The sequence below is a fragment of the Enemella dayhoffiae genome, assembly GCF_002250625.1.
Lineage (GTDB): Bacteria > Actinomycetota > Actinomycetes > Propionibacteriales > Propionibacteriaceae > Enemella > Enemella dayhoffiae.
Window position 1 is genome coordinate 1 of sequence record NZ_NMVQ01000001.1, and the last position, 226,294, is coordinate 226,294.

Here is a 226,294-nt window from a genome sequence, read left to right on the forward strand (position 1 = left end):
CACCAGCAACACCGAACGTGCCGCCGCACTTGCCCCTTGGCTCGAGCACTACAACACTGAACGATGCCACAGCGCACTCGGAGGCAAACCACCGATCAGCCGGCTACCAACCTGATGGCCGGGTACAGCTAGGGTGGCCCCGCCCGGGCGCGCGGCGCGCGTGGTTTTTCGATCCGCTTGTCCGTTCACGTAGGCTGTCCGCCATGGCCAAGTCCTCTGCGCGCGCAGGAAGTCTGCTCTATCGCGCCATCATGTTCCTGGTGGTCAGCGTTTTCGCTGGCCTGCTGGTGGCCGGTCTGTTCATCCCCTTCGCCGGCATGGCGGGGGCGGCCACCAAGGCCGTCGCAACGGGCATGGACAACCTCCCCGCGGAGCTGGAGACGCCGCCGCAGGCGCAGCAGTCCAAGGTGCTGATGGCCAACGGTGAGGTGCTGGCCACCTTCTGGGAAGAGAACCGGATCTACAAGCCGCTGGAGGAGATCAACCCGCTGATGCGCAAGGCGCAGGTGGCGATCGAGGACCATCGCTTCTATGAGCACGGTGCTCTGGACACCCGCGCCACCCTGCGCGCGCTGGTCCGCAACTCGTCCTCCTCGAGCGGCACCCAGGGCGGTTCCTCGCTGACTCAGCAGTATGTCAAGCAGGTCCAGGTGCAGTCCGCCAACCAGCGTGGTGATGAGGTGGCCAAGATGGCCGCGCAGGCCCCCACCGTGTCGCGGAAGATCCAGGAGCTCCGCTATGCGATCGCCCTGGAGAAGCGGCTCTCCAAGGACCAGATCCTGGAGCGCTACCTGAACATCGCCTATTACGGCGACGGCACCTACGGCGTGGAGCAGGCCGGGCGCCACTACTTCAACACCGCCGCCAAGGACCTCAACCTGGAGCAGTCCGCGATGCTGGCGGGTCTGGTGCAGAACCCGGTCGCGACCGATCCGGTGAACTATCCGCGGATTGCCACCGAGCGCCGCAACGTGGTGCTGAACCGGATGGCCGAGCTCAACATCGTCAACCACGCCGACGCGGACGCCGCCAAGAAGGTGACCTTCGACGCCTCGAAGGTGCAGCGTTCCCCCAACGGCTGCGTCGGCACCCGCTACCCCTTCCTCTGCGACTATGTGAAGCGCTCGCTGCAGAAGATGCCCTCGCTCGGCAACACCCCCGAGGAGCGGCTGGACGCCCTCAAGCGCGGCGGGCTGACCATCGAGACCGAGATCGACCCGAAGACCCAGGACGCCGCCGAGAAGGCGATCGGCCGCCGGATCGACCCCCGTGACCCGGTGATCGCCACCATGACGATGCTGAAGCCGGGCACCGGTCTGATCCTGGCCATGGCGCAGAACCGTCCGGTGATGGGCAACAACGCCGGTGCCGGCGAGTCCTACTACAACTATTCCGTGGGCGGCTCCACCAGCGACAACGACATGGGCGGTGCCGAGGGCTATCAGGCCGGCTCCACCTTCAAGGCGTTCACCGCGGCGGCGGCCCTGGAAGAGGGGATGCCGCTGTCCAAGACCTACAACGCGCCCGCCTCGATGGAGTTCGGCGGCAAGAAGTACAAGTCCTGCCGCGGCAACGAGAAGGTCTACGGAAACTGGACGGTGAAGAACTCCACCGGCACCAACGGTGTGATGGACATGTACCGGGCCGCGGCGTACTCGGTGAATACCTACTTCGTGCAGCTGATCATGGACGTGGGCGGCTGCGAGACCACCAAGATGGCCGAGAAACTGGGCGTCAAGCTCGGTTCCAAGGGCAACATCGTGGAGCAGTTCAACGCGATCCCGTCGTTCACCCTGGGTTCGGCCGAGGTCACCCCGCTGTCGGTGACCGAGGCGTACGCCACCTTCGCCTCCGGCGGCAAGCACTGCGACCCGATCATCCTGAAAAAGATCACCGACAAGTCCGGCAAGGACATCCCCGTGCAGGGCGCGAACTGCAAACAGGTGATCACCCCGCAGGTCGCCTCCGGGATGAACTCCCTGCTGCAGCGGGTGATGAGCGGCACCGGCGCCCGCGCCACCATCCCCGGCGGTTATCCGCAGGCCGGCAAGACCGGTACCACCGACGCCAACCAGGCGGTCTGGTTCGCCGGCTACACCCCCGAGGTGGCCGGCACCGCGATGATCGCGATCGACAAGACCCACCCCTACTGGAAGTCGAAGCAGTGGGCCAACGGCTATGACCGCAAGCCGACACTGAAGGGCATCACCCTGCCGGCCTCGAAGTATTCGATGGAGGGGTCCGGTGGCGGTGACGCCGGCCAGGACATCTACGTCCCGTCCATGTCCAAGGCGCTCGAGGGCAAGCCGAAGACCAAGTTCGGCGAGGTCACCAAGGACGTCACCGAGGGCAAGCCGGTCGCGATCCCGTCGGTCAAGGGGATGAGCCCGGACGCCGCCAAGGCCGCCCTGGAGGACGCCGGCTTCACCGTCGGTCGCTCCACCAAGTCCGACAGCAGCCCGTCGGGCACCTATCTGGGGCTGAGCCGCTACGGCAGCGCGCCGATGGGGTCGACGATCAACCTGGTCTATTCCTCGGGCCCGGCACCGCAGGCGCAGCCCAAGCAGACCCAGGCCCCGGCCCAGACCAAGGCACCGGCTGCTCCCCCGCCGGCTCCGGCCCCCGCTCCGGCGCCCGCGCCCGCGCCGCCGCCTGCTCCGGCCCCGGCGCCCGCTCCGCCGGCCGCGACCTTCAGCAAGCCGACCAAGAAGCCGTGAACCGGGTCGCCGGTTCCGCGTTGGGCGTGCTCGGCGCGGGCGCGGGCTGCGTCGCCTACGGTGCGCTCGTCGAAGCCCGGGCGTACGCGCTGCGGGAGTTCACGCTGCCGGTGCTCCCGGTCGGCGCCGATCCCGTCCGGGTGCTGCACGTCTCCGACCTGCACCTGCTGCCGCGGCAGGAGAAGAAGGTGGAGTGGGTCCGGTCGCTGGACCGGTTGAACCCTGACCTGGTGGTGAACACCGGCGACAACCACTCCCACCCCACCGCCTGGAAGCGGGTGCTGGAGGCGTTCGGGCCGCTGCTGGAGCGCCCCGGGGTGTTCGTGTGGGGGTCGAACGACTATCTGGCCCCCCGGCTGAAGAACCCGCTGGGTTATCTCGCCGGCCCCAGCCGACCGCCGCAGCCGGAGGACCATCCCGAGCGGGAACTTCCCTGGCGAGAGCTGGGGCAGGCGTTCCGCACGGCCGGTTGGACCGACCTCACCCACCGCCGCGAGACCCTGACGATCAGGGGGATGCCGTTCGCGTTCCGCGGCACCGACGACGGTCACCTGGAGCGTGACGACTATGCGCGGGTCGCCGGTCCCGCCGACCCGTCGGCCACGTTGAATCTGGCCGTCACCCACGCCCCCTATCTGCGGCTGCTGGACGCGTTCGCCGCCGACCGGATGGACGTGATCCTGGCCGGCCACACCCACGGCGGACAGGTGTGCGTGCCCGGGCTGGGCGCATTGACCACCAACTGCGACCTCGACACCAAGCGGGTCAAGGGGGTCTCCACGCACACCGCCGCCGGCCACACCTCGGCGATGCACGTGTCGGCCGGATTGGGCACCTCCCCGTTCGCGCCGTATCGGTTCGCCTGTCGCCCCGAGGCCAGCCTGCTCACCCTCACCCCGCGCGGCTGAGGCGGCGTACGCGAACTCGCGAACTGGTTTGGCGGGCGTACGCCTTGGGGTCTATCATTCATCGGGTGTCCGGAGCGGTCTCGCTAAGGGCATCGGGGTGTGGCGCAGCTTGGTAGCGCGCGTCGTTCGGGACGACGAGGTCGCAGGTTCAAATCCTGTCACCCCGACACCTGGGAAGCCTCGGGACATCGCTCAGATGTCTCGGGGCTTCTTCCTTTTGGTGGTGTTCCTCGCCCACCTAGCGGACTGAGTGTCACCTCGCGTGGCGAACGTCACCTCGCGTGGCGAACGTCACCTCGCGTGTCACCGGCACTCCGCGAAGTGGAACTCATCACGCGAGGTGACGTTCGGTACGCGGGGTGGAGCGCTCAGGGGGCGATGGTGATGGTGTCCCAAGTGCGCACGTTGCGCAGCACGGTGAGGATCTCACCGCGCGTGAGCGAGATGCAGCCAGCGGTGGCGCCGGGCCCGTGCACGTGCAGGAAGATCCCGGCGCCTCGATCGCGCCGCACGAAGTCGGGGGCGCGGTTGAAGTTGACCGGGATGAAATATTCGAACTCCACCGGCGAATCCGCCAGCGGCTCGTTGTCGACGGTGGAGAAACCGCCCTGGCTCGGGTTGCGGAAGGTGTTGTAGTAGGCCGACGCGGAGTCCATCACCCACCGGTCGGTCGAGTTGTGCGTCCGCCACGGCAGCCCGCTGCCCGGGTTCGGTCCCGACCCGTACGCCTCGGAGAGGGTGTGCCCGCCGGGGTGGTGCCCGAACCCTGCATCCGGGTCACCCCGTCGGCGATCCCGGCATAGCCGACCCGCGCCCCGGCGTCGACGAGCTGGTCATAACCGCAGCCGGAGTTCCGGCGGACGAAGAACTTCAGGTTGGCGTAGGAGCCTCCGGTGCCGTTGACCACGGTGATCGTCCGGTTCCGCGCCGGCCAGATGACGTTGACCCCGTTCAGGTTCAGCCGGCACTCGGTCCACAGCGGTGAGGTCTCCGGGTGAGGGTTACCCTCGGCGACGACCTGCCCACCCACGTGTGACCGCGGCGCGTTAGAGTCCTGTCCAGTCGAAGGGAGTTGGCATGGACAAGGTGGTCCGTTCGGCGGCCGAGGCGGTTGCCGAGATCAGGAGCGGTTCACGGCTCACGGTCGGTGGGTTCGGGTTGTGCGGGATCCCGATGGTGCTGATCCGGGCTCTGCATGACGCGGGCGCCGACGACCTCGAGGTGGTCTCCAACAACTGCGGCGTCGACGACTGGGGTCTCGGCATTCTCCTCGCCGACAAGCGGATCAGCCGGATCATCGCCTCCTATGTCGGTGAGAACAAGGAGTTCGCGCGGCAATACCTGCACGGCGAGCTCGAGGTCGAGTTGACCCCGCAGGGCACCCTGGCCGAGCGGATGCGGGCCGGCGGCTGCGGCATCCCCGCCTTCTATACCGCCACCGGCGTCGGCACCCAGGTCGCCGAGGGCGGCCTGCCGTGGCGCTATGACACCGACGGCAACGTGGTGAAATCCTCCCCCGCCAAGGAAACCCGCAGCTTCGCCACCGCCGAGGGGGAGAAGGAGTTCGTGCTCGAGGAGGCGATCGTCTCCGACTTCGGCCTGGTCCGCGCCTGGAAGGGCGACCGGCACGGCAACCTGATCTATCGCGAGGCCGCGCAGAACTTCAACCCCGTCTGCGCCATGGCCGGCCGGGTCACCATCGCCGAGGTGGAGGAGCTGGTCGAGCCCGGCGAGCTCGACCCCGCCCAGATCCACACCCCCGGGGTGTTCGTGCACAAGGTTGTACCGCTGTCGGCCGAGCAGGCCGCCGACAAGCGGATCGAGAAGACCACCGTCCGCCCCCGTGACGACCAGTCCGGCGACGACAAGTCCGGCAACGACAAGTCCGGCAACGAGCAGCAGGAGGCCTGAGATGCCCTGGTCCCGTGAGCAGATGGCCGCCCGTGCCGCCCAGGAGCTGGAGGACGGCTCCTATGTCAACCTCGGCATCGGCCTGCCGACGCTGGTACCCAACTATGTCGACGACGACGTGGAGCTGGTGCTGCAGTCCGAGAACGGCATCCTCGGCACCGGGGCGTACCCGATCGAGGGCGAGGAGGACGCCGACCTGATCAACGCCGGCAAGGAAACCGTGACGCTGCGCCGCGGCGCCTCGCTGTTCGACTCGGCGCTCAGTTTCGGGATGATCCGCGGCGGCAAGATCGACGCCGCCATCCTCGGTGCGATGCAGGTGTCCAAGGACGGCGACATCGCCAACTGGATGATCCCCGGCAAGATGGTGAAGGGCCCCGGCGGGGCGATGGACCTGGTGCACGGCGCCAAGAAGGTGATCGTGCTGATGGAGCACGTCGCCAAGGACGGCTCCTACAAGGTGGTCAACGAGTGCTCGCTGCCCTACACCGGCAAGGGTGTGGTGCAGCGGATCATCTCCGACCTGGGCGTCATCGACGTCACCGACGAGGGCCTGGTGCTGGTCGAGCTGGCCCCCGAGGTCACCGAGGACGAGATCCGCGACAAGACCGAGCCGGAGCTGATCAGCCGACTCGGCTGAGCGGATTCAGTTCGGATACTGCTGCGGCGGCCACTGCTGCTGATTCTGCTGTGGGTACGCCTGGCTCTGCTGCTGCGGCGCCTGCGGGTACGCCGATGACTGGCTCGGGCCGGGGTCCTGCGGACTGCGTGCGGCGGCTCGCTGCTCGCCGGGCCTGATCGCGGCCAGCACCATGCACACGGTGATGGCCAGCCCGATCACCCCGCCGATCAGCGTGGGCGCCACGACAAGCGCGTCCCGACCGCCGCCCTTCAGCAGGAACGGATAGACCAGGAACAGCAGCCGCTCGAACACCATCAACCCGCCGGCCACCACCAGCAGGGTGCGCGTGATGCCGGTGGTCTTGATCACCCCGAACACCACCACGGCCAGTCCGAGCACCAGGAACACGATCGAGATGATCGAGCTGAGCAACCCCAGCTGTGAGAGCGTCATGCCCAAGGGTAGGGGCCGACCGCGTCAGCGGCCGGTCCCGGCGTACACCACGGCCTCGCCGTCGGCGTCCAGACCGAAGGCGGTGTGCGCCGCCCGGACCGCCCGGTCGACGGCCTCGGCGTTCACCACGACCGAGATCCGGATCTCGGAAGTGGAGATCATGTCCAGGTTGACGTCGGCGTCGGCCAGCGCGCGGAAGAACTTGGCGGTGACGCCGGGGTGGGACTTCATCCCGACACCGACGATGGACACCTTGCCGATCTGGTCGTCGAAGAGCAGCTCCTCGAAACCGATCCGCTCCTTGATGTCGTTGAGCCGTTGCATCGCGTTGCGGCCCTCGGTCTTGGGCAGGGTGAAGGAGATGTCGGTCCGCGAGGTGGACACCCGCGACTGGTTCTGCACGATCATGTCGATGTTGATGCCCGCCGAGGCGATCTCGTCGAAGATGCGCGCGGCGACCCCGACCTGGTCGGGTACGCCGACGATGGTGATCTTGGCCTCGCCGCGGTCGTGGGCGACGCCGGAGATGATGGCCTGTTCCATCGGGTTTCCATCCTTGTCGGTCAGCGGGTTGATGTCGTTGAGGTCCTTGACCCAGGTGCCGGAGCGGTCGGAGAAGGAGGAGCGGACGTGCACGCGCACGTTCTCCCGCCGGGCGTACTCGACGCAGCGCAGGTGCAGCACCTTCGCCCCGCTCGCCGCCATCTCCATCATCTCTTCGTACGAGATCTCCGGCACCTGGCGGGCCGCCGGGCAGATCCGCGGGTCGGCGGTGAAGATGCCGTCCACGTCGGTGTAGATCTCGCAGTGGTCCGCCCCCAGCGCGGCGGCCAGGGCGACGGCGGTGGTGTCGGAGGCGCCACGGCCGAGGGTGGTGATGTCCTTGGTGTCCTGGGAGACCCCCTGGAAGCCGGCGACGATGACGATCGACCCCTCGTCCAGGGCGCTGGTCACCCGGCCCGGGGTGATGTCGATGATCCGGGCGTCGCCGTGCTTGCCGGTGGTGATCACCCCGGCCTGCGACCCGGTGTAGGAACGGGCCTCCGCGCCGAGATCGGCCAGCGCCATCGCCAGCAGCGCGGCACTCTGCCGCTCGCCGGTGGTGAGGAGCATGTCCAGCTCGCGCGGCTTGGGGATGGGCGACACCTGCAGCGCCAGGTCCATCAGCTCGTCGGTGGTGTCCCCCATCGCCGAGATCACCACGCACACGTCATGGCCGGCCTGCTTGGTCGCCAGCACCCGCTTCGCGACACGCTTGATGCTGTCGGCATCGGCCACCGACGACCCACCAAACTTCTGCACTACCCGGGTCACGTCACTCCCTCTCGAAGACTGCTGCGCCGTCGGACAGCCTAGCCGCAGCGACGCCCCGACGGTGGTCCGTGGCGAAGTGACGGACACCCCGGGTAGCGTCGGTGCCATGACTGTTCGTTGGGCCATCGCCGGCACCGGCCGGATCGCCGAGGTCGTTGCCGAGGATTTCGTGAACGTTCCGGATGCCGAGCTGGTCGCCATCGGATCCCGCGACGCCGGTCGCGCCGCCGAGTTCGGGGCGCGCTTCGGCGGCGCCCGTGGGCTGAGCTATGCCGACCTGGTCACCGCCGACGACGTGGACGCGGTCTATCTGGGTACGCCGCACCCGCAGCACAAGCAGCTCGCCCTGGACTGCATCGCCGCCGGAAAGGCCACCCTGGTGGAGAAGGCGTTCACCGCCACGGTGGCCGACACCGAGGAGGTGGTCACCGCGGCCCGGACCGCCGGGGTGTTCTGCATGGAGGCGATGTGGACCCGCTTCCAGCCCGCCGTGGTCGAGGCCCGCCGGCTGGTGGCCGAGGGCACGATCGGTGAGGTACGCCAGGTGCAGGCCGACCTGGGGGCGTACCGCGCCTATGACCCGAGCGACCGCCTGTTCGACCCGCAGCTGGGCGGCGGGGCGACCCTCGACCTGGGGGTGTACGTGCTGTCCATCGCCCAGCACTTCCTGGGTACGCCGGACTCGATCGCCGCGCACGGCGGGCTGGCGCCCAACGGGGTCGACCTGAGCCTGGGCGCGCTGCTGCGCTATTCCGGCGGCCGGGTGGGCGCGGTCACCGCCGGGTTCGACGTCAGCTCACCCGGCCGGGCCGTGCTGATCGGCACCAGGGGGTCGATCGAGCTGATGCCGCGCTTCCACCACCCCACCCGGCTGCGGGTCACGCCGGTGGACGCGGAGGCGTACGAGCTGGATCTGCCGCCCACCGGCCGCGGTTACTGCCACGAGTTCATCGAGGTGAACGAGTGCCTGTCCGGCGGCCGCACCGAGAGCACCGTGATGCCGCTGTCCGACACGGTGACCGTGCAGCAGATGATGGCCGAGGTGCTGGACCAGCTCGGGGTCAGCTATCCCCCGGCCGCCCCGGTCTGATCCCGCCGAAAGGTCAACCCCAGCTGGAACTCCTGCGGCCGCAGCCACCGCTCGGGCAGCGGTGGTGGCCCGCAGGCGGCCGACCCGAGCGGGTGCACCGCCACGTCGAGGTGGAGCCAGTGCCATTCGCGCGCCACCAGTTCATCGGCGTGCTCGGCCTCGGCCAGCTCGGTCGGGGTCCAGCACGTTCTCCCCGGCCGCCAGGTGGTCGGTGACGTCGAACTCGCTGACCAGCCGCGACCCGGTCGCATCCCCCAGCCGGTGGCCGTTCAGATAGCAGGAGAAGCTGGAGTCGACGCCCTCGAACCGCAGCACCGCCCGGTCGGCGGCGGCGAGAAACTCCTTGCCCACCGCAAAAGTTCGCCGGTATTCACCGGTCGGGTTCTCCTCGGGCAGGTGCGGCGGGTCCACCGGAAACGGATAGACCACGTTCGTGTACGCCGGCAGGTCCAAGCCGAGGTGGTCGTGGCCCGGCCACCGCTCGGTGATGTCGGTCAACTGCCAGCAGGAGGGAACGGGCAGCCGGTGCCAATCGCCGTCGTCGAAGTCGGGCAGCTCGAACCCGGGAGTGGCCCGCCCCGGTGTCGGCGACCAGCGGAACCGCCAGCTGCCGTCCAGGGTCATCCGCGGGGCATCGGAGGACAGCGCCGCGCGCGGCGGCAGCGTGTTGTGCGAGGGGGCGAAGTCGGTCAGATGGTCCGGGATCTCTACGGTCACAGGGGGTTCTCTCGTCCGTCGGCGCCACTGTCAGCCACCAGCTGGTCCCACGCCACCCTGCCAGACGCGCCCAGGGGCGAGCCGCCACCCCGAGCTCTGTTGGGCACGACACGGCCACGACTAGGGTTGTCGCCATGAGCGAGGAGACGGACAACCTCCGGGCCGGGGACGCCGACCGCGACGACGCCATCTCGCTGCTCCAGGATCATCTGGCGGCGGGCCGGCTGGATCACGCCGAGTTCGACGAACGGATCTCCCGGGCGCTGCAGGCCCGCACCCAGCAGGAGCTGCGGGACCTGTTCACCGACCTGCCCGGCCGCCGACCCGGTGATCCGAGCGCTCCCACGGCCCCGGTGAGCGACGTCGACCCGGCGCACTACCAGGCGGGCGGCCAGCAGCCCGCCCCCTACGCTGCCGCGCCGCCGGCGTACCAGCGCCCCGAACGACCCTGGTATGCCCAGTGGTGGATCATCCTCGTCGCCGTGGCGGCCAACATCGTCTCCAAGGGACGCCTCGGACCGCTGATCCCGATCGCGGCGGTGTGGATCTGGGTGGTCTGGCCCTATTTCATCCGCGACCGGATGCGGCGCGGTCAGGCCGGGACCTACCCCACTTATGGGCCACCGGCGCCGCGCGCCCTCAACCACGAGCAGCGGCTGGCGATCGAGGCCGAGCTGGGTCAGGGCAGGAAGATCTACGCGATCAAGCTCTATCGGCAGTACACCGGGGCCGGGCTCGCCGACGCCAAGCTCCAGGTGGAGAACCTCGAGCGACAACTCGGTCGATGACCACTCGCGCACCACGATAGGCTGACCGGGGAGCCGGCAGGCTGGTCAGAGACCGCCCACGGACTCGGCCGGCCCTGGGAAAGGTGGCCCCGTGTCCTCGGTCGTGCTGGTTCTCAACTGCGGCAGCTCGTCGGTGAAGTTCGCCCTCTATGACCCGTTGACCGATCGCCGGCTGCTGTCCGGGCTGGCCGAGCGGGTGGGTACTCCGCAGGCGTCGGTCACCGTGAACTTCCCCGAGGGCAGGCGCGAGTTGGGCGACCTCGACGGAACCGACCACACGGGCGTGCTCAATCGGGTGCTGCACGGCCTGCAGGGCTGGTTGGCCGAGCAGGGGCATCGCATCACCGCGGTCGGGCACCGGGTCGTGCACGGCGGTGAGAAGTTCTCCTCCTCGGTGCTGCTGGACGAGGCCACCATGGCAGCGGTGCACGAGTGCGTCCCGCTCGCCCCCCTGCACAACCCCGCCAACATCGCCGGCGTCGAGGCCGCCACCGAGGCGCTGCCCGACATCCCACAGGTCGGCGTCTTCGACACCGCCTTCCACCAGAGCATGCCCCCGGTCGCCTACCGCTACGCCGTGCCGAGCGAGTGGTACGCCGAACTGGGCGTGCGGCGTTACGGTTTCCACGGCACCAGTCACCGCTACGTGTCCGAGGCCGCCGCCGAGCACCTCGGCCGCCCGCTCGGCGAGCTGCGGATGATCACCGCCCACCTCGGCAACGGTTGCTCGCTGGCCGCGCTGCGCGAGGGCGTGAGCGTGGACACCTCCATGGGGCTGACCCCGCTCGAGGGGGTGGTGATGGGCACCCGCTCGGGCGACATCGACCCCGGCCTGCCGGGTTATGTGCAGGACCGCACCGGCGCCGACCTGGCCCAGATCACCAACGACCTGAACAAGCGCAGCGGTCTGCTCGGGCTGTCGGGGGTCAGCAACGACATGCGCGAGGTGACCTCGGCCGCCGCCTCCGGGAACCCCGATGCGACCCTGTCGCTGCAGGTGTTCGAGTATCGGCTCGCCAAGTACATCGCCTCGCTGACCGTCGCCGCCGGCGGCCTCGACGTGCTGGTGTTCACCGGCGGGATCGGTCAGAACGACGCCCGGCTGCGCTCGGGGGTGCTGCACCGGCTGGCCCACTTCGGGCTGCAGGTGGACGAGTCGGCGAACAGTCGCGCCGTCGGCGGGCAGGCCGGGGTGATCAGCCGACCGGGCCCGGTCACCGCGCTGGTGATGCCCACCGACGAGGAACTGGTGATCGCCCGCGACGCGCACCGACTGGCGACCGCCGAGGGGAGTGATCGCTGATGAGCCGACGGATCCTGGTGGTGCCCACCAACCACGGTGCCGACCTCACCGGCACCTGCCTGGGCCTGGTCGCCGCGCTGGACGAGCGCGGGGTCGACGTGGGCTATTTCAAGCCGCTCGCGCAGAACCGGGCCGGGCGTCCCGACCACTCCGCCGAGCTCGTCCGGATGATCAGCCAGCTCACCGTTCCGGACCCGATCCCGGTGGCGGAGCTGGAGAGCGACCTGTCCCGCGGGGACGACGACGACCTGATGGAGAAGGTGCTGGCCCGCGGCGATGCCGTGCTGAGCGAGCACGATGTGGTCGTCATCGAGGGCCTGCGACCCAGCGATGAGCTCACCTATTCGGGGCGGGTGAACCACGACCTGGCCCAGGCGCTGGACGCGGAGGTGCTGCTGGTCGCCGCGGTCCGCGACCATCACCGCGACTCGCTGCAGTCGCTGGTCACCGGGGCCGCCGGGAGCTATGCGGTGGGCGAGTCCAGCCGGGTCCTCGGGGTGGTGCTGAGCCGCTTCCCCAGCCACGACGAGACCGAACAGCGGGCGTACGCCGACACCGTCGCCCAGGCCGGGGTGCCGGTGGTGGCCACCGTGGCCGACTCGGCCGACCTGACCTGGCCGCGGGTCGCCGACCTGGTCCGGGAACTCGAGCTGGAGGTGTTGCACGCGGGCGACCAGGAGCGGCGGATCCGGCGTACCACGATCATCGCCCAGGCCATCCCCGGAGCGCTCGGCGAACTGCAGGAAGGACGCCTGCTGGTGTTCCCCGGTGACCGGCACGACGCGGTGATGGCCTCGGCGATGGCAACCATGAGCGGGGTCCGGCTCGCCGCCGTGCTGCACACCAAGGGGGTGCCGCCGGATCCTGAGCTGATGGCGCTTTCCCAACCGGCGTTGGATTCCGGCCTGCCGGTGCTGATGTCCCGCGAGGGCACCTTCGACACCGTCGACAAGGTGATCAAGATGGACACCGAGATCCCCGCCGACGACCAGACCCGGACCCGATTGGTCACTGACCGCTTTCGCGACGGCTTCGACGAGCAGTGGCTCGGGTCGCTGCCCAGCGACGACAGTCGCCGTCGGTTGAGCCCGGCCGCCTTCCGCCGGCAGCTGACCCTGCTCGCGCAGCAGGCCGACCGTCGGATCGTGCTGCCCGAGGGGGCCGAGCCGCGCACCGTGGAGGCCGCCTTCGCCTGCCAGCGCAGGAAAATCGCGCGCTGCGTGCTGCTGGCTCCCCCGGCCGAGGTCGAGTCGGTCGCCAACGGACTCGGCCTGGAGGTGCCTGAGGACATCGAGATCATCGACCCGCGCGAGATCGACGAGCGCTATGTGGAGGCGCTGGTCGAGAAGCGCAGACACAAGGGCCTGACCCCCGACCAGGCCCGTGACCTGCTCAGCGACACCGTGGTGCTCGGCACCGTCATGGTGCACCTGGGTGAGGTGGACGGGCTGGTCTCCGGGGCCGTGCACACGACCGCCAACACGGTGCGGCCGGCGCTGCAGATCCTCGGCACCAAACCGGGGGCCAAACTGGTCTCCTCGGTGTTCTTCATGGGGCTGCCCGACGAGATCGTGATCTATGGCGACTGCGCGATCAACCCCGACCCGAACGCCGAGGAACTGGCCGACATCGCGATCCAGTCGGCCGACTCGGCGAGGGCGTTCGGGATCGAGCCGCGGGTGGCAATGATCTCCTTCTCCACCGGCACCTCCGGGACCGGAGCCGACGTCGAGAAGGTGGCCCGGGCGACCCAGCTGGTCCGTGAGCTGCGGCCCGATCTGCTGGTCGACGGACCGTTGCAGTATGACGCGGCGACGACGGCGTCGGTGGCCCGGTCGAAGGCGCCGGACTCGCCGGTCGCGGGCCGAGCGACGGTGTTCATCTTCCCTGACCTGAACACCGGAAACACCACCTACAAGGCGGTTCAGCGCAGCGCCTCGGTGATCAGCGTGGGTCCGATGCTGCAGGGCATCGCCGCCCCGGTCAACGACCTGTCCCGGGGAGCGCTGGTGGAGGACATCGAATACACCATCGCGCTGACCGCGATCCAGGCTGCCAACCCCTGATCGCAGCGGCCGGCACTTTCACAGCGTGCTCACAAGTTCAACGTGCACACTGACGCCATGGTGCAAGAGAACCCAGACCTGCGGATCGGTGACGCCGAGCGCGACGACGCCACCCGCTTGTTGACCGAACACCTGGAGGCCGGTCGGCTGGATCACGACGAGTTCACCGACCGCGTGGAGCGGACGCTGCGGGCGCGCCATGACTCGCAGCTGCAGGAGCTGTTCGTCGACCTGCCGGGTCGGCGCCCCGGTCAGCGGGTGGCGGCGGTCTCGCCGGCGCCCGCACCGGTTGCCGCGGTCCCTCCGGTACGCCGGATTCCGCCCGTCGCCTGGTGGGTCGGCACCACCGTGCTCGCCCTGCTCGCGCTGAGCAGCCTGCTCGGAGCATTCGCCGGCGGTGGCCACCATCACGGACCGCCGATGCGCGGCGGCCGCGGTGGCGGGCCCGGCCGGATGGTCGAGCAAGGGCCCCACCCCATGGTCTGGTTGCCGATGGTGATCGCCGTCGTCGTGGTGCTCGGCGTCGTAGGAGCCGTCGCGTTCCAGCGGGTCCGGGCCCGTCGCCGTTCCCGCAGCTAGGTGCGTGCGGGCTGACGATCAGCGGCGTTGCACCCGCACTGCCAGACCCAGCTCCGGGTCACCGTTCCAGTCGTCGCCCGAGCCATCGCCGCGCACCAGCTCGGTGGCCAGCACCTCCTCGGCGATCACCTCGGCATGCCGCTCGATCGCCTCGGCCAGCTCACCGTCGGCGGACCATTCGAGCCGGATCCGATCCGAGACGTCGAATCCGCTGGTCTTGCGGGTCTCCTGCACCAACCGGACCACCTCGCGGGCCAGCCCGGCCAGCCGCAGCTCTTCGCTGATCTCCAGGTCGAGCGCCACCGTCTCGCCCTGGTCGTTGACCACCGACCACCCCTCCCGCGGTCGCTCGGAGAGCAGCACGTCCTCGGCGGTCAGCTCGACCGGATCCGGACCCAGCTCCGGCACCGACAACCGCACCGATTCCTGGGTACGCAGGGTTTCCGCGAGCTCGGCTGCGTCCGCCGCGGCGATCGCGGCGGCGACCGTCGGGGTCTGCTTGCCGAACCGCTTCCCCAGTGAGCGGAAGTTGCCCTTGGCGCTGTAGTCGACCAGGTCACCGGCGGACCCGAAGGACTCGACCGTGACCACGTTGAGCTCGGCGGCGATCTCGGCGCGCAGCTCCGGGCTCAGCCGGGCGTACGCCGCAGAGGGCACCAGCACCCGCGACAGCGGCTGGCGCACCTTGACCCGCGCCTCCGCCCGGGCTCCGCGCCCCAGCTCGACCAGCCGCTCGGTGAGCGCCATCGCCTGATCCAGCTCCTCGTCGACCAGGCTCTCGTCGAGCTCGGGCCAGCTGGCCAGGTGCACCGAGGCGGAGCCGACGGGATCGCTGGCCACGAACAGATCCTGCCAGACCCGCTCGGTGATGAACGGGGTCAGCGGTGCCATCAACCGGGTCAGCACGTGCAGGGTCTCGTGCAGGGTCCACAACGCCCCCGGCTCACCGTCCCAGAACCGGCGGCGGGACCGGCGGACGTACCAGTTGGAGAGGTCGTCGACGAACTGCTGCACCAGGCTGCCCACCCGCTGGGTGTCGAACACCTCCAGCGCCGCGGTCACCTCGCGCACCAGCACGTGGGTGACCGAGGTGAGCCACCGATCCAGCACGTGCCGCTGCCCGACCGGGGGAGCCTCGCCGCTGGGCACCCAGTCGTTGGTCCGGGCGTACAGGGCCTGGAAGGCGACGGTGTTCCAGTAGGTGAGCAGCACCTTGCGGACTGTCTCCTGGATCGCCGCATGTCCAACCCTGCGGGCCATCCACGGCGATCCGGAGCAGGCCATGAACCAGCGCACCGCGTCGGCGCCGTGCTCGTCCATCAGCGGGATCGGCTCCAGGATGTTGCCCAGGTGCTTGGACATCTTGCGGCCGTCCTCGGCCAGGATGTGGCCCAGGCAGAGCACGTTGCGATAGTCGTTCTGGTCGAACACCGCGGTGTTCACCGCCATCTGCGAATAGAACCAGCCGCGGGTCTGGTCGGTGGCCTCGCAGATGAAGTCGGCCGGGAAGTGGGTCTCGAACAGTTCCTGCGACCCCTCGGTCCACGGATAACCCCACTGCGCGAACGGCATCGATCCGGAGTCGAACCAGGCGTCGATCACCTCCGGTACGCGGCGGTAGGTGCCCTCCTCGCCGTCGACGGTGAAGGTGACCTCGTCGATGAATGGCCGGTGCGGGTCGAGCTCGGAAAGGTCCTTGCCGGCCAGGGATCCCAGCTCTTCGAGCGAGCCGACGCAGATCACCTTGCTGGGGTCGGTGTCGTTGCGCCAGATCGGCAGCGGCGTACCCCAGTAGCGGGTCCGTGACAGCGCCCAGTCGACGTTGTTCTTCAGCCAGTCGCCATAGCGCCCCCACTGGATCGTTTCGGGGAACCAGTTGGTGTTCTCGTTCTCCCGCAGCAGCGCGTCCTTGAACTGGGTGGTGCGGATGTACCAGGACGGCTGGGCATAGTAGAGCAGCGGGGTGTGGCAGCGCCAGCAGTGCGGATAGGGGTGCTCGTGCACCAGGGTGCGCAGCAGCAGCGCGCTCTCCCGCAGCCGCTCGATGATGACCGGGTCGGCGTCCTTGAAGAAGAGCCCCGACACGAATCCGTTGCCGGCAAGGAAACGCCCGTCCGGCCCGATCGGGTTGACGAACTCCACGCCGTTGCGGCGGCAGGACACATAGTCGTCCTCACCGAACGCCATCGACTGGTGCACCAGCCCGGTGCCCTCACCGGTGGTGACGTAGTCCTCGGTCACCACGAACCATGCCCGGCCCGGTTGCTCCATCACCTCGAGCGGGCGCTGGTAGTCCCAGCCGACCATCTCGGTGCCGGTGAACGTGTCGGTGGCCGCCCACCCCTCGCCGAGGGCGGAGTCGACCGATTCGCTGGCCACCACCACGGGACGCTCGCCCTCCTTGGTGGCGACGGTGTAGGAGATGTCGGGCCCGACGGCGACCAGGGCGTTGGACACCAGGGTCCACGGGGTGGTGGTCCAGATGGCCAGGTCGGCCCTGCCGGCGTACGGCCCGGAAGTCAGCGGGAACCGCACGAACACGGTGGTGTCGGTGGTGTCCTCATAGCCCTGGGCCAGCTCGTGGTCGGACAGGGTGGTGCCGCAGCGCGGGCAGTAGGGGGCGACCCGCTGGTCCTCGGTCAGCCAGCCCTTGTGGAAGATGCGCTTGAGCGCCCACCACTCGCTCTGCACATAGCTGGAGTCCATCGTCCAGTACGCCTCGTCGAGGTTGACCCAGTAACCCATCCGGGTGGTCAGCTCGGCGAACGCGTCGACGTGGCGCATCACCGACTGGCGGCACTTCGCGTTGAACGCCTCGACCCCGTACGCCTCGATCTCGGGCTTGCCGTTGATCCCGAGCTCCTTCTCGACCGCCAGCTCGACCGGCAGCCCGTGGCAGTCCCAGCCGGCCTTGCGGTCGACCCGGCGCCCCTGCATGGTGCGGAAGCGGGGGAACACATCCTTGAACACCCGCGCCTCGATGTGGTGGGTGCCGGGCATCCCGTTGGCGGTCGGCGGCCCCTCATAGAACGTCCAGGTGTCACCGTCGGCGGTCTGCTCCAACGAGGCGGCGAACGTGTCCTGCTCGGCCCACAGCTGCAGCACCTCGCGCTCCATCGCCGGCAGGTCGACCTGCGGTGCGACGGCGCGATATCCCGGGGTGTCGGTGGTCATGCGATTCCTCTTCGGTGTTCGGTCCAGCTCACTGAAGAGGGACGAGCGTCGGCCCGCGGTACCACCCTCACTTGACCCCTGCCGGGGCCCACTCATTGCTCGTCGCGGCCGGTTCTAGTGAGCGGTGCGAAGGACTCCGCCGTTCTTCCGGCAGCTCCGGGGTGATGGCCCCATCAGCGCCGTGCGACTTGTCTATTTTGCCAGATTGGACGAGGCAGCTCCACCCCGGAGCTCAGCCTGGACGGGCGCCGTGGCGTCTGACCTGCAGTCCCCTCCCGGAGTGCCGTGCGAAACCCAGTCCCACTGGGTTTGATCATGGTCGATTCTGGAGACTGCAGGTCAGACGCCCCCGACCCCCGGCGTCGCACAGACCGCAGCCTCAGCCGTATGCCTCCGGACGGCGGTCGTCGAAGACGTGGTTGTGTTCGCCCAGCCGCTTGTCGTCGGCCAGCACCGGGTCGAGCTCGGCGGACAGCACCAGCTCCTGCGGTCCGGGTGCCGGGCCGGCCAGCGGATAGCCGTCCGGCCCGATGATCACCGAGCCGCCGACCCAGTCCTGACCACGTTCGACACCCCACCGGTCGGCCACGACGACGAACAGCCGGTACATCCCGGCCATCGCCTGGGCCCGCACCACATCCAGCGGCCGCTCCCCCAGTGGCGGCTGCTGGTACGCCGGCCAGTGCGGTGACGATCTGGGCCCCGGCGAGTGCTGCCGCCTGGACCAGCTCTGGAAACTCAAGGTCATAGCAGACCAGCGGGGCGATCCTCCCGGCCGCGGTCTCCAGCACCGGGACCGGGAGGGTGCCCGCGTCGAAGACCTGGGACTCGGTGCCCCACAGGTGGACCTTCCGGTGCACGGCAACCAGTTCCCCCGCCTCGAGCGAATAGCGAGTCAGCGTGTCGATCTCGCGCTGGTCCATCGGCGTGATCCGGCCCTCGAGCGGCGGGGCCGGTTGCCCGGCGACGGTGTCCACCAGCATGTTGTCCTGGGTCAGGTAGAGGCCGTGGTCCGCCGCCTGCTCCAGCACCGAAGGTCCCCAGATGATGCCGCCGGTGTAGTCGTGACCGAGCACCGTCAGCAGCACGCCTTGAACGCTGCCCTCGTTGGTGAATCCGCGAAAGATCCATGGCGGCGCGGAGATGATGTCGCCGTCGGTCGACAGGTATTCCCCGTCGGCACCTTCGGCCCCCCAACGGACCCGGTAGGTGCCGCCGAAGTTGATGAACACCTCGGCGGTGAAGTGCACATGCAGGCTGTTGGTGGTGCCGTGCGGCATCCCCGCGGCGCCGGTCTGGAAGCCGTGCGGCTCGCTCAAGTTGATGAACTGTTCGGCACTCTGCGAGACCCCCACGCCGATGAAGGAGTAGTTGTCCTTCAGATCCGAGCCCGGTGTCCGGCAGTCGATGAAGGCCGCCTTGCAAGGGACCCAGTCGGCCCGGGTGATGGTACGCCGACGCAGCTCGCCGGGGCTCTGGTGTGCAGAGGTGGTCATCGCAGGATCCTCGATCAGTAGAGATTGTCGAAGTCGTGCGCCAGGTCGCCGCGGCCGGCGTTGATCTGCGCCCGCAGCCCGATCTCGTCGTAGACGCGGGTCTCGCGGATGATCCGTCCTTCGTGGAGGTGGAACTGCGACACCCCGAGGACCTCGACCGGGGCCTCGGTGAGGGAGCCGAAACTCGCCACCCCGGCGTACCGTCCGACCAGCTTCCACAGCACCGCGATGCGCAGGCCGCCATAGCGGACACCGTGGTTCGCCTGGACGTCGCGCACCTGGAACTGCCCGTCCGTCCGGGAAGGGTGCAACCAGACCGAGCAGGGACTCGCCGTAACCGTGCGGCCGGATGGCGGTCTGGTTGCCGACGGTGTGCAGGACCAGGTCGCGGTCGAAGAATTTCTTGATGCTGTGCAGATTGCGGCGGTTCCAGACACTCTCGAGCATCTCCAGCACCAGTTCGCACTCGCCACGGTGGTCGTCGGGGCGGGGGCCGGAGTCTCCGGCCGCCAGCACGTCGACCGGCGGATCCTCGGTGAGGCTGCCGGTGTAGCCGAGGAACTTCCGGTTGTGGGCGACCTCGTCGGAGTCGAGGCCACGGTTCAGCACCTTAGCCAGTTCGTCGCGGACCACCTACTCCTCGACCATCCGTCCGCGCCGGTAGAGGCAGTTGGCGAGGTGTAACTGCGGGTCAACCGCCGGCCCTTCGGCGTGTCCACCGGGTCGACCGAGAGCACCAGGTGGGAGCTGAGGAAGGCGTCGTTGCCGCGGGCCTCCCAGACCACGTCCTCGGCCTGGCCGATGTGGTTGTAGTCCTGGGACATCCGCATCATGCTGCCCTGGACCACCTGCTCGACCCCGACGGCGATGCCGAACGGGCCGTGCACGATCGAGTCCGGCTCGTAGTTGTCGTAGATGTGGGAGATGTCCTTGTCGACCCAGATCAGGTCGGTGACCTCGCGGATGAAGGCGTCGGGGTCTGCGTACGGCCGGTAGGCCACCTCATCGAGTGCCATGTCTTCCTCTCACCCCAAAGGGGCCTGGGTGTGCAACCGGTTCAGGACTGTATGCGTATGCACTGATCGAATGCAAGGGTACGCCGGATCGCGGGACCGCGACCGCCGGCGCAGCTCGGGCTCAGGCGCCGCGCCCCCGGGCCTCGGCCAGGCTGCCGCGCTGCACGAGGGCGGTCGAGAACACCTGTTGCTGTTGCCCGGGGCCACCCCGGCCCTCGACCCGATCGGTGATCAGCCCGACCGCGGCCCGGGCCATCTCGGCCAGGTCGAAGGCCACGGTGGCCAGATCCAGCACGGGCCACCCGGCCATCGGCAGGTCGTCGAATCCGACCACCGAGACCTCCCTCGGCACGCGCACCCCCGCCTCGGCGGCCGCATTCAGTGCCCCCACGGCCACCACGTCGTTGCCGCAAATCACCACACTCGGGCGCCGCGTCAGGCGGAGGATCTCCCGCATCCCCTGCCATCCCGACGCCACGTCATAGGGGCCACGGCGGACCGCCGTCTCATCGAGGACCAGGTCCGCGGCCGACAGCGCCTCGCGCAGCACGGCCTCGCGATGCAACCCGGTGCTGGTGTTGACCGGACCGAGCAGGGCGCCGACGCGGCGGTGGCCCAGTTCACGCAGCCGACCGGCCAGTTCGCGATAACCGGCGGTGGCGTCCACCACGACCGAGTCGGCCGGCACCGCCGGCACGGTCCGGTTCAGGTAGACGAACGGCATCCCGCGGTCCTGCAACCGGCGCGGCAGGGCCGAATCGGTGGTCGAGGTGGTGAGCACGACCCCGTCCAGGCCGTTGGCCACGATGCGCTCGGCGATCGGGCCGGCCTCCTCCGCCTCCGCCAGCAGCACCATCTCGTAGCCGGCCTGGAGCAGTGCGCGGTACAGCGGCGCGATCAGGTAAGGATAGAACGCGTTCTCCACATCGGTGAGCAGCAGCCCGATCCGGTGCGACCGCCCCACCGCCAAGGCCCGCCCGGTCGCGCTCGGCACATAACCGAGCAGCCGGGCAGCCTCCCGAACCCGCGCCTTGGTCGCCCGGGAGACCTTGGGATCGTCACGCAGCGCCCTGGAGACGGTCGGCTGCGACACGCCGACATAGCGCGCCACATCCTCACTGGTGACCACGAGACCTCCTTGCACCGGACCACGGACGGCCGCCGGGAGCGGGGACAGGTTAACCCACCCCTGGCCGACCGGCCGTCTTGCATGGTGACCGCCACCGCGCACCGCACTTGACGGCACCAACGGCGCCACCTCCAATGTAGGGCATACGTATGTCTATTGCCGAGAGGTGCACCGTGGCCATGGTTCGCAAGTCCGGACAGTCGAAGTCGTTCATCGACACCAGCCAGGCCGACGTCCAGCAGCGCGTCGCCGCCCTGATCGCCGACATCCGCGAGCGCTGTGAAGCGGCGGTGCAGAAGTGCTCGGCCCAGTTCGACAAGTGGGAGCCGGAGTCCTTCCGGCTGCCGGCCGAGGAGATCCAGCGCATCATCGGCACCCTGGACCAGCAGGTGATCGACGACATCACGTTCGTGCAGGAGCAGATCCGCAACTTCGCCCAGGCCCAGCGCGACTCGATGACCGATATCGAGGTGGAGACCCTGCCCGGGGTGTTCCTCGGACACAAGCACGTGCCGGTGTCCTCGGCCGGGGCCTACATCCCCGGTGGCAAGTATCCGCTGACGGCCTCGGCGCACATGACCATCATCACCGCCAAGGTCGCCGGGGTACCGCGGGTGATCGCCTGCACCCCGCCGATCCGTGGTGAGATCCCCGCCGCCACCGTCGCCGCCATGCAACCTGGCCGGCGCCGACGAGATCTATCTGCTGGGTGGGGTCCAGGCGGTCGCCTCGACCATCGATCATGGCCGCCTCGTCGAGCTCGTGCGGCAGCTCGGCGAAGAAGTTGCGCAGCAGCCAGATGGAGAACGGCTGGTTGATCGCGATCAGTCCGGGGCCAGTGCCGGGGTGGTGTCATAGATGCCGAACGCGCGGGTCAGCTCACACATCGGCAGCACCACCGCAAAATCGCGGCAGTGCCCGGAAGATCAGCGCCAGCACGAGAATGATCGCCGACATAGCTCGGAAAGCGGGAGAGGGCGTACGCCGCCGGCAGCCCGATGATCAGCGCCACGATGGTGGAGATCACCGCCACCACGATCGTGTTCAACAGGTATTTGTAGAAATCGGAGGTCTGCCACAGGTCCACGAATGCCTGCGCGGACGGGGTGAAGCTCCACACCGGCGGATTGGCGAAGGCGACATTGGTCGGCTTGATCACCGACAGTGTCGTCCACAGGAACGGGGCCAGCATGATCACGCAGGTCGCGGCGAGGAAGACGCCGATCAGCACCTGGCTGGTGCCCAGCCGTCGCCTGGGCCGCACGGGGTGGACGAGGTGGTCAGCGGTCAGGTCAGCCATGACGAGCCTCCTCAGGATCCCGCGGACCGACGGCCACAGCGCGATCAGGATCAGGATGATGGTGAGCACGTTGATCGCGCTGCCGAGGCCCAGCTGCGGCGACCCGTCGGTGAAGGCGGTGTGGAACACGTACAGCATGATCGACTTGTTGCCGATCGAGGTGGCCTGCGTGCTCAACGGGATCAGGTTGTCCATCACCCGCAGCTTGTCCATGATCATGATCAGCGAGACGAACACCATCACGCCGCGGATGGTCGGGATGATCACACCGACAGGGTGCCGGCCCCGTCGATCTGTGCCGCCTCCAGGGTCTCCTCGGGCACCCCCTGCAGGCCGGCCAGGATCATCAGCATGGCGAACGGCAGGGTGGACCACATCACGTTCAGCAGGATGATCAGCCGGTTCGGCCACACGTCGGTGAATCAGAGCACCTCGGTCCCGAACAGATTGGAGAACAGCAGGTTGGCCACACCGCCGAAGTTGGTGTCGAACAGCCAGGAGAAGGCGGTCGCGCCGACCACGTGCGGGATCACGTAGGAGATGAGCATGATGCCGAGCACCAGCGGCCGGGCCCGCCCGAGCCGGTTGACCATGTTGGCCAAGATGTAGCCGAGGATCAAGGTGAGCACCACCGAGATCGCCGCCAGTCCGACGGTGAACAGCTACGCGACCGACTTGCCACCGGGGGTGATCGACGGCGAGGCGGCGAAGCCGATCTTGTCGTAGTGCTGCGAATTCTTCTGGTGCACCAGGTCGTTCATCCGGCCGGAGAACATCACCGAGATGGCGGCGGTGCCGTTGTACATGCTGCTGCACCTTGGGCTGATCGAAGGTGGTCACCTGCGGATCCATGTAGGGCAGCAGCGCCTTCGTCTCCTCCAATGCCGTCTTGGCCTCGGGGGAGTTGAAGTTCGGCTTCTTGGTCGCCGGATCGACGAACGTCTTGCCCTGAGTGAGCATCATGTTGCCGTACCAGGTGCCGATGTCGGCGCTGGCCAACCAGGGCAGGGCGACCGGTTATCTCAGATCACCGCTCTTCTGGATCTTGTCGGCGGCCGCGCGCAGCTCGGTCAGGTTGTCTTTGTTGAACAGATCATCGAGCGGTTCGAGCTTGCCCTGCGAGCCGTAGGTCGGGACCACGCGGACTATCGAGTGCCGGGCGGCGGGGTTCAGTTGTCGCGCTCGATGAGGTCGAGTCGCAGCTGAGCGGAATCCCGGTGACCAGGCATCTGCTCGAAGTCGGAAATGGTGACCACCGGATCGGCCTGGGACCGGGTGGCCTCGCGGGTGGCCCGCTGGAAGGTGAGCTGCTTGAGGAAGCCGAGCACCGACAGCCCGGCCGTGTAGCGCGCACCCCGGGCGGTGGGGAGCACGTGGTTGGTCCCGGACATGCCCTTGTCGGCGTACGCCACCGTGGACCACTCGCCGAGGAACAGCGAACCGTAGTTGGTGAGCCGGCCGAGCCACCAGTCCAGGTCGTCGGCCAGCACCTCGAGGTGCTCGGGCGCGAGGATGTCCATGATCTGGCAGGCGGTCTCGCGGTCCTCGGCCAGATAGATCGACCCGTATTCCCGCCAGGCGTTCCCGGCGATGTCGCGGGTGGCCAGGCCCTCCAGCTGGCGGTCCATCTCGTCCAGCGTCTCCTTGGCCAACCGCTCGGAGGTGGTCACCAGCGAGGCCGGCGAGCTGGGCCCGTGCTCGGCCTGACCGAGCAGGTCGGCCGCGACCATCTGCGCTGTCGCGGTCTCGTCGGCCAGCACGGCGACCTCGGAGGGGCCGGCGAGCACGTCGATGCCGACCTTGCCATAGAGCTGCCGCTTGGCCTCGGCGACGTAGGCGTTTCCGGCGCCGACGATCATGTCCGACGGCACCCCGTCGAGCAGTCCGAACGCCATCGCGGCGAGCGCCTGGACGCCGCCGACGGCGTACATCCTCTCGGCGCCGGAGGCCTTCGCGGCATACAGCACGGCCGGGTGCGCCTGCCCGCCGCGGCTGGGCGGGGTGCAGGAGACGATGTTCGGTACGCCCGCGGCGCGGGCCACGCCGACGGTCATGAAGGCGCTGGCCAGCAACGGGAAGCGACCGGCGGGCAGGTAGCAGCCGACGTTGCCGACCGGGACGTACTTCTGGCCGCACTCGACACCGGGGATCACCTCGGCGGAGAAGTCGACCAGGTGCTTGCGCTGCATCTCGGCGAAGATTCGGGTGCGCTCGGCGCCCGTGTCGAGGGCCTGACGCAGCGACTCGGGCAACTCGGCGAAGTCGGCCTCGGCCTTCGCCAGATCGATCTCCAGGTCGTCCCCGGTGAACCCGTCCAGGTCGCGGGCATAGCGCAGCACTGCGTCCATGCCGTTCTGCTCGATGTCCCGCAGCATGCCGGTGACCGTCTCGACCACCTTCGGATCCTGCTGGGCCGGAGCGTCACGGCCGGGCGGTTCCTTGATCACGGTGAAGCTGCCGGAGATCAGACGGTGGTCCTCGGGGTTCAAATGCATACGCATACAATGCAGATTCGGGAACTCAGGCGCAAGGGGTTGTCTCAAGAAACATGATTACGACCAAGTAACCGAGATTCCGATTGCGTCGCCCGCGGGTGGCCGTGCTGTTCGGCCATGCAATGCGTATGCATAGAGGCTCTATGACTGCCGTCCGTCGGCGGGTTCGGACACAATCGTCTCGTCGGCTGCTGAAGCACAAGGTGGACCGAGACCGGGGGTGAGGTGCTGGAGGGCCCCGCACGCGGACCCAACGGCCCGCGGCTGGTTGCCCGTCACAGCGACGACAACGTCTTCGAATGCATCCAGCTGGAGGCTCAGGCCGACACGTAGTTCCGGCCGCTGAACGCCCGACCGAGGGTGACCTCGTCGGCATACTCGAGGTCGCCGCCGACCGGCAACCCGCTGGCCAACCGGGCCACCTTGACCCCCATCGGCAGCAGCAGCCGGCTCAGGTAGGTGGCCGTCGCCTCCCCCTCCAGGTTGGGGTCGGTGGCGATGATCACCTCCTGCACGGTGCCGTCGGCCAGCCGCTGGCAGAGCTCGCGGATCTTCAGATCCCCCGGCCCCACCCCGTCGATCGGCGAGATCGCCCCGCCGAGCACGTGATAGGTGCCGCGGAACTCGCGGGTCCGCTCGATCGCGACGACGTCCTTGGACTCCTCCACCACGCAGATCGCCGTCTGGTCGCGACGCGGGTCACGACAGACGCGGCAGCGTTCGGACTCGGAGACGTTGAAGCAGACCTCGCAGAACTTCACCGTCGCCTTCACCCGGCGCAGGGTGTCGGCGAGCTGTTCGATCTCGGCCGGGTCGGCGGAGAGCACGTGGAAGGCGATCCGCTGGGCGCTCTTCGGCCCCACCCCGGGCAGCTGGCCGAGGGCGTCGATGAGGTCCTGGACCGGACCTTCGTACAAGGTGGCTCCCCTCGCTCAGAAGCCCAGGCCGTTGGCCATGCCGCCGAACTTGGCCTCGGTCATCACCTGCACCTTGTGGCTGGCGTCGCGGATCGCGGCGATGACCAGGTCGGCCAGCGCCTCGGTGTCCTCGGGGTCGCAGGCCTCGGGCTTAATCACCAGCGCCTTGATTTCACCGGTACCGGTGAGGGTCGCCTGCACCAGGTCACCCCCGGCGCTGCCCTCGAACTCGGCCTCGGCCATCTCCTCCTGGGCCTGCTGCATCTGGGCCTGCATCTGCTGGGCCTGGGCGAGCAGAGCGTTCATGTCCATGCCGTCGGGCAACATCGGTTCTCCTTGTGGTGTGCGGTGTGCCGGTATCAAGACTATGCGCCGGATTCCTCTTCGCCGATCAACTGGGCGCCGAGGTGCCGGCTGAGCAGCTCACCGTGCGAGCCCTCGCTGACCTCGGGGGCGGAGTCCGGGTCATAGTCATCGTAGGGATCCGGTTCCGGTTCGTCGTCGGGCGGGGCGCTGCCGGCGTGCCGGGTCGGCCGGATCCCCTCGCGCGCCTTCGCCGACAGCTGGGTCAGCTCGGGGCTGGGTGCCGGGGCTTCGGTACGCCCGTTGGCGCCTTCGGGCGACTGCGCATCCGTGGGCTGCCGGCGCTGTTGTGGGGGTGGCTCGGCGGTTGCAGCGGCGGGCTCCGGATCCGGTTCGGGGTCGCGGACCGGCTGGGCGGGACGCGCCGGCGCCGGGCGCTCCGGCGTACGCCCGGACCACGGGTCCCGCGCCGGCTCCTCGGCGGAAGCGCCACCGTCGACCAGCGTCTCGATCCGCAGATTGGCTCCGAGCACCTGGACCAGCGCGTCGGTGACGACGTCCTGGTGGCCGCTCTTGCCGAAGGAGTCGCGGGCGCCGGCGTTCTTCAGCGCCAGCACCAGGGCACCGTCGCGCACCTCGTGCACCTGAGCGTTCTGCGAGACCAGGATCCAGGTGAAGCGGCGGCGGGTCTTGACCTCCTCCAACACCTCGGGCCAGAGCCGGCGGACGTCCGCGGTGCTCAGCCCGGTCGGTTGCGGGGCCGGCTGGGCAGCGGGCGGGTCGGCTCTGGGGTCTGCCCTGGGGGCGGTCGGTGCTCGGTCGGCGGGAGCGGACCGGACCGGTTCGGGTGCCTGCTCCGGCGCGGGGGGTGGCACGGGGGCTGGAGCTGCTGTCTGGGGTTCCTGGGTTCGGGGCGGAGTCTGGGCGGCGGCGGGTTCGGGGGCGATCTGATCACCGGGGACCTGTACACCGATCCGCCGCTCCAACCGGTCCAACCGGGCGTGGATCCCACGGTCGTCCACGTCGGCGCCCGGCAGCAGCACCCGGGCGCACATCAGCTCCAGGTGCAACCGGGGGGCGGTGGTGCCGCGCATCTCGGTCAGGCCGGCGGCGATCACCTCGGCGGCCCGGGTCAGTTCACCGGCGCCCAGCGCGGCGGCCTGGGACTGCAGCCGCTCCCCCTGGTCCTCGGCGGCCTCGACGAGCCCGGAACCGAGCGCGTCGGGCACCGCGGCCACGATGACCAGGTCACGGAGTCGGCGCAGCAGGTCCTCGCCGAAGCGGCGGGGGTCCTGGCCGACCTCGATCACCTTGTCCACGCACGCGAACACCCCGGCCGCGTCCCCGGCGGCGAACGCGTCCAGGACCTCGTCCAGCAGCGAGTCGGGGGTGTAGCCGAGCAGGGCGGTGGCCTGGGCGTACGAGACTCCCGACTCGGCCGCGCCACCGAGCAGCTGGTCCAGCACCGACAGCGAGTCGCGGACCGAGCCCTGCCCGGCGCGGACCACCAGCGGCAGCACGGTCTGCTCGACCGCAATCCCCTCGGCCTCGCAGAGCCGGGCCAGGTAGGCCTGCAGCACCTTGGGCGGGACCAGCCGGAACGGGTAGTGGTGGGTCCGCGAGCGGATGGTGCCGATCACCCGCTCGGGCTCGGTGGTGGCGAAGATGAACTTCACGTGCGGCGGCGGCTCTTCGACCAGCTTCAGCAGGGCGTTGAACCCGGCCGTGGTCACCATGTGCGCCTCGTCGACGATGTAGATCTTGTAGCGGCTGTGCACGGGGGCGAAGAACGCCCGCTCCCGCAGGTCGCGGGCGTCGTCGACGCCGCCGTGCGAGGCCGCGTCGATCTCGATCACGTCGATCGAGCCGGGGCCGCCGCGGGCCAGGTCGGTGCACGACTGGCACTTCCCGCATGGGGTCGGGGTGGGGCCCTGCTCGCAGTTCAGGCAACGGGCGAGGATCCGCGCGGAGGTGGTCTTTCCGCAGCCGCGTGGGCCCGAGAACAGGTAGGCGTGGTTGACCCGGTTGTTCACCAGCGCCCGCTGCAGCGGATCGGTGACGTGTTCCTGGCCGATCACGTCGGCGAACGTGTCCGGCCGATAGCGGCGATAGAGCGCCAGCGGAGCGCTCGGGGCGGGCGTACGCTCGGGCCGGCTCGGGGCGGGTGGCGCCGGCGGTGCCGCCTGGGCGGGCGCGGGTTCGGCCGGCTCGTCGCCCCCGAACAGGGCCTCGCCCTCCTGCTCGAATGGCTCGAAGCCGTAGTCGTCGGTGAACTCGTCTTCCTCCGCCACGCCAAGAACCCTAGTGCGCGGCTCCGACATTTCCCACCGCCGGCCGCCGCACCGGTGCGCCCCTAGGATGACTGCCATGACCGTTTGGCGGTGTGCCGCCACGCCGCCACCACATGGGTGGCGACGGCCGGGTCAAGCACGCCCTCGCCCCGGTGCACGGCGCGGATGCCGTCCAGCACCATCGCGGGGTCGGCGTCCTTGAGCAGGAATCCGCGGGCTCCGGCACCGAGGGCACCGGTGACCAACTGTCGACGTTGAAGGTGGTGAGCACCAGGATCCTCGTGCTGGTGGGAAATTTTCAAGGATCCGGCGGGTCGCCTCGACCCGTCGAGCACGGGCATCCGGAGGTCCATCAGGATCACGTCCGGGCGCTCGGGGCGGGCGAGCTCGATCGCCTCCGCACCGTTGGCGCCTCGATCCGGGCGACCGCGAGCAGCAGGGCCGCCAGCAGCAGGTCGAGCTTGGGGACGCGGCGCAGCCAGGAGGGTTCGAGGGTAGGCCCGGTTCAGCGGTGGACTTCCTCCTGGGGGAGGAAGTGTGAGCGCCCGGTGCGCAGCAGCTCGGTGGCGAGGATCGAGACCACGGCCCAGATCAGCCCATAGCCGACCAGCCCGGGCACGGACGCGGCTCCGAGATCGGCCAGCACCAGCGGGGTCAGCGGCACCGCGTGGGCGAACACCGCCGGCCAGACGCTGCCGAACCGGTCCGCGAGCGCCTGCCACAGCGGCGCCACCGCGAGCAGGGTGAGGGTGCTGACGATGGCGATCGACAGCGGCATCACCCCGGCCAGCACATAGCTGGCGTGCAGCGGCACGTGCCACAGCATCCAGAACAGTCCGATGGACGACGCCTTCGCCCAGAAACCCAACCCGGGCAGCAGTTGCGGCAGGAAGGCCCGCCAAGCCACCTCTTCGCCGAGCGTGCTGAGGCTCAGCAGCGCGGCGGTGACGAGCACCGTCGCCGCGGTGACCAGCAGGCCGGGCAGCTCGGGGGCCGTGGCAATGAGACCGAGCAGGCGGCCAATGCCGAAGACGATCACGGCGACCGCGCTGGTGACCGCGACCGCTGCCGCGTACCCGATCAGCAGGCGACGCCAGCCGCCGGGGCGCAGCCGCCACCAGGCGACCAGCGTGCCGCGGCGTACCGCCAGCTTCAGCACCAGCAGGCTGACCAGCGCCGGCATCCAGCGGCCGATCAACAGCAGCCAGGCCGGAACCTCGGTGCGGGTCAGCAGGAAGGGCAGGCAGAGCGCCACCATGGATGTGAGGACCAGGATCACAAAGAGCGCCACCGCGCGGTTATTTGTACGCTGCACAAATAGAACGTATCGTCGCTGCGATGAGCGGCACCATTCGTGGGAACCCTGAGCGGTCCCCCAGGCGTGGACCCCGGGGTGACCTGGATCGCGGGACCTGGCTCGCGGCGGGCGAGCGCCTGCTCGACCGCGAGGGGGTGGCCGCGCTGAGCCTGCGCCGGTTGGCCGCGGAGGCGGGCGCCACCCCGAACGCTTTCTATACCTATTTCGCCGACCTGGCTGAGCTGGCCAACGAGGTCGGCGACCGGTTCCTGGGCACCCTCGGACTGCCCGCGATCCTGGGGGGCAGCGGCAGCCCGCGGGAGCGGATCGAGTCGACGGTACGCCGGATCTGGACCGCGATCCGGGACCGGCCGGGGCTGACCGCGCTGTTGGCCTCGCGACGGATCGTGGGCGCGCACTCGATGCGGTTGAACGAGGAGTTGCTACGCGTGCTCACCGGTGCGGGGATGGCGCTGCCCACCGCCAGCGCGACGGTGTATGCGTTGACCGCGTACCTCTACGGTCACCTGGTCTGCAGTGTTCCGGACGGCGCCGACGAGACGGTACGCCGGGCGCTGAGCGGGCTGGAACCGACCGATTTCCCGCTCACCGGCGAGAGCTGGACCGCTGCGCACGACGAGCTGCCCGGGCTGACCGAGTTGCTCGACGGGCTCAGAGTGGCCTGAGGGCGCAGCCGCAGCGGGCATGAAAAGGGCCCCCCGCGCACCCGACAGAGCCCACTTACCCTTGCTGCCTTCCGGCCCTGGGGGAGTTGGGTGAGGTAACGCCACACGGGGGACCTGGGTCGAGTGTAGGGCCCCCGCGGCGCGGAATCCAGTCGGCGTGGGCTCCGCTGCATGAGCAACGACGCGCATCCCACCACCGAGATTCCCGAGCACACCGTCATCTGGCTGCACGGCCGGTTCGGTTCAGGTGCCGCCTGGGGCAGCACGCCCGACCTGCTCGACAGGGGCCGGTTCCGACACCTCTTCGCGGACTACCGGGGCCACGGGACGCGCAAGGGCGAGGCGGGGGCGTACACGCTGGAGGAGATCGCCTCCGACGTGCTGGCCCTGGCCGACGAACTCGGGGTCGAGACGTTCTCACTGGTGGGCCACTCGATGGGCGGCGCGGCGGCGCTGCGGGTGCTGGCCAGGGCCCCCGATCGGGTACGCCGAATCGTCGGCCTGTCGCCGGTCGGGGCCACGCCGACACCGTTCGGCGGGCAGACCCACGCGCTGTTCTTCGGCGCACCCGATGATCGGGAGAAGCGCTACGCGATCGTCGACTTCACCACCGGAAACCGCAACACCCCGGTGTGGATGAACGCCATCGTCGACCACTCCCTGGAACAGTCGAGCGTCGAGGCGTTCCGCGGTCACCTCGAGGCGTGGGCCGCGGCGGACTTCGCCACGGAGCTGAGCGGGGTCGAGGTGCCCGCGCTGGCAGTGGTCGGGGGCACGACCCGGCGCTGGGCGAGGCGACGATCCGACAGACCTGGTGCCAGGCACTGCCCGGGTGCTGGCGAACGCCGGCCACTACCACGCCGACGAGGTGCCGGTACAGACGGCGACCGTGATCGAGCGCTTCCTCGCGGAGTAACTCGGTTTCGCGTCAGGCAAGGAGTCGGGGTACGCTACCCGGCGGAGGATTCGCCTAGTGGCCTATGGCGCTCGCTTGGAAAGCGGGTTGGGTGCAAGCCCTCAGGGGTTCGAATCCCCTATCCTCCGCGCGCTGACAAGGGGAACGCCGCCCGACCGGACCTGGTCGAGGCGGCGTTTCGCATTTCATCCTCGCTGCCCGGCAGCCAGGCGATCAAACGACTTGCCGAGGATCTGAAGTCCCGCTTCGCGGATCAGGGTGGACCTGGAGAGCGCAACCTTCGATACATGTTCACCGGTGGGAAAGCCCCTCCGGCGAATCTCTACGACACCTCGTAGTAGAATCTCTCGCGTGAAGCAACCCGAACCGCGCTGCCCGATCCGGCCGACGGATCCGTGCAGCCTGTGCTTCCCCGGGGCGACCGGGCCGCAGGACTGCGGGCTGGTTCTGCTGGTGCGCGAGGATCCCGACCTGGCCGCGGAGTGGACCCGGTTGCGCCGCGAGGCGGCCGGGGAGCGTACGCGTCGGGCGCGTTGAGGCCTGCGTACGATCGCGGCATGTGCCGACAGATCGAGGTCCGCGTACCGAACGCGCGGCTGGCGACAGAAGTCCGTGACGGCGACGACCCCGCAATCGTGCTGCTGCACGGGATGAGCGGCGACCGGAGCACCTGGGACGACCTGTGGGGCGCCCTCCCCCAGCGCCGGAGGGCGGTCCGCTACGACCTGCGCGGCTTTGGTTCCTCAGCCGCGCTGGACGAGGAGCGGTTCAGCCACACCGAGGATCTGCTGTCCCTGCTCGATTTCCTCGAGATCGGTCGGTGCGACCTGGTCGGAGTGTCGATGGGCGGCAGCGTGTCACTCAACGTCGCCCTCACCCATCCAGACCGGGTACGCCGGCTGGTCCTGTTCAGCCCCGCGATCACCGGCTGGGAGTGGTCGCCCGAATGGATCGGACGCTGGCGCGAGGTGACCACCGCAGCCCGCTCCGGAGACCTGGCGGGCGCCCGCGAACTCTGGTGGCGGCACCCGATCTTCGACACGATCCGCGACGACGCAGCAGCCGCCGATGCCGTCCGGGCGAGCATCGAGGCGTACCCGGGTGACGCCTGGACCGGTCGCTCCCGGGAGAAGCCGGCCCTCCCCGACGTCGAGCGGCTGCCGCTCCTCTCCGCCCCGACGCTGCTGATCTCCGGCACCGAGGACCTGCCCGACTTCCGCGGGATCGCTGCGGTGATCGAGGCGAGCGCGCCGGAGATACGCCGGGTCGACCTACCCGCCGCCGGGCATCTGGTGCACCTCGAGCGCGCCGAGGAGGTCACCGCGCAGGTACGCGACTTTGTCGCCTGAGGACTGCCGCCGGACTCAGACCGGGTCGCTCACCGTCTCCTTCTCCAGCTGCGACTCCTCCGGATAGATCATCCGGCCGGGCTGCTGCACCGTGCGCTTGGCGACGGGGTAGTAGATGGCGGCGCGGTCACCACCAGACCGACGATCCAGGAGATGTCCACGCCACTGAGCAGCTTGGTGATCGGGCCGGTGTAGAGCTTCTGCGCCATGAACGGGATCTGGATCAACACCCCGAACGCGTACACCGCGATGGTCCCCCACTGCCAACCGCGATAGCGACCGGCCGGGTCGTACAACGCGGGGATGTCCACCTTTTCCTTTGAGACGAGGTAATAGTCGATCAGGTTGATGGCCCACCACGGGGTGACACCATCAGCAGGGCGAGCACGAAGTTCTTGAAGTTGTTCAGGAAGTCCGCCGAGGCCCACAGCGCGATGGCGGACGCGATCAGGTTGAACACGATCACCCACACCACCCGCGTGAGCGGGGACACCTTGGCCGACCTGGTGAACGCGGACAACGTGGTGACGATCGACATGTAGCCGCCGTAGGCGTTCAGGGCGTTGATGGTGAGCTTGCCCACCACGATCACCACGTGGATCAGCAGCGCGATCCACGCCGCCGTCGGGCTTGACGGCTTCCAACCGAGACCCCGCCGGCGTCCCGGATCCGAGACGCCGCTCGGTGACTCGCGTGACGCGCCTCAGGCGCGAGCTGTCTGGTCGGCGTACTCCTCGGCGTCGGTGTCCACCCCGGTCGGATCCCAGCGGATCAGCGCGATCGACAGCAGACCGAGCAGCGGGAAGATGAAGATCACCCAGAACACCCCGGTCTTCAGCGCGGCGGCCAGGATCGGGAAGCCGACCAGGGAGACGATCGAGAAGACCCGCTTGACCCCCTCGTTGAAGCCGACGCCGACCCCGCGGATGCTGGTCGGATAGCTGAGGGTGGCGTACGACATCAGGTGCGCACCCGGTCCACCGGCCTGGGCGAAGATGAACAGCGCCAGCATGGCGACCCCGACGAAGGCGATCGCCCCCTTCGGCGCACCGATCAGCGCCATCGCGCCGAGCGCGATCGCCTGCAGAGAGAACCCGATCAGGGTCATCCGCCGCGCGCCGAGCCGGTCGACCAGGGTGACGCCGGCGAGCCCGCCGAGCACTCCGAAGACGAGGTTGATCACCAGCGAGGAACCGATGGTCACCAGCGGGCCGCGTTCGAACAGTTCGGAGATGATCAGCGGTGTCCCGTACGCCACCGCGTTGTAGCCGAAGGTGGAGAAGACGCTGACGCAGAGGGCGGCGATGGTGCGCATCCGATAGCGGGGCGACCAGAGCCGGGCGAAGGCGTTCTTCCGGTTCTCCCGGCTGATCGCGGCCGGCTTCTGTTCGGGAGCCAGCTCGGCGTCGATGTCATAGGAGGTGCGCAGCACATCGACCGCACCGCGCAGATCACCCTGATTCGCCAACCACTGCGGGGATTCCTTCAGATAGCGACGGCGGACGAGCAGCACGATCAGGGCCGGCACGGCACCGAAGCCGACCACCCAGCGCCACAGGTGCGGCTGCTGCGGCAGCGGCAGCAGCAGGAACAGCGCCAGCACGATGACGTAGCCGATGCCGGTCGCGGCGTACCAGGCGGGCGACCAGGCGGAGACCCGCTGGTTGCGGTTGCCCTTGCCGCGCAGGGAGGAGAACTCGGCCAGGAAGGCCATCGCCACCGGCAGGTCGAGACCGACGCCGATTCCCATCACGAAACGAAAAGCGATCAGCACCCACTCGTTCGGCGCCAGCGCGCAGCCGATCGCGGCGACCACGAAGAAGACCATGTCGGCCATGAACAGCCGGTAGCGCCCGAGCTTGTCGACCAACCAGCCGCCGATCAGCGCACCGACCACGGCGCCGGCCATGATCGAGGCGTTCACCAGTCCGGTCATGAATCCGTCGAGCCCGAACTGCTTCTTGATCTCGGTGATGCCGAAGGCGAGCGAGGAGAAGTCGTAGGCGTCCATGAAGATGCCACCCAGAGCGAGAATGACGACGGCGAGCGCGCCGCGCTGCGGGGTGGTGCGATTGGCCACGAGGCGGGCTACGTCGGCGGCGTTGCGCACCACCGGCCGCTCGGCCGTGACGGCCTGAGGCGATTGGGTCATGGACGGAAAGTTAGGAGTGCGGGCCGACCGACCGGAAACTCGTCCGCATGCCAAGACGATTCTTCAATGAAGGTATTGACATACCCTATGGAAGCGAATCAGACCACGCGGTCGGCGTAGAAGATGATCCGGGACTCGTAGACCCCGGTGCGCGCGTTGCGGTCCCAACAGGTCATGATCGCCAACTGCGGGCGACCATGATCATCGTGATAAATCTTCGACTTCGGGTTGTACGCCGCCACAGAGATCTTGAGCTTGCTCCGATAGCGATAGCAGGCGATCTGGCCGTCCTCCCCCACCACCTTGATCACGTCACCGGGGCGTAGTCCGTCGGCGGCGTGCAGGTTGTTGCCCAGGGCCGAGCCGCTGGCGTACGAGTGCACGTTGATGATCACGTTGCCGCGCTCGCTGCCCGGGGCCGGGGAGCCGCGATACCAGGCGGTGGTGAACAGCTGCGACAGCGGCGGCGCGCCGGGGTTACCGTCGCGATCGTTGCCGACGGTGACCATCGGGGCGTTCACCCCCATCCGGGGCACCTGGAAGCGGGTCGGCCTGATCGGTCCGCGGGCACAGCCGGTTGCGGGGGCGGTGGCAGCGGTACGCCCGCCGTCGCCGCCCGCTTCACCCGGTGGGCCCGCAGGGGCGGGTGGCGCGGGTGCGGCGGCAGCAGGAGCAGGGGGTGGCGCCGGGGCGGGCGGTGCCGACGAGCGGGGCGGGGTCGGCGTGGGGGTGGCCTGCTCGGGCGCCCGGAAGTCCGTCGAGCCGTCGGGTTCCGATGACGACGGGGCAGCGCCGGCGAATTCGGGGGCGGCGGCCACCGGTGCCGGTTCGGGTGCGGGGTCCGGTGTACGCCCGGCGCCGCTGACCATCCAGACGACCGGGGGCACCATCAGCAGGGAGGTGGCGATCGCCACCGCCGTCCGCGCCGTCCCCGTCATCTCATCTGCCCCTTCCAGCCGATCTCGACGGTAACCGCGGCCGGGATCGGCGCGCGTCCGCCGGGACCCGGAAGATTCCCCCTCGCGGGCCTGTCAACGCCGGTGCTGCCGACGCACCATCGCATCCCTGGTCCGGATCAGCAGTTCCACCGCCGTCAGCGTCCAGGCGCTGATGACGAGCAACTGGAAGGTGAACACCGGGGTCGGCGACAGGGTCTTGCGGTCGCCGAGAAACTGGTACCAGGTCAGGGCCATCGCCGCTGCCAACAACAGCTGCAGCGCCAGCCAGCCGGGCCAGCGCGCCAGCGGGCGCACCCCGACCGCCCCGGCGATCGTGCGCATCCGCGACGCCCGGAGCAGCAGCGCCTCGGACGCTCTGGCCGTCCAGCTCAGCCACAGCGCCAGACCCGGATAGGGCGTCCAACCGAAGAGGATCAGTGCGCCGATCATCACGATCGGGCCACCACTGTCGGCGTACGGGTGAGTGCGGTTGCCCTGCGCCACCACCATCGCGAACCAGCCGAGGATCAGCTGACCGGCCCCGGCGAGCACGACGGTGATCACGGTGACAACGGTCAGCCCCTGACCCGGACCTGGCGTGGGACCGGCCGTGGTCCGCACTGGCCCGCCTGGTCGCTGCTCCATCCCCCATTGTCCGCACCAGGGGTGTCAGCGGCCTCAGCGGCGCCGCGTACCGAAGATGGAGCGAACGATCTCGCGGCCGGCCGTGCGGGCGATGTCGCGGAAGACCGGCGAGCCGACCACCTGCTCGACCAGGCCCTTCTCGTTGGCCCGGCGCTTCTCCTCCGCCCGGGCCGCGCGTTCCGCCTCGCGGGCCGCGCGTTCGGCCTCCTTCTCGGCGGCCGCCTGGGCCTTCGCATCGAGCTTGGCCTGCGCCTCGGCCGCCTTGGCCCGTTCGGCGGCGATGCGGGCCTCCTCGGCGGCCCGGGCGCCGTCCTCGACCCGGCGGGTGAGGATCTCCCGGGCCGACTCGCGGTCGATCGCCTGGCCATATTTCGCCTGCAGAACGGACGCCTGCACGGCCGCGGCAACCTGCGGCTGCGGGGTCGGCGCCATCAGCGACTGCGGGGCGAACATCCTGGTCCAGGCGACCGGGGTGGGCGCACCGTCGGGATCCATCACCGTCACGATCGCCTCGCCGATGCCGAGCTGCTGCAGCGCCTCCTCCAGGTCGTAGGCCGACTTCGGGAAGGTGGCGACCGTCTGCTTCAGCGCCTTGGCGTCGTTGGGGGTGTGCGCACGCAACTGGTGCTGCACCCGCGAACCCAGCTGGGCGAGCACGTCGTCGGGCACGTCCTTGGGGGTCTGGGTGACGAAGAAGACGCCGACACCCTTCGAGCGGATCAGGCGTACCGTCTGCGCGATCGCATCCAGGAACGCCTTGGAGGCGCCGTCGAACAGCAGGTGCGCCTCGTCGAAGAAGAACACCAGCTTCGGCTTGTCCACGTCACCGACCTCGGGCAGGTCGTGGAACAGCTCCGCCAGCAACCACATCAGGAAGGTGGAGAACAGCGCCGGCCGGTCCTGCAGGTTGGGCAGCTCCATCAGCGACACCACCCCACGGCCGTCGGGGGCGAGTCGCAGCAGGTCGGCGGTCTCGAACTCGGGCTCGCCGAAGAACTTGTCCGCGCCCTGGGAGGACAGGTTGATGATCGAGCGCAGGATCACCCCGACCGTGGCCGCCGACAGCCCGCCGATCGTCTTCAGCTCCTCCTTGCCCTCGTCGCTGGTCAGGTGGGTGAGCACCGCCTGCAGGTCGGACAGGTCCAGCAGCGCCAGCCCCTGCGAGTCGGCGTAGTGGAACACCAGCCCCAGCGACGACTCCTGCACGTCGTTCAGTCCGAGCACCTTGGACAGCAGGGTGGGTCCGAAGGAGGTGATGGTGGCGCGGACGGGTACGCCGTCGCCGACCCCGCCGAGGGCGTAGAACTCGACCGGGCAGGCGGTCGGCTGCCACTGCTGGCCGATCTTCTGCACCCGGGCGGTCAGCTTGTCGTTGGGTTGACCGGGCGACGCCATGCCGGACAGGTCACCCTTGATGTCGGCGGCGAAGACGGGTACGCCTGCCGCCGAGATCTGTTCCGCCATCCCCTGCAGGGTCTTCGTCTTGCCGGTACCGGTCGCGCCGGCGACCAGGCCGTGCCGGTTCAGCATGCCGAGCGGGATGCGTACGCCGGCCGCCGGAACCGGCGCGTCGTTCTCCATCAGCACGCCGAGGCCGATCGAACCCTCGTCGAAGGTGTAGCCCTTGACGATCGCCTGCGCCTGGGGCGACAGGGTGGGCGCGGCGGCGGGGGCCGTGGGTGCTGCGGGGTTGGCCTGTGGCTGGGCGGCCTGGTTCTGCGGCGTCTCACTCATGAGCCCTAGCGTGGCACAGCGGTGCCGCCGGGCGCAGCCGCCATCGGGTCCAAATCGTAATGATCAACGTCGGGGATGACCCGTGCCCGGTGATTACAGTGGCACAGTGATCTTCAAGCGAGTCGGCGACACCCGCCCGTACCCCGACCACGGCTACGTGCAGAAGCAGTGGGCCGCCATCGCTCCGCACCAGGTGCGTCTCGACCAGCTGGTGACCACCAAGCGCACCCTCGATCTCGAGGCGCTGCTGGAGGAGGACTCCACCTTCTATGGCGACCTGTTCGCCCACGTCGTGTCGTGGCGCGGCGAGCTCTATCTGGAGGACGGCCTGCACCGTGCTCTGCGGGCCGCGCTGCAGCAGCGGCAGACAATGCACGCCCGCGTGCTGGAACTGAAGTAGGCTGGTCCGGTTCCGTAGCACCGTTCAAGGAGTGATTGCGTGGTAGGTCGGATCTGGCGGGTCACCCGGACCCCGCTGACCCTGCTCGCCCTGCTGGCCCTGCTCGGATTCGGGGCGAAGTGGGGTTATGAGAAGGTCACCGCTCCCCTGCCACCGCCCTATGTGGAGCCGTGCACGAACACCCCGGTCACCGACGGTCAGCTCCGGTCGGAGCAGATCACGGTGCGGGTGATGAACGCCGGCAACAAGCGCGGCAAGGCCGCCGAGGTGTCCCAGCAGTTGAAGAAGCAGGGTTTCAAGGTCGCCAAGGTCGGCAACGCCGAGAACCAGCAGGAGAAGTCCAGCGTCCGCGGCGCCGGTCCGGACAACCCGGAGGTCAAGCTGGTCGCCTCCCAGTTCAAGGGGTTCGAGAAGGTCGGCGACGGCCGGGTGGATCGCTCGGTGGAGGTGATCATCGGCACCAACTATGAGTCGATGATCGACAACGCGCCCACCACCATCAAGGTGACCGGCAACACCGTCTGCCTGCCCAGGCCGCCCACCGCCCAGCCCGCCTGACCCTTGGAACGCGAGGCACAGGTGGCTTCGACAAGCTCAGCCACCGTGCGACAAGGTGAGGGAACTCAGGGGTCAGTCGAGGTCTTCCTCGGACTGGGGGTCGAGGCCTCGGCGCCACTTGGCCAGGCGGCCGTACTGGCCGACCTCGCGAAGCCGTTCCTCGACCTGTTCCCGGAACCGGGCCGGGGTGACGATCAACAGTTCGTCACCGACCTGCAGGGCCGTCTGCCCGTGCGGGGTGAACGGCGTACCGTCGCGGATCACCAGCGAGACGACCGTGTCGCGGGGCAACCGCAGCTCGGCCACCTCCACGTTGTGCAACCGCGACCCCTCCGGGATCCGGATCTGCAGCAGGTCGGCCGCGATCTGCTCCATCGGCGCGACCTCGACCTCGACATCGGTGGGGCTGTGCTCGATCACGCTGAGCCACTTGGCCACCCGCGGCAGGGTCGGCGCCTGGAGGAGCGTGAACACGACCACGATGACCAGCACGATGTCGAACAGCCCCTCGGCCCCCGGGACCTGCTCCACCATCGGCACGGTGGCCAGGATGATCGGTACCGCCCCCCGCAGGCCCGCCCAGGACAGGAACGCCTGCTGCCGCCAGGGCACCTTGAACCAACTGGCACAGGCCAGCACCGACAGTGGCCGGGCGACCAGGGTGAGGAACAGCCCGGCGGCCAGCGCGACCAGCACGGCGTACAAGGTGATCCGGGCCGGAGTCGCCAACAGCCCGAGCATCACGAACAGGCCGATCTGGGCGATCCAGCCGATGCCCTCGACAAAGGAACGGGTGGCCACCCGGTGCGGCAGCCGCCCGTTGCCGAGCAGCACCGCGCAGACGTAGACCGCCGCGAATCCGGAGGCGTGCACCGCCGTGCCGACGCCGTACGCCAGCACGGCCCAGAAGACGGTGGCGATCGGATAGAGACCGGAGCTGGGCAGAGCGATGTTGCGCAGCAGCTTGACCCCGAACCAGCCCAGCACGATTCCCACGAAGACACCGGCGGCCAGCTCGAAGAGCACCATCGCGACGAAACCGGGTACGCCGCCATCCAGGTGTCCGCCGGCGGCCAGCCGGCTCAGCTCGGCCACCAGCAGGACGGTCGGGGCGTCGTTGAGCCCGGACTCCGCCTCAAGGGTGGAGCGGAGCCGCGCGGGGAGTGGCACCCGGCGCAGCACCGAGAAGACCGCCGCCGAATCGGTCGGCGAGCAGACCGCGCCGAGCAGGGCCGCGAGCCAGGGATCCAGGCCCAACACGAAGGTGCCGAACGCCCACATCACCCCGACGCTGACCAGGGTGCCGACGGTGGCCAGCAGCCCCGCCACCGGGATCGCCCCGCGGATCTCCACCCACCGCGTTGTCAACCCGCCCTCAGCCAGGATCAGCACCAGGGCCGCGAAGCCCAGCGAGTGCGCCAGCTCGGCGTCGTTGAACGACGGGAACACGTGCGACACGTCGATCGCCATGCCGAGCAGCAGGAACAGCAGCAGCGACGGGAGCCCGAGTCGGGTGCCGATCCGCGAGGAGATGATGGCGATAAGCGCCACGACCGAGCCGACCAGCATCCACCAGTCCAGCTCCACGCGTACTCCCCTCGTCGGGGCCCAGCTTTTCACAGCCGACACGACGACGGGGACGACGCCCATTGGCGCCGCCCCCGTCGGGTGAGTGGGTGACCGATCAGGTGAGCACTGTGGTGAAGCGCTCGTTCAGCTCACGGTCGACGTAGAAGATGCCCTTGCCGAGCTGATCGACGGTCCAGCGGACCACGGGGCGATCCCGGTAGGCGTGGTAGCCACCGGCGAACACCTCGTTGCGGTTGCCGCAGGGGTCGAAGAAATAGATCGTGGTGCCGCGGGTGATGCCGTGCTGGGTCGGACCGATGTCGACCGAGACGTCGTCCATCGAGAACAGCGAGGCGGCGCGACCGACCTTGCTCCAGTCGTCGAGCTGGAAGGCGAAGTGGTGCAGTTTGGCCTGCGGGCCACCGATCACGGCGATGTCGTGCACCTTCATCCTGGCCGACAGCCAGGAGCCGGCGAGCTGGTGGTCGTCGTCGAGGGAGGTCTGGACACGCTCGGTCGGGAAGAAGTCGAGCACGTCCATGAAGAACTTCTCGGTCAGCGCCGGGTCCTCGGCGGTGATCAGCGCGTGGTCGATGGCGGGCACACCGACCCCGGCCAGCTCCCGCGGGAAGACCTCGGGGTTGATGAAGCCGACCTCGTTGGAGACCGCGGTCATCTCACTGTAGACCTCGATCACGTGGTCGCTCGGGGTGATGATCCGCAGGCCGTCGCCCACCTCGGGGTTGTCGCCCTTGCTCATCCGCTCGGTCATCGCACCGAAGGTCTTCGCCTTCTGCTCGATCTGCTCGAGGTCCTCGTTGTTCGCGACCTTGTAGCCCAGCTTGACCAGACCGACGCCGCCCTCCTCGAGCACCAAGCTGTGGTGATCCCACTCGTCCCAGCCCTTGAAATAGGCCTTGCCGTCGATGTCGCCCTGGAACTTCATGCCGAGCGTACGCTCGTAGTGCTGCTTGGCCTCATCCAGGTCGGTGACGCGTGCGTGCACATAGCCCAGCCGAATTACTCCCATGGCGCCCAGCTCCTTTGCCGTAGTTATCCCGTGGTACCGATCTCGGCACTACCTGAACACTATCGTCCCGCGCGGGCGGCCACGGAACCACCTGTTCCTCAGAACGGAACGAGTCGCCGCCGCGGACGCCCCCGGACCAACGAAAAGAGGCTCCGCCCACGCGCTGGGCGGGGGCGGAGCGTTGGCGGTGACGGCGGGATTTGAACCCGCGGTAGGTCTCCCTACACTCGCTTTCGAGGCGAGCTCTTTCGGCCGCTCAGACACGTCACCGTCGACCAAGATAGCAATCCGGCCGGCGCTGGCGCCAATCCAATTCCTTGATCAGGGGCCGGTGACGGCGGCGATCGCGCCCACGACATGGGGCAGGTTGCCCTCGTTCAGCGCGGCGACGCAGATCCGGCCCGAGTCGAGCCCGTAGACGCCGTACTCCTCACGCAGCCGGACCATCGACTCCTTGCTCAGCCCCGAATAGGAGAACATCCCGTTCTGGGTGGTGATGTAGGACCAGTCCACCTCGGGCCGGGCCACCTGCAGCCCGTCGCGCAGTCCTTGGCGCATCGCCTTGATCCGGTCGCGCATCCGGGCCAGCTCGCTCTCCCACAGCTGGCGCAGGTCGTCGTTCTCCAGCACCATCGCCACCACCTTGGCGCCGTGGCTGGGCGGGTTGGAGTAGTTGGTGCGGACCACGATCTTCAGCTGGCTGAGCACCCGCTTGACCTCGTCGGCGTCGGCGCAGACCACCGACAGCGCCCCGATCCGCTCGCCGTAGAGGCTGAAGGTCTTGGAGAAGGAGGTGGTGACGAAGGTGGTCAAACCCGACTCGGCGAACAGGCGTACCGCCCGGCCGTCGGTCTCGATGCCACTCGCAAAACCCTGGTACGCCATGTCCAGCAGCGGCACCAGCTGGGCCTCGCGGACCACCTCGAGCACCTGGTCCCACTGCTCTGGGGTCAGGTCATAGCCGGTCGGGTTATGACAGCAGGCGTGCAGCACGACCACGGTGCCGGGGGCGGCGGCGCGCAGTCCCCCGAGCATGCCGTCGAAGTCGACCGAGCGGGTCGCGGCGTCATAGTAGGGATAGCTCTCCACGGTGAAACCGGCCCGGGTGAACAGGGCCCGGTGGTTCTCCCAGCTCGGGTCGGAGATCAGCACCTTCCCGTCGTGGTTCAGCTGGCGCAGGAAGTCGGCGGCCACCTTCAGCCCGCCGGTGCCGCCCAGTGCCTGGACCACGGCCAGTCGCTCCCGGGGAACCGAGTCGCCGAAGACCAGTTGGGCCACGACCTCGTCATAGGCGCGCAGCCCGTCGATCGGCAGATAGCCCCAGGGCGCATGCCCCTCCGCCAGCTTGTCGTCGGCCCGGCGTACGCACTCCAGCAGCGGCACCTTGCCGTTCTCATCGGTATAGACGCCGACGCCCAGGTTGACCTTCTCGTCGCGACTGTCGGAGTTGTACGCCTCGGTGAGACCGAGGATCGGATCGCGGGGGGCGCCCTGGACGCCGCTGAGGATGCTCATGGCACGATCCTGTCATCTCGGGCCGAGCGGTCGCACCCCCGTTTCAGGGCGCGGGCAACTCGTGCCGGGCCGGGTCAAGGAGCACGACCGGCCCGGCCACCCGGAAACTGATCTCGGTCCCGGCGACCAGGTCGGCCGCATCGTGGTGCCGCATGGTGATAGGTACGCCGTCGACGTCGAGGTGGGCGATCACGTCGTGTCCGAAATAATCGGTGCGCAGCACCCGGGCCCGCAACGGTCCGGCGGCGTCGACCCGCAGCTGCTCGGGTCGGATCAGCACCTCCGCGCTCGCTCCCGGGGCCGGTTCCGGCCCGACGCAGACCAGCTCACCCAGACAGGTGTGGATCGCCCCGGCGCCGGCCGCAGTGCCCGGCAGCAGCACGGCGTCGCCGAGAAACAGCGCGGTGGCCCGGTTGTCGGGTCGGGTGTAGAGGCTGACCGGGTCGGCCACCTGTGCCAGCTTGCCGGCGTCCAGCACGGCGACCTGGTCGGCGAAGGAGAGCGCCTCGTCCTGGTCGTGGGTGACCAGCACGGTGGTGACCCGCTCCGAGCGCAAGACCTCCCCCAGTGCCGAGCGGGTCTGGTGCCGCAGCCCGGCGTCCAGGCTGCTGAACGGTTCGTCGAGCAGCACCACCCCGGGCCGCCGCGCCAGCGCCCGGGCCAGCGCCACCCGCTGCTGCTGACCGCCGGAGAGCTGGGCCGGGTGCCGGTCGCGCAACGCGGGCGCAAGGCTCACCAGCTCCATCAGCTCGGCCACCCGCTGCCCGCTGCGCCGCTCGGCACGGGACAGCCCGAAGCCGATGTTCCCGGCCACGGTGAGGTGCGGCAGCAGCGCACCCTCCTGCGGCACATAGCCGATGCCGCGGCGGTGCACCGGCAGCCGCAGCAGGTCGGCCCCGTCGGCGAGCACCGAGCCGGTGTCGGCGGAGAGGAAACCGGCGATGATCCGCAGCAGGGTGGTCTTGCCCGAGCCGCTGGCACCGACGATGGCGGTAGCCCGCCCGGCCGGGATGTCGAGGTCGATCCCGCGCAGCACGGGGGTGTCGGCGTACGCCTTGGTGACACCGCGCAGCACCAGGTCCATCAGCTCACCCCCACCGAATCGGTCCCGCCGGCCGCCGCCGGCGAGAGCCGGTGCAGCAGCCAGGTCATCGGCGCCGACAGCAGGATCATGCACAGGGCAAACGGCGCCGCGCCACGATAGTCGATCTCGCTGCTGGCCGACCAGAACTCCACGGCCAGGGTGCGGGTACCGGTCGGCGCGAGGACCAGCGTCAGGGTCAGCTCGTTGACCACCCCGAGGAACACGAGCGCGAAACCGGCGCCGGTGGCCGGGGCTGCCAGCCGGGCGGTGGTCGACCAGAAGGCCGCCAGCGGCGTACGCCCCAGGGTGCGCGCCACGTCCTCGTGCACCGTCGGGATCTGCGCCAGCCCGGCCCGCAGGGTGACCAGCACCCGCGGCAGCAGCAGCACCGCGTACGCCACCACCAGGTTGGCGAGGGTCTGATAGAGCACCGGAACCAGGTCGAGCGCGGCCACCACGAACGCCAGCGCGACCACGATCGAGGGGACGGCCGAGGCGATGTAGGCCACCCGCTCCGACAGCCGCGCCCAGAACCCGGGATGCCGCACCACCAGGTGGGCCACCGGCAACCCGGCGGCCACCGTCCCGGCCGCCCCCAGCACCGCCAGGCTCAGGGTCTGCAGCAGCGACTCCAGCACCTGTGGCGTCCACACCTCGGTGCCGCCGGCGAGCAGCCAGCCGGCCAGCACCCCGACGGGTACGCCGAGCGCCAGCAGGGTCGCTCCGGCCACGGCCGCCAGCGAGGGCAGCGTCCAGGCCCCCAGCCGCAGCGGCTCGGCGACCCGGGCCGACCCGCTGCCGACCCGGGCCAGGGAGGTGTTGCGACGCAGGCGCGCGTCGAGCGCGAGGATCAACAGGCAGGCCAGCACCAGCACCCCGGCCAGGGTGGTCGCCGCCTCGGAGGCGAAGGTGCTCTGGTACTGCGACATGATCGCGGTGGTGAAGGTGTCGAAACGCATCATCGCGAAGGCGCCGTATTCACTGAGCAGGTGCAGCGCGACCAGCAGCAACCCGCCGGCCAGCGGCAGCCGGATCAGCGGCAGCACGGTCGAGAAGAACCGACGCCAGGGACCGTGCCCGAGACTGGCGGCGGTGTCGGTGAACGAGCCGTCCAGGGTGGCCAGGGTGGCCCCGACCGGGATCATCACCAGCGGGTAGTAGGAGAGGGTCGAGACCAGTACCCCGCCCCACACGCCGCCGATGGAGGGCACGACCGAGACCCAGGCGTACGCGTTGACGAACGCCGGGACGGCCAGCGGCGCGGCCAGCAGCAGCCGCCACAGTCGGCGGCCGGGCAGCCGGGTCCGCTCGACCAGCCAGGCCAACCCGACGCCGAGCACCGCGATCAGCGGGCAGGTGAACAACAGCAGCGCGAGGGTGTTGCCGAGCAAGTCGCGGACCCGAGGCCGGGTGAGCACCTCGATGATCAGCTGCGGCTCGGTCCGGGCGGCCTCGACGACCACGAACACCAGCGGAACGAGGCTCCCCAGCAGCACGACAGCGGCCACCGCTGCCAGCAGCAGCGGTGGCCGGGAAGCCGTGGTTCTCGTCCGGGGGATGCGCCCCGGCCGCGGAATGGTGGGTGTGGCCATCGACCTCAGGTTAGGCGAGCCGCCCGAACAATCTCAGAGCAGTCCAGCGGCCGTCATCAACTCGGTCACCTTGGCGCCGTTGAGCTTGTCCATATCCACCTTGGGCGGCTGCAGATCGGCGATCGGGATCAGCCCCGTGGCCAGCTGCGCCTTCGGGTTCACCGCGTATTCGAAGCCGGTCTCGGCCAGCGCCGCCTGTCCGGTGACCGAGGTGATGTGGGCCAGGAACGCCTGCGCCGCGGCCGGGTTCTTCGACGACTTCAGCACCCCACCGCCGGAGACGGACACGAACGCGCCCGGGTCGGAGTTCTTGAAGTAGTGCAGCTTGACGTTGCCGGAGTTCTCCTTGGTCTTGGCCTGGTCGGAGAACCAGTAGTAGTGATAGATCACCGCGGCGTCGACCTCACCGGCGTTGACCGCCTTCATCGCGGTCGAGTTTCCCTTGTAGGGCTTGTGACCCTCCTTCATCGCCTTCAGCCAGGCGGCGGTCTCCTGCTCCCCCTTGAGCTGCAGCAGCGCCGAGACGATGGCCTGGAAGTCTGCACCCGTGGGGGAAGCGGCCCAGCGGCCCTTCCACCTGGGGTCGGCCAGCTCCTGCAGCGTCTTCGGCAGGTCGGCCTCCTTGAGCTTGCTGGTGTTGTACGCCAGCACCGTCGAGCGGGCGGCGATGCCGGTCCAGGTGCCGGTGGCCGGGCGGAGCTCGGCCGGCACGTTGGCGGTCGCCTCCTGACCGACCGGGGCGAACAGCCCGGCGTTGGCGACCTGGACCATGGCCGGGGAGTTCTCGGTCAGGAACACGTCGGCCGGGGTCCGGTCCTTTTCCTTGAGCAGCTGGTTGGACATCTCGGTGTCCGAGCCCTGGCGGATCTCCACCTTCACCCCGGTCGCCTTCGTGAACCCCTCCGCCCACGCCTTGGTGAGGTTGTCGTGCTGGGCGTTGTAGACGGTGATGGTGCCACTCGGCGCCGACGGCGCACCGGACGCGGCGCCGGGGGCCGGCGTGCCGGAGGAGCCGTTGCCGCAGGCGGTCAGCGCGACCAGCGGGCTCGCGGCGAGGGCGCCGATCAGGGTGCGACGGGACAGGTTGTTCATGGCCACCTCTCTGGGATCTGTGCAGCCGCAAACTATTAGGCAAGCCTTACCTATGGCAAGGAGCCTCAGCGATTTTGCTCGAAGAACGAGGTGAGAAGTTGGCCACACTCTGCCTCCCGGATCCCCGAAACCACCTCGGGTCGATGGTTCAGCCGCGGGTCGCGGACCACGTCGAACAGCGAGGAGACCGCGCCCGCCTTGGGGTCGAAGGCGCCGAACACCAACCGGCCGACCCGCGCGGCGACGATCGCGCCGGCGCACATCGTGCACGGCTCGAGGGTGGACACCAGGGTGCAGTCGAGCAGCCGCCAGCGATCACCGATGCCCGGTGCCGCGCGGCGCAGGCAGAGCACCTCGGCGTGCGCGGTGGGGTCACCGGTCTGTTCGCGCTCGTTGCCGGCGGCGACCAGGGGCGCCCCGCCGGGGTCGAGCAGCACCGCGCCGATCGGCACGTCGCCGGCGCTGGCCGCCGCCCGGGCCTGCTGCAGCGCAAGCTCCATCGCGGCATCCCAACGACTGGGCATCATCGCAGCATCCTGTTTCGGCGTACGCCTAGTCGAACGACTCGACCGCACGCCGGAAGGCTGGGCCGACGCTGATCCTGTCGGCGATCTGCCCGAGCAACTCGTCGGAGTCGGAGTCGTAGTCGTCGCAGAACGCCTCCATCTCGAACTCGCTCACGCCGAGATCGGCCAGCAGTCCGAGGTCACCCATCGGTTCGGAGTCATCGTCGGTGTCGGGAATCTCCTCCACACCGAGGAAATCGGCGATGTCGCGGCCGATCGGCCAATCCCCCGCCGCGGCGGCGTCGGAGAGCAGCACCTGCACGTTGGCGCCGCGGACGCGGACGATCGCGAACACCTCACCGACCAACGACACCATGCCGATGGCCCCGGCGTCGGCGGGCTGGCGGCGCAGCTGGCCGATCAACTCGTCCAGGTCGTTGGCCAGGTCCAGGGCGAGGGCGGTGGCGACGGGCTGACCGTCCTCGCGATAGATCCCGACGACCAGATCAATGTCGTCGACGCCGGCGTCCTCGAGGTCGTCGTAGTCATCATCATCGTCGTCGTCGTCGTCGTCATCGCCGAGATCCAGCTCGTCCAGGTCGTCGTCCAGGTCGTCCCGGTCGTCGCGGGAGGGCAACTCGAACTCCTCGAGCTCCTCGTCGTCACGGTTCGACATGGGCGTCCTCCTGCGTCGGCAATCCGGCTCCAATGGTGTCAGAGATCCGGCCGGGGTACACCTCCGCCCCGCTGGTCCTCCCCCGTAGCATGGCGCCATGGCAGACAGTGGTGATCGACCCGCAGCTGGATACGTGACCGGACCCGAGTACAACCGGGACACCACCTACATCGACGACCGGATCGTTGCCGACGCGAGTCCGGGCCGCGACGCCGAAGGCCGGGGACTGTGGCCGGTGGAGCCCGGGCGGTATCGGCTGGTGGCCGCCCGGGCCTGCCCCTGGGCGAACCGGACGGTGATCGTACGCCGACTGCTCGGCCTGGAATCCGTGCTCTCGTTGGGAATGCCGGGCCCGACCCATGACGAGCGGTCGTGGACCTTCGACCTCGACGCCGAGGGACTCGACCCGGTGCTCGGGATCCACTTCCTGCGCGACGCCTACAACAAGCGGGTCCCGGACTATCCGCGTGGGGTGACGGTCCCGGCCGTGGTGGAGGTCGCGAGCGGGGCGGTGGTCACCAACGATTTTCCGCAGATGACCCTCGACTTCTCCCTGGAATGGACCGCGCACCACCGCGAAGGCGCCCCAGAGCTCTATCCGGAGCGGTTGCGTGATGAGATCGACGAGGTGGCCCAGCGGATCTACACCGAGGTCAACAACGGCGTCTACCGTTGCGGCTTCGCCGGCGAGCAGGAGGCCTACGAGAAGGCGTACGACCGGCTCTTCACCGCGCTGGACTGGCTCGAGGAACGCCTGTCCACACAGCGATTCCTGGTGGGTGACACGATCACCGAGGCCGACGTGCGGTTGTTCACCACGCTCGCCCGCTTCGATCCCGTCTATCACGGCCACTTCAAGTGCAACCGGCAGAAGCTGAGCGAGTTCCCGGCCCTGTGGGCGTACGCCCGGGACCTGTTCCAGACCCCAGGCTTCGGCGACACCACCGACTTCGTGCAGATCAAGCAGCACTACTACGTGGTGCACCGCGACATCAACCCGAACCGGGTGGTGCCGTCCGGCCCGGACCTGCGGGACTGGCTCACCCCGCACCACCGCGAGCAGTTGGGCGGTCGCCCGTTCGGCGACGGTACGCCTCCCGGCCCGGTCGCCGCCGGCGAGGAGGTGCCGGTCGGCCACGGGCCCACCGGCGGCGTCCCGACGGCCGAGGAGACCGCGCATGCGCTCGAGGCGGCGCACTGACCCACGTTGGCCGAGCCTGTCGAAGCTGGCTGAGCCTGTCGAAGCTGGCTGAGCCTGTCGAAGCTGGCTGAGCCTGTCGAAGCCACCAGCTCGAGCATTGTCCCTTCGACAGGCTCAGGGACCCGACGGGCGGTGAACGCTAGGGTGAGTCCGTGGAGGTAACCGTCGTCGACCACCCGCTGGTGGCGCACAAGCTGACCCTGCTGCGTGACCAGCGCACCGACACCCCGACCTTTCGGCGGGTGACCGAGCAGTTGGTCACCCTGCTCGGTTATGAGGCGACCCGTGCGGTGCGCGTCAAACCGCACCGGGTGACCACCCCGGTGACCGAGGCCACCGGCGTACACCTGGAATCGCCGCCGCCGCTGGTGGTGCCGATCCTGCGCGCCGGGCTGGGCATGCTGGACGGCTTCCTGCGTCTGGTCCCGACCTCGGAGGTCGGCTTCGTCGGGATGATGCGCAACGAGGAGACCCTGCAGCCGGTCACCTATGCCGAGCGGCTGCCCAACGACCTGTCCGGGCGGCAGTGCTATGTGCTGGACCCGATGCTCGCCACCGGCGGCTCGCTGGCCGGCTGCATCAACTTCCTGGTCGAGCGCGGGGCGGACCACATCACCTGCATCTGCCTGCTCGCGGCACCCGAGGGAGTCCAACGGGTACAGGAATTGCTCGGCGACCTCGACGTGCCGTGCAACCTGGTGGTGGCCGCGGTGGACGAGCGGCTGAACGAGGTCGGCTATATCGTGCCGGGCCTCGGCGACGCCGGTGACCGGCTCTATGGGATGGCCGAATAGGGTCACCCGATGCCGCGAAAGATCATCCTGGACTGCGATCCCGGCCACGACGACGCGATCGCGATGCTGCTCGCGCACGGCAGCCCGGAGGTCGACCTGGTCGCGGTGACCACCGTGGCCGGCAATCAGACCCTGGCGAAGGTGACCCGCAATGCCCAGTCGGTGGCGACCGTGCTCGGGATGCGCGGGGTGCCGATCGCGGCCGGTTGCGACCGGCCGCTGATCCGCGGTCAGGAGGTGGCGCACACCATCCACGGTGAGTCGGGCATGGACGGCCCGCGGCTGCGCGAGCCGACCACCGAGATCGCCCCGCTGCACGCGGTGCAGCTGATCGTCGACCTGGTCATGTCGCACGAACCCGGTGAACTGACCCTGGTCCCGACCGGTGCGCTGACCAACATCGCGCTGGCCGCCCGGCTGGAGCCGCGGATCGTCGAGCGGGTCCGCGAGGTGGTGCTGATGGGCGGCGCCTGCCACATCGGAAACTGGACCCCGGTCGCCGAGTTCAACATCAAGACCGATCCCGAGGCGGCGCAGATCGTGTTCGGCGCCGGCTGGCCGGTGACCATGGTCGGGCTGGACGTCACCCACCAGGCACTCGCCACCCCCGAGGTGCGGCGGCGGATCGACGCGGTCGGCACCGAACCGGCCCGGTTCGTGCTGGAACTGTTCGACTTCTTCGGCGGCACCTACCGGGAGCTGAACGGGTTCGACTCCCCGCCCGTGCACGACCCGTGCGCGGTGGCCTATGTGATCGACCCGAGCGTGCTGACCACCCGCCGCACGCCGCTGCACGTCGAGCTGACCGGATCCCACACCCTCGGCATGACGGTCGCCGACTTTCGCGCCGAGGCACCAGCCGACTGTCCGACGCAGGTGGCGGTGCAGCTCGACTTCGACCGGTTCTGGGGGCTCGTGGTGGACGCGTTGGAGCGGATCGGGGAGGTGCCTTCGTGAGCGAGGAACCCGTTGGCGGCCGCAGGCGGATCGCCGTGCTCGGGTCGATGAACGCCGACCTGACGGTGCGTACGCCGCGGCTGCCGCACGGCGGGGAGACGGTGACCGGTTCGGAGTTGGAGATCAACCCGGGTGGGAAATCCTCCAACCAGGCCGCCGCCGCGGCCCTGCTCGGCGCCGACGTCGCCCTGGTTGCCCAGGTCGGCGCCGACGCCCACGGTGACCTGCTGCTGGAGGAGGCCCGGCGGGCCGGGGTGGACGTCGACCGGGTGGGCCGGCTGTCGGGGGTGGCGACCGGGACCGCGATGATCGCGGTCGACGACGCCGGCGAGAACTTCATCATCATCTCCCCCGGTGCGAACGGGCGGATGGCGGTGCACCACGTGCACGAGCACGCCGAACTGTTCGACCAGGCGGGACTGCTCTGCCTCTGCCTCGAGGTCGGCCAGGACGTGGTGCTCGCCGCCGCGCAGCAGGCCGCGCGCCGCGGCGTACCAGTGCTGTTGAACCTGTCTCCGTCGGCGCCGGTACCGGACGAGCTGCTGCGGGCGACCGAGGTGCTGCTGGTCAACGAGCACGAGCTGGCCGACCTGGCCGGAAGTGCGGTGCCTCTGGACCAGGCGGCGGAAACCCTGGCGGGCAAAGGAATTCGACGGGCCGTGATCACTCTGGGCGCCGAGGGTGCGCTGGTCATCGACGGGGACCACAGCGAGCGGGTCGCTGGTGTCCGGGTGGAAGCGGTGGACACCACCGGCTGCGGGGACGCATTCACCGGGGCGCTGGCGCATCGGCTCGTCGAGGGCGACGATCTGGTCGCCGCGGCTCGGGTCGCGGTCCGGGTGGCCGGTATCGCCGCCACGAAACCCGGCGCCCAGCGCTCCTATCCGACCGCTGACGAGCTCACCGCCGGGCCCGAGGACTGAACGCCGGCCCCCGGCGTGCAATGCTCACCCGGTGAGCGACACCCCCCGGGTCCCGTGGCTGGCCTCCGATCTGCGTCGGCTGAACATCGCCTCGGTGCCGGCGATGCTGTTGTCGGTGCCGGTCTATCTGTTGACCCGCCGCGACCAGTTCGCTTTCCCAGTCACCTGGCTCTGCTATTGGGGGTTGTACGCCGCCTCCGCGGCCGCCCTGATCGCGCTGACGTTCGGGCGTCTGTCTGGGGACCGGTTGCGGTTGGCGGCGCTGCACGGGCGGGTGCAGGAGCGCGGGCTGACCGGACGGCTGATGCGCCGGCGCCGCTGGCGCATCTTCCTCACCGGCGGGGAGGCACCGACCTGGTCGGCCCTGATCTCGGTCATCTCGCTGGCGATCGTGGTCGCGCTGGCCGTCGCGCAACGCAACCCGGCGGGCAGCCTGCTGCTCGCTTCCGGCGTCGTCGCAGTGCTCGGGTCCTGGTTGAACATCCTGTTCACCTTCGCCCTGCACTACGCACGGATCGACCTGCGAGACGGCGCACTGGGCTTTCCCGGTGAGGGATCGCGCGCCTTCTCCGACTACTTCTATCTGGCGGTGGCCGGCCAAGTCACCTTCGGCACCACCGACGTCGAGGTGCGCAGCAGGCGCATGCGGCGCGCGGTGACCTGGCACGCACTGGTCGCGTTCGCCTTCAACACGGTGATCGTTGCGATCCTGGTCAGCCTGCTGGTGTCCTGAGCTCAGTTGCCGACGATGCTGTCGGTGTACGCCTCTGCGGCCGGCACCGGCTTCGCGAGCAGCCCGACCTCCTGCATGAACGTCGACATCGCCTCCCAGCCAAGGCGATCCTGCCGCCCGATCGAACCCGCCCCGCCATAGAGCGGGATGGTGGCCTCCAGGGTTCCCAAGGCCGATTTCTGCTGCTCCGGCACGGAAAGGTTCGGCACCCACTTCTTCGACTGCTGCACCGCCTCGGCGGGATTGGCGATGATGTCGGAGATGGCGCGCTGGATGGCCCGGGTGACGGCCTTCAGGTCTTCGGCGTTGTTCTTGATGGTCGTTTCGCTGGCGCCCAGGCCGGTCCCGATCAGCGGCACCGTGCCCTTGGCGATGGGGATGGTCCGGATGGGCAGGCCGCCGCTGCTCAGGCGTACCGCGTCGTTGTTCGAGTAGCCCATCACCGCATCCACCTGCTTGCCGGTCAGCGCCGCCTGCTGGGTATAGCCGATGTTCTTCACCTGCACGTCGTTCTGGCTCAATCCAGCCTGCTTGAGCAGGGCCAGCAGCCCGAACCAGGTCTCCCCGTAGGGCCCTGGTACGCCGACGCTGCGGCCCCGCAGATCGGCGGCGGCGCGGATCGGTGAATCCTCCCGCGTCACCAGCACGACCGGATATTCCTGATACAGGGTGGCGAAATTGACGATCGGGACACCCTGCGAGCGGGACTGCAGCATCTCGGCGGCACCGGCCCAGACCACCTGCTCGGTGCCGGCCTGCAGCGCCCCCAGCAGCGGCTCGTTGGCGCCGTGGTGCCGCAGGGTGACGTCGACTCCTTCCGCGGCGAAATAGCCCTTGTCCGCGGCCACATAACAGGGGGCGAACTGGATGTCCGGGGTGTAGGTGAGCCCGATCGTCAGCACCCGGCCGGCAGGTTTTCCGTTCTGGGCCGGGGTCGTGGGGGAGGTTGCGGTGCAGGCGGCGAGGCCGGACACCGCGGTCGCACCGAGGGCGGTCAGAAACAGTCGACGATTCATCGGTTCTCCTTGGTGGAAACGGAAATTTGGGATTCGCGTGCCGCTGTCGGGCGGAGCGGATCAGTCCAGGACTCCAGCAGCAGCATGATCAGATAGATGACGATGGCCAACAGGCAGAGCATCAGCAGGGTGGAGAACAGCCCGGTCGTGTCGGCGGTCGACGCCTGCACCGACAACACCATGCCCAGCCCGTTGCCGCCCATCACCAGCTCGCCCACCACCGCACCGGTGATCGACAGGGTGAACCCGTTGCGCAGGCCGGTGAGCACCGCGCGCTGGGACAGCGGCCCCTCGATGTGGCGCAGCAGTTGCCAGCCAGCGGCACCGTCGAGCTGGGCAGCCTCTTTCAGCTCCGGGTCCACACCTCTGACCCCGAGCACGGTGGCCAGCACCACCGGGAAGAAGACCAGCAGGGCGCACAGCAGCACGATCGGCAGCAGCCCATAACCGACCCAGAGCACCAGCAGCGGCGCGACGGCCACCGCCGGGATGGCCTGGGAGGCGGCGAGATAGGGCGCGGTCGCAGTCTCGACCAGGCGTACCTTCGCGATCAGATAGGCCAGCGGCAGCGCGATCGACGCCGCCAGCGCCGAACCGAGCAGCGCCTCGACGATGGTGGTGCCTGTCCAGGCGAGCAACTGGCCCGCGGCAAGGTCCTGTCCGAATCGCTGGGCGACCGCGACCGGTGTCGGGAGCAGGGTGATTGGCACGGCGCCGACCGCCGTGACCAGCTGCCACCCGAGGAGGATCGCGGCGCCGAGCAGCAGCGGGGCCAGGATCCGGGCGGTGCTGCGTCGCCGGTGGTTAGCGGGCGCGACGAAGTGCCCGGTGCTGGGTTCTGGTCGGCCCACGTCGCACTCCCTCCGGTCATCGTGGACCGGGGTGGCGAACGCAGGCGTACGCCGCAGGGCGCCGACGACCCTGCTGGTCGCCGAACGCGCCCGATGGGCGTACGCGAGCGAACCGTGCGCCTCCCATCCGGACTTTAACCGTCGGCGCCGGAATTCCACCGGCTCAACCGCCTCCCTTGCGGGAAGCGGGTCGCGGACTATCACCGCCGGTTCGGACTTTCACCGACCCCGGAGCACGTTGCTTGCTGCACGCACAATAGCGCACCCCGTCAAACGGGCGAGCCGTGTCGTCCCATCCAGCGAACCGCTGGCACCGCTGCCGACTACCCGCTGCCATCCAGCGAACCCACGAGCCATCCGTCGAACCCACGAGGGGTCGATCGATGGCATCGCGGTTCGCTGGATGGCGGGGTGAGCCGGGGACAGTCCCCGCTCAGAAGTAGTAGGGGAACCGAGACCAGTCGGGGTCGCGCTTCTCCAGGAAGGCGTCTCGGCCCTCGACGGCCTCGTCGGTCATGTACGCCAGCCGCGTCGTCTCGCCGGCGAAGACCTGCTGCCCGACCAGCCCGTCGTCGACGGCGTTGAACGCGAACTTGAGCATCCGCTGCGCGGTGGGCGACTTCTGGCAGATGGCGGCGGCCCAGTCGAGGCCGAGCTGCTCGAGCTCGTCGTGCGGGGCGACCCGGTTGACCGTGCCCATCCGCATCCCGTCCTCGGCCGAATATTCCTCGCCCAGGAAGAAGATCTCGCGGGCGAACTTCTGGCCCACCTGGCGCGCCAGGTAGGCCGATCCGTAACCCGCGTCGAAGGAGCCCACGTCGGCGTCGGTCTGCTTGAACCGGGCATGCTCAGCGCTGGCGATGGTCAGGTCGCAGACCACGTGCAGCGAGTGCCCACCACCGGCCGCCCAGCCGTTCACCATGGCGATCACCACCTTCGGCATGAACCGGATCAACCGCTGCACCTCGAGGATGTGCAGTCGGCCGGCCCGCGCCTGCTGCACCGTGTCGGCGGTCTCGCCGTCGGCGTACTGATAGCCCGAACGCCCGCGGATCCGCTGGTCCCCGCCGGAGCAGAACGACCACACCCCGTCGGCTGGCGCCGGCCCGTTTCCGGTCAGCAGCACGCAGCCCACATCCGGGCTCATCCGCGCATGGTCGAGTGCGGTATAGAGCTCGTCCACCGTGTGCGGCCGGAACGCGTTGCGCACCTCGGGACGGTTGAACGCGATCCGCACCGCGGGCACCTCCACCGCTCGGTGATAGGTGATGTCGATGAAGTCGAAGCCGTCGACCGGGCGCCAGTGTTCGGGATGGAAGCTCACCCGACCACCGTAGTGGCCGGCGGATGGTTCCGCTTCCACCGCACGCAGGAGTGACCGCACGGCGGGTTAGAAAGACAGTTCCGAATCGATCCATCGAGGTGAGCATGACCGAGAGCTACGTCTCCGCAGCCGGACTGCGCCGCTGGTCATCGTCACTGCGCCGTGACGGCGAGGAGGGTGCCGCGCAGGTGGGCGAGGCGCTGCGGGCGATCGGCGCCGAGGCCGGCTGCTGGGGGGCGGACGCCGCCGGTGACGCCTTCGCCCGGGCCTACCTGCCCGCCATCGCGCCCCTGCTGGCCGCCGCCCTCACCTCGGGTGACCAGGTCGCCGACCTGAGCGACCGCCTGGACACCTCGGCGCACAACTACCAGCGCACCGAGGCCGAGAACAGCGAACGGGCCGCCCGATGACGATCACGGCGAACGCGGGTCCGCTGGTTCCCGAATGGGTGTACGCCGACAGCTTCCCCCAGGCGGACGAGGAGGCACTCGACCGGCTCTCTGCCGGGTGGGCCTCGCTCGGTGAGGCCCTGCAGGCCGGCGGTGCAGACGTGCACGGCACCGCCCGGCAGTTGGCCACCGAACACCGCGGGGAGGCCAACGAGGCGGCCGGCCAGCGGCTGCAGCTGGTCGGTGACTGGTTGGGACGCGGGCATGCCGGCTGCACCTCCGCCGCCGAGTCGTGCAGCAGGGCGGCGGTCCTGGTCCGGGTGGCCAAGCTCGCCATGAACCTGGTGCTGCAGTCGCTGGTGGTGGCCAGCTTCAAGACCGTGCTGACCTCTGCGGCCAAGGGCCCGATCGGCCTGGCCGGGGCCGCGGTGCAGCTGCGGCAGCTCCAGGTGGTGGCCCAGGCTCGGCTGCAGGCGCTGGCCCGGGCGCTGGCCGAACGGCTGGGGACGCTCGCGCCGACGGTGCAGCTGGCGCCCTCGCCGCGGCCGACCGGGCGTACCTCCGCCGCCGAGGTCGAGTCCAAGGTGGCCGCCCTGGGCGGCAGCGAGGCCCATTCGCGGCGGTTGGCGGAGCGGCCCGAAGCGGACCCGCGCAGCCTGGCCGCCGATCGGGCCTTCGGCCCGGATCAGCGCACCGCGCTCGACCGATCGGCCGGTGCAGTGCTGGACCGGGCGGTCGCCAGCGCCGGGACCGGGGCGGCTCCGGGCGGCGATGGACCGCTCTCCCCGGACGCCGATCCGTGGCAGTTGAGCGGCCTGGCGGGATCCGACCCGGGTACGCCGGATCCGAGCTCGTCGGCTCCGCCTGGGAGCAACCCGGGTGCCGATCCGTTCGGTCTGGACAGCGACAGCCTGCTGGCTGCGGCCGGTGAGGTGACCCCGGAGGAACTCGACCGCAGCGGCCTCGGGCCGGCCAGTGACCGGGCGGAGGACGCTGCGACCGAGCCCGGGGACGAGGCCGGTACGTCCGCTGCGCCCGGTCCAGCGGGGCCGACCGCTCCGACCACCCAGGCCACCCCGCCCGCCCCGGCCGCGCCGTCGCAGTTGCCGGACATCAGCCCGGCGCCTGGCGCGCCCGCCGACCCCGGACCCGGCACGGCACCTCCGCCGCAGGTCTCGGCGTCGACACCGGCGCCGTCGTCTGGTCCCGCCCCATCCTCGGAGGCGCTCGCGGCGAGGGGATCCGTCGGAGACGGTGCGCCCCCGCCTCGCTCGCAGCCGGTTGAGAGCCCCGCACCGGTACGCCACAGCGGGCACCCCGCCACCGCCGCCGTCTCTCCGCCGGCGGCGCCGGGCGTACCCGCGCCCGAGACCGGACCGTCCGCCACCGCGCCGGTGCCGAGCCCATCGCATCACTCGCAGGCCGACCTCGACCAGACGGTTTCCCGCGGCGACCTGCACCCGACGCCGACGAGTCGCCCGGGCACCCAGACTGCGGCCTGGGCACCCGCGGAGGTCGCCGGAGCGACAGGCTCCTCGGAAGGCATCCGATCCGGAGTCCCGGGATCGACTGGGCAACCGGCGCCAGCCCCCGGTCCGGGCGCCCCGAGCGGCCTGCCCATCGGAGGCCCGCCGGGCGGTATCGCCGGTCCGACGGGATCGCTCGGCCCGCTGCCCTCCGGTCCACTCGCCTCGGGATCGCTCGGCGGCGCATCGCTCGGCGGCGGATCGCTCGGCACCGGATCGCTCGGCGGGGGATCGCTCGGCACCGGATCGCTCGGATCGGGGACCTCCACCGTCCCCGGCACCACGGGAACCGGCCCGATGGCGGGGATGCCGCCGGGCAGCGGTTCCCCGGCCAACCCGGGTTCATCCAGTCCCGGAGGCACGCATCCCGGATCCCAGCCGGGTGCCGGGCACCCCGGTGCCGCGATCCAGGGACAGGCGCCGCCGGGACAGGTGGCGGCTCCGGGCGGAAGCCTTGGCCAGGCAGGAAACCAGGTGTCTGCGCCCGGTCGGGAGACCGCCCCGAAGCCCCCGGGTGGCGCAAACGAGGTGGCCACCCTGCTCGCCACCGGCGGACTGCTGGGCACGGCGTTCGGCCGCCCCGGCGGCTTCCCCACCAGCGATCTGCGTACGGGTACGGGGTTCGCACTCCCCCGGCTGGGACCGGATCAGCTGCGCGGAGCGCTGCCTTCTGAGGATCCGTGGCAAATGGTGTATCAGAAGACTTTACGGCCGGGTGAGGCCGAGGAGTTCTTGTCCGGTCAGCGCACCACTCTCCGTGGCCTGATCCACCCGGCTCATCAGGTGAACCGGCTGGCCACCCCGGCCCAACACTTCGACGTGCTCGGTCTGGGCTTCGGGGTGGAGCAGGGCGAGGGCCGCCTGGTGACCCCCTTCTACCGCGACGCCACGTGGATCGATGTGCTGCGCTGCAACGGAATCCGGGAGGAAGACCTGGTCCTGCCGGTGTCGGAGGAGTGGACCGGGATGAGCGCCGGCTGCACACCCGTGGTGCGCAACCATCGATCCCCGTGGACCGGGACCGGGTACGCCCCGGGCTCGGACTCGGCGTACCCGATCGAGGAGTACGAGCTGCTCGGCCATCTGCGGGTCGCGGTGCCGCACGGCGCGGAGATCTGGCGGCGGTACGCCGACGGTCACGACGAACTGCTCGGCACCCACGACGCCACCACCGGCTTCTGGAATGGCCGCCCGGGGGCCGTGATCAGCCCGCATTCCGATCTCCACAACGGAAAGTTCGCGACCGTCGAGGATCGGCTGGTCCCGGTCCAGGAGTTCGGTCCGGAGCGGGTGGTCCTGCTGACCGAACCCCGCCAGGTGGTTTCCCGGGACCGGATCAGCGGCCTCACCGGGCTGACCACCATCGGCACCTGGGGTGAGGCGCGGGTCCAGGTGCTGCGCAGCGACGGTGCGGCCGTCCTGGTCGACTATCTGGGTGACTCGCTGGAGGAGGCCGAGCAGCTCGGGTTCGTGCAGCTCAACCAGGGCGAGTGGGAGCCCCGCTGGCTTCCCGACGCGGCCATCTCCAACCGTTCGGAGTTCTGCCGCTCGTACGCCTGAGGGTGGGTCGGCCCACCCTCCCATGACCCGGGGAACTCTGCGGACCGATCGGCCAAGCGCACAACTCCGGTCCCACGGAGCGACGCGCCTCGCTGTCCCGCATCCGCTCGTCGGTCTCCGCGCGAGAGAACGGAGTTGTGCGGCTGACGCCAACTCACAGCACTTTGACAGCACCCTGACTTGATTTTGACGTCATCATGACGTCACTATTGGGGTCATGGAGCTTTCGAACTACATCGAGTCGGTGCAGGAGCAGGTGGCGAAGACCACCGCCCTGGCCGACGACCGCGCCAAAGAAGTGGCGCAGACGCTGGGGTCCTCCCTGGACTCCGCTCTGCGCCTCGCCCTGATCCAGGCCCTGACCGATGCGGCGGCCGAGCTCAGCGACCAGACCGGCGAGGAGATCGAGGTCCGGATGAACGGGGCCGAGCCCCAGTTCGTCGTCTCGAGCCCGACCGAGTCCGGGTCGGACGCCGACCCGGAGGATGAGGCGTACGCCCAGGACGAGCCGCAGGCTCGGGTCAGCCTGCGGCTTCCCCAGCCGCTGAAAGCCAGGATCGACGAGCTGGCCGCCACGGAGGGCGTCTCGGTGAACACCTGGCTGATCCGCGCCGCGATGCGGTCGGTACGCCGGGCCAACCGGCCCGGCCGCGGCCCGTGGGGCCCCGGCGGGTTCGGACCGGGCTTCGGTCCGGGTCCCGGCGGGTTCGGTCCCGGCGGTCCCGGGTTCGGTCCCGGCGGTCCCGGCGGGCCAGGATTCGGTCCGGACCACGGTTTCGGCCAGGGACGCCGCGGAGGCCGACGCGGGCCCGGTGGTCGTCGCGGTGAACGCCGCGGCTGGGAACCGCCCGCTCCCCCGGAGCCGCCGCAGCAGCCGGGCGAGGATCCCGAGCAGCGCTGAGCCGCTCAACAATTTCGCAGCCTGACAGCGGGGCCCCTGACCTCCCGAACCCGGCATAACCACTGACAAAGTTGGGCGGGTGGGAGCGGGGCCCCGCGTCGTGGCCGGGGATAACCACCGACAAAGTGCATCCGTGGCAGGCTGGGCGGGTGCGCAACCAGGCCTCCGTGATGCACCTCGACCTGGACGCCTTCTTCGCCGCCGTCGAGCAGCGCGACAAGCCGTCGTTGCGCGGCCGGCCGGTCGTGGTGGGCGGGATCGGGCAGCGCGGGGTGGTGTCCACGGCCTCCTATGAGGCGCGGGTGTTCGGCGTGCGCTCGGCGATGCCGACGCACGAGGCCCGCCGCCGATGCCCGCACGCGGCGTACCTGTCCGGACGCTTCCACGCCTATCGCGAGGCGAGCGAGCGGGTGATGTCCATCCTCAGACAGCTGTCACCGCTGGTCGAGCCGCTGTCCCTGGACGAGGCGTTCGTGGACCTGGCCGCCGCGAACGACCCGCTGCCGGACTTCGCCGAGCCCACGCTGGAAACCCTGGTGGCGACGGTGAAGCAACAACTCGCCGACGCCACCGGCGGGTTGACCGCCTCGGTCGGGATCGGCAGCAGCAAGTTCATCGCCAAGCTCGCCACCGAGCTCGGCAAACCGGACGGCTGCCGCATCGTCGCCCCCGGGACCGAGGTCGAGCTGATCGCGCCCATGTCGGTCGGCACGATCCCCGGGGTCGGCCCGGTGACCCGGGAGCGGTTGGCCCGGATCGGCGCACGCACGATCGCCGACCTGCAACGCACCAGCCTGCACGAGCTGACCCGCGAGCTCGGCCGGGCCGCGGCGACCAACCTGCACGCCTTGGCGTACGCCCGCGACGACCGTCCGGTGCAGGCCGAGCGGGAGGCGAAGTCGATCTCGGTCGAGGACACGTTCGAACACGACGTGCACAGCCGCACCGAGCTGGCCCGGCTGGTCGACCGGGACGCCCGCGAGGTGGCCTCGCGGATCCGCGCCGGGGAACTGTTCGCGCGCACCGTCACCCTCAAGGTGCGGCTGGCCGACTTCACCACGCTCACCCGCTCCCGCACCCTCGACGGGGCCACCGACCGCGCCGAGGTGATTTCCCGGGTGGCGCAGGAAATGCTGTCTGTACTGGATCTGCGCGAAGGTGTACGCCTGCTCGGAGTCGGCGTCGCCGGGTTGACCGGGATCGCCCAGGAGGAACTCTTCTCCACCGAATCCAGCGGAGCCCCCAGCGAGGAGCAGACCGAACAGATCGAGGAGCCGGCCGACACCCGGCAGCGCCGCCGGCCCACCACCTGGCGGCCCGGGGTGGACGTGGTGCACGACGAGTGGGGGCAGGGCTGGGTGTGGGGTTCGGGGCTGGGCCGGGTCACCGTGCGCTTCGAGACCGCGGAGACCGGACCGGGTCCGGTGCGCACCCTGGCGGCGGACGACCCCGCGCTGCGGCTGCTCACGTGAACCGTTGCAGTTGCACACTTGACGGGTGAGTGAGAACACCAGCCCCACCCGTAAGCGCATCATCCTCCACGACATCTCCAGCCGCGCCTGGGAGCATCCGGCCGATCGCGGCGCCCTGGTCGCGCTGCGCAAGCTGCAGGGATTCGACACCATCGTGCGCAAGTGGTCCGGTTTCATCAACGAGCGCATGGTCAAGATGCTGCTGCTCGGATCGAACGTCCGGGTCTCCGAGCGCCAGTTCCCGCGCGTGCACAAGCTGTACGCCGAGGCCGGGCAGTCGCTCGACGTCGCCGACCTGCCCGAGTTGTACGTCAGCGCCTCGCCGTTGCTGAACGCGTACACGATCGGCATGGACACCCCGCGGATCGTGGTCAACTCCGCGCTGGTCGACCTGATGGATGACGACGAACTGCGGTTCGTGCTGGGCCACGAGCTGGGTCACGCGCTGAGCGGGCACGCGCTCTATCGCACGCTGCTCGCCTATCTGATCCAGGTCGGCGCCACCCTCGCCGGCGGGATTCCCTTCGGCTATTGGGGAATCCGCGCGATCATCGCCGCACTCGGTGAGTGGGCGCGCAAGGCAGAGCTCTCCGGCGACCGGGCCGGGCTGCTGGCCACCCAGGACGTCGGCGCGGCGATCCGGGTGCAGATGAAGCTCGCCTCCGGCGGCCACCTGGCCGATCTGGACCAGACCGAGTTCCTCGAGCAGGCGCGAGAATACGACGCCACCGAGGACCTGCGCGACTCGGTGATGAAGTTCATCCTGATCGAGGAGACCAGCCACCCCTACGCGGTGATGCGGGCCGGCGAGCTGCGCAAGTGGGTGGATTCCGGGGAGTACGCCGAGATCCTGTCCGGCAACTATCCGCGGCGGCAGCAGGACCGCGACGCCAGGATCTCCGAGGAGGCCGCGGCCGCGGCCGAGTCGTATCTGTCGGCGTTCCGCAGCAGCCAGGATTCGATCGTGCGCCTGGCTCGCGACCTCGGCGACGGACTGGGAGAGTTCGGCCGCTGGATCGGTGGACGATTCAAGCAGGGGCCGCCCAACCAGTGACGGCCGCGCCGAGCCCTGGCCCGGGCCCAGGCCGGGCCGGGCCCAGGCCGGGCTCAGGCCGGGGCGGCGGCCGGCTCGGCCTCGGCGTCTCCGATGGGAGCGGTCGGTTCGGCGGGCCGGGTCGGGCGCAGCAGCAGCGCCAGCACGATCGACCCCGCGGCCAACACCGTGGCCAGGGTGAACGTGGCGTGGGTGCCGGCAAGCAATGCCTGCACCGGTTCGGTTCCCGCGGCGGTCAGCGACTTGGCGCGCTCGGCCATCACCGTCACCAGCAGGGCCGCGCCGGCGGCACCGGCCACCTGCTGCAGGGTGCCGACCAGGGCCGAGCCATCGGCGTACAGGTGCGGCGGCAGGTCACCCAGCGAGGTCGCGAAGATCGGCGTGAACACGAACGACAGCGACAGACACAGCAGCACGTGCATCGCCGCCAGCAGCACCACCGGGGTGCTGGTCGTGGTGAGCACGCTCAGCGCGAACACCATCGCGGTCATCATCGCCGTCGCCGGGACGACCAGCCGGCGGGCGCCGAAACGGTCGTGCAGGCGGCCGATCAGCGGGCCGAGCAGCCCCATCGCCAGGCCGCCGGGCAGCATCAGCAACCCGGCCGCCTGGGTGTCCAGGCCGCGCACCTCCTGCAGATAGATCGGATAGACCAGGAAGACGCCCATCAGGCCGGTGAAACCGATCATCAGCACGCCCAGCCCGACGGTGAAGTTGCGGTGCTTGAAGGTGCGCAGCTCCAGCAGCGGACGGTCCAGCACCAACTGCCGCCAGACGAACAGGCCGAGCGCCACGGCAGCCACGGCGAAGGAGCCGATCATCACCGTCAGCTGGCCGGGTGCGCCGACCTTGTTCAGCGCGAAGACCAGACCGCCGAATCCGAACGCCGACAGCAGGATCGAGATCGGGTCGATCGGCTTGATGGAGCGCTCACCGACGTTGGTCAGCCGGATCGCGCCGATCACCAGCATCACCAGCGCGATCGGCAGCATCACCCAGAAAATCGTGCGCCAGTGGGAATAGCGCAGGATCACCCCGGACAGCGACGGGCCCAGCGCGGGCGCCATCGACATCACGATCGAGATCAGGCCCATCACCTGGCCGCGCTTGTGCATCGGCACCAGGACCAGGATGTTGGTCATAAGCAGCGGCATCATGATCGCGGTACCGGAGGCCTGGACCACGCGCGCCAGCAGCAGCGCTCCGAAGGCCGGCGCGACGGCGGCGAGCAGGGTGCCGGCGGAGAACAGCCCCAGCGCGGTGAGGAAGACCTGCCGGGTGGTGAACCGGTTCATCACGAAGCCGGTGGTCGGGATCACCACGGCCATGGTCAGCATGAAGCCGGTGGTCAGCCACTGTGCGGTCTGCGCCTCGACGTGCAGGTCGCCCATCAGCACGGGCAGCGCGACGGCCATCGTCGTCTCGTTGAGGATGACCACGAAGGCCGCGCCGAGCAGCAGCCCGATCACGCCCCACGGAATCGGTTGATCGGTCGTCTCGGGTTGGGTCTGGTCCTGCATCACGGCCACACGTCGCTCTCACTCGTCGGGGTGGACGCCCATCCAACCCACCGAGTGGTTAGTTTATTCCGACCGCGCGGATCCGGCCTCCGCTTTTTCGCAGGGTACGCCGCGGCCGGTCAGCCCGCGTCCGGGTCAGGCGTCTTGTCCTTGTCCTTGCCCTTGCCGTTCTGGTTGCCCTTGCCGTTCGGCTGGTCGTCCGGGGTCTCGGTCGGGGCCTCGGTGGTGGGCGGAGCCGCGCTGGTGGCCGGGGCGGTGCTGGGCGGGCGGGTGGTGGCGCGCGTGGTGGTCGGGGCGGCGGGTCGGGTGCTGGTCGGTCGCGTGGCCGAAGGGGTCGGTGTCGGGGTCGCCGTGACCCCACCACCGGGCAGGCTCGCCAGGTTCGGCAACAGCGACACGGCGGCCGCCACCCCGGCGGCGAGCAGCATCAGCAGCACCACGACCCACGGCCAGCGGGACTTCTGCCGCGTCGGCGGGACATAGGGACGACTGCCGGTGGGCGCGGCCACGGGCGCGATCGGCCGGCGACGGTGTCCCTCGTGCGGCGCGGGTTCGGGCTCACTGGGGGTCTCGGCATAGCTGGTGCGGGTGCGGTTGTGCGGCATCACCGCGGTGGCCGGCGGGGCGACGGCGGTGGGCAGGGCGGCCGTGGGGGCGGCGGCGATCATCGTGGGCGCACCCGGGTCTGCCTCGAGGGCGCGGAGCTGGTCGAGCACCTGAGCGCCGGAGGGTCGGTGCGCCGGGTCCTTGGCCAGCAGCGCGGTGACCAGGGCGTCCAGCGCCGGCGGCAGGTCGGTGCGCCGCTCGGTCAGGTGGGGCGGTTGGGCGTTGATCTGCTGGTTGGCAACCGCGAGCGCCTCACCGGAGAACGGCGGGCGCCCGGTGAACATGGTCATCAACAGACAGCCCAGGGCGTACCAGTCCGCGGCCTCGGTCGCCTGCCGTCCGCTGGCCTGCTCGGGTGACATGTACGCCGCCGTGCCCAGCGCGGTCGCCGGTGCGGTGAGGGCGGCACCGGCGTTCTCCGAGAGCTGCGCGATGCCGAAGTCGACCAGCTTCACCTCGTTGTTGTGGAACATCACGTTGCCCGGCTTGATGTCGCGGTGCACCACGCCGATCCGGTGCGCGGCGAGCAGCCCGCGGGTCACCTCCCGGGCGACCTGGAGCCCCTCCACGAGCCCCAGCGGACCGGTGGCGTGCAGGTGTTCGGACAGGCTCGGGCCGGTCAACAGCTCCATCACCAGAAAGGCGGTGTCACCGTCGAAGCCGGCGTCGAAGACCTGGACCACCTGCGGTGCGCTGAGCCCGGCGGTGGCGACGGCCTCCCGCCGGAACCGCTCCCGCGCCGTCTGGTCCTGACCGGCGAGGTCGACGGTCTTCACCGCCACGATCCGCTGCAGCACCCGGTCCCGGCCCCGCCAGACCTGACCCATCCCGCCTCCGGCGAGGCGTTCGGTCAGCTCGTAGCGGTTGGCGAGCAGGTCTGGGGTCATGACCGCTCTCCGTTGCCCGCCTTGTCGGTGTCGGCCTTGTCGGTGTCGGTGTCGGCCGTGGCGGTGTCGGCCTTGGCGGTCTCGGGCTCGTCAGCGTCGCCCTTGGCGGCGTCGGTGTCGCTGTCGGTGTCGTCGGTCTCGGAGACCGCCGTGGCACCGCCGGCCTCCTCGTCGGTCTCGGCGGGGGCGGCGTGCAGGTCACGTTTGCGGGCCCAGAGCCAAAGCGCGGCGCCGCCGAGAATCATCGGTACGCAGAGCCACTGCCCCATCGACAACCCCAGCGACAGCAGTCCCAGGTAGTCATCGGGCTCGCGGAAATACTCGGCGGCGAAGCGGAACACGCCATACCCGAACAGGAAGGCCGCCGCCACCTGACCCCGCGCACGCTCGCGCCGGGCGTACCACCACAAGAACGCGAAGAGCAGCAGCCCCTCGCCGAGGAACTGGTAGAGCTGCGAGGGGTGCCGCGGGATCCCGCCGGCCGCAGGGTCGGGAAAGACAGTCGCCCAGGGCAGCGCCGGGTCTGCGGCCCGGCCCCACAGCTCGCCGTTGATGAAGTTGCCGATCCGCCCGGCCGCCAGCCCGATCGGCACCGCCGGCACCAGCAGGTCGCCGACCTCCAGGAACGGCCGCTTGCGCCGCCAGGCGTACACCGCCAACCCGAGGATCACACCGAGCGCGCCGCCGTGGAAGGACATGCCGCCCTCCCACACCTTGACGATGTCCAACGGATGCTGCAGGAAATACACGGGCTTGTAGAACAGGCAGTAACCCAGCCGCCCGCCCAGGATCACGCCCAGGATGGCGACCAGCAACAGGTCCTCCACACTCTCCCGCGTCCACGGCGCCGGCCTGGTGATCCGCGCGAACGGCTGGTGCTTCAGCCGGCGCAGCAACAGCAGATAGCCGAGGCCGAACCCGAGCAGGTACATCAGGGCGTACCAGTGCACGGACAGCGGCCCGAGCCGGAAGGCAACCGGGTCGATCTGCGGAAGGTTCAGCACCAGGTACGACACGAGGCCCAAGTCTCCCACAGCCGCCAACAGCCCCCCTCGGCCTGACACGATGGGGGCAGCGGCCAGAGCGGGCCGAACGACGCCGGGAGGTGGGCCGATGGAGGTCGAGCTGGCGGAGGTGCGCGACTTCCTCGCGGCGCACGACCCCTTCGGCGCGCTGCCGACGGGCGAGTTGGATGCACTTCCGAAACGCCTCCGGCTTCGTTATGTGCGCCGCGGCCGCAGCCTGATCGCGCTCGGCCAGCAGCCCGAACACCTGATGCTGCTGCGCTCGGGGGCCGCCGACACCCACGACGACCGGGGAGTGCTGCTGCAACGCGACGAGCCCGGCACCTGCTTCGGCTTCACCGCGCTGCTCGACGGCAGCCCGTCGCCCTATTCGGTCACCGCGGCCGAGGACGCGCTGGTGCTGGAGCTGCCCGCGGCCGACTTCACCGAGCTGTGCGCCGAGCACCCCACCTTTAGCCAGTTCTTCCTGCGCCGGCGCAACAGCATCGCCGCCGCGGCCGAGGCGTTGCATGCCACCGACTCCGGGCGGGCGGTGCTGCGGGTCCGGGCCGAGGCGCTGCTCGGGCGGGACCCGATCACCAGCACCGGTGACCGCACCGTGCGCGAGGCGGCCCGGCTGATGACCGAGCACCGGGTTTCCGCGCTGCTGGTCGTCGACGACACCGGTTCCCTGATCGGCATCCTCACCGACCGGGACCTGCGCCGGGTGCTGGCCGAGGCGCGCGATCCGCACACCGCGGTGGCCAAGGTGACGACCGCCGACCCGGTCACCGTCGCCCCCGAGACGACCGCCGTCGAGCTGCTGCTGGAGATGCTCACCCGCAACGTGCACCACCTGCCGGTGACGCGTGGCGGCCGGCCGTTGGGGATGATCTCCAGCGGTGACCTGGTCCGGCTGGAGCGCACCAACCCGGTCTATCTGGCCGGCGAGGTGGCCCGCCAGACGGATCTGCCCTCGCTGGCCCGGCTCACCGACCGTGTGCCGCGGATCGTCTCCCAGCTGGTCGAGGCCGACGCCACCGCCGGCGAGATCCACCGGGTGTTGACCGCGGTCGCCGACGAGGTGGCCCGCGCGGCGCTGCGGATGGCCGAGCAGGAGCTCGGGCCGCCGCCGATGCCGTACTGCTTCGTGGTGCTCGGCTCCCAGGGGCGCCGCGAACATGGGTTGGGCAGCGACCAGGACAATGCGCTGATCACCGCCGAACCGGCCACCGGTGAGGCCGCCGCGTGGTTCAGCGCGCTCGCCGAGCGGGTGACCACCTCGCTGGCCACCTGCGGCCAACCGCTGTGCCCCGGCGGGGTGATGGCCACCACCGCGGCCTGGCGTACCGACGTGGCGGCCTGGCAGCGGCACTTCCTGCGCTGGTTGGATCAGCCGGATCCGACCAGCGTGCTGCACGCGCAGATCTTCTTCGACCTGCGCCCGATCCACGGAGATCTCTCGCTGGCGGAACGACTGCGCAGCGAGGTGCTGCAGCGCTCCCCCGATAGCGCCCGGTTCCTCGGCCACCTGGCCAAGCAGGCGACGGATCGCCAACCTCCGTTGGGATTCCTGCGCGGTTTCGTGCTGGAACGAGCCGGTGAGCACCGAGACACCTTCGACCTCAAGGCGGGCGGAATCGCTGCGGTGGTGGAGATCGCGCGGGTGTACGCCCTGGCCGGCGGTTTGACCGAGGTCGGCACCGTGGAGCGACTCGGTGCGGCCCAACGGGCCGGGTTGCTCGGTGCCGACGCGTCGGCCGACCTGATCGACGCGTTCGAGTTGATCGGCTATGTGCGGCTGCGCCACCAGGCGCGGCAGCTGCGTGCCGGGCTGGTCCCCGACAACCACGTCCGCCCGGCCGACCTGTCCGGGTTGGAGAAGCGCCACCTCAAGGAGTCGTTCACGGTGATCCGCACGGTGCAGGAATCGCTCGCCCACCGTTTCCGCACCCAGTTCATCTCCTGAGCGGACCTGTCGAGCATGCTGTCCCGGTTCTCCTCCCGCAGGCGTCGCGAACGCCAGGCCTCCGGTCTGCCCGAGGGTCCGCTGAAACGGCTGCTGCTCACCCCCACGCCGACCTCGGACACCCCGCTGGCGGAGCTGTCCCTGCTGGCTGTGGACGTGGAGACCACCGGACTCGACCCGGCCACCGACACCCTGCTCGGGATCGGTTTCGTGCCGGTCGACGGGTCGGTGATCACGCTGGCCGGGGCCGGCTCGATGGTGCTGCGCGCGGCGACCGAGGTGGGCCAGAGTGCCCGTTTCCACGGCATCACCGATGACCAGCTGGCCGCCGGCACCGACGTCGCCGAGGCGCTGGGACGTACCCTGGAGGCCATGCGGGGGCGGGTGCTGCTCGCCCATCACGCCCTGCTGGAGCAGGATTTCCTCGGCCTCGCCTGCGAGCGGCTCTGGGGCGTACGCCCGCAGTTCGCCACCGTGGACACGATGCTGCTGCACGCCGCGATCCTCACCCGCGGGGACGCCGAGGTCACCCTGCCGGCCAACGCCGTGCGGTTGTGGAACGCCCGCGACCGCTACGGCCTGCCGCGTTATCGGGCCCACCACGCGCTGACCGACGCGCTGGCCTGCGCCGAGCTCTATCTGGCGCAGTCGGCGGAGGTCGGGGCGAGGACCCTCGGCGCACTGCAACGGTTCAGCCGCTAGGGTCGGCAGCATGACCGCCTTCGAGGGGTACGCCGAGTTCGCACGCGAGGCGAACGGGGTCACCCTGCGCGGACGCAGCCACCTGGGCGGGGATCGGATCCCGTTGCTGCTGCTGCACGGTCACCCTGAAACCCACCTGATATGGCGGCTGATCGCCGATCGGCTGGCGGCCGACTTCCAGGTGGTCGCCCCCGACCTGCGCGGTTATGGCGCCTCGGACAAGCCGCCGAGCACCGCCGATCACGCGTCGTATTCGTTTCGGGAGATGGCGCGCGATGCGGTCGAGCTGATGCGCGGGTTCGGGTTCGACCGGTTCGCGATCGCCTCGCACGATCGCGGGTCCCGGGTCACCGCCCGGCTGGTCGCCGACCATCCCGAGGTCGTCACTTCTGCCGTGCTGATGGACATCGCGCCGACGGTGGACATGTACGCCGGCACCACCCGCGAGTTCGCCGAGGCGTACTGGCACTGGTTCTTCCTGATCCAACCGAGCCCACTGCCGGAGGAACTGGTGAACGCCAACCCGCACGCCTACGTGGCGCGGCTGATGGGTGCACGGCACGGCAACCTGGAGCCGTTCGCCGGCGCGATGGAGGCCTACCAGGCGGCTCTGGAGGATCCGGAGGCCGTGCGGGGGATGTGCGAGGACTATCGCGCCGCCGCCAGCATCGACCTGGCGCATGATCGCGCGGATCGTGAAGCGGGGTTGCAGATCCGGACACCGCTGCGGGTGCTGTGGGGTGCGCAAGGAGTGGTCGAGCGGTTGTTCGACCCGCTGACGCTGTGGGGTCGGGTGGCCGGGCAGGTGTCGGGCCGGACGCTGGACTGCGGGCACTATCTGCCGGAGGAGCAACCCGACGAGGTGTACGCCGAGGTGGTCGGGTTCACCCGGGCGCACTGGCCCTTCGACAGGCTCAGGGAACGATAGGAGAGTGGGATGAGCAGGCGTTATCGGATCGCGGTGATTCCCGGCGACGGGATCGGGACCGAGGTGATGCCCGAGGGCGTACGCGCCATCGAGGCCGCCGCCAGGGCGTACGACTTCGAACTGGATCTGACCGAGTTCGACTTCTCCAGCGCGGCCTACTGGCAGCGCCACGGCCACATGCTGCCCGACGACTGGTTCGACACGCTGAAAGGGTTTGACGCGATCTTCTTCGGCGCCGTCGGCTGGCCCGAAGTGATCCCCGACCACATCTCGCTGTGGGGTTCGCTGCTGCTGTTCCGCCGGCAGTTCGATCAGTACGTCAACCTCCGACCGGTCAAGCTGCTGCCCGGCGTACCCTCGCCGCTGGCCAACCGGAAACCCGGCGACATCGACTTCCTGGTGGTGCGGGAGAACACCGAGGGCGAATATTCCTCGGTCGGCGGGCGGATGTTCGAGGGCACCGACCGCGAGACCGTGCTCCAGGAGACGGTGATGACCCGGCACGGCGTCGACCGGATCCTGCGCTACGCGTTCGAGCTCGCCCAGGGCCGGGCGAAGCACGTCACCTCGGCCACCAAGTCGAACGGCATCTCCATCTCCATGCCCTATTGGGACGAGCGGGTCGTCGAGATGGCGAAGAACTACCCGGACACCAAGGTGGACAAGTTCCACATCGACATCCTGACCGCCAACTTCGTGCTGCACCCCGACTGGTTCGACGTGGTCGTCGCCTCCAACCTGTTCGGCGACATCCTGTCCGACCTGGGACCCGCCTGCACCGGTACCATCGGCGTCGCCCCCAGCGGAAACATCAACCCCACCAAGGAATTCCCGTCGCTGTTCGAGCCGGTGCACGGGTCGGCCCCCGACATCGCCGGCAAGGGGATCGCCAACCCGATCGGTCAGGTGTGGGCCGGGGCGATGATGCTGGAGCACCTGGGTGAGCACGAGGCGGGAGCCGCACTGGTCACCGCGTTCGAGGAGACGCTGTCGACCGGTGAGCACCTGACCCGCGACCTCGGCGGCGCCGCCTCCACCACCGAGCTGGGCGAGGCGATCGCGAAAGCGGTCCGCTGACCCCATCGCGTTGCACACTGGTTGTGTGCAAATGCAAACATCCGGCAGTTGGGCCCGCGCCGTGCTGGTTGGCTGGTGCGTCACCTTCGGCGTCGAGTTCGTCGTGCTGGCGGTCTTCGCGGCCCTCGCAACGGGTGTCGGCGGCTGGCTGGAGTGGCCGGTCCTCTGGTTCGCCAGCGTGATCCTCGGCACCATCCCGGGACTCGCCCTGGCCGGTCTGGTCGAGTGCGCCACCCACCGGCTGCGCAACCAGTGGTGGCGAGTGCTGGCGTACGCTGTGGTGTTCGGCACGGTGACCGGGCTGGGGTCGCCGTTCGCCCTCGTCCTGGTCACCCTGCCGGTCCTGCTCGGCCGAATCGCTGCGATGCCCTTCGTGCCGATCAGCGAACCGCTCGAGCCGCGCCGCCCACCCGCACCGCAGCCGCTGGCTCCCGGCGAGTGGCCGGTCTATCCGACCCGCTTCCCCAGCCTGTACGCCGACCCGCGATAACACCCCGCGGGCCGCCCGCTCCTCGCTAAACTCACCGGAAACGTTGCCGCCGAACGACCGAGGACACCGATGTCTGCACCGCGCGAACCGCTTCCCTACCGCTCCCCCTGGATGGATGAGGAGCTGGACGACCTGGCCGAGATGGCCGGCATCTTCTTCGAGCGCGAGATCGTGCCGCACATCGAACGCTTCGCCGAACAGCACGGGGTGGACCGTGAGGTGTGGAACAAGGCCGGCGAGCAGGGCCTGCTGCTGCCCAGCGTCCCCGAGGAATTTGGCGGCGCCGGCGGCACCTTCGCCCACGAGGCGGTGATCCTGACCGCCCAGGGGTACGCCACCGACGACTCGCTGGGGCACGCGATCCACTCCGGCATCGTGCCGCACTACATCATGGAATATGGCACTGAGGATCAGAAGCGGCAGTGGCTGCCGAAGCTGGCCACCGGCGAGTGGGTGGCCGCCCTCGGGATGACCGAACCGGGCGCAGGCTCCGACGTCGCCTCGATCCGCACCAGGGCTGTGCGCGAGGGCGACGAATATGTGATCAACGGGTCGAAGACGTTCATCACCAACGGCACCCACGCCGACTTCGTGCTGATCGCCGCTCGCACCGGCGAGGCGGGCGCGAAGGGCGTGTCGATGATCGGCATCCCGGTGGCCGAGGTGACCGGCTTCGACCGGGGCCGCGATCTGAGCAAGATCGGCATGCAGGGGTCGGACACCCGCGAGCTGTCGTTCACCGACCTGCGGGTGCCGGTGGCCAACCTGCTCGGTGGTGAGGAGGGCCGCGGGTTCACCCAGATGATGCAGCAGCTGCCGCAGGAGCGGCTGTGCGTCAGCGTCTCGGCAGTCGCCAACATCGAGAAGGCGATCGAGCTGACCGTCGCCTATTGCAAGGAGCGGGAGGCGTTTGGCCAACGCCTGTTGGATTTCCAGAACACCGGTTTCGAGCTGGCCGAGTGCTCCACCGACGCGTTGGCAGCCCGCACCTTCCTCGACCACTGCATCGGGTTGCACCTGCGCGGTGAGCTGGACGCGGTGACCGCCTCGCGGCTGAAGTACTGGACCACCGACCTGCAGGGGCGGGTCCTGGACCGCTGTCTGCAGCTGTTCGGCGGCTATGGGTTCATGGCCGAATATCCGATCGCGCGGATGTTCTCGGGTGCCCGGGTGCAGCGGATCTATGCCGGCAGCAACGAGATCATGAAGGTGCTGATCCACCGCTCGCTGTGAGCAGGTTCCATACTTTTCCCGCTAGAACAGGATTCCGGCCAGCCACCAGCCGAGACCGCCGCTGAGGACAAGCAGCAGCAGCGCCAACAGCAGCACCGCGGGGGTGGACCACTGCCGCGGTGCGGGCGGGCGTTCCCGCGGCACCGGCGAGGCGCCGGAGCTGGCCGGTGCGTAGGCGGGGGTGTGCGGAAATGCGGGGCTGGGAGCTGCGGCCAGCACCTCGGTGGGCCCATGCGAGCGCGCCGGGGCGGGCGTGCCCGGGGTGTGCGGCTGGGTCTGCGGCAACGTGTTCGGTTGGCGGCCGGTCCCGTGCTGGGAGCCGCCCGCCACCGAGCGCTGCAGCACCGTCGGCGTACGCCCGCCCAGGGCCGCGCTCAACCTCTCGGCATATTCGGCCGCCGAATCGGGCCGGTGGTCCCGTTCGGTGGACAGGCTGCGCTGCAGCAGACCGTCCACCTCGTGCGGCAGCCCGAGCTCGGCCGCCAGTGCCACCGGCGCGGGGCCCGGTTGGCGGTGCAGCACATCGGCCACCGCGCGGACCTCGATCGGCTTGCGTCCGCTCAGCAGTTCGAAGGTGAGCACGGCCAGGGCGTACACGTCGGCGCGGGCGTCGAACCCGTCCATCCCGAACGCCAGCTCCGGGGCCATGTAGGCCGGGGTGCCGGCCGTGACGGTGATGCCCGAGGCCTCGGCGGCCAGCTTGGCCGTACCCAGGTCGGCGACCGCCACGAACGGGTCGGGCAGCCCGCGGCGCAGCAACAGGTTGCTGGGCTTCAGGTCGCGGTGCAGGACGCCCTCGTGGTGCAGGGCCTCCACCGCGGCGCAGGAGTCCAGGGCCACGGTGATCGCCTCGTCGATCCGCAGGCCGCGGGCCATCAGACCGGCCACGGTGCCTCCGGGCAGGTGGTCCATCACGAAGTAGGGCTGGCCATGGGCGACCCCGACGTCGTAGACGCCGACCACGCGCTGGCTCTTGATCCGGCGCAGCAGCTTGGCCTCGTTCAGGAACCGTTCGCGCACCTCGTGGTCGCGGGCCCAGTTGTCGGCGAGCACCTTGACGGCGACCGTCAGCTCGAACTCGTCGTCGTGGGCGAGCCAGACGGTCGCGAAGGCGCCGCTGCCCAGCGGCTCCAGCAGGCGGTAGCGACCCAATGATTTCATTGCGGGTGATTGTTCCCCATCACGGTGGCACCCGGTCGCCCCGCCCCGTGGCAGACTCGGCAATGCCCCATCCCCGGGCATCGAAGCACCCATCCCCGGCAGGGATCAGGACAGGAGGATTCGCGGTGGACTCCGCTGGCGACGAGACCCAGGCCGTTGCGCTGCTCGACCGAGTACGCCACGGTGACCGGCACGCCCTGGAGGACCTGTTGGCCGTGCTGCAGCCACGGGTGGTGCGGATCTGCCGTCGCATGCTGCCCCACCCCGCCGACGCCGAGGAGGCGGCCCAGGACGCGCTGCTGGTGGTGGCCACCCGGTGGGAGCAGTGGAACGGACACGGCGCCTTCCTGGGCTGGGTCGGCGTGGTCGCCGCCAACAGCGCCCGGGCGACGTATCGGTCGATGCGCCGCAAGTTCGCCGAGTCGGCGCAGACGCCGAGCCTGCCCGAGGCGGCCGACCCGCGTACCACCAGCGTCATCGCCGGTTCGCGGATCGACCTGCTGGACGCCTTGGAGGCGCTCGAGGAGGCCCGGCCCACCGCGGTCGAGGCGTTCGTGCTGCGCGACCTCGGAGGACTGTCCTACGAGGAGGTGGCCGAACAGACCGGGGGCCAGCCTGAGCGCGGTCAAGACCCGGATCCGCGACGCCCGGGAGTTCATGCGGGAACGGCTACGGGTGAAGTATTCATGAGTCGACGGTTCGCTCAGGCCGCCGACATTCTGGACCGGATGGCGTGAACCGGACCGACGGAACCGCCCTGCTGGTCGGCGTGACGCTGGTCGGGCTGATCGGCGGGGGCGCTGCCCAGCGGTGGACGCGGCCTGCTGCTCCTTCCCCCGTGGCGGCGCCTCCGCCCGCGGAGGCCCCCTCACCGACACCCTCGCCCACCCCCACCTCGACCCCGACGCCCAGGATCGGCGGGCTGTTGGAGGCGCCCGACCTGACCGCGTGGCTGAGCGAGCCTCGGGTGGAGAGCGCGCGCCCCGACTTCGGGCCCTGTGTCAGCAGGACCGCGGCCGCCCCGCTGATCCCGACGGCGGAGGCCGCGTCGATGATCACCGGCAAGGACGGCAAGGGGGGCCAGACCGTGCTGGCGGCCGCCGAGACCAACCAAGCGGTCGAGTGGGGGACCACCCTCTATAGCTCGGGCATCAGCTGCGCCGGCACCAGCGGGGGCACCCACCGCACCATCGACCAGGGGACGGTCGAGCTGGACAACGGGTCGGCCAGCTGGTTCCTGCTGGCCCGGCGCGGCGGCGGCTACAGCGCCCACCTGGTGGTGCGCAAACAGCGCCGCGTCACCCTGCTGTGGCTGGACGCCCGCGCCCGACCCGACCTGGCCCAGCTGGAGGCGATGGACCGGCTGCTGAACGAGCGGCTGGCCTAGGACCGGCGCTCGCGCAGGGCGGTCCGGAGCAGGATCGGTTCGCGCTGACCGCCGACGTGCACCACGTGATCCCCGTCGATCGCCACCTGGCTGGCGTGGTGGCGCAGCGCCGCGAGCACGGTGGGCAGTTCCTCGGTGAGGTCGAACGCCTCGGCCCCCGGCGTCTCGGGCGCGACGACCTCGGCCAGGCGTATGCCCGTCGCCGCGGCGGCCCGGCCGGTCAACCGGTGCAGCGCCACGTGGTCGGGGTGGCCATAGCCGCCGGCGTCGTCATAGCTGATCATCAGGTCGGGGCGGAAGTGTTCGATCGCCGCGATCAGGTCGGCCAGCGGGCGCTGCGGGTCGACGGTGCTGAGCGCATGGGGTCCGGTGTGCTCGGCCGGACCGGCGACTCCGTCGGTGACCCACCGCATCCCGGAATCGCTGTACCGGTGGGGATTGTGGCCTTCCGCGAGGGCGGGCGGTTCGCCGAGCCAGGCCGACTCGCCGATCCCGAGCGCGGCACAGGCACCGGCCAGCTCGTGTTCCCGGTGGGCGGGGAAGTCGGCGGCGCTGCCGGTGAAGGACCCCGGCCGCACCTCTCCCTGTTCCCCGCGGGTCGCGGTGAGCAGCGCACACTCGACACCGCGACCAACCAGATGGGCGATCAACGCCCCGGTCGCCAGGGTCTCGTCGTCGGGATGCGCGTGCACGAACAGAATCCGGCGTACGCCTGTCAGCAGGTCGGTCACGAGCGCAACGCGTCCTGATAGATCCCGGCCAAGCGCCTGGCCACACCCGCCCAATCGAACCGCAGCGACCATTCACGCGCCGCCGCGGCCATCGTGAGCCGGCCGGCGTCATCCAGGAGCAGCCGCTGCACCTCCTTGGCCCACAGGTCGGGATCCCTGCTCTGCATCAGGATCCCGGAACGCCCGTCGTCAACCGCCTCGATCAGCCCGCCCGCCGCCGAGGCGATGATGGGTACGCCGGAGGCAGCCGATTCGAGGGCGACCAGCCCGAACGTCTCGGAGTGCGACGGCATCAGCACCAGTTGCGCGCCGCGCATCATCGCGGCAAACTCCGCGCGCGGCCGGGCGCCGGAATAGACGACGTCGTTGGCGATGCCGAGACGGTGCGCGAGGCGTTCCACCTGCCCGTGATAGTCGGCGAAGTCGGCGGACACGTCACCGGCCATCACCAGGTGCGGGCGGTGCTCGGGGTCGATCCGGGCCAGCGTCTCCAGGGCCAGGTCGGGCCCCTTGAGCGGCTGCAGCCGGGCCGCGAAGAAGACGTAGGGCCGGCCCATGTCGCAGCAGGTCCAGGGCCGCTCCTCGGGTGCCAAGGGACGGAACAGCTCGGTGTCCACCCCCGGCGGCAGCACCACGACCCGGTCCGGGTCGGCGCCGCAGCGGTCAATGATGGTGTCCGCCTCGGCGCGGCTGATCGCCACCACCAGATCGGATTCCCGCGCCACCTGCACCTCACCGGGCACCCGGTGCGGCGACTCGGGCGGCTCGCCGGCGGACAGCGGGTCGCCGGGGTGGGCGGCGACCGAGTGGAAGCTCTGCAGATGCGGTACGCCCCAGCGGCGCGCCACCGGGAGTGCGGCCACCCCCGACATCCAGTGGTGGGAGTGCACCACCTCGGCGGGCTCGGCACGCTCGGCCAGCGCATGGCTGAAGTCGTCGCACCAGCGGTCGATCTGGCTCTTCGGCAGCGGTTTCGCCGGGCCGGCGGTGAGGTGGTGCAGCCGGATCCCGGGGCCCATCTGCTCCACCTCGGGCGGGTCCGGGTCCGAGCGCCGGGTGTAGAGGTCGACCTGGTGTCCGAGCTCGGCCAGCGACTCGGCCTGGGCCCGGACCACGACGTTCATCCCGCCACCGTCCCCGGTGCCGAGCACGGCATAGGGCGAGGTGTGCAGGGAGATCATGGCGATACGCACCAAGCGAGCGTACCGACTAGCCTGCCCAAAAGCCGTTTCCACAGAACGGAGCCGATGATGCTGGCGACAGCGCTTGGGGTGCTCGGGGTGGTGCTGAACCAGCTGTTCATCTGGCCCCAGGTCGCCCGGGCCCGCCGCTCGCTGGTCGGGCTCTCCCCCGGCACGGTGGTCGCGGGGTGGTTCGCGCGGGTGCTGTGGTCGGTGTATGCGGTGCTGGTCGCCGACCTCAAGCTGGCGCTGGGCCAGGTGCCGATCGCGCTGGGGTTCCTGATCCTGGCGGTGCTGCTGGGGCGCGGGCGGGTGGAGACGCGCCGGTTCCTGGTCATCGGGGTCGTCGGCACGGCGGTGGTGTGCGCGGCGGCCAGCCTCTCCCGGCCGGTGCTGGCGGTGGTGGCGGTGGCGGTGGCCGCGGTGGTGAACCTGCCCCAGCTGGTGCAGGTGCTGCGCGATCCGGAGCGGGTGAGCGGAGTGTCCTCGCTGATGTACTGGCTGATCGCGGCCGCCAGCGCCACCTGGCTCGGCTATGGCGCGGTCACCGACTGGGTGATCGCCCTGCCGCACCTGGTGCTGCTGCCCAGCGGCGTCATCGTCGCGGTGATCGCCACCCGTGGCCGCGCGGCGGGGCGTACGTAGCCGGACAGGCAAGGCGGGTGACCTGTCCGGCTACCCGCCCCGGTCAGTGCTGCAGCGGCGGGTGCAGGTCGGTCATCCGGAACCGTTGCCGGGAGGCGACCGCGGTCACGTCCAGCACGATCGCCACCGCGGCGATGCCGAGCAGCACCAGCACGTCGCGCCAGAAGTGGGACCACAGGCCGCCGGAGATCACCACCCGGAACGCGTCGATCGAGTAGGTGATCGGCATGAACGGGTTGATTGCGGCGAAGAACGGTGGCAGCACCTCCCTGGGATAGGTGCCGCCGGTGGAGGCGAGTTGCAGGATGAGCACCACCAGCAGGACCGCCGACCCGGGCAGCCCCAGCGCCATCCGCAACAGGTGCGCGATCAGCGAGAACGTCAGAGCCACCAGCCCGGTCAGCGCGATCGCCGCCAGCGGGTGCACCGGGTCGAGCCCGAGCACCACCCACACCGTGCCCAGCATCAACATGCCCCCGGTGAACGCGACCGTGCCGAACGGCAGCCAGGCCGACAGCATCACGTGCAGCGGGTGCAGCCGGCCGGCGAGCAGGCGTCCCGAGATCGGCCGCATCACCAGGAATCCGGAGATGCCGAACACCCACAGCGCGATCGAGAAGAACAGCGGGGCCAGCCCTCGGCCGTAGGCGCCGGCGGGGTTCAGCACGTCCATCCGCACGTCGGCGGGTGAGGAGAGCACCTGCACCGCCTGGTCGGTCTGCTCCGGGCTCAGCACGGGCAGCCGGTTCACCCCGTCGCTGAGGCCGCTGGCGAGTTGGTTGGCTCCATCGAGCAGTTGCTGGTTGCCGGTATCGAGCCGAGCGGCGCCGTCCTTCAGCTTCACCAACCCGTCGGCGAGCTGGCCGGATCCGGTGTTCAGCTGTTGGGCACCGCCGGCCGCAGAGTTGATCCCGGCCTGCAGCTGACCCGCCCCGTGGTCGGCGGTGACGATGCCGCGGTGCAGGGTGTCGGCGCCGCTGGCGACCGCGTGGGCGCCGTCGTTGAGCTGGGCGAGCTTGGACTCGGCGGTCTTCAGGTCCCCGGAAAGGTTGCTGCCCTGCACCCGCCCGTTCAGGGTGGCCGAGCGCTGCCCGATCGCCGCGGATCGCGCAGTCACCGCCTCCGCCCGCTGCTGGCCGTCGCGCAGCCGCTGTCTCGCGTCGGCGTACGCCTTGGTCTGGGTGACCTGCGGGTCCGCGGCCGCGAGCTGATCGAGCGCCGAGCTCAGCTGGGACAGGTCGTTGGAGATCGACTGGGAGCTGCCGCCGACGCTGCTGGTCACCGACTGCACGTCGGTGTTGATCGTGCTCGCGTCGGACTTGATCTGGGGCAGCGTGCCGTCGATGCGTTGCAGGGCAGGAACGACGGTGTCATGCAGGGTCTGCGTGCCTGCGGCGACCTGATCGGCACCGTTGGCCAGATCCTGAGAACCGCTGGACAGCTTGGACATCCCGTCGCTGAGCTGCTGCGAACCGGTCTGCAGCTGTCCCATCCCTGAGGCGAGTTGCCCCGCCCCCTCGTGCAGCTGGGCCCCGGCGTCGGCCGCCTGACTCGTGCCCGTGGCCAGCTGGGCCGAGCCCTCCTTGGCCTGCGCCAGTCCGTCGCGCAGGCGTACCGACCCGTCTCGGGCGTTGACCATCCCGCCGCGGATCTCCGCCAGATTTCCAAACACTGCACGGAAATAGGACTCCACCGCGGTCTGATCGACCGCCTCGGTGATCGAATCCTGGGCCCGGGCCACCAGAGAGCCGATGACGAAACCGTTGGCGTCGTTGCGGCGCAGGGTGATCCCGGCGCGCTGCGGATCGGTACCACCGCCGGAGACCAGGTTGGCCGAGAAGTCGCTCGGCACGTGCACGGTCAGATAGTAGTCACCCTCGCGGAGGCCCCGCTCGGCCTCGGCGGCGGTGACCACGTGCCAGTCAAAATTTCTCTTCTCCAGCATGGAATCGGTGAAGTCCTTGCCGGCCTGGACGTGCTTGCCCTGATAGTCGACAGGGATGTCCTCGTTGACCACCGCCACCGGCAGGTGGTCCATCCGGGCGGCCGGGTTCCAGTTGGCGCCCAGATAGATGGCGCCGTAGAACACCGGCACCAGGGCGGCGAAGATCAGCGCCAGCTTCGGGAGAAGGCCGCGAAAGCGGCGCAATTCGAATCGAGAAAGCATTTCACAGATCCAATGGGTCGAGTGCGTGGCGTGGCTGATGCACGTCCAGATGGAGGATGTTGGCCCCGGCGGGCACCTGGGCGGTGTCCAGCGCGGAGACGATGAAGGTGTGCCCGGCGGTACTGAGCAGGTCGAGCTGCTCGTGCATCCACAACAGTTGCCGGTCGGTGAGGGATGCGTCCAGGTCATCGAGCAGCACGTACGCCGAGGGGCGCAGGCAGCCGAGCACGGCGGTGAGCAGGGTACGCCGATGCGCCGGCAGGTGCCCGACCACCTGTTCAGGGTCGAACCACTCGCCGAGCAGCTGCTGCAGTTCGGTGAACCGCACGCGGCCCTGGCGTACGCCGATCGCCTCGGTGAGCGCCCGCTCGTCGCGAGCCTCCCCCACCGTCAGGCTTGGCTCGAGGTCTGCCAGGTCGCTGATCCGGGCCACGCTGGTCAACTGGCGCAGCTTGCGCGGGTGGGCGATCCCGTCGATCCCGGCGACGAGCAGTTCGCCGGCGGCCCCCTTGAGCCGGCCGCCGAGGGCGAGCAGCAGGGCGGAGCGTCCGGCTCCCTGCTGACCGACCAGCACCCCGCGTTGGCCGGCGACGAGCTCCCAGTCCAGTGGTCCGAACACCGAGCCGCGGCGGCCCTCCATCCGCAGCCCGTCGGCGCACAACAGCGGCTCAGGCATCGCACAAACCGTACAGCACCAGCGCCACCTGGGCGGCGACCCGGTCGCGGCCGGCCGGGCTGGCGCCGCGGCGGATCCGGTTCAGCTCGAACAGCACCACCGACAGCACGGCGCGACCGGCGTCGGTGGGATCGATCCCACTGCGCAACGGGAGAACCGAGCCGATCGCGTCACCGATCTGGGTCACCGCCGCGACGGCTTCAGAGCGGTGCTCGCCCTCGGCGCCGAACAGCACCTCGCGGGCGAACAGGACGAAGGTGTCGGGGTCCGCGGCCGCCAGTTCGAACAGCGGGGCGAGCAGTGCCATGGTGGCCGCCACCGGTTCGGTGACCCGCTCGGCGCGGGCCAGACCGCGGGCGGCACCGTCGCGCAGCCGGTGGTTGACCACCATCAGCAGCAACTCGGCCTTGGTCGCGGCGTAGGTGAACACGGTGCCGCTCGCCACGTCAGCGGCGTCGGCGATCTGCTGGGTGGTCGTTCCGGCGTACCCCTGCTCGCTGAAGAGTCGATCCGCCGCGGCGAGGATGCGGCCGCGCTTGGCGGCCTTGGCCTGCTCCCGGCGGCCGATCGGCCGGTCTTGGGTCATCTTCCCCCATTCCTGACTGGACTCATTTATGAGTGTACTCAGGTTTGAGTGAGAAGGAAATCCGGACCCGCGCGACGTAGACTTCGGGCATGGCCGAGGTACGCAAGCACGGGCAGGGCGGGGGCGGGCACATCGCCGCCGCGATCGAGCGCGCCATGGCTTCGGGGGTACGCCCCAGCGGCACCGGTGCGCCGCCCGAGGCAGGGCAGGGCCAGCCGTCGGCGAAGTCCACCCAGCATTTGGTCACCGCCAGCTCGTTCCTCACCAGCGACCCCTTCCTGATCCGGCCAAAGCCGGCCGGGCCCGCCGCGAGCGAAGCGGCCGCCGACGACGTGCCTGCCGACGACGACGCTGACGAGGCCGACGCAGACGAACGTTCTGATCGGGCCTGACAGCCAGCCGTCAGCGCACCGAGCGAATCCTGCCCAGCAACAACCCGCCGAGGACGGTGGGCCCCGCCGACAGCAGATAGAGCCCGGCATAACCGCCCAGGTGGTGCAGCGCCAGGGCGGCGATCACCGGGGCAAGGGCGTTGGGCACCAGCACCGCCAGATTCATCACCCCGACGTCCCGCCCGCGCGCCTCGGGGACCGGGAGCACCTCGTTCACCAGCGCCTGGTCGACGGCCATGAACACTCCCCAGTTGATCCCGAGCAGCACGGCCGCCCCGATCAGCACCTCGAACGTGCCGGCCACGGCCATCACCACGCAGGCCGCGGCCACGCCGGCCGCGGACGCCGCGACGAACCGGGAGCCGGCGGCGTACCCGACCGGAAAACCAGTCGCTCACGACCGCCGAGCCGAACACGGCGACGATCCCTAGTGCTCGATGGCCCCTGGGTCGCGGCGGCCGGGCTCGGGCTCGATCCGGGACCACTCGACCCCGAGGCGGTAGTGCGGCAGGTTCAGCCGGGCCATCAGCTCGGCGTCGGCCCGCCACCGGTTCCAGTGATCGGTCACACGCAGTGGGGTGGAGCCGTCGGCGATGGCGCCGGACGGGCACTCGCGTTTCGTCGGGCCTGACACGACCGCGGGTAGCGTGGGGATCCCCCCCCGAAGGAGGAGCCCGTGGAGCACGGCGCCCAGCACCCGCAGCCCGGTCACGAGTTGGTACCCCTGCGAAAGAAGCTGCGACATCCCGGCGAGATCCCGTGGCTCGCGGTCGCCGGCGTGATCTTCCTGGTGGCGTACGCCTCGCTGCTCGCCCTCGCGATCGCGACCGGGCTGGAGGCGGACCAGGGACTCTCCAGCAACGGCACGGTGGTGCAGGTGATGGGGGTCCTGGCGGTGTCGCCGCTGCTGATCCTGTTCGCGCGTGGGATCCTGTACGCCCAGCTGCGCACGAGTTCGGTGCGGATGTCGCCGACCCAGTTCCCGGAGGGGTACCGGATGGTGGTCGAGGCGGCAAGGGCCGCCGGCCTGCCGAAGGTGCCCGACGCCTACGTCCGCTCAGGGTCGGGGGTGATCAACGCTTTTGCGGCAGGGCACGGATTCCGGCGGTTCGTCACCGTGCACAGTGATCTGTTCGAGGTGGGCGGCGCGGCCCGTGACCCGGATGCGCTGCGGTTCGTGATCGGGCACGAGGTCGGTCACCTGGCGGCCGGGCACGCATCCTATTGGCGGATCGTGGTGATGCAGGTGATGTATCAGATTCCGTTGCTGGGCAGGTTTCTCTCCCGCGCGCAGGAATACACCGCCGACAACTACGGCTACAACTTCTGCGCCACCGGGGCTGGCGGGGCGATCCAGGTGCTGTCCGGCGGCAAATATCTGAACCACAACGTGAACCTGCACGAGTTCGCCGATCGCGCCGGTTCGGAGCGGGGGTTCTTCGTCTGGTGCGCGAACCTGAACGCGACCCACCCGGTGCTCACCTGGCGCGCCCAGGCGCTGCGCGATCGCACCCGGCCGGGATCGTTGTTCCTGCGGCCGAACTTCCAGCCCTACGGCCCGCCGGCGTTGCCACCCGGCAACCGACCGACCCGCGAGGCACCGAGCCCCGACGAGGCGCTCGCCTATCTGGCGGCGTACCCGCCGGTCGGCCCGCCCCAGTTCGGTCAGAACTTCCCGGTTCCCCTGCCCGGGCAGGAAATCCAACCAGGCTCGGCGAGCCGCTACGGCGAGGGCACCTTGTACGCCGGCTGGCAGGGCCCGCAGCCGATCAACTCAGGAACGGGTACGCCGGGCGGTTCCTGATGGTCTGGGTCAGTTGGTGGGTGCCGATGGGGGCGGGCTGCGGACGAGCACTGGTGCGCTCTGGACGCCGACCGCCGCGGTGCTGACCGGGTTGCTCGCACTTGCGGCCCGAGATGCGAGAAACCCCTGACCAACGGGCGGTTGATCAGGGGCTTCAGCTGCGCGCTCGGAGGGATTCGAACCCCCAACCTTCTGATCCGTAGTCAGATGCTCTATCCGTTAAGCTACGAGCGCTCGGGTTGGCCACGTCGCCGTGAACCGAGGGATCACTCTACCCCACCCGCCTGAGCTCGGTCCAATCCCTTGTCATCGGCCCCACTCCGCGGCCTGAACGCCACTCAACGGCTCGTCGGCGAGCCGCTGAGTGAACCCCACGCCGCTGAGTCCCTTCGACAGGCTCAGGGACCCTTCGTCAGGCTCAGGGGGCGTACAGCGTGGGGAGTCTCACACCGACCACTGGTCTGTTTTGTATGTGACCAGTTATCGTGCTGGGCTAGTGTGATACCACTACGCCCACTGGTCTAGGGGCATTCCACAAATCCATCGATCTCAGGGAGTACGACGACGTGACTGCCATTGTTGGTCAGAACGCCCCCACCAAGCACAGCGAGCTGCTCGCGTGGGTGGAAGAGGTGGCCGCCCTCACCAAGCCCGACGCCGTGCGCTGGTGCGACGGTTCGGACGCCGAGTGGAAGGAGTTCACCGACCTTCTGGTGGACCGCGGCGTCGCCACTCGCCTGAACGACGAGGCGAAGCCGAACTCGTTCTATTTCCGTTCTGACCCCACCGACGTCGCGCGGGTGGAGGACCAGACGTTCATCTGCACCGAGACCGAGGACGGCGCTGGGCCGACCAACAACTGGTCCGACCCCGCCGAGATGAAGCAGACCATGGGCAAGCTCTACGACGGGTGCATGAAGGGCCGCACCATGTTCGTGGTCCCGTTCTGCATGGGCCCGATCGACGCGGACGACCCGAAGTTCGGCGTCGAGCTGACCGACTCCGAATATGTGGTCATCTCGATGAAGATCATGACCCGGATGGGCAAGGACGCCCTGGCCGCGATGGGCACCGACAAGCCGTTCGTGAAGTGCCTGCACTCGGTGGGTCACCCAATCGCCGATGGCGAGCAGGACGTGGCGTGGCCGTGCAACGACACCAAGTACATCTCGCACTTCCCCGAGACCCGCGAGATCTGGTCCTACGGCTCCGGCTACGGCGGCAACGCGCTGCTCGGCAAGAAGTGCTATGCGCTGCGGATCGCCTCGGCGATGGCGCACGACGAGGGCTGGCTGGCCGAGCACATGCTGATCCTCGAGCTGACCTCCCCGGAGAACAAGAAGTACGTGGTGTGCGCGGCCTTCCCGAGCGCCTGCGGCAAGACCAACCTGGCCATGCTCGAGCCGACCATCCCCGGCTGGACCGTGAAGACCCTCGGCGACGACATCGCGTGGATGCGCTTCGGCGAGGACGGCCGCCTGTATGCGGTGAACCCCGAGAACGGGTTCTTCGGCGTCGCCCCGGGCACCGGTTATCACACCAACCCGAACGCGATGCGCACGATCGAGAAGGGCAACTCTATCTTCACCAACGTCGCGCTGACCGATCACGGTGACGTGTGGTGGGAGGAGATGACCTCCACCAAGCCGAAGCACCTGACCGACTGGCACGGCAAGTCGTGGACCCCGGACAACGGGGAGAAGGCGGCTCACCCGAACAGCCGGTTCACCACCCCGATCGACCAGTGCCCGATCCTGTCGGAGGACTTCAACAACCCCAAGGGCGTACCGGTCGACGCGATCCTGTTCGGCGGTCGCCGGGCCAGCACCATCCCGCTGGTCGCCCAGTCCCGCGACTGGAACCATGGCGCGTTCATGGGCGCGACCTGCTCCTCGGAAACCACCGCCGCCGCCACCGGCGCGGTCGGCGTGGTGCGCCGCGACCCGATGGCGATGCTGCCGTTCATCGGCTACAACGCCAACGACTACCTGCAGCACTGGGTGAACATCGGGGAGAAGGGCGGCGACAAGCTGCCGGCGATCTTCTTCGTGAACTGGTTCCGCAAGTCCGATCAGGGCAAGTTCCTGTGGCCGGGCTTCGGCGAGAACAGCCGCGTGCTGGAGTGGGTGATCAACCGCCTCGAGGGCAAGGCCGAGGCCGTCGACACCCCGGCCGGCGCGATCCCGGCAGAGGGGTCGCTGAACGTCGATGGGCTCTCCCTCACCGAGGAGGACCTGGCCGCCGCGACCAGGTTCAACGCCGAGGAGTGGAAGCAGGAAGTACCGCTGATCGAGGAGTGGTTCGACAAGCTCGGCGACGTGCCCCAGGCGCTGCGCGACGAGTTGGACACGCTGAAGCAGAACCTGAGCTGACCTCCCCGGGCACCCGGGCAGAGCTCGTGGTCGCGTTGGCGGATGGTCAGCGTTCGGGTGCCCAGCAGGCGAGCAGCTGCTGTTCGAGCCAGGCTTGGTACGCCGCAGCGGTCCAGCCGCAGCGGCGTACCAGCCTGTCGTGCACCTCTGGGGCGTTCAGCGTCCACACGACGTCGACCAGCTACTGCTCAGTGAGCCAGGTGGTACGCCGTCGCGCGGCGGGTGCACCCAGACACAAACCGGGGCCCGCGCCCAGGAGGTGCGAGCCCCGGCGCGGGCTACCCGGAAATCAGTGGCTGCTGGCGGTCTCGGTGGTGGCGATGGCGTCGGCGGCCGGCTCGCTGGTCAGGAACCGGTAGCTCACCCCGGCGATCACCGCGCCGATGATCGGGGCGACCCAGAACAGCCACACCTGGCCCAGCGCGGCCGGGTTGAACACGGCGACGCCCAGCGAGCGGGCCGGGTTGACCGAGGTATTGGTGACCGGGATCGAGATCAGGTGGATCAGGGTGAGCGCCAGACCGATCGCGATCGGGCCGAAGCCCTGCGGGGCGCGGGAGTCGGTGGCCCCCAGGATTACCCACAGGAAGACTGCGGTGAGCACGATCTCCAGCACCAGGCAGGCGAGCAGCGAATAGCCGCCGGGCGAGAGCTCACCGAAACCGTTGGTGGCGAAGGAGCCGGCGCTGCTGCCGTCGATCTTGAACCCGTCCTTGCCGGAGGCGATCAGATAGAGCAGGGCGCCCGCAGCGATACCGCCGATGACCTGGGTGATGATGTACGGCAGCACGGCCTTGGCCTCGATCCGCCTGGCGGCGAAGACACCCAGGGTGACGGCCGGGTTGAAGTGGCCACCGGAGAGGTGCCCCAGGGCGTACGCCCCGGTCAGCACGGTGAGGCCGAAGGCGAGGGCGACGCCGAGGAATCCGATGCCCAGCTGGGTCTTGTTGGCATCGTCGGTGAGTACCTTGGCCGCCAGCACTGCGCTGCCGCAGCCGCCAAAGACCAACCAGAAGGTGCCGAGGAATTCGGCCCACAGACGGGTACGAAGGGGGACGGAGGACATCATGTGAGATCTCGCATTCTTCGACCGCCGGGCGCGGTCGATCGGACTTGATCGAAGGTTCCGCCGATGGCTGACGGACCGGCCAGCGCTGGCCTTCACCAATGCGCCGCCCGGGAGCCGGACCTTGTGGGCCCGACCCCTGAGTCGACGAACTGCGGTGGCGGAGGCGGCGGGATTTGAACCCGCGATGGGGTTTAAGCCCCAAACCCGCTTAGCAGGCGGGCGCCATAGACCGGACTAGGCGACGCCTCCATGGTCGCACAGGGCGACCGAGGACAAAGCGTACTCGGTCGGCACCGGTGCAGCAATCCGACGGGTACGATGCAACCCGGTCCCGCAGAGAGGTCGTAACCCACGTGAGCAGTCCCGCCAATCGAGAGGCGTTCCGGGCCTACGCCTTTCGTCGGAGCGCGCTGTGGACCGCGATCGGCACCTATCTGCCCGGGCTGGGACTGGTCCGCGGAGGCGTACGCCTGATCGGCTGGGTGATCTTCGGCGCCTTCGCCGTGCTGCTCGCGGTGCTCGGCATCTGGGCGCTCGCCGATCGCGGATCGTTGCTCGCCCTGGGGCTGAACACCACCCTGCTCAAGGCGCTGGTGGTGATCCTGCCGCTGGTCGCGTTGGGGTGGGCCGCGCTGATCGTGATCACCCACCTGCGGCTGCGGCCGCGCCGCCTGAGCCCGGCCCAGCGCGGACTCGGCTCGGCGCTGGTCGGCCTGCTCTGCCTCACCATCACCGCGCCGCTGGCGGTGGCCGCCCGCTATTCGTTCGACCAGACCCGCCTGGTGGACACGGTGTTCAAGCGCGGGGACGACATCCGCTCCGGTACCGCGCCGCGGCTGGAGAAGGGCGATCCGTGGCGGAACAAGCCGCGGGTGAACATCCTGCTGCTCGGCGGGGACGCCGGCCGCGACCGCACCGGCACCCGCACCGACACGGTGATCGTGGCCAGCATCGACACCCGCACCGGTGACACAGTGCTGGTGTCGCTGCCGCGCAACACTGCCAGGATGCCGTTCCCCGTCGACTCCCCGCTGCACCAGTACTATCCGGACGGGTTCACCGAGGGGGATGGCAACGATCTCGAGTTCATGCTGAACGAGATCTATGAGAACGTCCCCCAGAACGTACCGGCCGACGTCCTCGGCCCGACCGACAACCTGGGCGCCGACGCGCTCAAGCTCGCCGTCGGCGAGGGCACCGGGCTGAAGATCGACTACTTCGTGCTGATCCAGCTGGGCGGGTTCAACAAGCTGATCGACGCGCTCGGCGGGGTGACGGTCAACATCAACACGTGGGTGGCGATCGGCGGCCAGACCGATGCGGGGATCAAGCCGGTGGGGGCGCTGCGGCCGGGACCGAACCAGCACCTGAACGGCGCCGAGGCGGCCTGGTACGCCCGGGGGCGCTATGGCTCGGACGACTTCCAGCGGATGGACCGGCAGCGCTGCGTGATCGACGCGGTGATCCGCCAGGCCAACCCCGCCAACATGCTCGTCCGCTATGAGGCGGTCGCCCGCGAGGGCAAGGAGGTCGTGATCACCGACCTGCCGCAGGAGATCCTGCCGGCCATCGTCGACCTGTCGCTGCGGGTCCAGCAGGGGAAGACGCGCAGCATCGTGTTCAAAAACGGTGAGGAGGGGTTCTTCTCCTCCAACCCCGACTTCGCGAAGGTACGCGCCCGGGTGGCCGCGGCGATCACACCCCCGGCCACGCCGACCCCGACCCCGGCGGCTCCGAGTTCGGGGCAGCCCACTGGCCCTGGTCAGCCGAGCGGTCAGCCGGCCCCCAGCCAGCCGCCCGCTCCCGCGCCGCCCACCACGCAGGCCCCGACCCGGGGCTCCGGGCCCACCACCGCGCCACCGCCGACCCCGGCCCCTGGCCCACCGCCGGCACCGCCGGAGGACCTGGCGTTCTCCTGCGCGTACAAGCCGGAGATCGCCGAGAAGCAACCCCCCGTACCCCCCTGGGAGCAGTGATGGACGACGCGGTCAGTGTGCACGTGCTCAGGCCGGCCCCGCCGGTGCGCGCGTTCGGCATCGCAGCGGTGCTGATCGTGGTGGGGGCGGTGCTGGTGGTGACCGGTTCCGCGCAGCAGTGGCCCGTGGTGGCGCTGGCCCTGGGCGGGCTGGTGCTGGTGCTCGGCCTGGTGCTGTTCGCCGCCGGGGTGGCCGCGGTGGTCCGGATGCGGGTCCGCGCGGAGCTGACCCCGACCGGTTACAGCTTTCGCACCCCCGGAGGCGTACGCCACGGCACGTGGGCGGACACGGTCCGCGTGGGGACCTCTGACTCGGGACGGCGGATCAGTTTCCTCGACCGCGACGAGCGGGTGCAGCACGTTATCTCTCCGGTCGGCGACGAGTCGCCGGAAATGGAGGCGTTGACCGCCGAGATCGTGCGGCGGCTGGAGGCCAGCCGGCGCTGAGCCGCGGCGAGAGTGGGATTCGAACCCACGGAACGGTCGCCCGCTCGGCCGCTTTCAAGGCGGCTGCACTAGTCCACTATGCGATCTCGCCAGCGCCCGATCCCGGGCACTCTCGCCATGGTAGTGCTCCGGCCCGATGACCGCTGTCAGAGTCGCCCTCTATCGTGGTCGCCATGACTTCTGCTGCCGTTCCCGAACGGATGCGCGCCGTGCTCGCGGAGGGAGCCGGTGGGCCCGAGGTGTTGCGCGTCGGCGAGCTGGACACCCCTCGGCCCGGGCCGGGCCAGGTGCTGGTGAAGGTGACCGCCGCCGGGATCAACCGCGCCGACGTGATGCAGCGACTCGGCCACTATCCCCCGCCGCCCGGCGAGTCGGAGATCATTGGGCTCGAGGTGTCCGGCACCGTCGCCGCGCTCGGCGACGGGGTGGACGGCTGGTCGGTGGGGATGGAGTGCCTGGCCCTGCTCTCCGGCGGGGGGTACGCCGAATACGTCGCCGTGCCGGCCGGTCAGCTGGTGCCGCCACCACCCGGGGTCGACCCGATCACCGCGGCCGGGGTGCTGGAGGTCGCCGCAACCGTGCAGTCGAACGCCGAGATCGCCCACCTGAGCGCCGGCGACGCCTACCTGGTGCACGGCGGCGCCGGCGGCATCGGCAGCTTCGCCATCCAGTACGCCAAGGCGCTCGGCTGCACCGTGTTCACCACCGCGGGCTCGGCGGAGAAGCTGCAGTTCTGCCGTGAGCTGGGCGCCGACCACGCCCTCGACTATCACGACGACTGGCCGGCTGCGGTGCAGGAGGCCGGCGGGGTCGACGTGATCCTGGACAACATGGGCGCCAAATATCTGGACGCCAACCTGACGGCGCTGCGGCCCGACGGCCGGCTGACCGTGATCGGGCTGATGGGCGGGCGCAAGGGCGAGCTCAACCTCGGCGCGCTGCTCGCCAAGCGCGGCCAGGTGATCGCCACCTCGCTGCGCTCCCGCCCGGCGGAGCAGAAGGCGGCAATCTGCACCGGCGTGGTCGAGCGGGTCTGGCCGATGATCGCCGACGGCAGCATCAGCACCGCGCCGACCCGGCGGTTCGCGCTCGACGAGGTGGCCGCGGCGCACGAATACTTCGACTCGGGCGAGCACCGCGGCAAGCTCGTGCTGACGATGTGAGCTGACATGTCCGCCCGCCCCGAGGTCGTCTCCGCCCTGCGCCTGATCGAGCAGCACCACACCGAGCCGCTCACCCTGGCCGAGGTGGCGGGCGCGGTGGGCTACAGCCAGTTCCACCTGGCACGCCGGTTCAAGGAGGCCGTCGGGCTGGCGCCGATGCAGTGGCTGGCGGCGCGACGGTTTCTGCACGCCCGGCGACTGCTGCTCACCTCCGACGCCTCGGTCACCGACGTGTGCATGGAGGTCGGCTTCTCCAGCCTGGGCACCTTCACCCGCCGGTTCACCGCCGAGGTCGGGGTGGGGCCCAGGGAGTTCCGGCAGCTGCCCGAGCGGCTCTCCGACAACCCGGCGCAGCCGGGCCACGTGCCCGGGACGACGCGCGACGGTGGCCGGGTCGAGGGGCGGATCGAGTTCACCGCGGCCGCTCGCGCCCTGATCGGGCCGAACCCGCTGATCTATGTGGGGCTGTTCACCGAGCGCGCCGCCCGCGGCCGCCCGGTCTGCGGGTCGCACCTGCGCGACACTGACCTGTTCGCGTTTCGCGACATCCCACCGGGCGATTACTGGCTGTTGGCGTCGGCGTACGCCGAGGACGATGCGTTGAGCCAGCTGACCGCCGAGCGGCCGGTCACCGGCGGGACCGGGGGCACGGTCCGGATCGGAGCCGGCCTGGCCGAGGCGCAGCGGGTGCTGATGACCGCACCCGGTGAGTGGGCCACCCCGATCACGGTCGCGCTGCCGGCGCTCACCTCCCCCGGGACCGCGGCGCGCCCACCGATTCCGCTGCCGGTCCCCATGCACCGTGGCCTGGTCGGGGGTGTCCGATGAGGGTCGGAGTGTGCCTCCTGCCCGAATACGCCTGGGCCGAGGCGGCGCCCCGGTGGCGGATGGTCGAGCAACTCGGTTTCGACCACGCCTGGACCTATGACCACCTGGTCTGGGGTGGGCTGCCGCAACACCCGTGGCAGAGCACGATCGTCACGCTGACGGCGGCGGCGATGGTGACCGAGCGGATTCCGCTCGGCACCTGGGTCGCCTCGCCCAACTATCGACACCCGGTCACCTTCGCCCGCGACCTGGTCAGCCTGGCCGACGTGGCCGGCCCCGATCGGATGATCTGCGCGGTCGGCTCCGGCGGCGAACCGGACGCCAGGATGCTCGGCGAGCAACTCACCCGCGGCCAGCGAACCAGCCGGTTCGCAGAGTTCGTCCACGTGCTGCAGCGGGCGCTGACCGAGGATCCGGTGGATCATGAGGGCCGGCACTACACGGTGCGCGGCTATCGCAACCTGTTCGGGCAGGCGGCCCAGCCGCTGCGGTTGGTGGTGGCGGCCAACGGTCCGCGCGGGATGCAGGTCGCGGTACGCCACCACGCGGCCTGGGCGACGACAGGCGTACCAGCTGACGACGTGGACAGCTGGTGGCGCGGGGTCGCCGGGCTGGTGGACCGGTTCGACGACCTCGGTGGCGGCGAGGTGGACCGCTATCTCAACCTCGACTCGGCACCGCGGTTCTCGCTGCAGGGCAAGGAGTTCTGCCTCGAGCAGCTGCACCGGGCGGCCGAGCTCGGGTTCACCGACGCGGTGATCCACTGGCCGCGGTCGAGCGACCCGTACCGCGGCGACCCGGACCTGCTGGCCGAAGTGGCGGCCCACCTGCCCGAATTCCGTTCACGGACCGTCGGAGGACGCGGCTAGTCTCTGGCCGGTGAGGCGTTATGCGGAGGTGTGGGCCATCCCCACGGTCCGCCAGGTGGTACTGATCGGGATGCTCTGCCGGGCCCCGATGTTCGGCGCCTCGGTGCTGCTCACCCTGCACGTGGTCGACCGGCTCGACCCGCGCTACACCGCCGCGGGGGTGATCGCAATGGCGGCCACCCTGGCCACCGGCATCGCCGGGCCGTGGCGCGGGCGGCTGCTGGACCGGTTCGGCCTGCGCCGCACCCTGCTGCCGTCGCTGTTGGTGATGCCGGTGTGCTGGGTGATCGCACCGTGGGTCGGCTATTGGCCGCTGCTGGTTCTCGTGGTGATCTCCGGGTTGTTCACCGTGCCAGCGTTCTCGCTGGTCCGCCAGGCGATCGCCGGCGCCACCACCGGCCCGACCCGCAACAGCGCGATGGCACTGGACTCGGTGCTGGCCGAGATCGGGTTCATGATCGGCCCGGCGGCGGCGGTGTTCGCCGGCACCCACTGGGGCACCACCTGGACGCTGATGATCTTCCAGCTGCTGATCGTGCTCGGCGGGCTGGTGCTGTTCATCGTCAACCCGCCCCTGCACTCCGAGGGCGGGGAGGGCGACACCGACGCGGCACCAGCCACCCGCTGGCTGTCGGTACCGGTGCTGGCGATCTTCATCGCCACCGTGGCCACGATCGTTGCGGTGACCGCGACCGACCTGGCCGTGGTCGCCGGCATGCGCGCCCTGGACAGCGGGTGGGCGATCGGCTGGGCGCTGGCGGTGTGGGGCCTCGGCTCAGCGGTCGGCGGGCTGCTGTTCGGCGCCAGCGGGCGGACGTTCGCCACTTGGCTGCCGCTGCTCGGACTCGGCGTGACCACGGTGCTGGTCGCGCTGTCCTCGGGACCGGTGTCGATGATGCTGCTACTGGCCCTGGCCGGGCTGTTCTGCGCGCCGTCATTCGTGGCGACCACGACCGCGTTGTCGGTGCTGGTACCACCGCGGTTCCGGGGCGAGGCGTTCGGCTGGCACGGGTCGATGATCACCGCCGGGGGCGCGCTCACCGCGCCGACGATCGGGCTGGCGATCGACCAGGCGGGCTGGCCGGCGGGGTTCCTCGCCGGCGGCGCGGCGGCCGTGCTGGTCGCCCTGGCCTGGCCGCTGGCGCGCTGGGCGTACCGGAGGCCGCGGAGAGCCGGCTGATCCCCCAGGCCGCCTGGTTTCCCTATGCTGAGTCGGTGCTGATCCTGCTGCCTCCCTCGGAGTCGAAGACCCCGTCCCGGCGCGGCCGCCCGATGGACTGGGACAGCCTCAGCTTCCCGGCGCTGACCTGGGCCCGACAGCAGGTCGCCGATGCGCTGATCGAGCTGGGTGACTCCCCCGCCGCGGGCCGCGCCCTCGGCGTACCGGAGGGGAAGACCGAGGAGCTGACGCGCAACCTCCAGCTGGAGACCGCGCCGTCGGTGCGGGCCGCTGACCTCTATTCGGGGGTGCTGTTCGACGCGCTCGACCTGGCCGGGATGGAATCGGCCGACCGGCGGCGGGCGCAGCAGCGGGTGCTGGTGTTCTCGGGGCTCTATGGGGTGCTGCGGCTGAACGACCGGGTCGCCCCCTATCGGTTGTCGATGGGGGCGGCACTGCCCGGGCTCGGCCGACTCGCCAGCTTCTGGTCCGAGCAGCTCGCGGGGGTGCTGAGCAGCGGCGGCTGGTTCGTCGACTGCCGCTCCGCGGCGTACGCCAGCGCCTGGCGCCCGCCCGCCGAACGCTGGGTGCAGGTCAGCGTCCGCGGGGCCAGCCACAACGCCAAACACAACCGCGGCCGGCTGGCCGGTCTGCTGTGTCGCACGGCCAACGCTCCGCGCAGCCTGGACCAGATCGTCGCCGTGGCCCGGGAGCAGTGGGGCCACGGGGTCGAGGTGAGCGGGGAGGGGCCATATCGACTCGAGGTCCCGGGCGCCTAGACTCACCGGATGAGCGATCAGCGTCCCGAGCAGCCGAACCAGAGCGAAGAGCAGTCCCAGGCCGGGCGGGTCGTGGCCGGGCAGACCGACGACGGCCGGGTCTATGTGGTGTCGCCACAGTCGATGGCGGTGGAGTCGGCCGAGGCGGACGCGAGCTCGGTGACCAGCATGGTCCCGCAGCCGGACAAGGTGATGCGGATCGCCACCATGACCCAGAAACTGCTCGACGAGATCAAGGCCGCGCCGCTGGACGACCCGTCGCGGCGGCGGCTCGGGGAGGCGTACGCCACCTCGATCGAGGAGCTGAAGTCGGGGCTCGATCCCAAGCTCGCCGAGGAGCTGGAGCGGATCACCGAACCGTTCGGCGAGGGTGCCACGCCGAGCGACGCCGAGCTGCGGGTCGCCCAGGCGCAGCTGGTCGGCTGGCTGGAGGGGCTGTTCCAGGGCATCCAGACCGCGATCTTCGCCCAGCAGATGGCGGCGCGCGCCCAGTTGGAGCAGATGCGCCGCGCCCTGCCGCCCGGCGTACACCCCGAGCAGGGACAGCAGCAACCGGGGCCGCAGCAGGGACCCGGCCCCGGGATGTACCTCTGATCGGTGCCCGACGGCGGCCCGGCGGCGGCCCGACTGCAGCCCGGCGGCGATCCAGCGAACCCACCTGCCACCGAGCGACCCCTCCCGAGATCGCTGGGCGGCCCCACGGTTCGCTGAATGGCCCGCCCGGCCACTCAGAGTGCCTCAGGTAACCCTCAGCTGGTTTAGTTTTGACGTCAATCAGGCTCTGACCCGCACCGCTGCGGGGTTACTGAGTACGCATACCCATCTTCCCTGAGTATCGCCACCCTGATTTGCTTGTGCGACTACTCAGAACAACTCTGGTAGCGCTGCCTACCCCGAACCCCCCTCGCAAGATTTCGGTTTGCGAAGATGGGTGTGCGGATGAGAGTTCGCACATCGGGGTAAATCAGGGGGAACCCTGGTCCCAGCTCGGAGCGTCGGTCTTACCGACACGCACCACAGATTGGGGAGAGAGATGGCCAGCACCATGATCGAGACCGCCACCCAGGGTTGCTTGGAGAACGCAGACCTCTACCAGCACCCGCTGCTGGAGGAGCCGCCGACCGCCTCCGCCCCTGCCGACCAGCGTCGCCAGCACATGATGATGACGCGCAAGGCCGAGAACCTGTGCGTCGAATGCCCGATCATGACCCAGTGCCTCTACAACGCCGCGGTGAAGTACGACGTGAGCGGCTTCGTCGCTGGCACCACCGCCCGCCAGCGCTCCGAGATCCGCGCCCGGCTGGGCATCACCGTGACCCCGGAGGACTTCGACACCCTCGCCGGGGTCACCGCCCGGCACCGCCAGGTCGACCACGACGAGGTCGTCCGGTTGCGCAACGCCAACCCGCACGAGAGCCTGGAGACGCTGGCCCACCGCCTCGGCTGCTCCCTGTCCACGGTGAAGCGCCACCTGCGTCGCCACCGCAACGAGGCCGCCCAGCAGGCCCCGGCCGAGAAGAAGCGGGTCCCCACGATGGCCGAGGTGATGACCGCCTATCGCGAGGTCACCCGCGGCATCCCCGCCGCCCGCCGCGTCGCCTGAGCGCGCCGCACCCCGCCTACGGGCCCCGCCGATCCACATCGGCGGGGCCCGCCACTTTCTCAGCCACCGGGATGCGCGGCACCCAACTCCGCGCCGCAGAACTCCGGTGTCACGAAACAGCCGGAACGACAGGATGCGGGCCTGCGCCGCACCGCTCGCCATGGGACCGCAATTGTGCGGGCGAACCCCAGCCACCCAGGGCCCGACGACCAGGAATCAGAACCAGCGGGCCAGCTCGGCCGGCGTGCCGTCGTCGGCGAACAGTCCGGTGACTGCGTCGGCCGCCCGCTGCACTTCCGGCGGGGCATCGCCCAGGGCGACCCCGCGGCCGGCCCAGCGGAGCATCTCGATGTCGTTGCGGCCGTCACCCATCGCCAGCACGTCGGCGCGGTCGACCCCGAGCCGCGAACACACCTCGGCCAGCCCGGTCGCCTTGTGCACGCCCTCGGGTGCGATGTCCAGCCACGCCGAATACCCGATGAAATAGCTCACCCCGTGCAGACCGAGCTGTTCGGCGAGATCCAGGAAGTCCTGGTCGGAGCGGCCCGGGTCGCGGACGATCACGCGGGTCACCGGCTCCGCCCCCAGCTGCTCGGGGGTCTCGATGATGACCTCCCCGTCCAGGTCACCAACGGGGAAGGCTCCGGAGGCCCGATAGCCCTGGCCCACCACCTCGGTCGCGATCAGCGCCTCGGGCGCCAACCGGCAGACCTTGCTGACCACATCGGCCGGGTCGAAGGTGACCTGCCGGATCACCTCCACCGGCGGATAGTGCACCACCACCGCCCCGTTGGAGCTCACCGCATAACCCGGCGGCAGCCCCAGTGCGTCGAACACCGGTCGGGTGGCGTGCCAGCTGCGGCCGGTCGACAGCACCACCGGTACGCCGGCGGCCAGCACCCGCTGCACGGCCTCGCGCACCGAGTCCGGCAGCACCCCGGCGTGGTCGACAACGGTGCCGTCGATGTCCAGGGCGACGAGTCGCGGCTGCCAGCTCACCGGCGTACGCCCGCGGCCGGAGTCAGCTCGGCGCGTCCGCCGAAGTAGGGCCGCAGCACCTCGGGCAGGCGTACCGACCCATCCGCCTGCTGGTGGTTCTCCAGCACCATGATGATCATCCGGGTCATCGCGCACAGCGTCCCGTTCAGGGTGGCAACCGGGCGTACGCCGTCGGCGAAGCGCCCGCGGATGCCGAGCCGGCGGGCCTGGAAGTCGGTGGTGTTGGAGGTCGAGGTGATCTCCCGGTATTTCTGCTGGGTCGGCAGCCACGCCTCGCAGTCGAACTTGCGCGCCGCCGACAGCCCCAGATCTCCCGAGGCCACGTCGATCACCCGGAACGGCAGCTCGAGGGCGGAGATGAAGTCCTTCTCATAGGCCAGCAACTGCTGGTGCATCGCCTCGGCGTCCTCGAGCGCGCAGTGCACGAACATCTCTACCTTGTCGAACCAGTGCACCCGAAAGATCCCCCGGGTGTCTTTGCCATAGGATCCGGCCTCACGGCGGAAGCACGGCGAATAGCCGACATAGCGGCGCGGCAGCGTGTCAGCGTCCAGGATCTCATCGGAGTGGTACGCCGCCAGTGCGACCTCGGAGGTGCCGACCAGATAGAGATCGTCGGCCGGCAGGTGATAGACGTCATCGCCCGAGCCCTGGCCCAGATAGCCGGTGCCGTCCATCGACGACGGCCGGACCAGCGCGGGCGGGATGATCGGAGTGAACCCCCACTCGGTCGCCTTGGCCATCGCCAGGTTGAGCAGCGCCAGCTCCAGCTGCGCGCCCTGGCCGGTGAGGAAATAGAACCGCGACCCGGACACCTTCGCGCCGCGCTCCATGTCGATCGCCCCGAGCAGCTCACCCAGCTCCAGGTGATCCCGCGGTTCGAACCCCTCGGCGGCGAAATCCCGCGGCGTACCGATCTCCTCCAGCACCACGAAGTCGTCCTCGCCGCCGCGCGGCACCTCGTCGAACACCAGGTTGGGCAGCGCCTTCAACTGTTCGGTGAAGTCGGCGTCGGCCTGGTTGCTGGCGGCCTCAGCCTGCTTGACCTGGCCGGAGAGCTCCTTGGTGCGGGCCAGCAGCTGCTGCTTCTCCTCGCCCTGGGCCTTCGCGACCTGCTTGCCGAGGCCCTTCTGCTCGGCGCGCAGCTGCTCGTACGCCGCGATCGAGGAGCGGCGCGACTCGTCGGCGGTGAGCAGTGCGTCGACCAGTTCGGGGGACTCACCGCGGGCCGCCAGGCTCTCGCGGACGCGGTCGGGGTCGGTGCGCAGCAGGCGGGGATCGATCACCGGGCCAGCCTAGCGGCCCGGCTCCTGCGCCATCGTCGCCACCGCGGCCCTGGCCTCGTCGACGATCTCGCGCATCGCCTGCTCGGCCCCCACCGCATCCCCGTCGGCGATCGCGAGCGCCACCTGGCGGTGCAGCCGGATCGCGTCGGGGTTGGGCACCGGGGGCATCAGGTGGTGGTTGGTCCGCGCGGTGAGCACCTCCTCGATGATGTCGGCCAGGCTCGCCATCAGCGGGTTGCCCGAGGCGATCAGCAGGGTGCGGTGGAACACCACGTCGTGGGCGAGGTACGCCTGCAGGTCCGGCAGCGCGCCGGCGATCACCCGTCCGGTCTGCGCCATGCCCAGGGCGGCACCGACGAGCGCCTGCTGCTGCTCGTCGCTCGCGTGGACGGCGGCGAGTCCGGCGGCGATCGGCTCCACCCCGCGGCGCAGCTGGCTGATCGCCTCCAGCTGCTCCAGCCGGCGCGGGCCGGCCAACCGGGCGCGGAGCACGAACGGTGAGAGGGCGCTCCAACTGCCGGGCGGTTGTACCTGCACGCCGACCCGGCGGCGGCTGGTCACCAGCTGGTGCGACTCGAGCAGCTTCACCGCCTCCCGGGCGACGGTCCGGGAGACGCCGAACTCGGCGCCCAGCTCCTCCAGCAGCAGCACGCTGCCGGGACGGAGTTCCTCGTTGACGATGCGGGCGCCCAGCTCTGTCGCGATCCGTTCGGTCAAGGGCGCCTGCGACATGGCGCAATCCTAGGCAATACGTCGCGGTGTCCACCGAGCATTCCACCGAAAATGATCGGATCATATCTGGACAGTAGAAAAATAAATAATACTATTCGATAGTGGTCGACGACGACCGCCTCGGACAAAGGAGACCGACATGAAGGATCCGCAGGCCCCGCCAGCGCGGATCGCGGTGGTGATGGGAGTGTCCGGCTGCGGCAAGACCACCATCGGCCACGAGCTCGCCGAGCGACTCGGCGTACCGTTCGCCGACGCGGACACGTTTCACCCACCGGCCAACATCACCAAGATGTCCGCCGGGCACTCGCTGACCGATGAGGACCGCCGGCCGTGGCTGGCCCGGATCGGCGCCTGGCTGGCCGAACACCACGAGGTGGGGGCCGTCGCCACCTGTTCGGCGCTGAAACGCGACTATCGCGACCTGATCCGGGCCGCCGCACCGGGCGTACCGTTCCTGCACCTGGCCGGGCCGATGGAGGTGGCGTACGCCCGGGTCGCGGCCCGGCCGAACCACTTCATGCCCGCCTCGCTGATGCGGTCGCAGTACGACACGCTGCAGCCGCTGGCCGCCGACGAGACCGGCCTCACCCTCGACTTCAACCGCAGCGCCGACGAGATCGTGACCGCGATCGTCGACTTCCTCACCACCTCAACCTCGAACCCCGAGGCCTGACATGCTCACCGTTCTGGAGACCGCGCCCGCCCAGCTGGTGCTGACCGCGCTGATCGGCATCGCCGTGCTGGTCGTGCTGATCACCAAGTTCAAGCTCAACCCGTTCCTCAGCCTGACCATCGGCTCACTGCTGGTCGGTGTCATCGGCGGGATGCCGCTGAAGGGGATGATCGAGTCGTTCACCAAGGGGGTCGGCTCCACCGTCGCCAGCGTCGGCGTGCTGATTGCCCTCGGCGCCATCGTCGGCAAGCTGCTCGCCGACTCCGGCGGCGCGGACAGCCTCGTCGACACCATCATCGCCCGCTCCTCCCGCGCCGCACTTGCCGTGGGCGATGGCCCTGGTCGGCGCGCTGATCGGGCTGCCGATGTTCTTCGAGATCGGCCTGGTGCTGCTGATTCCGGTGATCGTGCTGGTGTCGCGGCGGGCGAGTCGCCGATCATGAAGATCGGCATCCCCCGCGCTCGCCGGTCTGTCGGCGATGCACGCGCTGGTACCAGCGCACCCCGGTCCGCTGGCCGCCGTCGGTCTGCTGAAGGCCGACCTGGGCCTCACCCTCGGCCTCGGCGTCCTCACCGCCATCCCGGTGATCGCCCTCGGCGGGCCGCTGTTCGCCTCGCTGGCCGCGCGCTGGGTGCCCGCCGCGGCACCCGAGCTGGTCGTCACCGAGACCGCGCACGCGCACCAGACGGCGGGCGGGTCGACCTCGACCGGTTCGACCGGGCTGACTTCCACTGGGGCGGACACCGGCGCCACTCGGTGACCGGCCTGGTCGTGGTGCTGCTGCTCTCGCTGTTCACCTGACCGACCGCGGCACCCACGCGTCCGCCGCGGCCCTAGTCTGAGGCCATGGCACGCCGGTCCCCGAGCCCCACCGCCACCGCCACCATCGCGGTACTGGCGGTGGGGTACGCCGTCTGGACCTGGCTGGTCACCGCCGGTCAGCTGGACAGGCTCGACCGCGCCACCCTCCATCGGGGGCTGAGCCCGCACTCCCCCGCCGCCCAGATCCTGTCGGCGGTGGCGCTGCTCACCTGGCCCGGAGTGTTGTACGCCGTGCTGGCCGGCATCGCGTTGTGGGCGTTCCAACGCCGACTGCGCAATCTGGCGGTGGCCATCGGCCTGTCGATCGTGCTCGGCTGGGGGTCGCACCTGGGGCTGAAGTGGCTGATCGGGCGTACCCGGCCGCACACGCCGCTGGACGTGATCACCGACGCCGGCTGGGCGTACCCGTCGGGGCACGTGGTGGCTGCCACCGTCACGGCGTTCATGATCGCGGCGGCGGTGGTGGTCACCCGCCAGTCGTTCACCCGCCGGCTGGCCTCCCGCCTGATCGGCGGGCTCGCGGTCGTCGGGGTGGCGCTGGATCGCTGGGCGATGAACGCGCACTGGCTCTCCGACCTGGTCGGCGGCGCCCTGCTCGGCGGGCTGGTCGCCTCGGCCTCGCTGGTCATCGCCGGCGTCCGCGTGCTGCCGAGCAACCCGCTGGAGATCGCACTCGCCCGACCGAAACCGGTGCAGCCCGAGGGCGAGCGGAAGCGCTGCGCGGTGATCTTCAACCCGACCAAGGTGCTGGACGTGACCACCTTCCGGCGCCACGTCGCCTACGAGGCCGAGCGCCGCGGCTGGGAGCCGCCGCTGTGGCTGGAGACCAGCCGGCACGATCCCGGCTATGAGATGGCCCGGCTGGCGCTGGAACGCGAGGTCGACCTGGTGCTCGGCGCCGGCGGTGACGGCACGATCCGCGCGATCTGTGAGGTGCTCGCCGATTCCGAGACGCCGTTCGCGGTGATCCCCGCCGGCACCGGCAACCTGCTGGCCCGCAACCTGGAGATCCCGCTCGACGAGTCGGAGGCGCTGCGGGCGGCTTTCCTCGGCAGGCCCGAGCGGATCGACCTGATCCGGCTGACCGTTGACCGCGGGACCGACCACGAACACAGCCACGTGTTCGGGGTGATGGCCGGGATCGGCATCGACGCGACCATCATGGACCGCACCGACGCCGACCTGAAGAAGGCGGTCGGCAACGCCGCCTATTTCCTGGCGGCCGCGCAGAGCGCCAACCACCCGCCGCTGCCGGTGGCGATCCGCGTCGATGACGGCGAGTGGTTCCGGCGGCGGGCGTCGGTGCTGCTGATCGGCAACGTCGGGCTGCTCACCAACAACATCCGGATCATCCCGGGCGCCTCGGCCACCGACGGGTTGCTCGACCTGCTGGTCGCCTCCCCGCGGACCGCCGCCGACTGGGTCCGGCTGACCACCAAGGTGCTCACCCGCACCGGCACCAAGGATCGCCGGATGGACCTGATCCAGGGCCGCCGCGTCGAGGTACGTTCCGAACGCAGCGATGCCTATCAGCTCGACGGCGACACCGAGGGCCGGTGCAGCACCCTGCTGGCCGAGGTGATGCCGAGCTCACTGACGGTGATGCTGCCCTGACTCTGCGGATCGACCACCGGGCCCTCCGGATCGACCACGAGTCGACGAGCCCCGGCCGCAGAGCCGCCCGCTCCGGCAGACCCCGAACGACGCGTGGTCGATCCGGAGGGTCAGGATCCGCGGATCCCGTCGAGCCACTCCTCGGCCAGCCGATAGTCGGCGTCGCCGTGCCCCTTCTCCACCGCGGGCCGCACCCGATCGGCCCGCGGATAGGAGCCGAGGAAGACGACCTCGCGGCTGGTCCGGCGGACCCCCTTCATCGCGCCGGCGACGCGGGCGTCGGCCACGTGTCCGTGCACGTCGATCGAGAAGCTGTAGGTGCCGCGCACCAGCCGGCTCGGCCGGGACTCGATCCGGGACAGGTTCACCCCGCGCGAGGCGAACTGCTCCAGCATCCGCATCAGCGCCCCGGACTCGTCGTCGTTGAGAAAGACGACCAGGGTGGTCTTGTCGGCCCCGGTCGGCTCCGGCGTCGGACCCGGGCGGGTGACCAGCACGAAGCGGGTCACGGCGTCGGGGTTGTCGGCGATCTCGCTGGCCACCGCCACCAGCCCGTTCGCCTGCCCGGCGACCCGGGCGCAGATGGTGGCGTCGAAGCGCGACTGCGGGTCGGCGACCTCGCTCGCCCCGGCGGCGGTCGACCCGCCCTCGGCGACCTGGGCCTCGGGCAGGTGATCGGCCAGCCACTGCCGGCACTGGGCCGAGGCGTGCGGGTGGGTGATCACCCGGCGCACCTGGGACAGCTCGGTGCCCGGCCGGGCGAACAGGTCGAACTGCACCGGCAGCAGCACCTCGCGGGTGATCACCAGCCGTTCGCCGTAGGTGAGGTTGTCCAGCGTGGCGGACACGCCGCCCTCGATCGAGTTCTCGATCGGCACCAGCGCCGCGGCGACCTGACCGGTGCGGACGCCGTCCAGTGCCAGCGGCACCGAGGGAAACGGCACCGGATCGGCCGGTACCTCCGGCACGCTGAGCAGGGCCTGGTGGCAGAACGTGTTCACCGGACCGAGGAAGCCGAATCGGTCGGGCTGCTGGGCTGGCATGCCGGTCAGGTTAGTGCGACCGGGCCGGCGTCCGCCCCCGGTCTCAGACCAGCTTGATGGTGCGCTGCGACGCCTCCGCGGCGGCGACGATGTCGGGGTCCTCGTCGGTCGGCATCATGCTCAGCCACAGCGCCATCCCCGAGCCGCCCTCGCCCTGCCACGGCAGCACCAGCATGGTCACGGTCTCCGGCGCCACCGGCTCGGTGGTCTGATAGCGCAGCCCCGCGGTCAGCTTCACCGCCCCCGGCAGCCCCGGCCACGGTTCGGTCCTCGGCTGATCCCACTGCATCGGCACCTTGGCGGTGTAGCGCTTCTGCAGCTCCTGGTACGCCCGTTGTGCGGTCGCCGCCGGTTCGCCGGGGGTGACCAGCGCCGGATCCAGCGCACCGAGGATCTGCTGGGCATATTGGGTGTCGTTGGCCGACTGCCGGCCGCCGGAGGCGATCCAGCAGTGGCTCAGAAAACCGGGCAGGCTCTTGCGGGTGGCGTCGGGGGTGTACGTCTCGGCCAGGGTCATCTCCAACCGCTCGGCCACGATCGCGGTGCGGTCGCGGGTGCTCCACGGCGCGACCTGGCGCTTCGGCGTACCGAGCGCGGTCGGGGTCGGCGCCTCCGGGACCCGCTCGGGGAGCGTCTTCCCGAACAGCGACAGGGCAGTCAGGCCGAGCAGCAGGGTGGTCACCACCAGAAACGCCACCAGGCCGCGGGCCGAGCGCGGCGGCGTGCTCTGCACCCGCGGCTCGACCCGGGGCGCCTCCCCGCGCGGGGCGGGGGCGTACGCCGAATCGGCCAGCCAAGCGGTCCAGCCGCTGCCGTCCCACCAGCGGTACGCCGGGTCGGGCTCGGGGTCGGCCAGTTCCCTCGGATCGGGATACCAGCCGGGTCGCGGCGGGGCGGTCGGATTGGTGGGCACGATCGCAGGCTAACCGGTGGTGCGGGCCGGTTCGTCGGTCTCCTCCCCGCCCGGTGGCCCACTGGTCTCGTCACCCGCGTGCGGAGCCCTCGTGTGACTGCCCACCTTGAGCCCGTGCTCGTGCCACCACAGCACCACCACCACGATCACGCCTACGCCGACGGTCGGGGTGATGATCTCGCGCACCCGCTGGTTCCAGGCGGCCATCAGCGGGGTGTAGTCGATCACCCGGCCGAGCACGAAGGCGACGTTGAGCACCCCGGCCCGCAGCAGCGCGATCACGTCGAGCTGGGTGGCGCCGAGCAGGGCCATCGGCAGGAAATAGATCAGGTCATACCAGGCAAGCGAATAGGCCGAGGTGATCACCCAGCCGACGGCCATCACCACGGTGGTCCGCAGGGCGATCACCAGCGGATCCCGCTCGGGTGAGGTGCCCGGCGGGGCGCCGGGAAGGGCGCGCCACGGCAGCACCCGCGACAGCATCCAGCCCAGCATCACCGCCGACCCCCAGGCGAGCACGCTGACCACGACCGACACCGCATCGGGTGAGATGAACACGTTCAGCACCCGGCGGACCGGGGAGATCCACGACGAACCGATCACATAGCTGGCGTTCTTGGAGGCCAGCTCCAGCGCCCGCGGAAACAGGAAGATGTAGACGATCGTGTTCGGGATCGCCGCACCGAGCATCGACAGCAGGAACTTCTTCAGCTCCCGGCGGTACGCCCACGCCATCGCCACCCCGTACAGCCCGACGGTCGCCTTGCCGGTGCACGCGACACCGATCAGCAGCCCGGTCAGGAACGGGTTCCTGCGGATGAACAGGAATCCGGCCAGCGCCACCGCGATGGAGACCGCCTCGTTGTGCGCCCCGGTCACCACGGCCCAGATCATCATCGGGTTGAGCAGGGTCCAGATGATCGCCCGGCGCTGCAGCGCATTGTTCCCGCGCGCCATCCAGATGATCACCGTGCAAGCGGCGATGAACGCGACGCAGCAGAACAGCTGCAGCCAGAACACCACGTCGTGCAGGTTTTCCCCGCCGAGCACGTTCGCCACATATTGCATGCCATACAGCAGCGGCCCGTAGACGTTGACCATGTCCTGCCACGGCTTCTCGGTCCACCGGATGATCGGGTCGTACATCTGCCGGAAGATCTCGGCCGGCGCCACCGAATAGGCGTCGTAGCCGAGCTTGGTCAACCGGCCGTAACCGGCGTACATCAGCACATCGGCCGAGGTCTGCGGCGGCACGGTGATGGTGATCAGGTTGACCACCACACCGAGGATGTAGAGGTTGCGGTTGCGCGGTTTCCAGCCGACGGCGAGCGCGCGCAGGCAGATGAACGTGCCGGCCGCGCCGAGGAACAGCAGCAGATAGCACAGCATCACCACCAGCCACGGGTTCGGTTTGAGCACTCCGCCGGGGAGATACCACGGCGGCAGGATCGAGCTCCGCGGACCGATGTTGAGGGTGGTCACCGAGGGGCCGAGGAAACCGACGAACAGGGTGATCACGGTCGAGGCGAGCACCATGCCCAGCCCGAGCCGCGGGTTGCGGTGCCACGGCGTACCCGGTTTCACCTCGAACAACTGGCGGACGCCGTAGGCGAAGCGGTGCAGGACCGAACCCCGGTCGGTCGCCTGGTCGGCGGCAGCAGGCTCGGTCGTCTGGGTCACGCAGGCAAGATTAACGGCAATTCTTGGGCGCCTCGCGCGCAGCGCGCCCAACCCCCGCGACGCGGGATGTCGTACGCTCGCGGGCATGCCTCAGCCCACCCAGCCCGGCGTACGCACCGAGGTCGGCCGGTTGCGCAGTGTGCTGCTGCACCGGCCCGGCAACGAGTTGCGGCGGCTCACCCCGCGCAACAACGACGACCTGCTGTTCGACGGGATCCCGTGGGTGGAACGGGCCTGCGACGAGCACGACGCGTTCGCCGAACTGCTGGAGGGCCGCGGGGTCGAGGTGCTGCGGATGACCGACCTGCTCACCGAGACCTGGGCCGATCCCGAGGCGCGCCGGTTGGCGATCGAGCACTGCTGCGACGACCTGCACATGGGTGATCGGCTGCGGCGCTACCTGTCCGCACGGTTGGCCGAGCTGGATCCGGCGGAGCTGACCGAGATCCTGGTCGCCGGGCTGCGCAACGACGAGGTGACCGGGATACGCACCTTGGTCACCGCGCTGCGCCAGCCGGAGGACTTCATCATCAACCCGCTGCCGAACCTGCTGTTCACCCGCGACTCCTCGGTCTGGGTCGGCGACCGGCCGGTGGTGACGGCGCTGGCGATGCCCGCGCGGGTCCGGGAGACCCGGCTGACCGGGTTGCTGTATGACTTCCATCCGCGGTTCGCCGACCTGCGCCAGGGGCGTACGCCGTTGCACGGCTGGGGCGCGGAGCACCTGGAGGGCGGCGACGTGCTGGCGCTGGCCGAGGGGGTACTCGCGGTCGGGGTGGGTGAGCGGACCAGCCCGGCGGGGGTGGAGCGGCTGGCCCGCAGCCTGTTCGAGCACGAGCTGGTGCGGCGGATCGTGGTGGTACCGATCGACCAGCGCCGGGCCACCATGCACCTGGACACCATCTGCACCATGGTCGACGTCGACGCCCTGCTGATGTACCCGAACGTGGCCGGTTCGCTGACCGCCATCGAGGTACGCCCGGACGGCGAGGGCGAGCTCGCCGTGGGCCGCCCCGGGCCGTTCCTGGAGGTCGCCGCGGCCGCGATGGGGATCGACCGGCTGCGACTGATCGACACCGGACTCGACCCGGTCACCGCCGAGCGCGAGCAGTGGGACGACGGCAACAACACCCTGGCGATCGCCCCGCGGGTCGCGGTGGCCTACGAGCGCAACACCCAGACCAACGCCCGACTCGAGGACGCCGGGATCGAGGTGCTGGCGATCGCCGGCTCGGAGCTGGGCTCGGGTCGCGGCGGCCCCCGCTGCATGTCCTGCCCGATCTCCCGGGACGATCCCTAACGCCCGTCGTAGGGCCCCTAAAGCCCGTCGAAGGGCCCCCGTCGCAGGGATCGGGAGATCCCCCTCACACCAGCCACCTGAGCGGGTCGGAGAGGTCTCCCACGGGGGCACAATTGGGGGCATGTGGTCCCGCACCGAACAGGTTGAGCTGGCACTGCCGATCGAGTCGGTGTGGGAGGTGCTGAGCGACCCGACCCGGTTGCCGCAGTGGCACCACTTCTTCGAGTCCGTCGAGGTGACCGGCGGGTCGAGCCCGGTCGAAGGACGCGGCCGGTACCGACCGCGCGGCTGGGCGGGAACCCTGCACGAGCGCACCTCCGGCCGGTTCCGCTGGTCGGCGTCCTACCACCGACTGGTGCTGCGCCAGCCCCAGCCCGCCGGCGGCGTGCACGAGTTCGAGTGGTCGCTGCTGGCCACCGAGACCGGGTGCCGGTTGACCCAGCGGGTGCGGGTCAAGGGGCCCCCTTCGCCGATGTTCGCCCGGGTGGCCGGACGCCCGTCGGCCCGCTCGCTACCGCTCGATGGAGTGCGGTTGTACCGGCTGGCGGGTGGTGGGCTCGCCCCGGACGCCCTGCGCGTGGTGATGGCCGGCGGGACCGGCTTCCTCGGGCAGCACCTGGCCGCCGACCTGGTCTGCCGCGGTCAGGAGGTGGTGCTGCTCACCCGGAAGCCGGACCCGGCGCTGCCGTTCGAGCAGGTCGCCTGGGACGCCCGGACCGTCGGCGAGTGGGCGGAGGTGTTCCGAACCGGCCGACCGCTGGCCGTGGTGAACCTCGCCGGCAAGCTGGTCGACTGCCCGCCGACCCCGGACAACGTGGCCGCGCTGCGCGACTCCCGGGTGGCCGCGACCCGGGCGCTGGTCGAGGCGACGTGCACCCAGGCGGTCCGGCACTGGCTGCAGGCGTCCACCACCGCGATCTGGTCCGACGCCGGGGACCGCCGGCTCGATGAGTCCAGCCCGCTGCCGACCGGCCAGGCGGCGCTGCCGCAGATGACCGGGGTGGCCCAGCCCTGGGAGCGGGCGGCCGAGGGGGCGAACACCGATCACCTGGTGTGGCTGCGCACCTCGATCGTGCTCGCCCAGGACTGCCCCGCGTTCGACCGGCTGGCCGGGCTGGCCCGGTTGGGTGCTGGCGGCACCGTCGGCCCCGGCGACCAGTGGTTCTCCTGGATCCACCTGGCCGACTGGCTGGCGATCGCCCGTTCGGCACTCGGGCTCGGTCCGGTGGAGCTGCCCAGCGGGGTGGTGGTCGCGGCCAGCCCCGAGCCGGTGACCAACGCCGAGCTGATGCGGCTGCTGCGTGCCGAACTCGCCCCGGCGCGGTTCGGCGTACCGACCCCGTCGCCGCTGCTGCGGGTCGGCGCCGTCGCCCTGCGTACCGACCCTGCGCTCGCCCTGACCGGGCGGCACGTCACCTCCAAGGTGCTCACCAACTTCCCGTACGCCTTTCCGCGGCTCGGCAGCGCGCTGCGCGACCTCCTCGACTGAGCTCGGCCCGGCGTAGGGTTGCCGCCGTGCGCGAGATCCAACGTTCCCTGAGCAGGCGAGGAACGAGCGCGTCGAAGGGTCGCCAGCTGGGCGCCATCCTCGCCACCGGGCTGCTGCTCGCCGGACTGGCCGTTCCGGCGTACGCCGTCGACGGCGAGGGGGAACCGTTCGACCCGGCGATCTGCGCCGACTATGCAGCCAACGGGGCCGAGGCGGAGAAGGATCCGCACTGGGCGACCAAGCGGCTGCAGGTGGACAAGGTGCACCAGCTCGCCACCGGCAAGGGGATTCGGATCGCCGTGCTGGACACCGGCGTGGACACCTCCCGCAACCCAGCGCTGCTGCGCGAGGGGCGGCCGACGGTGACCCGCACCTACAACTTCGCCGGCTATGACAAGGGCCCACGGGGCAACGGCAACGAGCGGCGCGCCGACTGCTCGCACGGCACCCAGGTCGCCTCGCTGATCGTCGGCACCGCGGAGCCGGGCGGTTTCGTCGGCCTCGCGCCGGACGCCGAGGTGATCTCGATGCGGACCCTGCAGAAAGCCGCACCGTCGAAGGTGAACACCGGTCAGGAGCCCGAACGGGAGCCGCTCGAGCCGACCATCAAGGCGATCCGCAAGGCGATCGAGCTGCGCGTGGACATCATCAACATTTCGCAGCAGGGCAGCGACTCCTTCGAATACCGGCGCGCGATCACCGACGCCGCCGCCGCCGGGATCGTGATCGTCGGGGCCGCCGGCAATGAGGGCGCGTCCAACCAGGCGCCCTACCCGGGGAGCTATCGGGACGTGATCGCGGTGGGGATGAGCGACATCAACGACCAGCCCCATCCCCAGTCGCAGTTCCACCCGCAGATGACCGTGAGCGTCGGGGCGCCCGGGGTGGCGGTGCTGGCGGCCAACCCGTCCGGACCGCAGGGCCAGTCCTGGAGCACCGTCGACGGCACCAGCTTCGCCGCCCCGCTGGTCTCGGCCACCGTCGCGCTGATGCTGGAGCGCAACCGACGACTGACCCCGCAACAGGTACGCCGCCGGCTCGAGGCGAGCGCCGACCCACCCGCCTCGGCCGTCCCGGACAAGCAGCTCGGGCACGGGGTGATCTCCCCCTACCGGGCGCTCACCGACGTCGACTTCGCCACCCCCGGGCCGAGCCCGACGCCGCAGGGTGGCCGCGCGCCCGATCCGACCCGCCCGGCGAGCACCACCCGCGGCGGCAAGCTGGCCGTCGTGCTCGGCGTGGCCGCTCTCGGTGGCATCGGCCTCGCCACGGCCCTCTTCGCGGCGTACCCCTCCGGCCGCCGACGCGGCTGGAAGGTCTAGGGCCGCTCCCCCGCTGGCCATCCAGCGAACCCACGCTCACCCCACCGGCCATCCAGCGAACCCTGAGGCCATCCCCCTGACCCTCGAGGGATCGCTGGGCGGCAGGAGGGTTCGCTAGATGGCCACAGGGAGTGCGGGGGCCCAGGTCAGATCAGAACTCGGGGGCGGGGGTGTGCACCGTCTGGACCAGCACCTTGCCGGCGCGGGAGACCCAGGTACCGCGGCCGGGCGGCAGCGGGAACGGGCGGACGTCGGCGAGCAGCTGGCCCTCGTCCTTGGTACCGGACATGATCAGGCCCGGCGACTGACCGTCCTTCATCCGGGCGATGATCGCGTCGCTGAACGCGGCCCGGCCGGCGCCGCCCATGCCGCGGGCGATGATGATGTGCAGCCCGATGTCCGAGGCCTGGGAGACCAGGTCGGCGAACGGCGACAGCGGGTTGTTCATCGAGGTGGCGACCAGGTCATAGTCGTCGACCACGACGAAGATCTCCATGCCCTCCCACCAGGACCGGTTCCGCAGCTCCTCCTGGGAGACGTCCGGGCCGGGCAGGCGTACCCGAACGGCCTCGGCGAGGTGCTTCGCCATGTCGGTCGCCGCCTGCGAGGACGCGCAATAGCTGATCAGCTGCTCCTCGGGCACCAGTCCCAGGTGGACACGGCGATAGTCCAGCAGCAGGATCCGCGCCTCGTCGGGGGTATAGCGGGAGACGATCCCGTTCAGCACCGTGCGGATCAGCGTCGACTTGCCCGACTCCGGCGCACCGAAGGCGACCAGGTGCGGCTCGGCCACCGGGTCGAACCACAGCGGCGCCAGCTCCAGCTCGTCCACCCCGAGCGGGAAGGAGCGGTTGGTCCCGTCCCGCTCGACCATCGGCAGCTGGGCCGGGGACAGGTCGTCGGGCAGCATCCGCACCTCGGCGGCCTTCGGCCCGTGCCACGCCTGGGCGATCCGCTGCACGGAGGCCTTGACCCCTTCGGAAAGCTCTTCCACGTCGGGGTTTCCGTCGATCCGCGGGAGCGCGCTGAGCGAGTGCAACCCGTCCCGGGAGAGCCCACGACCCGGGCGCCCCTCGGGCACGCTGGCGGCCAGCTTGCGGTTGATCTCGGACTCGAAGTTGTCGCCGAGCTTCAGCTCCACCCGGCTCAGCAGCAGGTCGCGGATGTTCATCCGGAACTCCGACCACTTGCCCGCGCTGAGCATCACGTGGATGCCGAAGCTCAGGCCCCGGTTGGCGAGCTGGGTGATCGTCGACTCGAGGTTCTCGAACTCCTGGCGCAGCGTGATCCAGCCGTCGACGACCAGGAACACGTCGCTGGCGAACCGGTCCGGCGGGATCGTGCCCTGGGCCCGGCCGCGCCGGTACGCCTGCATCGACTCGATCCCGAGGTTGGCGAACTGGGTCTCCCGCGCGGTGAGTAGCGAGCTCAACTCGGCCACGGTCCGCTTCACCCGGTCGACGTCGAGCCGCCCGCACACCGAGCCCACATGCGGCAACCCGCGCAGCGAACCGAGCGCCCCGCCGCCGAAGTCGAGGCAATAGAAACCGACCTCGGCCGGGGTGTGCTGCAGCCCGAGCGACATCACCGTCGACCGCAGCACCGTCGACTTGCCGCTCTGCGGACCGCCGACCACACCGAGGTGGCCACCCGAACCGGACAGGTCGATCCACATCGGGTCGCGGCGCTGCTGACGCGGGCGGTCGATCAGCCCCATCGGCGCCTGCAGTCGCCCGTGCATCCGGCGGTCGGTAGTGGTGAGCCCACGCCCCTCGACCTCGACCAGCGCACCCGCGTCGCCGAAGCTGGAAGCGTACAACTCGTCCAGGGTCGGCGGGATGTCCAGCGGCGGCAGCCACACCTTGTGCGCCGGCCAGCCCTGGCCGCGCAGCCGCCCGACGACGACGCTGAGCAGGGTCTCCTCGTCGTCATCATCCTTCTTCGCCGGCGGCGGGGGCGGTTCGGGTTCGGTCTCGGCCAACTCCTCGGGGGCCGGCGCGGTCACCTCGACCGGCACCGGTTCCGGTTCGGGCGGTTGCGGGATCGCCACCGGGCGCGGGGTGAACTCGAGCACCGGCGGCGTCCAGGTGTCGGTGAAGTCGTCGATCTCGGCGGCATCCAGCAGGTCCCCGCCGCGGACCCGGGCGCGCGGCGGTGCGGTGGTCCCCTTCCAGGCACCGGACACGTACGCCGCCTTGAACTGCACCATGTTGGTGGTGTCGTACTTCAGATAGCCGTTGCCCGGCGCGCTCGGCAGCTCATAGGCGTCCGGTACGCCGATCACCGTGCGGGATTCCTGCGGGGAGAAGGTGCGCAGCGCGATCCGATAGGACAGGAAGGTGTCCAGGCCGCGCAGCTTCGACTCCTCCAGTCGCTGCGAGGCGAGCAGCAGGTGTACGCCGATGGAGCGGCCGATCCGACCGATCTGGATGAACAGGTCGATGAACTCCGGACGCGCGGTGAGCAGCTCGGAGAACTCGTCGACGACGATGAACAGGCTGGGCATCGGCGGGATGTCGGCACCGTCGAGGCGGGCCTGGTCGTATTCCTCGCGGTTCTTGATGTCGCGGTTGCGCAGCTGGGCGTTGGTCTGTGACAGCACCTCCATCCGCCGGTCGAGCTCACCGCCGATGGCGTCCTGCATCCGGTCGACCAGGGCGAGCTCGCCCTCGAGGTTGGTGATCACCGCCGAGACGTGCGGCAGTTCCTCCAGCCCGGCGAAGGTGGCGCCGCCCTTGAAGTCGACCAGCACATAGTTCAGCTGGTCCGGCGGGTGGGTCATCGCCAGGCCGAGCACGAGCGTACGCAGGAACTCCGACTTGCCGGAACCGGTGGCGCCGATGCACAACCCGTGCGGACCCATGCCGGCCATCGCAGCCTCTTTGATGTCCAGGTCGACCGGCTGGCCGTTGACGCCGTTGCCGACCGGGATGCGCAGCCGCTGGTGCAGCGGGCGCAGTTTCCAGGCGCGCGAGGTGTCCAGGGTGGCCGGGTCGCCCACTCCGACCATCGTCGGATAATCCTTGGGTGGTTCGAAGACCGGGGCCTCGGACACCTCGCCGGTCTCCTCGACCACGGCACCGAGCGGCATCCGATAGGGGGCCAGCCCGCGGGCCAGCATCTCGGCGTGCACCATCGGGATCTGGTCGGCGGGGCCGATCTCGCTGCTCTGCAACCGGTTGCCGCGGCGCATGTGCGCCCGCAGCACCCCCTCGCGCACCTCGATCGCCATCGTGCCGGGTTCGATCCGGCGCGGGGCCTCGCGTACCCGAGACACCTCGACGGTGGTCGCGGTGGTCCCCGGCGCGGAGAACTGGGCGGCGTTCACCCCGTCGACGCCGTCGGTGACGACGACCACGTGCCGCAGCGTCTCGTCGGTGAGCGACCCGACCGCTCCCTCGGCGAGCTGGGCGAGCTCGGTCAGGCCGGAGGCGAACAGGCGTACCTGCCCGACGCCGTCATGGCGATCGGGATGCTGGGCGTGCGGCAGCCACTTCACCCAGTCCCAGTGCGGCTGGTTCTCCGGCGCGATGCAGAACACGATCCGGAACTCGGTCGGCGCGTGCCAGGCGGCCATCTGCGCGACCATCGCAAACGCCAACCGACGCGCCCCGTCCTCCTCGCCGATCAGCTGGATCAGGCGATACGACGGCAGGTCGAGCGAGGCGGGCACCGAGGTGACCCGGCGGTGGGTGTTCATGAACCGGCGCAGGGCGCCGACGGTGAGCGGTTCCAGGTCCTCGACCGGTTTCGACTCCGGCGGGGTGATCCGTTGGGCGAAGTTCTGCTGGCCGAGCCCGATCCGGATCGACCCGAAGTCGGGATCCTCGGGGCGGCGTTCCCACATCCGGCGGGTACCGGCTATGGTCCACAGCGCCTCCGGCTCGGGGTGGATGAACCGGGTCGAGCGCCGCTGGTCGGCGGCGGTGTCGCGGATCCGCTTGCGCATCTGGCCGAGATAGCGGAAATAGTCGCGGCGGGCGGCGTCGAGCTGTTGCGCCTGGTCGTCGTTGCCGCGGCCGGTCTGGGTCATCATCATGCCCAGCATCGAGATGCCGTACATCCCGCCCATCACCGCGCCCAGCGGCCCGCGCGCCCCGGCGGTGGAGGTCATCATCAGCGCCATCGCGCCCGCGCCGGCGAGCATCGGCAGCATCCGCAGCACCATGCCCCAGCTCGCCCCGGTCGCGGGCGGCGGGATCTCCGGCGGGGACTCCAGCAACAGGTCGCCGCGCGGCATCGCCGGGCCGGAGGGGCGCTTCGGCCGGTTGAAGGTGACTGTGGCCATGGTGCTTCGCAGACTAGTCGTACGCCGGTTCGCCACGCTGGCCGAGCCGACCGGCGGCTGAGCCAGCGACCAATCCCTTCGACAGGCTCAGGGACCGCTGCGCCCGTCACCGACTAGTCTCCCGGCTGTGAGCAGTGCGGTGAACGAGGCCAGCGCCGAGGACGTGGCCCGGGTGACGGTGATCTCCCCCACCCGGCGCGTCGATCTCGCCCTCCCGGGCAGCACCACCCTGGGCGAGCTGATGCCGAACATCGTCCGCTTCTCCGGCTATGAGGGGGGCGGCGCGCAGGAGGCGGTGCAGGCCTGGGTGCTGCAGCGCTTCGGCGAGGACCCGCTGGACGCCGACCGCCCCGTCGCCGAGCTGAACCTGCGCGACGGGGAGACCCTGCACCTGCGGCACCGCGAGGCCGCCCTGCCCGACGCCGCCTTCGATGACGTGGTCGACGCCGTCGCCACCGCGACCGGCACCCAGCCGCTGTGGAGCAACACCGACAGCCGCCGGTTCACCCTCGTCTTCGTCGCCGTGCTGGCCGTGCTGCTGCCCGGTTTCGCGGTCGCCGCCAGTCCCGGTTGGCTGGTCGCCGCGGCCGTCCTGGTGCTCGCCCTGGCCTGCGGGTTCACCGCCGTCCTGCTGGCCCGCGCGTTCGGCCTCAAGGCCGTCTCCGGCACCCTGGCCTGGGTGGCGGTCGCGCTGACCGCCATCGGCGGGTACGCCATCCTGCCCGGTACGCCACTGCTGCCGCGGGGCGATACCGGCGTACAGATCCTGCTCGCCGGGTCGCTGGTGCTGGCCATGGCCGGAGCGATGGCGCTCGGCACCCAGGTGACGGCGTACCCGCTGCTCGGGGTCTCCTGCGCCGCCGCGGTGATCGTGCTCGCGGCGATGGCCGCGGTCCTGCTGCCCAACCGGCAGGTGCACGCCGCCGCGATCGCGCTGGCGGTGGTGATGGCGGTGACGGCGTGGCTGCCGACCCTCGCCTTCCGGGTCGCCGGGGTGGCGATGCCGAACCTGCCGGCCACCGCCGAGGCGCTGATGGCCGACAAGCAGCCGGTCCAGCACGACATCGTCACCCGGGCGATCTCGGCCGAACGGTTCCTGTCCGCCTTCCTGGTCGGCAGCGCGCTGTCGGCGGCCCTGCTCAGCATCCCGGTCCTGGTGCTCGGTCAGGGTTGGGCGCCGACAGCGCTGATCGCCGCCTGTGCGCTGGCGCTGCTGCTGCGCGCCCGCTCGTTCACCGGGCGTACGGCCCGGCTCTCCCTGCTCTCCGCCGGCACGTTCATGGCCCTGGCCGCGATCGCCACGGCGCTCAGCGGCTTCGAATCGCCGCTCTCCCGGGCGCTCGCCGGGATGCTGATCGTGGTGCTCGGCATCTGGTTCGGCAGCCAGTACGCCGCCACCGGCTGGAACCGCGTCCTCTCCCCGGTCTGGGGCCGTTGGGGTGACGTGTTCGAGTGGATCGCGGTGATCGCCATCCTGCCGCTGCTGCTGGCTGTGCTCGACCTCTATTCGTGGGCCTACGGGTTGGGCGGCTGAGCCAGCTCCCAGCCCCGATCGGTACGCCGCAGCGCCCCCTCGGCCTCGAACGCGCGCAGCCAGCCGAGCATCGGCCACTCCCCCCACCGCCGGTGGAACACCTCGGCGTTGCGCACGATGTCGTGCAGGTGCTGCCGCGGGGGGCTGCTGGTCGGGTGCCACTGGTGCACCGCGTCGGCACCGCCCACCCACACCAGCGGGATCTCGGCGGCCCGCGCCAGCCGGGCGAAGTCGGTGTCCTCCCCGCCATAGCCCACATAGTCGGTGGAGAAGCCGCCGAGCTCGCGCCAGGTCGACGCCGAGCAGGCGAACGACAGCGACCAGAACAGGTCATAGTCCGTCGACGGCACCAGCTCACCCGGTGACGGATCGGGCCGCCCCGGATGCGGGGAGCGGTGGCCGACCAGCTCGGTCCAGGGCTGCCCGGCGGACTCCTGGGGCAGATAGCTGACCGGGCCACACAGCAACGCCCGCGTCCACAGCCGCAGCGCCCGCTGATATCCGGGGATCAGCGCCGGTGTGGGCAGGCAGTCCACATCGAGCAGCACCAGCTCGTCGTGGCCGTGGGCCAGGGCCAGCTGCACCCCCAGGTTGCGCGCCGCCGACAGCGGCAGCCCATCCTCGCAGCGGGCCACATGGGCGTGCAGGTCACCGCAGCCGGGGTCGAATTCGGCACCCATGGTGACCACCACGTGCCGCGCCTGGGGGGCGTAGGCCTGCAGCGCGGCCGCCTGGTTGTGCAGGTGCGGCAACCGGTCCGCGGTCGCCAGGGTGATCACCGCCGGTTCACGCATCGGCCACCGCCCGCACCACGCCGGCCGCCCGCTCGGCGGCCCCCGCCAGCTCCCAGCGACTCCAGTCCGGTTGCAACGCCCGGGCGCGCTCGAGCAGTTCCGGCCAGTCCGCCGGTGCGGGCCAGCCCGGTACGCCGAGCGCCAGCTCGGCACGAACCAAGGCCTCGGTGGTGGCGTACTGCTCGCCGAACGGCCGCCGCTGCGGCACCGCGATCACCCGAGCCCCCGCCGCACCGGCGTCGGCGACCGCGTTCTGCCCCGGCTGGCAGACCACGACCTCGGCCCGGCACAGCTCCTCCCAGGGGTCGGCCAGCCACCGCCCACCCGGCCCGCCGAGCACCCGCCAGTGCCACTCGCCGGCGCGGTCCCGACGCCACGGTTGCCCGGCGTCGTCGCCGTCGGTACCGCCGCTGCCGGCCAGCAGCAGCACCCGTCCGGGTTCCGGCTCGGCGACCCGCTCGCGCCCGGTGAACCGGGACAACCCGCCCACGCAGTGCAGCCGGTCGTCGTGGCCGGCGACCTGCTCGGCCGCATACCAGCGCCGCGGCCACGGGGCCAGCAGCGCGTCGGCCAGCCGGTGCGCCAGCCGGTGCGCCCGATCGGTACGTTCGCCGGGCAGCACGGCGACCACCACCGGTACGCCGTGCAGCCGGGCCAGCGTGGCCACCTCCACCGACACGTCGACCACCATCGCCGACGGACGGACCTCATCGATCCACGCCGAGAGCTGCGTCATCCGGGCCCGCAGTCCGGGGTGTCGCCGCGGCACCCAGTGCAGCGCCCCGCCGGCGGTCGGGTCCTGCGGCACATCGGACCCGTCCCAGTCCGGGCTCAGCCGCACCCAGTCGGCGAACCCGAGCGGACCCTCGGGCCGCTCCCGCGACGTCAGCACCGTGACCGGCTCGTCGAGGTGGGCGGCGATCACCCCGGCCCGGGTCAGGTGCCCGGACCCCTGGTGGTGCACGTACCAGCCGATCGTCATGCCGGCGCCTGAACCGCGGGCCTCGTCCACTGCCGCGTGACCCGCTGGTTGGCCAGCCGGAGATGGGCGCGTTCGAGCCAGCCGATCCGCGCGCCCACCGAGAACTGCGCCTCGGCCACGGCCCGGGCGACGTCGCGCAGCTCGGGCCGCCCGACCAGGTCGACCGCGGCCGCGGCCAGGCCCGACAGGTCATCCGGACGCACCAGGCGGACCGCCGGCGTACCCGCGCCCGTCTCGATCAGCCCGCCGCGGGCGAAGGCGGCGACCGGCGTACCGCAGGACAGCGACTCGGGCAGCACCAACCCGAACGGCTCGTCCCAGCCGGGGGTGACCAGCACGCACCCGCTGGATCCGACCAGCTCGGCCAGCTCGTCGGTGCTGCACTCGCCCAGATAGTGGGCATGGTCGTCGAGCAGCGGGGCCAGCACCTCCCGGAAATAGCGCGGCGCCCCCACCCGGCCCGCCAGCCGCAGCGGCAACCCGGCGCGGCGCGCGACGAGCACCGCCAGGTGCGGCGCCTTCTCGGGCACCACCCGTCCGAACCAGAACAGTCCCGGCCCGCCCGGCCCCGGCCGCCAGACCGAGGTGTCCACGCCGTTGAGCAGCACCTCGGCCGGTACGCCGGCCTGCGCCCAGCCGCGGCGGGTGTGTTCACTGACCGCCACGAACTGCTGCCCGGCCCGGGTACCGGCCTCGCGCAGCCCGCTCAGCATCTCGGTCAGCACGGGGGTGTGCAGCGTGGTCAGCATGGGCAGCCCGAGCCGCGCCGCCAGCCGCAGCGGCGCCCCGGAGAGGCTGTGGTTGTGCACCACGTCGACGGCCGGCCGGATCCGGGCCAACGCGTGCATCGCGGTGGCATACGCCTGTTCCTGCGCGGCCAGCGCTCCCGGGGGCAGCCGGTCGTCGCTGGGGTCGGCGTCCTCGGGCCAGCGCAGCGGCTCGAACGCCAGCTCGGGATGGCGCGGGTCGAGCTGCTCCGATCCGCGGGGGGCGACCAGCAGCACCTCGTGCCCGCGGCCCCGCAACAGGCGTACCTGGTCCATCACGTGACCCTCGAGCCCACCGGGAACCGGTTGCCGCAGCGGGTATCGGTAGGGCCCGATCACCGCGATCCGCAGCCGCCTCATGCGGTCGCCGGGATCCTGGCCACCTCGGCCCACAGTTCGGCGTGCCGCGCGGCCACCCGGTCCCGCTGCGCCAACCGGGCGACGCGGTCGTTGGGGCGCACGGTCGCCCGGCCGGCCAGCAGCCGGCGCAGCGCCCGCGTCAGCCCGGCCCGGTCTCCCGGTGGCCAGGTGCCCAGCAGACTCGGGTCGGGTTGCTGGTCGGCGTGGTGACCGATGGCGGGCACGGCGACGGGTACGCCGAGGTCCCCGCACAGCTCGAGCAGTCCGGAGTGGGTGCCGCTCGCATAGGGCAGCACGAGCACGCCGAGCCCGGCCAGCCACGCGTGCAGCTCGGCCTCGGCGAGCGGTTCGTGCTCCCACCAGGCCACGTGCGGCCGGGCGGCGTGTTCGCGCAGCGGCGCACCGGCCCCGGGATGCACACTGAGCACGCAGTCGACGCCGAGCTCGGCGGTGGCCGCGATCGTGTCGGCGACGGCCCCGCGGTCGATGCCCGCGCGCAGCGACTTGAGGTGCACCCCGACCGGTGAGCGCGAGCCGGCCCCGACCCGTGTCACGGGTTCGGTCAGCAGGGTGGGGTGGGGCAGCACCTCGGCGGCACGCCCGAAGCGGCGGGCGATCTCGGCGGCCGCCCCCGGGGTGAGGGTGATCACCCGGTCGGCCGCGGCGACCAGCAGCGCCAGCTGCTGGACGTGCCGGGTCTGCTCGCTCAGCTGCGGGTTCGTCAGGTCGTGCACGGTGACCAGCAGCCCGAGGTCGAGCTCCTCGATCACCGCGAGCACCGCGCGCAGTTCGGCCACGGTCAGCGACTCGAAGCCGAAGTGCACGTGCACCACCTCGGGACGATGCGCGCGCAGCCAGTCAGGGGTGAGCACCAGCGGTGGCCACCACTGGCCGGCCGGGCGGCCCGGCGGGATCGGATCGGGCAGCACCGTCACCGACCCGGCGGTGATTGCGCGCACATAGGGGTGGGCCGCGGGGACTGACGCGACCCGCAACCGGCGTTCCAAAGTCATGTCGATAAGTGTCGTATACCCGCTCGGGGTGCCGCCGATACGGTGGGGCGCATGCAGCCGGCCCCCCTCGATCCGGTCCAGGTGATCCTCGGACCGCCGGAGCACGGGGTGACCCGGTACGCCGAACAACTCGCCCGCGCCGGTGGCGGCCCGCTCCAACGCCAACGCGCCCTGGCCGACGCCCCGCCGCCCACCGGCCCGCACCACCTGCACCTCACCCCTGCCCTGTGCGGGCGTACGCCGGAGGCCGCCGCCGAGGCGCTGTTGACGTGGCTGGACCGGGCGCCGACCCGGCCCACCGTCACCCTGCACGACCTGCCGCAGCCCTCCGACGGCCACGAGATGTTCGGCCGCCGCACCCGCTGCGTGGCCCGCTGGCTGGGGACGGTCGCCGGGGTCGTGGTGAGCAGCGAGCACGAGGCCGCGCTGCTGGCCGAGTGCGCCCCGGACGCCACCGCGACGGTGATCCCGCTGCCGGTCGACCCGCCCACCGCAGCACTGGCGAACCGGCCCGGGGACAGCGTCGGCGTGCTCGGCTTCGTCTATCCCGGCAAGGGGCACGCCGAGGCCATCGACGCCGCCGGCGCCCAACGACCCCCGGCCCCGGTCGAGGTGCTGGGGGCGGTCAGCGCCGGCCATGATCAACTGCTCGCCGAGCTGGGCGCCCGGGCCGTCGCGGCCGGGGTCGCGCTGCGGGTCAGCGGGCACCTCGACGACGCTGCCTGGTCCGCGGCCATCGCCCGGGTCGGCGTACCGCTCGCGCTGCACCGGCATCTGTCCGCCTCCGGGTCGATCAACTCCTGGATCGCCCACCGGCGTCGCCCGGTGGTGCTCCGCGGCCGGGCGACGACCGAGCTCGATCGGCTGCGCCCGGGCACGCTCACCCTGGTCGAACCGGACCAGGTGGCCGACGCCGTGGCCGAGGCGCTGCGCGATCCCGGGCGTACGCTCATCGCGCCCGAGCACCCGCTGGGCCCCGACACGGCCGCGGTGCTGGCCGGTTACCGGGATTTCTGGGCCACGACGTGGTGACCGCCGAACCGGTGCGACTCGACCGGGGATGGACGGTCCCGGGCAACCGGTGGGACCTGCTGGCGGGCGTTCCGGCGGCCGGACCGCCGGCGGTGAGCGTGGTCGTCCCCTACTTCCGCGACCAGGCCGGGCTGGACCGGATCGTGGCCGCGTTGGAGGCCCAGGATCATCCGCGGGAGCTGCTCGAGCTGGTGGTCGCCGACGACGGTTCGCCGGAGCCGCCACGGCTGGAGACCGCACTGCGGCACCGGCTCGTGCGCCAGGATGATCATGGTTTCCGGGCCGCGGCCGCACGCAACCTGGGGCTGGCGGCCGCCGAGGGTGAGGTGGTCGCCTTCCTGGACGGCGACTGCGTGCCCGAGCCCGGCTGGCTCACCGCGCTGACCCGACTGCCGGCCCTGGCCCCCGAGGCGCTGGTGGTGGGCCGCCGCGAGCACCGCAGCGGCGGGCGGGTGCTGCCCGATCCCGGCTGGCTCGCCGACGGGTACGCCGCCACGGCCAACCTGCTGCACGCCGACGACGGCAGCTGGCGTTTCATGATCAGCGCCAACCTGGCCGGGCATCGGGAGTTTCTGCGCGAGCTCGGCGGTTTCGACGGTTCGCTGGTCGGCTATGGCGGCGAGGACTGGGAGTTGGCCGCCCGCGCCTGGTCGGCCGGCGCCCTGCTGGCCCACGAGCCCGCGGCGGTGGTGGTGCACGACGGCCCCGACTGGGCCGGCCGCCCGGAGGATCATCGGGCGCAGAAGAACGCCGAGTCGTTGGCCCTGGCCACCCGGATGGCGTCTCGGTTTGCCCGGCCGCGCGCGTTCGGCGCCCCGCTGCTCACGGCGCGGCTGGGATCCGGGTCGGTGCCGGCGGCGCTGGTGTGCGTGGACAGCCTGCTCGACGCGGTCCCGCTGTCGGTGGTCGCGGTCCCGGATGTCGTCCTCCGGGCGCTACCCAGCGACCCGCGGATCGTGCGCGACCTCCCGCCGCAGCGGCCGCGCCCGCACCCCGGCAGACCGGTGGCCCCGTGGCAGCTCGAACTGACCGAGCCGGTGCGGTTCACCGGGGCGCTGCGTGACCTGATCGACCAGCTCGGCGGGCGACCCGATCCGCCCGGCCGGGTGACCGGTCAGGGCTGGGAGCTGACCTCCGCCCGGGCCCGGGCCCGCCTCGAGCGGACCGGACAGTGGCTGTTCGACACCGTGCGCGCCGACTCCCTCACCGACCTCGAGATCGGTGCCCCACTGCCACCGGACCCCGATCTGGAGGGGTGGTTCGGCGGCTGGTGGTCATAGAGTGCCACTCAACGCCCGGACGGCCCCGATTTCGCCCGGTTCGCACGGTTGAGTGGCACTCCATGACCAAGCTGGAGGGACGCCTCAGTGATGATCATGGTCAGCATCGTCGTGATCATGATCGTGCGGGCGCTGCTCCATGCTCCGGCCGACCGCGCCCACCAGCAGCCGCGCCTGCGCCTGCCGCTCGGCCAGCAGCTGCTGCTCGGCGCCGTTCCCGACCGCGGCCCGCAGCAGCTGCTTGGTCTCCCGCAGCGCCGCATCGGGGATCTCCAGGATCGCCCCCACCACCTCGTCGGTGACCGCGGCCAGCTTCTCGGTGGGCACGGCCAGGGTGGCCAGTCCCGACCCGACCGCCTCCCCCGCGCCGACGAACCGGCTGGTCACGCACACCTCCAGCGCCCGCGAATAACCGAGAGTGCGCACCAGCGGCAGCGTCCCACCCAGGTCGGGCACCAGCCCCAGCGACGGCTCGCGCATGGCCAGGCGTACGTCCTCGGCGACCAGCCGCAGGTCCGCCGCCAGCGCCAGCTGGAAACCCGCCCCGATCGCGTTGCCCTGCACCGCGGCGATGACCAGCGCGTGGCACTCACCCCACGCGGTGAACCCCTGCTGGAAGCCGGCGATCAGCTGCTCGGTCTCGCCGTGCCCGCGGTTCGCCGCGACCGCGAGCACCTTCGGCTCACCGGGGAGCCCGTCGGGCGACAGCATCCCGCGGTCCAGCCCGGCGGAGAAGTCCTGGCCGTCGGCGTTCAGCACCACCACCCGCACCTCGGGATCCAGCCCCCGCGCGATCTCGGCCAGGGCGGCCCACATCGACGGCGTCTGCGCATTCCGCTTGTCCGGGTTGCACAGGGTGACGGTCAGCCGCGGCCCATCGCGCTCCACCCGCAGCCCAGGGTGATCAGTCACGGTACGCCTCCAGGAAGTCCGCGATCCGGCCGATCGCCTCGGTGAGCACCTCTTCGTCGGGCAGGGTGACCAGCCGGAAGTGGTCCGGCTCGAACCAGTTGAACCCGGTGCCGTGGGTGACCAAGATCTTCTTCGCCCGCAGCAAGTCGATCACGAACGCCTGATCATCGTCGATCCGGTACACCTCGGGATCCAGTCGCGGGAAGCAGTACAGCGCACCCCTCGGCTCGACACAGCTCACCCCGGGAATCTCGTTGAGCAGCCGCGACGCCAGCTTCGCCTGGTCGTGATAGCGCCCACCGGGGGCGACCAGCTCACCCACCGACTGATAGCCGCCGAGCGCGGCCTGGATCGCGTGCTGGCCGGGCACGTTGGCGCACATCCGCATGTTCGACAGCAGCGTCAGCCCCTCCAGGAAGTTGGTGGCCATGTGCTTCGGCCCGGAGATCATCACCCAGCCGGCGCGATAGCCACAGACCCGGTACGCCTTGGAGAGACCGCTGAAGGTGAGACAGAGCACGTCGTCCCCGGCGAAGGTGGCGACGTGGTGGTGCACCGAGTCGTCGAAGATGATCTTCTCGTAGATCTCGTCGGCCATCAGCACCAGTTGGTGGCGCCGGGCGATGTCGACCAGCCCCTTGATCGTCTCCTCGCTGTAGACGGCCCCGGTCGGGTTGTTCGGGTTGATCACCACCAGCGCGTGGGTGTTCTCGGTGATCTTGGACTCGATGTCGGCCAGGTCGGGGTTCCACCCGTTGTCCTCGTCGCAGCGGTAGTGCACCGGCGTGCCTCCGCACAGCGACACCGCGCCGGTCCACAGCGGATAGTCCGGTGCCGGGATGAGCACCTCGTTGCCGGTGTCGACGAACGCCTGCAGCACCATCGTGATCAGCTCGGAGACGCCGTTGCCGATGAACACGTCCTCGACCGTGGTGTTCCGGAGCCCGCGCGACTGGTAGTACTGCGCGACCGCCGTCCGCGCCGGGCGGATCCCACGGGAGTCGGAATAGCCCTGGGAGTCGGGCAGGTGGTGCACCATGTCGGCGACGATCGCCTCGGGGGCCTGGAACCCGAAGGGTGCGGTGTTGCCGATGTTCAGCTTGAGGATCTGGTGGCCCTCGGCCTCCAGCCGCTCGGCCTCCACCAGGATCGGACCCCGCACGTCATAGCGGACGTGTTGCAACTTCTTCGACTGGACGATCGGACGCATGGCGACAGTCTGTCACTCAGCCCCCGAAGAGGAGTTGGTATTCCAGCGGCGTGGGGCGCACCGACAGTTTCACCACCCGCCGCGGCATCACCAGCATCACCTCGTCCTCGCCGAGCAGCTGGCACGCCTTGACCTGTCGCGGGCTCAGATAGTAGGCCCGGCGCAGGTGGTCCACCACCCGCTGGTCGGAGGAGTTGACCATGGTCATGTCGACCGCGCGGAGCGTGTGCACCGACTGCGGCTCGCGCAGATCGGTGGTCAGCAGCACCGACTGCCAGGGCCCGATCTGCGCCTGTGCCCCGTCATAGTGGTCGGTGTCGTCGACGATCAGCGACGGCCGGAACGGGCGCCCGGCCTCGGGCAGACGCCGGGCCACGTCGCCGGTCAGCACGTCCACGGTGCCGCCGTGGCGGCGTACCCGCTCCACCAGCCCCTGCCACTCGCGCTCGTGGGTGGGCAGCAGCGACAGGTGCGCACCGAGGGAGATGCTGCGAAAGGCGAGCAGCCAGGCCACGTATTGCGGCACCGACACCGCCAGCCGGGTCCCGCGCTCGCGGAACAGCCGGATCGTCACCGGCCCGTTCGGCCCGGTCCCCAGCACCAGCCCGCTCGGCCCGGTCCGCACCACCCCTTCGCGGACCGACTCGTCGGCCCGCCGGAAGTTGCCCACCGCCCCCGCCGCGGCCTGCTGCGCCTGCTCCGCCCTTCCCCGGCCACCCGTTGACTGAGCGAGCTTCCCCCCACCCGTTGGCTGAGCGAGCTTGCGAGTCGAAGCCATCAGAGCTCCACCCCCCGACCGAGTGGAACCGTCGCCAGCATGGTCGGCACCTGGGTGCCGCCGGAGTCCTCCAGCGCGACCTCGCGGCCGAGCCGTTCGACGAGGTACGCCGTGGCCTCGGCCGAGGTTTCCGGGGTCGGCGCGACCAGCCGCACCGCGCCGGAGGCGACCCGCCCCGGGGTCAGCGTGTACGCCGTCAGCGCGAACAGCACCGGCGCCTGGGCGACCGCATCGAGCAGCAGCTGATAGGCCCGCGACGGGTTGCTCCCCCAGCGCCGGACCACCCGCCCGGTGTGCCGCAGTCCGTCACACTCCCAGTGCCCCCACTGCTCGCTGGAGCGGTCATGGCCGCCGTCGGGTGACCCGCCGCTGGTCAGCGCCAGCACCTCGGCGAGTTCGGCCCCGCCGATCGCCCGGGAGTCGACCCCCTGCCGTTTCAGCAGCGACTGCACCCGGTGCAGCCCGAACCGCAGCGTGGCGTGGATGCCGTCGACCCCGGCCCCGCGCCGCTCCACCGCGGCCAGGCAGCGGGTCGGGTCGAGCCGCAGGCAGATCCAGGTCCGGCGTACCGTCGGCGGCAGCGCGGGTCCGTTCTCCGCGTACGCCCGCGCGGCCTGCGAACCGGGCCCGAGCAGCAGGGTGGTGGGCGCGGGAACCGTGTAGGAGACGACCTGTACGCCGGCAAAGACGATGTCGTCGGAGGTGGTCAGGTCGGCCAGCGAGCCGAGGTCGAGCTCGGCGCCGGAGTCGGCCAGCAGGTCCTCGTCGGCCTCCAGCGCCAGCACCGCGCACCACGCCTCACCGTCGCTGATCACCCCGGTCTCCTCGCCACGGCCGCCGACGGTGTGCGACAGCTCGAACCCGGGCACCCACTGCGCCAGCGGCACCAGGTCGACCGGCACCCGCGCCCCGCTGACCGGCCTGCGGCGGGCGTACGCCATCCGCAGCCGCAGCCACGCGGTGACCGAGCGACCGCCGATCACCGGGACCAGGAAGACCAGCAGCAGCACCAGCACCAGTCCGCCGATCAGGATGCCCAGGGTGGAGCCGGCGAGCAGCGAGATCAGCGCCAGCAGCAGCACCGCCTCGACCAGCACCAGCCGACCGCTGTGCCGCAGCAGCCAGGAACGCTGCTGCACTGGCGCGGTCGTCGACACGGGTTCCCTCCCTGCTGGGCGATGGCGGCACCACTCTAGGGCCGCCGCGGGTCCCCGGTGGATACGGTTGACACCGCAGCCCAGCAGAATGTGGCCGCGGCACCCGACCCCAGGAGAGGAGATCGATCGGCGATGGCGACGCGCAAGGATCTCCTCAAGGCGCACACGTTCATCGCCCAACGGCTGGTCTCCGCCCTGGTCGACCGCGACCCCGACAACCCGCAGCCCCCGTTGCGCAGGGTCGGCACCGGCATGTTCATCGGGGTGATGCTGGGGGTGCTGATCCTCGCCGGCTTCGGCGTGGTCGGGCTGATCAAACCGGGCGGCTCCAAGAACTGGCAGACCGACAACACCGTCGTGGTCACCTCCGACAGCGGCGAGGTGCTGGTCTATCTGGGCGGAAAGCTCTATCCGGCGCACAACATCACCTCGGCCAAGCTCGCCAGCGGGGGCGGCGAGGTCAAGTCCGTGAAGGCGTCCTCGCTGCGCGATTTCCCGCGCGAGCGGCCGATCGGGATCAAGCTGGCCCCCACCCAGCTCCCGGAGCGCAAGGCGCTGGTCAGCTATCCGATCCGGGCCTGCTCGGTGCCGATGCCGGGCCGCGACCAGACCCGGGCGACCACCCTGGAGATCGGGCAGGGCGCGGTACCCGACACGTCAACGGCGTTCGTGGCCCGCGGGGACGGCAGCACCGGCAAGGAATACCTGGTCGCCGACGGCACCGCCTACGAGATGCCCAACCATGCGGTGGCAATCCAACTCGGCTTCGGTGAGCAAGCGGTACGCCCCGGCTCGGCCTTCCTCGGCGCACTGCCGAAGGGCCCGCCGCTGACCCCGATCTCCATTCCGGGCGAGGGCGAACGGTCGCAGCGCCCGGTCTCCGGCGTCGACCCGACCGTGGGCACGCTGATGCACGTGGACGGCCCCAGCGGCACCACCTGGTATGTCCTGCTGCAGGGTGGGCTGAGCGAGATCTCCCCGGTCGAGGCGGCGGTGATCACCGCCACCTCCGGCCGCAAGTCCCAGCCCATCCGGGCCGCCGAGGCCAACGAGGCGCGCAACGCCAAGATCCGGTACGCCGGCCGCACCGGCATGCCGGCGCAGCTGCCGAGGCGCAGCGCCACCCCGGGGATCGAGACCGCCAGCGTGTGCGCGACCTGGACCGAGGCCAACCAGCCGCCGCGCGTGGCCTTCGGCGTACCCACTCCCCCGGTCGATCGGCGCAGCAACGATCCGACCCTGGCCGATGTGGTGCTGCAGCCCTCGCTGCGCGGCGCTCTGGTACGCCACGAGGGCGCGGTGGGCCCCGAGGATCCGGGCATGCTGATCGTCGGCGGGCTGCGCTATGGGATCGCCAACCACGACGCCAAGAACGCGCTCGGCTACGGCGAAGAGGTCCCCGCCGACGTCCCCGCCCAGGTGCTGCGACTGGTCCGCGAGGGCCTCGACCCGGGTCAGTCGCTGTCGGTCCAGGCCGCTCAGCAGCAGTCCTGAACGCCTGCCCTACTCAGGGCCGTAGGTGCATGTACTCACTGACTACTCAAAACCCCCGCGACCGGGATTTTCCGCTCGAAGTCTGACCCCGGGCACTCCTAGATTCTTCATCAGACGGCACCGCGACGAAGGTGCACCGGCCTTCCGGCAAGGGGGAGGCTGGCCCCGAAGAGACAACTCCCCGGAGGAGAAGACCATGGGAACTCACGAAGTATCGGCCAGTGACCTCAAGCAAGCCGCCGGCGAGGCCGAGGACTACTACGGCAAGATCGAGAAGGTTCAGAAGAACCTCTACACCCAGATCAACGGCCTGATGCAGGGCTGGAAGGGCGATGCCTCCCGCATCTTCCTGACCGCCTTCAAGGAGTTCGACGAGGAGTTCAGCGACGTGCAGAACAGCCTCGACAACCTGCACAAGAAGCTGGGTCAGACCAGCCTGACCTACCAGCAGAACGAGGCCGAGCAGTCCGAAGTCGGCCGCGATCTGATGAACATGATCAACAGCAAGCGCTGACCCACCACCACAACGAACTTCTGAGGAGCTGACAATGAGCGACGCCGTTCTCGTAAACAAAGAGCACATGCAGCAGGGCATCCAGGACCTGGATCAGGCCAAGAAGGCCATGCTGGAACTGAAGGAGCAGATGGTCCAGACCCTGGGCAAGCGCCTGGACTCCTGGCAGGACGGCGGCGACGGTGCCGCCCCGAAGGCCGCCTACCACGAGGTGCTGAAGGTCTGGGACGAGTCCATGAAGGACATGGAGGACATCGCCAACGCGATGCGCGTCAACCTGGACGCGATCGCCGGCAACTACGCGGCCAACGAGATGAAGACCGCCGCCTTCTGGGAGGACTGAGCCGCACGGCCACCCACGCTCGGGGCGCGATCCGCAAGGGTCGCGCCCTTTGGCGTTCCTCGGCCCTGCTTCGTTTCCGGTACGCCGATCGGCGGCCCGGGCGCGTGGCACAGTGGAGGAAAGTTCCACCCCGATCGCCTTCGAAGTGCGGAACCGATTTGGAAGGATTGGGGTCGGAGGACGTGTTGACCCGAGTTGGGTCGGTTGCCAACCCGAGACCAGGAGAAGAACCGTGTTGCCGGTAGCGGACGGTGGCGGGGGATCCCGCCCACACGTGACGAGCAGGATCACAGTCGACCCCGGGCAGATCCGGGAGTTCTCGAAGTTTCTCGACGAGATGACCCGCGAGATCGGGTCCATCCGCAAGCAGGTCCACGACTACACCCCGAGCGGCACCGAAAAGGTGCACTTCGGCGAGTTCACCAAATCGGCCCAGGCCGCCAAGCGGCACCACGACAGCGTCGCCGCCGGACACGACCGCGCCAAGCGGTTGCACGACCGCTCCGACGAGATCACCGAGGCGACCCGGCGGCTGGCCGGGCAGTATGACGACCTCGAGGAACTGAACGGCGCCACCGCGGCCCAGGTCACCGACGAGCTGAACAGGAAGAGGGCCTGAGATGCGGATGATGACCGACGGGGGCGGTTCCTCCAGCAACTACGCGTTGAACACCCAGCGCGAGATCATGGCTATCATCGGCTCGCCGGACTCGACGGCGCTGGATCGCGCGGAGACGATGTGGCGGGACACCGCCGCCTCGGCCCGTGACATCCGCGGACTGATCCAGAAGCGGCTGAACGACCTGACCGGGGAGCACGGCTGGACCGGCCCGGGCGCGACGGCGTACCGCAACGCCATCAAGCGCGACCTGCTCGACCCGCTGGAGGCGTACGCCCAGCAGGCCCAGCAGAACGCGGACGCGCTCAAGCCGGTCAACCAGGCGATCTCCTCGGCGACCGGGGCTGCCCTGGTCAACGACATCCCCTGGGACCGGGACACCAACTGGCAGGTGAACCGCAAGGAGGTCGACCAGTCCCTGTGGGGCAAGGTCGACGAGTTCGTCACCGGCAAGGACGAGGACTTCGAGAAGGCCAAGTCGGAGGCCCCCTATCTGGTCGTGAACGGCCAGAAGCAGACCGTGGACACGGTCGATCACACGCACTGGGAGACGCTGCTGCAGATCTATCCGCAGCTGTCCCAGCGCACCCCGGTGTTCCAGGCGACCGACAACCAGGTCAGCCCGCAGGTGCACCGGTTCGACCAGCTGATGGAGGCGCTCACCCTCAACTCCGGCCAGGTCAGCACCGTCCGGGGACGCGCGGACGCGGTGGACACCCAGCTGGGCCAGTACGCCCCCGCGCACGACGGCGGCGACGATCCGGGCTCCCAGAAGCAGGGCGATCTGGGCAAGCTGCCCGGCAACCCGACCGATCCGGGCAAGCTGCCCGGCAACCCGACCGATCCGGGCAAGCTGCCCGGCAACCCGACCGATCGGGGCAAGCTGCCCGGCAACCCGACCGATCCGGGCACGAATCCCGGCAGCGGGCTGCCGAACGAGAACGGACCCGGCAACCCGACCGGTCCCACCCCCAACCTGCCGGACCCCAACCCGACCAACCCGCACCACCCGACCAACCCGCACCCGGGCTGGCCCGAGTCGCCGATCGCCAACGAGGGGCCGGGACAGCGCCCGACGCACCCGGACCCGAGCGTGATCCGTCCGGGCGGGCCCGACCCGATGCCCCCGGGCAGCCTGCGCGACCCAGCGGAGATCAGCAGCAACCTGCCCACCGGCACCGAGGCAGCCAGCCTGAACAACCCCGGTGCCGCGGCCGGGCTGAGCAACCTGGGCGCGGGGCCCGGTCTCGGCGGTCAGGGCATCAATTCCGGCTCCGGGATCGTGCCGCCGATGGCCCCGCCGATGGGGCCGATGGGTGCTCCGGGTTCGGGGGGCCCGGGGGCGATGGGCCGTCCGGGGCTGGGCGGGCTCGGGGCCGGCGCACCCGGGTCGGGCGGTCCCGGTGGCCCGGGTGTCGGCGGCAAGGGCGGACCCGGCGCGGGTGGACCCGGCACGGGTGGCAACCCGCTGGGTGGTCGCTCCGGCAACTCCTTCGGCATCGGGCCCAACGGCCGCGGCATGGTGAACCCCGGCTCGGTCGGGCCACTGGCCGGCCCCCACGGTTCGGGAGCACCGGGCTCCGGCTCCGGCCTGCCGGGCGCCCCGGGGATGCCGATGGGCAACCGCAAGAACGACAAGAAGGACTCCGAGGAGACGAAGAAATACAACTCCTGGCTGGAGGAGGACGAGGACGTCTGGCTGGACTCCCAGCCGCAACGCTGACCCTCGCTGGTCCCGCGCCGACCACCCGCAGCGACTCGCTCGTACACTTGGGCCCATGCCCGAGTTGCCCGAGGTCGAGTCGCTGCGGCGGTTTCTGACCGAGCGCTGCGTCGGCCGGGTGATCGCTCGGGTCGACCTCACCGCCTTCAGCGCGCTGAAGACGTTCACCACCCCGCTGGCCGCCCTGCACGGGTTGGAGGTGGAGCAGGTGGAACGGCACGGCAAGTTCATCTGCCTGGACGCCGGCGGGACGTGGCTCTGCTTCCACCTGGCCCGCGCCGGCTGGCTGCGCTGGCGTGATCAGGTGCCGACGGCACCGGCCCGGCCCGGCAAGGGGCCGCTGGCGCTGCGGCTGGTGCTCGACGACGGTTCGGGGTTCGAGCTGACCGAGGCGGGTACGCAGCGCAAGCTCGCGGTGCACGTGGTCAACGACCCCAGTGAGGTGGCCCAGATCGCCACTCTGGGACCGGAGCCGATGGCCGACGAGTTCACCCTGGAAGCGTTCGAGCAGATCCTCGCCGACTCCGGCCGGGCGCAACTCAAGGGCGTACTCAAGGATCAGCGGGTGATCGCCGGCATCGGCAACGCCTATTCCGACGAGATCCTGCACGCCGCCCGGCTGAGCCCGTTCAAACCCGCCAACGGGCTGAACCAGGAGGAACGGGAGCGGTTGTACGCCTGCCTGCGCCAGGAGCTGGCCGACGCGGTGCAGCGCGCCGCGGGGCTGGCCGCCAAGGACCTCAAGGGTGAGAAGAAGCTCGGGATGAAGGTGCACGGCCGTACCGGCCAACCGTGTCCGGTCTGCGGGGACACCGTCGCCCAGGTGTCATTCGCCGACTCCAGCCTGCAGTACTGCCCCACTTGTCAGACCGGCGGCAAACCGCTCGCCGATCGCCGGATGAGCAAGCTGCTCAAGTAGTTGCGGTGAGGGGCTCCGCCCCCCACGCCCCCGAAAGACACAAACAAGCGGAGCTACGCGCGCCCTTCTATTCGGCCGACGCAGGCTTCGCGCTTCGGCGGTCCACCAACTGGGTCTTGGCGTACCGGCCGACCTGCAGGGTGTCCCAGCCGTCGAAGGCGGCGCCGACGCCGCCGCCGAGCACCGGCACCCGCTTGGTCATCGCGACGACCATCCGCTTGCCGGTGATCCGGGTCAGCAGGTCGCCGGCCACCCGGTCGGTGATCTTGGTGTCCAGGCCGGCGTCATAGACCGGGGCGGTGGCGACCACGAGCGGGCTGGTGGGCAGGTCCGCGTCGCCGAGGATGCTGTCCAGGTTGTCCCCGACCAGGCACATCGCGATTGCGGTACGCACGCGCGGGTCGGTCACGTCATAGCCGCGCAGGTGCGCCACGGTCGCCACCATCCGGGCCTGCAGCACGGCGACCCCGGCGATGTTGGCGGGCAGCGAGACCAGCGAGGTGATCAGGCCCCCGATGTTGGTGACGAAGCCCTGGGCGCCGGCCAGCGCCACGTGCTGCTGGATCAGGATGTCGATCGCCTTGTCGGCGTTCTGGTGCTTGCCGAGCTGGCGACCGGCGGACTCGCGGGCCGGCGGCAGCTGTCCCATCCCGTCGATGGCGACCGCCATCACGCGGCGCAACACCTTGCCCGCGCCGTTGGGTCCGAATCCCCCCGCGGGGACGAGGCTGCCCAAGGTGTCCCTGACGTTGTTGGCCATGGCGTTCCTCTCTGTCAGCGTCGCATCCGTGTCGTACGCCTCTCCAGCGTACGCAAAGGCGGGTAACCGGCCACCCGGAGGATCCCCGATTCATCCCCCGCACCGCGCCGCTGAGAAGGCCGACAACCGTGGGCCGCCTCCGGGTGCTCAGCGCCCGCGAGCGGCCTGATACCGCGCCAGCGCCTCGCGACGTTCGGTTGCGTGGTCCACCATCGGTTCGGGGTAGCCGTGTCGGTAGCCGTCCGCGGCGTCCCACGGTTGGTGCGCGGCCGCCCCCGGCAGGTGGCGCAGCTCGGGCACGTAGCGGCGTACGTAGTCGCCGTCGGGGTCGAACCTGAGCCCCTGGCTGATCGGGTTGAACACCCGGAAGTAGGGGGCGGCATCGGTACCGGTGCCGGCCACCCACTGCCAGCCGTGGTTGTTGGACGCGACATCGCCGTCGATGAGGTGGTCCAGGAAGTGTCGGGCGCCCACTGGCCACCACTGGTGCAGGTCCTTGCACAGGAAGCTGGCGGTGAGCATGCGGGCCCGGTTGTGCATCCAGCCGCACTCCAGCAGCTGGCGCATTCCGGCATCCACGACGGGGAAGCCGGTGCGGCCCTCGCGCCAGCGCTGCAGCTTCTCCGCGTCCTGTTGGTACGCCATCGTAGACAACTCCGGGCGCAGGTCCTGCCACAGGCTGGCCGGCTGACGCCACAGCACGTCGGCGTAGAACTCCCGCCAGCACAGTTCGGCGGTGAACTTCTGGGCCCCCTTGCCGCGGCGCCCAGCCAGGTCGTGCAGCAGGGTGCGGGGGTGGATGGTGCCCAGCTTCAGGTGCGGTGACAGGCGGGAGGTGCCGTCCAGGTCGAAGCGGTTCTGGCCGGTCACGTAGTCAGCCAGGTCGTTTTCGAGAAACTCCTCCCAGCGCTGCAGCGCGGCCTGCTCACCAGCCGCCTGCAACGCTCCTGGATACCCGGCGGTCGCGGCGTCCAGCCATTGCCGAGCGTCGGGGTGCGACTCCAGCCGCCGCAGCCGCAGCCGCGGCGGATCCGCCGCGGGAGCTCGCCAGCCGTGGTCCTGCCAGGCCCGCTGGAACGGGGTGAACACCCGATAGCCGTCGCCCTGACGGTTCACCACGCGCGGTGGGGTGACGGCGTACGGGGAACCGGTCTCCACCCACGCCACTCCCCGCTGGCTGAGCTGGCGGCGTACCGCGGCGTCGCGCCGGCGACCGAACGGGGTGGTTTCGGCGGTCACGTGCACGGCTGAGGCCGATGCCTCCGCGGCGACCTCGGGCACCACCTGCCGCGGATCGCCGACCCGCAGCACCAGACGTCCCTCGTACGCCTCATCGCAGGCCCGGAGGGTGGCCGCCAGCCACGCCTGCCGGGCCGCGCCAGCACCGTTCAGCAGCACCGGGTCGAGCACGAACAGCGCCACCACGTCGGCCCCGTCAGCCGCCGCCCCGAGTGCGGGATGGTCGTGGCGGCGCAGGTCGCGGCGCAGCCAGAGCAGATTCGTCATCGCCGTCCCGGGCAGACGTTCACCGACGCGAGGGCCGGTCTCGGCGCGCGTCCTGCGCAGTCGTGTCGACATCCAGCCGCTGCTCGTCGTCGGCCACCTTGTCGGCCCGGCGAGCATCGAGCCGGAACACGAGCACTGCCCCTACGATGACGACGATGAGGACGATCACGCTGACAACGATCCAGGTGGTCACGGCGAGACCCCCTTTCCGATATTTGCACAAGATTGTATAAGTCAGCGTTCAACAGCGTACAGGTTGGGGGTGGGTGCGTGGAGGAGCGCATTGGTATCGGTGAACTGGCCGAACGAACTGGTCTGAGTGAAAGTGCGCTGCGCATGTGGGAGCACAGGCACGGGTTTCCGGTGCCGGTGCGAGGGTCGGCCACGGCTCATCGCCGCTACAGCTCCCACGACGTCGAGCTCGTGACACAGGTGCGAGATGCCAAGGCCGCGGGCCTCCCGCTGGGCGTGGCGATCGCCAATGTGGTGAACAGGCAACGTCGTGGATCGACGGAGTCGGTTTTTGGTGCGTTGCTGGACGAATTTCCCGGGCTGATGAGTTTCCGGGTGCCTCGGCCGGCCGCGGTCGATCTGTCGCGGGCCCTGGAGGACGAGTGCCTGGCTCGCGCCACCCGGCCCGTGGTGCTCGGCTCCTTCCAGCTGGGTGAGCGGTTTGCCGCGTCCTCACGTCGGTGGAGCGAGCTGGCGCGCACCGCGAGTTGGTGCGCGGTGGCGGCCGACTTCAGCCAGGGTGGCCATCCTTACCCGGAGAGCAAGGTGGCGTGGTGCGACCTCCCCGAGGATTCCCCGATGCGACGTGAATGGACGGTGGCCTGGTGGGACGGGGTGGGCGGCTCGATTCTGAACGGGTGGGAGGTCCCCGTCGAGCGCGGCGGCACGGCGCTCTACGAGTTGGTGGTCAGCACCCGGCTCGACGTGGTCGCAGCGGCCGCTCGCGTACTGGTTGGCGTGATGCGCGCACAGGGTGTCCGCATTCCGTCCACGGTCATCCAAGGGCTCGAGCAGCCTTTCGTGGCCAGCCCGGACTCGAGCATCAGCGACCGGATCCTGGCCAGGGCCGCCTCCCGCCTGGGGAAGAAACGCTGACTCACGTGTACGCCCGGGTTGCCAGGCGATCGGGCGCGACGAGCCGTCTCAGCGCCGCCTTCGCGAGGGGCCCAGATCGGGACCGGCTCCGGATTCGTCGCTGAATGCCGGCCGGTCACCGAAGACTGCAGACCGTGCAGCGTCGAGGGCACGAGCGAGCCTGGGTCGCTGATCCTCGTCTCCGCCGCCGGACCAGGCCGGGTCCTGGGGCAGTGGCCCCATGGGGTCGGCCTCCTCGGCCGGTACGCGCCGTTCCCTGAGGGAACGCCTGATCGCGGTCGCCAGGTCGAGCGGCTGATATTCCTCGGAGAGCAACTGGTGCAGACCGTCCTCGGAGCACACCATGTCGTGGGAAAGGCTCTCGACCAGCGCTTCCACGGTAGCTGGCGGTACGTCGGTCAGTCCCGCGATCAGCGACCCGACGAGTCGGCTGGGCAGCAGCGTCACCTGGAACTGGGGACGGATCAGATCCGCCTCGCGACTGTAGACATCGAGCAGGTCGGCGTACGCCATCCGGTCCGGGCCACCGATGTCGAAGTGGCGGGATGGGCCGGTGTAGTCCAAGGCGCTGACCAGTGCGGCCAGGACGTCGACCACGGCGATGGGCTGCACCTCGGAGTTCATCCAGGCGGGCACGAGCTGCACCGGCAGCCGCTCACTGACCTGTCGGATGATCTCGAACGACGTCGATCCCGAGCCCAGGATCACCGCGGCTCGCAGGGTGACCACCGTGGCCGAGGTGTCACTGAGGATCCGCTCCACTTCCAGTCGCGACGAGAGGTGCTCGGACAGCTCGCGCTCGGCGACGTCCGGGAGAACACCGGAAAGGTAGACGAGGCGGGAGACGCGGTGCTCGTCGACCGCGGTCGCCATGTTCTGGGCCACCTTCCGGTCGGCGTCTGCAAAGTCGGTACGCGCCATCCCGTGGATGAGGTAGTAGACGGCATCCATGTCCCGGCAAGCCGCCCGCACCGCTGCCGCGTCACGCCCGTCCATCTGCACCGTCTCGACCCGCTCACCCCACCACGGCAACTCCCGACCAGGGTGCGACGTGGTGGTGCGGACTTCGTGCCCGGCGGCGAGCAACTCCGGCACCAGCCGGCCCCCCACGTATCCGGTGGCACCAGTCACCAGGACCCTCATTCCCAATTCCCTTCCACACTGGCGCAACCGGCGACTCCCTTGACAATCTACACATACTTTTGCACAGCCTGTGGAAGTGTTCGACGTCGACTCGTCGCGCCTCCACCTTTCGGCACGCCCGGGCGTGGCTGGCACACTGGCCAGATGCTGATGTTCGGCTCCCCGGCGACCTGGCCCGGCTCGGACCTGGTCGGGCTGTCGGACGGGTTCGACGCCGCGACGGTGGTGACCGGTTGTCGCGAGGGCGTCTTCCCGATGCCGCTGAAAGGGGGGATGACCGGATGGTTCTCGCCGGTACAGCGCGGGATCCTGCCGCTGGACGGATTGCGGGTGACCCGCTCGCTGCGCAAATCGCTCAAGCGCTATCGGGTGAGCCACGACCGGGCGTTCGAGCAGGTGCTTGAGGGCTGCGCCGATCCGCGCCGCGACTCCGGCTGGATCGACGACGACATCCGCATCGTCTATGGCGATCTGCACCGTGCCGGGGTGGTCCACTCGGTGGAGGTGTGGGACGGCACCGACCGGCTCGTCGGCGGTCTCTACGGGGTCGGCATCGGCGGGCTGTTCGCCGGGGAGTCGATGTTTCACGACCCCGACCATGGCCGCGACGCGTCCAAGGTGGCGCTGGTGCACCTGGTACGCCTGCTCGCCGCCGACGGCGTACCCCGGCTGTTGGACGTGCAGTGGCAGACCGAGCACCTGGCCAGCCTGGGGGTGGTGGAGATCGACCGGAAGGATTATCTGGCTCGGCTCACCGAGGCGGTACGCCGGCCGGCGCCCGACTGGGCGGGTGGGCTGCCGGGTCAGTGACCCTGCGGACCCGGCCCCTGCTGCACACCGGGCCCCTGCGGCCCGAACTGGGCGTCGATCTGGCCGACCCGGCCCTGCTCGTCGAAGCCGACGCGGACGTTGCCCTCGGGGAAGCCGAGGTTCAGCGCCGTGAAGCCGGGTTCCCAGCCGTAGGGCAGATTGCGGGCCTGGGCGTACCCCTGCACCGCGCGTCGGTGATCGGTGATCCAGCCGGCCTGCAGGGTCGTCGTGAGGAACCGCGGGAAGGTGATGCCCGACGGCGGCGGCGGGCTGAAGCCGGCCGGGTCGACGAGCATCACCACGCGGGTGGAGCCGGTCGCCATCACCTGGGCGGTGGGGATGCCGATGATCCGGCAGGACACCGCCGCGATCCGGGTGGCCCAGCCGGCCAGTTCTTCATCGCCGCCCTGATCGGGGATGACGATCTCGCCGGTGGTCAGCTCGCGGATCCCGCGGGATTCGCCGAACTCCCTGACCCGGGTGGACATCTGGGCGGCCGGCGAGTCCGCGAAGGCGGGGTTGGCCCACGCCCACAGCGCCGAGCGGGGCGACTCGGCGACCGACCCGAGCAGATGGATCCGGGCCACCACCTCATCCCGCTTGTGCAGCTTCGGCAGATAGGTGATCTGCTGCTTCTCCAGATCGACCGCCGTCTGCCCCACACCTCCCCCGGTCTGGTCCTCCAACCAGGCGACGAACGCCTCATGATCCTCGACATAGACCAGGATCGAGTCGTCCATCACGTCCGCGAAGCTCAGCTCAGCCATGGTGGCGAGTCTACGGGCGGCGAGCGTCTGGCAGGACAGGCAAACGCCCTAATCCCCGACGGCTTCGCGACCGCGGCGGACGATCTTCGGGTCCGGTTTGCCGATCACCTGGTGGTTCTTGTCCGGATAGTCGAACTGCGACAGGTACGCCCGCATCGCCTCGAGCCGGGCGCGCTTCTTGTCGTTGGACTTGATCGTCGTCCACGGCGCCCAGTCGGTGTCGGTGCGCAGGAACATCTGCTCCTTGGCGTCGGTGTACGCCTCCCACTTGTCCAGCGACTCGAGGTCCATCGGCGACAGCTTCCAGCGGCGTACCGGGTCGATCTGGCGGATCGCGAACCGGGTGCGCTGCTCGGCCTGGGTGACGGAGAACCAGAACTTGGTCAGGTGGATGCCGGAGTTGACGATCATCTCCTCGAACACGGGCGCCTGGCGCATGAACTGCTCATACTCGTCGTTGGTGCAGAACCCCATCACCCGCTCCACCCCGGCCCGGTTGTACCAGGAGCGGTCGAACAGCACGAGCTCGCCGAAGGTCGGGAAGTTCTCGATGTAACGCTGGAAGTACCACTGCCCGCGCTCGCGGTCGTTCGGCTTGTTCAGCGCCACCACCCGCGCACCACGCGGGTTCAGGTGCTCGGTGAACCGCTTGATCGTGCCACCCTTGCCGGCGGCGTCGCGGCCCTCGAACACGATGATGTGGCGCAGGTCGTTGTCCTCCGACCAGTACTGCACCTTGAGCAGCTCGATCTGCAACAGATACTTGGTTTCCTCGTATTCGTCGCGATCCATCCGGCGCTCGTAGGGATAGTCCTCCTCCCACGTCTGCACGGCGTTGCCGCCCGGGTCGATCAGATCCGGATCCTCGTCCTTGCCGCCCCGCACGGTGTAGCCCTCTGCCCGCAGTCGATCGATGTACTCGCGGAGGTTCTGCATCATGCCCCGAAGCCTAGCTAGCAGGCCCGTGGCAGAGTCGAGGGGTGAGCGATGAGTTGCGGGACCTGGCCGTACGCCTGGCGACGACGGCCGCGGAGTCGGCGTACCGGAGTCGGCTGGAAGGCGTCGAGGTGGCCGACCTGAAGTCGAGCCCCACCGATGTGGTGACCGCCGCGGACCGGGCCACCGAGGCGTACCTGCGCGCGGAGCTGGCCCGGCTGCGACCCGCCGACGGGTTCTTCGGCGAGGAGGAAGGCCGCTCCGATTCGGGCGATCGCGGGTCCGGGCTGACCTGGGTGGTGGACCCGATCGACGGCACGGTCAACTACCTCTACCAACTGCCCGCCTGGGCCGTGTCGGTGGCGGTCGTCGAGGGACCGGTCGGCGCGGGCGGGCACACGCTCGCTGGTTGCGTCGCCGCCCCGGCCGCACACGAGGTGTACGCCGCAGCGGCCGACCAGGGCGCGACCCGTAACGGCCAACGGCTCCACCTCGAACCGAAGCACGATCTCGCCACCGCCCTGATCGGCACCGGATTCAGCTACAGCGCCGAGCGGCGCACCGAGCAGGCGGAGCTGGTGGCCCGGCTGATCGGGCAGGTCCGTGACATCAGGCGGATCGGCGCGGCCAGCCTGGACCTGTGCGCCGTGGCGGCCGGACGACTGGACGGCTACTACGAATCGGGACTGCACCCGTGGGATCACGCGGCCGGCTCCCTGGTCGTCCGCGAAGCGGGCGGCACGGTCGGCGGCGGTCCCCACGGAGAGCATGAGGACGCGACCTTCCTGTTGGCCGCGAACGCGGGGCTCTACCCGCCGCTGAGCGCCGCCGTGGGGGCCGCCGGGGCGTGATCGCGGCATCAGGTATCACCCTCCCGAGTGGGGGGTAACTCACGGTCATCACCCCCCTGGCTGAGGAGTAGACACCTGTGATCGGGCCGCCCGGCGCGTCGCGCGTACTGCTGATGGATGACACCCCCCTGCCGTTGTCGCGGGAGGGGGTCGCCGATGTGCTGGCGCTCTTTCCCCGCGGCACCCACCGGGTGACCGGTGGGACGCTGGCCGCCAGGTTGGACGAACTCGGCCACACCAAGGCCCGGGCGGCCCGGGCCCTGGATCAGGAACTGCGGCTGACGGTCGGAGCCATGACGGAGATGCCGCTGCGTGTCCGGGGTCGGCTCAGTTGGTTGCTGGAGCAGGCACCGGACGGCAGCGAACTGGACGCGGACACCTGGCGCCACCTGTTCGGCACGCTGCGGCACTCCGACTATGCCGAGTGGTTGCTCTTCCTCGCCGCCGAGTGCCCGGCGCCGCTGCTGGTGCGCAACTGTCTGGCCGCCCGCCCCGAGGGTGAACTGGTGCTGAGCGAGCGATGGGACAGTTCGGCTTGCTCCGGTTCAGCCGGCACGATGCTGGGTTGACCCCTCCGGCTCGAGCAGGATCCGCAGACGGTTCAGCAACTTGGTCAGCAGTCGCGACACCTGCACCTGGCTGACACCGAGCTCGGCACCGATGTCGGCCTGGCTGCGCTCCTCGATGAACCTCATCCGGAACAGGGCGGCGTCCCGGTCGGACAGCCCGGCGAGCACCCGGCGCAGGTGGGCCCGGTCGAGCACCCGCTCGTACTGGTCCTCGTGGGCGGCCACCTGGAGCAGTTCCTCCGGACCGCTAGGGGCCGCCGAGTACGCCCGGCGGCTCAGATTCGCGTCGCGCACCCGGCCCGGAGTGATCCCGAGGACCTCGGCCACCTCGTCGTCCGTGGCCGAGCGGCCGAGTTGTTGCCCGAGGTGGAGGCGTTCCCGGGAGACCTCACCCTGCAGTTCCTGCAGGGCCCGCGGGGGGCGTACCAACCACTCGTGGTCACGGAAGTGGCGCTTGACCTCACCGACGATCGTCGGGACCGCGTACGCCGTGAAACCGGCCGGAGATCCGGGACGATAGCCGCGCACAGCCTTCACCAGGCCCAGCCGGGCCACCTGGAGCAGGTCGTCATGGTCCACGCCACGCCCACGATAGCGCCGGGCGATGGACTCGGCGAGCGGGAGTGCGGCGACGACAGCGGCCTCGCGGTCGGCCTGGGAGGGGCCGTGTTCCGACTCCGCCAACAAGTCATCCATCGCCACGTTGAGTTGATCGCGGACAGCAACACGAGTTGGGAGCGATGACATCGCAGGTCCCCTCTGAGAACAGCAGCTCATACGGGGCACCACTGTTGGACCACGCCTATACCTCAAGGGAAGCACACCCCCCGTGAGTTAACAAGGAAGGTCCGGCTTAGGCCGGCGCGGCCCGCTACCGGGTCATCTGTCCGGGTCGGCCAGGGCGACGACTCTGCCGGTGCCGTTGACGGGGCGCCCGCGCTCGGTCGCCAACTCCTCGGCGATGTCGCGCAGCTTCACGTTCAGGTGATTGGACGCCCGGCGCAGGATCGCGAACGCCTGCTGCTCGTCCACGCCGTGCCGCTCCATCAGGATGCCCTTGGCCTGACCGATCACGTCGCGGGAGGTGATCGCCTCCCGGAGCCGGTCCGCCGTGGCTCGCGCCTCCGCCAGGCGCACCCCCATCCCCGCGATGCCGGCGATCAGCACGGCCTGGTCGCGGTCACCGTCGGTGAACGCATAAGGGGTGAAGGAATAGAGGTTGAGCGCTCCGGGTGGGCTGTCGGGGCGCGCCGGGTCGGGGTGTCCGCAAAGTCCGGCAGCCAGCAGCGCCCCGATCCCGAGGTCGGCGACCTGGGGGCCGAACACCGGCCAATGACCGTTCTGGGCCAGATCGCCCGCACCAGAAGTCGGGGCCGAGGTGGCGGCCACCTCGATGCAGGGGCCCTGCTGGGTCTTGTACTGGAGTTCGTCGGCCCGTTCGACCCACGCGTCGGAGGCGACCATCGTGTAGGGCTTCATGTCGTCACCGAAGATGGTGATGCTGGCCCCGTCGACCCGTTCCAGCAGCCGGACGGTGAAACGGACCACTCGAGACAGCACCTCGACCGTGGTCGGTTCGCCCGCCATCAACTCCGACAGCAGCGCCGACACCGGGATGTCGCCAGACATGTCCGGGTGATGATCCGCCATTCGCCCCCCTTCCCCGGCGACCGGGTGCTGTCCCGGGCGCCCCAGTCCCAACCTGCCTCGCCAAGGAGACAAGCTACCTCACCGTAAATGGGTTTCCGGTCCGGCTCACTCCGCTTCACCCGGGGGTCGGTCGCTTGAAACGAGCGGGGATTGGGGACCCGCGGGCGTGTTCGTCGGTGGACTGGGCCGACACCCGCGGGCCGGTGGCTCGTGTGGATTCGCCACGCAGTCCAACCCCCGGTCGGGGGTGTGGACGCCTCAGCGGCGAGCCACCTCACAAGTCCGTTGATCATTCATCGGTCGGACCACCTCCTTTCCTGCGTGCGGTCAACGCTAGGTCGATCGCGGCTCGGCGACAAGGGGTTTTCCGCCGGTGGCAGACTCGGCCGTGGAGCAGGCGCTGTCGGAGCGAGGAGCGGGAGTGATGCGGGCACTGGAGATCCAGACCCCTGACGGGTGGTTGCGCGGCGTCGCCGGCGACGAGGTGGCGCACTGGCGTGGCGTACCGTTCGCCGCTGCGCCGGTGGGCGAGTTCCGCTGGCGCGCCCCGCAGCCGGTCCAACCGTGGCAGGGTTTCCGCGAGGCCGACCGGTTCGGGCCGATCTGCGCGCAGCCTCGCTCGGCCGGGCTCGGCAGCGGCGCGCAGCGGCGTACGCCCCAGTCCGAGGACTGCCTCACCCTGAACATCACCGCACCGGCGGAGCCGAGCGCTGATTCCCTGCCGGTGATGGTTTTCATCCACGGGGGCGCGTTCGTCAACGGTGCCGGATCGGATCCGGCCTACGACGGATCACAGCTGGTCCGCCGCGGTCAGGTCGTCTACGTCTCGCTCAACTATCGGCTCGGGGCGCTGGGCTGGATGCACTTTGACGAGTACGCCACCGCGCAGCGTCCGATCGAGTCCAATCTGGGGCTGCGGGACCAGCTGGCGGCGATGGAGTGGGTCCAGCGGAACATCTCCTTGTTCGGCGGGGATCCCAACCGGGTGACGGTTTTCGGCGAATCCGCCGGAGCCATCTCGATCACCACCCTGCTCTCGTGCCCGCGGGCGGAGGGATTGTTCGCCGGCGCGATCGCGCAGAGTTCCGCGCCTCGGGTGGTGCCGCACCTTGAGCAGGCGCACCGGTGGGCGCGGGAGTTTCTCGGCTATCTGGTGGCGAACCCCGACGACGGGGACGAGGTGCGGGCCCTGCTGGAGGAGGTCACCCCGGCCGAGCTGAGCCTGGCGCTCTCCCGATTGTCGGCGGCCGGGTTGCGCGACGAGCCGTCGGCGATTCCGGTGGTGCCGGTGGTGGACGGCGACCTGGTTCCGCGGCTTCCGGTGCCAGCGATCGCTGACGGGGAAGGGATTCCGGTACCGCTGGTGATCGGCACCTGCGACCGGGAGGGGACGTTGTTCTCGCACTTCTCCCCCACCCACCCGAGCCTGAAACCGACCTGGAAGCAGATGGTCACCAAAGCGCACTCGTTCGTCGACCAGGTGGGGGATCCCGACGACGCGGAGGGGGACGAGACCCCGCCGGCGACCCAGCTGCGCGAGATCTATCCGGGCTATCCGAAGCGGGGCGCGCTGGCCGACCTGGCCGGGGACGGCGCGTTCTGGTATCCCTCGGTCGAGGTGATGGAGGCGCACAGCTGCCATGCCCCCACTTTCGCCTACCGCTATGACTATGCGCCGCGACTGATGAACATGATGGGCGTGAACGCCACCCACGGCGGGGAATTGCTGCCCGTGTTCGGAATCTATGACAACGAGATCGGCCGGTTCATGACCGCGCTCGGCGGCCGCGGGCACTACGAGGGGCTGACCGCGACCATGCAGGACCAGTGGTTGCACTTCGCCCACCACCAGCGCCCGATGGACGACTGGCCGCCGTACCGGCTCGAGGATCGCTGCACGATGATCTTCGACCGCGACCCTCGCGTCGAATCCGACCCCCGCTCCGACCGCCGCCTGGCCTGGCAAGCCGTCACCGGCCACCTCCCCACCGCTGACTGAGCCCCAAACCCTGGCTGAGCCTGTCGAAGCCACCCCCCACGCCGGCTGAGCATGTCGAAGCCACCCCCACGCCGGCTGAGCGAGTCAGAGCCGAGCCGACCTCACCGCAACCCGACCCGCTCATCCACGGAATCCGGCTCCAGCAACGCCAACTGGTCGAGCAACGCGATCTTGAAGCTCCCCGGACCCCGGCTCAGTTCCGCTGCGTCCTCCGCCGCCAGGGTGAGCCAGCTGATGGCGGCGAGCGTCGCCGGCCACGGTTCGGCGACGGCCAGGCAGGCGGCCAGCAGTCCGCCCAGCGCGCACCCCGTCCCGGTGACTCGGGCCAACGACGGGTGTCCGCGGTCCAGCATCCCGGTGCGCGAACCGTCGGTCACCAGATCCTGTTCACCGGTGACCGCGACCAGCGAGCCGTGCCGCTGCGCGAGCGCGTCCGCGGCCTGGGACGCGTCGGCGACGGTGTCGGTGGCGTCGGGCCCTGATCCGCCGGCACGCCCCCCGGCCAGGGCGAGCACCTCCGAGGCGTTCCCCTTCACCACCGTGGGCCGCAACTCGAGCAGCTGCCGAGCCAACGGCGTACGCACCGGCGCCAGCCCGACGGCCACCGGATCCAACACCCACGGGAGTCCCCGTTCGACCGCAACTCCCGCCGCGGCAGGGATCCCGGCCGCCCCGTCGTCACTCAGCGAACCGAGGTTGATCAGCATCGCGTCGGCCGCCGTGGCCAGGGTGGGCGCCTCGGCCTCGGTCTCGGTCATCATCGGCCGCGCACCGGCGGCGAGCAGCGCGTCGGCGACGAAGTTCATCGTCACGGCCGCGGTGAGGCAGTGCACCAGCGGGCGACGTTCCCGAACGGCGGCGACCACCTCGCTCAACTCACCCATCGCGCAGCTCCCGCGCCGAGACGGCCGGGCCCAGCCCGCCGCTGACCGCCACCAGCAATCCCCCGAGCACGATCAGCGCCATCACCGCGCTCTGGTGGCCGAGCACCCCCTCAAGGGTCGGCAGATAGAACGGATAGAGCGCCGGGATCACGATCGACAGGCTATAGGCGGTGCCATATCCGGTGGAGCGCACCGGCGCCGGGAACGCCTCGGACAGGTAGGCCCCGATCGGACCGTAGCCGCACACGGTCAGCACCTGCACCAGCACCGCGCCCGCGGCGATCGGCAGCAGCGTGTGCTGGCCCAGCGTCCACAGCCACACCAGCGGGGCACCGACCACGGACAGGATTCCCCACAACACAAAGAATCGTCGCCTGCCGGTCAGGGTGGACAGGTGCCCGGTGAGGCCCATGACCGCCGCCTGTCCGACCGCGGCGATCCCCATCACCGTCGACGCGGCGGTGGCGCCGATCCCGGTGTCTGGGCCGACCCGCCCGGCCAGCACGATCACCGTCATCTGGGTCAGGAACCACAGTCCGGTCATCAGCGCGAACAGTCGCCAGAAGTGCCCGGCGTACGCCCCGAACATCACCGCCCGCAACCCACGTTCCCCACCGTCACCCAGTGGGTCGGGCCTGCGCCCCGGAGCGGAGCAATGACCGACGTGTCGAGGGGAACCCCCACCCATCTCGAGGGCGTCCCGCACCCGCCGGTAGTAGAGCAGCATCCCGAGCGACCCCAGCGCGCCGGCGACGAAGGCGAGCCGCCAGCCCCAGTCGGCGTACGCCTGCGGCCCGAGGCCCACCAGCAGCCCCGCCGTGGCGAAGGCGATGCTCGCCTGGGCCCAGGGCGCCATCGACATGATCAGGCCCGAGACCAGTCCCCTCTGCGAGGGGCGCGACCACTCCATCGCCAGGGGGATCGCGGCGCTGTACTCCCCCGCGATGAACACCCCGCCGAGGAACCGCAGCAACAGGATGCCTGCGATCGAAAAGCCGCCGATCATTTGGTGGGTTGGCATTGCGGCGATTCCGAGCGCGCACGCGGCGGTGCCGGCGATGGCGATCCGGGTGGTCCGGGTACGCCCCAGCCGGTCCGCGATCGGGCCGAACACCATGCCCCCGATCGGGCGGCCGATCAGCATCGCCATCACCACCAACGCCCCGGTGCCGGCTGCCGCGTGCGGGCCGGCGACGGTCTTCAGCGCCGGGGCGAGCGCCACCAGCGGCAGGAAGATGTGCAACTGGTCGACGTAGTTCCCGACCACCCCGCCGCGCAGGGCGGCCCGCCCGGCCGGGGGCAGCACCGCGGGTCGCACCGCGGCACCGGCCCCTCCGGCCTGGCTCACGGTCACCGTTCGGCCTGGGTGCCGGCGACCTCCGGCTCGAGGTAGACCCGCTTGCCGAGCTCGACGAACTGCCGGGACTTCTGCGCCATGCCGGCCTCGCGCTCCACCTCGTCCATCCGGTCGGAATAGGCATCGCGGATGTCCTGGCTGATCCGCATCGAGCAGAACTTGGGGCCGCACATGGAGCAGAAGTGGGCGGTCTTGGCCGGCTCCGCGGGCAGCGTCTCGTCGTGGTAGGCCATCGCAGTCTCCGGATCGAGGGAGAGGGCGAACTGGTCGTGCCAGCGGAACTCGAAGCGGGCCTTCGACATCGCGTCGTCGCGCACCCGGGCTCCGGGGTGCCGCTTGGCCACGTCCGCTGCGTGGGCGGCGATCTTGTAGGTGATCACACCGGTCTTCACGTCGTCGCGGTTCGGCAGGCCGAGGTGTTCCTTCGGGGTGACATAGCACAGCATCGCCGTGCCGTGCTGGGCGATCACCGCGGCGCCAATCGCCGAGGTGATGTGGTCATAGCCCGGTGCGATGTCGGTGACCAGCGGGCCGAGGGTATAGAAGGGGGCGCCGTGGCACCACTCCTGCTGCAGGCGCACGTTCTCCTCGACCAGGTCGAGCGGGACGTGTCCCGGTCCCTCGACCATCACCTGCACGTCGTACGCCCACGCCCGCTCGGTCAGCTCGGCGAGGGTGCGCAACTCCGACAGCTGGGCCTCGTCGTTGGCGTCGGCGACCGATCCGGGACGCAGACCGTCGCCGAGTGAGAACGCGACGTCATATCTGGCGAAGATCTCGCACAGCTCGTCGAAGTTCTCGTACAGGAACGATTCGCGGTGATGCGCGAGGCACCAGCCGGCCATGATCGATCCGCCGCGGGAGACGATCCCGGTGACCCGGTTGGCGGTCATCGGCACATACCGCAGCAGCACCCCGGCGTGGATCGTCATGTAGTCGACACCCTGCTCCGCCTGCTCGATCACGGTGTCGCGGAAGATCTCCCAGGTCAGCTGGTCGGCCTCCCCGTTCACCTTCTCCAGCGCCTGATAGATGGGCACCGTGCCGATCGGCACCGGGGAGTTGCGCAGGATCCATTCACGGGTGGTGTGGATGTCGTCACCGGTGGAGAGATCCATCACCGTGTCCGCACCCCAGCGGGTGGCCCAGGTGAGCTTCTCCACCTCCTCGGCGATCGAGGAGGTGACCGCGGAGTTGCCGATGTTCGCGTTCACCTTGGTCAGGAACCGCCGACCGATGATCATCGGTTCCGATTCGGGGTGGTTCACGTTGGCCGGGATGATCGCGCGACCGGCGGCCACCTCGCTGCGGACCAGCTCGACGTCGACGTTCTCGCGCAGCGCCACGAACCGCATCTCCGGGGTGATCGTGCCCTCGCGGGCATAGCGCATCTGGGTGACGGTACGCCCGGCCCGGGCGCGCAGCGGGGCCCGCTGTTCGCCCTGCCACGCCTCGGACGCCTCGCCCCGGCGGACCGCGCTGCGACCGTCGTCGGCCAGGTTGCGCTCGCGGCCGGCGTACTCCTCGACGTCGCCGCGGGCCGCGATCCACTCGGCGCGGCGCGGCGGCAATCCCTTGGTGGGTTCACTTCCGGGTCCTGCGGTGCGATATACGTGCACGTCGGGGTTGACTGTGCCGTCCGGCGAGTCGGCCAGCGAGATGGCCGTCACGGGGACGCGCAGGTCGTCGGTATCGAGGTGGTGCAGGTGGTGCTGGGGATGGATCTCACGCATGAGACGTCCTCACTTCCTTCGCCGGCATGACCCGGACAGGTTCGACGGTCCGGGCGGCGTCAGCCCGATCTCAGCCCCCTGCCGGAGGCACCCGTGTGGGTTTCGCCCACCCTAGCGCGCGCTCGCCGGCCCCACTGCCACGGGTCGGCCAACGGTGCGTTCCAAACTCGGGACAGCCGACCCGGAAACCTCTACTCTTCCGACATGGCCCGCCCACCCGTGTCGTTGAGCATCGCCGGCAGTGACCCCAGTGGTGGCGCCGGTATCCAGGCCGACCTGAAAACCTTCGCCCGGCTGGGGGCCTACGGGACGGCGGTGCTCACCGCGCTCACCGCCCAGAACACGCGCGGGGTGACCGGTTTGCACGTGGTGCCGGCCGGGTTCGTGGCCGAGCAGTTGCAGACCCTGCTGGCGGATGTGCGCGTGGACGCGGTCAAGCTGGGCATGTTGGCCAACGCCGAGATCGTGGCGGTGGTGCGGGAATTCTTGGCCTCGGAGCCGCTCGCGTCGGCAGACTCTGTGCTGGACCCGGTGATGGTCGCCACGAGCGGGGACCGGTTGCTGGACGACGCCGCGGTGGGAGCGATCCGGGAGCTGGTGCCGCTGGCCGCGGTGATCACCCCCAACGTCGCCGAGGCGGCGGTGCTGCTGGATCGATCGGAGGCGGTCGACGTCGCGGAACTGGTGGCGCAGGCCAGCGACCTGCGTGGCGCGTTGGGCGCCCAGCGGGTGCTGCTGAAGGGTGGCCACCTGGGCGGACCACAGGCGATCGACGTGTGGGCCGACGATTCGGGCGTACGCCAGCTCGCGGCGACGCGCGTTGAGACGCGGAACACGCACGGCACCGGCTGCACCCTGTCGTCGGCGCTGGCCGCACTGCGGCCCCAGCGTGACGACTGGTGGCACACGGTGCGGGATGCGAAGCGGTGGCTGACGGCGGCGCTGTCGACGGCCGATCGGCTGGAGGTCGGTGGGGGCCACGGCCCGGTCGACCACTTCGCCCCTTTCCCCACTGCAGCAGGAGAATCCGAGTGAGCACGATCGTCATCGGAGCCGGGCCGGGCGGACTTGCCGCGGCGGCCGCTTTGAAGCTGCGCGGGGAGGAGGTGGTGGCGCTGGAGCGCGCCCACTCGGTCGGTTCCACCTGTGCACGCGTCGACCTATCGCAACGGGTCGGCGTACGCCGGAAAACGTGTCCTGGTGGTGGGAATGGGCAACACTGGCGCCGAGATCGCCACCGACCTGCATGAGCACGGCGCGTCCCGGGTGTGGATCTCGGTGCGCACCTCGCCGTGGATCCTGGCCCGCGACCAGGGCCCGGTGGTGACCGCGAACCTGCTCGGGATCGTGGTGCGCCACCTCCCGGTACGCCTGGTCGACGCGATCGGTTCGTTCCTCTGGCGGATCGAGGGTCCGGACCTGCGCGCCTACGGGCTGCCCCGGCCGGCCGGTGGGCTCTATTCGGGGGTTATGCAGGGTACGATCCCGTGCAGGATGTCGGGATCGTGCGGAACATCAGGCGGCGTGAGGATGGTGGCACGGTGGTGCTCGAGAGCGGCCGCCGACTGGAGCCGGACGTGGTCCTCGTCGCCTGCGGGTACGCCACCGCCCTGGAGGAGTTGATCGGCGACCTCGACGTGCTGGATGCTGGCGGCCACCCGCGCTCGGTTGGGGGTACGCCGGCCCGCCCCGGCCTCTATTTCACCGGCTTCACCAACCCGATCTCCGGGATGTTCCGCGAGCTGCGGTTGGACGCCGAAGCGATCGCGCGGTCCTTTGGTTAGGCCGAGTTTGATCGTTCAGAGGCTCCACGGTTCACGTGGCGTGTTTCAACCTCGATGTTGGCCGTCGGTGTGACCATGTCGGCCCGCACGGTCGCCTCTTCCAGGGGCCCGCTGTAGTTGGTCGTCAGGTAGCCGCGCAGTTCCTGGCTGCTCCTAACACCCATCCCGCTGAGGACCTCGATGATGTCGCGTCCCGACAGAATCACAATCGGGTGCCCATCCTCACGCACTTCTTTGTATACCTGCTCGGCGACGTGCGCCGTTGTAATCATAACTCCGAAATCTCGATGCTTCAGTCGAGAGATCAGCCGACTCATGTCTTTGACTCCGACGGAGTTGCGCCCCGGGGCGTAGCACTTGGCTTCGAGGGCAAACTCGATCCGTACTGGGTCCGCCCGGGGCCCGACGAGGTACTGGCCAACACCGTCACGTCCGCCATCACGGCTTGGACGAGTCACATCGACGCTATCGACGTTACGGTCAGCGTGGAGCCAGATCTGCGCGGCCAAGTGCTCGAAGGCAACTGGCCTTGTTGCAAAGTGCTCATGGATAATCTTCAGGAGTTCCAAACCCTGGCCACCTGGCGGGTACTGGTCATCCCGGTCACGGATTTTCGCAGTGCGCTTCGCCTCGAGTGCATCATAGACGCGACCGCGCACCCACCGCTTCCATGCTTTGGGCGCGTGAGGCCCGAGGGGGTTGCCTGCCCTGACCTCGTCGATCCACTCGCGCGAAACCGGATCGACGTTCAAGACAGTGAAGTGTGCACGGTAATTCTGGAATCGCAGCTCCCGAGTTGTACGCCAGACGGCGACGAGTTCCTCTTCCGCGGTCAGCCGCGAAGACCCAGGAGCAAGCAATCCTCGGAACAAGACATTTCTGCCATCCGCAGTCTTCTGGAACAGCAAGAAGGGTGGCACCTTGACTCGATCTTCAGGGCCTCCGTGAGTGAGCTCAAAAACCTGGCGCAAGAGAAGATTCCCTTTGCGAGGTGTGTCGTGGAGTCCTGAGCCGGGCTTCTTGTTGTCGCCGTAATAGGTAAAGTCCCCGGTGACCGGGTCAATGGAATCGGGCCAATCCGTGTCCTCGCCAGAGGTGTAGAGGACGACCAGCTTTACGCCCTGTCCCCGGATGCTGCCAATGGAGCGGAATCCACCCATGTTGCCCACCCCGGGTATGAGCTTGGAAATGGGGTCATCCCCTGCATTGCCAGCGCTGCCGCCCGAATAGACCTGATCGATCCGCAGGATCGCCCCGCGAAGGCTGTCGAAGGACACCGGGGTACTCGTGGTCATGCCCACGATGCTAAAGGACGCGGAAATCGGCGAGCAGGCAACCGATCAAGAATTGAGTCGTCACGCCCGAGCCGCTACCGCGAGACCCCCAGGTTGTCTTGCAGGATCTTGATTAGTTCTTGGGCGTTGCGCCGATCAAGTTGCAGGGTTTGGCTGACCCCTTTCTTTCTGGAGACCCGAGTGTCCGACCCGTAGGTGCTCAACTGGAGAAGCCGAGTTCCGTCGGGTGCGATCACAACCTGCTAGCCACAATCCACTTCCGTTGGATGACTGCGACTGTCCCTCTTGTCAGGGTGGAAACGATTCCCGCGTGCCATGTGGCCAGGCTAGAGCAGCCGAATACGCCTGTGCTCAATTTCTCGTGTTGACTTTTTCATCGGGGTCGTTCCCACCCAACCACTTCATCGCCGCGGCACGGCCTCGGCGTACGAGGTCTTCCTGGGCGTCGCGGCTGAGGGAGAAGTCGGTGGAGCGTACGTCACCGCTGTCGACGAAGATGGTCCGGGCGATGGTGTCGGGGTCGTCGATGTGCCGGGCGTCGATGCCGTTCATCATCGTGTCCACCAGCGCCATCCCGATCTCCAGCGCGTTGTTCACCGGCTCCACCGCCCGCACCCCCTCACGCGCGGACAGGCGTACCCCGATCGTCGGCCACCTGGCCTGCGAACGCACCGGCTGGTCAAAGATGGTGATCGGATAGTTCGACAGGATGCCGCCATCGACCAGGCTCACCGTGCCTCGCGGCGTCCGGAACCTGGCCGGCTCGAAGAAGAACGGGATCGCCGCCGACGCCCGCACCGCCTGGGCCACCGACAGCTCGTCCGGGTCCAGCCCATATCCCGCACAGTCCCACGGGAACAGCGTCATCCGCCGCCGGGACAGGTCGCTGGCGACCACCACCAGCGCATACTCCTGCTCCGGCGGCAACGCCGACCCCTGGTCCACCCGCCGCAGGTCACCGAACGTCTGCACCCCGAGATCCGACAGCACTCCCGACAACCAGTCGACCAGATAGTCGCCCTCATAGAGCCCACCCTCGAACGCCAGCGAGAACACGTCGGCCACCGAGTGCAGCGGACCCATTGCCCTCCCCACCGCACCCGAATCCCGGAACCGCCGAAGGTCAAGCGTGGCAGCGATTTCGCGTACCGCGGCCGCCGACTCCCCAGCCAACTGCAGGGCCGCCACGAGCGCGGCAGTCAGCGCACCCGACGACGTGCCCGCGATCCGCTCGAACCGATATCCACGCTCGGTCAGCACTTCCAGCACCCCGCCGAAGGCGACCCCGCGTACGCCGCCGCCCTCCATCACCAGGTCGGCACGATTCAGCGGCACCTGCCCGCTCCCGGTTTCAGTCACGGGTGACAACCTAACGGCAGCCCCTGTCAGCAATCGCGACCCCGCGCTACGGTCGAACCATGGAGCTCTGCTTCCTGTCGGCCACCGAACTGGCCCGCGCCCTCGCCGCCCGGGAGCTGTCCGCCCGGGAGGTCACCGCCGCCCACCTGGAGCAGATCGAACGGGTCAACCCCGCCGTCAACGCGGTGGTGACCCTGGTCGCCGAACGGGCACTGGACGCGGCGACACGCGCCGACGAGCATGCCGCCCACGCCGACCAACTGCCACCACTGCACGGCATCCCGATGCTGCACAAGGACACCCACGACACCGCCGGCATCCGCACCACCAGTGGGTCGCCGCTGCTCGCCGACAACGTGCCGGACACCGACGACCTGGTGATCGAACGGCTGCACGCTGCCGGCGCGATCACCCTCGGTAAGACCAACACCCCCGAGTTCGCCGCCGGCTCCCACACGTTCAACCCCGTGTTCGGCCTGACCCGCAATCCCTATGACACCAGCAGATCCGCGGGCGGCAGCTCCGGCGGCGCGGCGGTCGCTCTGGCCACCGGGATGACCCCACTCGCCGACGGCAGCGACATGGGCGGATCGCTGCGCAACCCGGCCGCGTTCTGCAACGTGGTGGGCCTTCGTCCCAGCCCGGGGCGGGTTCCGCAGTGGCCGGACCCGTTCGCGCAATACACCTTGGCGACCGCCGGCCCGATGGCGCGCAGCGTGGACGACGTCGCGCTGCTGCTGTCGGTGCTGGCCGGACCCGACCCGCGGGCCCCCGGATCGCTCACCGACCCGGGAGCGGCCTTCGCCACCGTCCCCGAACTCGACCCGAGCACCCTGCGGGTGGCCGTCGCCGCCGACTTCGGGGGCACCCTGCCGGTCGACCCGCAGATCGTCTCCGCAGTGGAAGGGGCCGCGGAAACGCTGGCCGGGTTGGGCGCGCGGGTGGAGCAGACGATGCCGGACCTGAGCGACGCCAACGACGTCTTCGGCGTACGCCGCGGGTGGCAGTTCGCCGCGAAACTGGGCCCGGTCGTCGACGCCGACCCCGACCAGGTGAAGCAGTCCATCCGCGACAACGTGGCCCTCGGACGCCGGCTGACCGTCGCCGACCTGACCCGCGCCGTGGAGCGCGGCGAGCAGCTCTATCAACGCGTGCGGGATTTCTTCGACAACCACGACGTGCTGCTGGTGCCGACCACCCAGGTGCTGCCGTTCGACGGTGCCGATGAATACCCCACCGAGATCAACGGCCGGCCGATGGACGGCTATCTGGAGTGGATGCGCTCCTGCAGCGACATCACCGCCACCGGCATGCCCGCGATCAGCGTTCCGGCCGGCTTCAGCAGCGAGGGCTGGCCGATCGGCGTACAACTGGTCGCCGGGCCACGGGCCGACCGCCAGCTCCTCGGCATCGCGAAACTGTTCGAACAGGCCACCGGGTATGCCCAGCGTCGACCGCCGCTGCTGACCGCCGACTGACCCGGCGCGTCAGCCCTGCGCAAGCTCCAGCACCTCCGCAGCGGGCAGCTTCGCCAGCTCGGCCCCGCGGATGGCGAGCTTCGACCCGCGTACGCCGCCGCCGATCACCACCCAACCCGCCTCGGCCACCCGCCGGTCCACCAGCACCGGCCAGTCCGCCGGCAACCCGACCGGGGTGATCCCGCCATATTCCATCCGGGTGAGGCTGGTCGCCGTTTCCATGCCGGCGAAGGAGATCTTGCGCACGTCGAGGTGCTTGCGCACGGTCTTGTTCACATCGGCCCGGTCGGTGGCGAGCACCATGCACGCCGCCATCCGCGTCGTCTCACCGCGGCGTCCCTCGACCACCACGCAGTTGGCCGACTCGGCCAGCTCGACCCCGTACGCCTCGCAGAACGCCGCGGTGTCGGCCAGCTCGGCGTCGATCGGCGCCACCAGGCACTCGACCCCGAGCGCGGCCAGGGCGTCGGCCGTGGGCGCGGCCACGAGCTCGGGGTGGTCGACCGCGGGCCGCCAGTCCAGGGTTCCGGGAGCTTCACTCATCGGGCCAATGTAGCCCGCCCACCGAGCCGTGCCCGCCGGCACCCGCGCCGAGGCGTACGATCCTGCGAGTGCCCCCGACCAGAGCGCGCCTGCGATCGTTGTTCGCCGACACCCGTCCGCTGAGCGACGCCCGGTTCCGGCGGCTGTGGACGGCGAACATCATCACCGTGATCGGCGCCCAGCTCACCGTCGTCGCCGTGCCGGCCCAGATCTACGAGATCACTCAGAGCTCCGCCTACGTCGGCCTCACCGGCATCTTCGGGCTGGTCCCGTTGATCGTGTTCGGGCTCTGGGGCGGGGCGCTGGCCGACGCGTTCGACCGGCGCAAGCTGCTCATCCTCTCCACCGTCGGGTTGATCGTCACCAGCGGCCTGTTCGCCCTGATCACCGCCCTCGGCGTACGCAACGTGTGGCTGATCCTCACGGTGTTCGCACTGCAGCAGGCGTTCTTCGGGATCAACCAACCCACCCGGGCGGCGATCCTGCCGAGGCTGCTGCCCGCCGACCAACTGCCGGCCGGCAACTCGCTGAACATGACGGTGACGATGTTCGGCGCCATCGCCGGTCCGCTCGTCGGCGGGGCGCTGATCCCCGTGCTCGGGTACGCCTGGCTCTATCTGGTGGACACCCTCACCCTCTTGGCGACGCTCCGCGCGGTGGTCCTGCTGCCCGCGATGCCGCCGGAGCACGTCGTCACCGCTCCCGGAATCCGCTCGGTGATCGACGGATTCGTCTATCTGGCTGGACATCCGGTGCTGCTGATGTCGTTCCTGGTCGACATCATCGCGATGGTGTTCGGGATGCCGCGCGCACTGTTTCCCGAGCTCGCCCACCTCAGCTTCGGCGGACCGCTCGGTGGCGGGCTCGCGTTCGCGCTGCTGTTCGCCGGCATCCCCACCGGCGCGGTGCTCGGCGGGGTGTTCTCCGGTTGGGTGTCACGGGTCGAACGCCAGGGACTCGCCGTGGTGGTCGCCATCGTGGTCTGGGGCGCGGCGATGGTCGGCTTCGGGCTGGCCTGCTGGCCGGCCGGCGGACGCGCCCTGCCGTGGCTGATCGTCGCCTTCGTGATGCTGGTGATCGGCGGCGCCGCCGACATGTCCTCGGCCGCCTTCCGCACCACCATGCTGCAGGAGGCCGCCAGCGACGCGGTCCGCGGACGGCTGCAGGGGGTGTTCACCGTCGTCGTGGTCGGTGGACCGCGGATCGCCGACGTCGCGCACGGAGCCGCCGCCGCGCAGATCGGGGCAGTCGCGGCAACGATCGCCGGCGGAGTGCTGGTCATCGTCGGCACCCTGATCGCCGCCGCGGCCATCCCGGTTTTCGTCCGATATCGGGTGACCCGATAACCTCCCGAGCAGCGCCGCCGAGAGGGATGCGATGACCGAGCCGACCACCAGCGAGCACGTCGACCCCGACGACGAATACCTGCCGTCGCGCACCATCGCCCACAGCGGCCGCTACTACGAGCAATGGGTGCTCACCAGCGCCTCCGCTCGCCGCAACTATCCGCCGCGGGTGGAGCCCTATGACGACGGTGCCGACGAGGTGATGCACGTGTTCGAACCCAACCGATCGCGGGCGACCGTCATCTTCATCCACGGCGGCTATTGGGAGGAGTTGGCCAAGGAGGATTTCTCCTATCTGGCCCCGGAACTGCTCAAGGACAAGTGCCGAGTGGTGATCCCCGACTATTCCCTGGTGCCGACCGTGCGGCTGCCGCAGATCGTCGAACAGCTGCAGCGGTGCGTGGCGACCGTCGCCCGACGCTACGCCGAACCGCTCGTGGTGGCGGGGCACTCGGCCGGGGGCCATCTGGCGGCGATGCTGCACAGCACCGACTGGAGCGAGGTCGGTGACGAGGCCCCGGAGATCGTGGCGGGGATCGGGTTGTCGGGGCTCTACGATCTCGATCCGCTACGGGAAACCTCGCTGCAGCAGAACCTGGCGTTGACCGATGAGGAGGTTGCAGACCTTTCTCCGGTACGCCGCGCGCCGACCACCTCCGCCCCGTTCCTCACCGTGGTGGGGGAACTCGAGACCGACGCGTTCCACGGTCAGAGCCGGGCGCTCGCCGACGCCTGGGGAGAGGTGGTGCTCGGGCCGAACTCCCGCCCCGGGCACAACCACTTCACCGTCTGCGACGAGCTGCCCCGCCACGTCGCCGAGGTCCTCAACCGGTGCTGACCCTACGACTCCCTCAGTTGGCCTTTCCGGGGGTCCAGCGCACGTGGGTGGGCAGCTCCCCGGTGTCCTTCTCCTGGATCAGCGCGAGCCTGGGGCGTACCGCGTCGGTGCGCGCACTCGGCGGCTTCCGCCGTCCGGCACGGTACTGATTCGGCCACACCGCACCCGGACCGTCGTATTCCTGTTCGACCGCGGCGTGCAGGGTCCACTGCGGGTCATAGAGGTGCGTGCGGCCCAGCGCACACAGGTCGGCGCGACCGGCGAGCAGGATCGAGTTCACGTCGTCATAGGACGAGATGGCACCGACCGCGATCGCCGTCGCCCCGGCGGGAGCCGTCACCTCGTTGCGGATCCGGTCGGCGAACGGGGTCTGATAGGAGCGCCCGAACGCCGGCCGCTCGTCGGAGGAGATCTGCCCCGACGACACGTCGATGCCGTCCGCGCCGTGCTCGACGAAGGCGCGCGAGATCTCCACCGCATCATCGACGACGTTGCCGCCCTCGATCCAGTCGGTGGCCGAGATCCTCACGGTGATGGGCTTTTCGGCCGGCCACGCCTCGCGTACCGCGTCGAACACCTCCAGCGGATAGCGCAACCGGTTCTCCAGCGAGCCGCCGAACTCATCGGTGCGCCGGTTGGAGATCGGCGACAGGAACGACGACAGCAGATATCCGTGCGCACAGTGCAGTTCCAACAGGTCGAACCCGGCCTCGGCCGCGCGCTTCGCAGCGCCGACGAACTCACCCTTCACCCAGTCCATGTCCTCGCGCGTCATCTCGCGTGGCACCTGGTTCTTCTGGCTGTACGGCAAAGCCGACGGTCCGACGACCTCCCAGTTGCCGTCAGGCAGCGGGTCGTCGATTCCCTCCCACATCAGCTTGGTCGACCCTTTGCGCCCCGAGTGACCGATCTGCACGCCGACCTTCGCCTGCGAGTGCTCGTGACAGAAGTCGACGATCCGTCGCCACGCCGCGGTCTGCTCGTCGGTGTAGAGACCGCCGCAGCCGGGGGTGATCCTGCCGTCCTCGGACACGCACACCATCTCGGTCATCACCAGCCCGGCCCCGCCCATCGCCTTGCCGCCCAGGTGCACCAGGTGGAACTCTCCGGGCACCCCGTCGACGGCCGAATACATGTCCATCGGGGAGACGATGACGCGGTTGGCCAGCTCGAGCTGCCCGATCCGGTGCGGTTGGAACATCGCGGGGACGACGTTGCGCGCGCCCACCTGCTTGGCGAACGCCTCGTCCACCCGCTGGGCGAACTCGGGGTCGCGCACCTTGAGGTTGTCGTAGGTGATCCGCCGGGATCGGGTGAGCAGGTTGAAGCAGAACGGGATCACGTCCTGGTGCACGTATTGCCCCAGTTCCTCGAACCACTCCAGGGACGCCTGGGCGGCCCGCTGGGTCGACTCCACCACCGGTCGGCGTTCCAGCTCGTACGCCTTCAGCGCGGTCTCGATGGTGTCGTTCTCGTACAGACAGGCCGCCAACGCGAGCGAGTCCTCCATCGCCAGCTTGGTCCCCGAACCGATGGAGAAGTGGGCGGTGTGCGCGGCGTCACCCAGCAGCACCACGTTGTTGTGCACCCAGTTCTCGTTGCGCACGGTGCGGAAGGTGATCCAGCGGGAGTTGTTGGACAGGATCTGGTGCCCGCCCAGCTCCTCGGAGAAGATCTCGGCCAGCTTGGCGATCGACTCCTCGTCCGACTCGCCGGGCTTGTACTGCTTGTGCTCGTTGAGATCGAAGCCGGCGCGGCGCCACACGTCCTCGTGCATCTCCAGCAGGAAGGTGGACCCCTCGTCGGAATAGGGGTAGCCGTGGATCTGCATCACCCCCCACGGGGTTTCCTTGACGAAGAACTTGAACGCCTCGAACACCAGGTCGGTGCCCAACCACATGTACTTGCACTTGCGCCAGTCCTCGGTGGGACCGAAGCTGTCGGCGTACCGCGGTCGGATGATCGAGTTGATCCCGTCGCAGGCGACGACCAGGTCGTGGCTGGCGCTCAACTCCTCGACGTCGGGCGCCATCGTCTCGTAGTGCACCGTCACGTTGAGGTCCGCGCACCGCTTCTGCAGCATCTCCAGCAGTTCCTGGCGACTCATCGCCGCGAACCCCTGCCCGCCGACGGTGACCATCTCACCCTTGTAGTGGATGTCGATGTCGGTCCAACGGGCAAACCGGTCGGCCATCATCTGCGCGATCGCCTCATCGGCGTTGCCGATGCCGCCCAACGTCTCGTCGGAGAACACCACCCCGAACCCGAACGTGTCGTCGGGTCGATTCCGTTCCCACACGGTGATGTCGTGGTCGGCGCTCAGCTGCTTCATCAGCGCCGCGAAGTAGAGCCCCCCGGGGCCGCCACCGATGATTGCGATCTTCATTGGGTCCTCACTTGTTCTTGTCGGTGTCGGCCTCAGCGGCGAGTCGTTCGCGCAGCTTGAAGTGCTGCAGCTTGCCGCTGGGGTTGCGCGGCAGGGCGCTTACGAAGCGCACGTCCCGCGGATACTTGTAGGGGGCGATCTGTTGCTTGACGAAGTCCTGGATCTCCTTGCGCTTCGCGTCATCGCCCACCACACCGTCACGCAGCACCACGAACGCGCACACCACCGAGCCGCGGTCCGGGTCGGGTCGACCGACCACCGCCGTCTCCGCCACGTCGGGATGCTGGTCGACCGCCATCTCCACCTCGGGGCCGCCGATGTTGTAGCCCGAGGAGATGATCATGTTGTCGGAACGAGCCGAATACCAGAAGTAGCCGTCCTCATCCATCCGGAACGTGTCTCCGGTGAGATTCCACCCGTCCTGCACATAGTCGAGTTGCCTGTCGTCCTTGAGATAGCGGCAACCGATCGGTCCGATCACCGCGAGCCGGCCCAGCTCGCCGACAGGAGCGTCAATGCCCTCGGCGTCGACGATCTTGGCGCGGAAGCCCGGCACCGGCTTCCCGGTGGCTCCCGGGCGGATGTCGTCGTCGGCGGCGGAGATGAAGATGTGCAGCAGCTCGGTGGCGCCGATCCCGTCGATCAGCTTGAGCCCGGTGCGTTCGTGCACCTCGTGCCACACGTCCTCGGGCAGATGCTCTCCGGCGGAGACGGCCCGGCGTACGCCCTTCAGCGCATCTTCCTTGTGTTCCTTGAGAATCTGCCGGTATGCCGTGGGCGCGGTGAACAGGCAGGTGACGCCGTGCTCGGCGACCAGGTCGGCCAGCTCGACCGGGGTGGCTCGCTCGGTGAGCAACGAAGCGGCCCCCACGCGCAGCGGGAACACCACCAGTGCCCCCAGCCCGAACGTGAACGCGAACGGCGCCGAACACGCGAACACGTCGTCTGCTCTCGGTTTCAGCACGTGCTTGGCGAACGTGTCGGCATTGGCCAGGATGTCGCGGTGGAAGTGCATGGTGATCTTCGGCACGCCGGTCGACCCGGAGGTCGGACCGAACAGGGCGATGTCGTCGGAAGCCGTGTCCACGTTGGTGAACTCTCCTGACTTCGCCTCGGCCAGGCGAACCAGGTCGTCACCCCGGTCTCCCCCGAAGGTGACCAGCCGCAGGTCATAGTCGGAAGCGACCACGGCGTCCCGCAGCGCGTCCACGAACCGGTGGTCGCTGATCGCCACCACCGGCCGGGTGACCCGGATCAGCGGCTCGATCTCGTGCGCGCGCAGCGCGAACATGGTGGTCACCACCACCCCGCCGGCCTTCAGCACCCCCAGCCAGCAGGCGACGGTCCACGGGTTGTTCGGGGAGCGCAGCATCACCCGATTTCCCGGCACCACACCGAAATCCTCGGTGAGCACCTGCGCCACCTGATTGGCTCGGCGCTGCAGATCGCCATAACTCCACCGCTCACCGTCGGGGGTGAGCAGCGCCAGCCGATCGGCTCCGTGCTCGGCCACGGCCCGGTCGATCAACTCGCCGGCGGCGTTCAGCCGCTCCGGATAGTTGAGCTCGGGCAGCGTGAACTCGAGCCGGGGCCAGCGCTCGTCGGGGGGCAGGCTGTCGCGCGGGCAGGTGTCCTGATGGGCCGTCGGGTGGAGCTCCATTGCTTTCCTCTCGGTGATCGGGCTGGCCGCGGCCGGGGTCTCCGCCGCGGCCTCCGGTCGGGTCACGGCTTGCGGATCATCGCCTCCTGGGCGAGCGTGGCCACGAGTTCTCCCGCCTGGGTGAAGAATCGTCCCGTTCCGAGGCCACGTTGGCTGCCATAACCGGCGCACTCCTGGGCGTACGACAGCCACTGGTCGACCCGAGCCGGGCGGTGGAACCACATCGCGTGGTCGAGGGAGGCGGTGAGCGGCTTGCCCTCGCCCTCCCACGGCCAGTCGAGCGCGCGCAGGGTGGGCTCGATGATCGTGTAGTCGCACACGTACGCCAGCGCCGCGCGGTGCAGGTTGTCACCGTCGGGCAGCGGGGAGAACGACTTCACCCAGATCGCCTGGTGCGGCGTACGCTCCCCCTCGATCGTGAAGTAGATCGGTCCGGGGACGTGCCGCATGTCGAAGCTGCGGCCCTCGGAATAGTAGCGCGAGGCGGGGTCGTCGCGGCCGCTCAGGTATTCGGCCGACGACGGGAGCGATTCCGGATCGGGGAGGTCGGCGGGCATGGGCGGCTGGATCACCTCGCCCAGCTCCGGGGCGGCGTGGAACGAGGCCAGGCAGACATAGACGAACTTGCCGTTCTGCACCCCGCGCACCTGCCGAGTGGCGTACCCACGCCCGTCGCGCAGCAGTTCCACCTCGTAACGGATCTCGGCGCCGATGTCGACCGGGCGCATGAAATAGGAGTGCATGGAGTTCATCACCTTGTCGGGACACGACTCCATCGCCGCCATCGCCGCCTGGGCGACCATGTCCCCGCCGTACGCCTTCTCCCACGGCACGTATTGGGTGCGCGCGGTCCAGGCGCGGTCGAACAACTCCGGCTCCACCTCGGTCAACTCGAGAGCGGCCAGCATGATGTCGGAGGTCGGCATGTGACACAGGTTATTGCGGTAGAGTGACGTGCGTCAAGGACGTGTTACAACGGATGGAGGCGGGCGATGGCGGTGCTGGACGAGGTCACCGGAGCGCGGCACGTGATGACCCGGCGGCTCGCCTGGCACGAGACCGATGCGGCCGGTCACAACCACTTCGCCGCGGCCCTGCGCTGGCTGGAGGAGGGCGAACACGCTCTCTGGCGTGCGCTCGGCCACCCCGATCTGGTCGCCTCCGCGCCGCGGGTGCACGTCGAGGTGGACTATCGCGGCCGGATCTATTTCAACGACGAGCTCGAGGTCACCAGTGGGGTGCTGCGGGTCGGTCGCACCTCGGCCACCTTCGGCACGGTCGTGGTGCGCGACGGCGTCGTGGTGATCGAGTGCCGCCACACCGTCGCCCACTGCCCCGACCCCACCGCCGGCGCCCTCCCCTGGCCCGACGACATCCGCACCCTGCTCGCTGGCTGAGCCTGTCGAACCCCCACGCTGGCCGGCTGCACTGGGACACCCCCCACAAATGATCGGGCATCCGACTGATTCATCGGGCGGGGCAAATTGCGATCGGGCGGCCGAAATTGCCACGCCATTTCTACCGCCCGATGACCAGATGGTCCGCCCGATGAACCGTTCGGATGCCCGATCAAATTCAGGCGGTGCCACGCCGCGTAACAGTCCCCATCCTGACTGAACCTGTCGCGGCCGCCCCCTCCGTTGGCTGAGCGAGCGAGGAACGAGCGAGTCAGTCGACGTGGGCCAGGGCCGCGTCGCGTTGCCGGGCGAGCTGGGCGGCAGCGTCGGGTTGACCCACCAGCACGTCGGCCGAGGCCATCAGCTCGGCGAAGTGCTTCTCGCCGCGTTCCCAGGTTTCGCCGTACCCCTTGAGCACCCGGGCGCAGCACAGCACCTCGCAGGCGAGGTCATAGTCGGTCCGCGAGATCCGTACGGCGCGATCCAGCCAGGCGTCGATCTCGGCCTGCTCGTGCTGGAACCGCAGTGACCGGGGGCGGATCGGGCGCAACCGGGCGAGCGTCGACAGGGTCGTGAAGCCGACCACCGAGGTGGTGTTCACCACGATCCCTTTGTGCGCAAAGAAATGCACGAGCCTGCCGAACGCCGGACTGTCCCGCAGCGTCTCTCCAAGCTTCACCGGCAAGGTGTCGGTGATCTCCTCCAGTTGCGGGTGCAGGTATTCCCGGACCGCGATCGGCTGATCATCACCCGCTCGCGCCTCGTCGCGGATCCCGGCGATCCGCGCCGGGCGTACCTTCTGCAGGGCCACGTGGATCGTGTCCTGATAGCACATCCACAGCGCGATCCATCGGGCCGCCTCGGTGGTCAGCCGGGCCGGACCCTCCGGGTCGGTCTCATAGCCCTCGAGCCGGGCGACGCGGTCCAGATAGCGATCTGCGTACGCCGAGTCCTGATAGAGCGCGACCCGGGTGATTCCGCGCAGCAGCATCAACCGCGCCGGTTCCGGGTACGCCCGGGCCACCCGTTGGGCCTGGCGGGCCAGGCTGCTGCCAACCAACTGGGTCGGATCATCGTCGGCCAGCCGACGCAGCTCGACGTCGCGCTCGGCCTGCTTCTCGGCGGCCGTCCGGGGACGGGTCCCGATGGTCAGAAACACCTTCTGGGACGAGGTTTCCGTGGAGGGAGCCGGTTCCGCCTCGGCGCGCTGGGCGACGTCGAAGCCGTCGGCGAACGCGCGCAGCGACGCGTCCACCCCCTTGCCGGTGTCGCGGATCGTCTGCTCGAACTGCTCCCGCGTGAACGGCAGCGCGCCGGAACCGGCCAGCGCCCCGAACAGCGAGGCGCTGATCACGCTGCGCGCCTGGGTCGCCAGCGTGTTGAAGTCGGCGGCGACGAGGCGCCTGGCCGCCAGTTGTGCGCCCTGCAACAGTTTTTCGGAATCGACCCGGGCGTCCGCCGGGCCCGACTTCTCGGCGATCGAATAGACGCGGTTGGTCGAGGCGATCAGCGTGGTCCGGTCCGGGGTGACGAACCCGCGCTGGACGGCCCGGCCCGCCTCCATCAGCTCCGAGGCGATCACCACGTCCACCTCGCCCGGGGTGGGCATGGTGGACAGGATCGGCTCGGCACGGGTGACCGTCGCGACGGGTCCTCCGAGGGACGAAGGGGCGGAGCCCCCAGGGGTGTGTTCAGCCACCGAGGCAGCCGGGGGTGTGGGGGCGGAGCCCCCACGGGTGGGGTAGAGCTCGATGTAGTAGACGGTGGCTCCGGTGCGCTGGGCGACGCCGGCGACCGACGTGTTCTGGGTGGTCCAGCCCTGGGCGCGGGCGGTGTCGGCGATCCAGTTGGAGAGAACGCCGCCGCCCTCCCCGCCCATCGCCAGCACGGCGACGGTGATGGGCCGGAGCCCCTCGCTCCAGCTGCTCGAACCTCGGTTCATGCGTCGGCTCCCACGCTCAGCAGCGGTGATTCGATCCGGGCGGCGCGGTCCTCGATCCCCTTGCCCAGCACGGATCGCCAGCCTCGGCGTACCTTCGCCAAGGTCTGATCCACCACCGTCGGGTTCTGCACCACGTCGGTCCGATAGAACGACGGGCACAGCGACGCCGCATGCGCGTTGGCGCCGCACACCCCGCAGCCGACGCACGAGTCGATCACCGTCGCCACCGGGTCGATCCGCATCGGGTCCGGGTTGTCGGCGATGGTCAGCGACGGGCAACCGGAGATCCGGATGCACGCGTGGTCACCGGTACACGTGTCGGCGTCCACCCCGAACCGCTCGCGCACCACGCGCTTGCCGCTCTGCAACGCCTGTTGCCTTTGCGGCTTCTCACGACGCTGTTTGTTCAGCTGACACTCGCTCTGCGCCACGACCACCTTCGGACCGGATTCCTTGGTGGTCAGCGCGTCCACGAACACGTCGCGCAGCTCGGCCACCTTGAACGTGTTGCTGACGGTCTTCGCCCACTTCACCCCGACTCCGCGGACCGCCCGTTCGATCGAGTGCTGGGTGGAGCGGATCGGGTTCTCCGCCTTGGAGGACAGGATGTCCTGCCCACCGGTGGCGGCGGCGTACGCGTTGTCCACGACCACCAGCATCTGGTCGGACTTGTTGAACACGGCGTTTCCGACCCCGCTGGTCAGGCCGTTGTGCCAGAAGCCACCATCACCCATGATCGCGACGGTACGCCGGTCGGTCCCCTTCGAATCGAAGGCGGCCCCGCCGGCCGAGCCGAGCCCGTATCCCATCGTCGTCGCGCCCAGGTGGAAGGGCGCTCCCGAGCCGAACAGGTGGCAGCCGATGTCGGCGGACACGTGGTGCTTGCCGGTCTGCTTCTCCGCCAGGGTGAGAGCGGAGAAGATCGGGCGCTCCGGACAGCCGGTGCACAACCCCGGCGGGCGCGGCTGCACCACCTCCTTGGCCACCCGCTGGTGGAACGGGCTCGCCTCGTCGTCGGCGTCCCGCAACAGGCCAGGTCGATTGCGGATCAGCTCGGGGGCGTGCCGGTCGAGGAACGCCGCCACACCGCGCGTGACCACGGTCGGGGTGTATTCACCCGCCTTCGCCAGCAGGTCCTTGCCGTGCAGCACGGTGTCCACCCCGGCGCGACGCAGCACGGCGTTGAGGTTCTGCTCGATATAGTCGGGCTGCCCCTCCTCGACCAGCAGCACGGCCCGCTTTCCGCGGCAGAAGTCGATCACCTCCTCGTCGACGACCGGGTAGGTCACGTTCATCACATACAGCGGGACATCGGTGTCACCGAACGCGTCCGAGCAGCCGAGCAGCTCCTGGGCACGGTTGAGCGTGTTGTAGAGCCCGCCCTGCACGATGATCCCGACGTCGGCGGCGCCGTCGGCGAACACCTCGTTCAACCCGTTCTCCCGGATGAACTTCACCGCGGCCGGCCAACGCTGGTCCACCTTCTCGATCTCGTGGGCGAAGCTCATCGGGGGCAGCACGATCCGCGAACCGTCGGTCCGCGGTTCCGCCGCGGCCTCCTTGACCGTCATGATCGGTCGCCGGTTGTCCTTGGCCACAAAGGATCCCGTGAGGTGGCAGGAGCGCAGCCGCAGCTCCAGCATCACCGGGGTGTTGGACACCTCCGACAGCTCGAACCCCTTCTCGACCGCATCCACGATCGCGGAGATGTTCGGGCGCGGATCGAGCAGCCACATCTGCGACTTCATCGCGAACGCGTGGCTGCGCTCCTGCATGATCGAGGACCCCTCGCCATAGTCCTCGCCCACGATGATCAGCGCGCCACCCATCACCCCGCCGCTGGCCAGGTTGGCGAGTGCGTCGGAGGCGACGTTGGTGCCGACGGTCGACTTGAAGGTGATCGCCCCGCGGAGTGGATAGTGCACCGAGGCGGCCAGCATCGCGGCCGCGGTCGCCTCCGAGGCGGAGTTCTCGAAGTACACGTCGAGGTCGGCGAGGATGTCCTTGGCGTCGCCGAGCACGTCCATCAGGTGCGAGATCGGCGCTCCCTGATAGCCGCCGACGTAGGCCACCCCGGATTGCAGCAGCGCCTTGGTGACCGCCAGGATCCCCTCACCGTGGAACTCCTCACCGGCCCCCTTGTGCAGGTGCTCGACCTCCGTCGCGAAGGAGCGTTCAGCCATCGGCCCTCCCTGACCATTGCGCACTCGGGACGTTCGTCATCAAAGCAATGTAACCGCTGGCACGGGAGACCGATACCCCCGCAGTCGCAATCCGGACAGAACCCACAGATGTCGACTTGACCCGCGATTCTGTACATTCGACCCAATGAGCCGACGAATCATCGCGCTGACACTGGCGGCCGTCTGCGTCCTCCCCGGTTGCTCCCTGCTGGACCCCAACAAGGACAAGGGAGAACCCATCCCTGAGGGCCTGGTCGCCGAACCGGGCAAGCCGTCCCTGCCGGACCCCAGCGACCGGAAGTCCCCTCGCCCCAAGGACGAGGACGAGGCGATCAGCAACGCGCTGCGCTTCGAACTGGAGCAGGCGGTGCTCGAGCAGGCCGCGATCGACAAGCCGATCAGCTCGAAGTGCCGGCGTACCGGCGAGAAGACGTTCGACTGCACCGTCACCTTCGACGGCAAACCGGTCCAGCACAAGGTCGAGATCACCAGCCCGCCGAGCTCGATCATGCCCAACGGCGTCTCGCGACTGTTCAGCTATCAGGTGCACGAACGCGACGCCGTGGTGACGAAACGAGCCGTCCAGCTCGAGATGCTCAAGTCGGTCAAGGAATCGGCCAAGATCAACAACCACTACGGTCCGCCGCGCTGCGACGCAAACATCCCCGAGGTCACAGTGCTGTCGGAGAAGGGGGAACTGCCGGACGCGTTCTGCTACGCCCTCCCCAAGGGAGCGCTGGAGACGACGGAGAAGTTCTACATCAAGGCCAGTTCCATCGGTCCGATGGCCTATCACAAGTGAGCGGGCGTACGCCTGGCGGCTTCGTCAGGCTCAGCCACCGGAACGACGGAATCAGCCGGCGCCCGCGCCGGACCCGATCACGGCGACTCCCTTGATCTCGATCAGCGCCTCGGGCTGCCAGAGCCGGCTGATCCCGATACCGGCCATCGCCGGATAGTCGTTGCCTGCCATCTCGCGCCAGATCCGTCCGATCTCACGACCATTGGCCAGATAGTCCTCGACGTCGGTCAGGAAGATGGTCACGTCGACCAGGTCGCCGGGCTCGCCGCCAGCCTCACGCAGCGTGGTCAGCACGTTCGAGAACGCCTGGCGGAACTGCTCGACGATCCCGCCGGGGACGATGTTCATGTCCTTGTCCAGGGCGGTCTGTCCGGCCAGATAGATCGTGTCCCCCACCTTGGTGCCGTGGGCGAAGCCGGAGGGCTTGGGCAGGCTGGCCGGGTTGATGGTCTGCTTGCTCGGCATGACTCTCCTTCGTCGCAGAGACCCTGTTCAGTCAGGGCGTACCGTGATAATATTTCCAAAACATGACGATCGCAACACATCCGCAATATCCGTCGGACTCGCGGTCGCACGCTCTCGAGGAGGACGAGCCATGCCTGCCGTCACACCGCATGCCGATCACCTGAACGAACTGCCCCCACTCGCCTCGCGCTACGTCGACGTGGAAGCCCTGCCCTGGCAGCCGACCGCATCCGAGGGGATCACCATGAAGGTGCTGCTCTCCGAGCCCGAGACCGGGCTGCTCACCGCCCTGTTCAAGTGGGAACCCGGCGCCCGGCTCTACAAGCACGAGCACGTCGAGATCGAACAGACCTACGTGCTCGAAGGAAGCATCGTCGACGCCGAGGGCACCGCCTCGGTCGGCAACTTCTCCTGGCGACCCAAGGGCAACCAGCACGAAGCCTGGTCCCCCGACGGAGCCCTGGTGTTCTGCTTCTTCCTCAAGCCCAACAAGTTCCTCGAGGGCCCCTCGGCCGGCAAGGACCTCCTCCCCGAGGAGTGATTCCGACGCCGGCGAGGTGACTTCGACAGGCTCAGCCGGCGTCCGGGGCGAGTACGCCGCGGGCGTGCCTTTCGGCGAGAGGGGCGAGCCGCTGGTTCAACCCTGCAAAGAGATCCGCTGCCGCCTGACCGGGCCACGGGTCGGGCAGGTAGGCCAGCGGCAGTCCCGGATCGAGATACGGCAACCGTCGCCACTGGGTGATCAGTGGGATGTGGTCCCGGAACGCGTCCCGGTCGGTGCCGGCTCGACTCCCGGAGGCCCAGCGTTCACGCACCGGCTCCCATTTCTGCAGGAACTCCTGGTACAGCAGCGAAAGCGCCGGAAGGTCCCACCACTTCGCCACCTTCTGGGCCAGGTCGACCGGTCCGAGCGCGACCGAGGAGAAGAAGTCCACGTAGCCGTCGAGCCCGTCGCGTTCCAGCTCCTCGAACGTGGACTCGAACAGCCACGCCGGAGCCACCCACAACCCGGGGGTGACCGAGCCGAACCCCCGGTGGGTGAACAGGGTGCGAATCCGGTGGCGCAGGTGACGTTCCGACTCGGGCACGGTGAACGCGGCCAGCATCCACGGCTCGTCGACGGTGGCCCGGCGCGGGTTGAAGATCCGGCGGTCCCCCTCGGCAAAGACCCGCTGCAGGGCCGCGACCAGGGCGTACGCCGCCTGCCCGTCCACCCGCGTGCTGGTGAGCACCCCACGCTTCTTCAACCGGGACACCGAGGAACGCACGGCGGCGGATTCCGCGCCCAGGTCACCCAACAGGTGGATCAGCGACGACACGGCGATGCTGCCGCCGTTGGCGCGGCCATAGAGACCGAAGATGCTGACGATCAGCTGCTGATGCCGCGGCAACCCCTCGAGCCGGTCACCGCCTCGTTCGGCCTCCAATTCGACACCCGTCTCGACGCCCATCCCGAAACCCTATCGCGGGCGAGGGACGACCGTCGGCAGAAACGATAGACACGTCAGCGGGTGAACACCTCACGAAGCCGATCCCCCACCGGGCGGGCCGCCGCGATCAGCCCCTGAGCCGCGATGTGACCCGAACCGCCACCAAGCCCCGGACCCGGATGGGTGGCCGCGCCGATGTGCCACAGCCCCGGCACCTTCGTCCGGTGCCGCGAGGTGCGGGGGCCGGGCCGCCAGAGCAGGTTCTGGTCCAGCTCGGCGGACCCGCAGTAGGGGTCGCCGTTGGCGGCGTTCGGGTTCCACGCGGCCAGGTCCGTCGGCGCCAGCGCGACCACTCGGCGTACGCTCGCCCGCGTGCCGGGGGCGAACTCCTCCACCAGGTCGAGCACCCGGTCGAGGTAACCGTCGACCAGCTCACCGGTCCACCCCTGCCGGGTGTCCAGCTTGCCGGCGGCGTCGCCGACAGGAGCGAACGGGACCTCCTGCAGCTGCAACCACAGCTGCCCCCGACCCTCGGGGACGCGGCTGGGGTCGAGCAGGAACTGCTGACCGACCACGACCGTCGGCCGCCGCGGCAGCAGGCCCGCACTCGCTTCGGCACAGGCGATTCCGGTGGACGCCGAACCCGTGCTCAGGTGCACCAGCGGTGCCCCGGCGAGCTCACTCGCCGACCACTGCAACGGCTTGTCCAGCGACACGTGGATCTGCATCGCGCCGCGACCGAACCGGTACGCCTTCGCCTCCGCCCGCTCGGCGGCGTGACCGGTGCCCGGAAGCAGTTTGTTCCACAGCACATCCGGGGTGACCGAGGCGAGCACCGCGCGGGTCGCGCGGAGGCTCTCCCCGCCGGCGCTGACCCCGATCACTCGATCACCCGTGACCAGCAGCCGGTCCACGGTGACCCCGGTGCGGATCTCGACCCCGCGCTCACGCAGCAGCCTTTCCATCGCAACCACGAAATTTCCGGCTCCGCCCTCGACCACCGGCAGCCCGGCCCCGTGCATGGTGGCCGCCAGCAACGGCATCATCAACCCACCGGAGGCGGAGTCGGGGTTGAGCCCGGCGTGCAGCAGCCACGGTGACCACAGCTGGTCCACCTCGGCACCGCGGAAGTGGTTGGCCGCCCAGTTTCGGCCCGACGTCGCGGTGTCGCGGCCCCACGCCTCCAACCGCGCCTGGCCTCCGCGGCGCAGCAGCTTGCCGACCGGACCGAGCGCGGCCGGCGAGCGCAGCTCGATTCCCAGCAGGGCGCCGATCGCGTCGATGTCACCGCCCAGCCGGTCCAGCGCGGCGAGGTACGCCTGCCCGTCGGCCGGATCGGCGAATCCCTGCACGGTCAGCGCTGGGTCCCGGTGCACCACCGCCACCGACTCCGGTCCGAGCGAGCCGGTGAGCACCCCTTCGGTGTTGCGGTAGCGCAGTCCGTGCCTGGCCAGGTCGTCGCCGAGCTCGGCGAACGCCGCCCCGATGTGGAACAGCGGGTGCCAGCTCGAGAACGTGTCGTGCACGAAGCCTGGCTCGGTCACCTCGTCGGAGGCGATGAACCCGCCGATCCGGTCGTGGTTGTCCACCAGGCAGACCCGCCAGCCGGCACCGGCCAGCTCGGCGGCAGCGACCATCCCGTTGATCCCGGCACCGACGACGATCGCGTCGAAACCGTTGCCAGCGGTCATTTCCGACCAGCCCCCGCCGTCTTCTCGGTGAGACCGTTGGGATCGCGGGTCACCCCCACGTCCTCACCGGTGCGCTGACGATAGCGGGCGATCAGCTTCTCGGGGATGTTGCGATAGTCGCTGGCCTCCGGCGGCTTCAGCCACTGCTCGCTCTTCTTGGCCGGGGACACGTCCAGGCCCACGTCGGAGAGGATCTCGTCCACGCTGTGCATGGAGAACGGGATGATGTTGGTGCCGCGGGCGTGGTGCCCCTCGGTCCGCTCCGCCATCCAGCGCAGCCTTTCCGCGACCAGGCGGCGCCGGTCGGCGACGCTGGGCAGATTCAGCTCGCCCATCAGATAGGCGCCGATCCAGATCGCCGCGGCCTCGGCCGACAGGGGTGAGAAGAACGAGGAGTTGTAGCCGCAGAACGCCAGACCGCTCACCTCGTGCGGCAGGATCTGCCGGTACAGCTCGAAATTCCCGCGCTCGTCGGTGATCCGGTCCTGCAGTTCGGCCGACAGGAACGGCACCTCCTGGCGGAAGCCGGTGGCGCACACGATCACCTCGGCGTCGACCGTCTCCCCGGTGGACAGCACCGCGGCGGGATTCCCGTCGCGCACGGTCAGCTCCGTGATCTCGGCGTCCCGCACCACCCGCAGGTCACCCGTGGCCACCTTCTCATAGAACCCCTCGGTGACCAGGGAGACGGTCGAGCGGGCGATCCGCTCGAAGCTGCCGTCGGGGACCAGCCCGAGCTGGGGCAGCTTGAGCTGCTTGGTGACGACCGACTGGACGCTGCCGAGCATCGACTCGGTGACCGGCTTTCCCCTGCCGTGCATGAACTTCTCGACACCCTTGAGGTGCTGATACTCGAACAGCGCCTCCCCCATCCGGGTCAGCATCAGGTGCTTGAAGTTGAGCACGCCCATAATCATCCGCGGCATCTTCCACAGCAGCTGACGGGCCACCACGGTGGTGCTCGCCGCACCTTCGGACAGTGACACGGCCACGTCGCAGGCCGACTTGCCATAGCCGACGACGACCAGCTTGCGGTGGCGTACGTCGTCGAGGGAGTGCACCTCGCTCGGGGCGCAGACTCGACCGCCCGCGGCCTCGAATTCCGCGCGACCGTTCCAGTTCGGGATGAACGGCGTGCAGAAGATGCCGTTGGCGACCACCACGAAGTCGAACTCCTCGGTCTGCTCGGCGCCGTCCTCGCCGACCTGCCGGGTGGTCACCCGCCACCCCACACCCTCACCGGTGGGTTCCTGATCGGCATGCACCACCTCGGTGGACAGCCGCAGGAACGGTACCAACCCGAACATGGTGGCGTACCCCTCGAGGTAGGCCTGAACCTGTTGCCCGCTGGGCCATTCCGGATAACTGGCGGGCATCTTCAGGTCGGACAGATAGTAGGTGTCCTTGTTGTTCTGCGTGCACAGGCCGGGATAGCGGCGGGTGCGGCTCCACACCCCGCCGACGTCGGGGCACTTCTCGAAGATGGTGACCTGGTGGCCGAAGTCGCGCAGGTGCTTGCCTGCGGCCAGGCCGGCGAACCCGGCCCCGATGATGGCGATCCTCATGACGGAGTCCTCACTCGCTCAGCTGTGGGATGGCGGGCACGGCCTGTTCCGGACCCATCGCGGAATAGCCGCCGTCGGCGGCCCAGTCGGCGCCGGTGACCACCGACGCCGCATCGCTGACCAGGAAGGCGACCACCCGGCCGACCTCGATCGGGTCGCCGACCCGGCCGGTCAGGTGGAAGGGTGCTGCCACCCGGTCGGTCTTGGCGCGGTCGCCCTCGGACAGGGTGTCCATCACCTTCGACCAGGTCCAGCCCGGGCTGACCGAGTTGACCCGGATCCGGTCGCCGGCGAGGTCCATCGCCATCGACCGGGTGAGCTGGACCAGGGTCGCCTTGCTGGCGGGATAGACCCAACGTCCGGTCTGCGCGACCGACGACGAGATGGAGGTGAAGTTGACCACCGCACCGTGTCCGCTGGCGGCCAGCTTGGCCCGGGCGATCCGGGTCAGCTGCACCGCGGAGAACACGTTGACGTCGAAGGCGGTGATCCAGTCGTGCCGGCTGGTCTCGGCGCCCTCGTCGAGATAGCTGCAGGCCAGGTTGACCAGGCAGTCGATCCGCTCGACGCCGGCCACCAGTTCGGTGAGCGCCGCGTCGTCGGTGATGTCGGTCTGCGCGAAGCGGATCCCGAGTTCATCGACCAGTGGCTGGGCCCCTTCGGCGTCGATGTCGGCGACCACGACGTCCGCTCCCGCCTCGCACAGCGCACGCACCACTCCGTGTCCGACCAGGGTCGCCCCGCCGGTCACGATGGCCGTACGCCCGGCCAACGGCTTTTCGCTCATTCCCATGGCACCGGGACGCTAGGTCGACACCGACCCCGCGGCTATCCGAATTGCGACAGCTCCCGTGAATGGATGTCGGAATTTTGTCGGTGGTCTCCACAACGACACACATGCCGCCTAGATTTATGACCCAGCCCACGCAACGGAGCCGAGGCAAGGAGGGAACATGAGCACGACCACCCCGGTGCGCCGACGCCTGCACACCCGCGACGTGGATCGCGCCCGCACCGAGATCGGTCAGCTGTTCTGCCCGCACGAGCTGCGTCCGGGCAGGAGCGGTGTCGACGTCCGACTGGCCGCCCATCGCAGCGGTCCGGTCGGCGTGGTCGGCCTCGACTACGGCCACCTGGTGCGGATCACCCCCGGCGCCCTGGAGACGTTCTATCTGGTGATGGTGCCGCTGGGCGGGAGGGCACGGATCGATCACGGGAACGACCGGATCGTGTCGGATCCGAGTGTGGCCGCGGTGCTGTCGCCGGTGGAACAGGTCGACATGCTGTGGGGCGAACGAAACCCGCAATTGCTGTGCTGGTTGGAACGTTCGGCGATTGAGCGGGAGGTGGCGCTGCTCACCGACGGATCGGTGAGCGGCCCGGTGCGGTTCCAGACCGAGTTGCGGATCAACCAGCCCGGCGTACGCCCGTGGCTCGCCCAGGTGCGCCGGCTGTGGCAGGAGCTCTCCCGTGACCAGGCGCAGGTGCGGCACTGGGAGCGCAGCGTGCTGACGAGCCTGCTGACGACCCAACCGCACAATCATTCGGTGGCGATCAGTCACGCGGGTGGTGATGCGGCGACGGTGCGCCGGGCCACGGCGTGGATGGAGGCGCGGATCGGGCAGGCGATCAGCATGCCTCAGGTCGCGGCAAGCGTCGGAGTCGGCGTACGCCAACTGCAGAAGGCTTTCCGAGCGGAGCTTGACGACTCCCCCGCTGCCTGGCTGAAACAGCGCCGGATGATATTGGCCCGGGAGCGGTTGCAGGCCGCGCTGCCCGGCAGTACCACCGTCACTTCGATCGCGAGCGGGCTGTCAATCAACCACCTGGGGCGGTTCTCCACCGAGTATCGCGAAGCGTTCGGCGAGTCCCCCTCCGACACCTTGAACCGACTGCCGGCGATCGCCTGAGGCGTACGCCGTTTGTCACCCGCGCGCACAGTCGCGCTCGACCGAAAACCGAAGGAGAACCATGAGCATCCTGTCCCAGCTGTCCGAGGCGATCAGCACCGGCACCATCGAGGTCATCGACCTGACCTCGCCGCTGTCCTCGGAGACGCCGATCCTGCAGCTGCCGCCGGAGTTCGGCCAGACGTGGCCGTTTCAGTTGGAGCTGATCAGCGACTGCGACGACGCCGGGCCGGGCTGGTACTGGAACAACTTCCGCACCGGTGAGCACACCGGCACCCACTTCGACGCGCCGAACCACTGGGTGACCGGTCGGGACAAGGAGGACATCGCCTCGGTGGCGCCCAACAAGCTGCTCCGCCCGGCCGCGGTGATCGACGTGACCGGTGAGGTGGAGTCCGATGTCGACTTCATGCTGACCGTCGACCACGTGAAGGCGTGGGAGGCCGAGCACGGTCCGCTGCCCGACGGCGGTTGGCTGATCGTGCGGACCGGGTGGGCGCCGCGCACCTATGACCAGGACGAGGCGCTCGGCAACAGCGAGACCGGGCCGCACTCACCGGGGATGACCGCCGAGTGCGCGAAGTGGTTGGCCGAGGAGACCCCGATCCAGGGCGTCGGCGTGGAGACCGTCGGCACCGACGGCGGGATCGCGCACTCGTTCGACCCGGCGTTCCCGTGCCACGCGTTCATGCTCGGGGCGGGGAAATATGGGATCACCCAGCTGAAGAACGTGGACAAGCTGCCGCCGACCGGGGCGATGATCGTCGCCACCCCGCTGCCGATCGTGAACGGCTCCGGCTCACCAGCCCGGGTGCTGGCGCTGGTCGAGCGCTGATCAGGCGTACGGCACTGACGGGTTGCTCCATCAGCTGATCAAGGATCGCGCGCTGGGCAATCAGGATTCCCACGCCGAGCAGGCACCATATTGCTTGGTCCCACCCAATCACCCGAACGGTCCAGTCCGGCGGAGCTGGGGCAGGCGACGCGGGCGTCCACTGTTGAAAGCCGGCGCCCGCCCCGCCAGTCTGGGGCCATGGCAGCGCGCGAAATGGGCAGACGACTCTTCGGTCGGCTGACCCGACCGTTGCGTCAGGCCGTCACCCCGCCGCCGATCGCGCCGCCGCCGGAGGATGATTCGACCGACGAGGAGACTCGTGAGGCGCTGAAGGTCCTCGGCGTCGCCATGGAGGTCGCCGAGCTGCTGCTCTCCTCCGGCGCTTCGGCCAACGACGTCACCTCGACCGCGCTGCGGATCGCCCGGGCGTACGGGTTGCGCGGGGTGCACGCCGACGTGACCTACACCTCGATCAACCTGTCCTGGCAGCGCCGCGACCGCGAACCGGTGTCCACGCTGCGCGTGGTGCGCTCCCGGACGACCGACTTCACACTGCTGCAGCGGGTCTACCAGCTGACCGAGCAGATCGAGTCCGGTGAGCTGACGGTGCTCGAGGCGCGTGGACGGTTCCGGCGGCTCAGCTATGCCGCACCGCCGTATCGGCGGTGGGTGATCGTCGTCGCCAACGGTGGGGTGGCGATCGGACTGGGGCTGCTCTGGCAGGCCACACCCATCGTGTTCGCGGTCACCTTCCTCGCCACCTGCCTGATCGACATCGCCCTGCGCTTCCTGGCCCGCCGGGGCGTACCCACGTTCTTCCAGCAGGCTGTCGGCGCCGCGATCCCGACCAGTGCGACGCTGGCGATGCAGTGGGCGCAGAGCAAGGACATCCGGTTGTTCGACGAGATCCAGCCGACCCTGACGGTGTCGGCCGGCATCGTGCTGCTGCTGGCTGGCATGTCGGTGGTCGGCGCCGCCCAGGACAGTATCGACGGGTTCTATGTGACCGCCTCGGCGCGCGCGTTCGAGGTGGTCGTGCTCACTCTCGGCATCGTCACCGGGATCCTGGTGGTGCTGCGGGTCGGCACCTGGCTGGGGGTCTCGGTGCTGTTGGTGCCGGCCACCCCCACCCTCGGTCCACCGGCGGTACAGCTGCTCGGGGCGCTGGTGATCGCCGGTTCCTTCGCGGTGGCCTGTCACGCGGCCCCGCGGACGGTGATCCTCGCCGCGCTGATGGGGTTGTTCGGCTGGGTCGTGCAGTTGTTCGCGGCCCGCTTCGGGTTCGGGGTGATCGGCGCGAGCGCACTCGGCGCGACGGTGTCGGCGATCCTTGCCTGCGTCCTCGGTCCGCGGCTCAAGGTGCCGGTGCTGGCGTTGATCACCTCCGCGATCGTGCCGCTGATGCCCGGCGGGATGGTGTTCCGCGGGGTGTTGCTGATGGCCGGCACCTCCGGCGGCACCCCCGCCGCGGTCGACGTGGTGGCCGGGATGGTCACGCTGATGACGGCCGCCGGCGTGGGCATGGCGCTCGCGGCGGGCTCCAGCCTCGGCACCTACGTCACCCGGCCGATCACCCGAACCCGCTGGCGCCAGGGACGGCGGACCCGCCGGTGAACGAGCGCAACGCGGCCAGGCAACCGACCGGTGTGGCAGGATCGCGGCCGTGACGATCACCGCTGCAGCAGACGGATCCGCTCTGGGCAACCCCGGCCCTGCGGGCTGGGCCTGGTATGTCGACGACTCCTGCTGGGCCGCCGGCGGCTGGCCCCACGGCACCAACAACATGGGCGAACTGATGGCCGTGCTCGACCTGCTGCAGCAGACCGCGCACGTCGACGACGACCTGTTGGTGCTGTGCGACAGCCAGTATGCGATCAACGTGATCTCCAAGTGGACGCCCGGTTGGAAACGCAAGAACTGGCGCAAGGCCGACGGCAAGCCGGTGCAGAACGTCGAGCTGGTCAAGGCGCTCGACGCGGCGATGCAGGGCCGACGGGTGCGTTTCGAATGGGTCAAGGGGCACGCCGGGCACGAGCTGAACGAGGCCGCCGACCAGCGCGCCCGGGCCGTGGCGGTGGCGTACCAGCAGGGCACCCGACCCGATCCAGGGCCCGGCTTTCCCGATGGCGGGCGCGACCATCCGGACGTACGCCCCAACCAGACCGAGCCGGTACCGGCGCTCTTCGAGGTGGACTCGCTGACCGATGAGCTGGCCGACTCGCCGGAGGACTATGCGCTGCCCGGTGACGAGCGGGCCGATCCCGATCCGGACGACCTGTTCGCCGCCGACGAGGTGCCCGGATTGGACTTGGCCGTGGCTGCCGGTGAACGGGTGGTCGAGCTGGAACGGGCGTTGCTGAGCGAGGCGGTGCGCTCGGACCCGAGCCAGGTCGCGGCGCTGCTGCACCCCGATTTCTGCGAGATCGGAGCCTCCGGTCGGCTGTGGACGCGCGCGGAGATCCTCAGTCGAATCGGTCCGCTGGATCCGGCTGTTGAGTTGGAGGTGCTGGAGGTGCAGGCACTCGGCTCGGATGAGTTGTTGCTGCTGTGGCGCAGCACCTCGGGAGAACGCGCAGCCCTGCGCAGCTCCCTGTGGGTACGCGGGGAGTCCGACTGGGTGCAGCGGTTCCATCAGGGTACGCCGGAGGCCTGAGCCCGGTTTCGCCCCGAAGCAACCCACTGTTCGTACGCCGTTCACAAAACCCGCTTGCCCCAGGGATTACTCCGTGCCTAATATTCCACATGGAATATCCGTTCTGGAGGTATTGTGCAGCTCACCCCGTTGGCCCTGGTCACCCTGGCGATCATCTCCGAGCAGCCGCGGCACCCCTATGACGTGTACGCCACCATGCGGCAGCGCCGCGAGGAGCAGACCGTCAAACTGAGCGCCGGCACGCTCTATCACACGATCAACCGGTTGGCCGAGTGCGAACTTCTCGCGGAGGTCGGCACCGACCGGGAGGGAAACCGGCCCGAACGGACCGTCTATCGGATCACCGAGGCCGGGCGTACCGCCCTGGACAACAAGGTGCGCGACTGGCTTCGTGAACCAGCACAGGAATTCCCGCAGTTCCCCGTCGCCATCGGCGAGATCCACCACCTGCCCGACGACGAGGCGGCCGCCATGCTCACCGAGCGCATCGTCGCCCTCGACGCCCGCATCGAAACCCTCGACCTGATCGAGCGTTTCCTCACCGACAAGCAAGTGCCTCAGCGTTTCTGGCTCGACCTCGACCTGATCCGCCACATGACCCGCGCCGAGCGCGACTGGTGCCAGCAGACCGCCGATGCGATCACCTCGCACGGCATCCCCTGGAGCCAGGCCACCGACGCCGCCCCCAAGGAGTCACGATGACCACTCAGCAGACCGCCCCCGAACGAGAGAGCGCCCAGGCCTGGCCGGCCCTGTGGTCGCTGCTGTTCGGATTCTTCATGATCCTGGTCGACTCGACCATCGTCTCCATCGCCACCCCCGCCCTGATGACCGGGCTCAGCGCGGACATCGGCAAGGTGGTCTGGGTGACCAGCGCCTACCTGCTGGCGTACGCCGTCCCGCTGCTGATCACCGGACGGCTCGGCGATCGCTTCGGCCCGAAACGGTTGTACCTGGTCGGGTTGGTGGTGTTCACCGTCGCCTCCGGGCTGTGCGGTTTCGCCCCCACCGTCGAAGTGCTGATCGCCGCCCGGATCCTGCAGGGCCTGGGTGCGGCGATGCTCACCCCACAGACGATGGCGGTGATCACCCGGTTGTTCCCGCCGCACCGCCGCGGGGCCGCGATGGGGATCTGGGGAGCCACCGCTGGCGTCGCCACGCTGGTCGGCCCGCTGCTCGGCGGCGTACTGATCGACACCCTCGGCTGGCGCTGGATCTTCTTCGTCAACCTTCCCGTCGGGCTGGTCGGCTTCCTGATGGTGGTCCGCAACGTTCCCTCCCTGGAAAAGCATCCACACCGATTCGACCTGCTCGGGGTGGCGCTCAGTGCGATCGGAATGTTCTGCCTGGTGTTCGGGATCGAGGAGGGTTCGAACTACGACTGGGGCACCATCGTCGGGCCGATCTCGGTGTGGGGGCTGATCATCGCCGGTGCCGTCGTGATGCTTCTTTTCGTTGTGTGGCAGGCGAAACAGCGCAGTGAGCCGTTGGTCCCGCTGAGCCTGTTCGCCGATCGCAACTTTGCCGCGGCCAACGTCGGGATCGCGTCCATGGGCGCGATGATCACCTCGATGGTGTTCCCGCAGATGCTGTACACGCAGAACATGCGCGGCCTCTCCCCCACCCAGGCCGCATTGCTCACGCTGCCGCTCGCGCTGATCTCCGGCGGACTGGCTCCGCTGGCGGGGCGGATGATCGACCGGATGGACCCGAAGTGGTTCGCGGTCGCCGGATTCACGCTGATGGGGGTCGGGCTGTACGTCCAGTCGCTGGTGATGAAGCCCGGCCTGTCGGTGCTCTGGCTGCTGCTGCCAGCGGCGATCATCGGCGTCGCGAACGCCGGCATCTGGGGACCGTTGTCGGTCTCGGCGACCCGCAACCTGCCGCCGCACCGGGCTGGCGCCGGAGCCGGGGTGTACAACACCACCCGGCAGATGGGTGCCGTGCTCGGCTCGGCCGCGATCGCCACCCTGATGCAGGATCGGATCGCCGCCCAGTTCCGCGAGGCGGGTCTGCCGGGCGGCTCGGTCGAACGCTCCGGCGGCATCATCCCGCCCTTCCTCGAGGCACCGTTCACCGCGGCCATGTCTCAGTCAACCCTGCTGCCGGCGGCGATGGCTCTGGTCGGCCTGGTCGCGGTGCTGTTCTTGGAACCGCCCCGGCCACGCGGCACCATGGAGAGGTGACAACCGACCTGTTGGAGGCTCCCGGTGACGCGGAACGCCGACAGGGCCTCCGCAGGATGCGGATCGTGGCGACCTCGTTGCTGGTGGTCGCCGCGATCATCTACCTGCTGACGTTGGGGCGTACGCCGGCCAGCTTCCTGGGCTTCGTGAACTCAACCGCCGAGGCGGCCATGGTCGGCGCGCTCGCCGACTGGTTCGCGGTGACCGCGCTGTTCCGGCACCCGCTCGGCATCCCGATCCCGCACACGGCCCTGGTGAAGCGGCGCAAGGACGAGCTGGGGCGCAGTCTGCAGCAGTTCGTCGTCGCCCACTTCCTCACCGGGGAGGTGTTCCGGGAGCGGCTGGCCAGCGCGGACATCGGGCTCAAGGTGTCGACCTGGCTGGAGGTCCCGGAGAACCGGCAGCGGGTGATCAGCGAGGCGACCGCACTCGGGCAGGTGGCGCTGCGGCGGGTGTCCGATGACGACATCCGCTCCCTGGTCGACGACGTGGCCCTGCCGCGGCTGCGGCGGGAGGACCTGTCCCCCGTGGCCGGGGCGTTCCTCGAGGGGATCGTCGCCGACGACGCGCACCGCGGTCTGGTCGACCTGGCCTTCGGCGAGATCCACTCCTGGCTGCTGCGGCACCCGGAGAAGTTCACCGCGGTGATCGGGGAGCGCGCCCCCACCTGGAGCCCCGGCTGGATGGACCGACGCGTCGCCAACTGGGGTTACAAGCAGGCGCTGGAATGGGTGCGCGCGGTGCGCGACACTCCGAATCACCCGGCCCGAGTCGCGATCGACGACATGCTGGCGACGCTGGCCGACGACCTGCAGCACGACACTTCGGTACGCCGCCGCGGCGAGGCGCTGAAGGAACGACTGCTTTCTCACCCAGCCATCGGTGTTACCGCGGTGTCGCTGTGGCAGTCGATCCGGGATTCGCTGCAGGAGGCGATGGCCGATCGGGGCTCGTCGCTGTGGCGGCGCGGTGACGGTTGGCTGGCCGAACTGGGAGCGAACCTGCGCACCGACACCGCCCTGCGTGAACGGCTCGAGGGCCGGCTGGCCGATCTGACCGCCTTCCTCGTCGAGCGGTACGGCTCCGATGTGGCCACCGTCATCTCCTACACCGTAGAGCGCTGGGACGCCGACCAGGCCAGTCGCCGGATCGAGCTCTTCGTCGGCCGTGATCTGCAGTTCATCCGGATCAACGGAACCGTCGTCGGCGCCCTCGCCGGTCTGGCGATCCACACCGTGACGGTGCTGATCACCGGCGGCTGACCCACTCGCGCACCCGACTTTGTCAGTTGTTATGAGGAGTTCGTCGCGCGGTCCCGGCCGGGCATAACAACTGACAAGTTGCGGGGTCGGGCGCCCGCACAACTCCGGTCTCTCGCGTCGCAACCAACGACGGCACGCGGGGCTGCGGTCCGTGGCCGGGGACGAGACCGGAGTTGGGCGGGCAGACCCGGGGGAAACGCGCGGCCGCCTGGTGCGCGGAGCGGGGCCCGCCTCGGCCGCGCTGCCGGCCAACCCGTTCACCCTGGGCGTGGCCTCTGGGGCACGTCCGCGGGGTGGTCACCAGCGCCCTGGTGTGACCCTTCGACAGGCTCAGGGAGCGTGAGGCTCTTCGGCAGGGCCAGGGGCATCGGTGCCGTCGCGGTCGGCCCACTCGAGCAGGCGTTCCAACCCGAACGACCGATCGTCGATGGTGGCGTGGAGGTCACCGAGCTCGGCGAAACGGGCGGGAACGCTGGCCAGGGTGAAATCGCGCGGATCGACCTCGTCGACCTCGTCCCAGCCGATCGGCGTGGAGACGGTCCCGGCGGCGACCCCGCGCAGCGAGTACGCCGCCGCGATCGTGTGGTCCCGTGCGTTCTGGTTGTAGTCGACGAACACCACGTCGTCGGGACGGTCCTTGCGCCACCAGGCGGTGGTCACCTCGCTCGGCGCCCGACGCTCCACCTCGCGGGCGAAGGCGAGCGCGGCCCGGCGTACGTCCTGCCAACCCCAGCCGGGACGAATCCGCACGTAGACGTGCATTCCCTTGCCTCCCGAGGTTTTCGGGAAGCCGATCACGCCCAGTTCGTCGAGCACCTCGTGCACCACGTGCGCCACCCGCTGCACCCGCTCGAACGAACAGTTCGGCATCGGGTCGAGGTCGATCCGCCACTCGTCGGCCTGCTCGACGTGGCCGCGTCGGCTGTTCCACGGGTGGAACTCGACCGTCGACATCTGCACCGCCCAGATCACCTGCGCCAGCTCGGTCACGCACAGCTCGTCCGCGGTCAGCCCATAACGGGGGAAGAACAGTTCGACGGTGTCCACCCAATCCGGAGCGCCGGCGGGCAGCCGTTTCTGGTGCACCTTCTTGCCGGCCAGCCCCTTCGGGAATCGGTGCAACATGCAGGGGCGTTCCCGCAACGCCCGCACGATCCCGTCGCCGACGGCCAGGTAGTACTCGGCGACCTCCAGTTTGGTCCAGCCCTGCTCGGGGAAGTACACCCGGTCGGGGCTGCTGAGGCGTACCGTGTGCTCACCGACTGCGAGCTCCACCGCCTCCGACTTCGACGCCATGGCCCAACCCTAGGCTGATAGGAATGATTCACCCACCACCGGCACGGGAGGAACGATGACCGAGTTCGACGGGATCGCCGCGATCGTCACCGGCGGTGCGCAGGGGATCGGTGTGGCGACGGTACGCCGATTGCTCGAGCGGGGCGCCCGGGTGGCGGTGCTCGACCTCGACCCGAGCGGCGCCGACGAGCGCGCGGTGCCGATCGCCTGCGACGTCGCCGACACTGAACGGGTACGCCTGGCCGTCGAGACCGCGGCCGATAAGCTCGGCGGAATCGACGTGCTGGTGAACAACGCGGGCATCGGCGCGCTGGGCGACGTCGCCGCCAACGACGACGCCGAGTGGGCGCGGGTGATGGACGTGAACGTGCGCGGCATGGCTCGGGTGGCGGCCGCCGCACTGCCCCATCTGCGGCGCAGCGAGCACGCGGCCATCGTGAACGTCGCCTCGATCGCCGCCACCGCCGGGCTGCCCGACCGGGTGCTCTATTCGGCGTCCAAGGGGGCGATCCTGTCGATGACCTATGCGATGGCCGCCGATCACGTCCGCGAAGGGATCCGGGTGAACGCGGTGTGCCCCGGCACGGCGCACACCCCGTGGATCGACAACCTGATGTCGCGCGCCGGCGATCCCGAAGAGGAGCTGCGCCAACTGCAACTGCGCCAACCCCACCTGCGGCTCGTCGAGGCCGACGAGGTCGCGGCGACGATCTGCTTCCTGGCTTCCCCGGAGAACACCTCCACAGTGGGGGTCGGCCTGACGGTCGATGGGGGCATGCACGCGCTGCGGATGCGCCCGCCGAGCTGACCACCGAGCGACGAGTTCACCGACTGGACTCCTGCTCGAAACCCGCGGGGCGCCGATCCTCGCAACGGTGGGTGAATGGCCCCCGCAACCCGCGTCCCCGAATCCCTGCGCAGCTACCTGCGCCATCACGCCCCGCGCTTCCTCACCGATCCGAACGTGTCCGGCGTCGGCATCGTCCGCTCCCACCTCGGAGTCGCCGGAGACTGCGCAATCTCCACCCTGGAGCGAAAGTTCAACCCCGAGATCATGGACCTCGGGTCATCCCGGACCGGATCGGTGAGGGCGGATCTCGGTGATCCGGTGACCAAGGGCGGACGCACCACCGGTGTCACCCACGGGGTGGTGACCCGGGTGGAGCCCTGGTCAAGCTCGACTATGGCGCACCGACCGGGATGCGACAGATCGCCGGGATCGGGATCGGCCCCGACCCGCGTCGGCGAGGTCAGCTCAGCGACGGTGGCGACTCCGGGGCGGTGTGGGTGTTCAAGGACCGCAGCGGTCGCCCGACCACGGTGATGGCCGGGCTGCACTTCGGCGGTGACGGTCCGAGTGGCACCGCCGACCACGCCCTCGCCTGCCGGCCGCAGGCCGCCTTCAACCGGTTGCAGGTCACCCTTTCCCCAACGGTGGCGGGAAAGGCGGCCGCCCAGGCCGCCGAGGCGGCACGCGCCGCTGTCGGCTTCCAGCCCGACTTCCTGGGACACCCCCGGTGCCGCCGCCCGGCGTACGCCCCGAACTCGAATGAGACCTGGTCCGCGTGGACGGCAGCCCGGTGATCGACTACACCCACTTCTCCCTCGCCCAGAGCAGGAAGCGGCGCTTCGCGCGGTGGGTGGCGTGGAACGTCGACGGCGGTTCGCTGCAGAAGCTGGACCGGAGCCGGGAGAAGTTCCGGTTGGACCCACGCGTGGACGGCAAATTCCAGGTGGGCGATGAGTTGTACGCCGACAACTGACGTCGACCGCGGCCACCTGGCGCGCCGCGCCGATCTGCTCTGGGGCACGCCCGAGGAAGCCCGGAAAGCCAACTCCGACTCGCTCTTCTTCAACATCACCCCGCAGTTGAACTCGTTCAACCAGGCGATGCGCCAGGGCATCTGGGGCCGACTCGAGGACGCGGTCTATGAGGACGTCGAGGTCGACCGGCTGCGGATCAGCGTCTTCGCCGGGCCGGTGCTCGCCGACGACGACCGGACCTATCGCGGGGTCAAGGTGCCCGACGAGTTCTGGAAGGTGATCAGCTTCGTCAACGAGCTGCCCGAATTCAAGACCTGACAGGTCGACCTGGTCACCCTCACCGAACGGACCGGGGTCACCTTCGGCGAGCTGCCGGCCGCCGCTGCGGAAGGTGTCACCGAACCGGTCGAGGTACGCCGCACCACCAACATCCGCTGGTAGAGCTCCCGGGGGCGCGCGAGTTCCTCTCGGGCGCGAGTTCCTCTGGACACGCTGCACCGGGCTCCACCCCGGTTCCGCCGCTCGAGAAACGTCAGTGGGAGTCCTCGAGCATCTCACCGATGCCGACGTGGTCGGAGTCGTCGGAATCCCTGTTGCGGTGGGAGATCCGCTCACGAAGCTTCTCCACCAGGTGATAGAGCACCGGCACCAGGACCAGCGTCAGCAACGTCGACGAGACCAGCCCGCCGATCACCACGATCGCCAACGACTTGGAGATGAACACCCCACCGCCGGTGATCCCGATCGCCATCGGCACCAGCGCCATGACCGTCGCCAGCGCGGTCATGATGATCGGCCGCAGCCGCAGCCGCGCACCGTGGATCACCGCATCGTCGATACCGGCGCCCTCGGCCCGATAGTGGTTCACCAGGTCGATCAGCACGATCGCGTTGGTGACCACGATCCCGATCAACATCAGCAGACCGATCATCGACGGGATGCCGAGCGCGGTCCCGGTGAGCAGCAGCAACCCCACCGCCCCGGTCGCCGCGAAGGGAACCGACACCAGCAGGATCAGCGGCTGCAGCAGCGAGCGGAAGGTCGCCACCATCACCATGTAGACGATCGCGATCGCGATCAACATCGCCAGCCCGAGCTGGGCGAACGCCTCCTGCTGCTCGGTCGACACACCGGCGATCGTGGCCTGCGTGCCGGCGGGCAGCCTCAGCCCGGCGAGTCCGTCCTGCAGGTTCTTGGTGGCCGCGCTCAGGTCACCGCTGGTGTTGGTGGCTGTGACAGTCACGGTCCGTTCGCCGTCCACCCGCTTGATCGCCGCGGTCACCGGCACCTCGGCCACGTCGGCGACCTCGACCAGCCGCCGCGGTTCGCCCTTGATGTTCTTGGCCAGCTCCGATTTGCGCTTCATCTCATCGGCGGTCGCCTTCGACTCGGCGGCGTCGGTGCGCGACTGGTTCAGCTTCTCCTGGGACTCGTCCATCGCCTCCAGCTGGTCGCGCAGCTTGCTGGACTGCTCGCGCAACTGCTTCAGCTGGGCGTCACGCTGCGCCCTCGCCTGCGCGAGGGCCTGGGCCTGCGCCGCCTGAGCGGCCCGCGCCTGGGCCTGCTGCAGTTGCTCCGGGGTCATGCCCGGGCCGGCCGCGGCACCGGGCACACCGCCCGCTCCGGGGACTCCGGCACTGCCCGCACCGGCGGCACCGGCGGTCGACGGCGTCAACGAGGCGCTCTCCAGTTGCGCGATCTGGTTGTTCAGCTGGTCCAGGCTCTTCTGCAGCTCGGCGCGCTGCTTGTCGAGCTGCTTCTGCTGTTCGTCCAGTTGTTCGGTGCCCTTGTCCTGCTGCTTCTTGGACTGGGCGTCCTGCTGCGCGGTCAGCTCATCGCCGATCCGCTTTCGGGCATCCGCGGTCTGCTTCTGGGTGACCGGCAGCCGCAGCTGCTCCAGCTCCTGCTTGGTCTTCAACTGCGGCCCCGAACGCAGCACCAGATCCTGGCTGCGCCCGTCGATGGTGACCTGGGTCAGCGTCTGACCCTGCATCGCCTGCAGCACCGCCTGCCCGACGGTGCCCTGGTTCATCCCGAACTTCGCGGCGTCGCCCTCGCGTACGTTCACCTGCAGCACGCTCTGTCGCTCGGCCAGGTCTGACTTCACGTCGGCGTTGCCGGGTTGGGCGGCCATCATCGCCGCGACCTGTTCGCTCGCCTGGGTCAGGGTCGCCTCGTCGCGTCCGGTGATGGTGACCGCCAGGCTGCTGGAGCCCATCGAATCCGCGCGGCTCAGCGTCACCTTGCCCAGCTCGGGCCGGTGCTCCAACGCGCCGCGGATCCGCTCGGAGGCACCGGTGCCCTTGGCCTCCGGCTTCAGGGTGATGCTGTAGGACGCCTTGTTGGTCTGTCCGCCGGCGCCGGTGAACATCGCCTGCAGACCGCCGCCGCCGACCGTCGTCTGATAGGACTGCACGCCCGGGTCCGCGGCCAGCACCGCCTCCACCTTCCGGGCCGCGGCGTCGGTCTCGGAGAGCGCGGTGCCGACCGGCAGCTCCTGCGACAGCTGCACACTGGTCTGCTCGGACTCGCCCAGGAAGTCGGTCTTCAGCCGGGTGGCGGCAGCCATCGTGCCGGCGAACAGCAGCACCGCCACCAGCAGGGTGATCAGCGGGTGCCGCAGCGTCCAGCGGAGCACCGGCAGATAGGTCTTCTGCAACGGGGTTTCCCGCGTCTCGTGCGAGGCCAGGCTGGCTCCACCGGTCTCGGCGGCCAGCTTCTGCTGCTGCTTGCGCGAGGGCTTCATGAACCAGTACGCCAGCACCGGCACGATCGTCAGCGCGACGACCAGCGAGGCGAGCAGGGCGACGGTCACGGTGACCGCGAACGGCCTGAACAGCTCGCCCACCTGACCGGACACCAGCGCGATCGGCAGGAACACGGCGACGGTGGTGATGGTGGAGGCGGTCACCGCCCCGGCGACCTCACGCACGGCACCGACGATCAGGCCGGTCCCCCACTCCTCGCCGAGGCCCTGGTGACGCTTGATGTTCTCGATCACCACGATCGAGTCGTCCACCACCCGACCGACGGCAACGGTGAGCGCGGACAGGGTGAGCAGGTTCAGGGTGTAGCCGGTGGCGTACAGGCTGATCATCGCGATCAGCAGCGACATCGGGATCGAGATGGCGGTGATGATCGTGGAGCGCACCGAGAGCAGGAAGACCAGGATCACCAGGATCGCCATCACCAGACCGAGCCCACCCTCGGTGCCGAGGTCGTGGATGGACTGCTCCACATAGGGCGCCTGGTCGAAGATCGGGGTGAAGGTCGTGTTGTCGCCGAGCTCGCGGCTGAGCTGCGGCAGCTGGTCCGCAACCGCGTGCGAGACGGTGACGGTGTTGGCCTCGGGAGTCTTGGTGATGGACAGGCTGAGCGCGGGACGACCGTTCACCCGCGAGATCGTGGTGGCCTCCTTGGGCCCGGCGGTCACGTCGGCGAGCTGTCCGAGCGCGACCGGACCGTCGGTGCCCTGCAGCTGGAGGTTTTTCACGTCGTCGACCGAGCCCAGGCTGCGGCCCACCTGCACCGAGACGTTGCGACCGTTCTGCACCACCTGACCACCCGGGATGGCGCCCTTGTACGCCGCCACGAGCTGGGTCAGTTGGGAGGGGTCGACCGAGAACCGGTCGAGGTCTGCCTGTCGGGTGGTGATGGTGACCACCTGGGCCTGCTGGCCGGTCACCTGGACATCGCGTACGCCCGGCAGCGCGCGCAACCGGGGTGCCGCGACGTTCTCCAGTTCGTCGCTCAGCCTCAGCGGGTCCTTGAGCGAGGCCACCGCGAGCAGCACCACGGGGATGTCGTCGATGCTGCCGACACTTACGGTGGGCTTGACCCCGCTCGGCAGCTTGGTGCCCACCCCGTCGACGGCGGTGCGGACCTTGCCCTCCATCGCGGCGAGGTCTGCGTTGTAGTCCCATTCCACCTGGACCTGGGACAGGTTGGCCGCGGAGGTGGAGCTGACCTTGGTCACCCCACCGACCGCGCGGACCGCGTCCTCCAGCGGCTTGGTGACGTCGCGCTCGACCGTCTGCGACGGGGCGCCGGGATAGACCGCCACCACGGTGGCGCCGGGCAGTTTGAGCGAGGGATAGAGCTCCTGCTTCAGCGAACCGGTGGCGTACAGGCCGAAGCCGATGATGACCAGACAGACCAGCACGACGACGGCCCGATTGGCGAGGCTGAGACGGGTGGGTCCGACCACGGCACTTCCTAGGGCTCTTCACGACCAGACGGTTACCTACCGTGCGGCCGGTAGGAACGATATTCCCGCCGAGCCGCTCAGGCCAATCAGGTCACACCCCGAACCAACCCCGAGAGGGCTCACTCCAGCCGCAGCAGCTCCAGCACGACGGCCAGCAACTCCTCGACGACCTCGTCCTCGGAGGCGCCCGGCGCCACGTCCCCGGCGGAGATCGCCACCCCGGCGGCCTCGAAGGCGCAGCGAGCCCGGAGCAGGTCGGCGGTCGAGGGGGCTGGACCGGCCAGCCACCGCTGGACGCGTACGCCGATCGCGACCAGTTCGCCGGAGCGTTCGGCCACCGCGTTCAGCACGGTCGGATCCGCCAGCACCAGCGAACCGACCTCGCGGAGCCGCACCAGGCCCTCCAGATAGTGCCGCATCAGCTGCTGCACCCCGTCCCGATCCCGGTTCAGCCCGTCCAGGCGGGCCGACACCTCTCGCAACAACTCGAACACCGGTTCCAGGATCGCCTCCAGCAGCGCCAACTTGGAGGGGTAGTGGTAGTAGAACGACGCCTTGGTGATGCCGACCTCCTCGGCGATCTCGCGCAGGCTGGTCAGCTCGAACCCCTGCACCCGGATCAGCCGGATCGCAGCCGCTCGGATCGCGGCCTTGGTGTCCACGCGGGACGGCGAACTGATCGTCATGTGCGCATTCTGGTGACTCCGACCCCTCCTCGTCCATCCGCCCAGCGAACCGAAAGGCTCGGAACCGAAGCGGCCGAACCCCGCGTCCTCCCCTAGACTGTGCACGCCCGCGGGTCGGGGGACCGGTGGGCACAACCCCTGAGGATGGCATCGTGCCCGACGTACCCCGGCCGGACCGAACCCGATCTGGCGCGCCCGATCTGGTCGCCGAGACACCTTTCGCCGACACCTGCGCTGGTGACCTGCGGTTCAGCACGACTCGACAGAAACGCCGACCGCGGCGACTGCCGAAGGCCCTCGCCGAATGTCCCGGGCCCACCATCGAAGGAGCCAGCGCGACGCTGCGGGTGCTCGGCGCCTCGCACCAGGTGGTGCTGCAGCTCGGCGACTGCTTCTGGGTGGAGACCCTGGCGTGCGACCCCACCGGCCAGCCCACCCAGTTTCCCACCGGCAGCGTCCAGCTGATCGACGAATGGGCGTACGCCTGCAAACTGGAGCTGATCACGGTCGCGGGTCGCGACGAGTTCGCCGCCCGCGCGGCCGCGCTGGACGCGATCGACCACGATGTCCGGATCGGCGTCCGCTTCGCCGGAGACCCCGACGCCCGCACCGTGCTGGGCGCGTCGGTGCGGCAGGAGGCCGACGCCGAGGTGCTGACCTGGGAGACCTGGCACCTCTACCCGCAGCACTGCGAGATGGTGCACACTGTCTCGACCGCTCAGATTCTGGCCCGCTGGGGGGAGATGGCATGTCAGCCGGCTCAATGAAGCGTCGGGGTCTGTTGGCGCTTCTGGTGGGCGCCGCTGCCCTGCCGGTGGTCGGCTGCAGCAGCAACGCCAGGTGCCGCGAGCGGTACATCGCCCAGTATCGATCCACCCACGGCGGCGAATCGCCGACCGAGACGCAGATCGCCAGCGCCTGCCAGTCGCGTTCCCGCACGGGCAGCGGGGGCGGCAACTACGGCACCGGTTACCGCGGCAGCCGCCGCGGCGGAAGCAGCAGCAGCTCCGGCGGCAAGTGATCCGCGGACCCAGGACTAGGAGAAACGAATGCTCGCCGAAATCGGTTTCGACATCATGGCCAGCCTCGCCTACGGCGCGGTCAGCCTGGCGCTGATGGTGCTCGGGGTGTGGCTGGTCGACCTGCTCACCCCCGGAAAGCTGGTCGACCTGATCTGGAAGGAACGCCGGGTGGTGCCGGTGGTGCACGTCGGCTCGGCGATGCTCGCGGTCGCGCTGATCATCCGTCAGGCGATCCTCTCCTCGGCCGACCAATTGGTGCCCGGACTCATCTCGACCGCCGTCTATGGCGTGATGGGGCTGATCCTGATGGCCGTCGCGTTCTGGGTGATCGACCTGATCACCCCGGGCAAGCTCGGTGAGCTGCTGGTGGCCGAAGGGTTCCATCCGGCCGTCTGGGTCACCGCCGTCTCGCAGATCTCGGTCGGGCTGATCATGGCCGCCGCCATCTCGTGACGGCGCCCGCCGGCCCCGCAGCCACGGTGGCTGCGGCCACCGACGTCGAACCCGCCCCCACCTCGCTGCCCCGGCGAGCCGGCGTACTCGTCTTCGCCGCCGTCTTTCTCTGCGCCAGCTGCGGGATGGTGTATGAACTGGCGCTGATCACGGTCGGCTCCTATCTGCTGGGCAATGCGGTCGTGCAGGCCTCCATCGTGCTGTCGGTGATGGTGTTCGCGATGGGGGTCGGCGCGCTGCTGTCGAAACGACTGGTACGCCGCGCCGCGGCCGGGTTCGCGGTGATCGAGCTGGTGCTCGGTCTGCTCGGCGGGTTGAGCGTGGTGCTGCTCTACACCAGCTTCGCCTGGCTCCGGGCCTACACGGCCGCGCTGGTGGTGCTGGCCCTGCTCATCGGCGGGCTGATCGGCGCGGAGATCCCGCTGCTGATGACGCTGCTGCAACGGATCCGCAGCCGGCGGGCCTCCGACGAGGTCGCCGACCTGTTCGCCGCCGACTATGTGGGCGGATTGGTTGGTGGGCTGCTGTTCCCGTTCCTGCTGCTGCCCACCCTCGGCCTGCTCAAGGGGGCGCTGGCGACCGGTGCGGTGAACGCAGTGGTCGGGTCTGTGGTGGTGCTGTGGTTGTTCCGCGAGTCGATCGGGCGAGGCGTACGCCGGGCCATCACAGTGGCCATGGCGCTGGTGCTGCTGGTGCTCGCGGCCGCCTGGTTGTTCAGCGACGAGATCGAGGTGACCAGCCGCCAGCAGCTCTACAGCGCACCGATCATCCACGCCGAGCGGACGGCGTACCAGGAGATCGTGCTGACCCGGCTCGAGCCCCACGAAGACACCCGGTTGTTCCTCAACGGCAACCTGCAGCTCTCCTCCACCGATGAGTACCGCTACCACGAGGCGCTGGTGCACCCGGTGATGGCGCCGGTGGCGGCGGTGACCCCGAAGCGGGTCCTCGTGCTCGGCGGCGGGGACGGGATGGCGGTCCGGGAACTGTTGAAGTATCCGGTCGAGCAGATCACCCTGGTCGACCTGGACCCGGCGATGACCCGGCTCGCACAGACCCATCCGCGTCTGCTCGAGCTCAACCGGGGGGCACTCTCCGACCCGCGGGTTCGGGTGTTGCACGATGACGCCTTCTCCTATCTGCGCAACGGAAACGAAAGATTCGACGCGATCGTGCAGGATCTGCCCGACCCGAGCACCGAGGCGACGGCAAAGCTTTATTCGTTGGAGATGTTCGCGATGGCGCAGCGTGCGTTGGCACCCGGCGGGCGGATGGTGGTGCAGTCGACCTCGCCCTACTTCGCCCGGGACGCCTACTGGTGCATCGGGCGCACGCTCACCGAGGCCGGGCTGGCGGTCCGCGGCTATCACGTCGACGTCCCCACCTTTGGTGACTGGGGCTTCTTCCTGGCCGCTCGACCTGGGGAGGCCGGCGCCGCAACGGGCCCACCGGAGACTCCGGATCTGGCCGGCGGCCCGCAAGTGGGGCTTGCCCCGGCGGTCGGTGAACTGCGGTTCCTGACTCCGGAGGTGCTGGCCGGGGCGACCGCGTTCCCGCGGGACGCCGGCTGGCGACCGGTGAAGGTGTCCACGCTGCTGGAACCCGCCGTGATCGACTACCACCGCAAGGGGTGGCGCACCTACTGACGTGCCACTTGGCGACGGACGGTTGTCGACATATGCCACGATTGAGACTTCCGAGCCGAGGAGGAACCATGGGACTGTTCGATCTGCTCCGTCGCGGTGGGCGCAAGAGCGAGGTGACCGCGACGCGGTCTGCCCTCGAGGAGGCCCGCGACCCGCAGGCCGAGTCGGGTGGTGCGGTGACGAAGCTCATCCAGAACATCCTGGCCGCCGGGCTCGACGGGGTCGGCCCGTATGCCTCGGCCACCAAGGTGGCCGATTCCGCACGAAAGCACAGCGGCAGCGACGTGGAGGGGGCGATCAAGCGGGTCGTCTCCCAGCACGTACGCTCCGGCGCCGCCGGTGGATTCGTCACCGGACTGGGCGGGTTCGCGACCATGGTGGTGGCGATTCCGGTGAACGTGTTCGAGTTCTATGTGCAGGCCACCCGGATGGTCGGGGCGATCGCCACGCTGCGCGGCTATGACGTGACCCGCCCGGACATCCGCACCGCGGTGCTGCTGACCCTGGTCGGTCAGGACTCGCAGAAGGTGCTCGCCTCGACCGGTATCCCGTTGGGCGCCACCAGCGGTCGGGTGACCGCCCTGGCGCTGGGCAACCTGCCCAAGTCGGCGCTGATGGTGATCAACAAGGCGGTCGGCTTCCGCGTGCTGCGCTCGGTCGGCGAGAAGTCGCTGTCCCGGTTCGGTCGGCTGGTGCCGGTCGCGGGCGGAGTGCTCGGTGGGGCCCTCGACGGTTTCCTGATGCGCCGCATCGCCGACGCCGCCCGCAAGGAGTTCCCTCCCCTCACCACCATCTCCGGAACCGCTGGTTGAGCCCTATGGTGGCTGAGCCTGTCGAAGCCACCCACGCCGGCTGAGCCTGTCGAAGCCTGCTGGTTGTGGTCACCTCCGGTGGTTGCGGCGGAAAGGGCGTCCCGCCCACCTCGCTGGTGGTTGGGGTTTCCGCTGCCGCCGGTCTGGTCTTCAGCTCGGTACGCCCGACCACGCCCCGACGCCCTTTCCGCCTCCACCACCTCTGCGCCCAACGTCCAGTTCTCAGCCCTCCGTTGGGTGAGCGAGCTTGCGAGTCGAACCTACGTTCCCCGACTAGGCCGGCATGCGGAGCTTGCGGAGCAATGCCGGCCTAGTCGAGGGGAATTTCCTGCGGGTCTCCGCGTCGGCGGGATCGTCAACCAGGTCGGGGGAATCGGAAGCGGGCATGCTGGCGTGGCGCGCGGTTGCGGTCGAAGACCTCGGGCGGGATGACGAAGGGGAGGCCGTCTTCGTCGAGGCGGATGGCCCAGCGGTCGGGGTTGTCGGCATTCCAGGGTCGGTCGCGGGCGGGTTCGACCTGGCGGTGGTGGTGTGGGCACAGCAGTACCAGGTTCCACAGTTTCGTCGGGCCGTACGCCCACCACGGTTGGATGTGGTGGGCCTCGCAGTCCTCGGGCGGATGGGTGCAGCCGGGGAACACACACCCCAGGTCACGGGCGACCAATGCCGCCCGGATTTCGGGGGTGACCAGCCGCTGCGGCGTGCCGAGTTCCATCGGGACGCCCTTGCCGTTCATCACGATCGGCAGGATGTCGGCATCACAGGCCAGCCGGCGGAGTTCGGTCGTGGACAGGTGTTCCCCGCACGACACCTGCGCGGTGCCGAGGCCGGTGCGGAGGGTCTCGAAGTCAACGAGGACTGAGATCCTGGGACGATCGCCACCATTCTTGGGTGCGTCCCCGACCTTCGCGGCGCGGCGGATGAGGATCATCAGCGCGTCGGCCCTCATTTGCGCCCGGGTCGGCGGGACCGCGTCGGTTTCGGTCGCGGCGCGCCAGAGTGCGGACTCGTGGGCCTTCAACAACGCGGCGAGTTCTTCCCCGTCGGCGAGCGGGAGCTTGCCGGTGAGGATGTAGGACCCGTGATGATCGGGCGCCAATGACAGCCGCCGATTCTTCTCGGCGTGCAGGCGTTCGGCCTCCAACCGCGCGGCCTCTTGCGCGTCGGTGCCGTCGGGGTCGATGGTTTGGCGGACGTGGAGGGAGAGCTTACGCAGGTCGTCGGGGGCGAAGTCGGCGGCGAACCCGACCATCAGTTCTTGGGCCCGATCCGACTCTGCGGCCGACAGCGTCTCGGGGAGGTTCTGCAGCCCAGTGAGGATGCCGCGGATCTGGCTATCCGATAGCAGCCCGGCACACGCCGCCTCGGCGATCAGGCTGAAACGGTCAAACAGAGTCGTTGCCTGTTTCACGATCCGGCGTGCCTCGCGGCTGCTGTGCCGATGGTGCCGGGTGAGGAACGTGGCGGTGGAGCACAGGTGGGTTCGTTCGGCGGCTTCGCGCTGCTCGGACTCCGCGATCACTTTCGCACGCGCTGCTGCGACCGCGGCGGCCATCGCATCCGCGCGATCAAGGAGTGCGAGAATCTCTTGGTCGGTGAGTAATGCGAGGTTGTCGAGTTCGGGCAGCAGCGACACCGCGGTGATCACCGTGGGGGTGTCGGCTGCTGTGCTCATGGTCCAAGTACATCAGCCGGGTCTGACAGTCTTGCCCCGAAAACGGCCCGAAACGGCTGTGTGGGCAGAAAAAAGTTTGAGAAACTTTGGCCACTCCAGTCACAACGTTACGGCGGGTGGCTTCGACAAGCTCAGCCACCATACGGCTTCGACTCTCAAGTTCGCTCAGCCACCGTGGGCCTGGAAACTGGTCGTTGGGCGCTGAGGTGGTGGAGGCGGAAAGGGCGTCGGGGCGTGGTCGGGCGTACCGAGCTGAAGACCAGACCGGCGGCAGCACAAACCCAACCCGCCAGCGAGGTGGGCGGGACGCCCTTTCCGCCGCAACCACCGGACGCAACCAGGCTTCGACAGACTCAGCCAGCGTAGGGCCTCGACAGGCTCAGCCGACGTACGGCTTCGACAGGCTCGGCCAACGTGGGGAACTTGTAGCGCAACTCCGGGAACCTCTCGCCGTGGCTTTGCCGAGTGTTCATCGACGCTGGGTCCTCGCTTAGTCCCGTTCCCCTTGAGTTTGGCTGTCGGCCGACTGGTCGGTCGCAGTCCTCACCCAAGGAGCAACCGTGAGCAGCACCCGCACCCGTGCCCTGTATCTGGCCGGATCCCTCACCCTGATCCTGGCCACCGCCGCCTGCGGTCAGTCCGCGGCCCAGTCGGGCTCCGCGTCCGGCGGCGGCTCCAAGGACACCATCGTGATCGCCGCGGTGCCCTCGGAGCAGTCGCAGAGCCTGCAGAACCAGTACGACCCGGTGATCAAACTGCTGGAGAAGGAGACCGGCAAGAAGATCCAGTTCCAGAACGCCACGGACTACGCCGCGGTGATCGAGGGGCAGCGGGCCGGCAAGATCGACCTGGCCGGGTACGGCCCCTTCTCCTACAAGATCGCCAAGGACGGCGGCGTACCCGTCGAGCCCGTCGGCACCCCGGTGAAGACCAAGGACACCCCGCCCGGCTACTACTCGATGGGTTGGGTGCCCGGGAACTCCCCGATCGCCTCGCTCAACGAGTTCAAGGGCAAGAAGGTGTGCTTCGTCGACAAGGCGTCCACCTCCGGCTACCTCTACCCCAGCGCCGGCCTGAAGGCCGTCGGCATCGACCCCGAGAAGGACGTCACCCCGGTGATGGCCGGCGGTCACGACGCGTCCCTGCTGGCGATCAAGTCCGGCCAGTGTGAGGTCGGCTTCGCCTACGACACGATGATCGACCAGGTCATCGCCAAGGGCTCGCTGAAGCAGGGAGATGTCAAGCAGGTCTGGAAGTCCGAGCAGATCGCCGGCTCCCCGCTGGCGATGAACACCAAGACCCTCGACGCCAACACCCAGGCCAAGATCCGCGAGGCGATCACCAAGAAGGCGAACGTCCCCGCGCTGGTCGAGGCGGGCATCTGCCCGAGCGCCGACAAGTGCGACATGCCCGACAAAGTGAAGTATGGCTACGTCGCGATCGACGACAAGGCCTACGACGGCATCCGCAAGGTGTGCGAGGTGACCAAGTCGGAAGCGTGCAACAAGGCATGACCGCCGCCGAGCCGACCATCGTCCTGGACCACGTCACCAAGCAGTTCTCCCCGACGGTCAAGGGGCTGGACGACGTGTCGGTTGCCTTCGCCGCCAACCGGGTGACGGTCCTGCTCGGCCTGTCGGGGTCGGGCAAGTCGACGATGTTGCGGCACATCAACGGTCTGCACCGCCCCACCAGCGGCGAGATCTCCGTGCTCGGCACCCGGGTCGACAAGGCCCGGGAGGCCGAGTTGCGGCGGCTGCGCCGCCGGATCGGGTTCATCTTCCAGCACTTCCACCTGGTCGGATCCATGTCGGTGCTGGAGAACGTGTGCACCGGTCGGCTCGGCAGCCTGAAAGGTCCGCGGCTGTCGCTGTTGACCTATCCGAAGACGGTACGCCGGGACGCGCTCGAACAGCTCGATCGGGTGGGGCTGGCCGACCGGGCGTACCAGCGAGCCGACACGCTCTCCGGCGGCCAGCAGCAGCGGGTCGCCATCGCGCGAGCGCTGATCCAGCGGCCGAAGATCCTGCTCGCCGACGAACCCGTCGCCTCGCTCGACCCGGTGTCGGCGAACCAGGTGATGGAGCTGATCGGCCGGATCAGCCGGGAGGAACAGCTGACCGTCGTGTGCAGCCTGCACCAGGTGCAGTTGGCGATGCACTTCTCCGACCACATCGTCGGGTTGCGCCAGGGTTCGGTCGTGCTGGACCGACAGACCGCCGACATCGACCGCGGCGAGGCGTTCGAGATCTATGCCAGCGTCGCCGGCGAGGACCAGGGTGACGAGGCGACCGGTGCCGCCCCGGCCCCGGCGACCGCTCCAGTGGCCACCCCGACGGCGGCGGCGCAACCGCGATGACCGCGACCCAGCTGGAGCGGCCGACCGGCACTCCCCCGGTCGAGTTGCCGGAACGTCCCGCGCCGAGCGCGCGCGGGATCGCCGCCGCGGTGATCATGCTGGGACTGCTGGCGGCCTCGATCTGGTCGGTGATCGAGCTGCGGATCAACGTCGCCTCGTTCATCGACTCCGCCGACAACGCGGGCCGGTTCCTGAAACGCATGGTGCCGTTGGATTTCCCGCCGGTCGGTGAGCTGCTGCAACTGGTTTTCCAGACCTTGGCGATCGTGTTGCTGGCGACCCTGCTGGGTGTGCTGCTCTCGATCCCGGTGGCGCTGCTGGCCGCCTGGAACACCACCTTGAACACCCCGCTGCGGGTGACCAGCCGGGCGCTGATCGTGCTCGCCCGTGCCATCCCGGACCTGATCATGGCGATCTTCTTCATGCGCGTGTTCGGCCTGGGTTCCCTGCCCGGTGTGATCGCGATGGGGTTGCACTCGGTCGGCATGGTCGGCAAGTTGTACGCCGACGCGATCGAGTCGCTGGACAACGGGCCGCAGGAGGCGATCCGGGCCGCCGGCGGTGGGCGGCTGCAACAGATCACCGCCGGCATCCTGGTTCCGCTCACCCCGCAGATCATCGCCACCGCCCTGCACCGCTTCGACATCAACCTGCGCACCTCGGTCATCCTCGGCTACGTCGGAGTCGGCGGTATCGGGCTGGCGATGGCGGATTCCCTGCGTTCGTTGAACTATCGTCGAGGGATGGCGCTGGCCCTGGCTGTGCTGGTGCTGTGCATCGCGGTGGAGCTGCTCTCCGGTGCGCTGCGGACCGCGATCATGGCGCGCACCGGGGCCAGCTCCGGGCATACCACCTGGAGCGATCGGCTCACCCGACGAGTGGCCCGGGTCGGGTCGACCTCGGGCGAGGCGAGTACGCCGACCCGGCTGACTCCGCCGTGGGATGGGCCGCGGGTCGGGCGCTTCGGCGGGATCGCGATCCTGCTGCTGCTGGTGGTGCTGGCCTTCATCGGGGCCGGGATCAAGCCGTCGGATGTCGCTGCCGGGTTCGGAAAGCTGCTGCCGACGATCGGGCTGTTCCTGCCACCCGGCGGATTCGACATCGTCGACGACATCGTCTCCCAGATGTTGATGACCATCCAGATCGGGCTCGCGGCCACCCTGCTCGGTGCACTGCTGGCGATCCCGGTGGGGGTGCTCGCCGCGCGCAACGTGGTCGGCAACCGCGCGGTGGCCACCGCGCTGCGCGTGTTCATCGTGATCGTGCGCGGCATCCCCGAACTGATCATCGCGATCATCTTCGTGGTGATCTCCGGCCTCGGCGGCGTGGCCGGCACGATGGCGCTGGCGATCGGCGCGGTCGGCCTGCTCGGCAAGCTGATCGCCGACTCTCTCGAGGAGACCGACGTGGCCGTTCAGGAGGCGCTCCGGGCCTCCGGGGCGACACCGCTGCAGGTGTTCTTCGGGGCGACCATACGCCAGGCCATGCCCGCCTTCGTCGCGCACGTGATGTACCTGCTCGACGTGAACATCCGTTCCGCCACCCTGCTCGGCATCGTCGGCGCCGGTGGTATCGGGTTCCTGCTGCTGAATGCCACCCGCGTCCTCGAATTCCCTGTGGTGACGACGATCCTACTGTTCATCCTCGCCACCGTGCTCATCGTCGAGGCCCTGGCGGTCTTCGTCCGCAAAGCAGTGCAGTGATTTTGCTGATTCGCGCGCACCGTGCCATCGCGGGGACGCGCTGCCAGACGCTCACCAGCGATTTGCTGGCTCGCGCGCCTCGAGCTCACACCCCGAACTCGTCCAGCACCCTGCGAGCCAACCCGAAGCTGAGGGTCATGCCGACCCCGCAGGTGACCGAGACGATCGTGGTGCGGGCGTCGGCGTGCTCGACCAGCAGGTCCGAGTGGGCGCTGGAGGCGTAAACGCCCTGCCAGCGCTGTCGCACCCGCAACCGCTCCACCCCCAGGACGGCGGCGATCTCCCGCAGCAGGCGATCGCTGATCTCCTCGTCCAGGAACGGTTCCAGGCTGAGGTCATAGACGTGGGAGTCCCCCACCAGCAGGCTCCCGTCGGGGCGCGGCGCCAGCATCACGTTGGCGACCATTTCAAGCAGCTCCGGCACCTGCTCGGTCACCTCGGCCCGCACCTCGGTGGCCGCCGGCATCGCCGCCAACCCGCCGTAGCGCAGCATCGACGTCGCGGTCAGCACGGCCGCGTGCGTGCGTAGCCCTTCCGGCTGGTCCACCAGTGCCATCTGCAACCCGCAGCGCTGGATGCCCGCCGCATCGGCAACCTCGGGCCACAGCAGGTCGACGTCGTGCCCCACGCAGACCAGCACCCGGTCGGCACGCAACTCGCCCCGCGTCGTATGCACCACCCCGTCCGCGGCACCCAGGCAGGCCGTACGCCAGTCGAAGCGCACTCCCTCACCGGCCAACCAGTCCGCCAACCGACCGACCGTGATCCGCGGATCCACCCGCAGGTCCTGGGTGAGCGCCAACCCGCCGACCAGTCCTCCGGGTTCGGCACCGCCGCGCACCGCGTCGGCGACCTCGGCCGCGGTGAGCAACCTGGCCCGATCCGGGCGGGCGGCGGCGAACTCCTCCAACAGCATCAACTGGGCCCCACTGCGCGCCACGACCAGCCCGCCGTCGGTGCGTACCGGCAACCCGCTCGCCTCCGCCGCGGCCAACCACCCCTGGCGGGACGCGGCCACCAGCGCGTCGTGCTCGCTTGGCTGGGCGCTCAGGCAGCAGTGCCCGAAGTTGCGCACCGAGGCGCCGACCGCCCGGGCGTCGCGGTCGATCACCCGCACGGACAATCCCCGGCGCCGGGCCTCGACAGCGTGGGCGAGACCGACGATTCCGGCTCCGACGATGATCAGGTCTGCACTCTCAGCCACGCTGCCATCGTGCCCCGGCAACCCCACCCGGGAGGCGGCGGAAGCACGACTTGTAGCAGCATTCACCGCCCGTTCACCGCTGCGTCGCCGATTGCTCGTCCGCCCCGGCCTAGCATCACCCGGGAGGTCCTATGCCGCACTCAGTCTGCCCTGCCCTGATCGCCTTCGACATGGCCGGCACCACCATCGACGAGCACGACATCGTCTATACGACCCTGCGCGAGGTCACCACCGCCGCCGGGGCCAGCTATGACGAGGACACGTTCGCCAGCTGGACCGGCACCGAGAAGCGTGGCGCCATCGCCGGTCTGCTCGGCTCCGACGACGAGGCCGAGATTGACCGCGTGCACACGGAATTCGTCGGTGAGCTCTCGCGTCGGTACGCCACCCGGCCACCGGTGCCCTGTCCGGGGATCGAGGCCGCGTTCGAGCGGTTGCGCGGACTCGGCGTACGCCTGGCGCTGACGACGGGCTTCGACCGGCCCACCACCGACCAGCTGCTGGACGCGCTGGGGTGGCGTACCGGAGCCGACGGCCAGATCGACGCCGTGGTCTGCGCCACCGAGGTGGAGCGGGGGCGCCCCGCGCCGGACCTGATCCGGGCCGTGATGCGCGAGGTCGGGGTGGACGACCCCGCGGATGTCTGGGCGGTCGGCGACACCGCCGCCGACCTGAAGGCCGCGGCGGCGGCCGGGGCCGTGGGCGTGGGCGTCCTCACCGGGGCCGGCACCCGGGAGCTGCTGTCGGCCCACCCGCACCGCTGGATCCTGGACACCGCGGCCGAGGTCGCCGATCTGGTCGAGGCGATCGACCGGCCCGACAAGCCCGTGGCGCGGCCGTGACCGATCCCAGAGCGCGCGAGCTGGCCGCCGAACTGTCCGCCGAGATCGCCGGGTGGGCAAAGGGCACCCGCGTGCCGAGCGAGCACCAGCTGATGGCGCGGTTTCGGGTGTCGCGGTCGGTGGCGCGGTCGGCGCTGCAACTGCTCGAGCAGCAATACCTGGTGCGGCGCTCCCAGGGGGCGGGCACGTTCGTGCACCACCGGCTCGACTATGTGATCGGCCGCAATCGCCGCCCCTCGCTGCACCGGACGATCACCGAGTCGGGTGGCAGGGCGCGCACATTCGTGCTCTCGGTACGCCAGGAGGAGCCTCCGCCCGAGGTGCGCGAGGCCGTCGGCGGCCACGGCCCGCTGACCCGGCTGGAGCGGCTCGCCTATCTCGACGATGAGGTGGTCACCTTTCTGCAGGAGTGGTTCGCCGACGGGGTGGCACCGCACCTGGACGTCGGGATGAACGTGATCGACTCGGTCGAGGAACTACTGCGCGGGTTGCGGTTCCAGCCGGTGCGCGCGACCTGTCGGGTGACCGTCGCCTGTCCCCCGGACCGGATGTGCGACCGGCTCGAGCTCGAACACGGTTCCCACGCGTGGAGCGTGGACAGCCTCAACCTCGACGAGCCCACCGGGCGGCCACTGTTCTACAGCTGCAACTGGACCCGGATCGACCTGGTCCGGTTCGTCTGCGAGCTCTGACCAACCGCGACCCGGTTTCATGAGTCCGTAACCGGACGTTTGCCGAGCGGCCGGGCCAGCGCCACGCCGCGGCAGCAGGCTGACCGTCGTGACCCAGACCATGACCCGCGAAGAGCTGTGCGAACAGCTGGCCGTCGCCGAACGGGGTGCCCTGATCGAGATCGCCGAGGCCTGCCTGGCCGCCGCAACCCTGGAGGTCGTGCGGGGACCCGAGGTCGGTACCGTGGCCACGCAGGTCCGCGAACCCGTTGCCGGCACCCGATTCCTGCTCACCGACGTGCTGGTCACCTCGGCCGAGGTGATCCTCGACGGCACCCCCGGCTGGGCGATGCGGATGGGCGCCGACCCCGAGGCGGCGCTCGCCCAGGCGGTCTGCGAGGCCGAGCTGCAGCGCGACGGGGCGTACGCCGAACGGCTTCGCCGGCTGTGCACCGACGTGGCCACCACCACCCGGATGGAGCGGGCCGCCGAGTGGGAACGCCTGACCGCGACCGTCGTCGAGTTCGAGGAGATCCCGTGACCACGGCCCAGACCGTCCTGCTCGACGAAACCGAACGGCAGCAGGTTTTCCGCGCCTGCCTGGACGCGCTCTCCCAGCCCGGCACGGCGCGGCCGCTGCAGGTGACCCGTCACGCGGCCGCCCGGTTGCCGATGCTCGCGCTGACCGACCTGATGACTCCGATCGCCGCCCTGGGCGACGACCCGGACACCCGCACCGCGGTCGAGGAGATCGCCGCGCTCACCCGGGCACCGATCAGCACCGTGGGTGCCGCTCGTTGGGTGCTCGCTGGCCCGGACCTGACTGCCGACCGGCTGGCCGAGCTGCCCCAGGGCAGCGACGAGGAGCCGCAGCTCGGCGCGATGCTCGTCGTGCCGCTGCCGGCCGGCACCCCGCACCGCTATCGGCTCAGCGGCCCCGGCATCAAGGACCACCGCGAGCTCGAGCTGACGTTGTCGCCCGAGCTGGTGCGGGCCCGTGCCGACCTGCTCACCGACTATCCGCGCGGTTTCGACCTGCTCTGCGTCACCGCCGATGCGCGAGTGATCGGACTGCCGCGCACCACCGAGATCACCAACATCACCGAGGAGCAGCGATGACCTACGCCGGCACGAATCGCGGCGGGACGAGCGCCATCCTGGCCGCCGAGGCGCTGGTGCACGACGAGTCCGACCGGTTCGGCGACGGGGTCAACCCGGTGTCGGTCGATCAGGTCGAACGACACTTCCCCGAGGCGCTCGATCGGTTGATGGGCGAGGCGTTCCTGTGGGATCGCCGGCTGGCCGCGATCGCGTTCCTGCAGGCGCGCGGCGATCTGCCCGAGGCGGTGCACCTGCTCCGGGCCCACCGCTCCACCCTGCCCCGGCTGGCGATCAGCGAGCCGGTCGACCCCGACGAGATCGAGTTGCTGCGCCGGATCGTCCCCGCCCACCGCAGCCCCGACGGCCCGCAGCTGCTGGGGCGTACCGTCGACTACACCGCCCGGCTGCTCCGCGCACCGGGCACCCCCGACCCGCTGCCGCCCACCGCCGACCTCGCCACCGAGGAACCTGCGGAGACCAGGGTCACCCAGCCCGACCGGCCGCCGCAGCGCTACAGCCGGTGGCTGGCCGAACGCGGCCTGCTGATGGATCGCCACGACGACAGCGATCCCGAGCCGTTCGACCTGTCACTGCAGAACGTCACCCTGCCCGCGCCCCGCTCAGCGCTGCTGTCGGCGATGGCGATGGCCGAGACGGGCGGGCTGATCGCGCAGTGGTACCGCAACATCCTCGGACCCGACGGGTATGCCGACGAAGCGGTCACCCTGGGCGACGTGCGGCACGGCCGGCTGCCGGTGCGGGTCACCCACCCGCACACCGGAAACCCCGTTGTGGTGGGAAAGATCGAGACCAGCGAGTGCGAGGCGATCGCCCACCTCGACGAGCGCGGCGAGGACACCTCCCGCTTCGACGTCGGCTTCGGGATGGCGGTCGGGCACAACGAGCGCAAGGCGATCTCCATGTCGGTGATGGACCTGGCCGCCCACCGCTATGCCGCCTCCGCCGACGGAACCGCCCTGCAGCAGCTGATCATGATGACCACCGACGGCCTTGCCAGCAACGGATTCCTGGAGCACCTGAAGCTCCCGCACTACGTCACCTTCCGCTCCATGGTCGACCGTGCCGTCGCCGCCGGCCAGGAGGACCAGCAGCCCGCCCAGGAGTGCACCCATGACCACTGACACCCGCTCCACGTCACTTCCCAACGCCGACCAGGGCACCCTCGCCCGACTGGCGAACCAGCTGGCCCCGGTCCCCGATCGGCCCACCGTGCTCGACGAGCAGGGCAAGCGTGAGGTACGCCGGGCCTGCCTGTCGGCGGTGTGCATCCCCGGTCACCAGATCCCGTTCGGCTCCCGCGAGATGCCGGTCGCCCGCGGCTGGGGTTCCGGCGGCCTGCAGGTCACCCTGGCCATCGGATCCGCAACCGACACGGTGAAAGTGATCGACCAGGGCGATGAGGAGGGGGTCAACGCGGTCAACCTGCGTCGGCTGATCAGGGGCACCCTCGACTGCGCCACCAGCGGTGACACCCGCGAGGCGAGCATCATCCAGTCCCGGCACCGGATCCCCGAGGACCGGCTGCGTGACGACCAGATCGTCGTGCTGCAGGTGCCGGTCTCCGAACCGCTGCGCCCGATCGAACGCAGCGTCGCCGAGTGCCGCCGGATGCACGGCGAGGCCGACTATTCCCGCATGTGGGTGGCGATGTATGAGGACCTGGTCACCGGTGGTGTGGTGAACGCCGCGGCCGGTTATCCGGTCATGGTGCACCACCGGCACCTGATGGCGCCCAGCCCGATCCCGCGCTGGGACGTGCCGCGCCTCAACGACTCCGACCACCTGACCCTGCTCTCGCACGGCCGTGACAAACGCCTCTATGCCGTGCCGCCGCACACCCACGTCGAGCCGCTCAGCTTCGACGACGTCCCGTTCGAGGTGGAGTACGCCGAGGGCGCGGCCTGCGCGCTCTGCGGCTCCGACAACACCTATCTGGTGCAGACCCGGGGCGGTGAGTGGTGGTGCTCCGACGTCGAGTGGTGCGCCCGGGTCCGCGAGGGTGACGTCGACCCCGCCGACCATCGCGCTGTCGCTCCGCTCGCCTGGCTGCCCGACCCGGCCCGGCGGGTCCGCGCGACCGCGCAACCGCTGCGGGGCAAGGAGGATCTGGGCGGCGCCGAGATCCGTTCCCGCACCGCCCCCGGTGAGGAGTGGTCGCTGAAGGTGACCGAGCTCGGCAAGACCTATCCGGCGCGTCGCGGTTCGTCGGCGGTCCGCGCCGTCGACGGCGTCAGCTTCGACTTGGCCCCCGGCGAGGCGCTCGGCATCATCGGCGAATCCGGCTCCGGCAAGTCGACGGTGATGCGCTGCATCATCGGCGAGGAGCTCACCGACGAGGGCCAGGTGTTGCTCGCCGACCTGGATGACGGGCAGACCAACGTGCTCGGGCTGAGCGCCCCCGAACGCCGGGCGCTGCGGATCAACACCCTGGCCGTGGTGCACCAGGACCCCGCCGCCGGGCTCAACCTGCGCATCTCCGCCGGTGGCAACATCGCCGACCGGCTCACCGCAGCCGGGTGGCGCTCCTATCACGACATCCGCCGCCGCGCCGCCGCCCTGCTGGACCGGGTCGAGGTGCCGCTGGCGCGGATGGACGACGTGGTCGGGCAGTTCTCCGGCGGCATGCGCCAGCGGGTGCAGATCGCCAAGGCGCTCGCCGGCGACCCGCAGGTGCTGCTGCTCGACGAGCCGACCACCGGGCTGGACGCCAGCGTCGCCGCCGGCGTACTCGACCTGTTGCGGGAACTGCTCGCCGAGCGGGAGATCGCGGTGGCCGTGGTCAGTCACGACTTCGGCGTGATCGCCGCGCTCACCGACCGGGCACTGGTGATGCGCGAGGGCCGGGTGGTCGAACAGGGCCTCACCGACCAGCTATTCGCCGACCCGCACCACCCCTACACCCAGCGGCTGGTTGCCGCCGCCGGCGCCTGAGGAGGCAATCGTGGACACTTCGACAGGCTCAGCGACCACTTCGACGGGCTCAGCGACCACTTCGACAGACTCAGCGGTCGAGCCGATCCTGACCGTCACCGACCTGGTCAAAACCTTCACCCTGCACGCCATCGGCGGCCGCAGGGTGACCAGCCTGGCCGGGGTGTCCTTCACCGTCGGCACCGGCGAGCACGTGGCGGTGGCCGGCGCCTCCGGCGCGGGCAAGTCCAGCCTGCTGCGCTGTCTCTATCGCAGCTACCTGCCCGACTCCGGCACGGTGGTGCTGCGTACGCCGACCGGTCCGGTCGAGCTGACCGCGCTCCCCGACCGGGCGATGGCGCGCCTGCGGGGCCGCGAATTCGGTTACGTGTCACAGTTTCTGCAGGCACCACCCCGGGTCGGGCCGCTGGAACTGGTGGCCCGTGCGGCCCGACGACGCGGGCTGTCCATCGCCGACGCGCACCAGGTCGCCGGTGACGCGCTGAGCCGGCTCGGCCTCGACAAACCGTTGTGGGACGTGGATTGCAGCGTGCTGTCCGGTGGCGAGCGGCAGCGGGTCAACCTGGCTGCCGGAACGGTCAGCCCGCCGCGGCTGCTGCTGCTCGACGAACCGGTGTCGGCGCTCGACCCGCACAACCGGGAGAAGGCGCTGCTGCTGATCGAGGACCTGCGCGCCCAGGACGTGTCGGTGCTTGCGGTCTATCACGACATGAAGATCATCCGCCGCCTGGCCGGGCGCCTGTTGGTCGTCGAGGACGGCCGCATCGTCGCCGACGGAACCCCGGAAGCTGTGCTGGCACAGGAACACAGCGCGCTGGCCGACCACCTGACCGACGACCCCGCAGACCTGGAGCTGGAGGCGATCCGATGACCGGTCAGCTGACCGAGACCGCTGCCTGGCCGGCCACCCGGCCCCCGGCCGACTTCACGCTTTCGCACGTGCGCGTCGTGCTGGCCGACCGGGTCGTCGACGACGGCACCATCGTCGTCCGCGACGGGCTGATCGCCGAGATCCTGGAGCGGCCGAGCCGCTGCGACCTGGACGGGCAGGGGCTGCTGGTCATGCCGGGGCTGATCGACATCCACTCCGACGCTCTGGAGAAGGAGCGGGCGCCGCGCCCGACGGCCGTGCTGCCGTGGGACTTCACGCTGACCAGTTTTGAGCAGAAGCTGGCCGCGCTCGGGATCACCACGATGTTCCACGGCGCCGGTTTCCAGCACAAGCACGCCCGCGGCGTACGCCGGGAACCGACCATGGCGCTCGACCTGTGTCGGGAAGTGGTGGCCCACCGGCGGCACGCGGTCGACCACCGGATCCTGCACCGGCTCGACGTGCTCAGCGAGCCCGGTGCCGACGCCCTTCGGACCTGGCTGGCCGAGCGCCCCGACAACGGCGTCCCGCCGCTGGTGTCGCACGAGGACCACACCCCCGGTCAGGGGCAGTACGTCGATCCGCAGCACCTGGTCAACTACATCGTCGGCGTCGACGGCTCGACCACCGAGGAGGCGTGGCGCCGGGTCGAGGAGATGCGGCAGGAGGGCACCGACTTCGCGCACATCCGACAGGAAAACCTGACCTGGTTGGGCGAGCTGGCCAGCAGCGGGCAGATCCGGCTGATGGGGCACGACCCGGACACCCCCGAGGCGATCGACGAACTGGTCGAGCGCGGTGCGGTGGTCGCTGAATTTCCCACCACCATGGACGCCGCGCGCCGGGCCCGCGAGCGCGGCCTGCTGATTGCCGCCGGCGCGCCCAACGTGCTCCGCGGTCGCTCGCACGCCGGCAACGTGTCGGCCGGCGAGCTGGCCCGGGCCGGTTGCCTGGACGCGGTCGCCTCCGACTATCTGCCGAGCGGGATGCTGGGCGCGGTCAGCGTGCTCGCCCCCGAACTGGGCCTGCCGCGTGCCGTCGGTCTGGTCACCTCGGGCCCAGCCCGGGTGGCCGGGCTGGCCGATCGTGGGGTGCTCGCCGAGGGTGAGCGGGCCGACCTGGTGCTCGTCGACGACCACTGCGGGCCGTGGCTCCGGGTCGCGACGATGCTCGGCGCCGCCGGCTGACCCGACTCAGCCGGGCGTACGCTCCCCCGCGCGAACCGGAACGGTGATGGAGTTTCCGGTCACCGGCATCGGACAGGTGGCGTGGTCGGTGAACGCGAACCACATGTCGATGGTGCGATTGAAGTCGAGCAGCACCCGTCCGTCGGCGTCCGGCTCGGCAAACTTCAGCTGCCGCCAGGCCGGGGTCTCCGAACCGTTGGTCGGATCGTGGAACTCGACACTCGGGCCCGCCTTGATGGTGGTCACCACCAGCCGCTGCGGTTCACCGCCGGCGGTGAACTCGACCTCACCGAGCGCCGGCAACTGCTGCCTCAGCTCGGGTTTGTGGGTGCCGACGTCCACCCGTTCACCGGGCGGATAGGGGTGGAACACCCCGGTCAGCACCCAGTCGGGGTCGTAGTCGAAGCAGGGTACGCCGGCGAACGACTCCCGCTGGGGCGAGGTGGCCGCCCGGATCCGGATGGCCAGCCGTCCGCCGCGGCGCAGCAGCTCGATCTCGCGGTCCTGGTGGGTCAGCCACGGCACCCGGCTGGTCTCGGCGACCGTCTTGGTGCTGCGGCCCGCCAGCGGTGTCCCGTAGGTGTTCAGCTGATCGCCGGGATCCGCGTCACAGAAGGCGTTCTCGCCGTCGGTGGACCAGCGGCCGGGCAGCCCTGGCAGTTCGGTGGGCTGGTCGGGCAGCCAGTGGAACCCCTGCAGGGTCAACCAGCCGAACGGTTGGGTCAGCTCCTGCTCGCGGGCCCGGCGAAACTCCAGCCAGGCGTCCCGATCGGCGCTCACGATGCCTTCGTCGCGTTCCATTCGTTCAGCGTACGCTCGCCGCCCAGTGCCGGCAGGACCCAGTCCCGCACCAGCTCGGCCAACCGCTGCTGGTTTTCCGGCTTGGTGAACTCGTGCCCCTCGCCGGGCATCACCACACACTCCGCCCGCCGGCCCAGCCGCTGCAGGGCTTCGGTGAGCTGGATCGACTCGTTGACCGGCACGTTGGTGTCCGACCCACCATGGATCGTCAGCAGCGGCACGTCGATCGCCTCGACCCGGCGCATCGGGGAGAGCTCGGTCAGCAGGTCGGCGTCGTCGACCGGGTGGCCATATTTCGAGTACGCCGCCAGCGCGATCCACGGCTCGGTGTCGCGATAGAACGTGTGCAGGTCGCTCATCCCGCAGATCGCCACTCCGGCGCGGAACAGGCCCGGGTGGAAGGCGAGGGTGGCGTTGGTCAGATAGCCGCCGTAGCTGCGTCCGGTGATGGCCAGGCTGTCCGGGTCGGCCAGCCCGCTGTCGACCAGGTGCGCCACGACGTCGACGACGTCGGCGATGCCGCGGGGGCGCAGTGGCCCCTCGTCGGCGTGCACGAACGCGCGCCCGAAGCCACCGCTGCCGCGTACGTTCGGCGCGAACACCGCCAACCCGGCCTCGAGCAGGGTCGGGAAGACGTAGCTGTAGTCGGGGCGGGACTGTCCCTCCGGTCCGCCGTGGAACCAGACCACGACCGGGCCGGGCTCGGTCCACCCGGGCGGGGCGTACCACCAGCCGTTCAGCTCCAGCCCGTCGCTGGCGCAGAAGGTGCGGAACTCGGGTTGGACGAAGACGCCACCCGGACGCGGGGGGCGCTCGATCTGCACCCACTCCCCGGTGCTCGGGTCGACGAGTTCGACGGTGCGCCGTTGTCCGGGGCCCTGCAGGGTGACCGCGAGGAGTTGCCCGTCGGCGCTGAGGCTGGCCTCGGAGGCGACCTGCCCGCCCAGGTCCAGCGGCGGGGTGAGGGTGCGGTCGTCGAGGTGCAGCATCTGCAGCTTCGAGTGGCCGCCGGCGACGTTCCAGAGCAGGGCCACCACGGTGCCGTCGGCGCTGATCTCGAACTGGTCCAGGTCGGCGTCGGGGCGCTCCGCGAGCACCTGATCGGTCACCCCGTCGGGGGTGAGCGTGGCCAGCACCAACCGGGATCGGTCCCCACCGTGGTCGGTCTGCACCAGAACGCTCAGCCGCCCGCCCAGGTCGTCGAGGTCACCGATGCTGTGGTCGGTCGGGCCGAACCGGCGGGGCTTGGGGCGGCGCAGGTGCCGCGGCCGCCGGTCGGCGACGATGTTGGCGTCCTCCGCGCTGGATCCCGGGTCGCCACCGAGCAGGACGCGCTCGTTGCCGCGGTGCCGCAGCACCACCCCGCGGTGGCTGCGCGGCCCGGTGCGGATCACCTGGCTGCCGGCCCAGGAGTCGTAGAGCCGGGCGCCGTGGCGGCGGTCGACCACCTCTGCCGCCCGGGTGGTGGGGTCAATCAGGCGGGCCTCGCCGAAGTGGTCATCGCCCTGCACCGAGATGGCGATCCGCACCCCGTCCCAGCCGATCAGCAGCGAGTTGGCGCGGCCGTCGTTGGCGCCGTCGTCGACCCGCCAGGCCCGCGGATCGCGCGGATCGGTGGTGACCAGCCAGACCTGGTGCCGGTTGCTGCCGTCCGGCTCGATCTCCAGCGCCAGCCAGGCGCCGTCGGGCGAGTGCCGCATCGCAGTGACCGGTCCGTCGACCGGCAGCCGCACGAAACGGGACGTCGACACCTGCATGCCGTCCAGCCACCGCTGGACCGCACGGGGGTAGCCGTCGACCTCGACCAGGTGCGCGAACGCCCGGCCGTCAGGTGAGACACTGGCCCCGTAACTGGGGCGACCCAATTCATCCATCGCTCCCAGCGTGCCCAGCGAGGGCGGCCCCTGTCCAACCCTGAGGTCAGCGCACGGCGCGGCGCGCGGTCAGCGCCAGTTCCCGGGCCGGTTGATCGCCGACCCTGGCCGCGGCCCGTTCGCAGTCGTTGGCGACCTCTGCGGGCGTACGCCGGGCCCCCCAACCGGTGCCGCGCAGGGACTCGGCCAGGGTGGCGGAAGCCACCGCCAGCTCCAGGTGCGGAGCCGCCTTCTCGGGGCTGTTGGCGAACTGCCAGCCCATCAGCTCGGCGCGTCGTTCGATCGGCTCGCGGGTGTCCGGGTGCAGGTAGCGCACGGTGGCGGTGGCCAGCGGGCGTACCGGCAGCCCACCCGGTCGCAGGGTGATCTCATAGAGGGCGGTGACGCTGTGCCCGGCGCCGACCTCGCCCCCGTCGACGCGGTCGTTGCGGAAGTCCTCGTCGGCGACCGCGCGGTTCTCATAGCCGAGCAGCCGATAGCTCTCCACCTGCTGGGGGTCGAACTCGACCTGCGCCTTGGCGTCGCGCGCCGTCACCACCAGGGTGCTGGACAGCCGCTGCACGAACAGCCGGCGAGCCTCGATCTCGTCATCGACATAGGCGTGGAACCCGTTGCCCTTGTCGGCGAGCTGCTCCATCAGCCGGTCGTTGTAGCTGCCCATCCCAAAGCCGACCGTGACCAGGTCGACCTGCTGCTGGGCGGCGCGGCCGATGGTGTCCAGGATCGGGTCGGGCCCGGTGTTGCCGACGTTGGCCACGCCGTCGCTGAGCAGCACCACCCGGTTGAGGCCGCCCCTGCGCTGGTTGCGCAGTGCTTCCTGATAGCCGAGGCTCAGGCCGGCTTCGACGTTGGTGGAGCCCTCGGTGCGCAGGTCGTCGACGACGCCGAGGATGGCCTCGCGCTGGCCGGCGGAGGTCGGCGGGAGGACCACCCGGGTGCGATCGGAATAGACGACCACCGAAACCGAGTCGTCGGGGCGCAGGGCGCCGACGAGCTGGTGCAGCGAGGTCTTGACCAGGCCGAGCCGGCCCGGGGCGGCCATCGAACCGGAGACGTCGACGACGAAGGTGAGGTGGGCCGGCGGGCGGGTTCTCGGGTCGCTCTCGGCAGCCTGTACGCCGACCCGGACGACACGGGTGGCGGGGCTTTCGAGGGCGGGGATGGCGGCGCCGTCGAGGTGTACGCCGAGTCCGTCCTGGGGCGCCCGGTAGCCCTGGTCGAAGGCGTTGACGAACTCCTCGGTGCGCACCTCGTGCGGGTTGGGACGGGTGCCGTTGCCGAGCTGCGACCGGGCCCTGGTCCAGGCCGCGGTGTCGACGTCGAGGGCGAAGGTGGAGCGGTTGTCGGTGCGGGTGTCGGTGCGCGGGTTGGTGGTGGGCGGGCCCTGCGGAGCCCGGGTGGGCGGGACCGGGTGCTCAGGATGTCGGGTGGTGCGGCCGTCGGGGGCCCGGGTGGCCGGCGCCCCCGGCTGGGCTCCGGTGGTGGGGCGTGCGGCGTCGGTGCGGCCTGCCGTGCGCGACTCGGGATGGGCCTCTCCCGTGGCGGGGCCGGCCGTGTTCTGGGCCGACGTGCAACCGGTGGCGAGGACGGTGACGATCAGCGGGGCGAGCAGGGCGGTACGCAACGGTGTCGGTGTCATGGCAGCTCCTTCGGTCTCACCCCACGACCGGATCCGGGGTGCGAAAGGTTCTGCCGTTCAGGTCACGGGTTGGTCACGCCGCGGGGTGGGTCGTGAACCGGGACAGGAAACGTCGCTGCCAGGGGGTCTCCGTCGCCCGCGGGTGATAGTGCCGGCGGACGTGGGCCAGCGCTTCCTCCGGGGTGAGCCCGTCGAGGACCGCGAAGCAGGCCAGCACGGTCCCGGTGCGGCCCACCCCGCCGCCGCAACACACCTCCACCCGCTCGGTCGCGCTCCGGGCATACGCCTCGGTGATCAGCGCGCGGGCACGGCCGGGATCGGTGGGCAGCCAGAAGTCCGGCCAGCTCAACCAGGCGTACGCCGACTCCTCGTTGCGCGGTGGGAAAGTCAAGAGATACAGGGTGAAGTCAGCGGGCGGCGCTGGGTTCGCGCGGATCGAGCGGCCGCGCACCCGGCGCCCCGACGGCAGTTCGAGTACGCCCGGTCCCGGTCCCCAGGTCGTCACTAGTTCAGGCTAGCCCGGCGACCCGACCCGACCGCGATGCCCCCTGGCCCGCGCGTTGCCCCCGGCAGAACGGGGGCGACGCGCAACTCGGGGGGCGTCGCACTGAGACCTCGCTTGTTGACTGGTCAGTCTCTTGCCCGCTATGGTCACAATGGAAGAAAGATTCCGTATTGTGGAAGTCAGGAGAGGCAATGTCCGAGCGCATCGAACAGGGACGACTGCAGATCGACCGCGAGCTCTACGAGTTCGTGCGGGACGAGGCACTGCCCGGCACCGACGTCGACGAGGCCGCCTTCTGGAGCGGCGCCGAGCAACTGCTCGCCGAGCTCGGTCCGCGCCGCACGGCACTGCTCGAGCGCCGCGACGAGCTGCAGGCGAAGATCGACCAGTGGCACCGCGACAACCCCGGTCCGATCGACCAGAGCAACTATGAGGATTTCCTGACCTCGTTGGGATATCTGGCCGATGACCCCGGCGAGGTGACCGTCACCACCGCCAACGTGGACCCGGAGATCTCCTCGGTCCCGGGCCCGCAGCTGGTGGTTCCCGTGCTCAACGCCCGCTTCGCCACCAACGCCGCCAATGCACGCTGGGGCTCGCTGTATGACGCGCTCTATGGCACCGACGCGATCGACGAGACCGACGGCAAGACCAAAGGCACCGCCTACAACCCGACCCGTGGCGCAGCGGTGATCAAATGGGCCCGTGAGCTGCTGGATCGCAGCACTCCCCTGGCCCACGGCAGCCACGCCGACGCGACGGCGTACGCGATCGTCGACGGCCGGCTGCAGGTCCGCCTGGCCGACGGGGTCACCGAGCTGGCCCATCCCGAACAGTTCGTCGGCTGGAGCGGTCCGGCGGAGCAGCCGACGAGCGTGCTGCTGGTGCACAACGGGCTGCACCTGGAGATCCAGATCGACCGCTCCGACTCGATCGGCGAGACCGACCCGGCCGGGGTGAAGGACGTCGCGCTCGAATCGGCGGTCACCTGCATCATGGACCTGGAGGACTCGATCGCCGCCGTGGACGCCCAGGACAAGGTGCACGCCTGGCGCAACTGGCTGCAGCTGATGCAGGGAACCCTGGCCGAGCAGGTGACCAAGGGCGGCAAGACGTTCCGCCGCGAGCTCAACCCCGACCGCACGTTCACCACTCCCGACGGCGAAACCACCCTCAAGGGTCGCGCCCTGTTGTTCGTCCGCCACGTCGGGCACCTGATGGACTCCGATGCGGTGCTGCTCGACGGAAACCCTGTCTCGGAAGGGTTCCTGGACGCGCTGGTCGCCGGGTTGGGCAGCCTGCACGACCTGCGCGGACCGCGCGCTGGCGGCAACTCCCGCGCCGGTTCGGTCTATGTGGTGAAGCCGAAGATGCACGGCCCCGAGGAGGTGCAGCTGACCTGCGACCTGTTCGCGGCGGTCGAGCGGGTCTTCGGCCTGGAGCCGAACACGATCAAGGTCGGCATCATGGACGAGGAGCGGCGTACCTCGGCGAACCTGAAGGCGTGCCTGGCGGTGGCCAGTGAGCGGGTCGCGTTCATCAACACCGGCTTCCTGGACCGCACCGGCGACGAGATCCACACCTCCATGCTGGCCGGGCCGATGGTGCGCAAGGCCGACATGAAGGACGCGGCCTGGATCACGGCGTACGAGAACTCCAACGTCGACCTCGGACTTGCCAGCGGACTGCGCGGACACGCCCAGATCGGCAAGGGGATGTGGGCCGCCCCGGACAACATGGCCGCGATGCTGGAGGCGAAGGTCGGGCACCCGAAGGCCGGAGCCACCTGCGCCTGGGTGCCCTCGCCGACCGCGGCCACCCTGCACGCCACGCACTACCACGACGTGGATGTGCTGGCCCAGCAGGAAAAGCTCGCCGCCGAGGGGGCGCGCAGCACCCGCAGCGAATTGCTCACCGTGCCGATCGGCGATCCGGCTGGCTGGTCCGAGCAGGATCGCCGCGACGAGGTGGACAACAACGTGCAGGGCATCCTCGGTTATGTGGTGCGCTGGGTGAACTCCGGCGTGGGCTGCTCCAAGGTGCCCGACATCACCGGTACCAACCTGATGGAGGACCGCGCGACCTGCCGGATCAGCTCCCAGCACGTCGCCAACTGGCTGCATCACGGGGTGGTTGACGTCGAGCTCGTCGAGGACAGCTTCCGCCGGATGGCGGCCAAGGTGGACGGGCAGAACGCCGACGACCCGAACTATCTGGCGATGGCGCCGGGTTTCGACACCGAGGGGTTCAAGGCGGCCCGGGCGCTGGTGTTCGAGGGGCTCGAGCAGCCGTCTGGTTATACCGAGCCGATCCTGCACCGCTATCGCGCGGCCCAGAAGGCCAAGGATGCCCAGCGCTGAACCGGCTGGTGTCGCGGCGGGTGCGGCCGAACCGCACAAGGGTGGCGTCCAGTCGGTCGAGCGCGCGTTCGACCTGCTGGAAGCCATCGTCGACGCCCGCGGGGAGGTGTCGCTGAGCGAGCTGGCCGAGGCGGTCGAGCTGCCGCTGCCGACGATCCACCGGTTGCTGCGCACCCTCACCGCGCGGGGTTATGTACGCCAGCAGCCCTCGCGGCGGTACGCCCTGGGGGTGGGTCTGATCCGGCTCGGCAACCGGGCGGGTGAGCAGGTCGGCATACTTGCCCGGGATGAGCTGCGGCGGCTGGTGCTCGAGCTGGGTGAGACGGCCAACCTGGCCATCCTCGACGGGGATTCCGCGGTCTATGTGGCGCAGAGCCCCTCGCCGCACTCGATGCGGATGTTCACCGAGGTCGGCCGGCGGGTGCCGCTCTACAACACCGGTGTGGGCAAGGCGATGCTGGCCGCCCTCCCCGACCCGGTCGCGCGGGAGCTGATCGCACGAGCCACCATCGAGCAGCGCACCGCAAAGGGACACGCGACAGCCGCGGAGCTGCTGGCCGATCTCACCCTGATTCGCGAGCGCGGGTTCGCCATCGACGACGAGGAGCAGGAGCTCGGTGTGCGCTGCTATGCGATCACGGTGCCCGGAATCGGCTTGCCCACAGCAATCTCGGTGTCCGGCCCGACCGGCCGGGTGGACGAGGCGTTCGGCGAGCGCGCGGTGCCGGTGCTGCGCGCCGCCGCCGAGCGGATCGCGGCCGGGCTGCCGCGGGCGGCCGGCTGATCCGGCCGGGTGCCGATGATGGAAGACGAATTCATGGACAAGCCTCACCTGGTTGACCGCACCGGCACCCGCTATCCGCTGACCGATCCGCGCTGGCGCGGTGACGATGGCGGTCCGTTGGCGGTGTCGGAGCTGCCCGGGCTGCGGCCCGATCAGGTCGATGCGGGTGAGCGGTCGTTGTGGCGCTATGCCGCGGCGCTGCCGGTGCCGGCCGAGCATCGGGTCAGCCTGGGCGAGGGGTGGACCCCGCTGCTGCCGTTGGACTGGGCCGGGGCGCGGGTGCTGGTGAAGCCCGAATGGTTCAACCCCACCAGCAGTTTCAAGGATCGCGGGGTGTCGGTGATGGTGTCGCACCTGCGCCGGCTCGGCGCGACCCGCATCCTCGAAGACAGCTCCGGCAACGGCGGATCGTCGGTGGCGGCGTACGCGGCGGCCGCCGGGATCGGCGCGAAGATCATCGTGCCCGAGGCGACCTCGGCGGCCAAGATTCTCATGTCACAAGCGTTTGGGGCCGAGATCGAACTGGTCGCGGGGACGCGCGACGAGGTTGGCGCGGAAGCCATGCGGCAATCGGCGACGATTCCGTACGCGAGCCACAACTGGCACCCGTTTTTCCTGCAAGGAGTGAAAACCCTCGGTTTTGAGATCTGGGAGCAGCTGGGGTTCGAGGCTCCGGACAACGTGGTCGTGGTGGCCGGAGCGGGGAGTCAGGTGCTGGGGCTGGATCTGGCGTTCACCGAGCTGCTGGCGGCCGGATCGATCCAGCGGCGGCCGCGGATCTTCGTCGGCCAGCCGGCGGAGTGGGCGACGATCGTCGAGGGGGTGGCTTCGACAGGCTCAGCCAACGCAGCGACAGGCTCAGCCAGCGGTAGGCGTACGGCGACGGTCGCCGAGGGCGCGTCGATCGCCAATCCGGTGCGGTTGCCCGAGGCGGTCGACGCGGTACGCCGCAGCGGCGGCGGGGCGTACGCGGTGCCGGAGGCGGAGATCCTGGCGGCCGTGCGGAAGATCTGCGCCCGCGGGCTGTACGCCGAGCCGACCAGCGCGGTCGCCGTCGCGGCGCTCGACCATTTCCTCACCACCGAAGAGATCGCCCACGATCAGCGCACCGTGCTGGTGCTGTCCGGCACGGGCCTCAAGTCGGCCGAGAAGATGGCGACCATCCTGGGCAACCCGGATGAGTGACGCCCAAATCGAGAACGATCTGGGCGAACTTTTCGACCAGGCACTGCTCCGGCACGGGTGACGATCGACTGCTTGACCCCGACCAGGCGTACGCCGACGACCTGTCCGGGTATGTCTGGGCCGTCGCCTGGCAGGACCTCCACCCAGGCTGCACGCTGCTGCCGCCGGATGAGGAGACCCGCCGGTGGTCGGAGGCTCTGGGCCTAGAGTTTCGCCGGGTCAGGATCGCGGCCAACGCGCACGTGATCGAACTCGTGTTCGCCGATCTAGAAGTCTTGGAAATCGAAGCACGATAAGGATCAGGCGAGGGTGCCGACCGCCGTGACGGCAACCGCCGCGTGCGGGCGCCGCTCGCCGTGGGCTGGCCGCTGCAGGCGGTCGGTCACCTCGAACCCGGCCGCGCTGAGGCTGCAGGCGAACTCGTCGACCGGCCAGCGGTACGCGGTGGTCACCTGGTGGGCGAACGGCTCGAGCGTGGGGCCTTCGAAGAAGCCGACCACAAGTCGGCCCCCTGGGCGCAGGATGCGCCGGATCTCGGCCAGTGCGCCGGGCAGCTCGTCGGGGTGGAGGTGGATCAGGGAGTACCAGGCCAGCGCCCCGGCCACGGAGTCGTCTGGCCGGTCGATGGCGGTGATCGAGCCAAGCTCGAAGTGGCTGGTCGGGTGGGTGCGTCGGGAGTGGGCAATGAACTCGGGCACCTGGTCGATGCCGGTCACCTCGGCACCGCGCGCAGCCAGGAACGCCGTCAGGTGCCCGGGCCCACAACCGAGATCGATGACCGGGCCGGCGATGCCGGTCAAATGTCGCACGATCAGACTCAGGTCGTCGGCGTGCTCATGGGCCCCGGAACCGAACAGCTCGATGTACCGGCTTGCGACCTGGGCGTACGCCTGTTGGACCTGACTCACCCGTCGAGCCTAGACCGACCTCGCGGACGGAGTGCCACATCGCGTAGTGGGCTGGCGCACCGCCCGAAACGAAAAACTCTCGGCCGGACCGACCCGACCGAGAGCTTGGTTTGTGCGCGAGAGAGGATTTGAACCTCCACGTCCCTAAGGACACTGGCACCTGAAGCCAGCGCGTCTGCCGTTCCGCCACTCGCGCTCGATGAACCGTGGTCCATCAGCCGTGAAACTTTAGCACGGCGCCGGTGGACGTACGCAATTCGGTTTCAGCCGCTCACCAGCGAGATGCCGGCCCAGCAGGCGAGCAGACCAAGCAGGACCGAGCCGGCGGCGTACGCCAGGAAGCTCAGCCAGGCGCGACGCCCGGCCAGCTCGAGCAACTCGACCGAGAAGGTGGAGAAGGTGGTCAGTCCCCCGCAGAAACCGGTGCCGAGCAGCGCCAGCAACCACCCCGGCAGCCCGGCGCCGAGCACACAGCCCAACAGGAACGAGCCGGCCAGGTTGGCCAGCAACGTGCCCCACGGGATTCCGCCGACGGCGCCCAGCCAGTGCGAGAGGCAATAGCGCAGCACCGCACCGATCGCGCCACCGACGATCACCGCAAGCACCGTCATCGCTGCCCCGACCGACGGGCAATCGCCATGCCGAGCCCCGCCGCGCCGAGGCCGAGCACCAGCGTCACCAGCAGGTACGCCCCCGCGGGCACCAACGCTCCTGCCGCGGCCAGCGCCACCGCATCACCCATCCAGGCGGAAAACGTGGTCCAACCGCCCAGCACTCCGGCCCCCAGCAGCGGACGCGCCAGCGGGTGCAGCCGGCGCACCTCGACCAGCACCACGAGCGCACCGAGCAGAAAGGAGCCGGTGACGTTCACCAGCAGCGTCGCCCAGGGCCACTGCTCACCAGGGTGCGGCAGCGCCAGCGCCACACCCCAGCGGGCCAGGCTGCCCAGCGCCCCGCCGACGGCAACGGCCGGCAGGACGTGTCGCTGATGGGATCGCACCAGGACATTGTGCTCTGTCGGAGGTGGTCATGGATTGCCACTCAACGCTCGAACCGGGGTCAGATCGGGCCTTCTGGGTGGTTGAGTGGCAATCGGTGACCAGGTTGCCAGCTCACCCGGGTACCGGTGGCTTCGACAGGTTCAGCCAGCGTGATGACAGGCCGAAATGCCCCCGATTGGGGTTTCCGCCTAAGATCGGTGCGGCGAGTCGGCCAGCCACTGTGGCGTGCCCGCCGCCGGGGCAGGACGATCGACCAGGCACGAGAGGGGACAGCGTGGGCTTCCTGGACCGCTTCGAGAGGGGCATCGAAGGCGCCGTCAACGGCGTCTTCGCGCGCGCCTTCAAGGGCGACGTGCAGCCGGTCGAGATCGCGGCCCGGCTGCAGAAGGAGCTCGACTCGGAGGCCAAGCTGCTGTCCCGGGACAAGAAGCTGGTGCCCAACGAGTTCGTGATCGGCCTCTCCCAGCACGACTATGACCGGCTCACCCCCTATGGCAAGGCGCTGTCCGGCGAGATCATCCCCGAGCTGCGCAGCCACGCCCAGAACATGGGCTATGTGTTCAACGGCCCGATCATGCTGCACTTCGAGCTGGCCCCCGAGCTGCCGACCGGACGGTTCACCGTGACCTCCGAGGCGGTCGCCGGCGTCCAGGACAACCAGCAGGTGTCCAGCACCGCCGCCCACCGGGCCCAGCTGGTGCTCGAGGTCAACGGCATGCGCCACCCGCTCGTCCCGCCCGGCATCGTGATCGGCCGCGGCGCCGACGCCGACCTGCGCGTCAACGATCCCGGCATCTCGCGCCGGCACGCCGAGATCACCGTCAGCGGCGGCGGGATCAACCTGACCTACGAGATCAACGACCTGGGCTCCACCAACGGCATCACCGTCGACGGCCGCAAGGTGCGCCACGCCATCCTGCACTCCGGATCGCGGATCGAGATCGGGAACACCCGGATGCTCGTCCACGCCCCCTCGGGACGCTGATGTCGGCGATCGCGGTCACTCTGCTCAAGGTCCTGTTCCTGGCGCTGCTGTGGGTGTTCATCATGTCCGCGGCGGGCGTGATCAAGACCGACCTGTTCGGGCGCACCGTGCCGGCCTCCGAACTCCCCCGCGACCTGGAGAATCCGCGCAAGCGGCGCCGGATGAAAAAGGGCGCCCCGCGCCGGTTCGCGATCGTCTCCGGCGACCAGACCGGCATCTCCGCCGACCTCGCCTCCGGGGTGGTGCAGATCGGGCGCAGCGCGGACTGCCAGATCATCCTCGACGACGACTACGTCTCCACCCGGCACGCCCGACTGGAGGCGGACAGTGCGGGCGGCTGGTTCATCGAGGACCTCGGCTCCACCAACGGCACCTACGTGAACAACCAGCGGATCACCGCCCCGACCACGATCACCCTGACCGACACGGTCCGGATCGGGCGTACCCAGCTGAGGTTGGGGACCTGACCCATGACAACCCCCGACCACGACCTGTACCTGCGGTTCGTCGCGCACTCCGAGATCGGCCTGGTTCGCAAGAACAACCAGGACTCGGGGTACGCCTCGGCGCACCTGCTGGTGGTCGCGGACGGGATGGGCGGCGCCGCGGCCGGCGACCTGGCCTCGGCGGTCGCGATCCAGCTGATCCGGCGCGCCGACCGCAGCGCCAAGGGCGACGAGCCGGTCACCGGCGAGGCGATGCTCGAACTGCTCGCCGGCGCCCTCAACCAGGCCAACGACAAGATCGCCGACCTGGTCGCCGACGACCACAGCCTCGACGGCATGGGCACCACGGTCAGCGCGGCCATGTTCGACGGCGAGCAGCTCGGTCTGGTGCACATCGGCGACTCCCGGGCCTATCTGCTGCGCGACGACGAGCTGGTACGCCTCACCCACGACCACTCCTGGGTGCAGTCGCTGGTCGATGAGGGAAAGATCACCGAGGAGGAGGCGGCCTACCACCCGCACCGCTCGCTGCTGCTCAAGGTGGTCAACGGCCAGCCGGCGTGCGAGCCGGACACCAGCCTGGTCCCGGTCCGGCAGGGCGATCGGCTGCTGCTGTGCTCCGACGGCCTGTGTGGTCTGGTCGACGACGACGAGCTGCGCCAGATCCTGACCGAGCGCAGCGACCCCGACGCGGCCCTCGAGGCGCTGATCGACGCCGCCCACCGCGAGGGCGGGATCGACAACATCACCATCATCGTGGCCGACGTGGTCGCCGACGAGGCCGAGGCGACAACCGCGGCCAAGGTGCTCGGCGCCTCCACCGAGCGGGAGGTGCCCACGGTGGCCGCCCGGTCGGTCGACCTTGGTGATCGCACCCCGACCCGGCGTACCGACGCCGACGGCAACACCATCCCCGACTCCCCCGCCCCCAAGGGTTCGGCGGTGAGCGATGAGGAGACCACGCGCTATGCCCCGCACGCGGCCCCGCGGCGCCGACTGTGGCGGGCGCTGCTCGGTGCCCTGGTGGTGCTGGTGCTGCTCGCCGGTGGCCTGACCGCCGGCTATGCGTGGTCGCGTACCCAGTATTTCGTCGGCGCGGTCGACGGCAACGTGGCGATCAACCGGGGCCTGGCCCAGCAGGTGCTCGGCTTCCCGCTCTCGGAGACCTATCGGGTCGAGGACACCCGGGTGTCCGACCTGCCCCCGTATTTCCGGGAGCGGGTGGAGCAGACGATCACCTCCAGCTCGCTGGCCGACGCCGAGGCGACCGTGGCCGAGCTGCGCACCCGCGCGCAGAACTGCATCGCCAAGCGGCAGGCGGCGCAGAACCCGACGCCGACCCCCACCCCCAGCGGCCCGACCCAGGTGCCCGGCGGCCCGGACCCGATCCCCGGCCCCACGCCCAGCCCCACGCCGACCCCGCAGCCGGCCCAGGCGGGTGAGTGCACGTGAGCACCGCCCAGCAGCAGCACGCCGACCCGGATCTGGTCGTCGTCTATCACCGCCGCCGCAACGTCGAGCTGGTGATGGTGATCTTCGCCGCCGCGATGGGCGTCGGGTCCTATCTGCTGGTCGAGCTGAACCTGTTCAACGAACTGCCGGCCAACTGGCCGGTGGTCGCGGCGATCTGGCTGCTGATCGCGGTCGGCGCCCACCTGGCGGTCCGCTTCCGGATCCCGTACGCCGACCCGCTGATCCTGCCGTGCGTGCTGCTGCTGAACGGCATCGGGCTGGCGATGATCCACCGGATCGACAAGATCCCCGACCCGGTCCGCCACGACGCCACCACCCAGTTGATGTGGACCGGGATCGGGGTGGGGCTGTTCCTGCTGGTGCTGTTCCTGCTCCGCGACCACCGACCGCTGCAGGGCTACACCTACACCCTCTTCGTGGCCGGCCTCGGGCTGCTGCTGATGCCGCTGCTGCCGTTCATCGGCAAGGAGGTCTACGGCTCGCGGATCTGGATCGCGATCGGCCCCTACACGTTCCAGCCGGCCGAGGTGGCGAAGATCGTGCTGGCCATCGCGTTCGCCTCCTATCTGGTGGAGAAGCGCGACGTGCTCGCCCTGGCCGGCGCCCGCTTCCTCGGCATCGACCTGCCCCGGCCCCGCGACCTCGGCCCGATCCTGCTGATGTGGCTGGCCTCGCTGGCGGTGCTGGTGTTCCAGCGCGACCTGGGCACCTCGCTGCTGTTCTTCGGGCTGTTCGTGATGATGCTCTATGTCGCCACCGAACGGCCGAGCTGGCCGATCCTGGGACTGCTGCTGTTCTCGGCGGGGGCGTACGCCGGATTTCTGCTGTTCAGTCACGTCCAGGTCCGGGTCGACGGCTGGCTGCACCCGTTCGACAACTTCGACCAGAACAACCAGATCATCAACGGCCAGTTCGGGATCGCCTGGGGCGGCCTGCTCGGCCGCGGCTGGGGTCTCGGGCGCCCGGGGTTGACCACTTTCGCCAAGTCGGACTTCATCGCCGCGGCCATCGGCGAGGAGCTGGGCATGGCCGGGCTGATGGCGGTGATCATGGTGTACGCCCTGATCGTCGCCCGCGGCCTGCGGACCGCGCTGGCCGCCAAGGAACCGTTCGGCAAGCTGCTGTCGGCCGGGCTCTCATTCGTGCTCGCCCTGCAGGTGTTCACCATCATCGGCGGCGTCACCCGGCTGCTGCCGCTGACCGGCCAGACCACCCCGTTCCTGTCCCAGGGCGGCTCCTCGCTGGTCGCCAACTGGGCCATCGTCGGGTTGCTGCTGGCGATCTCGCACCAGGCCCGCAAGCCGGTGGCCCGGGTCAGCGCCGACCCGCTGGCCGGCCCGGCGTACGCCGCGGACGGCTTCGACTCCGACACCACCCAGGTGATCCGCGGTGACGGGAGGGCTCAGCGATGAACCGTCCCATCCGCCGCGTGGCCATCGTCGCGATGCTGATGTTCGGCCTGCTGCTCGCCAACGGCACCTTCACCATGGTCGTCCGTCAGGACTCGCTGAACGCCAACGCGCAGAACCGGCGTACCCGCGACGAGGAGTTCGCCCAGGACCGCGGGCCGATCATGGCCGGGCAGACCCAGATCGCCCAGACCGCGCCCAGCAAGGACCAGTTCCAGTTCCAGCGCAGCTATCCCGAGGCGAAGCTGTACGCCCCGATCACCGGCTACTACTCCTATGACCACGCCCGCTCCGGGCTCGAGGCGTCCATGAACCGGGAGCTCGCCGGCACCGCCGACTCGCAGCTGATCCGCCGGGTGCTGGACACCGTCACCGGGCAGAAGCCGACCGGAGCCTCGGTGGAGACCACGATCAACCCGAAGGCGCAGCGGGCCGCCGCCGAGGCGCTCGGCAACCGCAAGGGGGCCGTGGTCGCGATGGACCCGCGCACCGGCGCGGTGCTGGCGATGGTGACCAGCCCGTCCTATGACCCCAACCTGATCGCCAGCCACGACATCCGCGCCGCCAACCGGGCCTATCAGGATCTCGCCTCGGACACCGACCGGCCGATGGCCAACCGCGCCGCCCGCGAGATCTATCCGCCGGGGTCGATCTTCAAGCTGGTCACCGCGGCCGCCGCCCTGGAGAACGGGCGCAGGCCGGAGGGCCAGGTCGCCTCGCCGGAGCGGCTGCGGCTGCCGCAGACCAGCTATGACCTGACCAACGACTCCGACTGTGGCGGCGCCAACGTGACCATCGACCAGGCGCTGAAGGTGTCCTGCAACACCGCCTTCGCCAACCTCGGTCTGGAGCTGGGGGCGGACAAGCTGCGTGCCCAGGCGGAGAAGTTCGGCTTCGGGTCGCGACCGCTGACCGAGCTCAACGCCGTGGCCAGCCGCTATCCGGACAACCCCAACCTGCCGGAGACCGCCCTGACCGCCATCGGCCAGCACGACGTGGCCGCCACCCCGCTGCAGATGACCATGGTGACCTCGGCGATCGCCAACAACGGCGACCTCTACGAGCCCTATCTGGTGTCCACTGTGCGCGGCAGCAACCTCACCCCGATCGAGACCCGAAAGCCCCGACTGAAGGGCCGCACGATGAGCGCAGACAACGCGAAACTGCTCGCCGAGATGATGCAGCACGTGGTCACCGACGGGACCGGCCAGAACGCCCAGATCCGCGGGGTCAAGGTGGGCGGCAAGACCGGTACCGCCCAGTCCGACCCGAAGCGGCCCCCGTATGCCTGGTTCACCAGCTATGCGCTGGACTCCAGCGGACAGCCGGCGGTCGCGGTGACCGCGTTCGTGGAGGACGCGAACATCCAACGCAGTGACATTGCCGGCGGCCGGGTGGCCGCCCCGATCGCCAAGTCCGTGATGGAGGCCGTGCTGTGAGCCCTGGACCCGCACCCACGACGCAACCGAAGGCGACACGACGCCAGGCCACACGGCGAGGTGAGCGATGAGCAACCAGCATCCCGGCGATTCGACCCGGCCCCGCCGGGCCGCCGAACCGGCGAACCCGTTCGAACGCCCCGACCAGGAGCCCACCGAGGCGTACGCCCCGCCGAACGACCCGGACGCCACCCACCTGGCCCCCGACGGCCACGGCGTACCCGCCCGGCTGCTCGGCGGCCGCTATCGGCTCGGCGACGTGATCGGGCGCGGCGGCATGGCCGAGGTACGCCGGGCGTACGACACCCGGCTCGGCCGGCCGGTGGCGGTCAAGGAGCTGCGCACCGACCTGGCCAGCGATCCCACCTTCCAGGCACGCTTCCGCCGCGAGGCGCAGTCGGCCGCCGGGCTGAACCACCCGAACATCGTTGCGGTCTATGACACCGGCGAGGAGCACGACGACAAGTCGGGGCTGGCGATCCCGTACATCGTGATGGAGCTGGTCGAGGGGCACACCCTGCGCGATGTGCTGCGCGACGGCCGCAAGATCCTGCCCGAGCGGGCGCTGGAGCTGACCCAGGGAGTGCTGGACGCGCTCTCCTATTCGCACAAGGCCGGCATCATCCACCGCGACATCAAGCCGGCCAACGTGATGCTCACCCCGACCGGCACCGTGAAGGTGATGGACTTCGGCATCGCGCGGGCCATCTCCGACACCTCGGCCACGATGACCCAGACCGCAGCCGTGATCGGCACCGCGCAGTATCTGTCGCCCGAGCAGGCCCGCGGGGAGACCGTGGACGCCCGCTCCGACATCTATTCGGCGGGCTGTCTGCTCTATGAGTTGCTCGTTGGCCGGCCCCCGTTCGTCGGCGACTCGCCGGTCTCGGTGGCCTACCAGCACGTGCGCGAGCTGCCGGTGCCGCCGTCGCAGCTCGACCCGATGATCACCCCCGAGATCGGTGCGATCACGCTGAAGGCGCTGGCCAAGGATCCGGCCGAGCGCTATCAGACCGCCCGCGAGATGCGCGACGACATCACCCGGCTGCTGGCCGGTCAGGACGTCACCGCGATGCTGCCCAGCCCGGCGACGCCGCCGGTGGTGGCTCCGGTGCCGCTGGAGGAGGAGTACCAGCCCGCGGAGGAACCGGAGCGCAAGCGCCGCGCCCTGCCGGTGGTGATCACGATCCTGGCGTTGCTGCTGGTGGCCCTGCTGGCCGGGGTGGCGTGGTGGTTCAACCGCCCGACCAAGCCGGTCGAACCCGCCCAGGTGAGCATCCCCCGGGTCGTCGGCATGCAGCAGGCGGTGGCCGAGAACCGGCTCAAGGACGCCCAGCTGAACCCACGGGTGACCCCGGTCGCCGGGGCCGACGACCGCACGGTCGGCACGGTGACCCGGCAGACCCCCGACGGGGGAGGGATGGCCGCGGTGGGTTCCGCCGTGACCCTGGAGGTGAACGTCGGTCCGAAGAAGGTCCCGATCCCGACCGGGCTGATCGGCAAGGACGAGGATGTCGCCCGGAAGGCGCTCAATCAGGCCGGGTTCAACAGGGTGCGGACCGTGGACGCCGGAAACGAACCGATCGACGCCAAGCCCGGCCAGGTCCTCGCCGTCGACCCGGGCGAGGGACAGCGGGTCAACCCGGAGACCGAGGTGACGCTGACCCGCGCCACCGGCCAGGCCCCGATCCCGGACTGGATCGGCTGGAACCAGGCCTCGGTGGAGCGCGACGGCAAGGCGAAGGGGTTCACCAACATCCAGTTCCAGCAGCGGGAGACCACCGTGGCGCAACAGGTCGGGACGGTGATCGCGACCGATCCCAAGGCGGGCACCAACGCCGAGCGCAGCGGCCGCATCGTGGTCTACATCGGGCGCCCCGCGCCGCGGCCGACGCCCAGCCCCACGCCCTCACCGAC

213 protein-coding genes, 7 tRNA genes, 1 other RNA gene, 6 pseudogenes and 2 riboswitches (1 of these 229 cut by a window edge) are annotated in these 226,294 nt (G+C 69.9%); of the genes and pseudogenes, 117 read left to right on the forward strand and 110 right to left on the reverse strand.

Annotated features, from left to right (window positions below):
• From CGZ93_RS00005 to CGZ93_RS00020, 4 genes are all read left to right on the forward strand, one after another.
• Positions 1-115: integrase core domain-containing protein (locus tag CGZ93_RS00005; RefSeq protein WP_141211006.1), on the forward strand; the 115-nt coding region annotated here is incomplete at its 5' end.
• Positions 116-203: 88 nt separating this feature from the next.
• Positions 204-2,717, forward strand: coding sequence for a transglycosylase domain-containing protein (locus CGZ93_RS00010; RefSeq protein ID WP_094362117.1), 2,514 nt, complete (start codon positions 204-206; stop codon positions 2,715-2,717).
• Entirely contained in the window at positions 2,714-3,625 is a 912-nt protein-coding gene (locus CGZ93_RS00015; protein WP_094362118.1) for a metallophosphoesterase, read from the forward strand. Before CGZ93_RS00010 ends, CGZ93_RS00015 begins: the two co-directional genes overlap by 4 nt.
• A gap of 93 nt (positions 3,626-3,718) precedes the next feature.
• Positions 3,719-3,792, forward strand: a tRNA-Pro gene (locus tag CGZ93_RS00020).
• Positions 3,793-3,993: 201 nt separating this feature from the next.
• Here the strand turns inward: CGZ93_RS00020 and CGZ93_RS00025 are convergent.
• Both CGZ93_RS00025 and CGZ93_RS00030 read right to left on the reverse strand, forming a co-directional pair.
• On the reverse strand, positions 3,994-4,281 hold the full coding sequence (locus CGZ93_RS00025; protein WP_094362119.1) for a hypothetical protein: 288 nt from the start codon (positions 4,279-4,281) through the stop codon (positions 3,994-3,996).
• Positions 4,281-4,655, reverse strand: a complete 375-nt coding sequence (locus CGZ93_RS00030) for a hypothetical protein (RefSeq protein ID WP_094362120.1) — start codon at positions 4,653-4,655, stop codon at positions 4,281-4,283. The genes CGZ93_RS00025 and CGZ93_RS00030 overlap by 1 nt, the downstream gene beginning before the upstream one ends.
• Positions 4,656-4,702: 47 nt before the next feature.
• Here CGZ93_RS00030 and CGZ93_RS00035 point away from each other — a divergent pair, with 47 nt between their 5' ends.
• Together CGZ93_RS00035 and CGZ93_RS00040 are read left to right on the forward strand one after the other, a co-directional pair.
• Positions 4,703-5,536, forward strand: coding sequence for a CoA transferase subunit A (locus CGZ93_RS00035; protein WP_094362121.1), 834 nt, complete (start codon positions 4,703-4,705; stop codon positions 5,534-5,536).
• Between the two features lies 1 nt (position 5,537).
• Positions 5,538-6,176, forward strand: a complete 639-nt coding sequence (locus CGZ93_RS00040) for a 3-oxoacid CoA-transferase subunit B (protein ID WP_094362122.1) — start codon at positions 5,538-5,540, stop codon at positions 6,174-6,176.
• A 6-nt stretch (positions 6,177-6,182) separates the two neighbouring features.
• On the opposite strand, the gene CGZ93_RS00045 is transcribed toward CGZ93_RS00040, so the two are convergent.
• Both CGZ93_RS00045 and CGZ93_RS00050 read right to left on the reverse strand, forming a co-directional pair.
• Entirely contained in the window at positions 6,183-6,611 is a 429-nt protein-coding gene (locus CGZ93_RS00045; protein WP_094362123.1) for a hypothetical protein, read from the reverse strand.
• A 24-nt stretch (positions 6,612-6,635) separates the two neighbouring features.
• Complete coding sequence (locus tag CGZ93_RS00050; protein ID WP_094362124.1) at positions 6,636-7,925, reverse strand: aspartate kinase; 1,290 nt, start codon at positions 7,923-7,925, stop codon at positions 6,636-6,638.
• Between the two features lie 106 nt (positions 7,926-8,031).
• On the opposite strand from CGZ93_RS00050, the gene CGZ93_RS00055 reads away from it, so the two are divergent.
• Positions 8,032-9,015 (forward strand): Gfo/Idh/MocA family protein, encoded by a 984-nt coding sequence (locus CGZ93_RS00055; protein WP_094362125.1) that lies wholly within the window; start codon positions 8,032-8,034, stop codon positions 9,013-9,015.
• Here CGZ93_RS00055 and CGZ93_RS19935 read toward each other — a convergent pair.
• Both CGZ93_RS19935 and CGZ93_RS00065 read right to left on the reverse strand, forming a co-directional pair.
• Positions 8,991-9,266 (reverse strand): beta-galactosidase small subunit-related protein, encoded by a 276-nt coding sequence (locus tag CGZ93_RS19935; protein ID WP_094362126.1) that lies wholly within the window; start codon positions 9,264-9,266, stop codon positions 8,991-8,993. The genes CGZ93_RS00055 and CGZ93_RS19935 overlap by 25 nt on opposite strands.
• Entirely contained in the window at positions 9,157-9,732 is a 576-nt protein-coding gene (locus CGZ93_RS00065) for a sugar-binding domain-containing protein (protein WP_094362127.1), read from the reverse strand. Before CGZ93_RS00065 ends, CGZ93_RS19935 begins: the two co-directional genes overlap by 110 nt.
• A gap of 134 nt (positions 9,733-9,866) precedes the next feature.
• Here CGZ93_RS00065 and CGZ93_RS00070 point away from each other — a divergent pair, with 134 nt between their 5' ends.
• The 4 genes from CGZ93_RS00070 (at position 9,867) to CGZ93_RS00085 (ending at position 14,468) form a co-directional block, all read left to right on the forward strand.
• Entirely contained in the window at positions 9,867-10,520 is a 654-nt protein-coding gene (locus CGZ93_RS00070; RefSeq protein WP_094362128.1) for a DUF1707 SHOCT-like domain-containing protein, read from the forward strand.
• 91 nt (positions 10,521-10,611) lie between these two features.
• Positions 10,612-11,823, forward strand: a complete 1,212-nt coding sequence (locus tag CGZ93_RS00075) for an acetate/propionate family kinase (RefSeq protein WP_094362129.1) — start codon at positions 10,612-10,614, stop codon at positions 11,821-11,823.
• Positions 11,823-13,889: a phosphate acetyltransferase gene (gene pta / locus CGZ93_RS00080; protein WP_094362130.1), complete on the forward strand. Its 2,067-nt coding sequence runs from the start codon at positions 11,823-11,825 to the stop codon at positions 13,887-13,889. The genes CGZ93_RS00075 and pta overlap by 1 nt, the downstream gene beginning before the upstream one ends.
• 57 nt (positions 13,890-13,946) lie before the next feature.
• A complete protein-coding gene (locus tag CGZ93_RS00085) occupies positions 13,947-14,468 on the forward strand; it encodes a DUF1707 SHOCT-like domain-containing protein (protein ID WP_094362131.1) in 522 nt (173 codons plus the stop codon).
• Positions 14,469-14,486: 18 nt separating this feature from the next.
• On the opposite strand, the gene ileS is transcribed toward CGZ93_RS00085, so the two are convergent.
• The 6 genes and pseudogenes from ileS to CGZ93_RS00105 form a co-directional block, all read right to left on the reverse strand.
• Positions 14,487-17,642: an isoleucine--tRNA ligase gene (gene ileS, locus CGZ93_RS00090; protein ID WP_094362132.1), complete on the reverse strand. Its 3,156-nt coding sequence runs from the start codon at positions 17,640-17,642 to the stop codon at positions 14,487-14,489.
• A 379-nt stretch (positions 17,643-18,021) separates the two neighbouring features.
• Positions 18,022-18,384: a carbon-nitrogen hydrolase family protein gene (locus CGZ93_RS19150; protein WP_229117084.1), complete on the reverse strand. Its 363-nt coding sequence runs from the start codon at positions 18,382-18,384 to the stop codon at positions 18,022-18,024.
• A 1-nt stretch (position 18,385) separates the two neighbouring features.
• A pseudogene (locus tag CGZ93_RS19940) lies at positions 18,386-19,138 on the reverse strand (nitrilase-related carbon-nitrogen hydrolase); the annotation flags it as partial.
• Between the two features lie 14 nt (positions 19,139-19,152).
• Complete coding sequence (locus tag CGZ93_RS19155; protein WP_229117085.1) at positions 19,153-19,416, reverse strand: hypothetical protein; 264 nt, start codon at positions 19,414-19,416, stop codon at positions 19,153-19,155.
• Between the two features lie 324 nt (positions 19,417-19,740).
• On the reverse strand, positions 19,741-20,154 hold the full coding sequence (locus CGZ93_RS19160; RefSeq protein ID WP_229117086.1) for a hypothetical protein: 414 nt from the start codon (positions 20,152-20,154) through the stop codon (positions 19,741-19,743).
• A 121-nt stretch (positions 20,155-20,275) separates the two neighbouring features.
• Complete coding sequence (locus CGZ93_RS00105) at positions 20,276-21,283, reverse strand: LacI family DNA-binding transcriptional regulator (protein WP_229117087.1); 1,008 nt, start codon at positions 21,281-21,283, stop codon at positions 20,276-20,278.
• Positions 21,284-21,462: 179 nt separating this feature from the next.
• On the opposite strand from CGZ93_RS00105, the gene CGZ93_RS00110 reads away from it, so the two are divergent.
• Complete coding sequence (locus CGZ93_RS00110) at positions 21,463-22,101, forward strand: histidinol dehydrogenase (protein WP_229117088.1); 639 nt, start codon at positions 21,463-21,465, stop codon at positions 22,099-22,101.
• 56 nt (positions 22,102-22,157) lie between these two features.
• On the opposite strand, the gene CGZ93_RS00115 is transcribed toward CGZ93_RS00110, so the two are convergent.
• The 11 genes from CGZ93_RS00115 to CGZ93_RS00150 all read right to left on the reverse strand — a co-directional run bounded on the left by CGZ93_RS00115 (position 22,158) and on the right by CGZ93_RS00150 (position 29,904).
• Positions 22,158-22,850: an ABC transporter permease family protein gene (locus tag CGZ93_RS00115; protein ID WP_094362135.1), complete on the reverse strand. Its 693-nt coding sequence runs from the start codon at positions 22,848-22,850 to the stop codon at positions 22,158-22,160.
• A complete protein-coding gene (locus CGZ93_RS18125; RefSeq protein WP_141211007.1) occupies positions 22,847-22,996 on the reverse strand; it encodes a sugar ABC transporter permease in 150 nt (49 codons plus the stop codon). Before CGZ93_RS18125 ends, CGZ93_RS00115 begins: the two co-directional genes overlap by 4 nt.
• Positions 22,997-23,005: 9 nt before the next feature.
• Positions 23,006-23,215 (reverse strand): sugar ABC transporter permease, encoded by a 210-nt coding sequence (locus CGZ93_RS00120; RefSeq protein ID WP_094362136.1) that lies wholly within the window; start codon positions 23,213-23,215, stop codon positions 23,006-23,008.
• 30 nt (positions 23,216-23,245) lie between these two features.
• Positions 23,246-23,389 (reverse strand): hypothetical protein, encoded by a 144-nt coding sequence (locus tag CGZ93_RS18615; protein ID WP_176451565.1) that lies wholly within the window; start codon positions 23,387-23,389, stop codon positions 23,246-23,248.
• Positions 23,390-23,600: 211 nt separating this feature from the next.
• Positions 23,601-23,723 carry a hypothetical protein gene (locus CGZ93_RS19665; RefSeq protein ID WP_267489697.1) on the reverse strand — a complete coding sequence of 41 codons (123 nt, stop codon included), beginning with the start codon at positions 23,721-23,723 and terminating at the stop codon, positions 23,601-23,603.
• Positions 23,724-23,752: 29 nt separating this feature from the next.
• A complete protein-coding gene (gene hisD / locus CGZ93_RS00125; protein WP_229117089.1) occupies positions 23,753-25,084 on the reverse strand; it encodes a histidinol dehydrogenase in 1,332 nt (443 codons plus the stop codon).
• A 311-nt stretch (positions 25,085-25,395) separates the two neighbouring features.
• A complete protein-coding gene (gene recR / locus CGZ93_RS00130) occupies positions 25,396-25,995 on the reverse strand; it encodes a recombination mediator RecR (protein ID WP_094362138.1) in 600 nt (199 codons plus the stop codon).
• A gap of 15 nt (positions 25,996-26,010) precedes the next feature.
• Positions 26,011-26,322 (reverse strand): YbaB/EbfC family nucleoid-associated protein, encoded by a 312-nt coding sequence (locus CGZ93_RS00135; protein ID WP_094362139.1) that lies wholly within the window; start codon positions 26,320-26,322, stop codon positions 26,011-26,013.
• A 38-nt stretch (positions 26,323-26,360) separates the two neighbouring features.
• Positions 26,361-28,619, reverse strand: a complete 2,259-nt coding sequence (locus CGZ93_RS00140; protein ID WP_094362140.1) for a DNA polymerase III subunit gamma and tau — start codon at positions 28,617-28,619, stop codon at positions 26,361-26,363.
• 32 nt (positions 28,620-28,651) lie between these two features.
• Positions 28,652-28,834, reverse strand: a complete 183-nt coding sequence (locus tag CGZ93_RS18620; RefSeq protein ID WP_176451566.1) for a response regulator transcription factor — start codon at positions 28,832-28,834, stop codon at positions 28,652-28,654.
• A gap of 260 nt (positions 28,835-29,094) precedes the next feature.
• Complete coding sequence (locus CGZ93_RS00150; protein ID WP_141211008.1) at positions 29,095-29,904, reverse strand: CPBP family glutamic-type intramembrane protease; 810 nt, start codon at positions 29,902-29,904, stop codon at positions 29,095-29,097.
• Between the two features lie 23 nt (positions 29,905-29,927).
• Here CGZ93_RS00150 and CGZ93_RS00155 point away from each other — a divergent pair, with 23 nt between their 5' ends.
• The gene (locus CGZ93_RS00155) at positions 29,928-30,572 is read left to right on the forward strand and encodes a TetR/AcrR family transcriptional regulator (protein ID WP_094362143.1); all 645 of its coding nucleotides are present in this window, start codon (positions 29,928-29,930) and stop codon (positions 30,570-30,572) included.
• 21 nt (positions 30,573-30,593) lie between these two features.
• Here CGZ93_RS00155 and ffs read toward each other — a convergent pair.
• Positions 30,594-30,690: signal recognition particle sRNA small type (gene ffs / locus CGZ93_RS00160), an RNA gene on the reverse strand.
• Between the two features lie 53 nt (positions 30,691-30,743).
• On the opposite strand from ffs, the pseudogene CGZ93_RS19945 reads away from it, so the two are divergent.
• The 4 genes and pseudogenes from CGZ93_RS19945 to CGZ93_RS00180 all read left to right on the forward strand — a co-directional run.
• A pseudogene (locus CGZ93_RS19945) lies at positions 30,744-31,331 on the forward strand (alpha/beta fold hydrolase); the annotation flags it as partial.
• A gap of 200 nt (positions 31,332-31,531) precedes the next feature.
• Positions 31,532-31,616 (forward strand) — tRNA-Ser (locus CGZ93_RS00170).
• A 223-nt stretch (positions 31,617-31,839) separates the two neighbouring features.
• The gene (locus tag CGZ93_RS00175; protein ID WP_094362144.1) at positions 31,840-32,025 is read left to right on the forward strand and encodes a DUF6767 domain-containing protein; all 186 of its coding nucleotides are present in this window, start codon (positions 31,840-31,842) and stop codon (positions 32,023-32,025) included.
• Between the two features lie 20 nt (positions 32,026-32,045).
• Entirely contained in the window at positions 32,046-32,837 is a 792-nt protein-coding gene (locus tag CGZ93_RS00180; protein ID WP_094362145.1) for an alpha/beta fold hydrolase, read from the forward strand.
• Positions 32,838-32,905: 68 nt separating this feature from the next.
• On the opposite strand, the gene CGZ93_RS19165 is transcribed toward CGZ93_RS00180, so the two are convergent.
• The 6 genes from CGZ93_RS19165 to CGZ93_RS00205 form a co-directional block, all read right to left on the reverse strand.
• Positions 32,906-33,148, reverse strand: coding sequence for a cytosine permease (locus CGZ93_RS19165; RefSeq protein WP_229117091.1), 243 nt, complete (start codon positions 33,146-33,148; stop codon positions 32,906-32,908).
• A gap of 29 nt (positions 33,149-33,177) precedes the next feature.
• Positions 33,178-33,432: a hypothetical protein gene (locus CGZ93_RS19170; RefSeq protein ID WP_229117092.1), complete on the reverse strand. Its 255-nt coding sequence runs from the start codon at positions 33,430-33,432 to the stop codon at positions 33,178-33,180.
• 108 nt (positions 33,433-33,540) lie between these two features.
• Complete coding sequence (locus CGZ93_RS00190) at positions 33,541-34,989, reverse strand: MFS transporter (protein WP_094362146.1); 1,449 nt, start codon at positions 34,987-34,989, stop codon at positions 33,541-33,543.
• A gap of 98 nt (positions 34,990-35,087) precedes the next feature.
• Positions 35,088-35,927 carry a class F sortase gene (locus CGZ93_RS18130; protein ID WP_141211009.1) on the reverse strand — a complete coding sequence of 280 codons (840 nt, stop codon included), beginning with the start codon at positions 35,925-35,927 and terminating at the stop codon, positions 35,088-35,090.
• 93 nt (positions 35,928-36,020) lie between these two features.
• Complete coding sequence (locus tag CGZ93_RS00200; RefSeq protein ID WP_141211010.1) at positions 36,021-36,572, reverse strand: hypothetical protein; 552 nt, start codon at positions 36,570-36,572, stop codon at positions 36,021-36,023.
• Positions 36,573-36,605: 33 nt separating this feature from the next.
• Positions 36,606-38,306 carry a helicase HerA-like domain-containing protein gene (locus CGZ93_RS00205; protein WP_094362149.1) on the reverse strand — a complete coding sequence of 567 codons (1,701 nt, stop codon included), beginning with the start codon at positions 38,304-38,306 and terminating at the stop codon, positions 36,606-36,608.
• Between the two features lie 106 nt (positions 38,307-38,412).
• Between CGZ93_RS00205 and CGZ93_RS00210 the strand changes: the two genes are divergently transcribed.
• Complete coding sequence (locus CGZ93_RS00210; RefSeq protein WP_094356383.1) at positions 38,413-38,706, forward strand: type II toxin-antitoxin system VapB family antitoxin; 294 nt, start codon at positions 38,413-38,415, stop codon at positions 38,704-38,706.
• 39 nt (positions 38,707-38,745) lie between these two features.
• A complete protein-coding gene (locus CGZ93_RS00215) occupies positions 38,746-39,264 on the forward strand; it encodes a LytR C-terminal domain-containing protein (RefSeq protein ID WP_094362150.1) in 519 nt (172 codons plus the stop codon).
• 72 nt (positions 39,265-39,336) lie between these two features.
• Here CGZ93_RS00215 and CGZ93_RS00220 read toward each other — a convergent pair whose 3' ends face one another.
• From CGZ93_RS00220 to CGZ93_RS00260, 9 genes are all read right to left on the reverse strand, one after another.
• A complete protein-coding gene (locus CGZ93_RS00220; protein ID WP_407643908.1) occupies positions 39,337-40,914 on the reverse strand; it encodes a potassium/proton antiporter in 1,578 nt (525 codons plus the stop codon).
• A gap of 34 nt (positions 40,915-40,948) precedes the next feature.
• Complete coding sequence (locus CGZ93_RS00225) at positions 40,949-41,863, reverse strand: catechol 2,3-dioxygenase (RefSeq protein WP_094362151.1); 915 nt, start codon at positions 41,861-41,863, stop codon at positions 40,949-40,951.
• 182 nt (positions 41,864-42,045) lie between these two features.
• Positions 42,046-42,133, reverse strand: a tRNA-Ser gene (locus tag CGZ93_RS00230).
• 51 nt (positions 42,134-42,184) lie between these two features.
• Positions 42,185-43,378 (reverse strand): amino acid aminotransferase, encoded by a 1,194-nt coding sequence (locus tag CGZ93_RS00235; protein ID WP_094362152.1) that lies wholly within the window; start codon positions 43,376-43,378, stop codon positions 42,185-42,187.
• Positions 43,379-43,421: 43 nt separating this feature from the next.
• Positions 43,422-44,462, reverse strand: coding sequence for an ABC transporter ATP-binding protein (locus tag CGZ93_RS00240; protein WP_094362153.1), 1,041 nt, complete (start codon positions 44,460-44,462; stop codon positions 43,422-43,424).
• A complete protein-coding gene (locus tag CGZ93_RS00245; RefSeq protein WP_094362154.1) occupies positions 44,462-46,054 on the reverse strand; it encodes an ABC transporter permease in 1,593 nt (530 codons plus the stop codon). Before CGZ93_RS00245 ends, CGZ93_RS00240 begins: the two co-directional genes overlap by 1 nt.
• A 33-nt stretch (positions 46,055-46,087) precedes the next feature.
• Entirely contained in the window at positions 46,088-47,146 is a 1,059-nt protein-coding gene (locus tag CGZ93_RS00250; protein ID WP_094362155.1) for an iron ABC transporter substrate-binding protein, read from the reverse strand.
• A 65-nt stretch (positions 47,147-47,211) separates the two neighbouring features.
• The gene (locus CGZ93_RS00255) at positions 47,212-47,646 is read right to left on the reverse strand and encodes a nucleoside deaminase (RefSeq protein ID WP_229117142.1); all 435 of its coding nucleotides are present in this window, start codon (positions 47,644-47,646) and stop codon (positions 47,212-47,214) included.
• A 52-nt stretch (positions 47,647-47,698) separates the two neighbouring features.
• The gene (locus CGZ93_RS00260; protein ID WP_094362156.1) at positions 47,699-48,328 is read right to left on the reverse strand and encodes a tRNA adenosine deaminase-associated protein; all 630 of its coding nucleotides are present in this window, start codon (positions 48,326-48,328) and stop codon (positions 47,699-47,701) included.
• Positions 48,329-48,425: 97 nt separating this feature from the next.
• On the opposite strand from CGZ93_RS00260, the gene CGZ93_RS00265 reads away from it, so the two are divergent.
• The 5 genes from CGZ93_RS00265 to CGZ93_RS00285 all read left to right on the forward strand — a co-directional run bounded on the left by CGZ93_RS00265 (position 48,426) and on the right by CGZ93_RS00285 (position 52,936).
• Complete coding sequence (locus CGZ93_RS00265) at positions 48,426-49,529, forward strand: glutathione S-transferase family protein (protein ID WP_094362157.1); 1,104 nt, start codon at positions 48,426-48,428, stop codon at positions 49,527-49,529.
• 152 nt (positions 49,530-49,681) lie between these two features.
• Complete coding sequence (gene upp / locus CGZ93_RS00270; protein WP_094362158.1) at positions 49,682-50,323, forward strand: uracil phosphoribosyltransferase; 642 nt, start codon at positions 49,682-49,684, stop codon at positions 50,321-50,323.
• A 9-nt stretch (positions 50,324-50,332) separates the two neighbouring features.
• Positions 50,333-51,280 (forward strand): uridine-preferring nucleoside hydrolase UriH, encoded by a 948-nt coding sequence (uriH, locus tag CGZ93_RS00275; RefSeq protein ID WP_094362159.1) that lies wholly within the window; start codon positions 50,333-50,335, stop codon positions 51,278-51,280.
• Entirely contained in the window at positions 51,277-52,203 is a 927-nt protein-coding gene (locus CGZ93_RS00280) for a ribokinase (RefSeq protein ID WP_229117093.1), read from the forward strand. The genes uriH and CGZ93_RS00280 overlap by 4 nt, the downstream gene beginning before the upstream one ends.
• Before the next feature lie 31 nt (positions 52,204-52,234).
• On the forward strand, positions 52,235-52,936 hold the full coding sequence (locus CGZ93_RS00285; protein WP_094362160.1) for a DUF1345 domain-containing protein: 702 nt from the start codon (positions 52,235-52,237) through the stop codon (positions 52,934-52,936).
• Positions 52,937-52,938: 2 nt separating this feature from the next.
• On the opposite strand, the gene CGZ93_RS00290 is transcribed toward CGZ93_RS00285, so the two are convergent.
• The 3 genes from CGZ93_RS00290 to CGZ93_RS00300 all read right to left on the reverse strand — a co-directional run bounded on the left by CGZ93_RS00290 (position 52,939) and on the right by CGZ93_RS00300 (position 56,127).
• Entirely contained in the window at positions 52,939-53,952 is a 1,014-nt protein-coding gene (locus CGZ93_RS00290; RefSeq protein ID WP_094362161.1) for an ABC transporter substrate-binding protein, read from the reverse strand.
• Complete coding sequence (locus tag CGZ93_RS19815) at positions 53,949-54,803, reverse strand: ABC transporter permease (protein ID WP_229117094.1); 855 nt, start codon at positions 54,801-54,803, stop codon at positions 53,949-53,951. The genes CGZ93_RS00290 and CGZ93_RS19815 overlap by 4 nt, the downstream gene beginning before the upstream one ends.
• Before the next feature lie 111 nt (positions 54,804-54,914).
• Positions 54,915-55,043: riboswitch (FMN riboswitch) on the reverse strand.
• A 193-nt stretch (positions 55,044-55,236) separates the two neighbouring features.
• Positions 55,237-56,127 carry a 1,4-dihydroxy-2-naphthoyl-CoA synthase gene (locus CGZ93_RS00300; RefSeq protein WP_094362162.1) on the reverse strand — a complete coding sequence of 297 codons (891 nt, stop codon included), beginning with the start codon at positions 56,125-56,127 and terminating at the stop codon, positions 55,237-55,239.
• A 104-nt stretch (positions 56,128-56,231) separates the two neighbouring features.
• Here CGZ93_RS00300 and CGZ93_RS00305 point away from each other — a divergent pair, with 104 nt between their 5' ends.
• The 5 genes from CGZ93_RS00305 to CGZ93_RS00325 all read left to right on the forward strand — a co-directional run bounded on the left by CGZ93_RS00305 (position 56,232) and on the right by CGZ93_RS00325 (position 63,029).
• Positions 56,232-56,537: a hypothetical protein gene (locus CGZ93_RS00305; protein WP_094362163.1), complete on the forward strand. Its 306-nt coding sequence runs from the start codon at positions 56,232-56,234 to the stop codon at positions 56,535-56,537.
• On the forward strand, positions 56,534-59,602 hold the full coding sequence (locus CGZ93_RS00310) for a WXG100-like domain-containing protein (protein WP_094362164.1): 3,069 nt from the start codon (positions 56,534-56,536) through the stop codon (positions 59,600-59,602). Before CGZ93_RS00305 ends, CGZ93_RS00310 begins: the two co-directional genes overlap by 4 nt.
• Positions 59,603-59,819: 217 nt before the next feature.
• The gene (locus CGZ93_RS00315) at positions 59,820-60,503 is read left to right on the forward strand and encodes a ribbon-helix-helix domain-containing protein (RefSeq protein WP_094362165.1); all 684 of its coding nucleotides are present in this window, start codon (positions 59,820-59,822) and stop codon (positions 60,501-60,503) included.
• Between the two features lie 149 nt (positions 60,504-60,652).
• Positions 60,653-61,975 carry a DNA polymerase IV gene (locus tag CGZ93_RS00320; protein ID WP_094362166.1) on the forward strand — a complete coding sequence of 441 codons (1,323 nt, stop codon included), beginning with the start codon at positions 60,653-60,655 and terminating at the stop codon, positions 61,973-61,975.
• Positions 61,976-62,000: 25 nt separating this feature from the next.
• Entirely contained in the window at positions 62,001-63,029 is a 1,029-nt protein-coding gene (locus tag CGZ93_RS00325) for a M48 family metallopeptidase (protein WP_094362167.1), read from the forward strand.
• A gap of 53 nt (positions 63,030-63,082) precedes the next feature.
• Here the strand turns inward: CGZ93_RS00325 and CGZ93_RS00330 are convergent, their stop codons facing one another.
• From CGZ93_RS00330 to lgt, 3 genes are all read right to left on the reverse strand, one after another.
• A complete protein-coding gene (locus CGZ93_RS00330) occupies positions 63,083-64,549 on the reverse strand; it encodes an MDR family MFS transporter (RefSeq protein ID WP_094362555.1) in 1,467 nt (488 codons plus the stop codon).
• 119 nt (positions 64,550-64,668) lie between these two features.
• A complete protein-coding gene (locus tag CGZ93_RS00335) occupies positions 64,669-66,042 on the reverse strand; it encodes a serine/threonine-protein kinase (protein WP_094362168.1) in 1,374 nt (457 codons plus the stop codon).
• Positions 66,039-67,058 (reverse strand): prolipoprotein diacylglyceryl transferase, encoded by a 1,020-nt coding sequence (lgt, locus tag CGZ93_RS00340; RefSeq protein ID WP_229117095.1) that lies wholly within the window; start codon positions 67,056-67,058, stop codon positions 66,039-66,041. Before lgt ends, CGZ93_RS00335 begins: the two co-directional genes overlap by 4 nt.
• A gap of 97 nt (positions 67,059-67,155) precedes the next feature.
• Here lgt and CGZ93_RS00345 point away from each other — a divergent pair, with 97 nt between their 5' ends.
• The 6 genes from CGZ93_RS00345 to CGZ93_RS00370 all read left to right on the forward strand — a co-directional run bounded on the left by CGZ93_RS00345 (position 67,156) and on the right by CGZ93_RS00370 (position 73,445).
• Positions 67,156-69,015 carry a putative nucleotidyltransferase substrate binding domain-containing protein gene (locus CGZ93_RS00345; RefSeq protein WP_094362169.1) on the forward strand — a complete coding sequence of 620 codons (1,860 nt, stop codon included), beginning with the start codon at positions 67,156-67,158 and terminating at the stop codon, positions 69,013-69,015.
• A 15-nt stretch (positions 69,016-69,030) separates the two neighbouring features.
• Positions 69,031-69,717 carry an exonuclease domain-containing protein gene (locus tag CGZ93_RS00350; protein ID WP_094362170.1) on the forward strand — a complete coding sequence of 229 codons (687 nt, stop codon included), beginning with the start codon at positions 69,031-69,033 and terminating at the stop codon, positions 69,715-69,717.
• Positions 69,718-69,727: 10 nt separating this feature from the next.
• Positions 69,728-70,645 (forward strand): alpha/beta fold hydrolase, encoded by a 918-nt coding sequence (locus tag CGZ93_RS00355; RefSeq protein WP_094362171.1) that lies wholly within the window; start codon positions 69,728-69,730, stop codon positions 70,643-70,645.
• 9 nt (positions 70,646-70,654) lie between these two features.
• Positions 70,655-71,722 (forward strand): tartrate dehydrogenase, encoded by a 1,068-nt coding sequence (locus CGZ93_RS00360; RefSeq protein WP_094362172.1) that lies wholly within the window; start codon positions 70,655-70,657, stop codon positions 71,720-71,722.
• Between the two features lie 25 nt (positions 71,723-71,747).
• Positions 71,748-72,212 (forward strand): hypothetical protein, encoded by a 465-nt coding sequence (locus tag CGZ93_RS00365; RefSeq protein WP_141211011.1) that lies wholly within the window; start codon positions 71,748-71,750, stop codon positions 72,210-72,212.
• A gap of 69 nt (positions 72,213-72,281) precedes the next feature.
• Entirely contained in the window at positions 72,282-73,445 is a 1,164-nt protein-coding gene (locus CGZ93_RS00370; RefSeq protein ID WP_094362174.1) for an acyl-CoA dehydrogenase family protein, read from the forward strand.
• Positions 73,446-73,466: 21 nt separating this feature from the next.
• On the opposite strand, the gene CGZ93_RS00375 is transcribed toward CGZ93_RS00370, so the two are convergent.
• Entirely contained in the window at positions 73,467-74,606 is a 1,140-nt protein-coding gene (locus CGZ93_RS00375) for a serine/threonine-protein kinase (RefSeq protein WP_176451567.1), read from the reverse strand.
• Between the two features lie 125 nt (positions 74,607-74,731).
• On the opposite strand from CGZ93_RS00375, the gene CGZ93_RS00380 reads away from it, so the two are divergent.
• Positions 74,732-75,343: an RNA polymerase sigma factor gene (locus CGZ93_RS00380; protein WP_229117096.1), complete on the forward strand. Its 612-nt coding sequence runs from the start codon at positions 74,732-74,734 to the stop codon at positions 75,341-75,343.
• Positions 75,340-75,993: a hypothetical protein gene (locus CGZ93_RS00385; protein ID WP_141211012.1), complete on the forward strand. Its 654-nt coding sequence runs from the start codon at positions 75,340-75,342 to the stop codon at positions 75,991-75,993. Before CGZ93_RS00380 ends, CGZ93_RS00385 begins: the two co-directional genes overlap by 4 nt.
• Here the strand turns inward: CGZ93_RS00385 and CGZ93_RS00390 are convergent.
• Both CGZ93_RS00390 and CGZ93_RS00395 read right to left on the reverse strand, forming a co-directional pair.
• Entirely contained in the window at positions 75,990-76,724 is a 735-nt protein-coding gene (locus CGZ93_RS00390; protein WP_229117097.1) for a PIG-L family deacetylase, read from the reverse strand. The genes CGZ93_RS00385 and CGZ93_RS00390 overlap by 4 nt on opposite strands.
• The gene (locus tag CGZ93_RS00395) at positions 76,721-77,917 is read right to left on the reverse strand and encodes a glycosyltransferase (RefSeq protein ID WP_229117098.1); all 1,197 of its coding nucleotides are present in this window, start codon (positions 77,915-77,917) and stop codon (positions 76,721-76,723) included. Before CGZ93_RS00395 ends, CGZ93_RS00390 begins: the two co-directional genes overlap by 4 nt.
• 54 nt (positions 77,918-77,971) lie before the next feature.
• Here CGZ93_RS00395 and CGZ93_RS00400 point away from each other — a divergent pair, with 54 nt between their 5' ends.
• Entirely contained in the window at positions 77,972-78,550 is a 579-nt protein-coding gene (locus CGZ93_RS00400; RefSeq protein WP_094362178.1) for a hypothetical protein, read from the forward strand.
• Positions 78,551-78,593: 43 nt separating this feature from the next.
• On the opposite strand, the gene CGZ93_RS00405 is transcribed toward CGZ93_RS00400, so the two are convergent.
• The 3 genes from CGZ93_RS00405 to CGZ93_RS00415 are packed head-to-tail and all read right to left on the reverse strand — an operon-like array spanning position 78,594 to position 81,979.
• Positions 78,594-80,717, reverse strand: coding sequence for a YhgE/Pip domain-containing protein (locus CGZ93_RS00405; RefSeq protein ID WP_094362179.1), 2,124 nt, complete (start codon positions 80,715-80,717; stop codon positions 78,594-78,596).
• Position 80,718: 1 nt separating this feature from the next.
• On the reverse strand, positions 80,719-81,393 hold the full coding sequence (locus CGZ93_RS00410) for an ATP-binding cassette domain-containing protein (protein ID WP_094362180.1): 675 nt from the start codon (positions 81,391-81,393) through the stop codon (positions 80,719-80,721).
• Complete coding sequence (locus CGZ93_RS00415; protein WP_094362181.1) at positions 81,386-81,979, reverse strand: TetR/AcrR family transcriptional regulator; 594 nt, start codon at positions 81,977-81,979, stop codon at positions 81,386-81,388. Before CGZ93_RS00415 ends, CGZ93_RS00410 begins: the two co-directional genes overlap by 8 nt.
• An 89-nt stretch (positions 81,980-82,068) precedes the next feature.
• On the opposite strand from CGZ93_RS00415, the gene CGZ93_RS00420 reads away from it, so the two are divergent.
• Positions 82,069-82,371, forward strand: a complete 303-nt coding sequence (locus tag CGZ93_RS00420) for a hypothetical protein (protein WP_094362182.1) — start codon at positions 82,069-82,071, stop codon at positions 82,369-82,371.
• 10 nt (positions 82,372-82,381) lie between these two features.
• Here the strand turns inward: CGZ93_RS00420 and CGZ93_RS00425 are convergent.
• Both CGZ93_RS00425 and CGZ93_RS00430 read right to left on the reverse strand, forming a co-directional pair.
• A pseudogene (locus tag CGZ93_RS00425) lies at positions 82,382-82,717 on the reverse strand (MFS transporter); the annotation flags it as partial.
• A gap of 81 nt (positions 82,718-82,798) precedes the next feature.
• Complete coding sequence (locus CGZ93_RS00430; protein WP_094362184.1) at positions 82,799-83,005, reverse strand: family 1 glycosylhydrolase; 207 nt, start codon at positions 83,003-83,005, stop codon at positions 82,799-82,801.
• Positions 83,006-83,047: 42 nt separating this feature from the next.
• Here CGZ93_RS00430 and CGZ93_RS00435 point away from each other — a divergent pair, with 42 nt between their 5' ends.
• Positions 83,048-84,175 (forward strand): M48 family metallopeptidase, encoded by a 1,128-nt coding sequence (locus tag CGZ93_RS00435; protein WP_094362185.1) that lies wholly within the window; start codon positions 83,048-83,050, stop codon positions 84,173-84,175.
• A 161-nt stretch (positions 84,176-84,336) separates the two neighbouring features.
• Here CGZ93_RS00435 and CGZ93_RS00440 read toward each other — a convergent pair.
• Positions 84,337-84,409: transfer RNA gene (locus CGZ93_RS00440), tRNA-Arg, on the reverse strand.
• A 332-nt stretch (positions 84,410-84,741) separates the two neighbouring features.
• Here CGZ93_RS00440 and CGZ93_RS00445 point away from each other — a divergent pair.
• Positions 84,742-86,547 (forward strand): phosphoenolpyruvate carboxykinase (GTP), encoded by a 1,806-nt coding sequence (locus CGZ93_RS00445; RefSeq protein WP_094362186.1) that lies wholly within the window; start codon positions 84,742-84,744, stop codon positions 86,545-86,547.
• A 46-nt stretch (positions 86,548-86,593) separates the two neighbouring features.
• Here the strand turns inward: CGZ93_RS00445 and CGZ93_RS19675 are convergent, their stop codons facing one another.
• The 3 genes from CGZ93_RS19675 to CGZ93_RS00455 all read right to left on the reverse strand — a co-directional run bounded on the left by CGZ93_RS19675 (position 86,594) and on the right by CGZ93_RS00455 (position 87,865).
• Entirely contained in the window at positions 86,594-86,716 is a 123-nt protein-coding gene (locus CGZ93_RS19675; protein WP_267489699.1) for a hypothetical protein, read from the reverse strand.
• A 120-nt stretch (positions 86,717-86,836) separates the two neighbouring features.
• Entirely contained in the window at positions 86,837-87,613 is a 777-nt protein-coding gene (gene aqpZ / locus CGZ93_RS00450) for an aquaporin Z (RefSeq protein WP_094362557.1), read from the reverse strand.
• Positions 87,614-87,771: 158 nt separating this feature from the next.
• Positions 87,772-87,865, reverse strand: a tRNA-Ser gene (locus CGZ93_RS00455).
• A gap of 104 nt (positions 87,866-87,969) precedes the next feature.
• Between CGZ93_RS00455 and CGZ93_RS00460 the strand changes: the two genes are divergently transcribed.
• Together CGZ93_RS00460 and CGZ93_RS00465 are read left to right on the forward strand one after the other, a co-directional pair.
• Positions 87,970-89,592, forward strand: coding sequence for an LCP family protein (locus tag CGZ93_RS00460; protein ID WP_176451568.1), 1,623 nt, complete (start codon positions 87,970-87,972; stop codon positions 89,590-89,592).
• On the forward strand, positions 89,592-90,038 hold the full coding sequence (locus tag CGZ93_RS00465) for a hypothetical protein (RefSeq protein ID WP_094362188.1): 447 nt from the start codon (positions 89,592-89,594) through the stop codon (positions 90,036-90,038). Before CGZ93_RS00460 ends, CGZ93_RS00465 begins: the two co-directional genes overlap by 1 nt.
• 4 nt (positions 90,039-90,042) lie before the next feature.
• Here the strand turns inward: CGZ93_RS00465 and CGZ93_RS00470 are convergent.
• Positions 90,043-90,129: transfer RNA gene (locus tag CGZ93_RS00470), tRNA-Ser, on the reverse strand.
• Positions 90,130-90,211: 82 nt separating this feature from the next.
• On the opposite strand from CGZ93_RS00470, the gene CGZ93_RS00475 reads away from it, so the two are divergent.
• From CGZ93_RS00475 to CGZ93_RS00505, 7 genes are all read left to right on the forward strand, one after another.
• Complete coding sequence (locus CGZ93_RS00475) at positions 90,212-91,201, forward strand: NAD(P)H-quinone oxidoreductase (protein ID WP_229117099.1); 990 nt, start codon at positions 90,212-90,214, stop codon at positions 91,199-91,201.
• A 6-nt stretch (positions 91,202-91,207) separates the two neighbouring features.
• On the forward strand, positions 91,208-92,029 hold the full coding sequence (locus tag CGZ93_RS00480) for a helix-turn-helix transcriptional regulator (protein ID WP_094362190.1): 822 nt from the start codon (positions 91,208-91,210) through the stop codon (positions 92,027-92,029).
• Positions 92,026-92,898, forward strand: a complete 873-nt coding sequence (locus CGZ93_RS00485) for an LLM class flavin-dependent oxidoreductase (RefSeq protein WP_094362191.1) — start codon at positions 92,026-92,028, stop codon at positions 92,896-92,898. Before CGZ93_RS00480 ends, CGZ93_RS00485 begins: the two co-directional genes overlap by 4 nt.
• 10 nt (positions 92,899-92,908) lie before the next feature.
• Positions 92,909-94,078, forward strand: coding sequence for an MFS transporter (locus CGZ93_RS00490; protein WP_141211014.1), 1,170 nt, complete (start codon positions 92,909-92,911; stop codon positions 94,076-94,078).
• Positions 94,079-94,113: 35 nt separating this feature from the next.
• Positions 94,114-94,836 (forward strand): YaaA family protein, encoded by a 723-nt coding sequence (locus CGZ93_RS18625; RefSeq protein ID WP_176451569.1) that lies wholly within the window; start codon positions 94,114-94,116, stop codon positions 94,834-94,836.
• Between the two features lie 9 nt (positions 94,837-94,845).
• Positions 94,846-95,430 (forward strand): bacterial proteasome activator family protein, encoded by a 585-nt coding sequence (locus CGZ93_RS00500; protein ID WP_171196364.1) that lies wholly within the window; start codon positions 94,846-94,848, stop codon positions 95,428-95,430.
• A 439-nt stretch (positions 95,431-95,869) separates the two neighbouring features.
• The gene (locus CGZ93_RS00505) at positions 95,870-96,439 is read left to right on the forward strand and encodes a WhiB family transcriptional regulator (protein ID WP_094362194.1); all 570 of its coding nucleotides are present in this window, start codon (positions 95,870-95,872) and stop codon (positions 96,437-96,439) included.
• Positions 96,440-96,655: 216 nt separating this feature from the next.
• Here CGZ93_RS00505 and CGZ93_RS00510 read toward each other — a convergent pair whose 3' ends face one another.
• Genes CGZ93_RS00510 through CGZ93_RS00520 form a run of 3 tightly spaced genes read right to left on the reverse strand, consistent with a single transcriptional unit; the run spans position 96,656 to position 99,456 of the window.
• Positions 96,656-97,438, reverse strand: coding sequence for an HAD family hydrolase (locus tag CGZ93_RS00510; protein ID WP_094362195.1), 783 nt, complete (start codon positions 97,436-97,438; stop codon positions 96,656-96,658).
• Positions 97,435-98,724 (reverse strand): serine--tRNA ligase, encoded by a 1,290-nt coding sequence (gene serS, locus CGZ93_RS00515; protein ID WP_094362196.1) that lies wholly within the window; start codon positions 98,722-98,724, stop codon positions 97,435-97,437. Before serS ends, CGZ93_RS00510 begins: the two co-directional genes overlap by 4 nt.
• A gap of 9 nt (positions 98,725-98,733) precedes the next feature.
• A complete protein-coding gene (locus CGZ93_RS00520; protein ID WP_094362197.1) occupies positions 98,734-99,456 on the reverse strand; it encodes a FadR/GntR family transcriptional regulator in 723 nt (240 codons plus the stop codon).
• Between the two features lie 139 nt (positions 99,457-99,595).
• Here CGZ93_RS00520 and CGZ93_RS00525 point away from each other — a divergent pair, with 139 nt between their 5' ends.
• From CGZ93_RS00525 to CGZ93_RS00535, 4 genes and pseudogenes are all read left to right on the forward strand, one after another.
• On the forward strand, positions 99,596-100,132 hold the full coding sequence (locus CGZ93_RS00525; protein ID WP_094362198.1) for a gluconokinase: 537 nt from the start codon (positions 99,596-99,598) through the stop codon (positions 100,130-100,132).
• Between the two features lies 1 nt (position 100,133).
• Positions 100,134-100,376: pseudogene (locus CGZ93_RS19950) on the forward strand (GntT/GntP/DsdX family permease); the annotation flags it as partial.
• A 121-nt stretch (positions 100,377-100,497) separates the two neighbouring features.
• Positions 100,498-100,893 (forward strand): annotated as a pseudogene (locus CGZ93_RS19955) (GntT/GntP/DsdX family permease).
• 86 nt (positions 100,894-100,979) lie between these two features.
• Entirely contained in the window at positions 100,980-102,569 is a 1,590-nt protein-coding gene (locus CGZ93_RS00535) for a diacylglycerol kinase family protein (RefSeq protein ID WP_094362199.1), read from the forward strand.
• Positions 102,570-102,679: 110 nt separating this feature from the next.
• Here the strand turns inward: CGZ93_RS00535 and pheA are convergent, their stop codons facing one another.
• The 3 genes from pheA to mptB are packed head-to-tail and all read right to left on the reverse strand — an operon-like array spanning position 102,680 to position 106,205.
• On the reverse strand, positions 102,680-103,612 hold the full coding sequence (gene pheA / locus CGZ93_RS00540; protein WP_094362200.1) for a prephenate dehydratase: 933 nt from the start codon (positions 103,610-103,612) through the stop codon (positions 102,680-102,682).
• Between the two features lie 43 nt (positions 103,613-103,655).
• Positions 103,656-104,525, reverse strand: coding sequence for a DUF2510 domain-containing protein (locus CGZ93_RS00545; protein WP_094362201.1), 870 nt, complete (start codon positions 104,523-104,525; stop codon positions 103,656-103,658).
• A 9-nt stretch (positions 104,526-104,534) separates the two neighbouring features.
• Positions 104,535-106,205, reverse strand: a complete 1,671-nt coding sequence (gene mptB / locus CGZ93_RS00550) for a polyprenol phosphomannose-dependent alpha 1,6 mannosyltransferase MptB (RefSeq protein ID WP_094362202.1) — start codon at positions 106,203-106,205, stop codon at positions 104,535-104,537.
• An 85-nt stretch (positions 106,206-106,290) separates the two neighbouring features.
• On the opposite strand from mptB, the gene CGZ93_RS00555 reads away from it, so the two are divergent.
• From CGZ93_RS00555 to CGZ93_RS00565, 3 genes are all read left to right on the forward strand, one after another.
• Positions 106,291-107,505, forward strand: a complete 1,215-nt coding sequence (locus CGZ93_RS00555; RefSeq protein ID WP_094362203.1) for an arginine deiminase — start codon at positions 106,291-106,293, stop codon at positions 107,503-107,505.
• Positions 107,506-107,626: 121 nt separating this feature from the next.
• Positions 107,627-108,994: an NAD-dependent epimerase/dehydratase family protein gene (locus CGZ93_RS00560; protein ID WP_094362204.1), complete on the forward strand. Its 1,368-nt coding sequence runs from the start codon at positions 107,627-107,629 to the stop codon at positions 108,992-108,994.
• A 26-nt stretch (positions 108,995-109,020) separates the two neighbouring features.
• Positions 109,021-110,316, forward strand: coding sequence for a S8 family peptidase (locus CGZ93_RS00565; RefSeq protein ID WP_176451570.1), 1,296 nt, complete (start codon positions 109,021-109,023; stop codon positions 110,314-110,316).
• Between the two features lie 151 nt (positions 110,317-110,467).
• Here CGZ93_RS00565 and eccCa read toward each other — a convergent pair whose 3' ends face one another.
• Complete coding sequence (gene eccCa, locus CGZ93_RS00570) at positions 110,468-114,604, reverse strand: type VII secretion protein EccCa (protein ID WP_094362206.1); 4,137 nt, start codon at positions 114,602-114,604, stop codon at positions 110,468-110,470.
• A 127-nt stretch (positions 114,605-114,731) separates the two neighbouring features.
• Between eccCa and eccD the strand changes: the two genes are divergently transcribed.
• Complete coding sequence (gene eccD / locus CGZ93_RS00575; protein ID WP_176451571.1) at positions 114,732-116,138, forward strand: type VII secretion integral membrane protein EccD; 1,407 nt, start codon at positions 114,732-114,734, stop codon at positions 116,136-116,138.
• On the opposite strand, the gene CGZ93_RS00580 is transcribed toward eccD, so the two are convergent.
• Genes CGZ93_RS00580 through CGZ93_RS18630 form a run of 4 tightly spaced genes read right to left on the reverse strand, consistent with a single transcriptional unit; the run spans position 116,120 to position 120,054 of the window.
• The gene (locus tag CGZ93_RS00580) at positions 116,120-116,932 is read right to left on the reverse strand and encodes a glycosyltransferase family 2 protein (protein WP_094362208.1); all 813 of its coding nucleotides are present in this window, start codon (positions 116,930-116,932) and stop codon (positions 116,120-116,122) included. The two genes, eccD and CGZ93_RS00580, sit on opposite strands and share 19 nt — an antisense overlap.
• Complete coding sequence (locus CGZ93_RS00585) at positions 116,925-117,914, reverse strand: hypothetical protein (protein ID WP_094362559.1); 990 nt, start codon at positions 117,912-117,914, stop codon at positions 116,925-116,927. The genes CGZ93_RS00580 and CGZ93_RS00585 overlap by 8 nt, the downstream gene beginning before the upstream one ends.
• Entirely contained in the window at positions 117,911-119,041 is a 1,131-nt protein-coding gene (locus CGZ93_RS00590) for a glycosyltransferase (RefSeq protein ID WP_094362209.1), read from the reverse strand. Before CGZ93_RS00590 ends, CGZ93_RS00585 begins: the two co-directional genes overlap by 4 nt.
• A complete protein-coding gene (locus CGZ93_RS18630) occupies positions 119,038-120,054 on the reverse strand; it encodes a glycosyltransferase (RefSeq protein ID WP_176451572.1) in 1,017 nt (338 codons plus the stop codon). Before CGZ93_RS18630 ends, CGZ93_RS00590 begins: the two co-directional genes overlap by 4 nt.
• 51 nt (positions 120,055-120,105) lie before the next feature.
• On the opposite strand from CGZ93_RS18630, the gene CGZ93_RS18635 reads away from it, so the two are divergent.
• Both CGZ93_RS18635 and CGZ93_RS00600 read left to right on the forward strand, forming a co-directional pair.
• Positions 120,106-121,086, forward strand: a complete 981-nt coding sequence (locus CGZ93_RS18635) for a glycosyltransferase family protein (protein WP_176451573.1) — start codon at positions 120,106-120,108, stop codon at positions 121,084-121,086.
• Positions 121,080-122,366 carry a glycosyltransferase gene (locus CGZ93_RS00600; RefSeq protein ID WP_176451574.1) on the forward strand — a complete coding sequence of 429 codons (1,287 nt, stop codon included), beginning with the start codon at positions 121,080-121,082 and terminating at the stop codon, positions 122,364-122,366. The genes CGZ93_RS18635 and CGZ93_RS00600 overlap by 7 nt, the downstream gene beginning before the upstream one ends.
• An 84-nt stretch (positions 122,367-122,450) precedes the next feature.
• On the opposite strand, the gene CGZ93_RS00605 is transcribed toward CGZ93_RS00600, so the two are convergent.
• The 4 genes from CGZ93_RS00605 to eccE all read right to left on the reverse strand — a co-directional run bounded on the left by CGZ93_RS00605 (position 122,451) and on the right by eccE (position 126,423).
• Positions 122,451-123,278, reverse strand: a complete 828-nt coding sequence (locus CGZ93_RS00605; protein WP_094362212.1) for an enoyl-CoA hydratase/isomerase family protein — start codon at positions 123,276-123,278, stop codon at positions 122,451-122,453.
• A complete protein-coding gene (locus CGZ93_RS00610; RefSeq protein ID WP_094362213.1) occupies positions 123,271-124,488 on the reverse strand; it encodes a pyridoxal phosphate-dependent aminotransferase in 1,218 nt (405 codons plus the stop codon). Before CGZ93_RS00610 ends, CGZ93_RS00605 begins: the two co-directional genes overlap by 8 nt.
• A gap of 16 nt (positions 124,489-124,504) precedes the next feature.
• Positions 124,505-125,158, reverse strand: a complete 654-nt coding sequence (locus CGZ93_RS00615; protein WP_094362214.1) for a hypothetical protein — start codon at positions 125,156-125,158, stop codon at positions 124,505-124,507.
• Between the two features lie 107 nt (positions 125,159-125,265).
• Positions 125,266-126,423, reverse strand: a complete 1,158-nt coding sequence (eccE, locus tag CGZ93_RS00620; protein ID WP_176451575.1) for a type VII secretion protein EccE — start codon at positions 126,421-126,423, stop codon at positions 125,266-125,268.
• Positions 126,424-126,555: 132 nt separating this feature from the next.
• On the opposite strand from eccE, the gene eccB reads away from it, so the two are divergent.
• From eccB to CGZ93_RS00650, 6 genes are all read left to right on the forward strand, one after another.
• A complete protein-coding gene (gene eccB / locus CGZ93_RS00625) occupies positions 126,556-127,917 on the forward strand; it encodes a type VII secretion protein EccB (RefSeq protein WP_094362215.1) in 1,362 nt (453 codons plus the stop codon).
• Between the two features lie 196 nt (positions 127,918-128,113).
• Positions 128,114-128,431, forward strand: coding sequence for a WXG100 family type VII secretion target (locus tag CGZ93_RS00630; RefSeq protein ID WP_094362216.1), 318 nt, complete (start codon positions 128,114-128,116; stop codon positions 128,429-128,431).
• 34 nt (positions 128,432-128,465) lie between these two features.
• Positions 128,466-128,774, forward strand: coding sequence for a WXG100 family type VII secretion target (locus CGZ93_RS00635; protein WP_141211018.1), 309 nt, complete (start codon positions 128,466-128,468; stop codon positions 128,772-128,774).
• A 274-nt stretch (positions 128,775-129,048) separates the two neighbouring features.
• Complete coding sequence (locus CGZ93_RS00640) at positions 129,049-129,393, forward strand: ubiquitin family protein (protein WP_094362218.1); 345 nt, start codon at positions 129,049-129,051, stop codon at positions 129,391-129,393.
• Between the two features lies 1 nt (position 129,394).
• Positions 129,395-131,116 carry a hypothetical protein gene (locus CGZ93_RS00645; RefSeq protein WP_094362219.1) on the forward strand — a complete coding sequence of 574 codons (1,722 nt, stop codon included), beginning with the start codon at positions 129,395-129,397 and terminating at the stop codon, positions 131,114-131,116.
• A gap of 55 nt (positions 131,117-131,171) precedes the next feature.
• Positions 131,172-132,035: an Fpg/Nei family DNA glycosylase gene (locus CGZ93_RS00650; protein ID WP_094362220.1), complete on the forward strand. Its 864-nt coding sequence runs from the start codon at positions 131,172-131,174 to the stop codon at positions 132,033-132,035.
• A 67-nt stretch (positions 132,036-132,102) separates the two neighbouring features.
• On the opposite strand, the gene CGZ93_RS00655 is transcribed toward CGZ93_RS00650, so the two are convergent.
• The 3 genes from CGZ93_RS00655 to CGZ93_RS18640 all read right to left on the reverse strand — a co-directional run bounded on the left by CGZ93_RS00655 (position 132,103) and on the right by CGZ93_RS18640 (position 134,494).
• On the reverse strand, positions 132,103-132,795 hold the full coding sequence (locus tag CGZ93_RS00655; protein WP_094362221.1) for an EcsC family protein: 693 nt from the start codon (positions 132,793-132,795) through the stop codon (positions 132,103-132,105).
• 147 nt (positions 132,796-132,942) lie between these two features.
• On the reverse strand, positions 132,943-134,301 hold the full coding sequence (locus CGZ93_RS00660) for a cryptochrome/photolyase family protein (RefSeq protein WP_094362222.1): 1,359 nt from the start codon (positions 134,299-134,301) through the stop codon (positions 132,943-132,945).
• Positions 134,302-134,320: 19 nt separating this feature from the next.
• Positions 134,321-134,494 carry a hypothetical protein gene (locus CGZ93_RS18640; RefSeq protein WP_171196394.1) on the reverse strand — a complete coding sequence of 58 codons (174 nt, stop codon included), beginning with the start codon at positions 134,492-134,494 and terminating at the stop codon, positions 134,321-134,323.
• Positions 134,495-134,571: 77 nt separating this feature from the next.
• Here CGZ93_RS18640 and CGZ93_RS00665 point away from each other — a divergent pair, with 77 nt between their 5' ends.
• Positions 134,572-135,408 (forward strand): MerR family transcriptional regulator, encoded by an 837-nt coding sequence (locus CGZ93_RS00665; protein ID WP_141211019.1) that lies wholly within the window; start codon positions 134,572-134,574, stop codon positions 135,406-135,408.
• 48 nt (positions 135,409-135,456) lie between these two features.
• On the opposite strand, the gene CGZ93_RS00670 is transcribed toward CGZ93_RS00665, so the two are convergent.
• Complete coding sequence (locus tag CGZ93_RS00670; RefSeq protein ID WP_094362561.1) at positions 135,457-136,539, reverse strand: NAD(P)H-binding protein; 1,083 nt, start codon at positions 136,537-136,539, stop codon at positions 135,457-135,459.
• A 156-nt stretch (positions 136,540-136,695) separates the two neighbouring features.
• Between CGZ93_RS00670 and aat the strand changes: the two genes are divergently transcribed.
• Positions 136,696-137,361 (forward strand): leucyl/phenylalanyl-tRNA--protein transferase, encoded by a 666-nt coding sequence (aat, locus tag CGZ93_RS00675; protein ID WP_094362224.1) that lies wholly within the window; start codon positions 136,696-136,698, stop codon positions 137,359-137,361.
• Here aat and CGZ93_RS00680 read toward each other — a convergent pair.
• Together CGZ93_RS00680 and ppk2 are read right to left on the reverse strand one after the other, a co-directional pair.
• Positions 137,355-138,128 carry a DUF6882 domain-containing protein gene (locus CGZ93_RS00680; protein WP_094362225.1) on the reverse strand — a complete coding sequence of 258 codons (774 nt, stop codon included), beginning with the start codon at positions 138,126-138,128 and terminating at the stop codon, positions 137,355-137,357. The two genes, aat and CGZ93_RS00680, sit on opposite strands and share 7 nt — an antisense overlap.
• Positions 138,129-138,176: 48 nt before the next feature.
• Positions 138,177-139,067, reverse strand: a complete 891-nt coding sequence (gene ppk2 / locus CGZ93_RS00685; RefSeq protein ID WP_094362226.1) for a polyphosphate kinase 2 — start codon at positions 139,065-139,067, stop codon at positions 138,177-138,179.
• 41 nt (positions 139,068-139,108) lie between these two features.
• Here ppk2 and CGZ93_RS00690 point away from each other — a divergent pair, with 41 nt between their 5' ends.
• Together CGZ93_RS00690 and CGZ93_RS00695 are read left to right on the forward strand one after the other, a co-directional pair.
• A complete protein-coding gene (locus CGZ93_RS00690) occupies positions 139,109-139,915 on the forward strand; it encodes an inositol monophosphatase family protein (protein WP_094362227.1) in 807 nt (268 codons plus the stop codon).
• A 113-nt stretch (positions 139,916-140,028) separates the two neighbouring features.
• Complete coding sequence (locus CGZ93_RS00695) at positions 140,029-140,484, forward strand: hypothetical protein (protein ID WP_141211020.1); 456 nt, start codon at positions 140,029-140,031, stop codon at positions 140,482-140,484.
• Here the strand turns inward: CGZ93_RS00695 and CGZ93_RS00700 are convergent.
• Positions 140,461-141,168 carry a sigma-70 family RNA polymerase sigma factor gene (locus tag CGZ93_RS00700; RefSeq protein ID WP_176451576.1) on the reverse strand — a complete coding sequence of 236 codons (708 nt, stop codon included), beginning with the start codon at positions 141,166-141,168 and terminating at the stop codon, positions 140,461-140,463. The genes CGZ93_RS00695 and CGZ93_RS00700 overlap by 24 nt on opposite strands.
• Positions 141,169-141,363: 195 nt before the next feature.
• Positions 141,364-142,134: a GAF and ANTAR domain-containing protein gene (locus CGZ93_RS00705; RefSeq protein WP_094362230.1), complete on the reverse strand. Its 771-nt coding sequence runs from the start codon at positions 142,132-142,134 to the stop codon at positions 141,364-141,366.
• A gap of 373 nt (positions 142,135-142,507) precedes the next feature.
• On the opposite strand from CGZ93_RS00705, the gene CGZ93_RS00710 reads away from it, so the two are divergent.
• Entirely contained in the window at positions 142,508-144,133 is a 1,626-nt protein-coding gene (locus tag CGZ93_RS00710) for a carboxylesterase/lipase family protein (RefSeq protein WP_229117100.1), read from the forward strand.
• Positions 144,134-144,234: 101 nt separating this feature from the next.
• Here CGZ93_RS00710 and thiM read toward each other — a convergent pair whose 3' ends face one another.
• The 3 genes from thiM to thiC all read right to left on the reverse strand — a co-directional run bounded on the left by thiM (position 144,235) and on the right by thiC (position 148,107).
• Positions 144,235-145,017, reverse strand: a complete 783-nt coding sequence (gene thiM, locus CGZ93_RS00715) for a hydroxyethylthiazole kinase (protein WP_094362232.1) — start codon at positions 145,015-145,017, stop codon at positions 144,235-144,237.
• Complete coding sequence (locus CGZ93_RS00720) at positions 145,010-146,365, reverse strand: MFS transporter (RefSeq protein WP_229117101.1); 1,356 nt, start codon at positions 146,363-146,365, stop codon at positions 145,010-145,012. The genes thiM and CGZ93_RS00720 overlap by 8 nt, the downstream gene beginning before the upstream one ends.
• Before the next feature lie 2 nt (positions 146,366-146,367).
• Entirely contained in the window at positions 146,368-148,107 is a 1,740-nt protein-coding gene (thiC, locus tag CGZ93_RS00725) for a phosphomethylpyrimidine synthase ThiC (protein ID WP_094362233.1), read from the reverse strand.
• Positions 148,104-148,212, reverse strand: a riboswitch (TPP riboswitch). It overlaps the preceding gene by 4 nt.
• Before the next feature lie 99 nt (positions 148,213-148,311).
• On the opposite strand from thiC, the gene thiD reads away from it, so the two are divergent.
• Genes thiD through CGZ93_RS00740 form a run of 4 tightly spaced genes read left to right on the forward strand, consistent with a single transcriptional unit; the run spans position 148,312 to position 149,891 of the window.
• A complete protein-coding gene (gene thiD, locus CGZ93_RS00730; protein ID WP_094362234.1) occupies positions 148,312-149,142 on the forward strand; it encodes a bifunctional hydroxymethylpyrimidine kinase/phosphomethylpyrimidine kinase in 831 nt (276 codons plus the stop codon).
• The gene (locus CGZ93_RS19960; RefSeq protein WP_407643909.1) at positions 149,139-149,357 is read left to right on the forward strand and encodes an NAD(P)-binding protein; all 219 of its coding nucleotides are present in this window, start codon (positions 149,139-149,141) and stop codon (positions 149,355-149,357) included. The genes thiD and CGZ93_RS19960 overlap by 4 nt, the downstream gene beginning before the upstream one ends.
• Positions 149,254-149,730 carry an NAD(P)/FAD-dependent oxidoreductase gene (locus CGZ93_RS19965; RefSeq protein WP_407643910.1) on the forward strand — a complete coding sequence of 159 codons (477 nt, stop codon included), beginning with the start codon at positions 149,254-149,256 and terminating at the stop codon, positions 149,728-149,730. Before CGZ93_RS19960 ends, CGZ93_RS19965 begins: the two co-directional genes overlap by 104 nt.
• The gene (locus CGZ93_RS00740) at positions 149,613-149,891 is read left to right on the forward strand and encodes a hypothetical protein (protein ID WP_176451577.1); all 279 of its coding nucleotides are present in this window, start codon (positions 149,613-149,615) and stop codon (positions 149,889-149,891) included. The genes CGZ93_RS19965 and CGZ93_RS00740 overlap by 118 nt, the downstream gene beginning before the upstream one ends.
• On the opposite strand, the gene CGZ93_RS00745 is transcribed toward CGZ93_RS00740, so the two are convergent.
• Both CGZ93_RS00745 and CGZ93_RS00755 read right to left on the reverse strand, forming a co-directional pair.
• Complete coding sequence (locus CGZ93_RS00745) at positions 149,888-151,186, reverse strand: restriction endonuclease (protein WP_094362236.1); 1,299 nt, start codon at positions 151,184-151,186, stop codon at positions 149,888-149,890. The two genes, CGZ93_RS00740 and CGZ93_RS00745, sit on opposite strands and share 4 nt — an antisense overlap.
• Positions 151,187-151,537: 351 nt before the next feature.
• Complete coding sequence (locus tag CGZ93_RS00755) at positions 151,538-152,545, reverse strand: patatin-like phospholipase family protein (protein ID WP_094362237.1); 1,008 nt, start codon at positions 152,543-152,545, stop codon at positions 151,538-151,540.
• A gap of 59 nt (positions 152,546-152,604) precedes the next feature.
• Here CGZ93_RS00755 and CGZ93_RS00760 point away from each other — a divergent pair, with 59 nt between their 5' ends.
• On the forward strand, positions 152,605-154,023 hold the full coding sequence (locus CGZ93_RS00760) for an amidase (RefSeq protein ID WP_094362238.1): 1,419 nt from the start codon (positions 152,605-152,607) through the stop codon (positions 154,021-154,023).
• 9 nt (positions 154,024-154,032) lie between these two features.
• Here CGZ93_RS00760 and CGZ93_RS00765 read toward each other — a convergent pair whose 3' ends face one another.
• On the reverse strand, positions 154,033-154,566 hold the full coding sequence (locus tag CGZ93_RS00765) for a YbaK/EbsC family protein (RefSeq protein WP_094362239.1): 534 nt from the start codon (positions 154,564-154,566) through the stop codon (positions 154,033-154,035).
• Between the two features lie 68 nt (positions 154,567-154,634).
• On the opposite strand from CGZ93_RS00765, the gene CGZ93_RS00770 reads away from it, so the two are divergent.
• Positions 154,635-155,912: an MFS transporter gene (locus tag CGZ93_RS00770; protein WP_229117102.1), complete on the forward strand. Its 1,278-nt coding sequence runs from the start codon at positions 154,635-154,637 to the stop codon at positions 155,910-155,912.
• 31 nt (positions 155,913-155,943) lie between these two features.
• A complete protein-coding gene (locus CGZ93_RS00775) occupies positions 155,944-156,750 on the forward strand; it encodes an alpha/beta hydrolase (protein WP_094362240.1) in 807 nt (268 codons plus the stop codon).
• Between the two features lie 13 nt (positions 156,751-156,763).
• On the opposite strand, the gene CGZ93_RS00780 is transcribed toward CGZ93_RS00775, so the two are convergent.
• From CGZ93_RS00780 to CGZ93_RS00790, 3 genes are read right to left on the reverse strand one after another with little or no spacing between them, the layout of a single operon-like run.
• Positions 156,764-159,136 (reverse strand): bifunctional salicylyl-CoA 5-hydroxylase/oxidoreductase, encoded by a 2,373-nt coding sequence (locus CGZ93_RS00780; protein ID WP_094362241.1) that lies wholly within the window; start codon positions 159,134-159,136, stop codon positions 156,764-156,766.
• Between the two features lie 7 nt (positions 159,137-159,143).
• The gene (locus CGZ93_RS00785) at positions 159,144-160,862 is read right to left on the reverse strand and encodes an AMP-binding protein (RefSeq protein ID WP_229117103.1); all 1,719 of its coding nucleotides are present in this window, start codon (positions 160,860-160,862) and stop codon (positions 159,144-159,146) included.
• Entirely contained in the window at positions 160,859-161,722 is an 864-nt protein-coding gene (locus tag CGZ93_RS00790) for an acyl-CoA thioesterase (protein WP_094362242.1), read from the reverse strand. Before CGZ93_RS00790 ends, CGZ93_RS00785 begins: the two co-directional genes overlap by 4 nt.
• Positions 161,723-161,788: 66 nt before the next feature.
• Here CGZ93_RS00790 and CGZ93_RS00795 point away from each other — a divergent pair, with 66 nt between their 5' ends.
• Entirely contained in the window at positions 161,789-162,193 is a 405-nt protein-coding gene (locus CGZ93_RS00795) for an acyl-CoA thioesterase (protein ID WP_094362243.1), read from the forward strand.
• A gap of 271 nt (positions 162,194-162,464) precedes the next feature.
• Here CGZ93_RS00795 and CGZ93_RS00800 read toward each other — a convergent pair whose 3' ends face one another.
• Together CGZ93_RS00800 and CGZ93_RS00805 are read right to left on the reverse strand one after the other, a co-directional pair.
• A complete protein-coding gene (locus CGZ93_RS00800; RefSeq protein ID WP_094362244.1) occupies positions 162,465-164,135 on the reverse strand; it encodes an indolepyruvate oxidoreductase subunit beta family protein in 1,671 nt (556 codons plus the stop codon).
• Positions 164,132-166,318, reverse strand: a complete 2,187-nt coding sequence (locus CGZ93_RS00805) for a thiamine pyrophosphate-dependent enzyme (RefSeq protein ID WP_094362245.1) — start codon at positions 166,316-166,318, stop codon at positions 164,132-164,134. Before CGZ93_RS00805 ends, CGZ93_RS00800 begins: the two co-directional genes overlap by 4 nt.
• Positions 166,319-166,463: 145 nt before the next feature.
• Here CGZ93_RS00805 and CGZ93_RS00810 point away from each other — a divergent pair, with 145 nt between their 5' ends.
• Positions 166,464-167,120 (forward strand): hypothetical protein, encoded by a 657-nt coding sequence (locus tag CGZ93_RS00810; RefSeq protein ID WP_094362246.1) that lies wholly within the window; start codon positions 166,464-166,466, stop codon positions 167,118-167,120.
• 51 nt (positions 167,121-167,171) lie between these two features.
• Here the strand turns inward: CGZ93_RS00810 and CGZ93_RS00815 are convergent, their stop codons facing one another.
• Positions 167,172-167,585 (reverse strand): RidA family protein, encoded by a 414-nt coding sequence (locus CGZ93_RS00815; RefSeq protein ID WP_094362247.1) that lies wholly within the window; start codon positions 167,583-167,585, stop codon positions 167,172-167,174.
• A 130-nt stretch (positions 167,586-167,715) separates the two neighbouring features.
• Here CGZ93_RS00815 and CGZ93_RS00820 point away from each other — a divergent pair, with 130 nt between their 5' ends.
• The gene (locus tag CGZ93_RS00820) at positions 167,716-168,126 is read left to right on the forward strand and encodes a cupin domain-containing protein (protein ID WP_094362248.1); all 411 of its coding nucleotides are present in this window, start codon (positions 167,716-167,718) and stop codon (positions 168,124-168,126) included.
• Positions 168,127-168,157: 31 nt separating this feature from the next.
• Here CGZ93_RS00820 and CGZ93_RS00825 read toward each other — a convergent pair whose 3' ends face one another.
• Genes CGZ93_RS00825 through CGZ93_RS00840 form a run of 4 tightly spaced genes read right to left on the reverse strand, consistent with a single transcriptional unit; the run spans position 168,158 to position 173,064 of the window.
• Positions 168,158-169,036: a PaaX family transcriptional regulator gene (locus tag CGZ93_RS00825; protein WP_094362249.1), complete on the reverse strand. Its 879-nt coding sequence runs from the start codon at positions 169,034-169,036 to the stop codon at positions 168,158-168,160.
• A gap of 53 nt (positions 169,037-169,089) precedes the next feature.
• Positions 169,090-170,706 carry a phytoene desaturase family protein gene (locus CGZ93_RS00830; RefSeq protein WP_094362250.1) on the reverse strand — a complete coding sequence of 539 codons (1,617 nt, stop codon included), beginning with the start codon at positions 170,704-170,706 and terminating at the stop codon, positions 169,090-169,092.
• Positions 170,703-172,271 carry a flavin-containing monooxygenase gene (locus tag CGZ93_RS00835; protein WP_094362251.1) on the reverse strand — a complete coding sequence of 523 codons (1,569 nt, stop codon included), beginning with the start codon at positions 172,269-172,271 and terminating at the stop codon, positions 170,703-170,705. The genes CGZ93_RS00830 and CGZ93_RS00835 overlap by 4 nt, the downstream gene beginning before the upstream one ends.
• A gap of 10 nt (positions 172,272-172,281) precedes the next feature.
• Entirely contained in the window at positions 172,282-173,064 is a 783-nt protein-coding gene (locus CGZ93_RS00840) for an SDR family oxidoreductase (RefSeq protein ID WP_229117104.1), read from the reverse strand.
• Positions 173,065-173,224: 160 nt separating this feature from the next.
• On the opposite strand from CGZ93_RS00840, the gene CGZ93_RS00845 reads away from it, so the two are divergent.
• The 7 genes from CGZ93_RS00845 to CGZ93_RS00875 all read left to right on the forward strand — a co-directional run bounded on the left by CGZ93_RS00845 (position 173,225) and on the right by CGZ93_RS00875 (position 181,117).
• Positions 173,225-174,181: an AraC family transcriptional regulator gene (locus CGZ93_RS00845; protein ID WP_094362253.1), complete on the forward strand. Its 957-nt coding sequence runs from the start codon at positions 173,225-173,227 to the stop codon at positions 174,179-174,181.
• A 61-nt stretch (positions 174,182-174,242) separates the two neighbouring features.
• On the forward strand, positions 174,243-175,016 hold the full coding sequence (locus tag CGZ93_RS00850) for a cyclase family protein (protein ID WP_094362254.1): 774 nt from the start codon (positions 174,243-174,245) through the stop codon (positions 175,014-175,016).
• Between the two features lie 198 nt (positions 175,017-175,214).
• Positions 175,215-176,630 carry a threonine/serine exporter family protein gene (locus tag CGZ93_RS00855; protein WP_094362255.1) on the forward strand — a complete coding sequence of 472 codons (1,416 nt, stop codon included), beginning with the start codon at positions 175,215-175,217 and terminating at the stop codon, positions 176,628-176,630.
• Positions 176,631-176,679: 49 nt separating this feature from the next.
• Positions 176,680-177,669 carry a ribonuclease HI family protein gene (locus CGZ93_RS00860; RefSeq protein ID WP_094362256.1) on the forward strand — a complete coding sequence of 330 codons (990 nt, stop codon included), beginning with the start codon at positions 176,680-176,682 and terminating at the stop codon, positions 177,667-177,669.
• Positions 177,670-177,783: 114 nt separating this feature from the next.
• Positions 177,784-178,371 carry a PadR family transcriptional regulator gene (locus tag CGZ93_RS00865; RefSeq protein WP_141211023.1) on the forward strand — a complete coding sequence of 196 codons (588 nt, stop codon included), beginning with the start codon at positions 177,784-177,786 and terminating at the stop codon, positions 178,369-178,371.
• Positions 178,368-179,855 (forward strand): DHA2 family efflux MFS transporter permease subunit, encoded by a 1,488-nt coding sequence (locus CGZ93_RS00870; RefSeq protein ID WP_094362258.1) that lies wholly within the window; start codon positions 178,368-178,370, stop codon positions 179,853-179,855. Before CGZ93_RS00865 ends, CGZ93_RS00870 begins: the two co-directional genes overlap by 4 nt.
• Positions 179,852-181,117: a DUF445 domain-containing protein gene (locus CGZ93_RS00875; protein WP_229117105.1), complete on the forward strand. Its 1,266-nt coding sequence runs from the start codon at positions 179,852-179,854 to the stop codon at positions 181,115-181,117. The genes CGZ93_RS00870 and CGZ93_RS00875 overlap by 4 nt, the downstream gene beginning before the upstream one ends.
• Positions 181,118-181,447: 330 nt before the next feature.
• Here CGZ93_RS00875 and ligD read toward each other — a convergent pair whose 3' ends face one another.
• A complete protein-coding gene (gene ligD, locus CGZ93_RS00880; RefSeq protein WP_094362259.1) occupies positions 181,448-182,413 on the reverse strand; it encodes a non-homologous end-joining DNA ligase in 966 nt (321 codons plus the stop codon).
• Between the two features lie 55 nt (positions 182,414-182,468).
• Between ligD and CGZ93_RS00885 the strand changes: the two genes are divergently transcribed.
• The 3 genes and pseudogenes from CGZ93_RS00885 (at position 182,469) to CGZ93_RS00900 (ending at position 184,495) form a co-directional block, all read left to right on the forward strand.
• Positions 182,469-183,221 carry an SDR family NAD(P)-dependent oxidoreductase gene (locus tag CGZ93_RS00885; RefSeq protein WP_094362260.1) on the forward strand — a complete coding sequence of 251 codons (753 nt, stop codon included), beginning with the start codon at positions 182,469-182,471 and terminating at the stop codon, positions 183,219-183,221.
• 392 nt (positions 183,222-183,613) lie between these two features.
• Positions 183,614-183,997 carry a hypothetical protein gene (locus tag CGZ93_RS00890; protein WP_094362261.1) on the forward strand — a complete coding sequence of 128 codons (384 nt, stop codon included), beginning with the start codon at positions 183,614-183,616 and terminating at the stop codon, positions 183,995-183,997.
• Positions 183,994-184,495, forward strand: a pseudogene (locus CGZ93_RS00900) (DNA/RNA non-specific endonuclease). Before CGZ93_RS00890 ends, CGZ93_RS00900 begins: the two are co-directional and overlap by 4 nt.
• A 214-nt stretch (positions 184,496-184,709) precedes the next feature.
• Here the strand turns inward: CGZ93_RS00900 and CGZ93_RS00905 are convergent.
• Together CGZ93_RS00905 and CGZ93_RS00910 are read right to left on the reverse strand one after the other, a co-directional pair.
• The gene (locus tag CGZ93_RS00905; RefSeq protein ID WP_094362264.1) at positions 184,710-188,384 is read right to left on the reverse strand and encodes an efflux RND transporter permease subunit; all 3,675 of its coding nucleotides are present in this window, start codon (positions 188,382-188,384) and stop codon (positions 184,710-184,712) included.
• A gap of 119 nt (positions 188,385-188,503) precedes the next feature.
• A complete protein-coding gene (locus tag CGZ93_RS00910; RefSeq protein ID WP_094362265.1) occupies positions 188,504-189,070 on the reverse strand; it encodes a TetR/AcrR family transcriptional regulator in 567 nt (188 codons plus the stop codon).
• Positions 189,071-189,222: 152 nt separating this feature from the next.
• Between CGZ93_RS00910 and CGZ93_RS00915 the strand changes: the two genes are divergently transcribed.
• The 5 genes from CGZ93_RS00915 to CGZ93_RS00935 all read left to right on the forward strand — a co-directional run bounded on the left by CGZ93_RS00915 (position 189,223) and on the right by CGZ93_RS00935 (position 193,003).
• Positions 189,223-189,837, forward strand: a complete 615-nt coding sequence (locus tag CGZ93_RS00915) for a DUF2617 family protein (protein WP_176451579.1) — start codon at positions 189,223-189,225, stop codon at positions 189,835-189,837.
• 26 nt (positions 189,838-189,863) lie between these two features.
• Positions 189,864-190,091 carry a hypothetical protein gene (locus CGZ93_RS00920; protein WP_141211024.1) on the forward strand — a complete coding sequence of 76 codons (228 nt, stop codon included), beginning with the start codon at positions 189,864-189,866 and terminating at the stop codon, positions 190,089-190,091.
• Between the two features lie 28 nt (positions 190,092-190,119).
• A complete protein-coding gene (locus tag CGZ93_RS00925; RefSeq protein ID WP_094362268.1) occupies positions 190,120-190,545 on the forward strand; it encodes a DUF350 domain-containing protein in 426 nt (141 codons plus the stop codon).
• Positions 190,546-190,571: 26 nt separating this feature from the next.
• Positions 190,572-192,191, forward strand: a complete 1,620-nt coding sequence (locus tag CGZ93_RS00930; protein WP_094362567.1) for a polyamine aminopropyltransferase — start codon at positions 190,572-190,574, stop codon at positions 192,189-192,191.
• 68 nt (positions 192,192-192,259) lie between these two features.
• The gene (locus CGZ93_RS00935; protein WP_094362269.1) at positions 192,260-193,003 is read left to right on the forward strand and encodes an EcsC family protein; all 744 of its coding nucleotides are present in this window, start codon (positions 192,260-192,262) and stop codon (positions 193,001-193,003) included.
• 355 nt (positions 193,004-193,358) lie between these two features.
• Here the strand turns inward: CGZ93_RS00935 and CGZ93_RS00940 are convergent, their stop codons facing one another.
• Positions 193,359-194,678 (reverse strand): HNH endonuclease signature motif containing protein, encoded by a 1,320-nt coding sequence (locus CGZ93_RS00940; RefSeq protein WP_094362270.1) that lies wholly within the window; start codon positions 194,676-194,678, stop codon positions 193,359-193,361.
• A 560-nt stretch (positions 194,679-195,238) separates the two neighbouring features.
• Between CGZ93_RS00940 and CGZ93_RS00945 the strand changes: the two genes are divergently transcribed.
• Genes CGZ93_RS00945 through phnE form a run of 3 tightly spaced genes read left to right on the forward strand, consistent with a single transcriptional unit; the run spans position 195,239 to position 198,740 of the window.
• Complete coding sequence (locus CGZ93_RS00945) at positions 195,239-196,192, forward strand: phosphate/phosphite/phosphonate ABC transporter substrate-binding protein (protein WP_094362271.1); 954 nt, start codon at positions 195,239-195,241, stop codon at positions 196,190-196,192.
• A complete protein-coding gene (gene phnC / locus CGZ93_RS00950; RefSeq protein WP_094362272.1) occupies positions 196,189-197,037 on the forward strand; it encodes a phosphonate ABC transporter ATP-binding protein in 849 nt (282 codons plus the stop codon). The genes CGZ93_RS00945 and phnC overlap by 4 nt, the downstream gene beginning before the upstream one ends.
• Positions 197,034-198,740 (forward strand): phosphonate ABC transporter, permease protein PhnE, encoded by a 1,707-nt coding sequence (gene phnE, locus CGZ93_RS00955; RefSeq protein WP_094362273.1) that lies wholly within the window; start codon positions 197,034-197,036, stop codon positions 198,738-198,740. Before phnC ends, phnE begins: the two co-directional genes overlap by 4 nt.
• An 85-nt stretch (positions 198,741-198,825) precedes the next feature.
• On the opposite strand, the gene CGZ93_RS00960 is transcribed toward phnE, so the two are convergent.
• Positions 198,826-199,944 carry a TIGR03364 family FAD-dependent oxidoreductase gene (locus tag CGZ93_RS00960; protein WP_229117106.1) on the reverse strand — a complete coding sequence of 373 codons (1,119 nt, stop codon included), beginning with the start codon at positions 199,942-199,944 and terminating at the stop codon, positions 198,826-198,828.
• Positions 199,945-200,075: 131 nt separating this feature from the next.
• Between CGZ93_RS00960 and CGZ93_RS00965 the strand changes: the two genes are divergently transcribed.
• From CGZ93_RS00965 to CGZ93_RS01000, 8 genes are all read left to right on the forward strand, one after another.
• A complete protein-coding gene (locus CGZ93_RS00965; protein WP_094362274.1) occupies positions 200,076-200,786 on the forward strand; it encodes an HAD family hydrolase in 711 nt (236 codons plus the stop codon).
• Complete coding sequence (locus tag CGZ93_RS00970) at positions 200,783-201,478, forward strand: GntR family transcriptional regulator (RefSeq protein WP_171196439.1); 696 nt, start codon at positions 200,783-200,785, stop codon at positions 201,476-201,478. The genes CGZ93_RS00965 and CGZ93_RS00970 overlap by 4 nt, the downstream gene beginning before the upstream one ends.
• 88 nt (positions 201,479-201,566) lie before the next feature.
• Positions 201,567-201,998 (forward strand): phosphonate C-P lyase system protein PhnG, encoded by a 432-nt coding sequence (locus CGZ93_RS00975; RefSeq protein WP_094362276.1) that lies wholly within the window; start codon positions 201,567-201,569, stop codon positions 201,996-201,998.
• On the forward strand, positions 201,995-202,576 hold the full coding sequence (gene phnH, locus CGZ93_RS00980) for a phosphonate C-P lyase system protein PhnH (RefSeq protein WP_171196441.1): 582 nt from the start codon (positions 201,995-201,997) through the stop codon (positions 202,574-202,576). Before CGZ93_RS00975 ends, phnH begins: the two co-directional genes overlap by 4 nt.
• Positions 202,573-203,700 (forward strand): carbon-phosphorus lyase complex subunit PhnI, encoded by a 1,128-nt coding sequence (locus CGZ93_RS00985; RefSeq protein WP_094362278.1) that lies wholly within the window; start codon positions 202,573-202,575, stop codon positions 203,698-203,700. The genes phnH and CGZ93_RS00985 overlap by 4 nt, the downstream gene beginning before the upstream one ends.
• A complete protein-coding gene (locus CGZ93_RS00990) occupies positions 203,690-205,510 on the forward strand; it encodes an alpha-D-ribose 1-methylphosphonate 5-phosphate C-P-lyase PhnJ (protein ID WP_094362279.1) in 1,821 nt (606 codons plus the stop codon). The genes CGZ93_RS00985 and CGZ93_RS00990 overlap by 11 nt, the downstream gene beginning before the upstream one ends.
• A 10-nt stretch (positions 205,511-205,520) precedes the next feature.
• Positions 205,521-206,381 (forward strand): ATP-binding cassette domain-containing protein, encoded by an 861-nt coding sequence (locus CGZ93_RS00995; protein WP_094362280.1) that lies wholly within the window; start codon positions 205,521-205,523, stop codon positions 206,379-206,381.
• Positions 206,378-207,568 carry an alpha-D-ribose 1-methylphosphonate 5-triphosphate diphosphatase gene (locus CGZ93_RS01000; RefSeq protein WP_094362281.1) on the forward strand — a complete coding sequence of 397 codons (1,191 nt, stop codon included), beginning with the start codon at positions 206,378-206,380 and terminating at the stop codon, positions 207,566-207,568. Before CGZ93_RS00995 ends, CGZ93_RS01000 begins: the two co-directional genes overlap by 4 nt.
• Positions 207,569-207,574: 6 nt before the next feature.
• On the opposite strand, the gene CGZ93_RS01005 is transcribed toward CGZ93_RS01000, so the two are convergent.
• The 4 genes from CGZ93_RS01005 to CGZ93_RS01020 form a co-directional block, all read right to left on the reverse strand.
• A complete protein-coding gene (locus CGZ93_RS01005) occupies positions 207,575-208,369 on the reverse strand; it encodes a DUF1684 domain-containing protein (RefSeq protein WP_094362282.1) in 795 nt (264 codons plus the stop codon).
• Positions 208,345-210,243, reverse strand: a complete 1,899-nt coding sequence (locus CGZ93_RS01010) for an alpha/beta hydrolase family protein (protein WP_094362283.1) — start codon at positions 210,241-210,243, stop codon at positions 208,345-208,347. Before CGZ93_RS01010 ends, CGZ93_RS01005 begins: the two co-directional genes overlap by 25 nt.
• Positions 210,244-210,289: 46 nt before the next feature.
• Positions 210,290-211,882: a vWA domain-containing protein gene (locus tag CGZ93_RS01015; RefSeq protein ID WP_094362284.1), complete on the reverse strand. Its 1,593-nt coding sequence runs from the start codon at positions 211,880-211,882 to the stop codon at positions 210,290-210,292.
• A gap of 73 nt (positions 211,883-211,955) precedes the next feature.
• The gene (locus CGZ93_RS01020; protein ID WP_094362285.1) at positions 211,956-212,387 is read right to left on the reverse strand and encodes a phosphatase domain-containing protein; all 432 of its coding nucleotides are present in this window, start codon (positions 212,385-212,387) and stop codon (positions 211,956-211,958) included.
• A gap of 191 nt (positions 212,388-212,578) precedes the next feature.
• On the opposite strand from CGZ93_RS01020, the gene CGZ93_RS01025 reads away from it, so the two are divergent.
• The 4 genes from CGZ93_RS01025 to CGZ93_RS01040 are packed head-to-tail and all read left to right on the forward strand — an operon-like array spanning position 212,579 to position 217,012.
• On the forward strand, positions 212,579-214,747 hold the full coding sequence (locus CGZ93_RS01025) for a malate synthase G (protein ID WP_094362286.1): 2,169 nt from the start codon (positions 212,579-212,581) through the stop codon (positions 214,745-214,747).
• On the forward strand, positions 214,734-215,531 hold the full coding sequence (locus CGZ93_RS01030; RefSeq protein WP_094362287.1) for an IclR family transcriptional regulator: 798 nt from the start codon (positions 214,734-214,736) through the stop codon (positions 215,529-215,531). The genes CGZ93_RS01025 and CGZ93_RS01030 overlap by 14 nt, the downstream gene beginning before the upstream one ends.
• A gap of 33 nt (positions 215,532-215,564) precedes the next feature.
• Positions 215,565-216,716, forward strand: a complete 1,152-nt coding sequence (locus CGZ93_RS01035) for a threonine synthase (RefSeq protein ID WP_229117107.1) — start codon at positions 215,565-215,567, stop codon at positions 216,714-216,716.
• Positions 216,713-217,012, forward strand: a complete 300-nt coding sequence (locus tag CGZ93_RS01040; RefSeq protein ID WP_094362288.1) for a YxiG-like protein — start codon at positions 216,713-216,715, stop codon at positions 217,010-217,012. Before CGZ93_RS01035 ends, CGZ93_RS01040 begins: the two co-directional genes overlap by 4 nt.
• Positions 217,013-217,015: 3 nt before the next feature.
• Here the strand turns inward: CGZ93_RS01040 and CGZ93_RS19825 are convergent, their stop codons facing one another.
• The 4 genes from CGZ93_RS19825 to CGZ93_RS01060 form a co-directional block, all read right to left on the reverse strand.
• The gene (locus tag CGZ93_RS19825) at positions 217,016-217,624 is read right to left on the reverse strand and encodes a class I SAM-dependent methyltransferase (protein WP_094362289.1); all 609 of its coding nucleotides are present in this window, start codon (positions 217,622-217,624) and stop codon (positions 217,016-217,018) included.
• Positions 217,625-217,737: 113 nt separating this feature from the next.
• Positions 217,738-217,820: transfer RNA gene (locus tag CGZ93_RS01050), tRNA-Leu, on the reverse strand.
• Between the two features lie 67 nt (positions 217,821-217,887).
• Complete coding sequence (locus CGZ93_RS01055) at positions 217,888-218,235, reverse strand: fluoride efflux transporter FluC (RefSeq protein WP_094362290.1); 348 nt, start codon at positions 218,233-218,235, stop codon at positions 217,888-217,890.
• Positions 218,232-218,624, reverse strand: a complete 393-nt coding sequence (locus CGZ93_RS01060; RefSeq protein ID WP_229117108.1) for a fluoride efflux transporter FluC — start codon at positions 218,622-218,624, stop codon at positions 218,232-218,234. The genes CGZ93_RS01055 and CGZ93_RS01060 overlap by 4 nt, the downstream gene beginning before the upstream one ends.
• 275 nt (positions 218,625-218,899) lie before the next feature.
• Here CGZ93_RS01060 and CGZ93_RS01065 point away from each other — a divergent pair, with 275 nt between their 5' ends.
• From CGZ93_RS01065 to pknB, 6 genes are all read left to right on the forward strand, one after another.
• A complete protein-coding gene (locus CGZ93_RS01065; RefSeq protein ID WP_094362292.1) occupies positions 218,900-219,610 on the forward strand; it encodes an FhaA domain-containing protein in 711 nt (236 codons plus the stop codon).
• Complete coding sequence (locus CGZ93_RS01070) at positions 219,610-220,077, forward strand: FHA domain-containing protein FhaB/FipA (protein ID WP_094362293.1); 468 nt, start codon at positions 219,610-219,612, stop codon at positions 220,075-220,077. Before CGZ93_RS01065 ends, CGZ93_RS01070 begins: the two co-directional genes overlap by 1 nt.
• 3 nt (positions 220,078-220,080) lie before the next feature.
• The gene (locus CGZ93_RS01075) at positions 220,081-221,508 is read left to right on the forward strand and encodes a Stp1/IreP family PP2C-type Ser/Thr phosphatase (RefSeq protein WP_094362294.1); all 1,428 of its coding nucleotides are present in this window, start codon (positions 220,081-220,083) and stop codon (positions 221,506-221,508) included.
• A 74-nt stretch (positions 221,509-221,582) separates the two neighbouring features.
• The gene (locus CGZ93_RS01080; RefSeq protein ID WP_094362570.1) at positions 221,583-222,941 is read left to right on the forward strand and encodes an FtsW/RodA/SpoVE family cell cycle protein; all 1,359 of its coding nucleotides are present in this window, start codon (positions 221,583-221,585) and stop codon (positions 222,939-222,941) included.
• Positions 222,938-224,377 carry a peptidoglycan D,D-transpeptidase FtsI family protein gene (locus tag CGZ93_RS01085; protein WP_094362295.1) on the forward strand — a complete coding sequence of 480 codons (1,440 nt, stop codon included), beginning with the start codon at positions 222,938-222,940 and terminating at the stop codon, positions 224,375-224,377. The genes CGZ93_RS01080 and CGZ93_RS01085 overlap by 4 nt, the downstream gene beginning before the upstream one ends.
• A gap of 67 nt (positions 224,378-224,444) precedes the next feature.
• Positions 224,445-226,294, forward strand: partial view of a Stk1 family PASTA domain-containing Ser/Thr kinase gene (gene pknB, locus CGZ93_RS01090; RefSeq protein WP_094362296.1) — the 5' portion only. 82 nt of this gene lie beyond the right edge of the window; only the first 1,850 of its 1,932 coding nucleotides appear in the window; it begins with the start codon at positions 224,445-224,447; its stop codon lies off the right edge, out of view.

Bases quoted from the DNA above. Each gene is read 5' to 3' on its own strand.
- CGZ93_RS00010 (WP_094362117.1), top strand. From the start codon at position 204: ATGGCCAAGTCCTCTGCGCGCGCAGGAAGTCTGCTCTATCGCGCCATC.
- CGZ93_RS00025 (WP_094362119.1), bottom strand. From the start codon at position 4,281: ATGGACTCCGCGTCGGCCTACTACAACACCTTCCGCAACCCGAGCCAG.
- CGZ93_RS00035 (WP_094362121.1), top strand. From the start codon at position 4,703: ATGGACAAGGTGGTCCGTTCGGCGGCCGAGGCGGTTGCCGAGATCAGG.
- CGZ93_RS00040 (WP_094362122.1), top strand. From the start codon at position 5,538: ATGCCCTGGTCCCGTGAGCAGATGGCCGCCCGTGCCGCCCAGGAGCTG.
- CGZ93_RS00045 (WP_094362123.1), bottom strand. From the start codon at position 6,611: ATGACGCTCTCACAGCTGGGGTTGCTCAGCTCGATCATCTCGATCGTG.
- CGZ93_RS00055 (WP_094362125.1), top strand. From the start codon at position 8,032: ATGACTGTTCGTTGGGCCATCGCCGGCACCGGCCGGATCGCCGAGGTC.
- CGZ93_RS19935 (WP_094362126.1), bottom strand. From the start codon at position 9,266: ATGCGACCGGGTCGCGGCTGGTCAGCGAGTTCGACGTCACCGACCACC.
- CGZ93_RS00070 (WP_094362128.1), top strand. From the start codon at position 9,867: ATGAGCGAGGAGACGGACAACCTCCGGGCCGGGGACGCCGACCGCGAC.
- pta (WP_094362130.1), top strand. From the start codon at position 11,823: ATGAGCCGACGGATCCTGGTGGTGCCCACCAACCACGGTGCCGACCTC.
- CGZ93_RS00085 (WP_094362131.1), top strand. From the start codon at position 13,947: ATGGTGCAAGAGAACCCAGACCTGCGGATCGGTGACGCCGAGCGCGAC.
- ileS (WP_094362132.1), bottom strand. From the start codon at position 17,642: ATGACCACCGACACCCCGGGATATCGCGCCGTCGCACCGCAGGTCGAC.
- CGZ93_RS19160 (WP_229117086.1), bottom strand. From the start codon at position 20,154: ATGGCACTCGATGAGGTGGCCTACCGGCCGTACGCAGACCCCGACGCC.
- CGZ93_RS00110 (WP_229117088.1), top strand. From the start codon at position 21,463: ATGGTTCGCAAGTCCGGACAGTCGAAGTCGTTCATCGACACCAGCCAG.
- CGZ93_RS18615 (WP_176451565.1), bottom strand. From the start codon at position 23,389: ATGTACAACGGCACCGCCGCCATCTCGGTGATGTTCTCCGGCCGGATG.
- hisD (WP_229117089.1), bottom strand. From the start codon at position 25,084: ATGCGTATGCATTTGAACCCCGAGGACCACCGTCTGATCTCCGGCAGC.
- CGZ93_RS00135 (WP_094362139.1), bottom strand. From the start codon at position 26,322: ATGTTGCCCGACGGCATGGACATGAACGCTCTGCTCGCCCAGGCCCAG.
- CGZ93_RS00140 (WP_094362140.1), bottom strand. From the start codon at position 28,619: ATGTCGGAGCCGCGCACTAGGGTTCTTGGCGTGGCGGAGGAAGACGAG.
- CGZ93_RS00155 (WP_094362143.1), top strand. From the start codon at position 29,928: ATGAGCGGCACCATTCGTGGGAACCCTGAGCGGTCCCCCAGGCGTGGA.
- CGZ93_RS00180 (WP_094362145.1), top strand. From the start codon at position 32,046: ATGTGCCGACAGATCGAGGTCCGCGTACCGAACGCGCGGCTGGCGACA.
- CGZ93_RS00190 (WP_094362146.1), bottom strand. From the start codon at position 34,989: ATGACCCAATCGCCTCAGGCCGTCACGGCCGAGCGGCCGGTGGTGCGC.
- CGZ93_RS18130 (WP_141211009.1), bottom strand. From the start codon at position 35,927: ATGACGGGGACGGCGCGGACGGCGGTGGCGATCGCCACCTCCCTGCTG.
- CGZ93_RS00200 (WP_141211010.1), bottom strand. From the start codon at position 36,572: ATGGAGCAGCGACCAGGCGGGCCAGTGCGGACCACGGCCGGTCCCACG.
- CGZ93_RS00205 (WP_094362149.1), bottom strand. From the start codon at position 38,306: ATGAGTGAGACGCCGCAGAACCAGGCCGCCCAGCCACAGGCCAACCCC.
- CGZ93_RS00220 (WP_407643908.1), bottom strand. From the start codon at position 40,914: ATGGGCGTCGTCCCCGTCGTCGTGTCGGCTGTGAAAAGCTGGGCCCCG.
- CGZ93_RS00225 (WP_094362151.1), bottom strand. From the start codon at position 41,863: ATGGGAGTAATTCGGCTGGGCTATGTGCACGCACGCGTCACCGACCTG.
- CGZ93_RS00235 (WP_094362152.1), bottom strand. From the start codon at position 43,378: ATGAGCATCCTCAGCGGCGTCCAGGGCGCCCCCCGCGATCCGATCCTC.
- CGZ93_RS00240 (WP_094362153.1), bottom strand. From the start codon at position 44,462: ATGGACCTGGTGCTGCGCGGTGTCACCAAGGCGTACGCCGACACCCCC.
- CGZ93_RS00245 (WP_094362154.1), bottom strand. From the start codon at position 46,054: ATGGCCACACCCACCATTCCGCGGCCGGGGCGCATCCCCCGGACGAGA.
- CGZ93_RS00250 (WP_094362155.1), bottom strand. From the start codon at position 47,146: ATGAACAACCTGTCCCGTCGCACCCTGATCGGCGCCCTCGCCGCGAGC.
- CGZ93_RS00255 (WP_229117142.1), bottom strand. From the start codon at position 47,646: ATGGAGCTTGCGCTGCAGCAGGCCCGGGCGGCGGCCAGCGCCGGCGAC.
- CGZ93_RS00260 (WP_094362156.1), bottom strand. From the start codon at position 48,328: ATGTCGAACCGTGACGACGAGGAGCTCGAGGAGTTCGAGTTGCCCTCC.
- CGZ93_RS00265 (WP_094362157.1), top strand. From the start codon at position 48,426: ATGGCAGACAGTGGTGATCGACCCGCAGCTGGATACGTGACCGGACCC.
- uriH (WP_094362159.1), top strand. From the start codon at position 50,333: ATGCCGCGAAAGATCATCCTGGACTGCGATCCCGGCCACGACGACGCG.
- CGZ93_RS00290 (WP_094362161.1), bottom strand. From the start codon at position 53,952: ATGAATCGTCGACTGTTTCTGACCGCCCTCGGTGCGACCGCGGTGTCC.
- CGZ93_RS00305 (WP_094362163.1), top strand. From the start codon at position 56,232: ATGACCGAGAGCTACGTCTCCGCAGCCGGACTGCGCCGCTGGTCATCG.
- CGZ93_RS00310 (WP_094362164.1), top strand. From the start codon at position 56,534: ATGACGATCACGGCGAACGCGGGTCCGCTGGTTCCCGAATGGGTGTAC.
- CGZ93_RS00315 (WP_094362165.1), top strand. From the start codon at position 59,820: ATGGAGCTTTCGAACTACATCGAGTCGGTGCAGGAGCAGGTGGCGAAG.
- CGZ93_RS00330 (WP_094362555.1), bottom strand. From the start codon at position 64,549: ATGCAGGACCAGACCCAACCCGAGACGACCGATCAACCGATTCCGTGG.
- CGZ93_RS00335 (WP_094362168.1), bottom strand. From the start codon at position 66,042: ATGACCCCAGACCTGCTCGCCAACCGCTACGAGCTGACCGAACGCCTC.
- CGZ93_RS00345 (WP_094362169.1), top strand. From the start codon at position 67,156: ATGGAGGTCGAGCTGGCGGAGGTGCGCGACTTCCTCGCGGCGCACGAC.
- CGZ93_RS00350 (WP_094362170.1), top strand. From the start codon at position 69,031: ATGCTGTCCCGGTTCTCCTCCCGCAGGCGTCGCGAACGCCAGGCCTCC.
- CGZ93_RS00355 (WP_094362171.1), top strand. From the start codon at position 69,728: ATGACCGCCTTCGAGGGGTACGCCGAGTTCGCACGCGAGGCGAACGGG.
- CGZ93_RS00360 (WP_094362172.1), top strand. From the start codon at position 70,655: ATGAGCAGGCGTTATCGGATCGCGGTGATTCCCGGCGACGGGATCGGG.
- CGZ93_RS00370 (WP_094362174.1), top strand. From the start codon at position 72,282: ATGTCTGCACCGCGCGAACCGCTTCCCTACCGCTCCCCCTGGATGGAT.
- CGZ93_RS00375 (WP_176451567.1), bottom strand. From the start codon at position 74,606: ATGAAATCATTGGGTCGCTACCGCCTGCTGGAGCCGCTGGGCAGCGGC.
- CGZ93_RS00400 (WP_094362178.1), top strand. From the start codon at position 77,972: ATGATGCTGGCGACAGCGCTTGGGGTGCTCGGGGTGGTGCTGAACCAG.
- CGZ93_RS00405 (WP_094362179.1), bottom strand. From the start codon at position 80,717: ATGCTTTCTCGATTCGAATTGCGCCGCTTTCGCGGCCTTCTCCCGAAG.
- CGZ93_RS00410 (WP_094362180.1), bottom strand. From the start codon at position 81,393: ATGCCTGAGCCGCTGTTGTGCGCCGACGGGCTGCGGATGGAGGGCCGC.
- CGZ93_RS00415 (WP_094362181.1), bottom strand. From the start codon at position 81,979: ATGACCCAAGACCGGCCGATCGGCCGCCGGGAGCAGGCCAAGGCCGCC.
- CGZ93_RS00420 (WP_094362182.1), top strand. From the start codon at position 82,069: ATGGCCGAGGTACGCAAGCACGGGCAGGGCGGGGGCGGGCACATCGCC.
- aqpZ (WP_094362557.1), bottom strand. From the start codon at position 87,613: ATGTCCTCCGTCCCCCTTCGTACCCGTCTGTGGGCCGAATTCCTCGGC.
- CGZ93_RS00465 (WP_094362188.1), top strand. From the start codon at position 89,592: ATGGACGACGCGGTCAGTGTGCACGTGCTCAGGCCGGCCCCGCCGGTG.
- CGZ93_RS00475 (WP_229117099.1), top strand. From the start codon at position 90,212: ATGACTTCTGCTGCCGTTCCCGAACGGATGCGCGCCGTGCTCGCGGAG.
- CGZ93_RS00480 (WP_094362190.1), top strand. From the start codon at position 91,208: ATGTCCGCCCGCCCCGAGGTCGTCTCCGCCCTGCGCCTGATCGAGCAG.
- CGZ93_RS00485 (WP_094362191.1), top strand. From the start codon at position 92,026: ATGAGGGTCGGAGTGTGCCTCCTGCCCGAATACGCCTGGGCCGAGGCG.
- CGZ93_RS00500 (WP_171196364.1), top strand. From the start codon at position 94,846: ATGAGCGATCAGCGTCCCGAGCAGCCGAACCAGAGCGAAGAGCAGTCC.
- CGZ93_RS00505 (WP_094362194.1), top strand. From the start codon at position 95,870: ATGGCCAGCACCATGATCGAGACCGCCACCCAGGGTTGCTTGGAGAAC.
- CGZ93_RS00520 (WP_094362197.1), bottom strand. From the start codon at position 99,456: ATGTCGCAGGCGCCCTTGACCGAACGGATCGCGACAGAGCTGGGCGCC.
- CGZ93_RS00525 (WP_094362198.1), top strand. From the start codon at position 99,596: ATGAAGGATCCGCAGGCCCCGCCAGCGCGGATCGCGGTGGTGATGGGA.
- CGZ93_RS00535 (WP_094362199.1), top strand. From the start codon at position 100,980: ATGGCACGCCGGTCCCCGAGCCCCACCGCCACCGCCACCATCGCGGTA.
- pheA (WP_094362200.1), bottom strand. From the start codon at position 103,612: ATGCCAGCCCAGCAGCCCGACCGATTCGGCTTCCTCGGTCCGGTGAAC.
- CGZ93_RS00555 (WP_094362203.1), top strand. From the start codon at position 106,291: ATGCCTCAGCCCACCCAGCCCGGCGTACGCACCGAGGTCGGCCGGTTG.
- CGZ93_RS00560 (WP_094362204.1), top strand. From the start codon at position 107,627: ATGTGGTCCCGCACCGAACAGGTTGAGCTGGCACTGCCGATCGAGTCG.
- eccCa (WP_094362206.1), bottom strand. From the start codon at position 114,604: ATGGCCACAGTCACCTTCAACCGGCCGAAGCGCCCCTCCGGCCCGGCG.
- CGZ93_RS00580 (WP_094362208.1), bottom strand. From the start codon at position 116,932: ATGCGTGAACCGGCGGTGATCACCCTGGCGACCGCGGACCGGTTGCCG.
- CGZ93_RS00585 (WP_094362559.1), bottom strand. From the start codon at position 117,914: ATGACGATCGGCTGGTACGTGCACCACCAGGGGTCCGGGCACCTGACC.
- CGZ93_RS00590 (WP_094362209.1), bottom strand. From the start codon at position 119,041: ATGAGGCGGCTGCGGATCGCGGTGATCGGGCCCTACCGATACCCGCTG.
- CGZ93_RS18630 (WP_176451572.1), bottom strand. From the start codon at position 120,054: ATGACTTTGGAACGCCGGTTGCGGGTCGCGTCAGTCCCCGCGGCCCAC.
- CGZ93_RS18635 (WP_176451573.1), top strand. From the start codon at position 120,106: ATGCAGCCGGCCCCCCTCGATCCGGTCCAGGTGATCCTCGGACCGCCG.
- CGZ93_RS00610 (WP_094362213.1), bottom strand. From the start codon at position 124,488: ATGCGTCCGATCGTCCAGTCGAAGAAGTTGCAACACGTCCGCTATGAC.
- eccB (WP_094362215.1), top strand. From the start codon at position 126,556: ATGGCGACGCGCAAGGATCTCCTCAAGGCGCACACGTTCATCGCCCAA.
- CGZ93_RS00630 (WP_094362216.1), top strand. From the start codon at position 128,114: ATGGGAACTCACGAAGTATCGGCCAGTGACCTCAAGCAAGCCGCCGGC.
- CGZ93_RS00635 (WP_141211018.1), top strand. From the start codon at position 128,466: ATGAGCGACGCCGTTCTCGTAAACAAAGAGCACATGCAGCAGGGCATC.
- CGZ93_RS00645 (WP_094362219.1), top strand. From the start codon at position 129,395: ATGCGGATGATGACCGACGGGGGCGGTTCCTCCAGCAACTACGCGTTG.
- CGZ93_RS00650 (WP_094362220.1), top strand. From the start codon at position 131,172: ATGCCCGAGTTGCCCGAGGTCGAGTCGCTGCGGCGGTTTCTGACCGAG.
- CGZ93_RS00655 (WP_094362221.1), bottom strand. From the start codon at position 132,795: ATGGCCAACAACGTCAGGGACACCTTGGGCAGCCTCGTCCCCGCGGGG.
- CGZ93_RS00660 (WP_094362222.1), bottom strand. From the start codon at position 134,301: ATGACGAATCTGCTCTGGCTGCGCCGCGACCTGCGCCGCCACGACCAT.
- aat (WP_094362224.1), top strand. From the start codon at position 136,696: ATGCTGATGTTCGGCTCCCCGGCGACCTGGCCCGGCTCGGACCTGGTC.
- CGZ93_RS00680 (WP_094362225.1), bottom strand. From the start codon at position 138,128: ATGGCTGAGCTGAGCTTCGCGGACGTGATGGACGACTCGATCCTGGTC.
- ppk2 (WP_094362226.1), bottom strand. From the start codon at position 139,067: ATGATGCAGAACCTCCGCGAGTACATCGATCGACTGCGGGCAGAGGGC.
- CGZ93_RS00695 (WP_141211020.1), top strand. From the start codon at position 140,029: ATGGATGACACCCCCCTGCCGTTGTCGCGGGAGGGGGTCGCCGATGTG.
- CGZ93_RS00705 (WP_094362230.1), bottom strand. From the start codon at position 142,134: ATGGCGGATCATCACCCGGACATGTCTGGCGACATCCCGGTGTCGGCG.
- thiM (WP_094362232.1), bottom strand. From the start codon at position 145,017: ATGGGTGAGTTGAGCGAGGTGGTCGCCGCCGTTCGGGAACGTCGCCCG.
- thiC (WP_094362233.1), bottom strand. From the start codon at position 148,107: ATGCGTGAGATCCATCCCCAGCACCACCTGCACCACCTCGATACCGAC.
- thiD (WP_094362234.1), top strand. From the start codon at position 148,312: ATGGCCCGCCCACCCGTGTCGTTGAGCATCGCCGGCAGTGACCCCAGT.
- CGZ93_RS00745 (WP_094362236.1), bottom strand. From the start codon at position 151,186: ATGACCACGAGTACCCCGGTGTCCTTCGACAGCCTTCGCGGGGCGATC.
- CGZ93_RS00760 (WP_094362238.1), top strand. From the start codon at position 152,605: ATGGAGCTCTGCTTCCTGTCGGCCACCGAACTGGCCCGCGCCCTCGCC.
- CGZ93_RS00765 (WP_094362239.1), bottom strand. From the start codon at position 154,566: ATGAGTGAAGCTCCCGGAACCCTGGACTGGCGGCCCGCGGTCGACCAC.
- CGZ93_RS00775 (WP_094362240.1), top strand. From the start codon at position 155,944: ATGACCGAGCCGACCACCAGCGAGCACGTCGACCCCGACGACGAATAC.
- CGZ93_RS00780 (WP_094362241.1), bottom strand. From the start codon at position 159,136: ATGAAGATCGCAATCATCGGTGGCGGCCCCGGGGGGCTCTACTTCGCG.
- CGZ93_RS00790 (WP_094362242.1), bottom strand. From the start codon at position 161,722: ATGCCGACCTCCGACATCATGCTGGCCGCTCTCGAGTTGACCGAGGTG.
- CGZ93_RS00795 (WP_094362243.1), top strand. From the start codon at position 161,789: ATGGCGGTGCTGGACGAGGTCACCGGAGCGCGGCACGTGATGACCCGG.
- CGZ93_RS00800 (WP_094362244.1), bottom strand. From the start codon at position 164,135: ATGAACCGAGGTTCGAGCAGCTGGAGCGAGGGGCTCCGGCCCATCACC.
- CGZ93_RS00805 (WP_094362245.1), bottom strand. From the start codon at position 166,318: ATGGCTGAACGCTCCTTCGCGACGGAGGTCGAGCACCTGCACAAGGGG.
- CGZ93_RS00810 (WP_094362246.1), top strand. From the start codon at position 166,464: ATGAGCCGACGAATCATCGCGCTGACACTGGCGGCCGTCTGCGTCCTC.
- CGZ93_RS00815 (WP_094362247.1), bottom strand. From the start codon at position 167,585: ATGCCGAGCAAGCAGACCATCAACCCGGCCAGCCTGCCCAAGCCCTCC.
- CGZ93_RS00820 (WP_094362248.1), top strand. From the start codon at position 167,716: ATGCCTGCCGTCACACCGCATGCCGATCACCTGAACGAACTGCCCCCA.
- CGZ93_RS00825 (WP_094362249.1), bottom strand. From the start codon at position 169,036: ATGGGCGTCGAGACGGGTGTCGAATTGGAGGCCGAACGAGGCGGTGAC.
- CGZ93_RS00830 (WP_094362250.1), bottom strand. From the start codon at position 170,706: ATGACCGCTGGCAACGGTTTCGACGCGATCGTCGTCGGTGCCGGGATC.
- CGZ93_RS00835 (WP_094362251.1), bottom strand. From the start codon at position 172,271: ATGAGGATCGCCATCATCGGGGCCGGGTTCGCCGGCCTGGCCGCAGGC.
- CGZ93_RS00840 (WP_229117104.1), bottom strand. From the start codon at position 173,064: ATGGGAATGAGCGAAAAGCCGTTGGCCGGGCGTACGGCCATCGTGACC.
- CGZ93_RS00845 (WP_094362253.1), top strand. From the start codon at position 173,225: ATGAGCACGACCACCCCGGTGCGCCGACGCCTGCACACCCGCGACGTG.
- CGZ93_RS00850 (WP_094362254.1), top strand. From the start codon at position 174,243: ATGAGCATCCTGTCCCAGCTGTCCGAGGCGATCAGCACCGGCACCATC.
- CGZ93_RS00855 (WP_094362255.1), top strand. From the start codon at position 175,215: ATGGCAGCGCGCGAAATGGGCAGACGACTCTTCGGTCGGCTGACCCGA.
- CGZ93_RS00870 (WP_094362258.1), top strand. From the start codon at position 178,368: ATGACCACTCAGCAGACCGCCCCCGAACGAGAGAGCGCCCAGGCCTGG.
- ligD (WP_094362259.1), bottom strand. From the start codon at position 182,413: ATGGCGTCGAAGTCGGAGGCGGTGGAGCTCGCAGTCGGTGAGCACACG.
- CGZ93_RS00885 (WP_094362260.1), top strand. From the start codon at position 182,469: ATGACCGAGTTCGACGGGATCGCCGCGATCGTCACCGGCGGTGCGCAG.
- CGZ93_RS00890 (WP_094362261.1), top strand. From the start codon at position 183,614: ATGCGACAGATCGCCGGGATCGGGATCGGCCCCGACCCGCGTCGGCGA.
- CGZ93_RS00910 (WP_094362265.1), bottom strand. From the start codon at position 189,070: ATGACGATCAGTTCGCCGTCCCGCGTGGACACCAAGGCCGCGATCCGA.
- CGZ93_RS00925 (WP_094362268.1), top strand. From the start codon at position 190,120: ATGCTCGCCGAAATCGGTTTCGACATCATGGCCAGCCTCGCCTACGGC.
- CGZ93_RS00935 (WP_094362269.1), top strand. From the start codon at position 192,260: ATGGGACTGTTCGATCTGCTCCGTCGCGGTGGGCGCAAGAGCGAGGTG.
- CGZ93_RS00940 (WP_094362270.1), bottom strand. From the start codon at position 194,678: ATGAGCACAGCAGCCGACACCCCCACGGTGATCACCGCGGTGTCGCTG.
- phnC (WP_094362272.1), top strand. From the start codon at position 196,189: ATGACCGCCGCCGAGCCGACCATCGTCCTGGACCACGTCACCAAGCAG.
- phnE (WP_094362273.1), top strand. From the start codon at position 197,034: ATGACCGCGACCCAGCTGGAGCGGCCGACCGGCACTCCCCCGGTCGAG.
- CGZ93_RS00965 (WP_094362274.1), top strand. From the start codon at position 200,076: ATGCCGCACTCAGTCTGCCCTGCCCTGATCGCCTTCGACATGGCCGGC.
- CGZ93_RS00985 (WP_094362278.1), top strand. From the start codon at position 202,573: ATGACCTACGCCGGCACGAATCGCGGCGGGACGAGCGCCATCCTGGCC.
- CGZ93_RS00990 (WP_094362279.1), top strand. From the start codon at position 203,690: ATGACCACTGACACCCGCTCCACGTCACTTCCCAACGCCGACCAGGGC.
- CGZ93_RS01000 (WP_094362281.1), top strand. From the start codon at position 206,378: ATGACCGGTCAGCTGACCGAGACCGCTGCCTGGCCGGCCACCCGGCCC.
- CGZ93_RS01005 (WP_094362282.1), bottom strand. From the start codon at position 208,369: ATGGAACGCGACGAAGGCATCGTGAGCGCCGATCGGGACGCCTGGCTG.
- CGZ93_RS01010 (WP_094362283.1), bottom strand. From the start codon at position 210,243: ATGGATGAATTGGGTCGCCCCAGTTACGGGGCCAGTGTCTCACCTGAC.
- CGZ93_RS01015 (WP_094362284.1), bottom strand. From the start codon at position 211,882: ATGACACCGACACCGTTGCGTACCGCCCTGCTCGCCCCGCTGATCGTC.
- CGZ93_RS01025 (WP_094362286.1), top strand. From the start codon at position 212,579: ATGTCCGAGCGCATCGAACAGGGACGACTGCAGATCGACCGCGAGCTC.
- CGZ93_RS01030 (WP_094362287.1), top strand. From the start codon at position 214,734: ATGCCCAGCGCTGAACCGGCTGGTGTCGCGGCGGGTGCGGCCGAACCG.
- CGZ93_RS01035 (WP_229117107.1), top strand. From the start codon at position 215,565: ATGGACAAGCCTCACCTGGTTGACCGCACCGGCACCCGCTATCCGCTG.
- CGZ93_RS01055 (WP_094362290.1), bottom strand. From the start codon at position 218,235: ATGACGGTGCTTGCGGTGATCGTCGGTGGCGCGATCGGTGCGGTGCTG.
- CGZ93_RS01070 (WP_094362293.1), top strand. From the start codon at position 219,610: ATGTCGGCGATCGCGGTCACTCTGCTCAAGGTCCTGTTCCTGGCGCTG.
- CGZ93_RS01075 (WP_094362294.1), top strand. From the start codon at position 220,081: ATGACAACCCCCGACCACGACCTGTACCTGCGGTTCGTCGCGCACTCC.
- CGZ93_RS01080 (WP_094362570.1), top strand. From the start codon at position 221,583: ATGGTGATCTTCGCCGCCGCGATGGGCGTCGGGTCCTATCTGCTGGTC.
- CGZ93_RS01085 (WP_094362295.1), top strand. From the start codon at position 222,938: ATGAACCGTCCCATCCGCCGCGTGGCCATCGTCGCGATGCTGATGTTC.